Origin of the sequence: Flavobacterium cucumis (assembly GCF_900148835.1) — a bacterium.
GTDB lineage: Bacteria > Bacteroidota > Bacteroidia > Flavobacteriales > Flavobacteriaceae > Flavobacterium > Flavobacterium cucumis.
Map to the genome: position 1 here is coordinate 1 of NZ_FRYK01000002.1, position 230686 is coordinate 230686.

At 32.2% G+C, this 230686-nt stretch carries 234 protein-coding genes, 4 tRNA genes, 2 pseudogenes and 1 riboswitch (1 of these 241 cut by a window edge); of the genes and pseudogenes, 125 read left to right on the forward strand and 115 right to left on the reverse strand.

Going from position 1 to position 230686, the window contains the following annotated elements; all coding sequences use genetic code 11:
- Positions 1-185: 185 nt before the first annotated feature.
- The 3 genes from BUE95_RS05880 (at position 186) to def (ending at position 2503) form a co-directional block, all read left to right on the forward strand.
- On the forward strand, positions 186-845 hold the full coding sequence (locus BUE95_RS05880; protein WP_073582484.1) for a hypothetical protein: 660 nt from the start codon (positions 186-188) through the stop codon (positions 843-845).
- A 451-nt stretch (positions 846-1296) separates the two neighbouring features.
- Positions 1297-1863 carry a Crp/Fnr family transcriptional regulator gene (locus tag BUE95_RS05885; RefSeq protein WP_073583490.1) on the forward strand — a complete coding sequence of 189 codons (567 nt, stop codon included), beginning with the start codon at positions 1297-1299 and terminating at the stop codon, positions 1861-1863.
- A 58-nt stretch (positions 1864-1921) separates the two neighbouring features.
- Positions 1922-2503, forward strand: coding sequence for a peptide deformylase (def, locus tag BUE95_RS05890; RefSeq protein WP_073582486.1), 582 nt, complete (start codon positions 1922-1924; stop codon positions 2501-2503).
- A gap of 403 nt (positions 2504-2906) precedes the next feature.
- Here def and BUE95_RS13795 read toward each other — a convergent pair whose 3' ends face one another.
- Both BUE95_RS13795 and BUE95_RS13865 read right to left on the reverse strand, forming a co-directional pair.
- Positions 2907-3209, reverse strand: coding sequence for a group II intron maturase-specific domain-containing protein (locus BUE95_RS13795; protein ID WP_262494366.1), 303 nt, complete (start codon positions 3207-3209; stop codon positions 2907-2909).
- Between the two features lie 3 nt (positions 3210-3212).
- Positions 3213-3356: pseudogene (locus BUE95_RS13865) on the reverse strand (group II intron reverse transcriptase/maturase); the annotation flags it as partial.
- Between the two features lie 71 nt (positions 3357-3427).
- Here BUE95_RS13865 and BUE95_RS13490 point away from each other — a divergent pair.
- On the forward strand, positions 3428-3721 hold the full coding sequence (locus BUE95_RS13490) for a DUF695 domain-containing protein (RefSeq protein WP_394333987.1): 294 nt from the start codon (positions 3428-3430) through the stop codon (positions 3719-3721).
- Positions 3722-3926: 205 nt separating this feature from the next.
- The gene (locus tag BUE95_RS05905) at positions 3927-4856 is read left to right on the forward strand and encodes an alpha/beta hydrolase (protein WP_073582490.1); all 930 of its coding nucleotides are present in this window, start codon (positions 3927-3929) and stop codon (positions 4854-4856) included.
- A gap of 191 nt (positions 4857-5047) precedes the next feature.
- On the opposite strand, the gene BUE95_RS05910 is transcribed toward BUE95_RS05905, so the two are convergent.
- Positions 5048-5356: a rhodanese-like domain-containing protein gene (locus BUE95_RS05910; RefSeq protein WP_073582492.1), complete on the reverse strand. Its 309-nt coding sequence runs from the start codon at positions 5354-5356 to the stop codon at positions 5048-5050.
- 126 nt (positions 5357-5482) lie between these two features.
- Here BUE95_RS05910 and BUE95_RS05915 point away from each other — a divergent pair, with 126 nt between their 5' ends.
- Genes BUE95_RS05915 through BUE95_RS05925 form a run of 3 tightly spaced genes read left to right on the forward strand, consistent with a single transcriptional unit; the run spans position 5483 to position 7185 of the window.
- A complete protein-coding gene (locus BUE95_RS05915; protein ID WP_073583492.1) occupies positions 5483-5935 on the forward strand; it encodes a MarR family winged helix-turn-helix transcriptional regulator in 453 nt (150 codons plus the stop codon).
- Between the two features lie 16 nt (positions 5936-5951).
- Positions 5952-6584: an NAD(P)H-dependent oxidoreductase gene (locus BUE95_RS05920; protein WP_073582494.1), complete on the forward strand. Its 633-nt coding sequence runs from the start codon at positions 5952-5954 to the stop codon at positions 6582-6584.
- 34 nt (positions 6585-6618) lie between these two features.
- The gene (locus BUE95_RS05925) at positions 6619-7185 is read left to right on the forward strand and encodes a YceI family protein (protein WP_073582496.1); all 567 of its coding nucleotides are present in this window, start codon (positions 6619-6621) and stop codon (positions 7183-7185) included.
- A gap of 296 nt (positions 7186-7481) precedes the next feature.
- On the opposite strand, the gene BUE95_RS05930 is transcribed toward BUE95_RS05925, so the two are convergent.
- The 3 genes from BUE95_RS05930 to BUE95_RS05940 all read right to left on the reverse strand — a co-directional run bounded on the left by BUE95_RS05930 (position 7482) and on the right by BUE95_RS05940 (position 10570).
- A complete protein-coding gene (locus BUE95_RS05930) occupies positions 7482-8384 on the reverse strand; it encodes a DNA adenine methylase (protein ID WP_073582498.1) in 903 nt (300 codons plus the stop codon).
- 71 nt (positions 8385-8455) lie between these two features.
- Positions 8456-9937 carry a ParB N-terminal domain-containing protein gene (locus tag BUE95_RS05935; protein WP_234977630.1) on the reverse strand — a complete coding sequence of 494 codons (1482 nt, stop codon included), beginning with the start codon at positions 9935-9937 and terminating at the stop codon, positions 8456-8458.
- Positions 9938-10165: 228 nt separating this feature from the next.
- Positions 10166-10570 (reverse strand): helix-turn-helix domain-containing protein, encoded by a 405-nt coding sequence (locus BUE95_RS05940; RefSeq protein ID WP_073582502.1) that lies wholly within the window; start codon positions 10568-10570, stop codon positions 10166-10168.
- Between the two features lie 365 nt (positions 10571-10935).
- On the opposite strand from BUE95_RS05940, the gene BUE95_RS05945 reads away from it, so the two are divergent.
- The 8 genes from BUE95_RS05945 (at position 10936) to BUE95_RS05985 (ending at position 15833) form a co-directional block, all read left to right on the forward strand.
- Entirely contained in the window at positions 10936-11268 is a 333-nt protein-coding gene (locus BUE95_RS05945) for a hypothetical protein (RefSeq protein ID WP_073582504.1), read from the forward strand.
- A 6-nt stretch (positions 11269-11274) separates the two neighbouring features.
- Positions 11275-11484 carry a hypothetical protein gene (locus BUE95_RS05950; RefSeq protein WP_073582506.1) on the forward strand — a complete coding sequence of 70 codons (210 nt, stop codon included), beginning with the start codon at positions 11275-11277 and terminating at the stop codon, positions 11482-11484.
- A 319-nt stretch (positions 11485-11803) separates the two neighbouring features.
- Entirely contained in the window at positions 11804-13495 is a 1692-nt protein-coding gene (locus BUE95_RS05955) for a hypothetical protein (RefSeq protein WP_073582508.1), read from the forward strand.
- A gap of 229 nt (positions 13496-13724) precedes the next feature.
- Complete coding sequence (locus BUE95_RS05965; protein ID WP_073582512.1) at positions 13725-14084, forward strand: hypothetical protein; 360 nt, start codon at positions 13725-13727, stop codon at positions 14082-14084.
- On the forward strand, positions 14084-15067 hold the full coding sequence (locus tag BUE95_RS05970) for a phosphoadenosine phosphosulfate reductase family protein (RefSeq protein ID WP_073582514.1): 984 nt from the start codon (positions 14084-14086) through the stop codon (positions 15065-15067). The genes BUE95_RS05965 and BUE95_RS05970 overlap by 1 nt, the downstream gene beginning before the upstream one ends.
- A gap of 40 nt (positions 15068-15107) precedes the next feature.
- The gene (locus BUE95_RS05975) at positions 15108-15332 is read left to right on the forward strand and encodes a hypothetical protein (RefSeq protein ID WP_073582516.1); all 225 of its coding nucleotides are present in this window, start codon (positions 15108-15110) and stop codon (positions 15330-15332) included.
- A 25-nt stretch (positions 15333-15357) separates the two neighbouring features.
- The gene (locus BUE95_RS05980; protein ID WP_073582518.1) at positions 15358-15603 is read left to right on the forward strand and encodes a hypothetical protein; all 246 of its coding nucleotides are present in this window, start codon (positions 15358-15360) and stop codon (positions 15601-15603) included.
- Positions 15600-15833, forward strand: coding sequence for a hypothetical protein (locus tag BUE95_RS05985; RefSeq protein WP_073582520.1), 234 nt, complete (start codon positions 15600-15602; stop codon positions 15831-15833). The genes BUE95_RS05980 and BUE95_RS05985 overlap by 4 nt, the downstream gene beginning before the upstream one ends.
- 9 nt (positions 15834-15842) lie before the next feature.
- On the opposite strand, the gene BUE95_RS05990 is transcribed toward BUE95_RS05985, so the two are convergent.
- Positions 15843-16784, reverse strand: a complete 942-nt coding sequence (locus tag BUE95_RS05990) for a hypothetical protein (protein WP_073582522.1) — start codon at positions 16782-16784, stop codon at positions 15843-15845.
- 194 nt (positions 16785-16978) lie between these two features.
- Between BUE95_RS05990 and BUE95_RS05995 the strand changes: the two genes are divergently transcribed.
- The 22 genes from BUE95_RS05995 (at position 16979) to BUE95_RS06095 (ending at position 30449) form a co-directional block, all read left to right on the forward strand.
- Positions 16979-18439, forward strand: coding sequence for a hypothetical protein (locus tag BUE95_RS05995; RefSeq protein WP_073582524.1), 1461 nt, complete (start codon positions 16979-16981; stop codon positions 18437-18439).
- Between the two features lie 5 nt (positions 18440-18444).
- Positions 18445-19335, forward strand: coding sequence for a hypothetical protein (locus tag BUE95_RS06000; protein WP_073582525.1), 891 nt, complete (start codon positions 18445-18447; stop codon positions 19333-19335).
- 30 nt (positions 19336-19365) lie between these two features.
- Positions 19366-19848 (forward strand): hypothetical protein, encoded by a 483-nt coding sequence (locus BUE95_RS06005; RefSeq protein WP_073582526.1) that lies wholly within the window; start codon positions 19366-19368, stop codon positions 19846-19848.
- Between the two features lie 64 nt (positions 19849-19912).
- Positions 19913-20470, forward strand: coding sequence for a hypothetical protein (locus tag BUE95_RS06010; protein WP_073582527.1), 558 nt, complete (start codon positions 19913-19915; stop codon positions 20468-20470).
- A 68-nt stretch (positions 20471-20538) separates the two neighbouring features.
- Complete coding sequence (locus BUE95_RS06015) at positions 20539-20907, forward strand: hypothetical protein (RefSeq protein WP_073582528.1); 369 nt, start codon at positions 20539-20541, stop codon at positions 20905-20907.
- 2 nt (positions 20908-20909) lie between these two features.
- Complete coding sequence (locus BUE95_RS06020; protein ID WP_073582529.1) at positions 20910-21197, forward strand: hypothetical protein; 288 nt, start codon at positions 20910-20912, stop codon at positions 21195-21197.
- 2 nt (positions 21198-21199) lie between these two features.
- A complete protein-coding gene (locus tag BUE95_RS06025; protein ID WP_143165232.1) occupies positions 21200-21994 on the forward strand; it encodes a hypothetical protein in 795 nt (264 codons plus the stop codon).
- Positions 21995-21996: 2 nt separating this feature from the next.
- Positions 21997-22197, forward strand: coding sequence for a hypothetical protein (locus tag BUE95_RS06030; protein ID WP_073582531.1), 201 nt, complete (start codon positions 21997-21999; stop codon positions 22195-22197).
- 73 nt (positions 22198-22270) lie between these two features.
- Complete coding sequence (locus BUE95_RS06035; protein WP_073582532.1) at positions 22271-22777, forward strand: hypothetical protein; 507 nt, start codon at positions 22271-22273, stop codon at positions 22775-22777.
- Positions 22778-22780: 3 nt separating this feature from the next.
- Positions 22781-23215 (forward strand): hypothetical protein, encoded by a 435-nt coding sequence (locus tag BUE95_RS06040; RefSeq protein WP_073582533.1) that lies wholly within the window; start codon positions 22781-22783, stop codon positions 23213-23215.
- A 1-nt stretch (position 23216) separates the two neighbouring features.
- Positions 23217-23582, forward strand: a complete 366-nt coding sequence (locus BUE95_RS06045; RefSeq protein WP_073582534.1) for a carboxypeptidase-like regulatory domain-containing protein — start codon at positions 23217-23219, stop codon at positions 23580-23582.
- Positions 23582-24046: a hypothetical protein gene (locus tag BUE95_RS06050; protein WP_073582535.1), complete on the forward strand. Its 465-nt coding sequence runs from the start codon at positions 23582-23584 to the stop codon at positions 24044-24046. Before BUE95_RS06045 ends, BUE95_RS06050 begins: the two co-directional genes overlap by 1 nt.
- A gap of 55 nt (positions 24047-24101) precedes the next feature.
- The gene (locus BUE95_RS06055; protein WP_073582536.1) at positions 24102-24512 is read left to right on the forward strand and encodes a hypothetical protein; all 411 of its coding nucleotides are present in this window, start codon (positions 24102-24104) and stop codon (positions 24510-24512) included.
- 11 nt (positions 24513-24523) lie between these two features.
- The gene (locus BUE95_RS06060) at positions 24524-24871 is read left to right on the forward strand and encodes a hypothetical protein (protein WP_073582537.1); all 348 of its coding nucleotides are present in this window, start codon (positions 24524-24526) and stop codon (positions 24869-24871) included.
- Positions 24871-25410 (forward strand): hypothetical protein, encoded by a 540-nt coding sequence (locus BUE95_RS06065; RefSeq protein WP_073582538.1) that lies wholly within the window; start codon positions 24871-24873, stop codon positions 25408-25410. The genes BUE95_RS06060 and BUE95_RS06065 overlap by 1 nt, the downstream gene beginning before the upstream one ends.
- Positions 25411-25890, forward strand: coding sequence for a M23 family metallopeptidase (locus tag BUE95_RS06070; protein WP_073582539.1), 480 nt, complete (start codon positions 25411-25413; stop codon positions 25888-25890).
- Between the two features lies 1 nt (position 25891).
- A complete protein-coding gene (locus BUE95_RS06075) occupies positions 25892-26362 on the forward strand; it encodes a hypothetical protein (RefSeq protein ID WP_073582540.1) in 471 nt (156 codons plus the stop codon).
- Positions 26363-26366: 4 nt separating this feature from the next.
- Entirely contained in the window at positions 26367-28814 is a 2448-nt protein-coding gene (locus BUE95_RS06080) for a zincin-like metallopeptidase domain-containing protein (protein WP_073582541.1), read from the forward strand.
- A 28-nt stretch (positions 28815-28842) separates the two neighbouring features.
- Positions 28843-29307 carry a hypothetical protein gene (locus BUE95_RS06085; protein ID WP_073582542.1) on the forward strand — a complete coding sequence of 155 codons (465 nt, stop codon included), beginning with the start codon at positions 28843-28845 and terminating at the stop codon, positions 29305-29307.
- Between the two features lie 181 nt (positions 29308-29488).
- Positions 29489-29644: a hypothetical protein gene (locus tag BUE95_RS13635; protein ID WP_159433497.1), complete on the forward strand. Its 156-nt coding sequence runs from the start codon at positions 29489-29491 to the stop codon at positions 29642-29644.
- Positions 29645-29655: 11 nt separating this feature from the next.
- Positions 29656-30132, forward strand: coding sequence for a hypothetical protein (locus tag BUE95_RS06090; RefSeq protein ID WP_073582543.1), 477 nt, complete (start codon positions 29656-29658; stop codon positions 30130-30132).
- A 41-nt stretch (positions 30133-30173) separates the two neighbouring features.
- Complete coding sequence (locus BUE95_RS06095) at positions 30174-30449, forward strand: hypothetical protein (RefSeq protein ID WP_073582545.1); 276 nt, start codon at positions 30174-30176, stop codon at positions 30447-30449.
- A 1-nt stretch (position 30450) separates the two neighbouring features.
- Here the strand turns inward: BUE95_RS06095 and BUE95_RS06100 are convergent, their stop codons facing one another.
- From BUE95_RS06100 to BUE95_RS06120, 5 genes are all read right to left on the reverse strand, one after another.
- Positions 30451-31662: a tyrosine-type recombinase/integrase gene (locus BUE95_RS06100; RefSeq protein ID WP_073582547.1), complete on the reverse strand. Its 1212-nt coding sequence runs from the start codon at positions 31660-31662 to the stop codon at positions 30451-30453.
- Between the two features lie 66 nt (positions 31663-31728).
- Positions 31729-31804: transfer RNA gene (locus BUE95_RS06105), tRNA-His, on the reverse strand.
- Positions 31805-31902: 98 nt separating this feature from the next.
- A complete protein-coding gene (gene bshB1, locus BUE95_RS06110) occupies positions 31903-32619 on the reverse strand; it encodes a bacillithiol biosynthesis deacetylase BshB1 (protein ID WP_073582549.1) in 717 nt (238 codons plus the stop codon).
- 271 nt (positions 32620-32890) lie between these two features.
- The gene (locus tag BUE95_RS06115) at positions 32891-33427 is read right to left on the reverse strand and encodes a hypothetical protein (RefSeq protein ID WP_073582551.1); all 537 of its coding nucleotides are present in this window, start codon (positions 33425-33427) and stop codon (positions 32891-32893) included.
- A gap of 18 nt (positions 33428-33445) precedes the next feature.
- Positions 33446-33727: a hypothetical protein gene (locus BUE95_RS06120; RefSeq protein WP_073582553.1), complete on the reverse strand. Its 282-nt coding sequence runs from the start codon at positions 33725-33727 to the stop codon at positions 33446-33448.
- Between the two features lie 203 nt (positions 33728-33930).
- Here BUE95_RS06120 and smpB point away from each other — a divergent pair, with 203 nt between their 5' ends.
- Positions 33931-34383 (forward strand): SsrA-binding protein SmpB, encoded by a 453-nt coding sequence (gene smpB / locus BUE95_RS06125; protein ID WP_073582555.1) that lies wholly within the window; start codon positions 33931-33933, stop codon positions 34381-34383.
- A gap of 11 nt (positions 34384-34394) precedes the next feature.
- Entirely contained in the window at positions 34395-34757 is a 363-nt protein-coding gene (locus tag BUE95_RS06130; protein ID WP_073582557.1) for a helix-turn-helix domain-containing protein, read from the forward strand.
- Here the strand turns inward: BUE95_RS06130 and BUE95_RS06135 are convergent, their stop codons facing one another.
- Positions 34758-35399, reverse strand: coding sequence for a protein-L-isoaspartate(D-aspartate) O-methyltransferase (locus tag BUE95_RS06135; RefSeq protein WP_073583494.1), 642 nt, complete (start codon positions 35397-35399; stop codon positions 34758-34760).
- Positions 35400-35542: 143 nt separating this feature from the next.
- Here BUE95_RS06135 and BUE95_RS06140 point away from each other — a divergent pair, with 143 nt between their 5' ends.
- The 12 genes from BUE95_RS06140 to BUE95_RS06195 all read left to right on the forward strand — a co-directional run bounded on the left by BUE95_RS06140 (position 35543) and on the right by BUE95_RS06195 (position 45724).
- Complete coding sequence (locus BUE95_RS06140; protein WP_073582559.1) at positions 35543-36508, forward strand: Gfo/Idh/MocA family protein; 966 nt, start codon at positions 35543-35545, stop codon at positions 36506-36508.
- 48 nt (positions 36509-36556) lie between these two features.
- A complete protein-coding gene (locus BUE95_RS06145) occupies positions 36557-37447 on the forward strand; it encodes a 3-hydroxyacyl-CoA dehydrogenase family protein (RefSeq protein ID WP_073582561.1) in 891 nt (296 codons plus the stop codon).
- 69 nt (positions 37448-37516) lie between these two features.
- Positions 37517-38737, forward strand: a complete 1221-nt coding sequence (locus BUE95_RS06150; RefSeq protein WP_073582563.1) for a DUF1015 domain-containing protein — start codon at positions 37517-37519, stop codon at positions 38735-38737.
- Positions 38738-38820: 83 nt separating this feature from the next.
- Positions 38821-39138 (forward strand): DUF6572 domain-containing protein, encoded by a 318-nt coding sequence (locus BUE95_RS06155; protein WP_073582565.1) that lies wholly within the window; start codon positions 38821-38823, stop codon positions 39136-39138.
- 6 nt (positions 39139-39144) lie between these two features.
- A complete protein-coding gene (locus BUE95_RS06160) occupies positions 39145-39819 on the forward strand; it encodes a YggS family pyridoxal phosphate-dependent enzyme (protein ID WP_073582567.1) in 675 nt (224 codons plus the stop codon).
- Positions 39820-39876: 57 nt separating this feature from the next.
- The gene (locus tag BUE95_RS06165; protein ID WP_073582569.1) at positions 39877-41238 is read left to right on the forward strand and encodes an exonuclease domain-containing protein; all 1362 of its coding nucleotides are present in this window, start codon (positions 39877-39879) and stop codon (positions 41236-41238) included.
- Between the two features lie 17 nt (positions 41239-41255).
- Positions 41256-42083: an ion transporter gene (locus BUE95_RS06170; protein ID WP_073582571.1), complete on the forward strand. Its 828-nt coding sequence runs from the start codon at positions 41256-41258 to the stop codon at positions 42081-42083.
- Between the two features lie 89 nt (positions 42084-42172).
- Positions 42173-42796, forward strand: coding sequence for a porin family protein (locus BUE95_RS06175; RefSeq protein WP_073582573.1), 624 nt, complete (start codon positions 42173-42175; stop codon positions 42794-42796).
- 3 nt (positions 42797-42799) lie between these two features.
- Positions 42800-43720 (forward strand): tRNA (adenosine(37)-N6)-dimethylallyltransferase MiaA, encoded by a 921-nt coding sequence (miaA, locus tag BUE95_RS06180; RefSeq protein ID WP_073582575.1) that lies wholly within the window; start codon positions 42800-42802, stop codon positions 43718-43720.
- Positions 43721-43763: 43 nt separating this feature from the next.
- Entirely contained in the window at positions 43764-44399 is a 636-nt protein-coding gene (locus tag BUE95_RS06185; protein ID WP_073582577.1) for a hypothetical protein, read from the forward strand.
- A gap of 1 nt (position 44400) precedes the next feature.
- Positions 44401-44991: a hypothetical protein gene (locus BUE95_RS06190; protein WP_073582579.1), complete on the forward strand. Its 591-nt coding sequence runs from the start codon at positions 44401-44403 to the stop codon at positions 44989-44991.
- A 7-nt stretch (positions 44992-44998) separates the two neighbouring features.
- Positions 44999-45724 (forward strand): acyl-[acyl-carrier-protein] thioesterase, encoded by a 726-nt coding sequence (locus BUE95_RS06195; protein WP_073582581.1) that lies wholly within the window; start codon positions 44999-45001, stop codon positions 45722-45724.
- 117 nt (positions 45725-45841) lie between these two features.
- On the opposite strand, the gene BUE95_RS06200 is transcribed toward BUE95_RS06195, so the two are convergent.
- From BUE95_RS06200 to BUE95_RS06260, 13 genes are all read right to left on the reverse strand, one after another.
- Complete coding sequence (locus BUE95_RS06200; protein ID WP_073582583.1) at positions 45842-46540, reverse strand: response regulator transcription factor; 699 nt, start codon at positions 46538-46540, stop codon at positions 45842-45844.
- 18 nt (positions 46541-46558) lie between these two features.
- Positions 46559-48142, reverse strand: a complete 1584-nt coding sequence (locus BUE95_RS06205; RefSeq protein ID WP_073582585.1) for a sensor histidine kinase — start codon at positions 48140-48142, stop codon at positions 46559-46561.
- A gap of 71 nt (positions 48143-48213) precedes the next feature.
- Positions 48214-48801, reverse strand: coding sequence for a dephospho-CoA kinase (gene coaE, locus BUE95_RS06210; protein ID WP_073582587.1), 588 nt, complete (start codon positions 48799-48801; stop codon positions 48214-48216).
- A 3-nt stretch (positions 48802-48804) separates the two neighbouring features.
- Positions 48805-49803, reverse strand: coding sequence for a glycosyltransferase family 2 protein (locus tag BUE95_RS06215; protein ID WP_073582589.1), 999 nt, complete (start codon positions 49801-49803; stop codon positions 48805-48807).
- A gap of 76 nt (positions 49804-49879) precedes the next feature.
- Positions 49880-53797 (reverse strand): T9SS type A sorting domain-containing protein, encoded by a 3918-nt coding sequence (locus tag BUE95_RS13720; RefSeq protein ID WP_073582591.1) that lies wholly within the window; start codon positions 53795-53797, stop codon positions 49880-49882.
- A gap of 159 nt (positions 53798-53956) precedes the next feature.
- A complete protein-coding gene (gene fabV / locus BUE95_RS06225; RefSeq protein ID WP_073583496.1) occupies positions 53957-55150 on the reverse strand; it encodes an enoyl-ACP reductase FabV in 1194 nt (397 codons plus the stop codon).
- A gap of 63 nt (positions 55151-55213) precedes the next feature.
- A complete protein-coding gene (recN, locus tag BUE95_RS06230) occupies positions 55214-56866 on the reverse strand; it encodes a DNA repair protein RecN (protein WP_073582593.1) in 1653 nt (550 codons plus the stop codon).
- A 22-nt stretch (positions 56867-56888) separates the two neighbouring features.
- Complete coding sequence (gene porD, locus BUE95_RS06235; RefSeq protein WP_073582595.1) at positions 56889-57776, reverse strand: type IX secretion system protein PorD; 888 nt, start codon at positions 57774-57776, stop codon at positions 56889-56891.
- Positions 57769-58980: a bifunctional phosphopantothenoylcysteine decarboxylase/phosphopantothenate--cysteine ligase CoaBC gene (coaBC, locus tag BUE95_RS06240; RefSeq protein ID WP_073582597.1), complete on the reverse strand. Its 1212-nt coding sequence runs from the start codon at positions 58978-58980 to the stop codon at positions 57769-57771. The genes porD and coaBC overlap by 8 nt, the downstream gene beginning before the upstream one ends.
- Before the next feature lie 2 nt (positions 58981-58982).
- The gene (locus tag BUE95_RS06245; protein ID WP_073582599.1) at positions 58983-59297 is read right to left on the reverse strand and encodes a DNA-directed RNA polymerase subunit omega; all 315 of its coding nucleotides are present in this window, start codon (positions 59295-59297) and stop codon (positions 58983-58985) included.
- Positions 59298-59306: 9 nt separating this feature from the next.
- Positions 59307-60101, reverse strand: coding sequence for an outer membrane protein assembly factor BamD (locus BUE95_RS06250; protein WP_073582601.1), 795 nt, complete (start codon positions 60099-60101; stop codon positions 59307-59309).
- 98 nt (positions 60102-60199) lie between these two features.
- Complete coding sequence (dapA, locus tag BUE95_RS06255; RefSeq protein WP_073582603.1) at positions 60200-61078, reverse strand: 4-hydroxy-tetrahydrodipicolinate synthase; 879 nt, start codon at positions 61076-61078, stop codon at positions 60200-60202.
- 1 nt (position 61079) lies between these two features.
- Positions 61080-61598 (reverse strand): DUF6913 domain-containing protein, encoded by a 519-nt coding sequence (locus BUE95_RS06260; RefSeq protein WP_073582605.1) that lies wholly within the window; start codon positions 61596-61598, stop codon positions 61080-61082.
- A 45-nt stretch (positions 61599-61643) separates the two neighbouring features.
- Between BUE95_RS06260 and BUE95_RS06265 the strand changes: the two genes are divergently transcribed.
- Together BUE95_RS06265 and BUE95_RS06270 are read left to right on the forward strand one after the other, a co-directional pair.
- Positions 61644-62429: a 5'-nucleotidase C-terminal domain-containing protein gene (locus BUE95_RS06265; protein ID WP_143165233.1), complete on the forward strand. Its 786-nt coding sequence runs from the start codon at positions 61644-61646 to the stop codon at positions 62427-62429.
- Positions 62430-62443: 14 nt separating this feature from the next.
- The gene (locus tag BUE95_RS06270; RefSeq protein WP_073582607.1) at positions 62444-63361 is read left to right on the forward strand and encodes a bifunctional metallophosphatase/5'-nucleotidase; all 918 of its coding nucleotides are present in this window, start codon (positions 62444-62446) and stop codon (positions 63359-63361) included.
- Here BUE95_RS06270 and BUE95_RS06275 read toward each other — a convergent pair.
- The 6 genes from BUE95_RS06275 to rpsF all read right to left on the reverse strand — a co-directional run bounded on the left by BUE95_RS06275 (position 63354) and on the right by rpsF (position 67772).
- Positions 63354-64091, reverse strand: coding sequence for a hypothetical protein (locus BUE95_RS06275; protein ID WP_073582609.1), 738 nt, complete (start codon positions 64089-64091; stop codon positions 63354-63356). The genes BUE95_RS06270 and BUE95_RS06275 overlap by 8 nt on opposite strands.
- A complete protein-coding gene (gene ligA / locus BUE95_RS06280) occupies positions 64084-66075 on the reverse strand; it encodes an NAD-dependent DNA ligase LigA (protein ID WP_073582611.1) in 1992 nt (663 codons plus the stop codon). The genes BUE95_RS06275 and ligA overlap by 8 nt, the downstream gene beginning before the upstream one ends.
- Before the next feature lie 2 nt (positions 66076-66077).
- Complete coding sequence (locus tag BUE95_RS06285; RefSeq protein ID WP_073582613.1) at positions 66078-66551, reverse strand: DUF6495 family protein; 474 nt, start codon at positions 66549-66551, stop codon at positions 66078-66080.
- 73 nt (positions 66552-66624) lie between these two features.
- On the reverse strand, positions 66625-67068 hold the full coding sequence (gene rplI, locus BUE95_RS06290; RefSeq protein WP_073582615.1) for a 50S ribosomal protein L9: 444 nt from the start codon (positions 67066-67068) through the stop codon (positions 66625-66627).
- Between the two features lie 63 nt (positions 67069-67131).
- Positions 67132-67428 (reverse strand): 30S ribosomal protein S18, encoded by a 297-nt coding sequence (gene rpsR, locus BUE95_RS06295; protein ID WP_008253655.1) that lies wholly within the window; start codon positions 67426-67428, stop codon positions 67132-67134.
- 2 nt (positions 67429-67430) lie between these two features.
- On the reverse strand, positions 67431-67772 hold the full coding sequence (gene rpsF, locus BUE95_RS06300; protein ID WP_073582617.1) for a 30S ribosomal protein S6: 342 nt from the start codon (positions 67770-67772) through the stop codon (positions 67431-67433).
- Positions 67773-67921: 149 nt separating this feature from the next.
- Between rpsF and BUE95_RS06305 the strand changes: the two genes are divergently transcribed.
- Positions 67922-68614 carry a LytR/AlgR family response regulator transcription factor gene (locus tag BUE95_RS06305; RefSeq protein ID WP_073582619.1) on the forward strand — a complete coding sequence of 231 codons (693 nt, stop codon included), beginning with the start codon at positions 67922-67924 and terminating at the stop codon, positions 68612-68614.
- Here the strand turns inward: BUE95_RS06305 and priA are convergent.
- The 6 genes from priA to sucC all read right to left on the reverse strand — a co-directional run bounded on the left by priA (position 68611) and on the right by sucC (position 75510).
- A complete protein-coding gene (gene priA, locus BUE95_RS06310; RefSeq protein WP_073582621.1) occupies positions 68611-71061 on the reverse strand; it encodes a replication restart helicase PriA in 2451 nt (816 codons plus the stop codon). The two genes, BUE95_RS06305 and priA, sit on opposite strands and share 4 nt — an antisense overlap.
- A gap of 101 nt (positions 71062-71162) precedes the next feature.
- Complete coding sequence (locus BUE95_RS06315) at positions 71163-71729, reverse strand: chalcone isomerase family protein (RefSeq protein ID WP_073582623.1); 567 nt, start codon at positions 71727-71729, stop codon at positions 71163-71165.
- A 96-nt stretch (positions 71730-71825) separates the two neighbouring features.
- Positions 71826-72389 carry a chalcone isomerase family protein gene (locus BUE95_RS06320; RefSeq protein ID WP_084530239.1) on the reverse strand — a complete coding sequence of 188 codons (564 nt, stop codon included), beginning with the start codon at positions 72387-72389 and terminating at the stop codon, positions 71826-71828.
- A 15-nt stretch (positions 72390-72404) separates the two neighbouring features.
- On the reverse strand, positions 72405-73328 hold the full coding sequence (locus tag BUE95_RS06325; protein WP_073582625.1) for a YihY/virulence factor BrkB family protein: 924 nt from the start codon (positions 73326-73328) through the stop codon (positions 72405-72407).
- 3 nt (positions 73329-73331) lie between these two features.
- The gene (nadC, locus tag BUE95_RS06330) at positions 73332-74189 is read right to left on the reverse strand and encodes a carboxylating nicotinate-nucleotide diphosphorylase (RefSeq protein ID WP_073582627.1); all 858 of its coding nucleotides are present in this window, start codon (positions 74187-74189) and stop codon (positions 73332-73334) included.
- 127 nt (positions 74190-74316) lie between these two features.
- Complete coding sequence (gene sucC, locus BUE95_RS06335) at positions 74317-75510, reverse strand: ADP-forming succinate--CoA ligase subunit beta (RefSeq protein WP_073582629.1); 1194 nt, start codon at positions 75508-75510, stop codon at positions 74317-74319.
- Between the two features lie 237 nt (positions 75511-75747).
- On the opposite strand from sucC, the gene lysA reads away from it, so the two are divergent.
- On the forward strand, positions 75748-76953 hold the full coding sequence (lysA, locus tag BUE95_RS06340) for a diaminopimelate decarboxylase (protein ID WP_073582631.1): 1206 nt from the start codon (positions 75748-75750) through the stop codon (positions 76951-76953).
- 35 nt (positions 76954-76988) lie between these two features.
- On the opposite strand, the gene BUE95_RS06345 is transcribed toward lysA, so the two are convergent.
- The 6 genes from BUE95_RS06345 to BUE95_RS06370 form a co-directional block, all read right to left on the reverse strand.
- Positions 76989-77501: a hypothetical protein gene (locus BUE95_RS06345; protein WP_073582633.1), complete on the reverse strand. Its 513-nt coding sequence runs from the start codon at positions 77499-77501 to the stop codon at positions 76989-76991.
- Positions 77502-77509: 8 nt separating this feature from the next.
- On the reverse strand, positions 77510-79120 hold the full coding sequence (pafA, locus tag BUE95_RS06350; protein ID WP_073582635.1) for an alkaline phosphatase PafA: 1611 nt from the start codon (positions 79118-79120) through the stop codon (positions 77510-77512).
- Between the two features lie 114 nt (positions 79121-79234).
- The gene (locus BUE95_RS06355) at positions 79235-79648 is read right to left on the reverse strand and encodes a hypothetical protein (protein ID WP_073582637.1); all 414 of its coding nucleotides are present in this window, start codon (positions 79646-79648) and stop codon (positions 79235-79237) included.
- Positions 79649-79757: 109 nt separating this feature from the next.
- Positions 79758-80744, reverse strand: a complete 987-nt coding sequence (locus BUE95_RS06360) for an NAD(P)H-dependent flavin oxidoreductase (protein WP_262494368.1) — start codon at positions 80742-80744, stop codon at positions 79758-79760.
- Positions 80744-81931 (reverse strand): tRNA 2-thiouridine(34) synthase MnmA, encoded by a 1188-nt coding sequence (gene mnmA, locus BUE95_RS06365; protein WP_073583500.1) that lies wholly within the window; start codon positions 81929-81931, stop codon positions 80744-80746. The genes BUE95_RS06360 and mnmA overlap by 1 nt, the downstream gene beginning before the upstream one ends.
- A gap of 1 nt (position 81932) precedes the next feature.
- Complete coding sequence (locus BUE95_RS06370; protein WP_073582641.1) at positions 81933-82706, reverse strand: toxin-antitoxin system YwqK family antitoxin; 774 nt, start codon at positions 82704-82706, stop codon at positions 81933-81935.
- Between the two features lie 173 nt (positions 82707-82879).
- Here BUE95_RS06370 and BUE95_RS06375 point away from each other — a divergent pair, with 173 nt between their 5' ends.
- Positions 82880-83827, forward strand: a complete 948-nt coding sequence (locus tag BUE95_RS06375; RefSeq protein ID WP_073582643.1) for a fasciclin domain-containing protein — start codon at positions 82880-82882, stop codon at positions 83825-83827.
- A 462-nt stretch (positions 83828-84289) separates the two neighbouring features.
- Here the strand turns inward: BUE95_RS06375 and BUE95_RS06380 are convergent, their stop codons facing one another.
- A complete protein-coding gene (locus BUE95_RS06380; RefSeq protein WP_073582645.1) occupies positions 84290-85141 on the reverse strand; it encodes a DUF2911 domain-containing protein in 852 nt (283 codons plus the stop codon).
- A gap of 137 nt (positions 85142-85278) precedes the next feature.
- Here BUE95_RS06380 and BUE95_RS06385 point away from each other — a divergent pair, with 137 nt between their 5' ends.
- The 4 genes from BUE95_RS06385 to BUE95_RS06400 are packed head-to-tail and all read left to right on the forward strand — an operon-like array spanning position 85279 to position 89244.
- Positions 85279-85746 carry an SRPBCC family protein gene (locus tag BUE95_RS06385; RefSeq protein WP_073582647.1) on the forward strand — a complete coding sequence of 156 codons (468 nt, stop codon included), beginning with the start codon at positions 85279-85281 and terminating at the stop codon, positions 85744-85746.
- Positions 85747-85750: 4 nt separating this feature from the next.
- Positions 85751-86449, forward strand: a complete 699-nt coding sequence (locus tag BUE95_RS06390) for an SDR family NAD(P)-dependent oxidoreductase (protein ID WP_143165235.1) — start codon at positions 85751-85753, stop codon at positions 86447-86449.
- Between the two features lie 12 nt (positions 86450-86461).
- Complete coding sequence (locus BUE95_RS06395) at positions 86462-87748, forward strand: cryptochrome/photolyase family protein (RefSeq protein ID WP_073582649.1); 1287 nt, start codon at positions 86462-86464, stop codon at positions 87746-87748.
- A 35-nt stretch (positions 87749-87783) separates the two neighbouring features.
- The gene (locus BUE95_RS06400; RefSeq protein WP_073582651.1) at positions 87784-89244 is read left to right on the forward strand and encodes a cryptochrome/deoxyribodipyrimidine photo-lyase family protein; all 1461 of its coding nucleotides are present in this window, start codon (positions 87784-87786) and stop codon (positions 89242-89244) included.
- Here the strand turns inward: BUE95_RS06400 and BUE95_RS06405 are convergent.
- The 9 genes from BUE95_RS06405 to fahA form a co-directional block, all read right to left on the reverse strand.
- On the reverse strand, positions 89241-89897 hold the full coding sequence (locus tag BUE95_RS06405) for an HAD family hydrolase (protein ID WP_073582653.1): 657 nt from the start codon (positions 89895-89897) through the stop codon (positions 89241-89243). The genes BUE95_RS06400 and BUE95_RS06405 overlap by 4 nt on opposite strands.
- A gap of 155 nt (positions 89898-90052) precedes the next feature.
- A complete protein-coding gene (gene lpdA / locus BUE95_RS06410) occupies positions 90053-91456 on the reverse strand; it encodes a dihydrolipoyl dehydrogenase (protein WP_073582655.1) in 1404 nt (467 codons plus the stop codon).
- 142 nt (positions 91457-91598) lie between these two features.
- On the reverse strand, positions 91599-92447 hold the full coding sequence (locus tag BUE95_RS06415; RefSeq protein WP_073582657.1) for an aldose 1-epimerase family protein: 849 nt from the start codon (positions 92445-92447) through the stop codon (positions 91599-91601).
- 2 nt (positions 92448-92449) lie between these two features.
- Positions 92450-93991, reverse strand: coding sequence for a hypothetical protein (locus BUE95_RS06420; RefSeq protein WP_073582659.1), 1542 nt, complete (start codon positions 93989-93991; stop codon positions 92450-92452).
- 13 nt (positions 93992-94004) lie between these two features.
- Positions 94005-95147 carry an ABC transporter ATP-binding protein gene (locus BUE95_RS06425; protein WP_073582661.1) on the reverse strand — a complete coding sequence of 381 codons (1143 nt, stop codon included), beginning with the start codon at positions 95145-95147 and terminating at the stop codon, positions 94005-94007.
- A 3-nt stretch (positions 95148-95150) separates the two neighbouring features.
- Positions 95151-95711, reverse strand: a complete 561-nt coding sequence (locus BUE95_RS06430; RefSeq protein WP_073582663.1) for a GNAT family N-acetyltransferase — start codon at positions 95709-95711, stop codon at positions 95151-95153.
- Positions 95712-95796: 85 nt separating this feature from the next.
- Positions 95797-98400: an ATP-dependent chaperone ClpB gene (gene clpB, locus BUE95_RS06435; RefSeq protein ID WP_073582665.1), complete on the reverse strand. Its 2604-nt coding sequence runs from the start codon at positions 98398-98400 to the stop codon at positions 95797-95799.
- Between the two features lie 219 nt (positions 98401-98619).
- Complete coding sequence (locus tag BUE95_RS06440; protein ID WP_073582667.1) at positions 98620-99801, reverse strand: hypothetical protein; 1182 nt, start codon at positions 99799-99801, stop codon at positions 98620-98622.
- Between the two features lie 147 nt (positions 99802-99948).
- On the reverse strand, positions 99949-101238 hold the full coding sequence (gene fahA / locus BUE95_RS06445) for a fumarylacetoacetase (RefSeq protein WP_073582669.1): 1290 nt from the start codon (positions 101236-101238) through the stop codon (positions 99949-99951).
- Between the two features lie 112 nt (positions 101239-101350).
- Here fahA and glyA point away from each other — a divergent pair, with 112 nt between their 5' ends.
- Positions 101351-102625 carry a serine hydroxymethyltransferase gene (gene glyA / locus BUE95_RS06450; protein ID WP_073582671.1) on the forward strand — a complete coding sequence of 425 codons (1275 nt, stop codon included), beginning with the start codon at positions 101351-101353 and terminating at the stop codon, positions 102623-102625.
- Between the two features lie 72 nt (positions 102626-102697).
- Here the strand turns inward: glyA and BUE95_RS06455 are convergent, their stop codons facing one another.
- Positions 102698-103648, reverse strand: coding sequence for an FKBP-type peptidyl-prolyl cis-trans isomerase (locus tag BUE95_RS06455; RefSeq protein WP_073582673.1), 951 nt, complete (start codon positions 103646-103648; stop codon positions 102698-102700).
- Between the two features lie 81 nt (positions 103649-103729).
- Between BUE95_RS06455 and BUE95_RS06460 the strand changes: the two genes are divergently transcribed.
- The 3 genes from BUE95_RS06460 to BUE95_RS06470 are packed head-to-tail and all read left to right on the forward strand — an operon-like array spanning position 103730 to position 105190.
- On the forward strand, positions 103730-104119 hold the full coding sequence (locus BUE95_RS06460; protein WP_073582675.1) for an RNA-binding S4 domain-containing protein: 390 nt from the start codon (positions 103730-103732) through the stop codon (positions 104117-104119).
- Between the two features lies 1 nt (position 104120).
- Positions 104121-104687: a methyltransferase domain-containing protein gene (locus BUE95_RS06465; RefSeq protein ID WP_073582677.1), complete on the forward strand. Its 567-nt coding sequence runs from the start codon at positions 104121-104123 to the stop codon at positions 104685-104687.
- An 8-nt stretch (positions 104688-104695) separates the two neighbouring features.
- A complete protein-coding gene (locus BUE95_RS06470) occupies positions 104696-105190 on the forward strand; it encodes a phosphoribosyltransferase family protein (RefSeq protein ID WP_073582679.1) in 495 nt (164 codons plus the stop codon).
- Here the strand turns inward: BUE95_RS06470 and BUE95_RS06475 are convergent.
- Positions 105182-105697, reverse strand: a complete 516-nt coding sequence (locus tag BUE95_RS06475) for a shikimate kinase (protein ID WP_073582681.1) — start codon at positions 105695-105697, stop codon at positions 105182-105184. The genes BUE95_RS06470 and BUE95_RS06475 overlap by 9 nt on opposite strands.
- Before the next feature lie 129 nt (positions 105698-105826).
- Here BUE95_RS06475 and BUE95_RS06480 point away from each other — a divergent pair.
- From BUE95_RS06480 to BUE95_RS06510, 7 genes are all read left to right on the forward strand, one after another.
- Positions 105827-105899, forward strand: a tRNA-Lys gene (locus BUE95_RS06480).
- 28 nt (positions 105900-105927) lie between these two features.
- Positions 105928-106000, forward strand: a tRNA-Lys gene (locus BUE95_RS06485).
- 45 nt (positions 106001-106045) lie between these two features.
- A tRNA-Leu gene (locus BUE95_RS06490) sits at positions 106046-106128 on the forward strand.
- A gap of 130 nt (positions 106129-106258) precedes the next feature.
- Positions 106259-107158: a MerR family transcriptional regulator gene (locus BUE95_RS06495; protein WP_073582683.1), complete on the forward strand. Its 900-nt coding sequence runs from the start codon at positions 106259-106261 to the stop codon at positions 107156-107158.
- Between the two features lie 54 nt (positions 107159-107212).
- The gene (locus tag BUE95_RS06500; protein ID WP_073582685.1) at positions 107213-108673 is read left to right on the forward strand and encodes a phytoene desaturase family protein; all 1461 of its coding nucleotides are present in this window, start codon (positions 107213-107215) and stop codon (positions 108671-108673) included.
- 7 nt (positions 108674-108680) lie between these two features.
- Positions 108681-109520 carry a phytoene/squalene synthase family protein gene (locus BUE95_RS06505; protein WP_073582687.1) on the forward strand — a complete coding sequence of 280 codons (840 nt, stop codon included), beginning with the start codon at positions 108681-108683 and terminating at the stop codon, positions 109518-109520.
- Positions 109521-109555: 35 nt separating this feature from the next.
- On the forward strand, positions 109556-109999 hold the full coding sequence (locus BUE95_RS06510) for a sterol desaturase family protein (protein WP_073582689.1): 444 nt from the start codon (positions 109556-109558) through the stop codon (positions 109997-109999).
- A gap of 69 nt (positions 110000-110068) precedes the next feature.
- On the opposite strand, the gene dnaK is transcribed toward BUE95_RS06510, so the two are convergent.
- Positions 110069-111955: a molecular chaperone DnaK gene (gene dnaK, locus BUE95_RS06515; protein WP_073582691.1), complete on the reverse strand. Its 1887-nt coding sequence runs from the start codon at positions 111953-111955 to the stop codon at positions 110069-110071.
- Positions 111956-112228: 273 nt separating this feature from the next.
- Here dnaK and BUE95_RS06520 point away from each other — a divergent pair, with 273 nt between their 5' ends.
- Together BUE95_RS06520 and BUE95_RS06525 are read left to right on the forward strand one after the other, a co-directional pair.
- Positions 112229-113644, forward strand: coding sequence for an L-serine ammonia-lyase (locus tag BUE95_RS06520; RefSeq protein WP_073582693.1), 1416 nt, complete (start codon positions 112229-112231; stop codon positions 113642-113644).
- Entirely contained in the window at positions 113644-114024 is a 381-nt protein-coding gene (locus BUE95_RS06525) for a ribosomal maturation YjgA family protein (protein ID WP_073582695.1), read from the forward strand. Before BUE95_RS06520 ends, BUE95_RS06525 begins: the two co-directional genes overlap by 1 nt.
- On the opposite strand, the gene BUE95_RS06530 is transcribed toward BUE95_RS06525, so the two are convergent.
- The 7 genes from BUE95_RS06530 to nhaD form a co-directional block, all read right to left on the reverse strand.
- Positions 113999-115048 carry a porin gene (locus tag BUE95_RS06530; RefSeq protein WP_073582697.1) on the reverse strand — a complete coding sequence of 350 codons (1050 nt, stop codon included), beginning with the start codon at positions 115046-115048 and terminating at the stop codon, positions 113999-114001. The two genes, BUE95_RS06525 and BUE95_RS06530, sit on opposite strands and share 26 nt — an antisense overlap.
- Positions 115026-116378 (reverse strand): TrkH family potassium uptake protein, encoded by a 1353-nt coding sequence (locus tag BUE95_RS06535; RefSeq protein WP_073582699.1) that lies wholly within the window; start codon positions 116376-116378, stop codon positions 115026-115028. Before BUE95_RS06535 ends, BUE95_RS06530 begins: the two co-directional genes overlap by 23 nt.
- Before the next feature lie 2 nt (positions 116379-116380).
- Positions 116381-116641: a hypothetical protein gene (locus BUE95_RS06540; RefSeq protein WP_073582701.1), complete on the reverse strand. Its 261-nt coding sequence runs from the start codon at positions 116639-116641 to the stop codon at positions 116381-116383.
- A gap of 13 nt (positions 116642-116654) precedes the next feature.
- A complete protein-coding gene (locus tag BUE95_RS06545) occupies positions 116655-117338 on the reverse strand; it encodes a response regulator (protein WP_073582703.1) in 684 nt (227 codons plus the stop codon).
- Positions 117331-118401, reverse strand: a complete 1071-nt coding sequence (locus tag BUE95_RS06550) for a sensor histidine kinase (RefSeq protein ID WP_262494364.1) — start codon at positions 118399-118401, stop codon at positions 117331-117333. Before BUE95_RS06550 ends, BUE95_RS06545 begins: the two co-directional genes overlap by 8 nt.
- A gap of 90 nt (positions 118402-118491) precedes the next feature.
- Positions 118492-118932, reverse strand: a complete 441-nt coding sequence (locus BUE95_RS06555) for a Cif family virulence factor (protein ID WP_073582705.1) — start codon at positions 118930-118932, stop codon at positions 118492-118494.
- Between the two features lie 11 nt (positions 118933-118943).
- The gene (gene nhaD / locus BUE95_RS06560; RefSeq protein WP_073582707.1) at positions 118944-120230 is read right to left on the reverse strand and encodes a sodium:proton antiporter NhaD; all 1287 of its coding nucleotides are present in this window, start codon (positions 120228-120230) and stop codon (positions 118944-118946) included.
- Positions 120231-120358: 128 nt separating this feature from the next.
- On the opposite strand from nhaD, the gene panB reads away from it, so the two are divergent.
- From panB to BUE95_RS06600, 8 genes are all read left to right on the forward strand, one after another.
- Positions 120359-121177 (forward strand): 3-methyl-2-oxobutanoate hydroxymethyltransferase, encoded by an 819-nt coding sequence (gene panB / locus BUE95_RS06565; RefSeq protein ID WP_073582709.1) that lies wholly within the window; start codon positions 120359-120361, stop codon positions 121175-121177.
- A gap of 2 nt (positions 121178-121179) precedes the next feature.
- Positions 121180-121878 carry an RluA family pseudouridine synthase gene (locus tag BUE95_RS06570; protein WP_073582711.1) on the forward strand — a complete coding sequence of 233 codons (699 nt, stop codon included), beginning with the start codon at positions 121180-121182 and terminating at the stop codon, positions 121876-121878.
- A gap of 59 nt (positions 121879-121937) precedes the next feature.
- Complete coding sequence (locus tag BUE95_RS06575) at positions 121938-123941, forward strand: response regulator (protein WP_073582713.1); 2004 nt, start codon at positions 121938-121940, stop codon at positions 123939-123941.
- A 5-nt stretch (positions 123942-123946) separates the two neighbouring features.
- Positions 123947-125302, forward strand: coding sequence for a hypothetical protein (locus BUE95_RS06580; protein ID WP_073582715.1), 1356 nt, complete (start codon positions 123947-123949; stop codon positions 125300-125302).
- Positions 125303-125322: 20 nt separating this feature from the next.
- Positions 125323-126180 carry a KPN_02809 family neutral zinc metallopeptidase gene (ypfJ, locus tag BUE95_RS06585; RefSeq protein WP_073582717.1) on the forward strand — a complete coding sequence of 286 codons (858 nt, stop codon included), beginning with the start codon at positions 125323-125325 and terminating at the stop codon, positions 126178-126180.
- Between the two features lie 5 nt (positions 126181-126185).
- Positions 126186-126593: an SET domain-containing protein-lysine N-methyltransferase gene (locus BUE95_RS06590; RefSeq protein ID WP_234977633.1), complete on the forward strand. Its 408-nt coding sequence runs from the start codon at positions 126186-126188 to the stop codon at positions 126591-126593.
- Positions 126594-126665: 72 nt separating this feature from the next.
- Complete coding sequence (locus tag BUE95_RS06595; RefSeq protein WP_073582719.1) at positions 126666-126956, forward strand: TIGR03643 family protein; 291 nt, start codon at positions 126666-126668, stop codon at positions 126954-126956.
- Positions 126957-126958: 2 nt separating this feature from the next.
- Complete coding sequence (locus BUE95_RS06600; protein ID WP_084530240.1) at positions 126959-127375, forward strand: DUF2452 domain-containing protein; 417 nt, start codon at positions 126959-126961, stop codon at positions 127373-127375.
- Between the two features lie 54 nt (positions 127376-127429).
- Here BUE95_RS06600 and BUE95_RS06605 read toward each other — a convergent pair.
- Positions 127430-127660, reverse strand: a pseudogene (locus BUE95_RS06605) (magnesium chelatase subunit ChlI family protein); the annotation flags it as partial.
- 559 nt (positions 127661-128219) lie between these two features.
- Here BUE95_RS06605 and BUE95_RS13870 point away from each other — a divergent pair.
- The gene (locus tag BUE95_RS13870) at positions 128220-128348 is read left to right on the forward strand and encodes a hypothetical protein (protein WP_262494365.1); all 129 of its coding nucleotides are present in this window, start codon (positions 128220-128222) and stop codon (positions 128346-128348) included.
- A gap of 479 nt (positions 128349-128827) precedes the next feature.
- Here BUE95_RS13870 and BUE95_RS06610 read toward each other — a convergent pair whose 3' ends face one another.
- Entirely contained in the window at positions 128828-130363 is a 1536-nt protein-coding gene (locus tag BUE95_RS06610) for a YifB family Mg chelatase-like AAA ATPase (protein ID WP_073582725.1), read from the reverse strand.
- A gap of 272 nt (positions 130364-130635) precedes the next feature.
- On the opposite strand from BUE95_RS06610, the gene BUE95_RS06615 reads away from it, so the two are divergent.
- On the forward strand, positions 130636-131070 hold the full coding sequence (locus BUE95_RS06615) for a GNAT family N-acetyltransferase (RefSeq protein WP_073582727.1): 435 nt from the start codon (positions 130636-130638) through the stop codon (positions 131068-131070).
- A 1-nt stretch (position 131071) separates the two neighbouring features.
- The gene (locus tag BUE95_RS06620; RefSeq protein ID WP_073582729.1) at positions 131072-132145 is read left to right on the forward strand and encodes an alanine/ornithine racemase family PLP-dependent enzyme; all 1074 of its coding nucleotides are present in this window, start codon (positions 131072-131074) and stop codon (positions 132143-132145) included.
- A 153-nt stretch (positions 132146-132298) separates the two neighbouring features.
- On the opposite strand, the gene BUE95_RS06625 is transcribed toward BUE95_RS06620, so the two are convergent.
- Genes BUE95_RS06625 through BUE95_RS06640 form a run of 4 tightly spaced genes read right to left on the reverse strand, consistent with a single transcriptional unit; the run spans position 132299 to position 134314 of the window.
- Positions 132299-132835, reverse strand: a complete 537-nt coding sequence (locus tag BUE95_RS06625; RefSeq protein WP_073582731.1) for a DUF4252 domain-containing protein — start codon at positions 132833-132835, stop codon at positions 132299-132301.
- A 4-nt stretch (positions 132836-132839) separates the two neighbouring features.
- Positions 132840-133367 (reverse strand): DUF4252 domain-containing protein, encoded by a 528-nt coding sequence (locus BUE95_RS06630; RefSeq protein ID WP_073582733.1) that lies wholly within the window; start codon positions 133365-133367, stop codon positions 132840-132842.
- Between the two features lie 7 nt (positions 133368-133374).
- Positions 133375-133818: a hypothetical protein gene (locus tag BUE95_RS06635; RefSeq protein ID WP_073582735.1), complete on the reverse strand. Its 444-nt coding sequence runs from the start codon at positions 133816-133818 to the stop codon at positions 133375-133377.
- Positions 133799-134314 carry an RNA polymerase sigma factor gene (locus tag BUE95_RS06640; RefSeq protein ID WP_073582737.1) on the reverse strand — a complete coding sequence of 172 codons (516 nt, stop codon included), beginning with the start codon at positions 134312-134314 and terminating at the stop codon, positions 133799-133801. Before BUE95_RS06640 ends, BUE95_RS06635 begins: the two co-directional genes overlap by 20 nt.
- Positions 134315-134399: 85 nt before the next feature.
- Here BUE95_RS06640 and BUE95_RS06645 point away from each other — a divergent pair, with 85 nt between their 5' ends.
- Positions 134400-135803 carry a S41 family peptidase gene (locus BUE95_RS06645; protein WP_073582739.1) on the forward strand — a complete coding sequence of 468 codons (1404 nt, stop codon included), beginning with the start codon at positions 134400-134402 and terminating at the stop codon, positions 135801-135803.
- A gap of 26 nt (positions 135804-135829) precedes the next feature.
- Here BUE95_RS06645 and BUE95_RS06650 read toward each other — a convergent pair whose 3' ends face one another.
- Positions 135830-137767 carry a TonB-dependent receptor plug domain-containing protein gene (locus tag BUE95_RS06650; RefSeq protein WP_073582741.1) on the reverse strand — a complete coding sequence of 646 codons (1938 nt, stop codon included), beginning with the start codon at positions 137765-137767 and terminating at the stop codon, positions 135830-135832.
- 256 nt (positions 137768-138023) lie between these two features.
- A riboswitch (cobalamin riboswitch) is annotated at positions 138024-138282 on the reverse strand.
- A 303-nt stretch (positions 138283-138585) separates the two neighbouring features.
- Between BUE95_RS06650 and BUE95_RS06655 the strand changes: the two genes are divergently transcribed.
- The 6 genes from BUE95_RS06655 (at position 138586) to BUE95_RS06680 (ending at position 143656) form a co-directional block, all read left to right on the forward strand.
- Complete coding sequence (locus BUE95_RS06655) at positions 138586-139716, forward strand: ABC transporter substrate-binding protein (protein ID WP_073582743.1); 1131 nt, start codon at positions 138586-138588, stop codon at positions 139714-139716.
- Between the two features lie 177 nt (positions 139717-139893).
- Positions 139894-140919, forward strand: coding sequence for a FecCD family ABC transporter permease (locus BUE95_RS06660; RefSeq protein WP_073582745.1), 1026 nt, complete (start codon positions 139894-139896; stop codon positions 140917-140919).
- A gap of 206 nt (positions 140920-141125) precedes the next feature.
- The gene (locus tag BUE95_RS06665) at positions 141126-141467 is read left to right on the forward strand and encodes a GxxExxY protein (RefSeq protein ID WP_234977634.1); all 342 of its coding nucleotides are present in this window, start codon (positions 141126-141128) and stop codon (positions 141465-141467) included.
- A gap of 82 nt (positions 141468-141549) precedes the next feature.
- The gene (locus BUE95_RS06670) at positions 141550-142335 is read left to right on the forward strand and encodes an ABC transporter ATP-binding protein (RefSeq protein WP_073582747.1); all 786 of its coding nucleotides are present in this window, start codon (positions 141550-141552) and stop codon (positions 142333-142335) included.
- 70 nt (positions 142336-142405) lie between these two features.
- Positions 142406-143164, forward strand: coding sequence for a dienelactone hydrolase family protein (locus BUE95_RS06675; protein ID WP_073582749.1), 759 nt, complete (start codon positions 142406-142408; stop codon positions 143162-143164).
- Positions 143165-143182: 18 nt separating this feature from the next.
- Positions 143183-143656 carry a hypothetical protein gene (locus tag BUE95_RS06680; RefSeq protein WP_073582751.1) on the forward strand — a complete coding sequence of 158 codons (474 nt, stop codon included), beginning with the start codon at positions 143183-143185 and terminating at the stop codon, positions 143654-143656.
- A 60-nt stretch (positions 143657-143716) separates the two neighbouring features.
- Here BUE95_RS06680 and BUE95_RS06685 read toward each other — a convergent pair whose 3' ends face one another.
- On the reverse strand, positions 143717-144283 hold the full coding sequence (locus BUE95_RS06685; RefSeq protein WP_073582753.1) for a pseudouridine synthase: 567 nt from the start codon (positions 144281-144283) through the stop codon (positions 143717-143719).
- Positions 144284-144684: 401 nt separating this feature from the next.
- Here BUE95_RS06685 and rmuC point away from each other — a divergent pair, with 401 nt between their 5' ends.
- From rmuC to BUE95_RS06705, 4 genes are all read left to right on the forward strand, one after another.
- Positions 144685-146070 carry a DNA recombination protein RmuC gene (rmuC, locus tag BUE95_RS06690; protein WP_073582755.1) on the forward strand — a complete coding sequence of 462 codons (1386 nt, stop codon included), beginning with the start codon at positions 144685-144687 and terminating at the stop codon, positions 146068-146070.
- Positions 146067-146444, forward strand: coding sequence for a 6-phosphogluconate dehydrogenase (locus BUE95_RS06695; RefSeq protein WP_073582757.1), 378 nt, complete (start codon positions 146067-146069; stop codon positions 146442-146444). The genes rmuC and BUE95_RS06695 overlap by 4 nt, the downstream gene beginning before the upstream one ends.
- 72 nt (positions 146445-146516) lie before the next feature.
- Positions 146517-147938 (forward strand): T9SS type A sorting domain-containing protein, encoded by a 1422-nt coding sequence (locus tag BUE95_RS06700; RefSeq protein ID WP_073582759.1) that lies wholly within the window; start codon positions 146517-146519, stop codon positions 147936-147938.
- A gap of 39 nt (positions 147939-147977) precedes the next feature.
- The gene (locus tag BUE95_RS06705) at positions 147978-148526 is read left to right on the forward strand and encodes an acyl-CoA thioesterase (RefSeq protein ID WP_073583504.1); all 549 of its coding nucleotides are present in this window, start codon (positions 147978-147980) and stop codon (positions 148524-148526) included.
- A gap of 15 nt (positions 148527-148541) precedes the next feature.
- On the opposite strand, the gene BUE95_RS06710 is transcribed toward BUE95_RS06705, so the two are convergent.
- Entirely contained in the window at positions 148542-149417 is an 876-nt protein-coding gene (locus BUE95_RS06710) for a DUF5777 family beta-barrel protein (RefSeq protein ID WP_073582761.1), read from the reverse strand.
- 238 nt (positions 149418-149655) lie between these two features.
- Positions 149656-150060, reverse strand: coding sequence for an OB-fold protein (locus BUE95_RS06715; RefSeq protein WP_073582763.1), 405 nt, complete (start codon positions 150058-150060; stop codon positions 149656-149658).
- A 17-nt stretch (positions 150061-150077) separates the two neighbouring features.
- On the opposite strand from BUE95_RS06715, the gene BUE95_RS06720 reads away from it, so the two are divergent.
- Genes BUE95_RS06720 through BUE95_RS06730 form a run of 3 tightly spaced genes read left to right on the forward strand, consistent with a single transcriptional unit; the run spans position 150078 to position 151699 of the window.
- Positions 150078-150443, forward strand: coding sequence for a c-type cytochrome (locus BUE95_RS06720; protein WP_073582765.1), 366 nt, complete (start codon positions 150078-150080; stop codon positions 150441-150443).
- Between the two features lie 56 nt (positions 150444-150499).
- On the forward strand, positions 150500-150991 hold the full coding sequence (locus BUE95_RS06725) for a YceI family protein (protein WP_234977635.1): 492 nt from the start codon (positions 150500-150502) through the stop codon (positions 150989-150991).
- A 36-nt stretch (positions 150992-151027) separates the two neighbouring features.
- Positions 151028-151699 carry a hypothetical protein gene (locus BUE95_RS06730; protein WP_073582769.1) on the forward strand — a complete coding sequence of 224 codons (672 nt, stop codon included), beginning with the start codon at positions 151028-151030 and terminating at the stop codon, positions 151697-151699.
- 326 nt (positions 151700-152025) lie between these two features.
- Here the strand turns inward: BUE95_RS06730 and carB are convergent, their stop codons facing one another.
- Both carB and rpmH read right to left on the reverse strand, forming a co-directional pair.
- Complete coding sequence (gene carB, locus BUE95_RS06735; RefSeq protein ID WP_073582771.1) at positions 152026-154881, reverse strand: carbamoyl-phosphate synthase large subunit; 2856 nt, start codon at positions 154879-154881, stop codon at positions 152026-152028.
- 167 nt (positions 154882-155048) lie between these two features.
- Positions 155049-155210 (reverse strand): 50S ribosomal protein L34, encoded by a 162-nt coding sequence (rpmH, locus tag BUE95_RS06740; protein ID WP_007136275.1) that lies wholly within the window; start codon positions 155208-155210, stop codon positions 155049-155051.
- Between the two features lie 166 nt (positions 155211-155376).
- On the opposite strand from rpmH, the gene BUE95_RS06745 reads away from it, so the two are divergent.
- Positions 155377-155892, forward strand: coding sequence for a hypothetical protein (locus tag BUE95_RS06745; RefSeq protein ID WP_073582773.1), 516 nt, complete (start codon positions 155377-155379; stop codon positions 155890-155892).
- A gap of 40 nt (positions 155893-155932) precedes the next feature.
- Here BUE95_RS06745 and BUE95_RS06750 read toward each other — a convergent pair whose 3' ends face one another.
- From BUE95_RS06750 to BUE95_RS06760, 3 genes are read right to left on the reverse strand one after another with little or no spacing between them, the layout of a single operon-like run.
- The gene (locus BUE95_RS06750; RefSeq protein ID WP_073583505.1) at positions 155933-156301 is read right to left on the reverse strand and encodes a sulfite exporter TauE/SafE family protein; all 369 of its coding nucleotides are present in this window, start codon (positions 156299-156301) and stop codon (positions 155933-155935) included.
- Positions 156302-156308: 7 nt separating this feature from the next.
- Positions 156309-157187, reverse strand: coding sequence for a lytic transglycosylase domain-containing protein (locus BUE95_RS06755; RefSeq protein ID WP_073582775.1), 879 nt, complete (start codon positions 157185-157187; stop codon positions 156309-156311).
- A 13-nt stretch (positions 157188-157200) separates the two neighbouring features.
- Positions 157201-157863: a YqiA/YcfP family alpha/beta fold hydrolase gene (locus tag BUE95_RS06760; RefSeq protein WP_073583506.1), complete on the reverse strand. Its 663-nt coding sequence runs from the start codon at positions 157861-157863 to the stop codon at positions 157201-157203.
- Positions 157864-157915: 52 nt separating this feature from the next.
- Between BUE95_RS06760 and BUE95_RS06765 the strand changes: the two genes are divergently transcribed.
- Positions 157916-158197 (forward strand): N-acetyltransferase, encoded by a 282-nt coding sequence (locus BUE95_RS06765; RefSeq protein ID WP_073582777.1) that lies wholly within the window; start codon positions 157916-157918, stop codon positions 158195-158197.
- Positions 158198-158241: 44 nt separating this feature from the next.
- Here the strand turns inward: BUE95_RS06765 and mtaB are convergent, their stop codons facing one another.
- On the reverse strand, positions 158242-159570 hold the full coding sequence (mtaB, locus tag BUE95_RS06770) for a tRNA (N(6)-L-threonylcarbamoyladenosine(37)-C(2))-methylthiotransferase MtaB (protein WP_073582779.1): 1329 nt from the start codon (positions 159568-159570) through the stop codon (positions 158242-158244).
- A 153-nt stretch (positions 159571-159723) separates the two neighbouring features.
- On the opposite strand from mtaB, the gene BUE95_RS06775 reads away from it, so the two are divergent.
- The gene (locus tag BUE95_RS06775; protein ID WP_073582781.1) at positions 159724-160011 is read left to right on the forward strand and encodes a hypothetical protein; all 288 of its coding nucleotides are present in this window, start codon (positions 159724-159726) and stop codon (positions 160009-160011) included.
- Between the two features lie 57 nt (positions 160012-160068).
- Here BUE95_RS06775 and BUE95_RS06780 read toward each other — a convergent pair whose 3' ends face one another.
- The gene (locus BUE95_RS06780) at positions 160069-161244 is read right to left on the reverse strand and encodes a GlmU family protein (protein ID WP_073582782.1); all 1176 of its coding nucleotides are present in this window, start codon (positions 161242-161244) and stop codon (positions 160069-160071) included.
- A 118-nt stretch (positions 161245-161362) separates the two neighbouring features.
- Positions 161363-161614: a type B 50S ribosomal protein L31 gene (locus BUE95_RS06785; protein ID WP_026724762.1), complete on the reverse strand. Its 252-nt coding sequence runs from the start codon at positions 161612-161614 to the stop codon at positions 161363-161365.
- 227 nt (positions 161615-161841) lie between these two features.
- On the opposite strand from BUE95_RS06785, the gene BUE95_RS06790 reads away from it, so the two are divergent.
- The 6 genes from BUE95_RS06790 (at position 161842) to BUE95_RS06815 (ending at position 168271) form a co-directional block, all read left to right on the forward strand.
- Positions 161842-162369 carry a DUF4199 domain-containing protein gene (locus BUE95_RS06790; protein WP_073582784.1) on the forward strand — a complete coding sequence of 176 codons (528 nt, stop codon included), beginning with the start codon at positions 161842-161844 and terminating at the stop codon, positions 162367-162369.
- Between the two features lie 4 nt (positions 162370-162373).
- On the forward strand, positions 162374-163327 hold the full coding sequence (locus tag BUE95_RS06795) for a glycosyltransferase family 2 protein (RefSeq protein ID WP_073582786.1): 954 nt from the start codon (positions 162374-162376) through the stop codon (positions 163325-163327).
- A 40-nt stretch (positions 163328-163367) separates the two neighbouring features.
- Positions 163368-163865, forward strand: coding sequence for an ORF6N domain-containing protein (locus BUE95_RS06800; protein WP_073582788.1), 498 nt, complete (start codon positions 163368-163370; stop codon positions 163863-163865).
- A gap of 4 nt (positions 163866-163869) precedes the next feature.
- Entirely contained in the window at positions 163870-165597 is a 1728-nt protein-coding gene (locus BUE95_RS06805) for a phospho-sugar mutase (protein ID WP_073583507.1), read from the forward strand.
- Complete coding sequence (locus BUE95_RS06810; RefSeq protein WP_073582790.1) at positions 165598-167430, forward strand: ABC transporter ATP-binding protein; 1833 nt, start codon at positions 165598-165600, stop codon at positions 167428-167430.
- A gap of 139 nt (positions 167431-167569) precedes the next feature.
- The gene (locus tag BUE95_RS06815; protein ID WP_073582792.1) at positions 167570-168271 is read left to right on the forward strand and encodes a DUF2971 domain-containing protein; all 702 of its coding nucleotides are present in this window, start codon (positions 167570-167572) and stop codon (positions 168269-168271) included.
- 42 nt (positions 168272-168313) lie between these two features.
- Here BUE95_RS06815 and BUE95_RS06820 read toward each other — a convergent pair whose 3' ends face one another.
- The 8 genes from BUE95_RS06820 to BUE95_RS06855 all read right to left on the reverse strand — a co-directional run bounded on the left by BUE95_RS06820 (position 168314) and on the right by BUE95_RS06855 (position 181286).
- A complete protein-coding gene (locus BUE95_RS06820; RefSeq protein WP_073582794.1) occupies positions 168314-169432 on the reverse strand; it encodes a C40 family peptidase in 1119 nt (372 codons plus the stop codon).
- A gap of 100 nt (positions 169433-169532) precedes the next feature.
- On the reverse strand, positions 169533-171797 hold the full coding sequence (locus tag BUE95_RS06825; protein WP_073582796.1) for an aconitate hydratase: 2265 nt from the start codon (positions 171795-171797) through the stop codon (positions 169533-169535).
- 110 nt (positions 171798-171907) lie between these two features.
- Positions 171908-174679: a bifunctional aconitate hydratase 2/2-methylisocitrate dehydratase gene (locus tag BUE95_RS06830; protein WP_073583508.1), complete on the reverse strand. Its 2772-nt coding sequence runs from the start codon at positions 174677-174679 to the stop codon at positions 171908-171910.
- Between the two features lie 283 nt (positions 174680-174962).
- Positions 174963-176078, reverse strand: a complete 1116-nt coding sequence (locus tag BUE95_RS06835; RefSeq protein ID WP_073582798.1) for an acyltransferase family protein — start codon at positions 176076-176078, stop codon at positions 174963-174965.
- A gap of 9 nt (positions 176079-176087) precedes the next feature.
- Positions 176088-177041, reverse strand: a complete 954-nt coding sequence (locus tag BUE95_RS06840) for an AAA family ATPase (protein WP_073582800.1) — start codon at positions 177039-177041, stop codon at positions 176088-176090.
- A 93-nt stretch (positions 177042-177134) separates the two neighbouring features.
- A complete protein-coding gene (locus tag BUE95_RS06845; RefSeq protein WP_073583509.1) occupies positions 177135-178484 on the reverse strand; it encodes a peptidylprolyl isomerase in 1350 nt (449 codons plus the stop codon).
- Positions 178468-179298 (reverse strand): hypothetical protein, encoded by an 831-nt coding sequence (locus BUE95_RS06850; RefSeq protein WP_234977636.1) that lies wholly within the window; start codon positions 179296-179298, stop codon positions 178468-178470. The genes BUE95_RS06845 and BUE95_RS06850 overlap by 17 nt, the downstream gene beginning before the upstream one ends.
- A gap of 17 nt (positions 179299-179315) precedes the next feature.
- Positions 179316-181286, reverse strand: coding sequence for a peptidylprolyl isomerase (locus tag BUE95_RS06855; RefSeq protein WP_073582804.1), 1971 nt, complete (start codon positions 181284-181286; stop codon positions 179316-179318).
- 127 nt (positions 181287-181413) lie between these two features.
- Here BUE95_RS06855 and BUE95_RS06860 point away from each other — a divergent pair, with 127 nt between their 5' ends.
- Positions 181414-183009 carry a peptide chain release factor 3 gene (locus tag BUE95_RS06860; protein ID WP_073582806.1) on the forward strand — a complete coding sequence of 532 codons (1596 nt, stop codon included), beginning with the start codon at positions 181414-181416 and terminating at the stop codon, positions 183007-183009.
- 51 nt (positions 183010-183060) lie between these two features.
- On the opposite strand, the gene BUE95_RS06865 is transcribed toward BUE95_RS06860, so the two are convergent.
- From BUE95_RS06865 to ffh, 3 genes are all read right to left on the reverse strand, one after another.
- Complete coding sequence (locus BUE95_RS06865; protein WP_073582808.1) at positions 183061-184068, reverse strand: TolB family protein; 1008 nt, start codon at positions 184066-184068, stop codon at positions 183061-183063.
- 304 nt (positions 184069-184372) lie between these two features.
- On the reverse strand, positions 184373-185254 hold the full coding sequence (locus BUE95_RS06870) for a bifunctional 5,10-methylenetetrahydrofolate dehydrogenase/5,10-methenyltetrahydrofolate cyclohydrolase (RefSeq protein ID WP_073582810.1): 882 nt from the start codon (positions 185252-185254) through the stop codon (positions 184373-184375).
- Positions 185255-185317: 63 nt separating this feature from the next.
- On the reverse strand, positions 185318-186655 hold the full coding sequence (gene ffh / locus BUE95_RS06875; protein ID WP_073582812.1) for a signal recognition particle protein: 1338 nt from the start codon (positions 186653-186655) through the stop codon (positions 185318-185320).
- Between the two features lie 1053 nt (positions 186656-187708).
- On the opposite strand from ffh, the gene BUE95_RS06885 reads away from it, so the two are divergent.
- On the forward strand, positions 187709-188011 hold the full coding sequence (locus BUE95_RS06885; protein ID WP_073582816.1) for a YbjQ family protein: 303 nt from the start codon (positions 187709-187711) through the stop codon (positions 188009-188011).
- A gap of 115 nt (positions 188012-188126) precedes the next feature.
- On the opposite strand, the gene BUE95_RS06890 is transcribed toward BUE95_RS06885, so the two are convergent.
- From BUE95_RS06890 to argS, 11 genes are all read right to left on the reverse strand, one after another.
- Complete coding sequence (locus BUE95_RS06890; RefSeq protein ID WP_073582818.1) at positions 188127-188315, reverse strand: YgaP family membrane protein; 189 nt, start codon at positions 188313-188315, stop codon at positions 188127-188129.
- A gap of 11 nt (positions 188316-188326) precedes the next feature.
- Positions 188327-188632, reverse strand: a complete 306-nt coding sequence (locus BUE95_RS06895; RefSeq protein WP_073582820.1) for a hypothetical protein — start codon at positions 188630-188632, stop codon at positions 188327-188329.
- A gap of 71 nt (positions 188633-188703) precedes the next feature.
- Positions 188704-191904, reverse strand: a complete 3201-nt coding sequence (locus BUE95_RS06900) for an efflux RND transporter permease subunit (RefSeq protein WP_073583510.1) — start codon at positions 191902-191904, stop codon at positions 188704-188706.
- 135 nt (positions 191905-192039) lie between these two features.
- Entirely contained in the window at positions 192040-193122 is a 1083-nt protein-coding gene (locus BUE95_RS06905; protein WP_073582822.1) for an efflux RND transporter periplasmic adaptor subunit, read from the reverse strand.
- A gap of 111 nt (positions 193123-193233) precedes the next feature.
- Entirely contained in the window at positions 193234-194541 is a 1308-nt protein-coding gene (locus BUE95_RS06910; RefSeq protein WP_073582824.1) for a TolC family protein, read from the reverse strand.
- 271 nt (positions 194542-194812) lie between these two features.
- Entirely contained in the window at positions 194813-195019 is a 207-nt protein-coding gene (locus BUE95_RS06915; RefSeq protein WP_073582826.1) for a hypothetical protein, read from the reverse strand.
- A 173-nt stretch (positions 195020-195192) separates the two neighbouring features.
- Positions 195193-195399: a DUF6132 family protein gene (locus tag BUE95_RS06920; protein WP_143165238.1), complete on the reverse strand. Its 207-nt coding sequence runs from the start codon at positions 195397-195399 to the stop codon at positions 195193-195195.
- 61 nt (positions 195400-195460) lie between these two features.
- Positions 195461-196957, reverse strand: coding sequence for an MBOAT family O-acyltransferase (locus BUE95_RS06925; RefSeq protein ID WP_073582828.1), 1497 nt, complete (start codon positions 196955-196957; stop codon positions 195461-195463).
- A 17-nt stretch (positions 196958-196974) separates the two neighbouring features.
- Entirely contained in the window at positions 196975-198402 is a 1428-nt protein-coding gene (locus tag BUE95_RS06930) for a GDSL-type esterase/lipase family protein (protein ID WP_073582830.1), read from the reverse strand.
- Complete coding sequence (locus tag BUE95_RS06935; RefSeq protein WP_073582832.1) at positions 198392-199843, reverse strand: SGNH/GDSL hydrolase family protein; 1452 nt, start codon at positions 199841-199843, stop codon at positions 198392-198394. Before BUE95_RS06935 ends, BUE95_RS06930 begins: the two co-directional genes overlap by 11 nt.
- A 187-nt stretch (positions 199844-200030) precedes the next feature.
- Entirely contained in the window at positions 200031-201809 is a 1779-nt protein-coding gene (argS, locus tag BUE95_RS06940; protein ID WP_073582834.1) for an arginine--tRNA ligase, read from the reverse strand.
- A gap of 154 nt (positions 201810-201963) precedes the next feature.
- Here argS and BUE95_RS06945 point away from each other — a divergent pair, with 154 nt between their 5' ends.
- The gene (locus BUE95_RS06945) at positions 201964-204378 is read left to right on the forward strand and encodes a TonB-dependent receptor (RefSeq protein WP_073582836.1); all 2415 of its coding nucleotides are present in this window, start codon (positions 201964-201966) and stop codon (positions 204376-204378) included.
- Between the two features lie 137 nt (positions 204379-204515).
- On the opposite strand, the gene BUE95_RS06950 is transcribed toward BUE95_RS06945, so the two are convergent.
- On the reverse strand, positions 204516-205523 hold the full coding sequence (locus BUE95_RS06950; RefSeq protein ID WP_073582838.1) for a 3-oxoacyl-ACP synthase III family protein: 1008 nt from the start codon (positions 205521-205523) through the stop codon (positions 204516-204518).
- Between the two features lie 126 nt (positions 205524-205649).
- On the reverse strand, positions 205650-206084 hold the full coding sequence (locus BUE95_RS06955) for a c-type cytochrome (RefSeq protein ID WP_073582840.1): 435 nt from the start codon (positions 206082-206084) through the stop codon (positions 205650-205652).
- A 213-nt stretch (positions 206085-206297) separates the two neighbouring features.
- Here BUE95_RS06955 and BUE95_RS06960 point away from each other — a divergent pair, with 213 nt between their 5' ends.
- The gene (locus BUE95_RS06960) at positions 206298-208709 is read left to right on the forward strand and encodes a prolyl oligopeptidase family serine peptidase (RefSeq protein WP_073582842.1); all 2412 of its coding nucleotides are present in this window, start codon (positions 206298-206300) and stop codon (positions 208707-208709) included.
- 81 nt (positions 208710-208790) lie between these two features.
- Here the strand turns inward: BUE95_RS06960 and BUE95_RS06965 are convergent, their stop codons facing one another.
- The 3 genes from BUE95_RS06965 to BUE95_RS06975 all read right to left on the reverse strand — a co-directional run bounded on the left by BUE95_RS06965 (position 208791) and on the right by BUE95_RS06975 (position 210976).
- A complete protein-coding gene (locus BUE95_RS06965) occupies positions 208791-209711 on the reverse strand; it encodes an ABC transporter ATP-binding protein (protein ID WP_073582844.1) in 921 nt (306 codons plus the stop codon).
- An 85-nt stretch (positions 209712-209796) separates the two neighbouring features.
- Positions 209797-210492 carry a YiaD family glycine zipper/OmpA-like lipoprotein gene (locus BUE95_RS06970; RefSeq protein WP_073582846.1) on the reverse strand — a complete coding sequence of 232 codons (696 nt, stop codon included), beginning with the start codon at positions 210490-210492 and terminating at the stop codon, positions 209797-209799.
- Between the two features lie 7 nt (positions 210493-210499).
- Complete coding sequence (locus tag BUE95_RS06975; RefSeq protein ID WP_073582848.1) at positions 210500-210976, reverse strand: lipocalin family protein; 477 nt, start codon at positions 210974-210976, stop codon at positions 210500-210502.
- 167 nt (positions 210977-211143) lie between these two features.
- On the opposite strand from BUE95_RS06975, the gene htpG reads away from it, so the two are divergent.
- The 4 genes from htpG (at position 211144) to BUE95_RS06995 (ending at position 215294) form a co-directional block, all read left to right on the forward strand.
- Complete coding sequence (htpG, locus tag BUE95_RS06980) at positions 211144-213027, forward strand: molecular chaperone HtpG (RefSeq protein ID WP_073582850.1); 1884 nt, start codon at positions 211144-211146, stop codon at positions 213025-213027.
- 500 nt (positions 213028-213527) lie between these two features.
- Positions 213528-213965 carry an SRPBCC domain-containing protein gene (locus BUE95_RS06985; RefSeq protein WP_073582852.1) on the forward strand — a complete coding sequence of 146 codons (438 nt, stop codon included), beginning with the start codon at positions 213528-213530 and terminating at the stop codon, positions 213963-213965.
- Entirely contained in the window at positions 213965-214891 is a 927-nt protein-coding gene (locus BUE95_RS06990; protein WP_073582854.1) for a TolB-like translocation protein, read from the forward strand. Before BUE95_RS06985 ends, BUE95_RS06990 begins: the two co-directional genes overlap by 1 nt.
- 4 nt (positions 214892-214895) lie before the next feature.
- Positions 214896-215294 (forward strand): DUF2721 domain-containing protein, encoded by a 399-nt coding sequence (locus tag BUE95_RS06995; protein ID WP_073582856.1) that lies wholly within the window; start codon positions 214896-214898, stop codon positions 215292-215294.
- Here the strand turns inward: BUE95_RS06995 and BUE95_RS07000 are convergent, their stop codons facing one another.
- The gene (locus BUE95_RS07000) at positions 215295-215891 is read right to left on the reverse strand and encodes a murein L,D-transpeptidase catalytic domain-containing protein (protein WP_073582858.1); all 597 of its coding nucleotides are present in this window, start codon (positions 215889-215891) and stop codon (positions 215295-215297) included.
- 143 nt (positions 215892-216034) lie between these two features.
- Between BUE95_RS07000 and BUE95_RS07005 the strand changes: the two genes are divergently transcribed.
- From BUE95_RS07005 to BUE95_RS07025, 5 genes are all read left to right on the forward strand, one after another.
- Complete coding sequence (locus BUE95_RS07005) at positions 216035-216943, forward strand: EamA family transporter (protein WP_073582860.1); 909 nt, start codon at positions 216035-216037, stop codon at positions 216941-216943.
- A gap of 28 nt (positions 216944-216971) precedes the next feature.
- On the forward strand, positions 216972-217574 hold the full coding sequence (locus tag BUE95_RS07010; RefSeq protein ID WP_073582862.1) for an alpha-ketoglutarate-dependent dioxygenase AlkB family protein: 603 nt from the start codon (positions 216972-216974) through the stop codon (positions 217572-217574).
- A 138-nt stretch (positions 217575-217712) separates the two neighbouring features.
- Positions 217713-217994, forward strand: a complete 282-nt coding sequence (locus BUE95_RS07015) for a TIGR03643 family protein (RefSeq protein WP_073582864.1) — start codon at positions 217713-217715, stop codon at positions 217992-217994.
- A 141-nt stretch (positions 217995-218135) separates the two neighbouring features.
- Positions 218136-219998, forward strand: a complete 1863-nt coding sequence (locus tag BUE95_RS07020; protein WP_073582866.1) for a M61 family metallopeptidase — start codon at positions 218136-218138, stop codon at positions 219996-219998.
- Between the two features lie 80 nt (positions 219999-220078).
- A complete protein-coding gene (locus BUE95_RS07025; protein ID WP_073582868.1) occupies positions 220079-220798 on the forward strand; it encodes a DUF4369 domain-containing protein in 720 nt (239 codons plus the stop codon).
- A 209-nt stretch (positions 220799-221007) separates the two neighbouring features.
- Here the strand turns inward: BUE95_RS07025 and BUE95_RS07030 are convergent, their stop codons facing one another.
- From BUE95_RS07030 to BUE95_RS07040, 3 genes are read right to left on the reverse strand one after another with little or no spacing between them, the layout of a single operon-like run.
- Entirely contained in the window at positions 221008-221721 is a 714-nt protein-coding gene (locus BUE95_RS07030) for a hypothetical protein (RefSeq protein WP_073582870.1), read from the reverse strand.
- A 43-nt stretch (positions 221722-221764) separates the two neighbouring features.
- On the reverse strand, positions 221765-224227 hold the full coding sequence (locus BUE95_RS07035) for a carboxypeptidase-like regulatory domain-containing protein (protein WP_394333986.1): 2463 nt from the start codon (positions 224225-224227) through the stop codon (positions 221765-221767).
- Positions 224228-224242: 15 nt separating this feature from the next.
- Positions 224243-225925 (reverse strand): M23 family metallopeptidase, encoded by a 1683-nt coding sequence (locus BUE95_RS07040; RefSeq protein WP_073582874.1) that lies wholly within the window; start codon positions 225923-225925, stop codon positions 224243-224245.
- A gap of 192 nt (positions 225926-226117) precedes the next feature.
- Between BUE95_RS07040 and BUE95_RS07045 the strand changes: the two genes are divergently transcribed.
- The 4 genes from BUE95_RS07045 (at position 226118) to BUE95_RS07060 (ending at position 229191) form a co-directional block, all read left to right on the forward strand.
- Positions 226118-226408 carry a hypothetical protein gene (locus tag BUE95_RS07045; RefSeq protein WP_073582876.1) on the forward strand — a complete coding sequence of 97 codons (291 nt, stop codon included), beginning with the start codon at positions 226118-226120 and terminating at the stop codon, positions 226406-226408.
- A 7-nt stretch (positions 226409-226415) separates the two neighbouring features.
- Positions 226416-226727: a cell division protein ZapA gene (locus tag BUE95_RS07050; RefSeq protein WP_073582878.1), complete on the forward strand. Its 312-nt coding sequence runs from the start codon at positions 226416-226418 to the stop codon at positions 226725-226727.
- A 190-nt stretch (positions 226728-226917) separates the two neighbouring features.
- Positions 226918-228480, forward strand: a complete 1563-nt coding sequence (gene rny / locus BUE95_RS07055) for a ribonuclease Y (RefSeq protein WP_073582880.1) — start codon at positions 226918-226920, stop codon at positions 228478-228480.
- Positions 228481-228603: 123 nt separating this feature from the next.
- A complete protein-coding gene (locus BUE95_RS07060; RefSeq protein ID WP_073582882.1) occupies positions 228604-229191 on the forward strand; it encodes a porin family protein in 588 nt (195 codons plus the stop codon).
- Positions 229192-229249: 58 nt separating this feature from the next.
- Here the strand turns inward: BUE95_RS07060 and BUE95_RS07065 are convergent, their stop codons facing one another.
- Complete coding sequence (locus BUE95_RS07065; RefSeq protein ID WP_073582884.1) at positions 229250-229714, reverse strand: gliding motility lipoprotein GldH family protein; 465 nt, start codon at positions 229712-229714, stop codon at positions 229250-229252.
- 78 nt (positions 229715-229792) lie between these two features.
- Positions 229793-230686: the final stretch of a protein translocase subunit SecDF gene (secDF, locus tag BUE95_RS07070; RefSeq protein WP_073582886.1), read on the reverse strand. 2028 nt of this gene lie beyond the right edge of the window; the window shows 894 of its 2922 coding nt (coding positions 2029-2922); the start codon falls outside the window, past its right edge; it ends in the stop codon at positions 229793-229795.

The following is a 230686-nucleotide window of genomic DNA, read 5'->3' on the forward strand; positions in this document are numbered from 1 at the left end:
AGTAACTACACCCAACTGGCGGCTAGTAGCAATGCCTGCTTTAGTTTATTTTTTAATCGGCAGTAATTATCTGAAAATAATTACTATTTTAGTGATCTAATAGCTAAAGGCACTGCTACTAGCCGCCTACCGTTGTATGCAATTATACCGCGAGACACCGAAAATACTACGAAAACTAAACGAAAATGATTCAAAAACTAATTGACAGAACTAACACAACAGAATTTTATCAAGATTCTGATTTAAAACTTGAATCGTACAGTTATAATCCTTCTAATAATACTTTAGAAATGATTTTGTCAATTAATCAAATTAGTTACGACGTTCCAATTGAATACGAAGAATGGAAATTAACTTGCCGAAATACAGAAAGTTTTAATGGCTTTTTTTACGAACTTATGTTGCCTTACGTAAAGTTAAAAATTCTAGATAATCATCCTTTGTTATTTAAATTCCACGAAAGTGAACTAGAATGCGAAATCAAAGGAAAACCTGAAAATCTTAATGAATTTATTGGCGAAATTAGTAATGCTTTAGAAAAAGAAACTGGAAATTGGATTACAGTAAATGAATATTTTTGGAATAGTGAAGAACAATTCAGATTGTATTCGCACAGAATAATTAGTATCCCTAAATCTTTAGAAAAATCAATAAAACAAGTTTGCGAAAAACATAAATTAAGTTTTATTGTAAAAAATGAAATTATTGGAGATGACAAAGGTTATGCAGACAAACCAAAAGCAAAAGTTTTAATATTTGGCAATGAAGATGTTAGTCCAAATGACTTTTTCTTAAACCAAAGCTACATAATTGCTGAAGAATTTATTGCTGAAAGAATTAAATAATAATAACTGCATACAATAGCTAGAGTTTCGTTGGGCTTGCAAAGCCAACAATGAAACTCCTGTTGAACGGAACCGATTACTGTCTATACACTATGGGGATTTCGATATGATTTGATAAAGATTTAGAAGAGGATTTAGTTTCCTCTTTTTTTTGAAGTGTATTCATTGGTTTTTTAGTGTGTTTTCCTTCACTTTTAGGCATTAATACTCTTACCTATAAAATTAGTTTTATAGGAACTTGAATTTTGGCTATCGCCAAGATTATCAGCTGTAATCTTATCTCCTAAACAACTCATTTGTAGCTGATGACGGGAAATTCCTCGGATGTGTTGCATGTATAAAAATACAACTTTCTCATTTTTCTTACAAGTTTTTTACTATATTTGTTTGAGAGATTGTGAGTTTTTTCACAGTCTGACGTTAGGTGCAAGCAGGACAAAAACCGTCAAAAATGGGACACATAAGAGAATACTATGAAAGAATCGTAAAGCTACAAGAATCGGAATGGGAATTTATAGCTTCACATTTTGACAGAAAAGTGTTTGCCAAAAACCAAATCATCACACGGCAGGGCGAAACGGAAAATTACCTTTCATTCGTTGAAACGGGCATCGTTCGGTTTTACATTCCCGATGATGAAAACGAACTGACTTTTAATTTCAGTTTCGACAAAGAATTTACCTGTGCTTACGACTCTTTTCTCACGCAAACACCGTCCGAATACGAATTACAGGCATTGACGGAAACCGTTGTTTGGCAAATTTCCTTTGACGATTTACAAAAAGTGTATGCCCAGACCAAAGTTGGGAATTATTTAGGACGCTTCGCTTCCGAAAAATTGTTTTTGGCTAAAAGCAAACGTGAACTATCCTTGCTTAAATACAATGCGAAAGAGCGTTATTTAAGACTGTTCAGCGAACAGCCCGACATTTTAAAATTCATTCCGCTAAAATATGTGGCTTCCTACATCGGAATAACGCCACAGGGCTTGAGCCGTATTCGCAGACAGATTACTTAACATAGGTTCATTGCCAACCTTGTTCATTCTTTAGAACTTTGCGATAAAAAGCAAAGGAATGAAACGACCTATTTTAGCATACGGACACAGCATTTTAAAACAAAAGTGCAACGACATCGAAAAGAATTATCCCGAGTTGGACAAGCTAATAGCCGATATGTGGGAAACAATGAAAAACGCCAATGGTTGCGGATTGGCTTCGCCACAAATCGGACTTCCGATAAGACTTTTTGTAGTGGACAGTAAAACAACTTTTGAAAATCTTGACGAAGCGGACAGGGAAATCTATTTTGACAAAGACGACAAAGGAATAATGGAAACTTTTATCAACGCAAAAATCATTGAACGTTCCGCAGAGCTTTGGGAAGACGAAGAAGGCTGTTTAAGTATCCCAAATTTATCGCAAAAAGTAAAAAGACCTTGGACGATTAGTATAGAATATTACAACAAAGATTTTGACTTTCAAACAAAGACATTTAGCGGAACGACCGCAAGAATGATACAGCACGAATACGACCACACAGAAGGAATTTTGTATCTTGACTATCTAAAACCATTGACCAGAAGGCTGATGGAATCCAAACTTAAAAAGATTGCAAAAGGACAGATAAAGACGAAATATCCAATAAAATTCGTGTAAAAATGCCAGCACCTAATCGAGTAGACGACTCCGCCAGAAACTGACGGAGTGCGCCTCTCAACTTAGCGAAGCGATATCTTGAAATACCTATAAAAATAAACACTTATTTCAAACACCACCGAGTCCCGATAGCTATCGGGAGGTCACGTACTCGGCGGTTTCCCGAAAATACGGGACAGGCTCCAAGAGATGGGTTAAGTTGTAAATGTAACTCGGTTAAGGAAACATAACCTCTTTTCTTCAAGCGTTGCAAAGTAATGGTGGTGCCTAAAATAGGACTTTACTCACAAGTTTTTATTTTTTTTTGGGTGTTCGTGAATGCAAAGCATTTGCGCAATTGCCCAACCACCTTTGCATATTCTGCTCCAAGCATAGGCGTGGTCTTGGCTGGCGCCCAATCGAATCAGGTTTTCCTTTTCCTTTCGGGTTTCTTCCAGTGATGCCAAATGCAGTAGCGCAGTCGGTTGCGTAACCATCCGTCTAAATCGCGTAATTTGCCTAAAATACTCGTGCCTTGAAAATAGTTCAACCATCCGCGTTGCACTTCTTTTATCTTGGAAATACGTTCTTCAAAGGTGGCAGGTGTGGTTTTTCGGGTAATGGCTTTAAGTCGTTCTTTTAGTTTCTTCCATGCTTTTTCCGATACGATGAGTTGGTATTGATTTTTACTTCGTTTTTCATACGTGGGTACGAATCCAAAACCCAAAGTTGTGAAGTTGATTGGTTTTCTAATACCGCTCTTTTCTTCATTTATAGTCAATTTGAGTTTGTTTCTCAGAAACTTTTCAATTACCACTCTAGTAGCCTTGGCTTGATTGTGGCTTTTGCAATAGATACTAAAATCATCCGCATAACGTACAAATTTGTGTTAATTCAACATTACTAGAGTGGGATTGAAAAGCATCTCATCCATGGATAATAAATATTGAAATAAAGTATGATGGTGAAGAGAGCAATGGTTTTCCAGATGATAAAACATATCTATTACTTGATGAAATTGAAAACACAATAATGTCTCAATTAAATGATTTTGATGGTTATTTAAATATTGGTAGAGAAACAGCTGATGGTGTTCGAGAAATATATTTTGCTTGCAAAGATTTTAGAAAACCTTCAAAAGTACTTGAACAAATAATATCTAATTATTCCTCAGAATTAGAAATAGAATACGAAATCTTCAAAGATAAATATTGGCAATCATTAGAAAGGTTTATGTAGTAAAATAAATCACTTAACTACAACTAGTTGCTAACAATTTACTGAATACATTTACAACATTTATACATTACTTTTGTATTTTTATCAAAAGCATTTTTACTATATTTGGTAATCGGGATATATACCTTTTTTGCTAGTATTAAATTTTTCCAAATTTTAAAACTGAATCAAAGAATAGGATAAAATCGCTCTAAAGAATAAAAAAATGATTAAAATTTTAAGCACCATCTTCTTAATATTAACAACATTACTTGTTAACGGTCAAACCATTTATTCAAAAACATTTGGAAATAGAAAAGACAAACCAATGATCTTTTTGCATGGAGGCCCGGGATATAATTCTGCAAATTTTGAAGCAACAACTGCCCAAAGACTTGCAGATCAGGGTTTTTTCGTCATTATTTATGACCGACGAGGAGAAGGAAGAAGTATAGATGAAAAAGCAAGTTTCACGTTTAAGGAAACTTTTGAAGATTTAAACGCAATTTATGAAAAATATCAGCTAAAAAACGCAACGCTAATTGGGCATAGTTTTGGGGGAATAGTAGCAACTCTTTATGCAGAAACCTATACTAAAAAAGTGAAAACATTAATTTTAGTAGGAGCTCCTGTTTCTTTACAAGAAACTTTTAATAATATTATTATGAAATCTAAAATAATTTACCACTCTAAAAACGATAGTGTAAATTTAAAATATATTACTATGCTTGAAAATATGAATAAAAAAAGTATTGAGTATAGTTCCTATTGTTTTGGACATGCAATTCAGAACGGTTTTTACACTCCAAAAAATATGACATCAGAAGCAAAAGAAATTTATTCAAGATTCAAATCAGACCCACTACTGCTAGAATACGCGTCTAAAATGACTTATGAAGCACCACAAGGCTTTTGGAAAAATGAAAAGTATACAACAATTGATTTAACTCCAAATTTAAAATCACTTTTAAATCAGAAAGTTAATATTTACGGAATTTATGGTAAAGATGATGGTTTATACTCAGTTGAACAAGTAACTAATTTACAAAATTTATTAGGAAAAGAAAATTTAAAGTACTTGGACAATTGTTCACATAATGTTTTTATTGATCAACAAACACAGTTTCTTCAAGAGGTAAAAACTTTCACAAAATAAATCGATTTCCTATTGAGATTATTTATTAACTCTAAATAATTTTTAACAAGCTTAATGAGCATGTACTTTTAAATACTTAATAAATTTTTTCAACGTTTTAAAAAGAGATGAAATGGCATGATTATATTTTAAAGTGTCTACAAAAACAATACATTATATCCCAAAAAAAATCCGCTCTTCAGCGGATTTCTTTATTCTGTTGGTCCATCCCAATTAGAAAAACCACCTAGTAAATTAAACGTATTTTCAAAACCTAATTGTTCCATGGCGTTACATGCGTTGGCACTTCGTACTCCAGCCGCGCAATACACATAATAGTTTTTCGATTTATCTAACTCCTCTACTCTATAGATAAAACCTTGTCCTTTATATATGTCAATATTAATTGCACCTGGAATGTAACCTGCATTAAATTCATCCTCGGTACGAACATCTACTATTACACCGTTTTCATCTTGTAAAAACTGGCTCCACCATGTGTTTTGATCTAAGTTTGTCATCATTACTTTTTTTTCAAAAGTACTATCTAAAATCCATTTTTAAAAATTTAACAAAAAATTATCAAACATTTGTACATACAAATGAAATTATTACTACATTTGTACATACAAATTTTACAACCTCAAATGAGAATAGAAGACATCATAAAACCAAACACCCCAATGGCAATGGAGAAGAAAACATTACTTAATGTAATGTATACTCAAAATGTCATTTCGGAAAAGTTTAATGAGATATTGAAACCATTTGACCTATCTCCTGAACAGTTTAACGTGTTGCGTATATTAAGAGGCCAAAAAGGAAAACCTGCTAATATGTGTATGATACAAGAGCGCATGATTGCGAAAACTAGTAATACCACACGTTTAGTAGACAAATTATTATTAAAAGAATTGGTTCTTAGAGAAGTGTGTTCCGACAATAGAAGAAAAATGGAAATTACTATTACAGAAAAGGGCTTATCACTGCTACTTCAATTGGATCCATTGGTAGAAGCACACGAGCGTTCATTTTCTAAAAATTTGACGGTTGCAGAATTAGAAGTACTAAACGAATTGCTAGAAAAATTTAGAAATTAAAATCAAAATAATTGCTATGAGTCAATTTATAGAAAATCAAAAATGGCGTTATGCCACCAAAAAATTTGATGCTACAAAAAAAGTTTCCGCTTCAGATTTAGAAATCTTAAAAAAAGCTATTCAATTGAGTACGTCTTCCTATGGTTTACAATTATATAAAGTATTCATCATTGAAAACCCAGAAATAAGAGCTAAGTTACAACCTGTTTCTTGGGGACAATCACAAATTGTAGAAGCATCTCATTTATTTGTATTTGCTAACATTGTTGATGTACAAGACGAACACATTGAGGATTATGTACAAAACATTGCCAACACGAGAGGTTTAACATTAGAAGATTTAAAGGGATATTCTGATTTCATGAAATCTAAAATTGTTCCACTTCCTGTGGATAAAAAATCCGTTTGGACTTCGAAACAAACCTATTTAGCTTTAGCAAATTTAATGAATGCAGCTGCTGAATTAAAAATTGATGTTACACCAATGGAAGGTTTTGAACCAGAAAAATACAATGAAATTTTAGGACTAAACGAAATAGGTTTAAATGCTTCATTAGTTGCAACCGTTGGGTACCGTCATGAAGAAGACGCAACACAACACTATGCAAAAGTTAGAAAGCCAATAGAAGAATTATTTATTACTATTTAATACAATCATTTAACATTTAAAAACAATTAAACACATGAAAAATTTAAAATCAATCGCTCTAGCATTTGTAGCTTTAGTTTCATTTGCTTCAACTGCACAAACAGCAAAAAAAGTTGACGTTTCTAAAAGTACTATCAATTGGGTTGGAAAAAAAGTAACAGGTGCTCATGAAGGAACAATTGCTTTAAAAGAAGGAGCATTAATTTTCAAAGGAAAAAAAGTTGTAGGTGGAAACTTCACAGTTGACATGACTACAATCAATACTACAGATTTAGACGGTAAAGGAAAAGCAAACTTAGATGGTCATTTAAAATCAGATGATTTTTTTGGTGTAGAAAAATTTCCAACGGCTACTTTAGTTTTCAAATCTATAGGTGAAAAAGGAAACGGAGTGTATGCAGTAACTGCTGATTTAACAATTAAAGGAAAAACGGAGTCAATTAAATTTGATTTAACTGTTGCTGGTAATACGGCTACAACTACTTTAAAAGTAGATAGAACCAAATATGATATCAAATATGGTTCAGGAAGTTTCTTCTCTGATTTAGGAGATAAAACAATTTATGACGATTTCGATTTAACTGTAAAGTTAGCGATATAATTACGTGGGAAACATTTGCTATGAAAACGAAGAGGCCTTGAAGAAATTCAGGGCTTTTTTGTACTTTAGAAATACCTTTAATAAATAAAAAAAGCCCTGAAATTTCAGGGCTTTCTAATTTAAAGGGTGAAAGACGGGTCTCGAACCCGCGACCTTCGGAACCACAATTTTATACTTAATTGCAACCATACGGTTTTGTTGATGTTTTCAATGGTTGTAAGAACGTAATTTTATTAAATCGTATTCAGATTTATATTTATTTATAAAAAGTTAAAACTAAGAAAAAGGAGAGTTGTCTATTGATAAATAATTTCCTTATTGTTGGCCGACTTTACTAATTTGAAATTAACAGGGTTATAGGTTTCATCGAGGTTTGGCTGAGTTAATTGCGGACTAAAAAATAATATTTCTTGGCCAACTCTTGAATTATAAGCTGAGTGATTAAATGTGTATTCTTTCTTTGGAAATTCATTGTATAAGTTTCGAATTGCTTCGTGATTATCATAAGAAACTATCCATTGAATATTTTGAATTCTCGCAATTCTTTCGGCCACTTCTAAATGGTCAGAACCAATGTAATGATTAAGATATAAAGAATCAGCTTTTAAGTAATATGGCGGGTCAAAATAGAAAATTATGTTGTTATCAATTGCCTCACGCTCTACCCTATCAATCAACTGAATTGCATCAAAATTAAATAATCTAATTTTTTTTCTATGTTTTGCAATTAACTTAATTTTTGCTTTAATATCTTCTTTGTTAAATCGGCAATCCATTTTATAATTGCCCTGCTGATTAATTCCACCAATTACACCAGCATTAATAATTCCTGAACGATTAGTTCTATTTAAAAATAAAGTTGAAAAACCAAGTTCTAAAAGAGTTGCTGTTTCTTTATTTTTTTGAATCTCTTTTTGAATTCTCCAATTTTCAATATTTAGTTCTGTTTCATCAATAAGCTTACATAATGCTCTTGAATTATTCAAAATAGAATGCCAAAAAGCATAAATAGAGCGGTCTTTATCATTAATTGTAATTTTATCTACATAACCCTCAAAAAGCAAAAAAAGTGCAACAGAAGCTCCGCCTGCATAGGGTTCCACGTAGTGACCATTAATTCTATTATCAGAACATATTTTGGCCACAAAAGCGGCCAACCTATTTTTTCCTCCTGGATAACGAAGCGGTGAATAAAACATAATTAATTATTTATGAAACAAAATAAATGAAAATAAAAATGATAGGCCAATTTTTAGACAACTTTTTTAAATTATTCTCTATTTATGTTGTTGCTTAAAATATCAAATAAAGGCTCTAAATGAATCCAAGCTCTCTTGTTGTGCTCAAAATCAATAACAGTTTCAAGATTATGAACTGCCAAGTCTAAACCATCTTTTATTCTATCAATATAATGCTTTAGATTTTTAAGTTTGTTAGTATCTAAATGATTATCCAATTCATTATTTTTTACATAATCTAACATGATTCCTAAACTTGCGTTTGAATAATCTTTACTAGAATTAAAACGAAGAATATTTGTAATTGCCTCACTATCTATTTCTTCATCAATTTTATATTTTCCTTTTAAATGAGTTGTTAATAATTGAATTTTTTTCTGGCTATTCTTGTTATTTTCTTCATTTGTTTTAATAGTTAAAGAATCAAATAAATTATTTTCTCTAAGATAAAAATATAGAGATTGTTCTAAATAAGTTCTGAGTAAGACAGCAAATGAATACTTTTTATCAACAGGAAGATGCTTTAGTTCCGAGAATAAATTTTCTAATTTATCATTGTCAAAAATTATTTCTTTATCACCTGGTATAATTCTATTTTCAAAAAAACTTTTCTTAGATTTCTTCTGTTTTCTGTTGGTAACATTATTTTTCTTGGCTTCCAAATCTGCTTTTTGTTGAGCGGTTTTACTTTCAACATTTGCTACAGCTTCAACTTTGAAATCAAATTTAGGATCAGAATATAACTTATCAACTAATCTATTTTTATCATCGTCTTTATTAAAATCCCTTGAAAATCTTTCAGAATCTATAATGAGTTTAAATACTTCTAACAGCCTCAATTCAAATTCACTTCGAGGAATATTTATTAATAATTCTCCATTTTCATTATTAAATTCAATTCCTAAAAATTCTCTTGCTTTATCAAATGAATAAAAACGTTCAAGATTAGTAAACTCAAATTCTGATATTTCAATATCAATTCCTTCTTCACGACTTAATATTTCTTTACCTTCAAAAAATAAATTATATGCTTTCAATGGTTTTAAAATTCTTGGTCTACTTTCATTCAATACATCGCAAATATCATCAATACCTAAACCATCTTCATAATACATTTCTGCAACAAAAGCATATTGATTTCCTGTTTTCCATCTTTGAAGTGAAGCTCCGTTATGTCTTTCATAGATAATTGGATTTGCTAATAATCTATTAGGAGCTATGTAGCATTTTAGTTTTTTATCTACTGGGATATTATTAACTAAAATATTCTGCAGTAATGTATTCGCTTTTGCAGTTGAAAGATATTTTTTTGGGTCTTGTAAAAGTTTCATAGCGGCCGTTCTCCTATTTCCCTCTAAAACAACTTTCTTATTATTTTCAATACAAATAATAGGTTCTTCTCCTACAAAATATCCTTCCTCAGAGATTTTTTTTGCTAACTCATAAACCTTTTCATTTTTTATTAAAAAAGCCATAATTTGAGTTTGATTCAAATTTACTCCTCTGTACTTCAATCGTGGATTGTTTAAATCTAGTTGTAATGTGTTTAAACTATATTCAAATGTTTCCCATAGTGAATAGTCAATATACATATTGCTTTTGGTTTATGATTATCTATTAACAAATCTAACAAATTAATTTAAAAAACAAACCCTGAAAACAACTGATTTTTAAAACAGTAAGTTTTCAGGGTGTAAGATTTTTTTTAGTATTATTATTGCATTTAGTTCCAGCAGTACCATTTACTTAATAACCTTTGATATATTTTTATCCTGTTCACATTGTTTCAATTTTTCTTCTGTGAATTGCAACTTATCTTTCAACATGACAATTATTTCTTCCTGTAGATCACTTTGTTCCTTCAATAATCTATAGTTTCTTTCTATGTATTCATTTCGTTTCTCTTGTTCTTCTTCATTCAAAGACTTCTTTGGCAAATTGCTAATATCTTTATTTACAAAATCATCAATTGAAATTTCAAAATGAGAACAAATCTTTTGAATTGTTTCTAGTTTTGGAATAGCTTTTTCAAGAATATAATTACCAATAGAACCTTTGCCTAAATTAAACATCTCACCAAACTCATCTTTGGAAAGCCTTGTTTTATTAACTAAATAAGAAATATTTATTGAAATAAAATTTTTCATAAAAAAATAGTATAGTTATCAATATACTGATAATCAATAATTTAAGAGTAATTATCCGATTTTTATACCTTATAATTCGATTTTTATACTCAAAATTCAAATAATTTACCAATATTTGCTTCATCAAAAAGTTATTTCGCACTACAAAACGGAAATAATCTAATTGGCGAATATAAAAAAAATTGCAACCGTTTACAAGAAACGGTTGCAATCATATCACTAACTAGAACATTCCAATTACTGTGCCAATTATATAAAAGCAAAGGCAACTACGTTCTTACCCAGCTTGATATGATTATCATAACACTACAAAACAAAAAAAGTCCTTTGCTTTTTTGTAGTGTTACAACTAAAAATTGCAACTTATGTATTCAAACGTAGAACTTAACAATCTCTTGCATAATGCAAATTCGTTATCCGATTTACTAAATATTCAAACAGAAGTGCTTCAAAATGCAGAAGAATATTTACAAATCGTTTCTCCTGATTATTTTATTTTCATTGGATTACATTGTAGAGATACATTCCCTAAAATTCTTGCAGAAGCATTAAACAACATGGAAGGATTTCAAGCCTTTAATCAATTCACATACATCTTACTAAACTTTGAAAAATATCTTTCAAATGCAGGTATTGATTACTTAAGCAAAACCGTAAAAACTATAGAAGAAATAATGTATAGTTCAACTGTAAGTTAAAAAAAAATGAGTCCTAAAGTATTATCAATATTCAACAATGCTAAAATCTTTCTTTCCGATGAGGAAATGAAAGAATTGCAGTTGTGTATTAATACTGAATTAGGACAACAAAAAGTTGCAACTAAAAAAGCATCCAAAAAAAGTAAAGAGTTAGAGGCATGGACAATTGAAAGTGTAACCGAAAGATTATTGGCAACTTATTTTAAAAAGAAATGAGCAGAGGAATTGCAAAATACAGAAAAGTTTTGAATGAGTTAGACCAAAAAGGAATACTGGTTACAATTCAAAGAATAGATAAAAAGTGCTACAACTTTATAGTTAATGGTGTTGTTGTAAAGGTTTACAAACAAAGGCAAAGTTGCAACAATAGAATTTTAAAGCTGAACAAGAAAGAACGGTTCTCGTAAAAGGTTCGATTCCTTTTTCTTTCACACCCGAAGCAAGTAAACTTGCAATTTTTACCCAAAGCAAAGGCGGTTTAGCCCTAGGAAAGTTCTTCCGCCTTGCAGAGGGGTTACACTCAAAAAAATGAGCTATGAGAATAATTAGTAATCAAAATGTTTCTGATAGTTTAATAAATGGATTATTTCCAGTTATTAAACCAAATGTTGCAACAAATATAGAAAAAAAGCAACAATCAGAAAACGAAAACGGTTTAAAGTCTATTCATCCAGTTATAACCAATGAAACAATGGCTATGACAATGGATGCTTATCGTATTCATGTTGCAACCTATAATGCAACCATACAAGAACAAAACAAGCAAATTGAAAAGCATAATTCAGAAGTGCTGGAAAACCGTAAAAACCTTACTCCTGTTCAAAAAGAATTTTCTAGGCTTTTCATATCTAAGCACTTTAAAATTTCAGACGAAATCCAGTACAACCAACTTGCTACTGAATTTAACAACGAATACGGAAACATCGTAGAGCTTCGTAAAATTCAAACGGTAAAATATGCAACAGAGTTGTTTTTTATGCAGATGCTACACGCCTACCAAATGCAATTGAGCAAAAGAGCTTCAATACATTCAAAATTTAATATTGCCTTTGAATCTCCTATTCCATCAGTAGAGATTAATAGCCACGAAATAGCGAGTTTTGAGCGTAATGGTGTAAAAAGTATCGATGCTACAAAAAGAACTATTAGAAACCACCGAAATAGGTTACAGCAGGCTGGAGTATTACAAGAATATGAATTTCAAGGGCATAAAAAAGGCGTTAAAATGCAAATTAACGAATCTATTTTACACGTTTTTGACTTGAAAACTCAAAAAATTGTTTGTATTGAAAATCAATCACTTAACCCCCAAAAAGGGAAAAAGTTTCCTGATAACAATGAAGATACTAGAACAATAAAAGATAAGAATAAAATAAAAGAGAATGTTGAAAACAATTCTCTTGGTTTAGGAACGCCTTCGGCTGGTCTTTCAATTGTTTTTTACAAGAACACCCGAAGCAAAGTAAAAGATTTAACTAAGGGGGGGCGCGCCGAAAATGTTAAAGTTTCAGAAAAAGAGAAAACTTTATCAGATAAACTAACTGATTTAATCCAACACCCACAAGAACTGGCTGAAAACCTTGCACTTGGTCTATATAATGACTTCACTCCTATTGACATTCGGGTTTTAGTCAAAGAAGCGTATCATGGAACCATGACGAAAGATGATTTTAAAGAAATGGTAATTCAGGATTTCATTAAATCGTCGGCCAAAATTTGGCGTGGTAAAAATGTTTACACAGGTGTTTGGAAGAAAACCATTAATACCATGATGTTAGATTGGTTTAAAGCTCTTGGAACAACAACTTTTAACAAACATATCGTTGTAGAAATGTTGCAAGAATACCGCTGGAGAATTAACCACGCTCGAAAATGGTTTGTATCACACGATTTTAAACCACTTTTCCCAGCAGATTACTTCGACCTCACTAGAACCGAACGAAAAGAGGTTGGTTTTGCTTACACTAAAAAAGCATGGAGCAAACATTTGAAGTATCAACAAAATAGAGAAGTTGAAAAGCGCAAACTAGAAAAAAGGGTTGCAACTAGAAAAGCAACTATTAACAGCAGTAAAGAAGTTGAAAACAAGGTTACACAATTCTTGAAAGGTAGAATGGATATTGAAACACTTTACAATTTTGTTGCTAAAAACCACCCAAGCCATTTAGAAAAACTATCAGAGATTACATTTAAAATTCAATCAAAGTTACACGCTAAACTTAATTAATTATGCCAGCTATTGATCCAAATGTTTCGAGAATAAAAATGGTTGCTAATACCAAACATGGTTTTGAAAATATTGTGTGGTACAATTTCATAAAGTACAACAAAAAACCCGACCAGTTTATCATACTTAATATGCTGGGGAGATTTCAACAGTCAATTTATTTTAAGCACACACAAGTAATCCAGTTTTACGATAACCAAACAAAACAACTAATTGCAGAACAAAAATTATGAGTAGCATAAGCATCAAAAAAATAGAGATTGCCGAAGTTGAAACATTGCAGCTCTTACTTGAAAATTTTGTTAGCCTAACAAATTATAGAATTGGAATGTATCAAAAATGTTCAGACGAACACATAAGCAATCTATTGATTTTAGAGGTTTCAAGAAAACTCTATTTCAGTTTGAGAAATAAGATTGAGAGAACCTCAAAAAACAAAAACCTAGTTTCAATCAACCTATCAATTACGGACGCAATTGTATTATTAAAATGCTGTACAGATAAGTTGAACAATTGCAACGACTATGAAAAATATGTTCAAAACAAATTCAAAGATTTAATTTTTAAAGAAATAATAAACATTTCATAATGAAAATATTAGTCCCTTTCTCTGGAGGAAAAGATAGTCAAGCAACATTAATTTATGCTTGTGAAAAATATGGTGTAGAAAATGTTACAGCATTATTTTGTGATACAAAATGGGAACATGAAATAACCTACACGCATATAGATTATGTAATAAAAAAATTAGGAGTTACTTATATTAATTTGATTTCAAAAAAGTATAACGGAATGGTTGATTTAGCAGTTAAGAAAAAACGTTTTCCATCTACAAAATCAAAATTTTGCACTACGGAACTAAAAGTAATTCCTATGATTGATTATGTTTTAGACCAAAAAGAACATCTTTTAATATTACAAGGAATTAGAGCAGATGAAAGTGAAAGTCGTTCAAAAATGGATACACAATGTAGATTTTTTAAGTATTATTTTGAACCATACCAAACCAATACAATGATTGTTGAAAGTTTATCGAAAAAACCAAAACTATCATTGGTATTGCAAAAAAAATTAAATAAAGCAATTGCAAGATTAGCTATTGGTAAGGAAGATAAAAAGTATCATACTTATAGAAAAAAAGAAGTATTTGAATGGTGTAAAATTTATGCAGATGATATTTATCGACCATTTTTTAACTCTACTGCTGACGAAGTTTTATCGTATTCTTTGAATAGAGAAATCAATGTAAATCCACTTTATTTTAAAGGATTTTCAAGAGTTGGTTGCTTTCCTTGTATAATGTGTACTCAAAATGAAATCGATTTGATTATAAAAAATTATCCTGAAACAATAGATAAAATACAAGAAGCAGAAATAACAGCAAATTCGACATTTTTTCCACCTGATAAAGTTCCACCAAGATATAAATCTCAAATTTCATCAAAAGGGAAAAAATATCCAACATTAAACGATGTTGTGAGATATAGAAATGATAAAAATGCAACTGGAGATTTATTTCAATTTGACGAAGAAATGAACGGTTGCAAGTCGGTTTATTCTATTTGCGAATAACAAAAATAAAAATCAATCATCAATCAAAAAACGTAACAGTATGAAAAACAAAATTTTCAATTTCTTTAAAGAATTATTCATTGAACAAATTAAAGCATTTGCCTTATCAAATTTTCCGTTACAAGTTACCAATCAAACAAAAACTTTCCACTTGATAAAAATCAAAAAAGGAAGAATAAGAGAAATTCGAGTTTATGATATAAACCACAAAAGAGTATTCAATTTTAGAGTTTTACAAGATGGCAATATTTTAATAAAACCTTAAAAATAAAAATCCTAATCCTATTAGCATGAGTGCATCAAATATAAATCAAACCGAAAAAAAGAAATTCCCTTACAGCTGTGATAAGAAAAAACTTTTCGAAATGTATGCTTTAGATATGACAAGTAGACAAATTAGAAACGGAATTAACGCAATCATTAAAGAAAATAGAGGTTTACCAAAATTTGGAAAGGTAATGCCTCGACAAATATGGCACAAAGAATTAATTGAATTTATGGAAACTTACGGACTACCAAGAAACTATGAATTATGAGTGTTAAAAAATCTAATAATCCAATAATTGCGGAAATTAATAGACATTTCGTAATTCGTTATGAAGTTGTATCTGAAAAAGGCACAAAACTAATCGGCGCAGGAAAATATAAAGACTTAGTAGGCGAAGAACTTAAAATAAAGCATTTTAAGAAGGTTTTAGAGGGTGGTTCACAAGTGTACACCTTTCTAATAAGAAATAGGCTTAAAATTAAATTTCACTCAAAATAAGGAAAGTTATTAACCTACGCCTACTAATACTACCCAATTGATATATAGAAAATTACCAGAAGGTGTTAATCTATATTCATTTGAATTCTTGAATTTATAAACCGCTTTTAATTCAACCATTCTTTCAATTTTTTTAGTTGCAACATCTCCTCCATTAGTTAAAAATTGAGCGACAGAATAAAATTCATTAAGTAAACCATTTTTAACCAAATTATCATAAAGCTCTTTCACTATTTTTGGTAAATGTTCTTTTGTCTGAACAGGTCTATAATGACTAATTATTTGCAAATATTGATAATTTTGAACTTCTTGAAAACCTTTAAAATCTAAAAGATTTGAATTATCATTTTTAATTCTTTTTATTTCATTTGTAAGATTAGTTTCGTTTATTGTTAATCTATTTATTTCTGTCATGTTTTGTGCATTTTCACTAGTTAACTCATTTACTTTAGTCGTTAAAACTGAAACTGTAGAAGATTGAACTTGGTAATTTTTTGTTATTTCATCATATTCTTTAGATGAATCCCTTACTAATTTTCTTTGTTCTTCATACTTTTCTGCATACTCATTTCTCTCTTTAAATACTTCATCATACAATTCTCTTTGAACAACTTTACTTGTAATAACCTTTCCTGTAACCGAAGGCATTAAACTAAAATCGAACCAAGTTGTAAAAGTTCTAGTAAGAAATAGCATTATGTAACCTAATAACATTAATAATAGTGCAATTCCAATATTAATAAATAGTTCCTCTACTATTGTTTTATCTCTATAATAGCTAACTATGAATTGCTTTTTAGTTTCAAGAGTATAACATTCATCGAAATTAAAAATTGAGTAAACTAGCTCCCAATTACGAACTAACCAAACAAAAATTAATGTACTAAAAAAAGGATTGGTTAATTTTTCTTTAATGTTAGAGAAGAAATCATTTACAGGTTCTAAAGTCATAATGGTGGAAATTAATAAATCATTGCAATATAAAAAATATTGTAAAGTATTTCTCCAAATAACTATAAATAAAGATTTTTCATAACAACATTAAACACTCCGTATCACTTCGCAACCATTGGTTGCAACCCATTGCAACCAAAAAAACACCTTTCGCAATTTTGTAACCAGCAATCAGGATAAAACCAATAAAAGTGAGTTACAATGCGTTAATCAGACCTCTAAAAAACGGCAACGAGTACAACAGCCTCTTTCCTACTCCGAAAGAAAAAAAAGTAAGACTAGGAAAGGGCGACACTCACACCAGTATAGAGCTTATAATCAAGTGGGCATTAGAAAACAATCACGAAGTAAAATTGGTTGCAACCAAATTGCAAAAAGGTTCTTTGAGTGAAACGTGTTTTGCTATTCACGATTTTTTGTATAACCATTTTCAGTATGAAGCTGACGGCGAAGCGCAATTGTTGCGCTCTCCAGCTTATGCTTGGAAACATCGCTATGAGGGCATTGACTGCAAAAGTTATTCCGTAATAGCTAGTTGCATTTTGTTGCAACTAGGGGTTGCACATTACATCAGAAAAATAAAACAACCTGCTTACATGCCTGAAAGTTTTACACATGTGTATGTAATTGTTCCTGTAAATCAAGATTCAGGAAGTTTAAAAAATGGCTATTACACTATTGACGGCACTTTGAAAAGCACAAGAGAACCAAGTTACATTGATAAAAAAGATTTTTTCATGGATAAATTAGAACATTTTGGTTTAAAAGGATTGAGAAGTACTCCTGAATCTCCTGACAATCCCTACAATGAATCTGACCCAAGCTGGTTGGAAAACATTGCTGGAGAATTAAGCTTTGACGGTGTTAAAGACTATTTCAATACTCCGATAAGTTGTTGGGGCGGTTCGGCTTTTTCAGGCGATAGAGCTAACGCAGAACAGGAGAAAATCGGTTTGTATTTTGAAAATGTACTAACTAAAATTAATGAAGCGGTTAGAGCTCAAAACATGGCTCTTTTGTCTTCTAGCTTTAATCAATTTGAAGGAATTCTTTTTACTGCTTTAAAGGCTTATGCTGCTAAACAATCAGAAGGTTGGAATAAATGTACAGCTGATTCTATTATTAGAATGCAAAAGACCTTAGAATTCTATCAAAAAATTGTTCATGTTGGTTTAGTTGCATGGTTACAAAAGTATTTCGAAATGTCTATTATTTCAACGAAAGTATACAGAAATAATGTGGATTTTGAAAGAATAGACCCAGCTTTCTTTTTCACTTATACAGACCCAAATGTTACCTATACATCAAATGTACAAAGCTTTAAATTAAAGTCAGGTGTTTCTCAAATCCCAGCTTTTGAATTTACTCCTTATGTAGAACAAGCATCTGCAAATCCTAGTAGTTTCAATGCAGAAACATTTTTACAAGGATTATCAACTGTTCTAGTTTCATTTGCTGGAGGTGGAACTGGTGGAACTGGTGCAATTGATGAAAACGGACAAAACATATATGACCAAAACAACCAAACAAAAACCACTTCAAATGCTGGTAGTTTTCTTCTAGGTGCTTTAGCTTTTGGTGGTTTGGCAATATGGGGATTTTCAAAATTGGAAGATAAAGGAAGTAAAACGGCTAAAAAGCCAGTTAAATAATAAATATGAATTCAGGTTTAAACGGTTGGTTAGGTAGAGCTTTGAAATCTTTAATTGTTAAAGCGGCTCGAGTTGTAGATGCTTATTTAGCAGTAAACACTCTAACTATTAGTAGTGAAATAGGTTCGTTTGGCGATTGGGCTGATGAAATAGGAAGCGGTGGTAGTTCTTTTTGGAATCGTACTGCAAATGTGGCTTCCAATACTGAAAGTATAGAAGTTTTAAATAATGATGTTAGGGGTAATTACGAGCCAACTGCTAGCGAAATGCTTTTACTTGAAAACTTTTCTGAAAAAGTAGGAAGCATTATAGTTGATGTGGTAGAAGAAAAAAGTTTGATTTTAGAACACTATAATAAAACTAAAAATGTAGATGTTCAAACTTATGAAATGATAAACATTCTGTTGCAACGAATTGCCATCATAAAAGAGTTTTATAAAAACAATCAAAATCACAGTTTATCAACTCAGGCTATTGATCTAAGGAATTTAATGCTGGAGGTTTTGTTTAATCCTATAATTACAGAAGTAGAAACACTAGGTAATTACAATGCAAATTTTTCATTGAAAAATGTTGCCGTTGAAGTTCCAAACGCATCAATTGTTCAGGAAACCAGCCCATACAATTACCAAACTACAAAAAGTTTTATGGTAAAATATTTAGAATTTCAAAAAAATCTAAAAGTTACACTTCCAGTAGATGTTATTACTGAGCCTATTGATACACCGATAGAAGAAATTGGAAATGATGTTATACAAATACCAATTGAGGGCGATAATACTGTTAGTAACCCAACAATTATAGAAAACGAGAATAGTTCAGAAAACGAGAAAAAAACAACTTTCCCATGGCTTTTGTTGTTAGCTGGATTCATTGGGTACAAAGTTTTAAAATAATTCATCAATTAAAAATTAAATCAATTACAAATGAAATTTGAAAAACCAAAATCAGCAGAAATTGGCGCTGGAGTAGCAACTGTTACAGGCGCAACGTTAGGTTTTTTAGCTCCAAACGGTATCGCTAATGCTTACGCAAAAGTGGACGATGAAGCTTTAATAACTGACGAACAAAAAACTAAAAAAATGCATATCAATGCCGTTTGTTTAGTTGGAGGTATTGCCCTTGCCTTAATGGTAAAAGGTTCAGATATGGGAGCAAACGCACTAAGAGGTGCAGGCTTTGGGCTTGCAGGTGGAGGAGCTAAAGGAATTATTACGCACTTTGTTAAAGATAAGGTTGCAACCATGCCAGCAGGAACAACTTCTTCAAGAATTGTTTCAGGTGCTTTAGGTTGTCCTTGTGCTTCTACTTCTTATCCAGCTTTAGGACGTCCTAGAAGAATGTTAAGAATGCCAATTTTACCAATTGCAACCGAACAACCAAAAAAAGTTTTTGACTTAGCTAGTTAATTGACTAGATAATAAAACACAATCATCAAAAAAAATCAATCATCAATCAAAAAATAACAGAAAAATGAACACATTTTCACAAGAAATTCAAGAGGTAATTGCATCAGTTGGAAAAGGTAAAAATTTACCTTCTTGGGGTGCTGACGGTCGTTATAACCCAAAAACAGGGGTTTTATATGTCGCAGGTAGAGCTGACCAAATTGAGCAAAATTCTTTATTATTAGCTAAAAATAGTGAGGAAATCGGTGTAACAAACATTGATAAAGCAATGTTACAGTATCCATTTGTAGTAACAGGTTTACGTGCCGTTTTTGCTGGTGGTGTAGATGGTACTTCAAACTCTAAAAATACAGCTTTTACTGGAAAAGCATCGCCTGCATTTGAAAATGGAGAATTAACAATCGACCAAAGTGGAGAATTGATTAAAATACCTATTGGTGTAATTACAAATTTAAGATCATCAACTGGAATTGCTGACGATATTTATAAAGTAAATCCATTTGTAATCAGAGAGAAAAAAGTTTTCAAAATGACTCCTGATTTAGCGGGTGCTCCAGCTGCAAACGAAATCTATAAATTTGAATTACACGGTTTCTATTTGCAACCTGATGCAACAGTTTAAGAGTAAGTTCTAATCAAAAAAACCCAAATCGTAAAGGTTTTGGGTTTTTTTAAAATCAATCAATCAATATGAACTTTATAGAAGAAGTAATTGAAATTACAGTAGAAGCTGGTGAAACTGGATTAGTATTGCCAAATGTATCAACTGATAACGATAATTCTACAGTTGTAGGAGCTGTGATTTTCCACAACGGATTAAGTAGTAATCCTGCAATTATTAATGCATCAATACAAGTTGGCGGTCAAGATGTTTCTAAACCCCAACACATTGACAATTATCGTTCAAGAGAAGCGAGTTATGACAGAGGTTTTAAGCCTGTTAAACCGTTTACATCGGGAAAACAATTACGTTTCGAAGTCCGATCAACCGAACAATTTACAAAAACTTTCACAGCACAATTAATATTAATTAAAGTATCAAATAATCAAAACTGTTAATCATGCCTAAAGTATCAATAGTTTCAGAGCCAATCAAATCAAAACGAACTTTTAGAGAAAAAAATGTAACAAGCATTGTAGTATCTAATTTGTCTAACGTTGCTACTACTTTCATTTTTAATGGTGTAGTTAGAAAAGTTCTAGCTGTTGATGTTTCAGGAGTTCCAACAATGCCATTTCACGTGAGCGATAATGGAAATCATTTCGACATTGAGTTAATCTTCAATCAAGATAACAATGATTTAATTTTAGATTATACGGTATTAGTTCCAAAAGAAGAAAAATGTTAAAAATGAGGCAAGAATTTTTAAACATAGTAAACCAGTTGAAAAATAATCAATATTACGCTATTAGTATTGTTGATGATTCAACTATGAACAAAGTACTTACTACTACTTTAGGTAGTTCGTTAGTTCAGAAATATGGGTCAGTAGAAAACTACTTTGAACACTTAAAAAACAGCGGAATAACTTCTTTTTCAGTACAGGAGTACAAGAAAAACGGTTCAGGCTGGAAAAACACAGGAAGCGTTATTAGAAATTTAACTTTTCAAGATAAAAATACTGCTGTCAATTCTGTTCCAACTCCTACACCTGCACCTTTTAGCCCTTTGAGTAGCGGTTTAAATGGTCAGCAGGTTGTTGGTTTGGGTTTTTATGAAGCTGCAAATTTAATGGCTGATTCTAAAGAAAGTGCAAGGCTTGCGGAAGAAAACAAATATTTAAAGGAAAAAAACGAACGTCTTGAAAAAGATATTTTCGACCTTAAAGAAGAAAAGCTAAAACGTGAATATGATACGGCTGGAAAAGATTCTCAAAACAACATGATTTTAGGAGTTATTCAAGCCTTACCGCAACTCGGTTCTATTTTCGGGGGTGGTGGTTCAAGTTCAGGTCTTAATGCTCCAGTACAAACAAATCAACATAACATAACTCAAATTAAAGCCGAATTTATTCAGTATCTATCAAATCCAAGTATTTCAGATGCTTTAATTGAAGCTCTTTATGAAGTTGCAACCAAGATTGCAACTACCGAAGGTTTCTATGAGAAATTAGAAAATTTATTAAACCCACAACCAACAGAATAATTATGCAGGAAAACGAAGTAACACTAACTATGAAAGTGAAGTCTAATGACCCTTTCGAGTTTAAGGCAAAAAAAGAAGCATTAGAAAAAATTGCTAAACTAGACAGCACCACACTAAAAAATTTATCGGAGCTAGCTAGTTCCGAAAAGGCAATCGCAAAATTTAATTCCAATATTGGAATGATAAAAACATTTATGGCTTAGTTGTGTTGTTTAAATGAGGTTAAGCGGTTGCAACTTGCCTATGTAGCCGCTAAAACCTTACCCCCTCTTTTATATGAAAACAAAACCAAAAAATATTAAAAAATTAGGAAATCCAGCTTTACTAATTGCTGGTTCATCAGCAGGACAAAAAGCAATTACTAATGCTTCTGAAAATCAAAAAGCAGTTGTTCAGGCTACAGCTTCTGTAATTCCTTTTTTAATCAAAACAATTGTAATAGTTGGCGGTGGAATGTATTTGTACTATCGGTTTACAAATCGTTTCGTTTCATTGAAAGAAAATTCAAACTATCCAATTTCAAACATCACAAATAATCAAGCTATAACAAAGGCTGAGACTATCTATCAAGCAATGTTGGGTTTCGGTAATGGTTTTGAGATTGTTAAAACTAACATAGCTGGTTTAAATTATAATGCATTCATAAAAGTTTATAACGCATTTGGGCATCGTCAAGGAACTGTACCTTTTTCAGACAAAATGAATATGGTAGAATGGTTCTCAGACCAATTTAACGAATCAGAATTGAATCAATTAAGATTTTTAGTACCTAACATGTTTTAAGATATGAAACTTACAGAAAACCAAAAAAAAGCAGGAATTGTCATTACTGTTATTAGCGTTATTACAATAGGATATTTTTTGTTTAGAAAAAAACCTGATAGTTCTACAGGATTTGACGACCCAACAGGAAATAACGATACAGGTTCAAACGGTTCCGTTAGTCTTTTTAACGCAAAAAACACCGCAGATAATTTATACGCGCTAATGGATATGTTTGGAACAAAAGAAGATGAAATTGTTTCTGAGCTTACAAATGTAACACAAACTCAATTTGCCCAAGTAATTGGAGCTTTTGGTTTAAAAAATTACAATTCGTGGACTGGTGGTGATGATTGGGGCGGCTCTCCACTTGGTTTAGTTGGCTGGCTCAAACAAGAGCTAGGAGTTACAAGTGAAGAGTACAGAACATTGAAATTAAAATATCCAAATTATCTATAATATGCTAGTCAAAGGAAAAGTAACAGATTATGAAGGTTCGCCGTTAGATTCGGTTAACGTTTTAGTTGTTGGTTCAAATCCACCAAGAGGCGTTATTACAGATTTCAATGGAAACTTTGCTATTGATGTTCCTGTAAATTCAGTTTTAGAATTTTCTCACGTTGGAACAAATCAAAAAATGCAAATCAATGTAGGTTCTAAAACTTATTTTGATGTTGCTCTAATGAATGAGTTGCAAGGTCAAGAAATTACCATAATTGGAAATAGAAAAAATGGTTTTAATTGGTGGTGGCTTTTGCTTGCTATTCCAGTAGGTTACGGAATTGGTAAAGCATTTGAAAAGAACCCTAAAAAAGTAACTATCTAATGTTTACAAGCTATTTAAATAACCCTTCGTTACCTAGAGGAATTAGAAATAATAACCCGGGCAATTTAGTACGTTCAGCTAATGCATGGATTGGTAAAATTCCATACGAGCAAAGCTTGGATTCAAGATTTGAACAGTTTACCCAACTAAGGTATGGTCTTAGAGCTTTGATGCGTGATATTTACAATGACTATTCAAGAAAAGGAAAAAAAACTGTTACGGAAATAATCTCTGAATTTGCTCCAAACTTTGAAAATAATACTACTGCATATATCAGTACAGTAATCAAAATGATAGGATCAAATATTATTGGAGAACTAACCCAAGAAAAAATGATTGCTCTTTCAAAGGCAATTATTTTAGTTGAAAATGGTTCGGCATACGCTAAGTACATTTCTGATAAAGATTACAATGATGCCATTGCAATTTTAGGAATACCATTAAAAAAAAAAGTAGTTCATTAGGCTTTATCATAGTTGCAGTGGCTACTTCATTAATAATTTATAAAAACTTGAAAAAATGATAGGTAATGCAGGTGTTTTCATCAATATAAATGTAGAAGGCGGTGGCGGTTCTGGAGAAGTTACAGAACAAGTCGTAAAATTATCTCCTGACGTAGACGGTAATGTATTTGTTTTACCTGAACATAATGGAAAATTTTTAATTATTGATGCTTTTCCATTTTTGGGAGCTAACGTAGTTTTTCCATTAAATACATATTGTAAGGGCATCAATTTAACAGGTCAACTCAGTTTTAGTTTTGATATTAACGAAGAGTATTTAGTCGAATATCCAAACTCAGAAGGATTCATTTATAATCCGTTAGAAAGATTTCAAATTTATTCTTATCGTGATGAAGCTTCTAACACTCCTAAGGCTGTTATACACATAGACACTAATATTCTTCCTGTAAGCGAACCTAAACCATAAAAAAATAATATATGAAATCAAAATTAGTACTGTGGTTTATAGAAAATTTAGAAGCCATAAAAGAAGCCTTAGCTTTATTTTTAGTTGTTGTTGGAGGTGTAGGCATTAAAGCATGGAAAGCAATTCAGGAAAATACAAAACTTACTATAAAATGGGTAGTAGCTGAGGGTTTTATGAGCTTAGTTGTTGCATTAACCGCATTTGCAATCTTTGATTTATGGTTAGAACTGCATAGGTTAATAGTATATGTTATATGTGTTTGGGCTGGTGGTATGTCTACTATAGTTCATAAAGAAGTTGAGGGTTTAGTATCGGATATATTTGACGGAGTTGGTAACTGGGTAAAAAGAAAACTATAATGAAAAAAGTCTTAATATACTGGTTTGCTTTTCTTTTTGTATTGGCAATAACATCGTTTTTATTTGTAGGTTGTAAATCTAAAAAACCAATTATCGAACAAGATACAAGTTTAAAAGACGGTTCTTTTATTTCTGTTGCAACCGATCATAAAAAAGAGATAAGTAAAGCTGTTGCGGATAGTATTGCTAAAATCTTACCTCTAATCAAAACAGGTGATACAAATTGCGATAGTATTTGTAACGAGAAAACAACTGAATTACTTGAAAGCCTTAATTTTTACAAGCAATCAGGTAACAATAATTATAAGCTAGTTTTTGATAAAAACAAACGGCTTTTGTCATTTGTGGCAAATCTTCAGGAAACAATTTCGGAGCTTCAAACTAAATCAGAGAAAAAAGCTAGGATTTTCACAAAAACCAAAACAATTACTATAACCAAAACTGTTTCTTACGTTCCTTTTTGGGTAAAATTACTAGCGTGGATTGGCGGTATTTCTTCACTTTTTTTGGCGTGGCGATTCGGCAGAATATTTATTTAAATGAAAAAAAGTTACTGGTACATAGCAGGAGCAATTTTAATAACATACTTAATTATGGGTACAAATAAGGCGTTTGGAAAAGTTACAGAAGATAATATTCCAAGAGGTTGCGACCAAAATTGGGGTTGTGGTTCGTTTGGAGCAAGTCGTGGCACAAGAACACACAACGGACTAGATATAAAAACAACCGTAGGACAACAAATTTTAAGTCCAATTTCAGGAAAAGTAACACGTTTTCCTTTTCCGTATAATTCAGATTTAAGTTACACAGGAATCGAAATTGTTAACTCTCAATACAGAGTAAAAATTTTCTATATGAAACCAACTGTTTTGGTTAACTCACAAGTTAATCAAGGTCAAGTTATTGGTGTGGCTCAAAATATTTCCGCAAAGTACAGCAGTACAATGACAAATCACATTCATATAGAAGTTTACAACGCTAAAACAGGTGTGTTACTAAACCCTGAAACACTTTTTTAAGATGGCACTAAAAACTAGAACAAAAATAATTATAGCAATCGTGGCTTTATTAACCTTGATTTCATTTTATGGATATAGAAAAGCTATGCGATTGAAGGCGATTTTTGAAAAGATCACAATCGCAGTAAGTGGTTTTAGAAACTTAAAATTGACATTAACCGATATTCGTTTGGATGTTGATGTTACAATGTTAAATCCATCAGGTGAAAATTTTGAAGTTAGCGGTTACATAGCTACTTTAAAAAGAATGAATTTCTTTTACAATGGCAAATATTTAGCTACTGCAAAGCCAGTGCTAAGTGAAATTTCAATTCCTGCAAACAACCAACTTAAAATAGCTAATATTCCAGTTGTTTTACCAACCGCTTCCGTTTTAGCTTTTACAATGGACTTTATGTCTTTTGATATTGACAAGTTAACTGTTGAAGCTGTTATTGAAGTAGCAGGAACAGAAATTTATATCAAACAATAACACAATGAGTAAGGCAGTTGAAAAATTTAACGGATTAAATGGAATGGTTGCAACTCGTGAAGAATTGCAACAAATTTCCATTATGGCAGAAAACGAGGAGCAATTCCACGTTAAAAAGCGTGTTGATAACGTTTTAAATGATGTTGATTGTGATGAGTGGGAAATAGAAATCAAAGAAAACGCCTTTGAAGTTGTGCCAAAATCAATACTTAACGGAATTGATTTTGACAGTTTAAACGAAATTGAAAACAATGGTTTAAATAAAGCGGTTTCCCCAAACGAAATTTACGATACCATTACAAAAATGATAATTGAGGGGTTAGAAAAACCGCTTGATAATTGGGATAAAACTTGGAATGATGACCAAGACGGTTATTTGTTTGCTTATAATTACGAAACAAAAAAACCGTATAGAAGCATCAACCAAATTATTTTGAATCCACATTTATTTGATAATACACAACCAACATTAAAAAACCCTTACTTTTTAACTTTTAAGCAAATTGAAGCTAACAAAGGAAAGTTAAAAAAAGGTTCAAAAGGCAAAATGGTTACTTATTATTCGTTTAAGTATAGTTGCATTGTTGAAGAATTAGGGTTAGATTTTGTTACTTATGATCTACAAAAATTCATTGATTTTGTAGTGAAAAACAATGTAATAGAAAGATTAAAACTTAATTTATCGGTACAAGAATTTGCAAATCAAAATTCAGTAGCTTTTATAAAATATTACAATGTTTTTAATGGTGCTGATATTGAGGGAATAGATTTTGATTTAGATAATTTCAAGTTAGCTGGAAAAATGGTAAAAATCGTAAATCATCACGAGAAAATTCCAACTTGTGAGGCTATAATTGAAGCTTATCCAAACCCAAAACCTGAATTTGTCTTTAAAGGAAATCAACCAGCCTATTTTCCGAAGCTTGACAAAATTGAAATGACACCATTAGAGCAGTTTAAATTTGTTCAGGCTTATTATACTGTATTTTTTCACGAAATTATACATTCAACAGGACACTCAAAACGTCTTAATAGAGAAAATGACACAAGAAAAAGGGACGGTAGTTTTGAAGATAAAAAAGCTTATCGTTTTGAGGAGCTAGTTGCTGAAATTGGCGCAATGTTGTTATGTTCTCACGCTGGTATTTTGCATTATACTGTTAGAAACTCTTTAACCTATATTAAAGGTTATAGAGATGCTTTAATTAAAATGATGAAAGAAGATAATAAATTCATTTTTAAGGCTTCTACTCTATCTCAAAAAGCAGTTGATTATTTACTAGAAAATGTTGATTTTTCAAATATTGAACCAGTTTCTAAAGTTCAAAAAAAGACCAAAAAACCAGTTCAAAAACCAAATAAAGAAACTAAAAAGGTTGTAAAACCAAGTGAAGAGCCAGTTTCTAAAGTCCAAAAAAAGACCAAAACTAAACCGATGCGCTACGCTATTAACGATTTGGTGAAATGGGAAGGTGAAATGGTCAAAATTTCCAAAGTAGTTAAAATCGGAAATGATGTAAAATTCGAACTTAATTTAGGTAAAAATAAAACCATTTGGACTGACGAAAACACGTTAGATTCAGAAGCAAAAAAACCAATAAAAGCACAAAAAAAAGAAATTCAAAAACCAATTGAACAACCAGTAAAAGTTGATTCAAAAGGACAAACTTCGTTGTTTGGAGTAAAAAAAGTAACGCCAAAATCAGCACCAAAAAAGCACGCTAAAATTTCAAAAATTGCATTGGCTGGAAACGACCAAGAAAGCGAATTTTATACCGTTGCTGGCGAAGTTGGTAAATTCTTACAACAAGTAGAACGCAAGCCAGTTGAAAGCGTTGTTATTACAATGGACGGACAGCAAGGAGCTGGTAAAACTACAACTTTGTATAAGTTCATGAATTCTTTCGCTATTACTGGTAATAAGTGTTTGTTTCTTTCTTTAGAGGAACACCCAGCGAGTAGCCTTGCAAAAGATAAAGTTTCAAAATATTTATCTATTGAAGCACAGGAAAACATCGACACTGTAGGCGAAGTTGAAAACATTGTGGAGCTGTACGATTTTATTAAAGATTACGAGATAATTTTTATTGATAGTTGGCAAAAATTACAACGTATGGTCGGTGCAATTCGTTTAGATGAAGATTTGCGTAAAAAATTCAACGGAAAAGTTTTTGTTGTCATTTTCCAGCAAACAACCACAGGAAGAACCAAAGGCGGTGCAGAAGTTGTTTTTGACGGCGACATTATTATAAAAATGGTAAAAGAAAGCTCATTTTCTGAAAATTACGCTTATTTCGACAAAAACAGATACACGTTAATTGCAATCGAAGATATACGCTACAATATTGCATCGGGAACAACTTACAATCCAAATGCTAAAGAAGAACCAAAGACACCAGCAACCGAGTTGCAACCAGTTGAAGAAGTAGAATTTAGTTTTGTGATAAAATAATCAATCATCAATCAAAAAAACAATCAAAATGAGTACAAAAAAACCAACAGCAAAGCAGTTAGAAGCTCGTAAAAGATTTGCAGAAATGGCAAAAAAAAGAGCATCAATCAATAAAAAGAAAAAACCTTTAACAAAAGCACAAAGCTTTGTACAAAGCGCATTAAGAGATAGTTATAATGATGTAAACAAGGCTTATGAATCATTAAATCAATCTTTGGCTAAGTATGAAAGTTCTCCAAATGGAACAAATGAAGCTGTAAGAAAGAGAATTAGTGACTTGAAAAAAGCAATAAACGTGTTAGCAAACCGTATAATTAAAGAAAAAAAGGGTTTAAAAAAACCAGTTACAAAAGGTTTAACAACATTATGCGCTAAAACGGTTGGTGTTGACGGTCGTAGAAAAAAAGACGGTACAGTTAAGAAAAACCACGTTGTAAAAAAAGGAGGTAAGGTTGTTGCTGTGAAGAAAAAAGCTGCGATAAAAAAGAAATAAAGTGCGTCGAAATACTTAGTTCCAAATGTAAAAATCCGTTGTAAATTGCAACGGATTTTTTTGTTTAGTGGCACGATATTTGTAAATTTTAGTTAAAAACAACATTTTTAAGTTGTTTTTTTTGGATATGTGATATTAAATATATTACTTTTACCGCATTAAACCTTTAAAAATAATTATTATGAGTAATGTTTCCAAAAAAGTTTTAGCTTTTAAGGTTGAACGATTAAATCCGGAAGCTAAATCAAAAATTGACGCTATGATGAAGCGTAAAGCTGATGAGTTAGAAAAAGTTGCTAACGATTTCAAAGAAGGTAAATTAACTTTTCAAATGTAGTTAATAATAATATGTTACAATATCAACCCAACGAGAGCCCTATGGGCTCTCAGTTTTTTATAAAAACAAACACAGAAAATATTCACTTATTAAGAATACTTAAAAGAGAAATTGAGCAAACTGATTTTGATGATGAATTTTTACAAGCAAATGTATATCAATTAGATATAGTAAACGTTGTTGCTGGAGTTAAAGACAACTTTTGCTGTAATTTACCAAAAACAATTAAGCATATATTTGATGATTTTCTTTTTAGAACTAACAATGCTATTATTTACGTTAGTGTCGAAAATGAAAAAATGAAGAAAAAATTACTTAACAGATTCATTGAAGAAGATAACAACGACGAATTTACGTTTATTTTTTATGAATTAGAAGATTTTAGTTTGTACTTCTTTTTAAATAGAGAAAAAACAAATGTCATTGAAGCTTTAAACGCCATAAATGAATACATGAACAAAGAGTACGGAATTGAAGCAAAATTTTAACAAAAACCGCTATATTTATAGCGGTTTTTTTGTTTTATAATATGAATGATTTAGATCTAAAAATTGCCTTTGAAATCTTCAAGCAATTACAACCTGGTATCAACGAAAACATACAGCTTTACGAGAGTAGCTACGATAAGCGTTTCGGTAACGTGGTACGTTTTGTTTCAAATAACAAAACTATTGCCGTATGGCTGGATTTTCCCACGCTAAACGAATACAAGTTAAAGCTTTTGTTTAAGAACCATAACAAGCTCCAGTATAATTTTTTTATCCAGCAAATTGGTAATTTTTATCGTGTTGGGTGGAAAATTTAATTTATCTTATCATATCACTATAATCATCGGGGAGCACCGCATCAATATCTCGAAGATATTTTTCGAGGGCACTCATCGTGGTATGACCTGTGATTAACATTAATTTACTTTTTGCCTCAAATGGTGTGCTTTCCTTAACTAATTCATTGTATAATTTTGTAATAAATGTGTGTCTAAAACTATAAAGACCGTAATCAATACCCAAGTTGAATTTTTTCTTTACTTTATTAAACTCTTTACTATAATAATCTCTTCTATTTGTTTCTGCTGCATCCCATTCCTTTCCAAGACCATACCTACTAAAGAAATAGTTTTCTGGATTAAAACCAGTTAAATCAGGTAATTCTTTAATGAGTTTTCCAGGAATAATTTTAATTTTCACAAGCTTATTTTTTGCTTGAATCCGCAATCTCTTTTCAATGACATCTATATCTTTAACTCTTAATCTACATACTTCTAAAGGTCTCAAAAAATTGTAACTAACAAACTTTATGAATAGTAACAAATCAGGATTATTAATTTCTAAGTAACTAAAAATATCTTTTTCTTGAGCAATAGAATAAGTTTTATGTCTTTCAGGATTTGATTTTAAAACTGATATTTTGCTAATGAAATTTAAAGGTATAATTTGATTATCCTCTAAACATTTAAAAAACAAACTTAAATTGGAACGTGTATTATTTCTATTACTTGCGCTACTTTTTAATTGAACATAATTCAAATATTTAATAACGGTTGTTTTATTGACTGAATCAATATATCTTCCATTAAAACCATTTTCTAAAAGCCACTTTTTAAATTGATTAATTCGGCTTTCAAAATCTTTATAACTACTTTCTTTGAAGGAATTTTTCTTTAAATTTAAAACAAAATCAACAGATTCTGAAATACTATACTTTTTAACTTCATCAATATTTGATTCTTGATTAAAGGGATTATAACCATTTTTGAGAATTATTGAAACGCTTTCACGAAGAATTTTAACTGCCTCCCTTCTTTCTTTTAAATCTTTGAATTGATTTACACCTGCGTAAATTGGAGCTTGCCTTTCAAGCTTGCCTGTTTCAGGATTTCTAAATGAATAATACACATACCAACGACCGTTAATGTTACCATTGGCATCATAAATTTTAGGTTCTGAATATTGTTTATTGTATCCCAAAACGTATTCGTTTGCGTATTCAATTTTTAAAATATCGGTTATTTTAGGCATAAAAAAAGCGGCTTTAAATTTCTCTAAAACCGCATCTATAATGCTTTAAGCTATTATACTAAAAAAGGGTGAAAGACGGGTCTCGAACCCGCGACCTTCGGAACCACAATCCGACGCTCTAACCAACTGAGCTACAATCACCATTTGTTTTAAACAAAAAAGAATTAACTCTTTTGCGAGTGCAAATATAGGTGTTTCCTACAATCTTGCAAAGATTTTTTTTACTTTTTTACTACTATTTTATTTCAAATCACCTAAACTATTGACAGCCAAATATCTTTCTGTAGTAAAACCTTCAGCATACTCAACTCCCACAAGTCGTCCAAGGTCTTGAGCTCTATAATTTATACTATCTAAAAAGTTTTTAGAAGCTATTGGAGTAACAGGTTCACTTGATTTTGGATCATAAAATTGAGAAGAATAGGCTAAGACAGATTTCATTTTTATATCCATAAATGCTGAAATATCCACCACAAAATCAGGTTCAATATTTTGCCACTGAATGTAATGATACACAACTTTTGGTCGCCATGCTTCTTGAATCACACCATTCCATTTCGTTTTAATTTGTCGTAAGCCTGATAAAAAACAAGCGTCACTTACTAATTTACTCCCTTTTCCATGATCGATATGCCTATCAGTAATAGCGTTGCACAACACAATCTCGGGTTGGTATTTGCGTATCATTTCAATCACTTTTAATTGATGTGCCTCATCATTCGTAAAAAAACCATCCCGCATATCTAAGTTCGCTCTTACTACAACTCCCAAAATTTCAGAGGCTTTTGCCGATTCGGAATTGCGAATTTCAACAGAACCACGTGTTCCCAATTCACCTCTTGTCAAATCGATTATACCCACTTTTTTTCCAAGGCTAACTTCTTTTGCTATAGTACCGCTACAACCTAATTCTACATCATCTGGATGGGCTCCAAAGGCCAATATATCTAATTTCATCTTGCTAATAATAAAATAATTATGTCTTTCTAATCGCTTTTAAATAGAAAACTTTACTAAAAAGAAAGAGCAAAATTAAGAATTTAAAAACGGAAAATCAGGTAATTTCGAAAATCAGTTATAAAACAAGCTCTAGAATAAACATTTAAAATAGTTCTTTTGATATATTTCGTAACGACACTACAAAAAAAAAGGGTTCAACTTTAATTGAAGTCAAACCCATTTTTTAACTTACACATCTTTAGGATAGTGTCTTCATTCGAAAAGTTATTTAATCAATATACGTTTTATTACCGTTTTTGTTGATGTAATACTTCCCTCCTTTTGGTCCCGTATAAACTTTCTTGCCTTTATAAGCTCCAGTAACTTTGTCTTTCACTTTTTTCTCAGCAGCTTTTGAAGCAGCTGTTTCTTTCATATCTTCTTTCTCCTCAGTTGCTGTTTTCTTAACCTTAGCTTTTGAATCCGCTTTCGTAGCTTTGGCTTTCGCTTCTGCTTTATTTGCATCAGATTTTACTTTCCCTTCAGCTGATTTAGCCTGCCCTTTCTCTGAAGCACTATTTTGTTTTAAATCCTTTTTAGCTCCTGAAATTTTAGCTTCTGTTTCTTTTTTAGCTTTAGCAATATCCTTTTCTGCTTGTTTTACTTTTTTATCTTGATCTTGCTTGGCAACAGTTATCTTCTTTTCTGTAGCCTTCTTTTTCTTTGCTACTTGTTCTGATTTAGCTTTTTTTACTTCCTCAGTTTCTTGTGCTATACCACCTAGTGTAAACAAGAATAATAATCCAAAAAGGGCGATTCTTTTCATTTTACTTTTAATTTTATATTAAACAATCTTATGAATTCTGTTTACTGGAATAACAACACCTTGCTTTAAAATAACACGACTATCGGTAACACCCCAAATAGTAGTTTCAACCATTTTCTTAGATAGATCGTCCTCAAAATAAATTTTTATTTTAACATGCTCAAGATTTCCAAGAGAAAGTGCTCTATCTAAATCATTCTTACGTGCCTCTATTTCGTCTTTATTCTCCAATACATCCGATTTAGGAAAACTCAAAGACGTAATTAATTCTTTATCTATTAATTCAAACGTTGTATTCATAGCTTCATAGGTTAGGTTATTCTATAAAATTAGAAAAAAAAATGAAGCAATTCCAATTTTGATATTTTTTTTTCAAAAATTAAATAATCTTTAATGAATCAAAAAGAATCTATCAAAAAACCTATTATTACCAGAAATTAAAAACAGGAAACTTTAGTTATCGTTTTAAAATGCTAGAATTTTAATTTACATTTGTAGTCCTTATGCAAAAAACCGTTAACATACTTAATAAAAGAGCTAAATTCGATTACGAAATTTTAGATAAATACACCGCTGGAATCGTTTTAACTGGAACCGAAATCAAATCTATTCGCCTAGGAAAAGCTTCAATTACTGAAAGTTTTTGCGAATTTCATGACGGTGAATTATTTGTCATTAACTCGCATATCGAAGAATATTTATACGGCACCCATTACAACCACAAAGCAAAAAGCGAACGTAAACTCCTTTTAAACAAGAAAGAATTAAAGAAATTATTTAAAGATTCCGATAATAAAGGATTAACCATTGTCCCACTTCGTTTGTTCACCAATGAAAAAGGATTGGCTAAGCTAGATATTGCATTGTGCAGAGGTAAGAAAAACTATGACAAACGGGAATCGTTAAAAGAGCAAGATACCAAGCGCGATTTAGATCGAATAAAGAAAAGTTTCTAATTAAATCCAAGATGAAAGAAATCTTAAAAAATGCGCGATTAGAAAAAGAACTTTCAACCCGAAAATTAGCCGAACTAGCAAAAATTGATCAAGCTTTAATCAGTAAGTTTGAAAACGGTTATCGAATTCCTACGAAAAAACAAGTTCAAACCCTTGCTCAAATTCTAGAAATTGAATTAAAACCATTACTAGTGGCTTGGTACAAAGTGAAACTCGACCATAATTTTGATTTAAACCCATTCGCCATCCAAGCTATTACCGAAATTCTTCAAGAAAAAGGAATAGAGGTTGGGAATTCATCCAAAGAAAAAGAAATTACCTCTATTTTAGACGAATTGGAAATTTTGAAACAAAAATTAACAAATCTTCGCTGATTAGTTTTTATTTTCTAAAAGGGGTACAAAACGGAAATCGCCAAATTCATGCTTCTCAAATTGGGTTTCGTTTTTACGAATTAAAAGTGTCATGATTTGTTCTTTTTCACCCACGGGAATAACTAACCTTCCTCCTATTTTCAATTGCGCCATTAGAGGTTGGGGAATAAATGGAGCTCCAGCAGTTACAATAATCCCATCAAAAGGGGCATAGTTTGGCAACCCTTTATAACCATCACCAAATGATAAATGTTTCGGTCGAATATTTAATTTTGGTAATAAAATAGAAGTTGCTTTAAACAATTCATTTTGACGCTCCACCGAATACACTTTTGCTCCCATAAGAGACAAAACCGCTGTTTGATAACCACTACCTGTTCCGATTTCTAAAATTTTTTGCTCTTTTTGCACTTCCAACAATTGTGATTGAAAAGCCACTGTGTAAGGTTGTGAAATCGTTTGTCCTGCACCAATAGGAAATGCCTTATCTTGGTATGCAAAATCTTCAAAACTAGAATTCAAAAACAAGTGTCTGGGAATTTTACTAATAGCCGCCAACACATTTTTGTCGGTAATTCCTTTTTCTTCCAATTGCTTTACCAACTGATTTCTAAGTCCTTGATGTTTATTAGTATCTTTCAATTTGGGATGTTTTTGTTTGGGTAAAATTAACTTTAAAATCTCAAAAAACAAATCAGAAAACAAACTAACTTTTTTCCTAAGTTTCGGAATTTAAACTTTTGCACTTTCAACTAAAATCGTACTTTTGATAAAATTAATTTTTTATGCTAAAAGTGGGAGTTTTAGGTGCTGGGCACCTTGGAAAAATACATTTGCGATTATTAAATCAATCTGAAAAATATGAATTAGTTGGCTTTTATGATGCTTTTGATGAAAACGCTAACAAAGTAGCAGCCGAATTTGGTTATAAAAAATTCAATTCTATTGCTGAATTAATCGCTGCAGTAGATGTAGTTGATATTGTAACACCAACGATGCAACATTTTGACTGTGCCAAACAAGTTATCGAAGCTGGAAAGCACATTTTCATCGAAAAACCTATTTCAAATACAGTTGAAGAAGCCGAAGAAATCATCGCTTTAGCCAAAAAACACAACGTTAAAGGACAAGTGGGCCATGTAGAACGTTTCAATCCTGCATTTACTGCTGTGAAAGATAAAATCAACAATCCGATGTTTATCGAAACGCATCGTTTGGCAGAATTCAATCCACGTGGTACGGATGTTCCAGTAGTTTTGGATTTAATGATTCACGATATTGATGCGATTTTGAGCGTGGTAAAATCGAAAGTAAAATCAGTAAATGCCAGTGGGGTTGCCGTAATTTCAGATTCACCCGATATTTCAAATGCACGAATTGAATTCGAAAACGGTTGTGTTGCAAATATTACTTCGAGCCGAATTTCGATGAAAAACATGCGTAAATCACGTTTTTTCCAAAAAGACGCTTACATTTCAGTAGATTATTTGGATAAAGTGTGCGAAGTGGTTCGTATGAAAGACGCACCAGAAGTTCCAGGTGATTTCGACATGATTTTACAAAATGCTGAAGGCGTAAAAAAACAAATCTATTTTGATAATCCAGGAGTTGAAGCTAATAATGCTATATTGGACGAGCTAGAAACATTCGCGGATGCTATCAACTACAATACCACTCCAATAGTAACTTTAGAAGATGGTACCGAAGCTTTGAGAGTGGCCCATATGATAATTCAATCAATGGAGAAATAAGCAACAAAAACAAACTTGAAACTTTAAACTTGAAACCAAAATAATATAATGAACACAATCGCAGTAATCGGAGCAGGAACTATGGGTAACGGAATTGCTCATACTTTCGCGCAAAGCGGATTTACCGTAAAATTAATCGATATTTCAGAAAAATCATTAGAAAAAGGAATGGCAACTATCGCCGCTAACCTTGATAGAATGGTGTCAAAAGGAAGTATCACCGAAGAAGACAAACACAAAACAATCGGAAATATTATCACGTATACTGACGTTAAAGATGGCGTTGTAGGTTGTGATTTAGTAGTGGAAGCGGCTACAGAAAACGTACAATTGAAATTCAACATCTTCAAACAATTAAGTGAAGTTTGCGATCATAACGTAATATTAGCTACAAATACTTCATCTATCTCAATTACTCAAATTGCAGCTAACGTAGTGCATCCAGAACGCGTAATCGGAATGCACTTTATGAATCCGGTGCCGATTATGAAATTGGTTGAAATCATTCGTGGATATAATACTTCGGATGAAGTTACGAAAATCATTATGGATTTATCGGTGAAATTAGGTAAAGTTCCAACAGAAGTTAACGATTATCCAGGTTTCGTAGCCAATAGAATCTTAATGCCAATGATTAATGAAGCTATCGAAACGTTATACAATGGTGTTGGTGGTGTTTATGAAATCGATACGGTGATGAAATTAGGAATGGCTCACCCAATGGGACCATTACAATTGGCTGACTTCATCGGATTAGACGTTTGTTTGTCTATCCTAAACGTAATGTACGATGGATTCAAAAATCCAAAATACGCTCCATGTCCGTTATTAGTAAATATGGTAATGGCAGGAAAATTAGGAGTAAAATCGGGAGAAGGTTTCTACGATTACTCAGAAAGCAAAAAAGCAGAGAAAGTTGCAAAACAATTTTCAAAGTAAAAAGTAAAAAGTGATAAGTAAAAAGTATACTTGCTTATCACTTTTTACTTATCACTTTTCACTAAAAATATGGCTAAAATAAAACCTTTCAAAGCAGTACGACCAGCGCCAGACAAAGTGGCTTTGGTAACCTGTAGAACGTATGACGATTATAGTTCGGCTGAGCTTGCTGCTTGGTTGAATTTTAATCCCTATTCGTTTTTGCATGTGATTCATCCTGCCTATGCTAATGCGCAAAAAGTGTCATTAGAAAAGCGTTTTAAAGCAGTTGCCAACAAGTATCAAGATTTTAAGCACGATCAAATTCTAATTGAAGAAGAACATCCTGTTTTTTATCTGTACGAAATCCAATCGAAAGGACAAACTTTTACGGGAATTATCGCAGGAACTTCGGTGAAAGATTACCAAAATAATGTCATCAAAAAGCACGAAGATACCTTACAATATCGAGTGGAATTGTTCAAAGATTATTTGCATCAAACCAACTTTAATACAGAACCCGTTTTGATTACCTATCCTGATAGTGTGGCAATCAATACGTTTATTGCATTGCGAAAACAAAGTGAGCCTATTTACGAATATTCGACAACCAATAAAGAAAAGCACATACTTTGGAAAATTGATACCCAAAGTGAAATCGATTGGTTGCAAGAACATTTCGAAAACATCCCGAATTTATATATTGCAGACGGACATCATCGTTCGGCTTCAGCGGAATTGTTGTTCGAGCAAGACAAACATTTAGGTAACGAAAATCTGAATTATTTCATGAGTTTCTTAATTGCCGAAAGCAACGTCAAAATTTACGAATTCAACCGATTGATTCGCGATTTAAATGGTTTGTCGAAAGATAATTTCATTAAAAAGTTATCAGAACATTTCGTCATTGTGGCCAAAGACCAAGAAATTTGGAAACCTCAAAACAAGTTTGAATTTGGAATGTACTTAGATGGAAGTTTTTACGCTTTGTTCTACAAAAAAGAAAATCACCAACAAGCTTCTATTTTAGACAATTTAGACGCCCAAATTTTATACGACAAAGTCCTTTTCCCATTATTAGGAATCGAAGATTTAAGAAACGACGAACGTATCGATTATATTCCAGGAAAGCAATCGATTTCTGTAATAAAAGATTTAATCGACGAAGGCGAATTTGAAGTAGGCTTCATGCTCTACCCTTCCGACATTAATGAAATTAAAGCCTTAGCGGATAACAATTTAATCATGCCTCCAAAATCAACTTACATTGAACCGAAGTTTAGAAGTGGTTTGGTGGTGTATGAGTTGTAGGTTTGGTTTCAGGTTTCAAGTTTCAGGTTTAAAACACAATTTTGTCATTTCGACAAAGGAGAAATCGCATTAAAAAGAATAAAATGGCTGTAGATAATCCATCAATAATAGATTTCATAAGCATAACTCCAGAAAATGAAGTTCAATTAACAATTTCTGATCATTTGAATTGGGATGATGAGAATCACTATTTACATCTTCAAAATAAAATAAATTCCTATTTAGAAGTTGTTGAGAGTAATGAGATTTATAAAATTTATCCAGAGGCAATAGGAAAACAAATAGCTATTAATGTTGCATTAAAATACAAACCAAATAAAGAAGCAAAAGATTTTTTGAATGAAATAACCATCTTTTTAAAGTCAAACAATTTTAATTTTGATTACTCAGTAATAAAATAGAATACAATGTCAATCTCAAAAAACCTCAATAACATAAAATCCCAACTTCCAGCTCACGTTACCTTAGTTGCTGTTTCAAAAACCAAACCTGTAGATGATTTAATGGAAGCCTACAATGCTGGGCAACGTATTTTTGGAGAAAACAAAATCCAAGAAATGACCGACAAATGGGAAGTCATGCCAAAAGACATTGAATGGCACATGATTGGTCACGTACAAACCAACAAAGTCAAATACATGGCGCCTTATGTGAGTTTGATTCATGGAGTAGATAGTTTGAAATTATTACAAGAAATCAACAAACAAGCGGCTAAAAACAATCGTGTGATTGATTGCTTGTTGCAAGTTTACATTGCAGAAGAACAAAGTAAATTTGGGTTAGACGAACAAGAATTAGATGAGATTCTGAATGAAATTCAGCATAATAAAGAAAACTATAAAAACATCCGAATCGTAGGTTTAATGGGAATGGCAACCTTCACTGAAAACCAAAACCAAATCGAAAAAGAATTCAAACATCTAAAAACAATTTTTGATAAGGTTGCCACTCGTAAAGACGCTATTAATCGCGTCTCTATCCTATCAATGGGCATGTCTGGCGATTATCAACTTGCAATTTCATGCGGAAGTACGATGGTTCGAATAGGAAGTAGTATCTTTGGCTCCAGAAATTATCAATAAGGCAATTTGTCAATGTGCCAATTAACTGAAAACTGGGACTGAACACTGTAAACTATTTTGTACGCAATCATCGACATAGAAACCACTGGAGGGCAATACAATGAAGAAGGTATTACCGAAATCGCCATTTATAAATTTGATGGCCACGAAGTAATCGATCAATTTATTAGCCTTGTAAATCCTGAAAAACCAATCCAACCTTTTGTAGTAAAATTGACTGGGATTAATAATGCTATGCTTAGAAGCGCTCCAAAATTCTATGAAGTAGCAAAAAGAATTATCGAAATTACAGAAGGTTGTGTAGTAGTAGCACACAATGCGTCATTCGATTATCGCATTTTAAAAACAGAATTCAGACGTTTAGGTTTTGATTTCAAAAAACAAACGCTTTGTACAGTCGAATTGGCTAAAAAGTTAATTCCAGGTCAAGAATCCTATAGTTTAGGTAAACTCGTGCGTTCGTTAGGAATTCCGATGGCAGACAGACATCGTGCGAGTGGCGATGCTATGGCAACGGTGAAATTATTCAAAATGTTGTTGGTAAAAGACATTGAAAAAGAAATCGTAAAAAGCTTTATTAAGACCGAAATCAAATCAGGAATATCACCTAAATTGTTAGATATTGTAGAGAGTTTACCATCCAAAACAGGCATTTACTACATCCACAACGAAAAAGGAAATTTGATTTACATCGGAAAAAGTAAAAATATTAAAAAACGAGTTAACCAACATTTCACGGGTACTTCCAGTAAAAGTAAAAAAATCCAACGCGATGTTTATACCGTAACTTTTGAAGAAACAGGTAGTGAATTGATTGCGCTTTTAAAAGAAAGCGAAGAAATTAAAATCAACAAACCAATTTACAATAGGGCCCAACGCAAAAGTATTTTTCAATATGCGTTATACCAACATAAAAACGAGCAAGGTTACATTGCATTAACCGTTGAAAAAGCAGATGGTAGAAAGAAAGAAATTACCTCATTCACCTCACTTCAAGAAGGAAAAAATGCATTATTTAAAATAACTGAAAAATACAATTTGTGTCAGAAAATCAACGGCTTGTATGATACGAAAAACGGTTGCTTTCAATACAAAATTAAAGAATGTAATGGGGCTTGTTTAGGTGAGGAAAATCCTAAAAGCTACAACGAACGTGTATTGGAATTTATTGAAGAAAACTCGTTTGAAAACAACAACATGGTGATTCTAGACCGAGGTAGAACTTATGATGAGAGAACCGCTGTATTAATTGAAAGTGGAATTTATAAAGGCTACTGTTTTTACGATTTGAATTATCAAGTAAACAACATTGAAATTTTGAAAAATATCATCATTCCAATGCAACACAATCGCGATACCAAAACGATCATTCAAACCTATTTACGCAAGCACAAGGTCTACAAAATAATTCAATTTTAATTGCTTAACTTTGTTTTATGAATGAAGTGAAGTCGAAATACGAGATTTTCAAACAAAGAGTCCATATTATAATATACGGAACCAATACCGTTGCAGGTAGGCTTTTTGATTTAATTCTCTTAGGTTTGATCTTACTAAGCGTTGTTTTGGTAATGTTAGAAACCGTAAAAGAATTCGATGGAAAATACCACACTTTCATCTTGATTTCTGAATGGGTCATTACTCTTTTCTTCACTATCGAATATATATTGCGAATCATCACGATTAAAAAACCCATCAATTACATTTTAAGTTTCTACGGAATTATCGATTTGGTAGCAATTTTACCCATGTATTTGTCTTTTTTTGTAACAGGGACTAGCGTTTTCACTGTAATTAGAGCCTTACGACTACTTCGATTATTTAAAATTCTAAACCATCCTCAATTTTCCAGTCAATCAGTACACTTACGAGAATCGATAATTGCAAGTCGTGGTCGTATTTTAGTCTTCATGTACTTTATTTTAATAAGTTGTATCATTATTGGTTCGGTAATGTATGTTGTGGAGGGAGATGAAGCTGGATTCACTAGTATTCCCGTTTCAATTTATTGGTGCATCGTAACTTTAACCACAGTAGGATTTGGAGATATTACTCCTATTACGCCTTTAGGTCAATTTATTGCTTCTTTTGTCATGATTATGGGTTACGGAATTATAGCAGTCCCAACAGGAATTATCACTGCTGAAATTGCAAAAAACATGCCTAAAACTAGAGAAAGCGACAAAAAAGTGTGTCAAAATTGTGGTGGTCACGAACATTTATTAAATGCAAAATATTGCCAGAATTGCGGACACGAATTATAATGTGAATCTATATCCGTTTATCATTGCAATTTGGGCAAGGACATTTGTAATTTCAAAGCATATTATTCTAAAATCAAAATTTAATAAAAATGAAAAAAACTTACTATTTGTTACTAATCACTTTGTTTGTGTCAAACAATTTTTATTCACAAAAACTAAAATATGGTTTATACCTTGGGTTTAATGCTTATGATATTGAAATTGAAGGACCATATTCTGCATCAGGAGCTACAAGTAAAACAAATATTGGCGTTTTTGCAGACTATCAATTAAATAACAGATTTGGAATTAAATCAAATATTTTTTTAAACAAAACTACAGAAACAAATTATTCAGTAAGTACTGATGTCGGATATTTTTCAGATATTTTTGGTGATGTTACCTATTCTTCATTTCAATTTCAAGGATTATCAAAATTTGATGTTAGAAAAAATTATGATTCAGGTTTTTATTTATTAGCTGGTTTTAGATTTTCACAAATTGGTAATATCAAATTTGAAGAAAACCAAGAATTAGAAGATGAACTATTAAAAAAGTCTAATTTTGGAGCATTGTTAGGTTTTGGAACTTCAATTACCAAATACGCAAATTTTGAAATACTTGCTGATAGAAACATTTCTAATCCATTTAAATTAACAGATGATAAATCTAAAAACTTAGGTGTTTATTTCAATCTAAACATAAATATCTCTTCGTTTTTAAATGAAAATTAAAATTTGAACTATCTCATCACTATAATAGGACCAACAGCCATTGGAAAAACTTCCTTGAGCATAGCTTTAGCACAACATTTCAAATGTCAAATCATTTCGTGCGATAGTCGTCAGTTTTTTAAAGAAATGAAAATCGGTACAGCCGTACCAAATGATGAAGAGCTAGCAGCTGCATCCCATCATTTTATCCAGAATAAATCGATCTTTGAAAGTTATTCAGTAGGTGACTTTGAGCAAGAAGCTTTGGCTAAATTGAGTGAATTATTTCAGAAAAACAACATTCAAATTATGGTTGGTGGTTCTGGATTATATGTCGATGCTGTTTTAAAAGGATTTGATGATTTTCCGGATATTGATGATTCGGTTCGAACTGAAATTAATGCTAAATATGATGCATTAGGAATTACTTATTTGCAAGAACAACTTCAAAAATTAGATTCGGAATATTACCAAAAATTAAAAACTGAAAATCCGCAAACCTTACAAAATCCACAACGTATGAAGCGTTTTGTGGAAGTTTCTATTGGAAGTGGAAAACCGTATTCAAGTTTTATAGGAAAACGAAAAAATAAAAGAAACTTTACTCCGATCATCATTGGTTTAGAAGCCGAACGAGAAATCATGTACGAGAGAATCAACCAACGTGTTGATATTATGCTAAATGAAGGACTTTTAGAAGAAGCACAAGCTTTGTATCCTAACAAACATTTGAATGCTTTACAAACAGTAGGTTACAGAGAATTATTCGATTATTTTGATGGGAAAACCACTTTAGATTTCGCCATTGAGCAAATCAAAATGAATACAAGACGATTTGCTAAACGTCAAATCACATGGTTTAAACGAACAGAAAACGTGAGTTGGTTTGATTATTTGATGAATAGAGAAGAGATTATTAAAAACATTGAATTAAAGAAAAAGTAACGCAACTTATTGCCAAAAATTCCATCTTTAAAAGAAATTTAATATGAAAAAAATCTTATTACTTTACTTATTTACTTTCGTTTCTTGCGGAATTCCATACGATGGTGAAGCTATAATAAATATAAAATTAAAAGTAGTTAACGTTGAAAACGAACCTTTAGAAAATGAAAAAGCATATGTATTTACTAGCTACGGAGATGACAGTTTTGATACTTCTACTTATAAAAAGGTCTCTAACAACGAAGGTTTTATAAACTTTAAAATGTTTAAACCACAGAATTCAGCTAGTCTCATTTTAGAGGAATCAAATGAATATCTGCCCGTCACATTTTATGGTTTAAACGACGATAATTTTACTGAATCAGATTGGGAATTAGGCACTTTAATCCTTTTTAAGATTGACGAAATAATTTCTTTTACAATTCAATTAAATCAAATTTCAAGTAACAAAATTTTAGAAAAAATAGAAGTAATTGCAATAAAATATCAACCTCAAATTAATTTGAATGAAGAAAATAATACTGATTATTTTGACCCCGAGCTTTACTATCTAATCAAAAAAAATCAAAGTATTGAATTAAAATATCAAACTAGAAATACAATTACTAACGAAATTGAATATTACACAATTCCTTTAGTTATAAATGATACCGAAATTCAATATACTTTAACGTATTAAAATGAAAAAAATAACTTCCCTACTTCTATTTGTTTACGGTATTTCATATTGTCAGGATATAAAGCATGATAAAATTATCGATTTAGAACCAAGTATGAGAATCGGTGTTGTCATGCCAATTCATTTTGGAAACAATATGATTTCAAATGAATTTAAAAACAATATTGGTTTTTCTAGTAATTTTAGTTTTTTAAAAATATACGATTTAAAATTATCATTCGGATTTGAATATCAAAAATATAATGAAACAAATTCTAGCATAGGTAATATCAGTCATATTAATAAATACTCCTACTCTATTCAATCCGATTATACATTAAACTTAAATCCAAAATACGCAATAATTCCTTATGTTAATTATGCGTATACTGATTTGAATTATAAAAATTCGGTTAACATAATTGCAAAACAAAAAGGAAATGAAATTAAAATAGGCAGCTATTTAGATTATAAATTAAACAATACTTATTCTATATATATCGGTTTCAATTATTATAAATTGATTAATAACATTGAGGCATCAAGCCAAGATAAAAAATATTATGGAACTAGCGATGCCTTTCAAATTTCATTTGGAATCGAATTAAATTAATTTTATTATGCCTATTTCACCCAACTTCACCTCTATTTTAGAACAAGAATACGAAATCAATTTTCTACAATGCTATCCCAATGGTTTGTTGAAATATACTGAATTGTGCAATATTTTTCAAATTACTGCTGGATTTCATGCCGATTTAGGCGGAATTAGTTTTAGCGATATGCAAGAACATCACCAAGCTTGGGTAATGAGTAAAATGCGTTTAGAAGTCGTTAATTTACCCAAATGGAAAGAGAAAGTTACCGTAAAAACTTGGATAAAATCGTTAGAAAATTCGCGTTCAACACGCTGTCTAGAATTATATCGTGGTGATGAAAAACTTGCTGGTTGTGAAACGTACTGGGCAGTATTAAATACCCAAATCAGAAGACCTGAAAATTTAGCATTACCACACAAACATTTTACAAAATATCCCGAACAGAATGCAACAGAAAAATCGATGCAACGCATTAATTTGGATGTTGCGTTTGAAAAAGTTTTGGATTATAAAGTTCAATTATCCGATTTGGATATTGTAAATCATGCTAACAACGTAAAATATTTAGAATGGTGTCTTAATACTATGGATAGAAAATTCATTCTAAAACAGCAAATAAAAGGATTTGAAATGAATTTTTTAAAAGAATTGAATTGGAATGACGAAGCCATAATTTCTAAAAATAAAAACACGTACGTCATTTCTAAAGACGATAAGATTTGTTACGCTTTAGAAATCATAGAATAAAAAAACTCTGTCTTATTAAAGACAGAGTTTGACTATAGAATTTTAAACTTTATCAATCGGAACTTCTTTTAATCAAATTTTAAAATTAAGTTCATCTTGAAAAATACCAATTGCTGTTTATTGTTTGATTAGTAACCTAAATCCTTCACCATGAACATTAAGTATTTCTACATTTTCATCTAACTTTAAGAATTTTCGCAATTTAGCAATATAAACATCCATACTTCTTGAAGTGAAGTAATTATCATCTCTCCATATTTTCGTTAAAGCTAATTCTCTTGGCATCAAATCATTCTCAAAAAGGGCCAACATTTTTAATAACTCGCACTCTTTCGGAGATAATTTGATAGGTTCTTGTCCTGGATAAGTTAAGAATCGAAGTTTAGAATTCAAATGAAATTTCCCTATTGTAAATTCAAATTGATTCGTATCTGGTTTTATCTCAGATGCTTTGCGCTGAATAATAGCTTTAATTTTTACTAAAAGCACTTCTGAATCAAAAGGCTTGTTTAAATAATCATCTGCTCCAACTTTATAGCCTTTTAAAACATCTTCTTTAAGTGTTTTTGCAGTTAAAAAGATAATAGGCACTTCTTGATTTTTTTCACGAATTTCACGTGCTAATGTATAACCATCTTTATAAGGCATCATTACGTCTAAGATACATAAATCATAAGTATCTTTTTTAAATTTCTCAAATCCTTCCATTCCGTTTTTTGCTAACGTAACGTCAAAGTCATTGATCATTAAATAATCCTTTAAAACGGCTCCAAAATTTGGATCATCTTCTACTAATAATATTTTTTTCCCTTCCATACTATTTTTGTATTTTTTTTAATTGATTAATGGCATTTTTATTATAAAGGTACTACCTTTTCCTTTTTCACTTTCAACATATATTTGACCGTTATGATCTTCCACTATTTGTTTTACATAAGCCAAACCAAGGCCATGACCTTTAACGTTATGTAAATCTCCTGTGTGTTCTCTGTAGAATTTTTCAAAAACTCTTTTTTGAGCCACTTTACTCATTCCTGCTCCTTGATCTTGAATTTTAATTAAGATATAATCTTTAATATTTTCCGTGTAAATATCGATTACAGGTGCGTTTGGAGAATACTTAATAGCATTATCTAAAACATTAACCAAAACATTGGTAAAATGTACTTCATTCAATAAAATCGTATTGCGTTGTGCATTAAAATGAGAATGAATCACTCCTTCCCGATCTTCAACTATTAAACTGACATGGTCAATTGCATCTTCTATTATCTCAGCTACATTTCTCGGCTCTTTAGAAATATCCAATTCATTTTTCTCTAATTTAGAAATTCTAAGTACATTTTCCACTTGTGCATGCATCCTTTTATTTTCTTCCTTAATCATTTGAAGATAGCGCTGCACTTTTTCTTTATCATCAATAATTTTTGGATTTTTAATAGCATCTAAAGCTAAATTTATAGTAGCAATAGGTGTTTTAAATTCATGCGTCATATTATTAATGAAATCGGTCTTAATTTCAGAAATTTGCTTTTGCTTGATCAATTGATTCAATGCACTTGAATAGGTAAGCACTATAACTAAAGTAAATAAAAGAGATAAACTAGTGATTCCAATTAGAGAGGAGAAAACGAATTTACTTTTCTGTGGAAACCCTACTAACAATTGATACTTTGAAATCCCTTCATTGTCTTGAAAAATTGGAATCCCATAGGTTTTATTTTTCTGATATTTAAACTTATCGGAACGCAATTTTGTAGCTAAACCATTACTGTAAATTCCAAATTCAAAAGGTGTTTTAATTCCATATTTATTGAGCTCTTCTTTTAACATTTTGGCTAACTCGTCAGTAGAAATCCTACTCTGTAATGGTTTTTGAGACACAATATCTCTAAAAGCCACTTCAAAATTTGCACGATCTAATATGGAAAGATTTCCTGTTTTTTTGATTGTTACGTTAGGTTGGGTATTTAATTGATAACTTCCATCATTAATGGAATTACCATTATAAATTTCCGTTTTTCTTTTTGAAATAACTTTCTCGAAGTTTATAGCTCCTGCATTTTTATCAAAGAACGAACCTGATATTCCATAATTTTCAGCAACTAAAGTGTTAGAATAGATAATGGTTTCATTGGTTTTTCTATCTCGCTCATAAAAATAAATCTCTTTTAAATCCTCTTCTTTAGGTACGACGCCCGTACTGTCAATAATTTTATTATATTGTTTGTAAAAGGACACCAATTCTTTATCCTTAATAGCATTTGAAACATTACCAAGTACTTGCTGTACATGGTATTTGAATTCTTCTTCATTTTTAGTCAAAGAGGTTGTAATCCAATACAATTGAACTAAAATAATGCCTATTAATGACAAACTCATTAAAAAAACTAATAATCTAAACCTTGATTTATTCATCGAAACAAATTTAACATTTTAACATTTACTGTTAAAATACATTAACCAAAGATTAACATAAAAACCTTTTATTATTGTTTTGATAAAATTTTAAGAATTTGGTCTATTTTGTTTAGGGTAGTTTTTAAATCTAAATTATTGACAATGAAATCACTTCTCTTGATTTTCTCTTCTTCAGACCATTGATTTTGAATCCGTTTCATCACACTCGCTCTATCCACTTTATCTCTTTTCATAGCCCGTTCAATCCGAAGCTCTTCTGGTGCAGTAACCAAAATTACTTTATCACATGTTAAATTTCCACCTGACTCAAACAAAATAGCGGCCTCTTTAATGACAAAAGGGTTATTTTTATGCAGTTTAACCCAATTATCAAAGTGTATTTTCACTGCTGGATGTACAATTTTATTGAGTTCAGTTAATTTCTCTGGTGCGTTAAAAACTATTTCAGCTATTTTTTTCCGATCAAGGTTTCCAGAATCGGTCATAATATTCTCTTCAAAAATGGCTTGAATTTTAGTTAAAAGCTGTTCAGAATTCATCAATTTTTTAGCTTCTTCGTCAGCAATATATACTGGAATACCCTTTGATGCAATATAATTTGCTACAGTTGATTTTCCGCTACCTATTCCACCCGTTAAACCAATAATTCTTGTCATTGTTTATTTTTTAAAAAATAATTCTGGAAACGCTTTTTCAGGCGCTTGTTTTAAAATCAACACTTTAAAATAGGAAAGTATAAAACCTTTTCCGTATCCATAAAATTGAATTAATGATGCAAATACAGAATAAAGTGCTATCTTAAAATTTCTATTCTTAAAGTAAGAAGAAAGAAATAAAATCACAAAATAGAAAAGGTAAATAATTAAAAAATAAGGAAACAATAATAAGGCAAATAAAATTGAAATTAAAAATCCAAATAAAAACAAACTAGGAAACCAAAAGGTAACTTTAGCATGTTCAGGATACCAAAAATTCAAAATAGGTCGGGCTTTTCCAAATTTATAAACTTGAATTTGAAATTTCTCCCAACTAATTCTCCTCTTGTGATAAACAAAAGCGGATTGGATTAGTTTTGTTCGAAAACCTAGATTCCATAATCGAATAGATAAATCAGGGTCTTCACCAGGATGAATATTACCAAAACCTTCAGAGGCTTCAAATGCTTTTTTTGACAACCCCATATTGAAACTACGCGGTTGAAATTTGCCTACATTCTCACTCCCACCTCTTATACCACCTGTGGTCAAAAAAGAAGTCATTGAAAAGTTGATGGCTTTTTGAATATCTGAGAAAGAATCTAATGCTGCATCTGGGCCACCAAAACAATCTACGTATTCTACTTCTAGACTTTTTTGAACTTGCAATAAATAATCTGGCGGAATAATACAATCTGAATCGAGAATGATAAAATAATCTCCTTTTGCCACCTTCATACCATAATTACGAGAATCACCAGGTCCTGAGTTAGGTTTAAAATGATAAGATATGGAAATTTTGGAATTGTATTTTTCTACTATAGCGTCACAAGGAATCGTAGAGCCGTCTTCAATTATAACGACTTCAAACAGGGTTTCAGTTTTTAGTTTCGATAAACTTTCAAGTAGCTCATCAATTTCATCGGGTCTATTATAAACAGGAACAATAAATGAAAAATACATGTCTTATTTTTCACAAAGGTAATAAAAAGAAAAGTCCCGATAAAATCGGGACTTTAATTACAAAAATTTAAATTAATTATTGCTTAACAATCTTGATTATTTTAACTGTGTCACCAACAGTAGCATTTACGATATAAGTTCCAGCACTTAATTGCGACATATCTATTTGAGTAGAAGTAGCATTAACCGTTCTAGTCAAAACTTCTTGCCCAAGTAAATTTATCACTTTTACAGATGAAATTTCTGAAGAATAAGATAAATTAAATACATCTTTCACCGGGTTAGGATACGCTAAGAAATTATTATTATCAAATGAATCAGAAGATAATGAAGCATCGTATGCCGATACTAAGAATGTTCCGAAAACATTATTACCATACTCCCAAACTCTAAAATAAAGTACTTCACCAGGAGTTCTTCCTGTTACAGAAATTAATGGTTGATCATTTGGATCTGAACTAGATGAGTCGTCACAGTCGATCAAAACTAAAGCACCGCATGAACCACTATAAACAGCTCCAGCACCATCAGTAATACCTCCTGAATCTGTATTCAATTCAAAAGTTAAGTTACCAGAAGCAGGAACAACTGCTGAATACCACACATCGCCACCTACATATTGAGCACAATCTGGAGCAGTTTCACCATTTGAAGCTAAAGCTCCTAAGTTGGTTCCGACAATATCGTTAACTCCAAAAACACCTCCAGGAGTCAAAACTTGAGCATTAACACAATCATCATTAGCAGGAGGACAAGCTAAAATTGTTAAATTTGAACTTAGAATATTACATGAACTATCTTGGTCATTAGTAACCGTTAAAACTACATTAGTTCCAAGGGCATATGGTCCAAAAGACACATTTCCTACAGCAGTTACATTTTGAGGAAGACTTCCTTGATTATCCGTTACAGTCAATGAAGTAGCAGAACCTAAATCAGATATGTTTGCAATAGCATTAAAAGTAGTAGTTGGACAATTACTAGTTGTTGAAAAAGTAGCAGTCGGATTAACACAAGTATTTTCAGTAATCGTTAAAGTATATGAAACACTTTGCGGAGTAGCCCAAGTAGAAATAACAATATAATAAGTTACTCCACCTGTTAATAATACGTCCTGTAAATCTCTGTCAGCAGAACCTGAATCACCTTCAAAAGCAACACAATTTGGAGGAGTAGTCTCATCCGGGCAACCATCTAAAACGTGAATACCAGACCAAGTACCCCCTAAATCACTCAACATGATATCAACAGAAATATCGGATACTGGCGTAATAGCATAAACTACATCATCACCACTCATATAATATGCTGTACAAGGTGAAGAGCCGTTCTCATAATCGTCCCCATATAAATTTGTATTATCAGTTGTTGTAAATGGTAACGTTGCGGCGTTTATTACAATCGGATCTGAACAAACAGAACCTACAGGAGGCATAGCTCTTGTAGTAAAAGTTGTTTCTAAACAGCCTGACGCTGAACCATTAGCACTGTAAGGTGTTAAAGTAACATAATACACCGTTGAATAATTAAAATCAACTGGTGGGTTGTATGTTAAAACATTACCTAAATCTGTTTCAACTAAAACTTCAGATCCTCCAGAAGTTGTACCTATTTTTAAACGATAACCTATAGCATCTATATTCGCATCCCAAGAAATATTAGCAGTAATTGCTACATCTACAGCATCATCGGCAGGTGAAGAAATTGTTGAACAAACTGGTAATAAAGGTATTTGCTCCCAAACCACATCATCAATTAAAACACTATTCGCAGGGACACCTGTGTGTCTGAACGCAGGGTAATTTGAATAAGTTCCCGCAACAGGTGTAATCGCATATTGTTGATAGGTTGTTGAAGCCGCAGCAACAGATGAGATTAAAGTAAATGAAGTAGCATCTGTTGGATCGGTAAGGTATCCGAACTCTACCACTCCTCCAGTTGAGAAATTTCCACGCATGTTGAAACGCAATCTGTGTGTTCCTGACCCTAAATTAGAAACCGGCGTCATGGAAACAACAGCTAAACTAGTTCCACTACTAGAATATAAATACAATGTATTTGGCCCTGAATTAGGAGATCCTGTTTGAGTATACGAAGAACCCGTTGCAGAAACCTTAGACCAACAATCAGGCATAGCAGGTGTTGTTACAGTATCAAAGTTCTGTGTAAAATCAGTAACCGTTTCACATAAAGTTCTAAAATTAACTGGTCCAACCCATGGACTTTGTTCCGTTACATCACAGAATGATCTTACATAGACTTCATAAGCCGTATTTACTTGTAGTCCAGATTCCGTAAACATATTGGTATCAATAGCATTTCCTGACCCTGTTGGAACACCAGTACCTTGCGGTTGTACTACATATTCCCAATCCAATTCTGTTCCACCAGGAGTCCAACTTAAATCAATACTAGAAGAAGTTGGGTTTATCGCTGTTAACAATGTTGGCTCTACACATGGAGGTGTCTCTCTAATTTGAATATTATCAATTGAAAAGTCAATCGATGCAGAACCATTATCTACACCCTCTACAGCTCTAAAAGCAAATCTTATATTTTGACCAGCATATGCATCTAAGTTAATAACATTAGGTGTTCCTGTATTTAGAGGGATGTTAGCATTAGCCGCATTGTAAGTATAAAGAACTGTCCAATTGGTAAACCCTGTTGACACTAAAACCTCAACAAAGTCATCTGCTTCCCATGGTGTTGTAGGATTCGTCGTTAACCCTGATTGAGTTGCCGCAGCATCATATTTAAGTTCAAATCCCGTAGATGGAATAGCATATAAAGGGGTTATTATCCAATCATTATCTGAAGCCCCATCTATTAAGATTCTTGCTGCACCATTAGTTCCTTGATTACCAAACCCATCAGCTACCCAAGCCCCAGATAAAAAAGTTGCCGGACCAGCTGTTAAATCTCCATTATCTGCTTCTTGCCAACATGTTGGCAGAAAAGTATCTAATATTTCTAATGCTGGAACGGGTAATGCTCCACATGGACTAACTGTTGCAACAGTTGAAACCGAACTTTCTGCTGATGCTGTACATGTAATTCTCAATCTGTACATTATCATAGTACCAGAAAAAGTAGGTGGTGTGTAAGCTAAAGTTGTAGCTCCTGTTCCTCCAGTCGAATTAACCCAATCTGTGCCGTTAGTTGATTCCTCCCATTGAAAAGCTAAATTAGAAGCACCAGTAGTTTGTCCTGTTATTGATAATGTAGCAGGAACTTGACCTGACAATAAAGTTTGATTGGCTGGAGATACAGTACCTCCAACTGGGATTCCTGAGCATGGCGGCGGTGGCGTAAAAATTAATTTTTTCCCAGCTAAATTTGCCATTTCTGTAGCACCAATTAAATTGTTAGCAGTCGAATTTGAAAATGTCGATGTTGCAGCAGGTGTAACACTAAGGAAAGAAGAAGTATCGTTTAAACCAACAGAAGCAGTTACAGAATTTGTTGTAGTGAATGGAGAACTATAAACAATTTCAATAACATTAGTAGTTTCATATAACCTCAATAAAGTTGAAACAGTACTACCTAATGTTGAACCAGTACTTCCAATTTTTGAATTATGCCAATTAATGGTTAAAACTTGGTTTGGGGCAGTTCCAGTAACAGAATATCTAATTTCTCCACCAGACATATTATTATCATCCCAAAAAGGAGCAATTAAAGGTCTGTTAGTAGAAGTATTACTTAATTCATTGGTCCATCCACTAGATATAGTGGTATTTGTTGTATTTGTTCCTAATCTAATTATTCCATTGGTTGTAATACCAAAAGCAGTATAATCAGTTCCACCAAAATTAAAAGTAAAACCTATAGGAATATTTGTTTGTGTTCCATCATCGCCTGTTGCGGTGGATGTAGTACCCGTAATTTGTGCATAAGTCTCTGTCGTCTCCGAAAAAGAATAAGAACTTACTTGGGCATTTATTTGCCAACACGAAAAGAGTGCAAATAAAAATAAAGTAATTTTTTTCATAAATATTATTAATTAATTGTTAAGCATTTGCTAATATAATTATAAATAATTAACATATTTATTACAAAATAATTAATATCGACAAAAAGCAAATAAATACGATAAAACACAAAAAACCCTGAAAAATTCAGGGTTTTATAACATTTGCGAAGTAAATTGTTATTTTTTTATACTTGGTATCATTTTCATTTCATCTGTATCTGCTTGATAATCCACACCTTCGAATCCAAAACCAAACAAATTCAAAAAATCTTGTTTGTATCCAGCTAAATCACCTAATTCAACAAGACTTTCAGTTGTTGATGCTGTCCAAAGTTTAGCAATTTTTTCCTGCACATCAGCGCGCATCTCCCAATCATCAATTCGTATTCTCCCTTTTTCATCAGTTGGAATAGCATTGCCTGTAAATAATCGCTCCGAATATAATCTCTGAATTTGTTCAATACAACCTTCGTGAATTCCTTCAGCTTTCATTATTTTATATAGTAATGAAATATATAATGGAATTACTGGTATTGCCGAACTCGCTTGTGTGACTAAAGCCTTGTTAACAGATACATATCCCTTACCATTAATATCCTTTAACTTCTCCGTAATTTCAAAAGCAGTAGCCTCTAAATGGTCTTTCGCTCTACCAATTGTACCTTTTCTATAAACCGCTTCTGTTACTTCTGGACCAATATAAGAATAAGCAATGGTTGTTAGCCCCTCAGCCAATACATTTGCCTCTTTTAAGGCATCAATCCACATAGACCAATCTTCTCCACCCATTACAACAACCGTGTTATCAATATCTTCCTGATTGGCTGGCTCTATAGATACTTGTGTAACGTTACCTGTATGAAAATCAACTGTTTTATTAGTGAATGTATTTCCAATTGGTTTTAAAGTAGAGCGATGTAAAACACCTGTAACTGGATGTAGACGAACAGGGGAAGCCAAACTGTAAATAATTAAATCTATCTGACCTAAATCAGCTTTAATCATATCTATTGTTTGTTGTTTCACTTCGTTTGAAAAAGCGTCACCATTAATACTTTTTGCATATAAGCCTGCTCTCTGAGCCTCAATTTCAAAAGCTGCCGAGTTATACCATCCAGGAGAAGCTGTTTTACCTTCTGATGGCTCTTTTTCAAAAAAAACACCTATTGTAGAAGCATTTGAACCAAAAGCTGATGTGATTCTTGATGCTAAACCAAATCCAGTGGAGGCACCAATGACCAGAACTCTTTTAGGTCCATCAATTTTTCCTTTTGATTGCACATAAGCAATTTGATTTTTTACATTTTGTTCACAACCTTTAGGGTGAGCCGTCAAACAAATGAATCCCCTCATTCTTGGTTCTATAATCATCTTGTACTTTTTATATGGGTTTGTATGTTTTTGTAATTTGAATAACAAAAGTAGATTAAAAATTTAATTCAGCAAAGCTTTTGCATGTTGTAAAGCAGATTCTGAAACGTCTTTACCCGATAGCATTTCTGCTATTTGTTGAATTCTGTCTTCAGTTGACAAAAGTAATAATTCTGAAATAGTGGTTTCACCTTGACTCCTTTTAATTACTTTGTAATGGGAGTCACCTTTAGCAGCGATTTGGGGTAAATGAGTAATTGCAAAAACTTGCATTGATTTACTCATTTCTTTCATTATCTCTCCCATTTTTATAGCAATTTCTCCTGAAACTCCTGTATCAATTTCGTCAAATATTATAGTAGGTAGTTTAGAGTAATTGGCTAAAATAGCTTTAACCGCTAACATAATTCGTGACATCTCTCCGCCCGAAGCTACTTTTTTTAGTAATCCAAAACTAGTCCCTTTGTTTGCCGAAAAGAACAAACTAACTTCATCTTTTCCATTTGAATAATAAGAATCCGTATTTCTAATCTCAAATTGAAAGTTTGCTTCTGCCATTCCTAATTGTGTAAGAATATGTTTCATTTTTTCCACCAATTTAGGAACTGCTTTTTCTCTATTTTCTGAAATCACAGTTGCTATTACATCAATTTCTTTCGTAATTTCCGCAAGCGCATCGTGAGCTTTTAAAATTTCATTTTCTAAATCATCAACCTTCATTACTTTAGAATCCAATTCGTTTTGAATTACCAACAATTGTTCAATTGTATCAACTTGATGCTTTTTTTGTAAATTGTAAATAGTTTGTAATTTGGTATTCACTAATTCTAATCGTTCTGGATCAGGAATTATTTTTTCGTTATTTTGATAACATTCATTAAAAACATCTTCTAACTCCAAAATACTACTCACCATACGCTCATGAAGTTGCGCATAAATGGGTGAAAAAGATGATATCTTTTGAAGGGCTGATTTGATTTCCTTTAAATTAACCAATACTCCCACTTGTTCTTCATTAGCAATTACTAGAACTCGTTCAAAATGTTCCTTAATTAGTTCCACATGGCTCAACTGCTCTAACTCCAGCTCTAACAGCTCTTGTTCTCCATTGATCAAATTAGCAGCTAAAAGTTCGTTCAAAAGAAAAGAATTATATTCATACTCCTTTTCTAATGCTTCTTTAGTTGCCAACAAATTTTTTAAATTGCGTTGTTTAATTTTTAAAGAAGCTAATATATTCTGATAATTGGAAATATGATGTTGGTTGTTTGCAACTGCATCTAAAATTTCTAATTGATACGATTCTTCCGTTAACTCTCGAGTTTGTTGTTGTGAATGAATATCTAACAAAGAAGCACTTAACAATTGTAACTCTTGAAGATTTACTGGACTATCATTAATAAACGCTCTAGATTTACCTGTAGGTAAAATCTCTCTCCTAATGATTGTTTTATCCTCATAATCCAAATCATTCTCGTCAAAAAACGATTTTAGATTGTAATTAGAAATAAAGAAAACAGCTTCAATAACACACTTTTGCTCTTTGTCTTTCAATGAGGTCAAATCGGCTCTATTTCCTAAAACCAATCCTAATGCACCTAAAAGTATTGATTTCCCTGCTCCAGTTTCTCCTGTAATAACAGAAAATTGATTGGAAAAATCAGTTTCTAAGCTTTCTATTAAAGCATAATTTTTTATGGAAAGTGAAAGTAACATAAGTTTTAAATTTAAAGATAAACTATCTTATTTTACTCCATTTTTGAGAATTTAAAGGAGAAATTCGGTTTAAAAGTTCTACAATTCTTGTAGCATTAATAGAGGGGCCTCCTGAAAAAAGGGATACGACTTCATCTGTTTTAGCGTCAAAAAAAGTACGTACCAAAAGTGAATTAGGTCTTGCTTTATGAATCTCAGATAATGTCTCTAATGCTTTAGTAATTCCTTCTTTTCCTGATTTCACATTTTCGCTCATTAAATCTAGACCTAAGCGATGATATTGATAAAGCGACAAACGATATGGTGTAAAAGTTCCAGAAAGCAAATCAGAAATCAAAAAATTCCTGTTATTATTACCACTTTCTGCTTGACTCCAACCTTTAAAACCACTTGTTTGAGCTACATTTACAATATTTTGAGCAGACTCTAAATTTTTTGTACCCCCTAATTCCGAAAATGAATCTTTATCCAAACCTATAATAACATTAGCATAAAAAGCTAAAACTGATACTAAATTTGAAGAAAAACTATTTTCATCATAAATCATATTTTCAAATTCTATGAATCGAAAATTAAAGTTTTTATCATTTATATTGATAATCGGAGAAGACAAAGTTGAATTATATATTGGTCTTGAAGATTGAACTTGAAGTGTAGCTTCAAAATTGTTAGAACCAAATGAAAGTATGTTGAAGAAAAACGTACAATCTATCTTTTCTACATCTTTATAAGTATCCGACGTCCACTTAGTATTGTTGATAAACTCTGTAACTTGCTTTTCTAAATTTTTGAAGAGCTGAGGATTTCCATTATTAACCTGTTGAAAATTAACCGAAACGGTAGCTTTCAACTCCTGAGAAAAACTCATATTGATCATAAAAAAGAAAAGAATATATAGAGTATTACGCATTATAATGTTGGATTACTTTACTAATAATATCAATTGCAACATCTTCTTTTGATTTTAAATTCATAGGTTCTACATTATGATCCTTGTCTATAAAAGTGACCTTGTTAGTTGGTAAACCAAAACCTGCCCCTTTATCATTTAAAGAATTTAAAACAATCAAATCTAAGTTTTTTTTCTGAATTTTTTGTTTAGCATGCTCAATTTCATTTTCAGTCTCCAAAGCAAAACCAATCAAAAATTGATTTCTCTTGACTTCTCCAAGCGAAGCTAGAATATCTTTAGTCTTCTCTAATGCTATAGTAAACGCAGCATCATTCTTTTTTATTTTGTGATTGGCTATATTAATAGGTCTGTAATCCGCAACAGCTGCTGCAGCTATAGCGACATCCACTTCATCATAATATTGATGACAAGCATTGTACATATCTTGAGCCGAAGTAACTCGAATGAGATTAATCAAAGAATTCTGAACACTTAAATGAGTTGGACCTGTAATTAAAATTACTTCTGCACCTTTTCTTGTAGCTTCAATAGCAATATCAAATCCCATTTTACCTGAAGAATGATTTCCTATAAAGCGAACAGGATCTATAGCTTCATAAGTAGGACCTGCGGTAACTAATATTTTCTTACCTTTTAACGGTAATTTATTTAAAATATCGTCCTGAATAAAAGCTAGAATATTTTCAGGCTCTGCCATTCTCCCCTCTCCTGACAACCCACTAGCTAACTCTCCATTTTCTGCAGGAATCATTATATTTCCAAATGATTTCAACTTTTGAAAGCTATCTATTGTGGAAGGATGCTTATACATATCTAAATCCATAGCAGGTGCAAAATAGACAGGACATTTAGCTGACAAATAAGTAGCAATTAGTAAATTATCACAATTGCCATTTGCCATTTTGGACAATGTATTCGCAGTAGCTGGCGCTATAACCATAAAGTCTGCCCACAAACCTAATTCAACATGATTATTCCATATCCCATTTCCATCTTCTTCATTATAAAAAGTTGAATATACAGGATTTTTTGAAAGTGTTGCCAAAGTAAGTGGTGTTACAAAATGCAAAGAAGCAGGTGACATTACAACTTGTACTTGTGCACCTGCTTTTATGAATAATCTAACCAAGTTAGCAGTTTTATAAGCAGCTATACCACCAGATATACCCAGCAAGATTTTTTTACCGCTTAAAACTGACATATTTATTTTGCTTCTCTATAATAGATTTTACCTTCCTCCCACTCTTGAACAGCTAAAGCATGAGGTTTAGGCAATTTCTCATAGAACTTTGAAACTTCAATTTGCTCTTTATTTTCAAAAACCTCCTCTAAACTATCATTGTATGTTGCAAACTCTTCCAATTTTTCAATCAATTCCTTTTTAATTTCGGTATTAATTTGATTCGCACGTTTTGCTATAATAGTTATCGCTTCATAAATGTTTCCGGTAGGCTCTTCTAATTTACTTTTGTTATAAGTAATAGTATTTACAGGAGCATTTGTTTTCTTTAAATCCATGATTTAGTCTTATTTAGAATATTGTTGTAACTCTTTGTCTATTTCAGCTAACATAGTATCAGCTTTTGCTTTATATTCAGAATTTGAATTGAATTTTATTAGATTATTGTAAGTAGACTTAGCATACACTAATCGTTCTTGCTTTTTGGAATCAACACTATTAATCGCAAGTTGATAAGCTGAATCCAATCGATAATACAAGGCTTGCTCTTTGAAAGGAGTTCCTGGATAGTCTGAGATAAAATTATCAAAAGCCTTTAACGCCGCTTTAAAATCTGAAATGGTATTGTACTGTTTCGCAATCTCAAAAGATTTTTTTTCTTGTTTCACCCTAAGCTCTTTGATGTATTCGTTAGCTTTTGGTAAAAACGTAGAATTTGGATATAGGTCGATAAAACGCTGAACTTTATCCAAAGCTTTTTGAGTATCTGTCTGATCTAAACTGTAAACTGGTGACAACTTGTAATAACATTCAGCCCCTAAAAAAGTAGCTTCCTCCCTTTTTTCACTTTTAGGATAATTAGCTGAAAAATTTTCAAACTGATAACCTGCTAAATAATATTGTTTAGTTTTATAAAGTGAGTTTGAATATAAAAAAAACATTCTTTCAGCATTAGGTTTGCCTTTATATGAAGGTGCTATTTGTTCATAAAGACGTATAGCCTTATTATATTTGCCTGCATCATACATGCTGTTTGCAACCTCACTCTTTAAAGCGATATCATCAGAATTTAATGCTTTTTGATATTGACTACACGAAGCAAATACTATTGCAATTATAAGGAATCCAAAAAATTTACTCATTTATTATTTATTTTTAACTTTATAAATATCCATAAGACAGACATCTAAAAAGCAAGTGCAAATTTAGTTATTATTTAATTAGTATGAAAATCTTTTTTTTAACTTAATTTTCTTGTAAAACTTTCTAATCTTGCTGCTAAATCTTCATTAACATTTACCAAAGGCAAACGCACCGTATTTTCAGACAATCCTAGAGATTTAAACACCTCTTTAATACCAGCTGGATTACCCTGCTCAAAAATCATATCAATACTGTCTGCTAGTTTATAATGTATACTGTAAGCCTCATCAACTTTTCGTTGCAAACCAAGTCGAACCATTTCAGAGAACTCTTTTGGAAACCCTTCTCCAATTACAGAAATAACTCCTGAACCACCTGCCAAAATCATTGGCAAAGTAATCATGTCATCACCTGAAATTATCAAAAATCCTTCAGGTTTATTCTGAATTAATTTCATTGCCTGAACTATATCTCCTGCAGCTTCTTTTATTCCAATTATATTTTTAAACTCATTTGCTAACCTTATCACAGTTGAAGGTAACATATTACTTGCCGTTCTTCCAGGAACATTATAAACAATAACAGGAACAGGAGATGCTTCAGCGACAGCTTTAAAATGTTGATAAATTCCTTCCTGTGTAGGTTTATTGTAATATGGCGAAACAGAAAGAATTGCTGAAAAGCTTGAAAAATCTCTTGTTTTTAATTCCTCAACTACACTCAAAGTGTTATTCCCTCCAACACCAAGAACCAAGGGCAACCTTCCTGCATTGGCTTTAACTATAGTTTCAATAACCAATTCCTTTTCAACAGACGAAAGCGTTGCTGTCTCCGCAGTAGTACCTAAAACAACTAGATATTCAACCCCTCCATCAATAACAAAATTGACAATTTTAATAAGCGATTCAACATCAACGGAAAAATCTTTTTTAAAAGGTGTAACTAAGGCAACACCAGTTCCAACAAATGCTTTCATTTTATAATTTGTTTAAAATTTTTAAATATTTGAATAATTCAGATGTAAACGATTTATAATTCTCAATAGATTCTTTGATAATAAAATGGTTAACTCTTTTATCTACTGTGTCAAATCCAACTTTAAAAAGAGCATTTGACTTAACGGACAATAACATGATTGGAAATTTGTTAGTATCATAATAGTTAACTAGCAAATCAAAAGGTTGATTTAAAAAATCTAATACTTCTTTCTTATCAATCTCACCAGAAATCGAAATATTTTTGCGGGAAATACAAGGAAAAATAATCTCTTCTTTTGATCTAATTTTATCTTTATAAATTAAAACTTTAACTTGATCTTTGACAAAGCCTTCTTTTAAAATTTCCTCTAACAAACTTGATGTGTGAGAAAAATAAGATTCATCAACTAATACACCTATAGTTTTAATCTTTTGTTGTTTGGATAATAAAGGTTGGTTTAATAACCTTTTCTTAACATTTTTTTTTAGAAAAAAATTCTTTAAAATCTTATAAAACATACTATTTTTACATCTTGGACAAAATTATAAATTAAGTCTTTTATTATGATGGTAAATGTAAAAAAGAATACAATATCTTTTCGTTTTTTTGTTATATTATTAACATTTAGTTGTTTTTTTTCATGTAAAACGAATGAATATACCAACTATAAAATTGAAGGAAAAAAAATAGGAATAACCGCTGAGAAAGGAGAAAATTCACAAATTGAAAATTATATCGCCCCTTTTAGAGCGAATATCACAAAAGACTTAGATAATGTTCTAGCGTTTTCTCCAGAAACACTAGACAAAAGCAAAGGCAAATGGCAAACATCAATTGGAAACCTTTTAGCACAAGTTGTACTTGATTTAGGAACACCAATTTTTGAAAAAAGAGAAAAAAAACAAATTGATTTTTGCTTATTAAATCATGGAGGTATAAGGGCTATAATTCCACAAGGAAATGTAACAACAAGAACAGCTTTTGAAGTGATGCCTTTTGAGAATAGCTTAATTATTGTAGGATTAAAAGGAAATAAAGTAAAAGAAATGGCCAATTATCTAATAACTGAGAAAAAGCCACATCCTCTTAGTGGTATTAAAATTTTTGTTAACAAAGATAATTTAAATGTAAATCGTATAGAAATCAACGGAAAAACAGTGAAGGACGATGTAATGTACTATATAGCAACATCAGATTATCTTTCAAATGGAGGCGATAACATGACTTTCTTTAAAGAGAGTGAAATAAAATATGACATGGACTACAAATTAAGAAATATGCTAATTGATTATTTCAAAAAAGTTGACAGCATTCCTATCATAACAGATGAAAAAATTATCCTTGAATAACACAATCCTAAAAAATGAAAAGAAGAGATTTTATACAGAAAACAGCAGCTAGTTCAACGCTATTAGGATTATCCAACTTTAGTCTTAACACTATACTTTCACCTGAATCAAAAAAAATAACAATTCTCCATACAAACGACGTACACAGTCATATTGATCCTTTTCCTGCTGATCACCCTAGAAATCCTAACATGGGGGGCGCAGCTAGGAGAGCAGCCATAATTGAAAACATCAGAAAAGAAGAAGAAAATGTCTTGTTATTAGATGCAGGAGACATATTTCAGGGTACTCCCTATTTTAATTATTATGGTGGAGAACTTGAATTTAAATTAATGAGCATGATGCAATATGATTTAGCCACAATGGGAAATCATGATTTTGACAATGGAATCGATGGATTTTATTCTCAATTACCACATGCGAAATTTGATTTTGTTTCAGCAAATTATGATTTTAAAAACACCATACTCGATACGATCATAAAACCCTATAAAATATTCAAAAAAGAAGGAATTAAAATAGGTGTTTTCGGACTTGGTGTTGAACTTGATGGTTTGGTAGATAAAAAATTATATAAAGAAACTATCTATAATAATCCTGTAGAAGTTGCACAAGACATGGCAAGAATCTTAAAAGAAGAAAAAAAATGCGACTTAGTAATTTGCCTATCTCATCTTGGATTTAAATATAAAGATGATTTAGAAAAACCTAGTGATATCAATTTAGCAAGAAAAACAAAAAATATCGATCTCATTATTGGTGGCCACTCCCATACTTTCTTAGACAAACCCGTGATTGAAAAAAACAGCGATGGAAAGGAAGTCCTAATAAATCAAGTAGGTTGTTTTGGCATAAATTTAGGACGAATCGATTTTTATTTTTCTAATGACAATACTTTAAAAAACAAAGGAAAAAACATTGTAGTTATTTAATTTTTAAAAGATTAACTTTAGCCTTACTCGCATTTCTATTTCCATAAACTTTATATCTAGATCTATAGATAAAATATCCTGCGTACAAAAAATAAGATAATTGTTGTGTAATTAAATTAATCATTTGCAGAGCAATAACGTCTCGCATTCTTGTAGAAAAAACAAAGAATAAATCTGAAACAACAAACGAAATCACCATTAATCCCATAAACAAAATAGTTCTATTGTTGAAATTAAATTGTATTAAAAAACTTATTATTCCCATAAAAAACAAAAGAATTCCGAATAAAATATAGATACTAAACTCTATTTTAGGTGATTCAATAACAAAAAATAAAGAATTATAGACTAAATACAGTAGAAGTAAAAAAATAATGTAAAAAGACAAACTATTTACTTTATATTCTTTCTTTTTTAAATAAAAAAGAAAATCTTGACAAAGAAAGAACGTAACAATAAAATAAGGTAATAAATAGCAAATCAATCCAGGAATTAAAAAATCCGTTTGACTAATCAAAAATAAAATTTCACCTATAAAAAAAGAAAGAATTGAAATTGTAAACAGATAATTTATTCTACCCCTAACACATGTAAAATAAAAATAATAAACCGTTGGAATGATAATAGGTCTGCAAAATAATTCTAAATTTTGATTTTCAAAAAAAATAGAACAAGCATATAAAATTAGTGCTGTCAAATAAAGCAATATCGCTGGATTTAATTTAATCATCTAGCATGTTTTTAAAATCAATCTCTGTTATAATGGCAATTTTTAACTGATTTGCTTTTTCTAATTTTGAAGGCCCCATACTATCGCCAGCGATTACATAATCCGTTTTTGAAGAAATTGAACTTCCTACTTTCCCTCCATTATCTTCAATAGCCTTTTTTAATTCATCTCTAGAATATAGTTCAAAAACACCCGAAACCACAAAGGTTTTACCTTTTAACTTTTCAGAAAGTAAAACATCTTCTTCACCCGTTTCTAATTGAACACCATACTTCTTAAGCCTATCGATTATAAGAACATTTTCTTGGTTCTCAAAGAATTGTACAACACTTTGTGCTATTTTATCACCTATCTCATCAACTAAAATCAAATCCATAATACTTGCTTGAGCTATTTTATCAATAGATTTGTAATGTTTCGCTAACTTTTTAGCAACCGTTTCACCAACATATCGAATTCCTAAAGCATATAAAACACGCTCAAAAGGAATAGCTTTCGATTTTTTAATTCCGTTAATTAAATTCTCCGCAGATTTTTCAGCCATACGTTCCAATGGAATGATTTGTTCTTTTTTCAATTCATACAAATCGGCATAATTAGCAACCAAACCAGCACTATACAATAACGCTACTGTTTCACCACCTAAACCATCAATATCCATAGCTTTTCGCGTAATAAAATGCTGAATTCTTCCAATAATCTGTGGTGGACAACCATAAAAATTTGGGCAAAAATGATTCGCTTCGCCTTCACTCCTTACCAATTCGGTTTGACATTCTGGACAATGCGTGATGTATTTTGTTGGCTCTGCTTGATTTCCTCTTTGAGCCACAGCAATAATTTTTGGAATAATTTCACCTCCTTTTTCTACGAAAACTTCGTCACCAATTCGAACATCTAACTTTTCAATTTGGTCGGCATTGTGCAATGAAGCACGTTTTACAATAGTTCCTGCCAATTGCACGGGTTCTAAATTAGCAACAGGCGTAATCGCACCTGTACGTCCAACTTGGTATGAAATCGAGTTTAATTTTGTAGTTACTTGTTCGGCTTTAAATTTATAGGCCATTGCCCAACGTGGTGATTTTGCAGTATAGCCCAATTCATCTTGATGTTGTAAATTATTGACTTTAATTACTACACCATCCGTTTCATAAGGTAAATCGTGACGGTGTTTATCCCAATACTTGATGTACTCGAAAACTTCGTTTAGATTTTTAGCTAATTTGGATTGCGTCGGAACTTTAAACCCCCAATCTCTTGCTTTTTGTAAGCCTTCAAATTGGGTTTTAAACGGTAAATTATTTCCAATTACAAAGTACAACAAACAATCTAATGGCCGTTTGGCAACTTCAGCACTATCTTGTAATTTTAAACTTCCTGAAGCGGTGTTTCTAGGATTAGAATAAGGTGTTTCGCCAATTTCAATCAATTCTTGATTCATTTTTTCAAATCCGGCAAACGGAAGAATAATTTCGCCACGTATGTCAAATTTTTCAGGAAAATCACCTTTTAAATGAATGGGAACTGCTTTTATGGTTTTGATGTTATTGGTTACATCATCGCCTTGAAAACCATCCCCACGAGTTACAGCACGTACTAAACGACCCTTTTCGTAACTAATACTGATCGATGCGCCATCGTATTTTAATTCGCAAGTATATTCTAACGGAACATCACCTAACACTTTTTGAATTCGGTTTTCCCAATCTTGTAAATCTTCAATAGAATAAGAGTTATCTAGGGAATACATACGATATTCATGCTTTACCGTTTCAAAACTCTTCGTTATCATTCCTCCTACTCGTTGAGTGGGTGAATTTTCATCGAAAAACTCAGGATGATGAGCTTCTAAATCCTGTAATTGTTTTAGCTTTTGATCAAACTCAAAATCAGAAATAGTGGGTTTATCTAAAACATAATAATTATAATTATGTTGATTTAATTCTTCTCTTAAACTTTTAATAGTATCTAAAACGCTCATATTTACTGATTGATTAAGCTGTCTAATTTGGTAAACAATTCCCCTTTACTGATAATTCCACCTTGTTTAATGATTTCGAACAACGATTCATTTCTGTTTTCTGATAAATCTTTCTTTCCTCTTGTAATTTCTACATCATCAGAAAATAAATTTTCAGATAACCAGTGAATTCCATCAGCAGAAACGAAGTCAATTTGAGGATTATTGGTTTTAATTACGTACGAAAAAACCGCATTTTGCATGCATTTAAAAAGAAAAATATAATTTTTTGAAAAATGATCGATGTGCGTAACATTAGTCAGAGCTTTTTCCCAAATCATATCAGAAAAAACATCGATTTCTTGTTCGGCAATATGAGGTCTATTTTGTTTAATTTCATCCCATTCCTTTTTATCAACTGATTGTGTTGCTAAAAAAGTAATGAATTCTGGATGCAATTCTTCCAATTGCTCTTTGGTCAATCTTGCGTACTTCATGTAGTAATTTTATAAAGTAAAGATAAAAAAAAAGCCCCGATAAAATCGGAGCTAATTTATATTTTAAGAAAAATTATGCTTTTTCACCTACGATTTCGTAAGCTAATTCAACGATAACATCTCTGTGTAATCTAACCGATGCAGTATATTTACCTACACGTTTAACAACTCCACTAGTGATGAATTTTTTGTCAATTGAATGTCCATTAGCTTCTAATGCTTCCACAATGTTAGCACTAGTAACAGAACCAAATAATTTATCACCACCTGCTTTAGCAGTAATTTTGATTTCTAAAGCTTTTAAAGCTTCAGCTAAAGATTTTGCATCTGCAACAATCTTAGCTTCTTTGTGCGCTTTTTGCTTTAAATTTTCTGCTAAAACTTTTTTAGCTGATGGAGTAGCTAAAATCGCTAAACCTTGCGGAATTAAATAATTACGACCATATCCGTTTTTCACAGTTACTACGTCATCTTTAAATCCTAAATTTTGAACGTCTTGTTTTAAGATAAGTTCCATGTTGTTGTCCTTTTAATTAGAAGTTAGCCCGCTAGTAGCGAAGCAACAACTATTTGTTAATTATTATTTTAATAAATCGGCCACGTATGGCATCAAAGCTAAGTGACGAGCTCTTTTAACAGCTACAGAAACTTTTCTTTGGTATTTTAACGAAGTACCTGTTAAACGTCTTGGTAAAATCTTACCTTGCTCGTTAACGAATTTCAATAAAAAATCTGCGTCTTTGTAATCAATATATTTAATACCTGATTTTTTGAAACGACAGTACTTTTTAGTTTTGTTTGTATCTATATTTAAAGGCGTAAGATATCTGATATCCCCGTCTTTTTTCCCTTTTGCAGATTGCTCTAATGTAGACATAATTAGTTTGTTTTAGATTTTAATTTTGCTCTTCTTCTTTCTGCCCAAGAAATTGCATGTTTGTCTAAAGACACTGTTAAAAAACGCATAATACGCTCGTCACGACGGAATTCAGTTTCAAATGCAATGATAATTTCAGCTGGCGCTTTGAATTCGAATAAGTGATAAAATCCACTTTTCTTGTGTTGAATTTCGTAAGCTAATTTTTTTAAGCCCCAATCTTCTTTCGATACCATCTCAGCCCCTTTAGAAGTAAGAAAATCTTCAAACTTGCTTACTGTTTCCTTTACCTGTTGCTCAGATAAAACGGGATTCAAGATGAAAACAGTTTCATAATGATTCATAATCTTTATATTTATTGTTATAAAATTGGTTGCAAAAATAGTAATTTTATTGAATTAATCAATATTTATAGCTATATTTTTTTATAACAAATAAAAACTTGCTTAATTACTTTATTTGACATACTTTTATTAAAATAATTAGCTTACCCATGAAGTTGAATAGCATAGTTGTTGACGATAGTGCAATACAAAGAATAACTATAACAAAATTAGTAAATGAATCCACCTTGTTAAATTTGGTTGGAGATTTTTCTAACGCTTTAGAAGCAAAAAACTGTATCAACAATAACAGAATTGATTTGATTTTTCTTGATATTGAGATGCCTCTCATTAACGGATTTGATTTGTTAGATGGTTTAAAAACCAAACCACAAATTATTATCATTACATCGAAAGCAGATTATGCAGTCAAAGCTTTTGAATATGAAGCTACCGATTTTTTACAGAAACCTATACACAGAGAACGTTTCAATAAAGCAATTAAAAAAGCTGTAGAACTTCATTCGCTTCGTTATGACAATGAAGAACATGGTGAGAGTATCATCATAAAAAGTAATTTAAAAAAACTAAAAGTTTTAATCAATAAAATCAAATGGATTGAAGCATATGGGGATTATATTAAGGTAGTAACTGACGAAGAAAGTCATTTGGTTTTATCAACAATGAAAGGTTTTGAAAAAGAACTTCCTACAGGAAAATTTATTCGTGTTCACAAATCATATATTGTAAACTTAGATCGAGTAGAAAAATTTAATAGTAAATTTGCCGAAATCGGAAATACTAAAATTCCTTTGAGTCGTAATAAGAAAGAAGAAATTGTAAAAGCCATTGAAAACGCTTAATACACGTCTACATCAACTTTCACTTTAATAGAACGATATTGCGAAACTGCTTCAAAACTCATGAGCACTCTCGCAATATTTTTTTTAGTATTACTTAACTGTTTCTCAACAGGTATTTTAACCATGATGGTTCGAATATATTCATTACGAATTCTATTGATAGCAGGTTCTTCAGGACCCAAAACGGGCATGTCTAAATTTTGAGACAAAACATTATAAATCCACATCGAACCTTCTTTCAATTTATCAAAGTCACGATGCTTTAAAGTAAGCTTTACTAATCGATAAAAAGGGGGATATTTGAAGTTCTGACGTTCGTAAACTTGCTCTCGAAACATTCCAATGTAATTATTACCCAAAACTTGCTGTATAGTATTATGATACGGACTATATGTCTGTATAACCACTTTTCCTTTTTTCTCTGAACGCCCTGCCCTACCCGAAACTTGCACCATCATTTGATAGGCTCTTTCATAAGCTCTAAAATTAGGTTGATTTAATAAATTATCAGCATTTAAAATCCCTACTAAAGTTACGTTATCAAAATCCAATCCTTTGGCTAACATTTGCGTTCCTACCAAAACATCAATTTCTCTATTTTTAAAAGAGTCAATGATTTTCTCAAAACCAAATTTTCCACGAGTGGTATCTTGATCCATTCTCCCTATATTATTCTCTGGGAAAAACGTCTTCAATTCCATTTCAATTTGTTCAGTCCCAAAACCCTTAGTCGTTAAATCAACAGACTGACAACTGTGACAATGGGTTGGATTAGAGATGGAATGACCGCAATAATGGCAACGTAACTGATTTTTAAATTTATAATAGGTCAAACTAACGTCACAACTGGGACAATGAGGTACATGACCGCACGTCATACATTCAACATAAGGGGAAAATCCTCTACGATTTTGAAATAAAATAACTTGCTCACCCTTTGATAAAGTTTCCGTAATTTCCTCTAATAATTCATCTGAAAAATGCCCAGACATTTTCTTTCTAAAATATTTATCCTTTAAATCAACCAACTGAATTTCGGGTAATATTACATTTCCGTAACGTACTTTCAATTCGGTTAAACCGTACTTATTGGATTGCACATTATAATAGGTTTCTAAAGATGGCGTGGCACTTCCTAAAACTACCTTTGCTCCGTGTTGTTTAGCTAAAACAATCGCAGCATCGCGTGCATGATATCTTGGCGCTGGATCATGTTGTTTAAAGGTTTGTTCGTGTTCTTCATCTACAATTATACAGCCTAAATTGGAAAACGGGAGAAACAAAGCACTACGAACCCCAATAACAACTTTAGCTTTCGGAGAATTTTCCAAGACTTGATTCCATACTTCAATTCGCTCATTATTAGTATATTTGGAATGAAAAACTGCGACTTCATTTCCGAAATAAGCTGTTAATCGCTGAACTAATTGAGTTGTAAGAGCTATCTCAGGCAATAAAAATAATACCTGTTTTCCTTCATTTATGTATTGTTCTAAAAGTTTAATGTAAATTTCGGTTTTACCCGAAGCTGTAACTCCATGCAATAAACTCACATCAAAAGTTTTAAAATTTTCTTTAATACTATCAAAAGCTGTTTGTTGCGCTTCACTTAACATGAATTGACAGTCATCTTCTTTATCAAACGCAACTCTATCTTGAGCTATATAATATTCTTCAAAAATCGTTTTATCTACCAAAGATTTTACTACAGCGGAGGTACTTCCAGAAGTTTCAATTAGCTTTTTCACTGAAATCGGTGCTTTTTCCCTTGCTTGTAGTTGGAAATAATGCAAAACCAATTCGCGTTGTTTTTTAGCTTTCGATAAAACTTCTAACAATTCGACTAATCTTTCTTGTTGCAGAAATTCTTCTTGCAATCTGATATACCGAACTAACTTGGGTTTGTATTGTTCCGAAATTTCTTCTTGTAAAACCAAAGCACCTTTTGTTAATAATCGATTGATAATTGGGAAAACAGTTTTCTTTCCTAAAATCTTAATCACCTCTTGAACTGTAATTGAAGATTGACTTTTTAAAGCCTCTAGAATTAGATACTCATCATCTTTTAAGTCATTTAAATCGATTTTGGTATTTTCTTTGGAAGAAATAATCGTCTCACTTTCCAAAATATATCCTGATGGTAATGCACTTCTAAACACTTCACCAAGCGAACACATATAATAAGAAGCAATCCATTTCCAATGTTCGATTTGGTGCAAATTCACAACAGGTTTCTCATCTAAAATTTGATGAATCTCTTTTGCTTCGTACAAATGTGGTGGTGTATTCGATTTACCTACTACTAAAGCTGTATAAATTTTAGTCTTACCAAATGGAACCGCTACTCGCATTCCAATTTGAATATAATGAAACTCAGCTTCCGAAACCTGATATGTAAAGGTTTTGGAAACCGCTAATGGTAAAACGACTTCTATAAAATACAACATAGAACAAATATAGTTGGAAAAAAGAGAATTCAAAAAAGAGAAGTTCAAAAAAAAAAGCGCTCTCTGTTGAGAACGCTTAATAATATTGGGTTAAAATAGGACTATTTCCCTAGTAAACTAGATTTTAAACCAGCATCAGCAGGTTTATCGCATAACCATATTCCAAATAGCGCTTTTTTAAAATCATATCCTTCAATTGTTCCTTTTTTTACACCATTTTTGTAAAAAACAACTCCTTGAGCAGGATCGTAAACCAAAATAAACTTATCTCCAACTTTAATTTCATCTTTAAAAAACCCTTTGAATTTTGCAATTTTGTCTTTTAAAGGAGCTGTATTGTTATTAGTAGAATTTACAAGTCCTTCATCCAAAGCAGCCACCATTTTCTTAGAAGTCACCATACCAGATAAAACATCAAGACGAATTGCAATAGCTTCCTTAGAATTAATAATGTCCTTTGCATTACTCGATTTTTTTTCAACATACAAAGAACCAACATAAAGATCAAACCACATTTTCTCTCTAATTCCAGCACCATTTAAAACTAAATCTTGTCCTTCAATTGACAATTTAGCATCGAGTTTAATTCCTGAGACTACTTTTTGAGCATGAACTGGAATAAAAGTTAAAAAAGTAAAGAACAATAATGATAAAAATTGCTTTTTCATAGTATTTTAAATTAATTTTTATAAAAATAGACTATTCCTTTAAAATAAAAAAATATTTTTATGATAAATAGTATGAATAATGAAATTATGAATCTCTTAATTTCCTAACATTTTCTCTTTCAATTTCTTACTAGCTGGCTTATCACAAAACCAAATTCCAAAAAAATCTTTTTTAAAATCTTCTCCATCTATACTTCCAAGATTTAAACCATTCTTGTATATGGTGGTTACTTTTGCAGAAGAATTATAATATAAAATAAACGTGTTTCCCACAACAATCTCTTCTTTAAAGAATCCTTTTAAGTAATCGATTTTATCTCTAATTTCATTTGCTTTTCCTTTTGTAGAATTTTCAAAACCAGCTTCAATTGCTTCAATCAGAACATCTGATGTAATTCTGGGAGACACAATGTCGATTCGCATCAAAAAAGAGTCATTCATCTCATAAAGTTCCTTTTCAGTCTGAATTCGATAGGGTACATACAAAGATCCAACGTATAACTCAATCCACATTTTTTCTCTAATTCCAGCACCATTTAAGACTAACTCTTTGTCTTCAAAAGAAATTTTATTATCTACAAAAACTCCTGAAACAACTTGTTGTGCAAAATTCTGAAAAAAACACAACAACATTACTATTGGTAAAATTCGCATCATCATATTCTTCACTTTAAATTAAACATATAAATTTTTCCTTTTCAACTTGGATATGGCTGCATTTAATTCAAAACCTAATAACAATACCATACAGTTTATCCAAATGTAAAACATTAACACAAGAAGTGTACCAATAGAACCATATAATTCATTATACTTTGCAAATTTAGTAACATAAATACCAAAAATATAAGATGATAATATTATTAAAATGGTAGTAAAAACAGCCCCATAACTTATGAAAGACATACTTGAAGTTTCTTTTGCTCCAAATTTGTATAAAATTGAAGTGGTAATTAAAATCATTAAAAGAATAAAGCCATATCGACTCCATTCAATAACCGAAACATCTGCAACATAGCCTCGTATGTTAATTTTTTGAATCATCACCTCAGCAATAACAATTGCAGCAACAGTGATTAACAAAATCATTGATAATACTAAAGAAATAGCGAGTGAAATAAAATACTGTTTAAAGAATCCTCTAGTAATCGTAATATGTGCTGACATTTCGAATCCGCCCAAAATAGCATTAATTCCATTCGTCATTAATAAAATTGACAAAATAAAACCCGAGGAAAGCAAACCCTCATGACTAGTTCCCATAATATCTTTTAAAATGGTTTCAATAGCGTCATATGTATTGGGTGGAACTCCTTCTTCTACAAACTCTAAAAAATCAGCCTGAAAGTTTTCTAATGGTATAAAAGGGATCAAATTCAAAATAAATAAAGCAAATGGAAATAAAGCCATAAAAAAACTAAACGCAATAGCACTTGCTCTGTATGAAAAAGCACCTTTGAAAATTCCCAACACATAAAGTTCTAAAATATCATAAAGAGATAAACCTTCTAAAGATTTTAACTTTACGGCTTTAGTAAGCAAAACTAAATGCTTAACAATGGGAATTTTATTGAGTTTATTTTCTATTTCTTCAGACATAGATTACATAGCTTTCAAACTTAAATCCATATTATAAACCGAATGTGTTAAAGCACCCGACGAAATATAATTCACACCACACTCGGCATAATTACGAATTGTTTTTTCGTTAATATTTCCTGAAGATTCAGTAAAACTTTGATTTCCAATCATTGCTACCGCCTCTTTTGTCGTTTCATAATCAAAATTATCTAATAAAATTCGATAAACGCCTCCTGCATATAATATTTGTTGTACTTCTTCTAAATCTCTTGCTTCAACAATAATTTTCAAATCTTTTTTATTATCGGTTAAATATTGCTTTGTTTTAGCAATCGCTTGTTGAATTCCACCAGCAAAATCAATATGATTGTCTTTCAACATAATCATATCATACAACGCAAAACGATGATTTTCCCCACCACCAATTTTTACCGCCCATTTTTCGATGGCACGAATTCCCGGTGTGGTTTTTCTTGTATCTAAAATTTTAGTTTTAGTTCCTTCTAATAGATCAACAAACATTTTAGTTTTAGTTGCGATGGCACTCATACGTTGCATCGAATTCAACACCAAACGCTCAGCTTTTAAAATAGATTGTGAACTTCCAGAAACATGAAAAATGACATCACCATGTTTCACTCTTTCGCCATCATTGATAAACGTCTCCACTTTCATCTCTTTGTCTACATAATCAAAAATCATTTTAGCAAATGCTACTCCAGCTATAATCCCTTCATCTTTAACTAATAACTTCGCTTTTCCTTGTGCAGAAGCTGGAATACAAGCTAACGAACTATGGTCGCCGTCTCCAACATCTTCACGAATGGCATTACTAATGATTAATTCTAATTCTTTTTGAAATTGCGCTTCTGAAATCATAATACATCTATTGGAATGCTAATGTAAGAAATCCTTAGATGTTTAAAAAATATTTAGAAAGATAAAAAAAAACAAAAAACTCCCAGATAAATCTGAGAGTTTCTTTATGATTGTATTTTAAATTCGATTAAGACAAAGCTGCTTTTACTTGGTCAGCTGCTTCTTGGAATTGAACTGCAGATAAAATTGGCATACCAGAATTATCAATTAATTCTTTAGCAATTTCTGCATTTGTTCCCTGTAAACGAACGATGATTGGCACTTTAATAGCGTCACCCATATTTTTGTAAGCGTCAACAACACCTTGAGCAACACGGTCACAACGAACGATACCACCAAAAATGTTAATTAAAATAGCTTTTACGTTTGGATCTTTTAAGATGATACGAAAAGCAGTTTCAACACGCTTCGCATCAGCAGTTCCACCTACATCTAAGAAGTTAGCGGGTTCAAAACCTGCATATTTAATTAAATCCATAGTAGCCATTGCTAAACCAGCTCCGTTTACCATACAACCTACAGTTCCATCTAAATCTACGTAGTTTAATCCTACTTCTTTAGCTTCTACTTCGATTGGATTTTCTTCTCTAACGTCTCTCATTTCAGCATATTTTGCTTGTCTGAACAAAGCGTTATCGTCGATATTAACTTTAGCATCAACTGCTAAGATTTTATTATCAGATGTTTTTAATACTGGGTTGATTTCAAACATAGATGAATCAGAACCGATATATGCTTTGTATAAAGCATCAATAAATTTAACCATTTCTTTGAAAGCCTCACCAGATAAGCCTAAATTAAAGGCAATTTTTCTAGCTTGAAATCCTTGCAATCCATAAGCAGGATCAATCTCTTCTGTAAAAATTAAATGCGGAGTATGCTCAGCAACTTCTTCAATATCCATTCCACCTTCCGTAGAATACATAATCATATTACGACCAGTTGCTCTATTCAGTAATACAGAAACATAGAATTCAGAAGTTTCGCTTTCACCAGGATAATAAACATCTTCAGCAATTAAAACTTTGTGAACTGTTTTTCCTTCTGGTGGAGTTTGTGGTGTAATTAACTGCATTCCGATGATTTGCTCAGAAATTTCAGTTACTTGGTCTAAGTTTTTAGCTAACTTAACTCCTCCACCTTTTCCTCTACCTCCAGCATGGATTTGTGCTTTTACTACGTACCAACTTGTACCTGTTTCAGCAGTTAATTGTTTTGCTGCAGCTACCGCTTCAACTGGGCTGTTTGCCACAATTCCACGTTGAACTCGTACTCCATAACTAGCTAGGATTTCTTTACCCTGATATTCGTGTATGTTCATAATTGTTATGCGTTTATCTTGTTTAAAAAAGTGCCACAAAAATAGCAAAGTAATTTTTAATGGACTAACTTTTTTTTGTTTAATTTGGGAATTTGATATACATATTCTTATAAAAAACACAACTTAAGAAACTTAATAATGTTACAAATAAAACATTTTGTTATTAATTGTTTTAATTTGTTTTAAAAATTGTATTGATTAAATATTGATTTACTTTTGCATTAAATAAAATCAAAAATGAAACCAGAAGTATTACAACAATTAGCAACAGAATTTGGAAGTCCGTTATATGTGTATGATGCGGAAAAAATTGCCTTTCAATACAACCGATTACAAAATGCATTTAGCAAAGTAGAACGTTTTAAGGTACATTATGCTGTTAAAGCTTTATCGAATGTGTCTGTTTTAAAATACTTAAAAAGTTTAGGTTCTGGATTAGATACCGTTTCTCTACAAGAAGTGCAATTGGGATTACATGCTGGAGTTGCACCAAATGACATTATATACACTCCTAATGGGGTTTCCATGGAAGAAATTGAAGAAGTGGCACAATTGGGTGTTCAAATAAATATCGACAATTTATCAATACTAGAGCAATTCGGTACTAAGCATCCAAATATTCCTGTTTGCATTCGAATCAATCCCCATGTTATGGCGGGAGGAAATGCAAATATTTCAGTAGGACATATAGATAGTAAATTTGGAATTTCAATTCATCAATTGCCTCATATTTTGAGAATTATTGAAAATACCAAAATGCACATCAATGGAATCCACATGCATACAGGTTCTGACATCTTAGACGTAGAAGTATTTTTATATGCTGCCGAAATTTTATTCGAAACAGCTAAAAATTTCACAGCACTAGATTTCATCGATTTTGGAAGTGGATTTAAAGTACCTTACAAAAAAGGGGATATCGAAACCAATGTGGAAGAATTTGGAAGAAAATTAACAAAACGTTTTTTAACTTTCGAAAAAGAATATGGTCGTCCATTGACTTTAGCTTTTGAACCTGGAAAATTCTTGGTAAGTGAAGCAGGTTATTTCTTAGCGAAAGTAAATGTAGTAAAACAAACTACTTCAACCGTTTTTGCAGGAATCGACTCTGGATTTAATCATTTGATTCGTCCGATGTTGTATGGCTCCCAACATCATATTGAAAATATCTCCAATCCAAAAGGAAAAGAACGTTACTACTCAGTAGTAGGTTATATCTGTGAAACCGACACTTTTGCAAGCAACCGAAGAATTACTGAAATTCACGAAGGGGACATTTTATGTTTCCGAAATGCGGGTGCATATTGCTTTTCAATGGCTTCTAACTACAACTCACGACTAAAACCTGCAGAAGTACTTTGGAAAGACGGAAAAGGGCATTTAATCAGAGAACGCGAAACTTTTGATGATATTTTGAAAAATCAGGTGATGATAGAGGTTTAAGGCACGAATTAATACGAATAAAAAAGCATCAAATTTTAGTTTGATGCTTTTTTATTATACTCGTTTTGTGTATGGTTCTTTAAATTAAAAATATACTTTTCTTCTTCTAATAAAATAGTTTTTGAATTGATTGATTTAACCTTTTCATTTTTAAAATAAACCTCCGTTATATTCATATTAGGATAAACAACAAAAATAGAGTCATGAAATTTATGATACTTTCCATCTTCAAAACTATCCCAATCCGCTTGTACTTTTCTTAAAACTAATTTTTCTATTGAATCAGTTTTTAAGTCAAAATAAACTCTTCTTTCGGAAAAACCTGCTTCTGGATTAAATCTAAATTTCAAATATTTAAGTTTTGAATCTATAAAAAAACTCTCTTGTGGTACTAAACCATTTTTTAAATATTTAAATTCTTCTGCATTTGTATTGGCAATAGCTGTTCTAAAAACTTTCTCTAAATCAGAATCTAAAATGTTATTATTTGAATTTTCACATCCAATAAATAAAAACGATAAAAATAGAAGTCTAATAAAAATATTCATAAATAAATTTACTTTCCTAAAACCTCCAACAACACCTTACCATCAGAACTATTTGGCATGGTAATCTTTAGCATTTGAGTTACCGTTGGAGCAATTTGTGTGATTTCTTTTCTATCATGAGTTTGCCCCTTTTTGATGTTCCAACCAAAGAAAATTAAAGGAACATGTGTATCATATGAATAAGGCGAACCGTGAGTTGTACCAGTGGAAGAATATTCTACATAACCCGGTTTAAAAATCATGACAAGCTCTCCGTTTTGTGTTGGGTCATATCCTCTTGTGATGAAGTCTAAATAGTAATCACTTGGATTTCCATTGGAGATTTCTTCTTCAGTATAAACTCGCTTAATATAGTCTTTTTTGTGTAAATAATCTTTGAAGACTTGTTTTACATCTTGAAAATTTAAGCCTTTCGCTTTTACTTTTGTTTTATCGAAAAACACATTGTAATTCGAATACTCTAATAGTAAATCTTCACCAAATGTTTTTTCTGAAAACTCTTTTAAGTCTTTTTGAATGTTTTTATAATTGATGTTATCTACTTTGTATTTATTGTCTTTCAAATACGTTACATTCTCCGCTCCAGCGTGATCTGCCGTTAAGAAAACCATATAATTTCCTTTTCCAACGGTTTTATCTAAGTAAGTTAAGAAATCAGCAATTGTTTCATCCAATCGTAAATAAGTGTCTTGTAATTCAATAGAACGCGGACCTAAAACGTGTCCGATATAATCTGTTGAAGAGAAACTTACGGCTAAAAAATCGGTAATATTATCTTTTCCTAAATTTTCACTTACAATGGCTTTTTTAGCAAAATCAACTAATAAATTATTCCCAAAAGGTGTTGAACGTAAAACTCCAGCATCATTGGCATCATACATATCTTGTAAATTGTATGGCATAAAAGGTGCCTTTTTAAACAATTTCCCTTCGTAGGGATTGTTATCAGTTAAACTCTCATTATAGGTTTCTTTTGACTTTAGTAAATCCCAACCTTTATTAACATAATTCAAATAATGCTTTTCAGCATTAAATCGAGTTGCCCAATCTGGTAATTTTTTACCATAATACGTGCTCGAAATAAAAGCTCCGGTTTTACTATACCAAAAAGCCCAATCCGCAAAATGTCCTGCAGGCAAAATGGCTCCTCTATCTTTAATACTAATTCCAATCACTTTTCCTTTAAAATTAGTTGATAACTTCAATTCGTCTGTGATGGTTGAACTTTGTAAGTTTCTTGGCGACATTTTTCCTTCTTTATCAGAATCATCGCCTAATGTAGAAACTGTTGCATCATCTGTACAATATTGCTCTTTACCTGTAGCTTTATTAAACCACTCATTTCCAACTATTCCATGAACTGCAGGAGTTGTTCCAGTGTAAACTGAAGCGTGACCTGGTCCGGTGTACGTTGGCATAAAATTGTAATGTACATTATGAAATGTAAAGCCTTCCCCCATTAATCGTTTAAAACCATTCTCAGAAAAATCATCTGAAAAACGGTATAAATATTCCATTTTCATTTGATCAACCACAATTCCAACTACTAATTTTGGCTTCTCTTGTGCTAAATTTGAAAAAGTTAATAGTGATGCAATTAGTAAAAATATTTTTTTCATTTTGATAATTTTATTTTACACAAAAATACGTCATAAAAAAGAAATCCATGTTAAGAAAACAAAAAGACTCCAAGTTAAAATCAACTCAGAGTCTTTTTACTATTTTCTACAATCTTAATTTTCCACTTCTTCAATTATATCATAACAGAAAACAAATTCTTTAAAATAAACATATAATTGTGGCTTATTACCTTGATCCATTCTTGTCATAAAAGATATCTTCACAGGTGTTCCCAACTGGTTTTTGCACAAATAAGAATTGATTTCATCAGTCTTTGTAACTTCTTTATCTAAATATTCAACTATTGTATAATGCTGAATCTCTCTTGAATAAATTATGATTTTATTTTTATCATAATCCAAGGTAACATACATTTCAGATTTTTGAGGTTTTGACCATTTTCCCCATTTGTTTTTACTATCTTTTTCTAACACGGATAAAGCAGTAGTTTTAAAACGAAATTGTTGCGCAATACTTGAAAAAGAGGTAATGAAAAGTAAAAATAAAAAAAGTTTGAAAAATTTCATGTATATGTAATTATTAATTAAAAAGTTAAATCTAGTAAGATCTGACAATTAAATTATGACTCGTTAGGATAAACCAACAATCAACGATGTTTTTAATTGAACTTGAATTCTAAAATTCAAAAGAGCTTATCTCTTTTTTAGCAGTATTAAATTCGGTAATAATTTTATCAACGATAGTTTCTGCTGGCAAAATATCCTGAATAAGACCAGCAATTTGACCAATTTCTAACTCCCCTTCTACCAAATCCCCTTCAAACATACCACGCTTTGCTCTTCGCTTTCCTAATAAGGCTTCTAAATCGTCTCTCGATGGACATTTAGCATATAATTCCTGAACATCATTGTAAAATTTATTTTTTATTAAACGAACAGGAGCTAACTCTTTTAATGTTAACTGCGTATCTCCCTCTCCCGTTTCTACAATGGTTCTTTTAAAATCGTCATGTGCAGAACTTTCTATTGATGCCGCAAAACGACTTCCCATTTGAACACCATCTGCTCCTAAGGTCATCGCTGCCAACATTCCTCTTCCTGTAGCTATACCTCCCGCAGCAATTAATGGTATCGAAATTTGCTGACGAACCATAGGAATTAAGGTCAGTGTTGTAGTCTCCTCTCTCCCGTTATGCCCCCCTGCTTCAAAACCCTCAGCAACTACGGCATCAACTCCTGCTTCTTGTGCTTTTAATGCAAACTTGGAACTACTTACTACATGTACAACCGTAATACCATTTTCTTTTAGAAATGGAGTCCAAGTTTTTGGATTTCCTGCTGAAGTAAATACAATTTTCACCCCTTCTTCAATCAGAATTTGCATAATTTCCTGTATATTAGGATATAGCATTGGTACATTTACTCCAAAAGGCCTATCAGTTGCTTTCTTGCATTTTTGTATGTGTTCTCTTAAGACTTCTGGATACATAGATCCGGCACCAATTAATCCTAAACCTCCAGCATTACTGACGGCACTTGCTAGCTTATAACCACTATTCCAAATCATACCGCCCTGAATAATAGGGTATTTAATATTGAAAAGCTTTGTGATTTTATTCATGATATTTACTTTTTTAATTATGGTATAAGTATCAGATTTAATTAGGCAATGACACCACTTCCTAGAATTTCATCATTCAAATGCCAAGCTACAAATTGCCCTTCTGTAATAGCCGATTGCGAATTCTCAAAGATCACATACATTCCTTCTTTGAATTGATATAAAGTAGCTTTTTGTAACGGTTGACGGTAACGAATTCTTGCCATTACTTCCATTTTTTCACCTATTTTTAAAGCTAAATCTTCTCTAATCCAATGAATTTCATCATTACTGATAAATAATGCCTTTTTAAATAATCCTGGATGCTGATTGCCTTGACCTGTGTATACAATATTCCTTTCAACATCGGTTTCTATAATGAATAAGGGTTCTTTTGTCCCTCCAACATTTAACCCTTTACGTTGTCCTTTTGTAAAATAATGAGCACCTTGATGCTTGCCCACAACTTTTCCAGGTACTTTCAAATAATCAATTCTTCTTGATTCAAAAACAAATGCTTCTTCATCTGAATTAAATTGTGGTTTTTCTTGATGATATATTTCGGCTTCCGCTGGAATTTCGATAATAACCCCTTCTTTTGGTTGTAATTTTTGTTGTAAAAATTCAGGTAATCTAACTTTACCAATAAAGCAAAGCCCTTGAGAATCTTTTTTCTCCGCAGTAATTAAATTCAATTTAGCTGCTATTTCTCGAACTTCTGGTTTCGTTAATTCGCCTATAGGAAATAACGCTTTAGAAAGTTGGTCTTGCGATAATTGACATAAAAAATACGATTGGTCTTTATTTCCGTCAACTCCCGCTAGCAATTGGTATATTTTCTCACCGTCTTTTTCAGTAATTCCTTTTCTACAGTAATGACCAGTTGCTACGTAATCTGCACCTAATGACAAGGCAATCTTCATAAAAACATCAAACTTAATTTCTCTATTACAAAGTACATCTGGATTTGGTGTTCTACCTTTCTCATATTCACTGAACATATAGTCGACTATTTTCTCCTTATATTGTTCCGATAAATCTACTGTTTGAAACGGTATACCTAACTTTTCTGCAACAAGTAGAGCATCATTACTATCTTCCAACCATGGACATTCGTTTGAAATAGTTACAGAATCATCGTGCCAATTTTTCATAAAAAGTCCGATAACCTCATAACCTTGTTCTTTTAATAAATAAGCAGCAACACTTGAATCTACTCCTCCTGAAAGCCCTACAACCACCCTTTTCATTTTATTTTCCACTTTCTTGATCTTTCTTTAATTGTTGAAATGTTTTGGATACTTTTTGTGTATTTCGTTGTTCAAATTTAATCAATTCTTTAGCAAATTTTGAAGCTTTTACTTCTTTAATTTCCTTCCCTTTTTCAAAAAACTTCCACTTATCAATTTTATTCCCGTCTTTGTAATAGCCCTCATAAATTTTATTTCCATTACCGTCATAATAAGTAGCTTTCCCTTCAAAACGCCCATTCAAATACATATGTTCGTCTATCAAATCTCCTTTTTCAGAAAAGGTTTTTGCTATTCCTTCTTTAATTCCATTACTGTAGTTTGTCTCTTCTGCAAGCTGTCCATCTTTATAAAAAATTTTTTTTGCACCATGCAGTTTACCGAATTTATAATTTTCAATAGTCATCAATTGAGTAGACTCAAAGTGATAATATTTCCAAATCCCATCTGGACTTTTATCAATTAATTTACCTTCACTAACTTTATTTCCTTTTTGATCATAAAAAACAGCATAACAACTACCATCCCCTTTTGAAAAATCTCTTGTAGCTATAATAGAACTAGCTTTGGTATCATCAAAATACTTGAAAACGCCAATTTCTTTTCCATGATTAAACTCACCTTCATATCGTACTCGATTTGATTCTTTGTGTGTTCCTCTCCATACACCGTGACGTTTTCCTTGTTCATCAAACTGATTCACTTTATTTTGACTTAGTAAGATCCCAGATAATGAAACAAAAAACAATAGAAATATTGATTTTACTTTATACATTGTTTAATTTTTTTTTATATTAAAATTTTGATTAATCAAATATTTAAAGGCTTTAAAAAAGTGCATCATCAAACAAAAAATAATTCTGTGTTAAATTCACTAGTTAAGGTCAATAATATTTTTTTTATTTGTTTAGACTTTTTTAAATTCGCTTAAACAAAAAATAATTATCTATGAAAAACTATGCAAAATTAATCAAATTAAGTTTAATAGTAGTAACTTCTGCTGTTATGTTTTCGTGCTCTGATGACGACACAAATCCAATTGAAAACAATTCAATTGCTGCAATTGCTTCTAGAAATGCAGATTTATCAATTCTAGTTGACGCATTGGAAAGAACTGATTTAGTTGGAACTTTAGATCAAACTGGACCTTACACTGTTTTTGCTCCTACGAATGCAGCTTTCACAAGTTTTTTATCAGCTAACGGTTTCAGCAATCTTAATGAAGTACCTACCGATGTACTTAGACAAATTTTATTAAATCATGTAGTTTCTGGTACAAACTTATCTACCAGTCTTTCAACAGGTTATGTAAAAACTTTGGCATTAGGTAGTGCATCAACAACAAACACACTAAGTATGTTCATCAATACTTCCTCTGGTGTACGCTTAAATGGTGTTTCTAGTGTTGTTACTGCTGATGTAAGAGCTACTAATGGAGTTGTTCATGTTGTAGATGCAGTAATTGGATTGCCTACAATTGTTACTCATGCTTTAGCAAATCCAAACTTTTCAAGCCTAGTTGGCGCACTTACTAGTAATGGTCAACCTGATTTTGTTTCAATTTTGTCTGGTTCAGAAAATTCACCATTCACTGTTTTCGCACCATCAAACACAGCTTTTACTAACTTTGAGACTCAAAACCCAGGAGTTTTAGGTAGTTTAACTGCAGGTGAATTAACATCAGTGTTAACATACCATGTTGTAACAGGTGCTAATGTACTTTCAAACGCAATTCCTACAACACCAATTACAACCTTTGAAACTGGAACTTTCACAATTGCTGGTACTGTAATAACTGACGAAAGATCAAGACAAACTAACATTGTTGCTGTAGATGTACAAGCTGCAAATGGAGTAATTCACGTTTTAGACAATGTCATATTGCCAAATTTCTAATTTTATATTTTGTTGAGCAAAAGGCCATTACAATTGATTTTGTAATGGTCTTTTTTTATTGCTTAGTAGCAAATAGTTTAAACTATCTTTTCAATGGTAATTAAAAAAATCAGAATAAGTCAAACTTCTTAAAACTAAAAACTTTGATATTATTTGAAATAATTATGTTTAACATACCCTACGATTAGAAAAAAAAGGAACATTAAATGCAACTGTATAAAAATTTTATCTATACAATTATAGAAATAGAAGGTGAGAATTCATTTGAATAAATTATTACTTCAATCAATAAATGAATCCAAAATAGCTATCGAATCTTATATTACGAAAATCTTTCCAAACTCAATATTTGGAATAGATAGTTAACTACTCTACTCAAATTTTAAAAAAAATCATTCAAAAATTAAATAAAAAAAGCTCGATAAAAACCGAGCTTCTAAATTCATTGTGTAATAAATAAAATTATTTAGACCATTCAGAGATACTATCTTTATTCATTTTTTCGTAATCAGCATTTCCAGCTTTAACGGATAACGCTAAAGACTCTTTTGCTGTAGCTATAGCTCCTTTTTTATCTCCTGCTTTTGCTTGAATTAAAGACTTTAATCTTAAATACCAAAAAGGGGTATCATTTCCAGATGGCGTCATTGAAACGGCATTGTTTATCCAAGTTAGTGCTTTATTCATATCACCGTTAGTTTGATAAAAATATTGTGCCGCAGAAAAATAATCCCCAGCAGAAGGTCCTGCTAAAGTTTTTTCAATACTCTTAAGTGCTGCCTCTTGAGTTGGTACATTGAATGGAACTGAAACCATAGTACGCTCCCATGATAACTCTAATACCCCTGAATCATTTGACAAATTGTTTAAAAATATTGAAAAAGATTCAACTGATTTGTTTAAAGTTTCTGGTTTAACAGTCGTTTTTAATGCAACTTTTGATTCATCCCATTGTGCCGGTAAACCCCAATTATTAGTTTCAGTATAGAAGATTACGTCCCAACTATCCGCTCTAGGTGTTGTAAACAATGCATATTTCCCCTTTTTAAGTTGTTTACCTCCGATGGTTACATCTTCACTAAAAGAAATTGTTGTATTGGCATTAGCTCCAGTTCTCCAATTTTTACCAAAAGGAACTAAATCACCATAAACAGTTCTTCCTTTTGCACTTGGTCTTGAGTACTCAATTTGAACATTAGTCATACCAACAACTTGATCAATCTTTGCCAATGGACTTGATTGAGGTGTTTTTACTTGTGCTTCTAAAGCTAAGTTGGCTAAAACTACTGCCAACAGTGTAATAATTTTTCTCATAGATTTTAAATTTAGATCTCAAAATTACAAATTGTAAAAGAATGAAATGTTAATATAAACTTAAATGAATATTTTTTTGTTTAATTATAATTGAAAAAAATTAAACATTTTGTAACTTTACAAAAAAAAAATAAAAAATGAAAATTTATAGATTACATACTAAGCAAAATTTACCCATTTCAATGGAAAAAGCGTGGGAACTTTTATCAGATCCAAAAAACTTACAATTAATAACTCCTGATTACATGGGATTTAAAATACTATCCGGTGCAGACAGACCAATGTTTCCCGGGCAAATTATTCAATATATAGTAACTCCAGTATTAGGTATTCCAACAACATGGGTTACCGAAATCACTCATGTGGTGGACAAGCAGTATTTTGTAGATGAACAACGTTTTGGACCTTATGCTTTATGGCATCATAAACATTTCATCAAAGAAATTCCTGGCGGTGTAGAAATGGAAGATATTGTTGACTATAAAGTTCCTATGGGAATTTTAGGCCAATTGGTTCATCCAATATTAGTGAAACCGAAATTGAACGAAATTTTCGAATACCGAAGAAAAAAATTAATCGAACTATTTGGTGAATTTAAAGGATAACATCATGAAAAACATACTATTAATTGGTGGTTCTTACGGAATTGGACTAGCCATAGCAAAAGAACTACAATTTGAAAATAACGTTTATATCGCTTCAAGAAGCAATGAAAACTTAGCTGATGTAAAAGCAACTCATATTGCATTCGATGCGACAACTGACACAATTGATACCTCTCAATTACCAACTGTCATTGATGGATTAGTGTATTGTCCGGGAAGTATTAATTTAAGACCTTTTAAAGGATTAAAACCAGAAGCTTTTGAAACCGATTTACAAATTAATTTCATAAGTTTGGTTAAAGTAATTCAATCTGTTTTGCCTAATTTATTAGTATCGGAACAAGCTAGTATTGTAACTTTTAGTAGTGTTGCAGCCACTATGGGAATGCCATTTCATACTAGCGTGGCCGCTTCAAAAGGTGCGATTGAAGGTTTTGCAAAAGCATTAGCTGCAGAATATGCCCCAAAAATTAGAGTGAACGTAATTGCTCCGTCATTAACCGATACACCTTTAGCCGATAAATTCTTGAATAACGAAACAAAACAAGAAAAATCAGCAGATCGTCATCCATTAAAAAGATTTGGAAAACCAGAAGACAGTGCACAAATGGCAGCCTTTTTATTAAGTGATAAAAGTAGTTGGATATCGGGACAAATTTTCCACGTTGATGGCGGAATGTCAACTTTATTAGTAAACGGATAATAAAAACAGAACATGAATATTTTTTGGTTCAGACGCGATTTAAGAGTAGATGACAACGTTGGATTTTTTCATGCTTTGAATAGCGATGAAGAAGTACTACCTATTTTCATTTTCGATGAAAATATTCTGTCGCAATTACCAAAAAATGATGCTCGAGTAACCTTTATCCACGAACAATTAGAAAAGATTCAATCGGAATTTAAGAAATACGGAAAATCATTAGCGGTTTTTCATGGTAAACCAATTGACATCTTCGAAAAGTTAATTACTGAAAATAAAATTAATGCGGTTTACACCAATCACGATTACGAACCTTATGGCCGTAAACGTGACAAGGAAATGAATCAGTTGTTCGTGGCTAATGGAATTCCGTTTTTAACCTCAAAAGATCAAGTAATTTTTGAAAAAAGCGAAGTAGTTAAAGATGACGGAAGTCCTTACGTTGTCTACACGCCTTATTCGAAAAAATGGAAAGAAAATTTTAAAAAAATCAAGCTAGCAAACTATCCATCCGAAGAGAAATTGGATAACATAACTAAGCACTCCTACTCTTTTATATCCCTAGAAGATATTGGTTTTGAAAAATCAGAAATCAAAGTAACATCTTATGATGTTTCGGAAAGTTTAATTCAGAATTACGAAGCTACTAGAAATTTTCCTGCTTTAAACAAAACTTCTTATTTGGGAATTTATCTCAGATTTGGAGCGGTTTCTATCCGAAAAATGATAGCAAAAGCAATCGCTGAAAAGAACGAAACCTTTTGGAATGAGTTAATTTGGCGCGAATTTTTCATGCAAATTCTATGGCATTTCCCTCATACTTCCAACAAAAGTTTCAAAGAAAAATACGATGCCATTCAATGGGAAAATAACGAAGAAAAATTCAAAAAATGGTGTCAAGGAAAAACGGGTTATCCATTTGTAGATGCTGGAATGCGCGAACTAAATAAAACCGGCCACATGCACAATCGGGTTCGCATGATTGTGGCAAGTTTCCTTTGTAAACATCTCTTAATCGATTGGCGCTGGGGTGAAGCTTATTTTGCGCAACATCTTTTGGACTATGAAATGGCGAGTAATGTTGGAAATTGGCAATGGTCCGCAGGATCTGGTGTGGATGCAGCACCTTATTTCCGGATTTTCAACCCAACGGAACAAATCAAGAAGTTTGATAAAGACTTAAAATATATAAAAAAATGGATTCCCGAATTGGAAACTCAATATTATCCAAAACCTATCGTAGACCACAAAGAAGCACGAGAAAAATGTCTAAAGGTCTACAAAGAAGCAGTTGGATAAAATAGCGTTGCCCTAAACACTATAAAACGTAAAAAATGAAAATTGTTTGGTTCAAGAGAGATTTGCGTTTGCACGATCATGAAGCCTTACATGAAGCCTTATCGACTTCAGGAAAGACTTTATTGCTTTACATTTTCGAACCTTCGTTGATGAAAGATTATCATTACAGTCAACGCCATTTTGACTTTATCAAACAATCGTTAGAAAGTTTACAAAAAGAGCTTTTAAAATATCACACTCAAATCCTAATTGTTCAAGGTGAAGCAGTAACGGTTTTTGAAAAACTATCGAAACTTATTTCCATAAAAGCAGTTTATTCACATCAGGAAACCGGAATTAAATTAACTTTTGATAGAGATGTAGCTGTCGCCAAACTATTGAAAAATAAAGGAATTATTTGGAACGAATACGTCACAAATGGTGTTATTCGCGGTATGAAAAACCGAAAAAATTGGAAAGAAGATTGGTATGATTTTATGGATAAAGATTGTCTGCCGTTTCAACCAACACCCAGAAGTTTTGTCAAATACATTGAGATTGAAGAACTAGAAAATCATTTCGAAATACCATCCATTCAAACGGTTCATAATCCCAATTTTCAGAAAGGGGGCGTTCCAACTGCTTTGCGCTACATGAAATCATTTTTTGAAGAACGCATTCAAAATTACAGCAGTCATATTTCAAAACCAGAGTTAGCTAGAAAAGGCTGTAGTAGACTTTCACCATATATTGCTTGGGGAAATTTATCCGTTAGACAAGTGTATACCAAGGCTTGGGAATTGCATCAGCAAGGAAAATTCAAACGTCAGATTTCTAATTTTGCTTCTCGGTTGCGATGGCAAGCGCATTTCATTCAGAAATTTGAAATGGAATGCTCGATGGAATTTATCGCAGTTAATAAAGGCTATCGTAAATTGAATCAAAGAGTTAATGAAAAATATCACAAGGCTTGGATTACAGGAAGAACTGGAGTTCCATTAGTTGATGCTTGTATGCGTTGTTTAAATACAACTGGATATTTAAACTTTAGAATGCGGGCATTAATAGTTTCGTTCTACACGCATCATTTGTTCCAACCTTGGCAAAATTGTAGTCCGCATTTGGCCCAACAATTTTTAGATTTTGAACCCGGAATACATTATCCTCAAATTCAAATGCAAGCAGGAGTTACGGGAATCAACACACTACGTGTTTACAATCCTATAAAAAATTCGTACGAACATGATGAAGAAGGAAATTTTATAAAAAAATGGGTACCTGAATTAGCCAATATTCCAACCGAATTCATCCATGAACCTTGGAAATTAACCCCGATTGAATCCATACTATATGGATTTGAATTGGGAAGAGATTATCCACATCCAATTGTAAATTTAGAGGAAGCCAGAAAGTTTTCAAGTGATTTCTTTTGGTCAATGCGAAAAAATGAATCGGTCAAAAAAGATAGCAAACGCATTTTAGCGAAACATACGTTACACGATCAAGAAATGAGTTAGTTCAATTGGCACACTTTCTCAAAATTCAATTCGTCAAAGTGTTGAATAATTATATTGGCTTTTGATAAATCTTGATCTTTCGAATGAAAACTATCATAACCGACACAGAAAATTCCTGCTAAAACCGCAGCTTGAATTCCGTTTGTACTATCTTCAATTACGATGCAATTTTCTTTTGGAGCAATCGATAAACTCGCAGCATGTTCAAAAATAGCAGGATGTGGTTTTGACTTCGGAAAATCTTCACCAGAAACGATGTGCGTAAAATATTGGTGTAAATTAAAACGAGTAAACACTCTATTAATTGTAACTTTAGAGGCAGAAGATGCCACAATCAACTGAATTCCGTTGGCATGCAAATCTTTGATTAAGTCTTCAACTCCTTCAATCAAATACAAATCTTCTTTTAAATCAAAAGCTTCATTAAACAATTGACGCTTTCGCAAGATTAAATTTTCCACGTCTTCCTGCAAATCGAAATGAGTTTTTAATTTTTGAAAAATATTTCTCGTAGAATTTCCTGTAAACGACCGATACATTTCGTCTGAAACTTCAATACCTAATTCTTTAAAATGCTGATAATAGGCAAAATGATGCACTGGTTCGGTATCAACAATTACACCATCCATATCAAAAATAACCGTTTGTATCATATGCTAAAAGTAAGGTAATTTACAAATTCCATTTAGAAAATTTAAAAAGTAAAATAAGATACTATCAAATGAATTCAAAATAGAATTTCAATTTTAATGAAAAGAAAACCTGTGAGATTTAGGCTCACAGGCTCCATATTTTATTATATTTTTTATTAAACGTGCAATGCTCGGTTATCAGTAGCAGCTAATGCTGCTTCTTTGATTGCTTCTGCAAAAGTTGGATGAGCGTGAGACATTCTTGAAATATCTTCTGCACTTGCTCTAAATTCCATAGCTGTAACTGCTTCTGCAATTAAATCGGCACATCTTGCCCCAATCATATGAACTCCTAAAACTTCATCTGTTTTTGCATCGGCTAAGATTTTTACAAATCCGTCAGTATCTCCTCCTGCTCTAGCTCTACCTAAAGCTTTAAATGGGAAACTTCCTGATTTGTAAGCAATACCGTCTGCTTTTAATTGCTCTTCTGTTTTACCAACAGCAGCAACTTCTGGCCAAGTGTAAACAACTCCAGGAATTAAATTATAATCAATATGAGGTTTTTGACCTGCTAAAATCTCAGCAACCAATACCCCTTCTTCTTCCGCTTTGTGCGCTAACATAGCCCCGCGAACCACGTCACCTATTGCATAAATATTAGAAACCGAGGTTTGTAAATGCTCATTTACTTCGATTTGACCTCTATCAGTAACTTTAACTCCCGCTTTTTCTGCATTTAATCCATCTGTATAAGGACGACGACCAACAGAGACTAATGAATAATCACCTTCTAACGTGATGATTTCTCCTTTAGCATTTTCTGCTTTAACGGTTACTACATCTCCCGCTCTTTCTACTGACTGAACTTTATGAGATGTATAGAATTTCATTCCTTGTTTTTTCAACACTTTTGTCAATTCTTTTGATAAAGCAGCATCCATTCCAGGAATAATTCGATCCATAAATTCGACTACAGAAACTTGTGCTCCTAAGCGTAAATATACTTGACCTAATTCGATTCCAATAACACCACCTCCAATAATTACTAGGTGTTTTGGAACTTCTTTCAATTTCAATGCTTCCGTAGAAGTGATGATTCTATCTTTATCTAATTTGATAAAGGGTAAACTTGATGGTTTTGAACCAGTAGCAATAATAATATTTTTTGATTCTATAATTTCTGAAGACCCATCTTCTTTAGTCACTTTCACTGATGTTGCGCTTTCAAACGAACCAACTCCATTAAAAACGGTAATATTATTTTTATCCATTAAAAATTTTACACCACCTGAAGTTTGATCTACAACTGCTTGTTTACGAGCAATCATTTTCTCTAAATTCACTTTTACATCTCCCGAAACTTCAATTCCGTGATCTGCAAAGTGTTGTAATTCTTCATAATGATGAGAAGATGCTAATAAAGCTTTAGATGGAATACATCCAACATTCAAACACGTTCCTCCTAGGGTTGAATATTTTTCAATAATAGCAGTTTTAAAACCTAATTGTGCACAACGGATTGCCGAAACATATCCTCCAGGTCCAGAACCTATAATGGTAACATCAAATTGACTCATGATTGTATATAAAGTTTGTTGTTTAACTTGAATTCAAATACAAAAGTAACGCTTTTTGAATTAATTATTTGTTACTTTTTTGGTAAATTATGACGCATTCAAAATCTTTATCTAATAAAATTTCATATTAAAATCTTCTTTTTCACATCAAAACAACAGTAATGTTTTTAGTAAAAACTTCGTTTGATTCAAGAAAATTTATCCCTTCTTTCTCATCAATAACACCATTATGCAGCACATTATCAGCCAAACCACACCAAGGTTCTATACATAAGAAAGGCGCATTGGGTTTTGTCCAGATTCCTAAATAAGGAAATCCATCAAAATGAAGAGAAAAAAGAGGTTTCTTATTTTTTAAAAGTACGAGCTGATTCGATTTCAAATGTTTAAAAACTAAAGCATCTTTTTCAAATAATGAATAGTCTAAATAAAGTTGTCCATTAGTTGTAGGAATTTTTTTGAATGAATTATTAAATTGCTCATCTTCTAACTCATACGACAATAATTCTTCTATTTCGTTAAATCGTATAGAATAGTTAGTAAAATCATCTGTAATAGCAAATGCTGGATGTGCTCCAATCGAAAAAGGCATGATACGGTTCGTTTTATTTTCAACTGAATATATCATTTTTAGACTAGATCCTTCCAATTGATATTCCAATCTTAAAAGAAAATTAAATGGATAGCTTTTCAATGTTTCAGCATTACTTTTAAAAATAAAAACTACTGAACTCTCCGTTTTGTTTTCAATCTCGAATTCAAAATTTCTTGCAAATCCGTGCCTTGGCATTTGATATACGCTATCATTAATGGTATAATTATCATTTTTTAACCTTCCCACAATAGGAAATAAAATTGGTGACGTTTTGTTCCAATATGTAGCATCTACTTCCCAAATATAATTTTGGCTGCCTTTTTCCAATCGAATTAACTCAGCACCAAGTGAATCAATCGATGCTGAAATCTCTTTATTTTTTAAGGTGATTATCATAATTAATTAGCTGCAATTCCTCTCCAATTGCGAAGCAGTTTAGAGGAAAAAAATAAAATTGAAATTGAAATTATAATATTAACTAAAAACATTTCTGTTACATTATCTTTTAACCAATAATAAAACGGTGACTCATAATATTCGTACTCGCTAAATCTATAATAATCCGGCTTATTAGCTTCCATAACTAAAAAATAAAGAATTGGAATAATTGCGCTATAAGACCAAAGGGATAAATTTAAAGCTATACGACTCAATTGTATACTTTTTTTATTAAAATAAATCAGAAAAAAATAAAATAATATAGCTAAAATTGTTACGAGTATTAGATAAAAATATAAAGTTCCAAAACCTGAAATCGCTGTAAATATAACATACACAACATTAATTACTCCAGTAAAAACAACAGCTATTAACCAACTTTTACCAGAAGTAACTCGGAAAGAAAATAGCAAAAGAGAGATTCCAAATGCACCATATAAAAAAGACAAAAGCATTTCTAAATCTATAAATGCATTTGTATGAGCGTTTGAAACTAGATCATATTTATCCTTTAATATATCTTGTTGCACATAATATTGAGAATATTTTTTTTCCTCACCTTTCATCGGAACTATTGCCTCATAATCATTATAGCGATAAGAATTGTTAGTTTCGTAAGCCTTCAAATAAGGTTGAATGTAAAGAAAATCTTTAAAATTAGGAGCCTTGTATGTAATTTCTAACCATTTAGTTGCATCAAAATTAGTGGCCAAATCATGTTCGCGAATCAGACTCATATACGTTGCCATTAATTTTTTTATTTCATCAACATTTTGATTCTGTAACCAGTTATAAACCTGCAATTTATTCATTGAATCTTCTTCTTTATTAATGACAGAAAACTCAAATGTATTTCGATTTAACAATGAAAATTGGTCATACTTTTTTCCGTTAAAAATGACATGATCTTTATAATGGTAAGCTGCTGTAACCCTTTCAGCATAATAATCTGGTTTATTTTTATTACTGTTATTTGATTGTTCATCCTTTATAGTATTTCCTAAGCTATCAATTAATCCTGAAGCTAGAGAATCTATTTCGGTTTGTCTAAAACTTCCATCAATAAATAGATCAGCGGTACTAATTATTTTACATCTTTCTTTAATTTCAGCAAAAGAAAAATAACTTTTTTGATGAAATTGTTTTCCTACACTAAATGGAATATAGAATGTTACTAAAAAGAAACAAATAACAAAAATTTGCATCCATTCAAAAAACAGACTATACTTCGATGTGATGTAAAACGACTTCAAAGCATTGTTCTTAAAATAATTAATAAGCCATAAAATAAAAATAATTATGACCGATAAAACACCTATCATAATGGAAAAGGTACCAATATTAATATTTTTTCTATTAGAAAAATCAATAGTACCATCCATATATCCTAGACCAAAAAAGATAAAATGAAGTAGTAATCCAATAGCTAACAAGGGTACAAATTTGGTATTCCAAAGCAATGGGTATTTTAGTAATAATTTTTTCTGTATGTCTTTAAACATGATTATATTTTTTTTAGTTCACAAAAAAGCGACGCGTTGAATTTGAAATGTTTCGCATGTAAGTCATTGGAATCGATTGGTCAATAACAACTTTTAGAAAATTATTCATTTCAATTTTTTCCGGAAAAGTTGCAATAAAAGTTCCTCCATTTTGTTCTAAAGAAATTACTTCTAAAGCGCTAAATGCTTGCTTTAAATCACTTAAATTCAGCGAACTTTCAAACTCGATAATACATTTTTTTACCAAATCATTCTCGGTATTTAAATTTTTTTGGGAACCACGCTTTAAGAAAACAACTTGATTGGATGTTTTTTCTACTTCATATAATTGCTGGGAACTTAAAACTATGGCAATCGGTCGAAAAGCCGAATTTGCGATGTTTCTAAAATCGTCTAAAATTGTTTGCTGTGCTAAAATATCTAAGTTAGCTAAAGGTTCATCAATCAACAAAATTTTAGGTTTACGAAGCAACATTCTAGCCAACTCAAAACGCATTTTATACCCAGAAGACAAATCATTCCAATAATGTTTTCTATATTTTCGAAGTCCCAATCGCGCTATAACTAAATCAACTACCAAATTATTTTCTTCTGGCAAATAACCATAACAACTTGCCGTAAATTCTAAATTTTCATACATAGAACCTCGCCACGTTTCTGTTCGTTGTGGAATATAAACTAATTTTGTTCGTAAATCATAAAAATCATCAAACGCAAATTGATAATTTATTGACCCAGATGTTGGATGCAATTCTCCACACAAACATCTAAGTAAAGTTGTTTTCCCATTTCCATTTTCTCCCACTAAACCAATAATTTCACCCGTTTTGACTTCTAAATTAATTGGGCCTAATAGAAAAGAGGCGTTATACGCTTTTTGGAGATTATTAACCGAAATAATCGTTTGATGCCAATGACATTCCTTTTTACTTAAAAACGTATAAAGTTCACCTAATAAATCTTTTAAATACGATTCTTTCTCTTCATCCTCTTTATCATTTTGATCTAACCAATCTAGAAATTGAATGGTTTTTCTGTAAAATTCAATATTTTCAGTATCTAGGGTAAAGTCAATTACTCTTTTTATGGTTTGATTGAAATCATTAAATTCGAGAAGTTCTTGTACTCCGCGGAATTGCTTTTCAAATTCGGTCATATGCTATTTTTTAAAATTTTGCTTTAAAAGGCTGTAAATTACAGTATCCGTAAATTCGTTATTGTAGTAAAAATTTTCTTTAAAATGAGCTTCTTTTTCAAAACCATTTTTTAACAAAACTTTTTCAGAAGCAACATGTCTCGAATCTATTACAGCTTCTATTGAATGAAAATTTAGTGTATTAAAAGCAAAATCCAATACTACTTTCACAGCTTCTGTTACATAGCCTTTTCCACTTTGTTCAGGTAAAATCATGTAGCCTAATTCCGTTCTGAAGTGTTCGGGTTGTGTTCTATAAAAACCTATAATTCCAATACACTTATCACTGTTCTTTTCGGTAATTGCCCAATTGATATCAAGGTTTTGATCAATTTTATCGTTAATTATTTTTATATGAGCCAAAGCGCCTTCAATAGCTGTTATTAAAGGTCTTGGAATAAACTTCATAGTTTCTGGGTTTCCCCTTAACACCAATATATCAGGAGCATCCTCGTTTGTTAGTTTTCTAAAACGTAAATGTTCCGATGTTAGTATTGGAAATGGTGTAAAGCTAAGTTGTAACATTAGTTTTTATCAAATGTATAAAAAAACACCTAATACTTACGTACTAGGTGTCCAACTAATTAAATCTAATTTATGACAAACGCTTTTACTTCATCAATTCACTCTGATTTCTAAATACCAAATGCCCGTCGAAACTGTCCAATAAAATAATGCTATCAGTAGTTACCTTACCTGATAATATTTCTTTTGAAAGTTGATTCAATACTTCGCGCTGAATTACACGTTTTACTGGTCGCGCTCCAAATTGAGGATCGTAACCTTTTTCCGCTAAATACACTACCGCTTCTGGAGTGGCATCCATGGTAATGTGTTGCTGTGCCAACATTTTAATCACACTCTTCAATTGTAATCCTACAATTTCTTTAATGTTTTTATCAGTCAATGGGGTAAACATTACAATTTCATCGATACGGTTGATAAACTCAGGCCTTACGGTTTGTTTTAATAAACCAAGAACTTCTGTTTTTGCCGCTTCAGTTGCTGCTTCGATTCCACCTTTTAAATTCTCGAATTTCTCTTGAATGATGTGACTTCCCATATTCGAAGTCATAATGATAATCGTATTTTTAAAATCCGCTACACGACCTTTGTTATCGGTTAATCGACCTTCATCTAATACTTGTAATAAGATATTAAATGTATCAGGATGTGCCTTTTCAATTTCGTCTAACAATACTACTGAATACGGTTTTCTTCTTACCGCTTCGGTTAATTGTCCACCTTCATCATAGCCTACATATCCTGGAGGTGCACCAACCAATCGGCTTACCGCATGACGTTCTTGATATTCACTCATATCAATTCGGGTCATTGCGTTTTCATCGTCGAATAGATACTCGGCTAATGCTTTTGCTAATTCGGTTTTACCAACACCAGTTGTCCCTAAGAATAAGAACGAACCGATTGGCTTTTTAACATCTTGTAAACCAGCACGACTTCTTCTAACGGCATCACTAATCGCTTCAATAGCTTCTTCTTGACCTACTACTCTGCGATGTAATTCATCTTCTAATTTGAGTAGTTTTTCTCTTTCGCTTTGCAACATTTTAGTTACCGGAATTCCTGTCCATTTGGCTACCACTTCTGCAATATCATCGTGTGTTACTTCCTCTTTTATTAAGGAATTACCAGCTTGATTTTCTGCTAATTGTGTTTGTAAAGCATCTAATCGTTCTTGTGCTTCTTTTATTTTTCCGTAACGGATTTCAGCTACTTTTCCGTAATCGCCATTTCTTTCGGCTTGTTCCGCTTCTAATTTGAAATCTTCAATTTCTAATTTTACCGCTTGAATATTATCTACAACATCTTTTTCTGATTTCCATTTGGTGAAAATTTCGTTGCGTTCTTCTTTTAAATTCGCTAAATCTAAACCAAGTACTTTTAATTTAGTTTCGTCATTCTCACGTTTAATGGCTTCGATTTCGATTTCCAATTGCATGATTTTTCTATCCAAAACATCTAGTTCTTCTGGTTTGGAATTGATTTCCATACGCAATTTTGAAGCCGCTTCGTCCATCAAATCGATAGCTTTATCTGGCAGAAATCGATTGGTAATATAACGTTGCGACAATTCAACCGCAGCTATAATAGCGTCGTCTTTGATACGCACTTTATGATGTGTTTCATATTTTTCTTTAATACCACGTAAAATCGAAATGGCACTTTCGGTATCAGGTTCGTCGATGTTTACTTTTTGAAAACGTCTTTCTAACGCTTTGTCTTTTTCGAAATATTTTTGGTATTCATCTAAAGTCGTCGCTCCAATAGCACGTAATTCGCCACGAGCTAAGGCTGGTTTTAAAATATTGGCTGCGTCCATAGCACCTTCGCCACCGCCAGCACCCACTAAAGTGTGAATTTCGTCAATGAAAAGCACGATATCACCTTCGGCTGAAGTTACTTCTTTCACTACGGCTTTCAAACGCTCTTCAAATTCTCCTTTGTATTTGGCACCCGCAATTAACGCACCCATATCTAAAGAATAAACAATTTTATCTTTTAGATTTTCGGGAACGTCGCCGTCAACAATTCGATGCGCTAAACCTTCTGCAATAGCGGTTTTACCAACACCGGGTTCTCCAATTAACATTGGATTGTTTTTGGTTCTACGAGTTAGGATTTGTAGCACTCTACGAATTTCTTCATCGCGACCAATTACTGGGTCTAACTTGCCGTTTCTTGCTAAATCATTTAGATTTTTAGCGTATTTATTTAAGGAATTATAGGTTTCTTCTGCAGAAGCTGAAGTTACTCGTTCTCCTTTTCTAATTTCGGAAATTGCTGCTTCCAAACCTTTTTCGGTAACGCTTTGGTCTTTTAAGATTTGCGCTACTTTACTTTTTGATTTGAAAATAGCTAAAATCAAATGTTCGATAGAAACATATTCATCGTTCATTTTTTTCGCGACGATTTCCGCTTCGGTAAGCGTTGAAGATGCGCTTCTAGAAAACATTAAATCGCTACCCGTAACTTTTGGAAAACTCTGAATGGTACTGTCCAATACTTTTTTGAAAAGATCTACATTGACATTCAATTTTTTTAAAATGAAAGGCGTAACGTTTTCGTCTACTTCTAAAATTCCTTTGAATATATGTTCGTTTTCAAGCTGTTGGTGCCCAAAACTTTGTGCAATCTGCTGTGCTTGTTGCAAAGCTTCTTGCGATTTGATTGTAAATTTGTTGCTATTCATATTCTTAATTAATCCTTTTTAGTGAGTTGTTTGGTAAGGATTATTCAATATATGTTCCAATCTTTAAAAGATGTCAAAATGTCTTTATTTTCGGTATTTTGGAGTTGTTTTGATGTCAAAATGACATTTATAATTGCTTTTTGGAGTTAAAACATTTATAAAGTTACAAAAAAAGACAGTATCGCTAAATACTGTCTTCTTTTAATTAAGTTAAAAAAATTACCTTCTAAACTTATTATTAGTAATAATCCCTTTAAGTTTTATTTTTAAATCTTCACCAGTATCATAAACCATTTGTTCGTTACTAGGGAACGGAACAGCTCTTCGATCAAAATATTGATAGTAATCTTCTTCACAAGCACGTTTATCTCCGTTATAGTTGGCGTAGATATAATCAAAAATAAATTCACTAGTTACAGGAAAAGCATCAATTAATTGATTGGTTCTAAAATCTAAATAATCCACTTTAGCTGTTACTTGGCATGACTTAAATTGTGTAAACTCATAAATACTAACTTTAATGGTTTTCATATTATCCACTTTAATTGGATTTCCTAAGCTGTCTTTTACTGCATTTCCATTATTATCTAAAAGGGTTTTAACACCATCTTTGATTTGCTTTTCTTTAACAAATTGTTTTTCTCTAACTTGTTCAGGAGAAATATTTATTTGTCTAAAATTTACAATCATTCCAAAATCATAGTTAATCCCTTTTTGTTTATTGTTATGGTATACCGTCCATTTATCATTAATACCATAAGTACTAAAATCCAACAAATCATCTTGTAAACGAGCTGGAATTACCATATTGGTCTCGTTTTTAGTAGATACGTGAACAAAATCAGTTCCTTTTAATTGAGCCTCATCCATCAAAGCACGAACATCTTTGTAGTTAGGATTTAATTTATCTAAATAGGCCAAATCATCATAAGCTTGTCTGAAATCCATTTTATTTTTGGAAGTCATTAATTTTTTGGCATTAGCATATAAAAATCCCGAAAGATTATTTTTACTACTAATTATTTCATCCGAATAATCGTCCATCGGAAAAATAGCATTTCTACCTTCTTTCAATAATTGAAGTGGTAAAAGAGGTTTGATTCTTTCTTGACGATTATGCAATTGGTTGTAAAGATTAAAGATTCTCTCGTAATTTGTTGGATTATTCTCTTTAATCAACAAATTCAATGACTCTAAATCTCGTTGTTTCGCTTTTGCGAAAGCTTCCTCAAGTAAATAAACATAATCCTGTTTTCCTTTAGAATTTTTATTGGTTCTTAGTGCATCAATCGCATTATTAATAGCACCATCGTAATCACCATTACTTAACATAGACTGGGTCTGTTTTACCCCACAAGAAACAACGAAAAGCGAAAAGATTAATAAAGTAATTTTCTTCATAAATTGATTATTTTGACAAAGATAAAATTTTTTTATAGCTATTAGCTTTTGTCTGCTTTTATCTTTTTGTTTAGTTGTTCAAAACAAAAAGAATGCCATAAAAAAATCCGAATGAAATTTCGGATTTTAAAACATGGTAAGAAAATACTATTCTATTTTTAAATCAATTGCTGGTAGTAATTTACTAGAGACTTCTCCAAAACCGATTCTAACTTTATCATTTTTACAAAAACCTCTAATAATAACAGTATCATTGTCGTTAATGAATTTACGTTCAGAACCGTCTTTCATTTTTAGTGGTTTTTGCCCTCCCCATGTTAATTCTAACATAGAACCAAAAGAATCTTCAGTAGGACCAGATATTGTTCCACTACCCATCATGTCTCCCGAATTTACTCTACATCCATTAATGGTATGATGGGCTAATTGTTGCGCCATTGACCAATACATATATTTAAAATTTGAACGAGAAACAACGGTTTCTTCTGAATTTTCAGGTTTAATTAAAACTTCTAAATTGATATCAAATGCTTTTTCTCCTTTTTGTTGTAAATAAGGTAATGGCACTGGTGATTGCTCCGGTCCTTTTGTTCTAAAAGGTTTAAGAGCGTCTAAAGTTACAATCCAAGGAGAAATTGAAGAAGCAAAGTTTTTTGCTAAGAATGGCCCAAGTGGCACATACTCCCATTTTTGAATATCACGTGCACTCCAATCGTTAAATAGGACCATACCAAAGATATGTTCTTCCGCTTCTTCCACAGGAATTGGTTCCCCCATTAAATTTGCATCAGTAGTTATAAAGGCTGTTTCCAATTCAAAATCAACTAATCTTGATGGACCAAAAACGGGCATTGTCTCTCCATTTGGCAACGTTTGTCCATAAGGTCTGTGTACTGGAATCCCAGAAGGAACAATCGTTGAACTTCTACCGTGATATCCTACTGGAATATGAAGCCAATTTGGCAAGAGAGCATTTTCAGGATCTCTGAACATTTTCCCCACATTTGTTGCATGCTCTTTTGAGCTATAGAAATCGGTATAATCTCCAATTTGTACTGGTAAAAGCATTTCAATATCTTCTACTTTGAAAATAACAACTTCTCTATGATCCTTATTATCCCTTAAAAGGGAATTATTTTCATCAAAAAGTTCTGCTAATCGATTTCTTACCAAACGCCAAGTTTTTCTTCCGTCAGAAATAAAATCGTTTAAGGTATCTTGCATAAACATATCATCTGTAAGCTCAATGCCATCAAAATAACCTAATTGCTGTAAAGCCCCCATATCGATAGCGCAATTTCCAATTCTTGTTCCAATAGTGATTACATCCTCCTTGGTAATAAAAACACCAAAAGGTATATTCTGGATAGGAAAGTCACTATTTTCAGGAACTAGAATCCATGATTTTCTGTTTGGATCGTTTGCTATATTTGGCATAATTATATTGTTAGTTTATTGTTGAAAAAATCTGAATCAAATATAAAATTATCTAGCAATGTAACAAACCTTTTTCGTAATTTTGACCTAATTTTAACGAATATTTATTGCAATGGAACGCGACGAACAAATTTTTGACCTAATTCTTGATGAACAAGACAGACAAATTCACGGAATCGAATTAATTGCTTCTGAAAACTTTGTAAGTGACCAGGTGATGGAAGCTGCAGGTTCATGTCTAACAAACAAATATGCTGAAGGATATCCTGGCAAAAGATATTATGGAGGTTGTGAAGTAGTAGATATCGTAGAACAAATTGCAATTGACAGAGCTAAAGCTTTGTTTGGTGCCGCATATGTAAACGTACAACCTCATTCAGGTTCTCAAGCAAATACAGCTGTTTTTGCAGCTTGCTTAAAACCAGGAGATACGATTTTAGGTTTTGATTTATCACATGGCGGCCACTTAACACACGGATCTCCCGTTAACTTTTCTGGGAAACTTTATCGTCCAGTTTTTTATGGAGTAGAAGAGCAAACAGGAATTTTGAATTATGATACGATCCAAGAAATCGCTTTAAGAGAAAAACCAAAAATGATAATTGCAGGGGCATCGGCTTACTCTCGTGACATGGACTTTAAACGTTTTAGGGAAATTGCAGATAGTGTTGGCGCTTTATTATTAGCTGACATTTCTCATCCTGCTGGTTTAATAGCAAAAGGATTATTAAATGACCCTATTCCACACTGTCATATCGTAACAACAACAACCCACAAAACATTAAGAGGTCCAAGAGGAGGAATGATAATGATGGGAAAAGATTTCGAAAACCCTTGGGGGTTAACTACTCCAAAAGGAGAAATTAGAATGATGTCACATGTTTTAGACATGTCGGTATTCCCAGGAAATCAGGGTGGGCCTTTAATGCATATAATTGCTGCTAAAGCAGTAGCTTTCGGGGAAGCATTGACCGATGAGTTTTTCCGCTATGCGATGCAAGTGAAGAAAAATGCCCAAGCAATGGCAGATGCTTTTAACAAAAGAGGCTATAAATTAATTTCAGGAGGTACTGATAATCACATGATGTTAATTGATTTAAGAAACAAAGGGATTTCCGGAAAAGATGCTGAAAATGCATTAGTAAAAGCTGAAATTACAGTGAATAAAAATATGGTACCATTTGATGACAAATCACCTTTTATCACTTCTGGTATTCGCGTTGGAACTCCTGCAATTACTACAAGAGGCTTAGTAGAAGAAGACATGGAAACAGTAGTCGCTTTGATTGATAAAGTATTAATGAATCATACAGATGAATCTGTTTTAGAACAAGTAGCTGAAGAAGTAAATGATTTGATGAGTGAAAGAGCTATGTTTGTTTTTTAAAATCATAATATAAAATAAAATAGGGTTTGCATTAAAAAATGCAAACCCTATTTTATTTTCAATCGTTAACTATTAATTACAACTTGAATCCAAATGCTTTTTCATGGAACTATTTGGACATGTCGGAATTAAATCAAATGGATAATAGGTAATCACACCATTAGTATTGATTTGTATCTCTCGTTTAGTCAAAAAACCATCTGCATCATCGTCCATATCTAGAAAATCTGGAATTTTATCGCCATCAGTATCATCATTGAAATAATCATTATCGTTATTTAAATCCTCATATTTACTCAAAACTTTATCACCGTCATGATCACGTTCCCTTACACTAAAAAGTTTAATTTGAAATACAATAGGAGAATAAGCAGGTATATTAGTTCTCGATGCAGAAAAATAAGCCAATCCTGAAGGAATAAAAACAATAATATTTCCAAAATCATTTCTAGTAACAGAGCCGTCAGGATTTACCGTATTAGAAACTTCTGTGCTAATTTCTTTTAATATTTGCCTGAATCCCGAAATTGAAGAATTTGGATTGGGATATGAAAACCAAGTACCAGATTGGTTTTCGTCAAAAACTACATTTGACATGTTCCATCCTCTATAAGCAACTAAAGTAGAATCGACACTTTTAGGTGTCACCCCCCCGCCTTGATTTAATTTAATGTAAAATAATTTATAATCTACTTCATCATCAACCCTACCGTCTGTTGCTAAAGAAACCCTAGCATCATTCTTAACTGTTATTGATGGAAAAGTAAGCCCACCATCAGGTGAGTATTGATCCCAAATAGAGGTTTGTGTTCCTCCTTCTGGTATTTTAGTAACTGTTGCATTATTATCAGCATCAAATTCTATGTAATTCGTTTTTAAATAATTTACGATTTCGGTCTCATCTTCCTCGTAAACCTCAGGAAATGGCCTATTCTCTATAACAGTGGTGTTATCATCTGGACGACAAGATGTTAAAAAAGAAAAAAATGTTGTAAAAAAAATTATTTTTAAAAGACTTCTCATTATTCGTATAAATTTATGGGTGCAAGATACAATTTTCATTTATTTTTGTATTGATATTAACATGGATTTTTGAATTATATTATGCGAATAGATAAAATTTTATGGTGTTTACGATATTATAAGACCAGAAGTATAGCTACAGAAGCCGTAAAAAAAGGACACATAACGGTGAATGGTCAAACAGCAAAGGCTTCTAGAGAAGTATTTCCTTCAGACAAAATCACATTACGCAAGGACCAAATCAATTATAAACTAACTATTTTAGAGGTTCCACAAAGCCGTCTGGGAGCAAAATTATTAGACATTTATCGCAAAGACGAAACTCCGAAAGAGGCTTTTGAACATTTAGAATTGCTAAAATTATCAAAAGAGCATTACAGAGCAAACGGAACTGGTCGTCCCACTAAAAAAGAAAGAAGAGATATCGATGATTATTTAGATGACAATATCGAAACGGAAGAATTTGAATAAGATGAATTACTGGGAAGAACGCTATCAAAAAGGAGAAACAGGTTGGGATACCGGCTCGATTACAACTCCTCTAAAAGAATACATTGACCAATTAACCGATACGAATTTAAAAATTTTAATTCCAGGTGCAGGAAATGGTTATGAATTTGATTATTTAATTGAAAAAGGATTTCAAAATGTTTTTGTGATTGATATTGCAGAAACGCCACTAAATAATATCAAATTTAGAAAACCAGAATTTGCTTCACATTTAATCCATTCCGATTTTTTTGCCTTAGATACAACTTTCGATTTAATCTTAGAACAAACGTTTTTCTGTGCCTTACCATCTGCAATGCGTCCAAAATATGTAACTAAAATGGCTTCACTTTTAAATCCGAAAGGAAAATTAGCGGGACTATTATTTGACTTTCCATTAACAACAGAAGGTCCGCCATTTGGAGGTTCTGTAACCGAATATTTGAATCTATTTTCAGATAAATTCAACATAAAAACACTAGAAAAAGCTCATAATTCAATAAAGCCACGAAAAAATAAAGAACTCTTTTTTATCTTTGAAGTCAAATAACAACACTAATGGAAAATATCATTTTAACACACGAAGAAATCAAACACAAAACCAAACGTATTGCTTACCAAATTTACGAAACCTTCGTTAATGAAGAGGAAGTAATTTTGGCTGGAATTGCTAACAACGGATTTATCTTTGCTGAAAAAATAGCTGCAGAATTAGCTTTAATTTCGGATTTGAATGTAACACTTTGTGAAGTTAAAATCAACAAACAACAGCCACAAGATGCTGTAACAACTTCTATAACTCCAGAAGACTATAAAAACAAAGCCTTAGTCTTAATTGACGATGTTTTGAGTTCTGGAACTACCTTAATTTATGGCGTAAAACACTTTTTAGAAGTACCTCTAAGTAAATTCAAAACAGCTGTTTTAGTGGATAGAAATCATAAAAAATACCCTGTAAAAGCAGATTTTAAAGGATTATCACTGTCAACTTCCCTACAAGAACACATCCAAGTAGTTTTTGAAGAAAACAACTCATATGCTTATTTAAGCTAATAAAGCCTGAATTTCATTTGCAATTTGCTCGACCGACTTATCATCTACATTGACTATTTTCGTTGCTTGATGATAATAAAAGTTTCGGTCGAATAAATGTTTATTGATAAAATCTTTTAAATTAACTTCATCTTGATTGTGAAGCAATGGACGTTGGGCTTTCTCTTTTATCAATCGACTTACTAATGTAGCAACTGATGCTTTTAAATAAATTGAAAACACCCCTTCCTGACGTAAAAGTTCGTGATTGTTATAATAACATGGCGTACCTCCTCCTAAACTCAAAATAAAGTGTTCTTTTTTATCCAAAAAGTTATTCAATGTATCATTCTCTTTTTTTCGAAAATATATTTCACCTCTAGTTTGGAACAATTCAGAAATCGAAATTTGAGTTTCTTTTTCTATTTCTTGATCCAAATCATAAAAAGGAATTTGTAGCTTCTCAGCCAAAAAAGCACCTATTACCGACTTACCACAACCCATGTAACCTAATAAAACTATTTTCATAAATAAATAATCCCTTATAAATTAAAGGGTTAAGAAATTAATTGTAAAAAAATACAAATTTATAAGAAATTCCCATTGCAAAATAAATAAATGTTTATATATTTGCACCCGCATTCAAGGAAATAAAATGACTTGGTAGCTCAGCTGGTAGAGCACATCACTTTTAATGATGGGGTCCTGGGTTCGAATCCCAGCCAGGTCACTACAAAATCTTATTTTTTGAATGCACCGACTTGGTAGCTCAGCTGGTAGAGCACATCACTTTTAATGATGGGGTCCTGGGTTCGAATCCCAGCCAGGTCACAAAAATTATTCAAGACGTTGCAATGCAACGTCTTTGTTATTTAAGGCCAAGTGGAGAAACGGTAGACTCGCCATCTTGAGGGGGTGGTGCTCGTAAGGGCGTGAGGGTTCAAATCCCTCCTTGGTCACAAAAAATCTATTTTTAAACTCCATCCTTTTTTGTCTAACTAAAACAAAAAAATCATTAAACATTTTTTAATGTAAAAATTTTTTTGTTCGATTTTTTTATTACTTTTGTTAAACAAAAATAAATGAAAGATGAACAATGTTAAAAATGTTTTCAGTATCAAAGATTTAGAAAATCTTTCAGGAATAAAAGCACATACTATTCGTATCTGGGAAAAAAGATATGATGTTTTGGAACCAATGCGATCAGATACTAATATCCGTTCATACGACATCAAAAACTTACAGAAACTTTTAAACATCGTATTACTTCATAATTACGGCTATAAGATTTCAAAAATTTCTCAATTAACACAAACCGAGTTAAATAAGTTAGTCAATGAAATTATATCTGAAAAAAGTGCTAAAAATCACGCAATAAGCACTTTTAAAATGGCAATGATGAATTTTGATCAAGCCCTTTTCTTTAACACTTATAATAATCTTCTAAGTGAAAAATCATTTAAAGAAGTCTTTTACACAGTATTCATACCTTTAATGCAAGAAATTGGTTTTCTATGGCAAACAGATACTATTTCTCCAGCTCACGAACATTTTATTTCATACTTAATCAAACAAAAATTATTAATTAATACGGAAAAAGTTCAAATTTTAGAACCAACAAAAAGCGATAAAGTCTTTGTACTTTTTTTACCATCTAATGAAATCCACGAATTAGGATTAATGTATTTGAATTATGAAATTTTACTCAATGGATATCAAAGTATTTATTTAGGAGAGAGCGTACCTGTAGACAGTTTAATCGACTTAAAAAACTATTTTGAAAAAATAACATTTGTTAGTTATTTTACTGTCGAACCAAAACAAGACGAAATAAATGACTACATAAAAGAGTTTCATGAAAAAATAATAAAAGACTCCCAACACGAAGCTTTTTTGATAGGCAGAATGACCGAATATATTGACCAAAAATCCTTAAACGAAAATGTTAAAGTCTTTAAAAGTATTGAAGAATTAACATATATGCTTTAAAATATTTTTTTTGTTTAATTTTTTTTATATATTTGTTAAACAAAAATAAGAATCGTGTCAAAAAAAATAGCAATTATAGGCTCAGGATTTTCCTCACTAGCTGCATCCTGTTATCTTGCAAAAGCGGGTAACGAGGTAACCATTTATGAAAAAAACGAAACAATAGGCGGCAGAGCGCGTCAACTTAAGAAAGAGGGATTTGTTTTTGACATTGGTCCAACATGGTATTGGATGCCAGATGTTTTTGAAAGGTTTTTTGGGGATTTTAACAAAAAACCTTCTGATTATTTTGAATTAATCAAATTATCACCTGCATATCAAGTTTATTTTAATACTTTAGATTTTGTAACGATTGCCGACAACTTACCCCAAATAATAACAACTTTTGAATCTATAGAAAAAGGAAGTGGTAAACAATTGGAACAATTCATGTCTGAAGCAAAAAGCAATTATGATATAGCTATTAAAGATTTAGTTTACAGACCAGGTGAATCTCCTTTAGAGTTAATAACTTTTGAAACGGCTCAAAAAGTAAATCAGTTTTTCAGTAATATATCGAAAGATGTAAGAAAACGATTCAAAAATAAAAAATTAGTTCAAATCTTAGAATTTCCTGTTTTATTTCTTGGTGCTAAACCAAGTGATACACCTTCTTTTTATAGTTTCATGAACTTTGCCGATTTTGGTTTGGGAACATGGCATCCAAAAAATGGCATGTATTCTGTCGTACTAGCGATGGAAAAATTAGCAAAAGAACTAGGCGTAAAAATAGAAACAAATGCTAATGTAGAAAAAATTGACATTACAAACGGAAAAGCAACAGGTATTCTTGTAAACAATAAAATCACGTTGGCAGATATTGTCTTAAGTGGAGCAGATTACCATCATTCTGAATCATTATTAGATGAAAATTATAGACAATATTCTGAAAACTATTGGTCTAAAAAAACTTTTGCACCATCATCGCTTTTATTTTATGTAGGGTTTGATAAAAAATTGAATAACGTAGAACATCACTCATTATTCTTTGATGTTGATTTTGATATTCATGCTGAGGCTATTTATGACAACCCAAAGTGGCCAAAAGATCCATTATTTTATGCAAGTTTTCCATCAAAGACAGACGCAAATGCAGCTCCAGAAGGAAAAGAAGCTGGAATTTTCTTGATTCCTATAGCACCTGGCATTGAAGACACTACTGCTTTAAGAGAAGAATATTTTGAAAAAATAATTACTAGATTTGAAAAACTTACGAATCAGGAAGTCAAAAAAAGTATTATCTTTAAAGAATCATTTTGTGTTAACGATTTTATTAAAGAATACAATTCTTATAAAGGCAATGCTTATGGCATGGCAAACACACTATTACAAACTGCATTTTTAAGACCAAAATTGAAAAGTAAAAAAGTTAAAAACTTATATTTCACAGGTCAATTAACGGTGCCAGGCCCAGGTGTTCCCCCTGCTCTAATTTCGGGTAAATTAGTTTCAGATTTAATTGAAAAGTATAAATAGTATAAACATGAAATCGATTTTTGACCACGTATCTTTTGATTGTAGCGTTAAAGTTACAAAAGCATACAGCACTTCCTTTTCTTCTGCTGTAAAAATGTTGGCGCCAAGTATCCGACAAGATATCTATAACATTTATGGATTTGTTCGTTTTGCCGATGAAATTGTTGATACTTTTCACGATTATGATAAAGAAGCCTTATTCAATCAATTCGAAAATGATTTGAAGCTAGCCATTTCACAAAAGATTAGCCTAAATCCAATTTTAAATTCATTTCAAAATACTGTTCATAAATACGATATTCCTAATGAGCTAATAGAAGCTTTTATGAAAAGTATGAAATTAGATTTGTTTAAAACTAAATACACAACGGTAGAGGAATATAATGAATACATTTACGGTTCAGCAGATGTTGTTGGATTGATGTGTTTGAAAGTATTTGTAAACGGAGACACTGATAAATACGAAGAACTAAAACATGCTGCAATGCGATTAGGATCTGCTTTCCAAAAAGTAAATTTCCTGAGAGACTTAAAAGCAGATTTTGAAGATTTAAGTAGAACCTATTTTCCAAATACCGATCTTACAAAATTAGATGAAACAAGCAAGCACCAAATTATTGCTGAAATTGAAGAGGATTTTAATGCTGGCTTTTTAGGAATTCAAAAATTACCGTTAGAGGCTAAGTTTGGAGTATATACAGCGTATATTTATTATAAAAAATTATTAAGCAAATTAAAAAAAACACCTTCTTTAGAAATAAAAAATACTCGAATAAGAGTTCCAGATTATCAAAAAGTTGGGCTTTTAGCCAAATGTTATCTTAATTACAGATTAAACATTTTATAATTAAAACTATTTCTAAATTAAATTTAAAAAATATTATGTGGATTCACTTTTTAGTTTTCATTGTTACCTTCTGTTTTATGGAATTCATGGCATGGTTTAGTCATAAATATATCATGCATGGTTTCTTATGGAGTTTACATGCAGATCATCATAAAAAAGATCATGATTCATGGTTTGAACGTAACGATGCTTTTTTTATTTTTTATGCAGTGGTAAGCATTGGCTGTTTCTTATTATGGCAAAAAAACATTTTAGAGATTGGCCTAGCCATAGGTCTAGGAATTTTCGCTTATGGTTTGGCTTATTTTCTTGTACACGACATATTCATACATCAACGGTTTAAATTGTTTAGAAATGCGAACAACAGATACGCAAAAGCAGTAAGAAGAGCCCACAAAATGCATCACAAGCACATAGGAAAAGAAGATGGAGAATGTTTTGGAATGCTAATAGTTCCTCTAAAATATTTCAAAAAATAATTTTAATTTTAAAAATTAAAACCGAATCAATTACTTGATTCGGTTTTTTTATAAAGAAACTATATTATTTTATTTCACTTCTTCAAAATCTACATCTTGAGTTTGATCTCCCGAAGCGTTTGCTTGTGGTTCTGCTTGTGCTGCTCCACCTTCTGCTTGAGCTTTGTACATTTCCTCAGAAGCATTTTTCCAAGCCTCATTTATTTTATCTAAAGCTGGTTGAATCGTTGCTACTTCTTTTGTTTCATAAGCCGCTTTTAATTCTGTCAAAGCACTTTCAATAGTATTTTTATTCGCTTCAGATAATTTATCACCAAACTCACCTAATTGCTTTTCCGTTTGGAAAATCATGGAATCAGCTTCATTTAATTTATCAACTTTCTCTTTAGCTAAACGATCTGCTTCTGCATTCATTTCAGCATCTTTTTTCATTCTTTCGATTTCTTCTGGAGTTAATCCTGAAGAAGCCTCTATACGAATATCATGAGATTTTCCTGTTCCTTTGTCTGTTGCTGATACCTTAATAATTCCATTGGCATCTATATCAAATGTTACTTCAATTTGAGGAACTCCTCTTGGTGCTGGTGGAATACCATCTAAATGGAAACGACCAATTGTTTTGTTATCGTTTGCCATTGGTCTTTCTCCTTGTAATACATGGATTTCTACCGATGGTTGGTTATCAGCTGCTGTTGAGAAAACTTGAGATTTTCTAGTTGGGATTGTTGTATTCGATTCAATCAATTTTGTCATTACACTTCCCATAGTTTCAATACCTAATGAAAGTGGCGTAACATCTAACAACAATACATCCTTAACATCTCCAGTTAAAACCCCACCTTGAATTGCAGCTCCAATTGCTACCACTTCATCAGGATTAACTCCTTTTGATGGTTTTTTACCAAAGAATTTTTCTACTTGTTCTTGGATAACAGGGATACGAGTCGAACCTCCCACTAAGATTACCTCATCAATATCAGAAACTGATAAACCTGCATCTTTCAAAGCTTTAGCAACTGGCTCCATAGAACGTTTTACTAAAGATTCAGCTAATTGTTCAAATTTAGCTCTTGTTAATGTTTGAACTAAGTGTTTTGGTCCAGAAGCCGTAGCTGTTACGTATGGCAAGTTGATTTCTGTTTGAGCAGAAGCTGATAATTCAATTTTAGCTTTCTCAGCTGCTTCTTTTAAACGTTGTAATGCCATTGGATCTTTACGTAAATCAACACCTTCAGCAGCATTGAAATCGTTAGCTAACCAATCGATAATTACTTGGTCAAAATCATCTCCACCTAAGTGTGTATCTCCGTTTGTAGATAATACTTCGAAAACTCCGTCTCCTAATTCTAAGATAGAAATATCAAAAGTACCACCTCCTAAATCGTAAACTGCGATTTTTTGGTCTTTTCCTTGTTTGTCTAATCCATAAGCTAAAGCTGCTGCCGTTGGCTCATTGATAATACGCATAACCTTTAAACCAGCAATTTCACCAGCTTCTTTTGTAGCCTGACGTTGTGCATCATTAAAGTAAGCTGGAACAGTAATAACGGCTTCAGAAACTGAATGACCTAAATAATCTTCAGCTGTTTTTTTCATTTTTTGAAGTGTCATTGCAGACAATTCTTGTGGTGTATATAAACGACCATCGATATCAACACGAGGTGTATCGTTGTCTCCTTTTACCACTTTATAAGCTACTGTTGAAGCTTCTTTTGCACTTTCAGTGTACTTGTTACCCATAAAACGTTTTACCGAAGCAATCGTTTTTGTTGGGTTGGTTACTGCTTGTCTTTTTGCCGGATCTCCAACTTTAATTTCTCCACCTTCTACAAATGCAATTACAGATGGCGTTGTTCTTTTACCTTCTGCGTTTGCAATTACAACAGGTTCTCCACCTTCCATTACAGCCACACATGAGTTGGTTGTTCCTAAGTCGATTCCAATAATTTTACTCATTTTTATACTTGTTAAATTTTAAATTTCAATTTTAAACTCGATAATCCTAATTCAATGATTATGCCATTACTAAAAAAAAGAGGATTTGACAGAAATCAGCTTTTGTCAGGTTTAAAAAACTGACAACATGACAGAAAAAGTTTTTTTATACCTGCTATTAATTAATCTAACTTAGCATAGAAACAAAAGATTGTTAAAGAAATTTGTTATAAAATCAAATTCAACAACCCATTTTACCAAATCTAATTATATTTGTATTACTAAATTTTAGATATGGAATGTATATCCGTTTTTGATATGTTAAAAATTGGTGTTGGGCCATCAAGTTCTCACACCCTTGGACCTTGGCGTGCAGCAGAACAATTTTTAAAAGAATTACGCAATCGAAATCTAATTGATAATATTATTAGTGTTAAAGTAGATTTATATGGGTCTTTATCATTAACTGGCAAGGGGCACGCAACTGATCTAGCGGTAATGTTAGGTTTGAGTGGTGCTGATCCAGAATATATTCCTGTGGAAAGTATTGATGTAATTATTACAGCTATCAAAAATAAAAAAGAAATTTTCTTAGGGAATGAAATCTTAATTCCGTTTTGTTTTGAAACCGATATTGTTTTCAACAGAAACTTTTTACCTTTTCATGCCAACGGATTAACTTTTACAGCTAAAACCGATACCGAAACTTATTCGGAAACCTATTATTCTATTGGTGGCGGATTTGTTGTGAAGGAAAAAGAGGATCATCATAAAGAAGAAATTTTACATACTTTTCCATTTCCTGTTGAAAAAGCAGCAGAACTTTTAGCATATTGTACAGCAGAAAATAAGAAGATTTCGGAAATCGTTTACGAAAACGAAAAAACCATGCGAAGTGAAGAAGAAATTCACAACGAATTACTTCGTATCTGGGATACCATGTTAGAATGCATGTACATTGGATGTCATTCAGAAGGCATTCTTCCTGGTGGACTTAATGTGCGAAGAAGAGCATATGACATGCACAAAAACTTAATTGGTGTTTTACCTTATGAAGATCCATATTCGTGGTTACAAATCATCAGACAAACCGAAGTTAAATTCCGTCAGATATTAAAATGGGTAAGTTGTTTTGCATTAGCAGTAAATGAAGTTAATGCTTCATTAGGCCGAGTAGTTACAGCTCCTACTAACGGAAGTGCTGGCGTTATCCCTGCTGTTTTGATGTATTATTTAGTGATTGAAAATCATGAAGCGGGTGAAAAAGAAATCAAACAATTTTTAATGGTAGCAGGCGAAATCGGTTCTATATTTAAAAAAGGAGCTACAATATCTGCAGCTATGGGCGGTTGTCAGGCAGAAATTGGTGTTTCGAGTGCTATGGCAGCAGCAGCTTTGTGTGAATTAATGGGTGGAACCCCAGCTCAAGTTACTATGGCAGCTGAAATTGCAATGGAGCATCACTTAGGATTGACATGTGACCCAATTGGTGGTTTGGTACAAATTCCTTGTATTGAAAGAAATACTATGGGGGCAATTAAAGCCATAAATGCAGCAGAATTAGCCTTAGAAACCGATGCTTTAAATGCAAAAGTGCCATTAGACAAAGTAATCAACACCATGTGGGAAACTGCTAAAGACATGAATACCAAATACAAAGAAACTTCTGAAGGTGGTTTGGCTGTGGCGGTTGGATTAGCAGATTGTTAATGAAAAGTAATCGACAAAATTATTTTATCTCTATTATCTCGGTTTTGATACTTGGAATACTTTCAAGGAGAATATCGGGCATTCCGTTATTTATTGGTGACATTTTATATGCAGTTTTGATTTATTTTGGGTTTCGATTTTTAGCTGCTGATTCGAAAAAATCAGTTACCCTCCTACTGAGTTTACTTTTTTGTTTTAGTGTTGAAATACTACAATTGGCACAAATCGATTGGTTAATAGCTATTAGAAAAACCACTTTAGGTCATTATATTTTGGGTGAAGGTTTCCTTTGGTTGGATTTACTTTGTTATATAATGGGAAATTTGATGGCTTTTCTAATAGATGAGAAACTTATTAAAACTCAAAACTTAAACTTGTAGTAACAAAAAAGTTATTGGATTTATTATCAAAGAAAATTGCTTCTTTAGAATCTAAATATCGCGCTTCGGTTCTTAATTTTACTTTTGAGTTGGGTAAATAATCTAAATTTATAGAAGCTCCAGAGGTTTTGAAAGCATTAGAAGTAGCAACAATCACATTGTTTTCATCTTGATAATATTCAAATCGAAAAGCGGTCTGCCATTTTGTATTTATCGAATATTGCGCAATCAAAACGGGACTCATCCAAAACAAATGCTTATCATTCAACGAAGAGCTATCTTGAATTCCAAAATCAAATCCTAAAATGGTACGCCATTTCGAATTCCATGTGTTATCCCAATACAAATTATTGAAATAACGCATTGCTAATTCAGTTCCATAAAATTCTTTTCCTATAAAAGTACTCCAATTCAATGTGGATTTTTCAGAAGGTTTGAATACAATTTGCGTTCCTAAAGCTGGAGCAACGTCTTTTTGAGGTTTGTTGATGCGTTGCCAACCATTCGTTACTAATCCTGAAAAACTCCATTTGTCATTTGGTTTGTAATTATACTTGACTCCCGTCATAAAATAGGGCGAATTTTCCGCTAAAATAGAACGCGTTAAAGTCAAATTAGAAGCCGTAGTGGCCGATTCAAATCCGATGTAACTTGGCATAATTCCGACTTCAATGGATGCTTTTTTGGTATCATTTAAATACAATCCTACATAGGCTTCGCTTAGCAATTTTATATCTTCCGAAGCATAATTATCATCTACATACGTTCCTGCATGAACTGCAATTGATGCGTAAGTATTTCCGTATTGCAATTGCGTACGAATTAATCCATTGTTCACATTAAACTCATTGTGACGGTTGTAATTGTACATAAATGGAAGTTTAGTTTCTGTAGTTGGATTAGTAAAATCATACGCATAATACGTTTCTAAAAAACCAGAGACTTTAATTTTTAAAGAATCTTTTTCTTGAGCATTTCCTAAAAAGGATAAAAGCAGTACACTACACAGCCAAATCTGTTTCATTTTCAATTTTTTTATGTTGTTTTTTAGCTAAAATCGCTAATCCAAAAGTAATCACGCCTACCCTTCCAATAAACATGATGCTAATTAAAATTATTTTTCCCCAAACCGATAAACTTCCGGTAATTCCCATACTTAAACCAACGGTTCCAATGGCTGAAGTAGCTTCAAATAGCAACTTTTCTAAAGAATGATTTTCTGTAAAGCTCAACAAAAATACACTAAAAAATAAAATTGCTGTATAAAAAATAAAGGTCGAAACTGCCATTTCTAGTCGGTCAGCTGGGATTTTTTTACCTAAATAAGTCACTTTTGCTTGATTTCTTACTTTGCTCTTTACAATAGCAATTACTGCAGTTAAAGTTGTAATTTTCATACCACCACCCGTACTTGAAGGTGCTGCTCCAACGTACATTAGAAAAATAATTGTAAGTAAAACACCTAAAGTTAAATTACTTAACGGAATTGAATTGTATCCGGCAGTTGAAATAGCATTAACTGTTTGAAAAGAAGCAATTTCTAATCGTTCAAAAACTGGATAATGTTGTATAGTACTTTCTCCAAAAAAAGTAATTGCAGTTGCAATAAATAATACTCCAAAAAACGATAAAGTAATCATTTTTGTAGTAAACGAAATGGAATTCGATTTTTTTGAAAAATAATACCAAATATCGGTTACAACAATAAACCCTAATCCTCCAGAAATAGTTAAAAAGAGTACAATTCCATTTAAAAAAGTATTGGTTGCATAAGCTTCAAAACTGGTATTATACAAACTAAATCCTGCAGTACAAAAAGAGGAAACACTATGAAAAATACTGGTCCAAATGGTAAAAAAAGTATCGAAATGAATAGGCTTAAAAGCGAAATAAAATAAAACAGCTCCAATGATTTCTATAATAAATGTAAATACGATAACCGATTTTAAGAAATCCTGAATCTTAAATTCTTTTGGCATGGTAAACTCGTTATGCATAATTTTTTTATGCCAATGCGTAATTTGTTTTGTGGTAGAAAGTAAAATATAAGTCGTTAACGTCATATAACCAATTCCACCAATTTGAATCAATGTTAGAATTATAAATTGTCCAAAAAAGGTATAATTATCAAACGTACTCACCGTTGCTAATCCTGTGGTAGAAAGTGCTGATGTGGATGTAAAAAGTGTGTCAATGAAATCTGTTGGGATTTTCTGAGAAAAGGGCAAGGATAGAAAAATCCAACCCAAGACCATGTACATGAAAAATCCAAAAAACAAACTCTGTTGTGGATTTAATCGCAAATGAAATTTTAAGTATTCGCGTCTTACGGTTTGAAATAAAGTTTTAGGCATTATTATTTTTCAATTTTAAATTTATAATAGTTTTTAATAAAGTGCGAAGCATGGACTAATCCGAGTTTTTCGGCAACTAAACTCAAATCATTGAGTTGATTTTCTAAGGCGTCTTCTCGTTGTGGACATTGATTAATTTTGATAAACTCTCGAAGCCAATAATCTGAATTTGAATTAGATTGTAGTGTACAAATTGCGCTATTTAAAGACAAACTATCGCTGTTGCTTGGCACATTAGCTGTGTTGCTGTCTGAATTTTCCATATGTAATGATTTTTTATGTCAGAATAAATCGATAACCAATTCCGCTTTCGGTGAGAATCATTTCGGGATGATTGGCATCTTTCTCAATTTTCTTTCTTAATTGTGCTACAAACACACGTAGATATTGGGTTTGGTCGTTATAACTTTTTCCCCAAATTTCTTTTAATAAGTATTGATGTGTTAATACTTTTCCTTCGTTTTTTGCCAAAATGGCTAATAAATTAAACTCGGTTTGCGTTAGTTTAACTTCTTCATTACTCACTTTTACAATTCGAGCTACCAAATCAATTGAAAAATTAGATGAACTAATTATTGGTTCTGAAGCTTCTTTAATGTGATTTCTAATGTGAGAACGCACTCTTGCTAATAATTCCTGTATTCTAAAAGGCTTTATCAAATAATCATTTGCTCCATTATCCAACGCTTTTACAATTTCTGATTCTTCACTTTTAACAGATAAAATCATAATGGGATTCAAATACCATTCGCGCAATTGTTGTAGCACTTTCTGTCCGTCAACATCGGGTAAACCGAGGTCAAGCATAATTAAATCGGGTTGAAAAGTGGCTGCAAAACGAATACCTTCTAATCCATTTTCGGCTAATTTTACCTCAAAATCATTCGTACTTAAAGTAATTTCTAAAAGTTTTCTGATTTGCGATTCATCATCTATGACTAAAATTTGGCGCTTATTCATTTTCTGTCGGATTAAATTTTGAAACTTCAGTTTTAATTTTGATTATGAATTTTGCTCCACCTTCTACTCTATTTTCTAAAGTTACAGTCCCATTTTGTGCTTCTATAAAACCTTTCACAATGGATAATCCTAAACCAGAACCACCAGGTCGCGAATTTTTAAGTCGGTAAAATTTATCAAAAACAAGAGCAATTTCATCTTCTGGAAAACCATTTCCTTGGTCTAAAATTGCAATTTGTAATGTATCATCAGTATATGATAAATTGATTGTTATTGTACTTTTTTGCGGCGTATAGATTATGGCATTATTCAATAGATTATAGATTACATGCTCTATCAAACCGTAATCCAATTTAAAAAGAGGTAAATTTTCAGATACATTGACAACTATTTTTTGTGAATACGATTTAATTTTCAGCGCTCTAATTACCTCATATACAATTTCATTCAAATCAACCCAATCCATTTTTGAAACAATAACACCCGATTCTAATCGTGACATATTCAATAAATTTTCAACTTGATTATTGAGTCGTAAAGAAGCAATTGAAATTTCTTCTAGTAATTTTTCTTTCTGATTTTCGGTCATTATTGTATTGCTTTGGAGTGCATCGGTTGAACCAATAATGGCTGCAATAGGCGTTTTTAATTCGTGTGATAAACTATCTAAAAGAGTGTTATAGAGTTTTATAGATTTTAATTTCGACTCTTTTTCATTTGCAATTCGTTCAATTTGTCTTATTTTAAAGGTTAAAACAGCATTAATTAACGCAATAACAAAATACATAAAGAACATAAATTGGTCTTCTGTATTTCCGATATGAAACGTAAAATAAGGTTTGATAAAAAAGAAATTCCAAATTAAAGCACTCAAAACAGCAGCTAATAATGTAGGAACAATTCTATAAAACATGGCTACAAACGAAACGGTAACCAAAAGAATAAAAGCAATAACCTTATATCCAATAATTTCTTTAAATGCAAAGCATGCAAGCGAAACCAGCACAACCAATATTATGCTGAAAATATATTGATTATTAAGATTTGATGTTCTACTAAACACGCTTTAAAACTTTACCATTGAATTACTTGGCAAAGATAAGTTGGGTTTTATAAATAGCGTATAAAAGAAGTGCTAATAAGTATAAAGATTTTATAAAGATTTCTTTCTCCTCGTATCAATTAGATGAATAATTTGCCATTTCCCGTTGTCATTATACAAAGTAAAAGCGTTTGCACCAATGTGACTTAGCTTATCGTTTACGTAAAACTCATAAGGAGTCCAAACGTGTGCTAAGTTGCCATCAATTTCTACTTTATAATCGATAAGTTTTTCAAAAATCTTCAAATTCGCAGGAATTGTTGCAATTGAATTTAAAAATTTATCAAACTTTTCGTCTTTTAATTTATAACCTTCTTTTGTATTGGCAACTGTTCGCATTACAATTTCAGAATGGCATAATTCTCTTAAAACAACTGTATCTTTTGCATGAAAAGCTGTAAAAAAATCATCTACCACTTTTTTTGGATTGGAATCTTGAGCAAAAATTGAACATGATAAACTAAAAAGTATCAGAAAGAATAGCGGTTTCATATTAATTCATTTTAATGTATTAGAAGCAATTGAATTAAATATGTTACAATTCCTGCAATATAACCCGCTATTGCTAATGGTGTGATTTTCTTTAAATACCACATAAAAGTAATTTTTTCTTTCTCCATTACAGCAATTCCTGCGGCAGAACCAATTACTAACATGCTACCACCAGTTCCAGCACACAGAGCAATGAACTCCCATAAGGAATGATCCATTGGATAGTCTGTCAAAGAAAACATCCCTTGTGTTGCAGCGACTAAACTTCCGTTATCGACAATTGAAGATAAAACTCCAATTACTACAATCATAGCGTTTGTATTTGGTAAGGTTTCAATTAAGAAATCAGCCATTTCTCTCAAAACACCTACTTCTTGCAAAGCAAAGACCATTAATAAAATTCCCATGAAATAAAGAATAGAACTAATATCTACTTTTGTTAATGCATATGCTACCGAGAATTTATCTTTTTCTTCTTGGGTCTTCTTTCTGTGATACATAATAGATACTAAAGAAACCATGGATAACGAAATTAAAACACCAATAAAAGGTGGTAATCCAGTTAACGTTTTTATTACTGGAACCATTACTAAACCGAAAACTCCCGCGATAAAAACACTCATACTTCCTCGCATTTTTTCTTCCTGACGCACTTGAGCCATAGAAATTTGAGCACGAAGAACTGCAAAACCTTTCATTCTAAAACTTGCAACAACAACCGGAACCAATAATACCATAATTGAAGGTAATATCAATGCCTTTACAATTCCAAAAGAACTAACCTGTCCACCAATCCACAATAAAGTTGTAGTCACGTCTCCTATCGGACTAAAAGCTCCTCCTGCATTAGCTGCAATCACAACTATACCAATCAATTCCATTCTAATCTCTCCTTTTGGCATTAATTTTCTAAGCAGTGTAACCATGATAATTGCTGTTGCTAAATTATCTAACAACGCAGATAAAATAAATGTAACAAAAGCAACTATCCATAATAATCTTAAAACCGATGTAGTCCTAATTCTTCTGGTAATTACAGTAAAACCTTTATGTATATCAATTAATTCAACAATTGTCATGGCACCCATTAGAAAAATAAGTAAGCCGGAAATCTCTCCAAAGTATCCCATTAACTTTTCAGTTATTAGATGCTGATGATCATAACCAAAAATTGCAATTACGACCCAACAAATTGTTCCTGTAAGCAATGCTGTAATTGTCTTGTTTATTTTGATGGGAGATTCAAAAATCACCATTGAATATCCTACAATAGCTACTAAAAGAAGTATAAAAATCATTTTTTTTAATTAAACGGCACTAAATTAAAATATTAAATTAACATTAATTTAATATTTGATAAATATTTTAGGTTACTAAGTAAAAGAAACTAACATTTATTACCTTTGTTTTTTTAATAACTCAAAACATGTCAGTAGCAAAGAAAGATTACAAAAGAATTACAACAAGAACTTTAATTGATATGAAAGAAAATGGAGAAAAAATATCCATGTTAACTTCATATGATTTTACAATGGCAAAAATTGTTGATTCTGCAGGAGTTGATGTCATTTTAGTTGGGGATTCTGCAAGTAATGTTATGGCGGGACATGAGACTACTCTCCCTATTACGTTAGACCAAATGATTTATCATGCTTCAAGTGTTGTTAGAGCGTGCGAAAGAGCTTTAGTCGTTGTAGATTTACCTTTTGGAAGTTATCAATCCGATTCTAAAGAAGCATTACGCTCTGCCATTCGAATTATGAAAGAAAGCGGAGGACATGCTGTAAAACTTGAAGGAGGAAGTGAAATTAAAGACTCTATCAAGAAAATTTTAAATGCAGGAATTCCTGTAATGGGACATTTAGGGTTAACGCCACAATCAATCTATAAATTCGGTACTTATACAGTGCGAGCAAAAGAAGATGCTGAAGCAGAAAAATTAATTGAAGATGCTAAAATGTTAGAGCGACTAGGATGTTTTGCATTAGTTTTAGAAAAAATACCCGCTACATTAGCTGAAAAAGTAGCGAAAAGCATTTCCATTCCTGTTATTGGAATCGGAGCAGGCAGTGGTGTAGATGGACAAGTATTAGTCATTCACGACATGTTAGGGATGAATAATGAATTTAGCCCAAGATTTTTGCGTCGTTACTTAGATTTATATGAGCAAATGACTCAAGCCATTGGTCAATATGTTACAGATGTAAAATCGCAAGATTTTCCTAATGCGAACGAACAATATTAATAGTGTCTACTAAAGAAATCTCAACTAAAGATAATCTCCAAATTATTCACGAAGACAATCACATCATTGTCATCAATAAGCGTGTGGGCGACATTGTTCAAGGTGATAAAACGGGAGACAAACCTCTTTCTGATGTAGTAAAAGAATATATTAAAGAAAAATATAACAAACCTGGAGATGTTTTTTTGGGAGTTGTACATCGTTTAGACAGGCCAACCACCGGAATTGTTATATTTGCAAAAACTTCAAAAGCCCTATCCCGTTTAAACGAAACATTCAAAAACAGAGAAACTCAAAAAACCTATTGGGCTGTAGTTAAAAATTGTCCTCCCAAAGAAAAAGATACTTTAATTCATTTTCTCAAAAGAAATACTAAAAATAATACTTCAAAAGCACATTTAAAAGAAGTTCCCGATAGCAAAAAAGCAAGTTTAAGTTATCAAATTATCAAAAAACTAGATCATTATTTTGTTTTAGAAATTGACTTACACACGGGAAGACACCATCAAATTAGAGCACAACTTCAAGCAATTGGTTGTCCGATTAAAGGAGATTTAAAATATGGGTTCGACAGAAGTAATACTGATGGAGGGATTCATTTGCATGCAAGAAAAATAATTTTAAACCATCCCGTGACTAAAGTTTCGATGATATTTGTGGCAATAACACCACAAGACTCTATTTGGAGTTCAATGATTTAAGATTTTTTTTGAATTTTTAATTAATTTTTATTAAATTTATTGCAATCAAAACCAGTGCAATGAATGATTTTTCAAATTCACTTTTCGATGCGCAACAAAAAATCAAATCCCTTGAAGTAGAATTAGCGTATTATAAAAATAGAGATGCACTACAACAAAACTTTGAGTATTTCTTCAATGAAACAACAGATTTAATTTGCATTGCCAATCTTGACGGATATTTTCTGAAGATTAACAATGCATTTACAAACACTTTAGGTTATTCTGAAACTGAACTTATTTCCGAGAAGTTCATTCGCTATGTTCATCCAGACGATGTTGATAAAACGTTGTCTGAACTGAGGAACTTAAAAGAAGGCATTAACACCATTAATTTCAAAAATCGTTATCAAAAAAAAGATGGGAGTAACATATGGCTTCAATGGATTTCAACTGTCAATAAAGAAACAAAAATAATTTTTGCTATAGCAAGAGATGTAACTGAAATAATCACAACTCAAGAAAAATTAACTCAAAGTGAAAAATTACTTAATGAATCCCAAAAAATGGCTAAAATCGGAAGTTGGGAATTCGACTTAAATACAAACGAACTTTATTGGTCTGACGAACTTTATAATATTTTTGAAATAAACAAAAATATCAAAAAAGACCTATCGGACGTTTACATGAATAAAATACCTGTTGAAGACAAAAAGAAATTAATTGAATTGGCTGAAAAATCTATCCTTGAAAAAAAATCTTACGAGGTTGAACATCGCTTTGTAACAACTGATAATAAAACTAAATGGTTACTCGGTTTTGGGGAACCCATTTTAAATAAAGATCGAGAAGTAATCAAATTAAGAGGTATAGCAAAAGACATCACTGAAAAAAAAGAAATAGATGCAGCTATAAAAGCAAAAGAGTTTGCTGAACTTGCAAATCGAGCAAAATCAGAGTTTTTAGCCAACATGAGTCACGAAATCAGAACCCCTTTAAATGGTGTAATTGGATTTTCAGATTTATTGTTAAAAACAAAACTTGATGCAAACCAAACCATCTACATGAATAACGTTAATCATTCAGCTAATTTATTACTTGATATCATTAATGATATTTTAGACTTTTCAAAAATTGAATCTGGAAAATTTGAATTATTTCCTGAGCCTGTAAACATTCGGCTATTATCGCAACAAGTAATTGATTTATTTAAAACTCACATTATCAATAAAAAAATCGATTTAACCCTTCTTATATCGGAAAAAGTACCTGAATTTATCTTTGCCGATATCGTAAAATTAAAACAAGTGTTGGTGAACTTAATAGGAAATGCAGTAAAGTTCACTAATTTTGGTGAAGTTGTACTTCAAATAGAAGAAATTAAAAACTTTAAAAATAAATTTACTACTTTACGTTTTTCTGTCATCGATACTGGAATTGGAATAAAAAAAGAAAACTTAAATAAAATTTTTCAATCTTTCGTTCAAGAAGATGCCTCTAACAATAAAAAATTTGGAGGTACAGGTCTTGGTTTATCTATTTCTAACAGAATATTGGAAAAGTGCAACAGTAAGATTGAAGTAAATAGTGTACATGGGGAGGGAAGCGATTTTAATTTCAAAGTAACATTTAAAATATTTCCGTCTTTTAAATTGGAAAATCAAGATTTAGATCTACATACCCAAACAAAAATTGAACATAAAAATGAATATAATCAAAAATCAAACATTCTAATTGTAGAAGATAATAAAATAAACATGTTACTCTGCAAAAAAATGATAAAGTTTATTTCTCCAAATTGCACTATATTTGAAGTTGAAAATGGTCAGGAGGCATTAGAATTATTAGAAAAAACAAAAGTAGATTTAATTCTTTTAGACATCCAAATGCCCATAAAAAATGGTTATGAAACTACGATTGAAATTAGAAAAAACAATAAATTAAAAAATTTACCTATTATCGCGCTCACTGCTGGAATTATGGTAGGAGAAAAAGAAAAATGTTTCGATTCTGGCATGAATGACTATATCTCTAAACCTTTTAAACTATCAGAATTACAAACTGTTATTAACAAGTATACTTAAATTACATGAGAATCATTACCTCTATTTTAGTCTTTGGTTTAATGGCCAATTCTATTTTTTCACAGGAACACTTTAGTGGTATTTCTACTTCTAAAAGAGGCGGTCTTTTGAATGCCAACAATAATGCCGCTGAATTGCTAAATATGAACTCAAAATTTGAGGCAAATATTTTCAACTTCTCTCTTGGAATGGCAAACAATAAACTATCATTCAACGATTTAATTGATGGGAACAACCTTGAAGATAAAATTTTTGAAGGTAATGAAGCTGTTAATTTAAGATTGGATGCTCAAATACTAGGCCCTTCTTTTGCAATGAAGTACAAAAAATGGGGGTTTGGAATTACTTCTTTGGCTAATATTAAAGCTAATGTGATTAACGTTGATTCAAAACTTGGAGATGCACTTCAAAATGGCAGCCTAAGTGATATATTTTCTCAAACAGTTGTTTCTTCCAGTGAAAATCAAAGATTAAACGCTACAACATGGGGTGAACTCGGATTTACTGTCGCAAGAAATGTAGTAGATTTACCCAAACACAAAATTAACGTTGGAACTAATTTAAGATTGTTGTTCCCAGGAGCATATGCTAATTTCTCTGCAAATAACTTAAGCGGTACAATCGTAAATACCTTTGGTGATGTTTCATTAGTAGACGCATCCGCAAACATTAACATTGCCTATGCAGGAGTTTTAGCAGATAATTTTAATGATCAAGGTAATTATAACGATTTTTTTTCTCAAGGAGTAAATGGCTTTGCTGCTGATATTGCCCTAAATTATAGATGGAAAGATGAGAACGACGCAAATAGTTATCGCCTAAATGCGGGTCTTTCTGTTAAGAACATTGGGGCAATGACTTTTAAATCTGATAACAATCTCAGTAAAAACTATGTCTTGAATGTTGATAATCTAGAAAGTTTAGACTTAAATCAATTTGAGGATGTTGAGAGTTTTAGTCAATTAGAAGCAATATTAAACGACCCTGCAAATGCAGCTTATTTTCAGTCAACCTCAAGCACAGCGGATTATTCCATACAATTACCTACCGTAATTAACGCCTATGCAGATGTTAGAATAACGAAAAAGTGGTTTGTTACAGGAAGCATAAATCAGAAAGTGAATGATGATAGCGAAAATGACAGGGTTACCAGCCAAAATTCATACACCTTAATTCCTAGATTTACAACAAAATGGTTTGAAGCATTTGCACCATTGGCATCTAACGAAATATCTGGATTCACTAGTGGTATCGGATTTAGATTTTCAGGCTTTTTCATAGGGTCAAATAGTATCTTTACAGCATTAGCTGATAGTGGAAAACAAGCCGATTTATATTTGGGAGTTCGTTTTGGATTTTAATAATTTTAAAGGTATAACTTATGAAATGGAAAGGTAGACGTCAAAGTGATAACGTTGAAGACAGAAGAGGAATGTCGGGCAGTGGTAAAGTTATTGCTGGTGGAGGTATAATTGGTATCATAATCTTACTGTTAAATATATTTGGCGGTGAAAATGCCAAAATGATAACACCAATGTTGGAACAAATAAATCAAAGCCAATCTACTACTCCAACAGAGCAAAGAGAACTTACTGCAGAAGAAAAGGAAATGGGAGAATTTGTAGCTACCGTTTTTGCAGACACGGAAGATGTTTGGATAAAAATTTTCAACGAAAATAATTTAGGCACCTATCAACAACCTAAGATGGTATTATTCTCTGGCGCTGTTGAAACTGCCTGTGGTGGTGCAAGTTCGGCTTCAGGTCCATTTTATTGTCCTGGAGATCAAAAGGTATACATGGATTTGACTTTTTTTGAAGAACTGCGTACTAGATTTGGTGCAAAAGGAGGCGATTTTGCTATTGCTTATGTTATTGCACATGAAGTAGGACATCATGTACAAACTATATTAGGAACTTCTGGTAAAGTCAGAAAACTTCAACAATCAAGAAGCGATTTAGAAGCAAACAAATTATCGGTTTGTTTAGAACTTCAAGCAGACTTTTATGGTGGCCTATGGGCGCATTACAACCAAAAATATTTGGAAGAAGGCGATATTGAAGAAGCGTTGAGTGCCGCTCACGCTGTAGGTGACGATGCTATTCAAAGTAAAATGCAAGGTCATGTTGTTCCTGATTCTTTTACTCATGGGACATCGGAACAGCGTATGAAATGGTTTATGAAAGGTTTTAAAACTGGCGATATCCAATTAGGCGATACTTTTGCCGAAGAACTATAATCATTTTGAAAATTGAAGCACCCGAATCTGATTATTTGTATATTCAAGATTCTCAAATACCAAATGCTGGAAAAGGGTTATTTACGGCAATTGACATTTATCCAAATGAGATAATCGCACTTTTTAAAGGAGAAATTTTAACTGAAGAGGAAACTCAAAAAAGAGTTTTAGAAGGAAATGACCGCTATTTTATTAATATGATAGACGGAACCATATTAGATTCTATGCCTGTGGATTGTTTTGCTAAATATGCTAATGATGCCGAAGCTTTCTCCAAAATAGAACTTAAAAATAATTCCAAAATAACTTTAGACGATGATGATAATGTTTGCATCGTAGCTACAAAGAAAATCAAATACCAACAAGAAATATTTTGTAGCTATGGTGTAAAATATTGGAAAAAACATAAATAAATCAAATCTAGCGTTATTTAAAATATTTTTTTTGTAATTTTGTTTAGTTATTTAAATTAAAGTTTAAACAAAATGAATGTTTCGTCCAAAAAAGAATTCACACCTCTTGAGATTGACCGAATAATTGAAATGGCTTGGGAAGACAGAACCCCTTTTGATGCTATAAAATTTCAATTCGGTTTAAGTGAAGCTGATGTGAAAGTACTAATGAAAAAAGAACTCAAATTCAGTAGCTACAAACTATGGAGAAAAAGAGTTGAAAATTGCAAAACGAAACATTTAGCCAAACGAGTTGAAGGCATTGATAGATTCAAATGCAAACTTCAAAGAGCCATAACTAACAATAAAATTTCTAAAAGATAAAAATGAAAAGCAAAATTCCTGATAATGTAGTTTTTTCTGAAGAAAATGGATACAATGCAAATGTACTCGCTTATCCTACTAGTGTTGGTGCGCCAGCAATTAAATTGGATAACGTTGTGGATTGGAAAAATATTGGTATTCGAAACGTAAACAAAGAATTTGAAAGTAAGTTTAATGAACTAAAAGCTGAATATGAAAAATTAATGCAAGAATATGAATGGAATGAAATTTTATACAATGCTAAATATTCATTTGAACCAATAATTGGTGAAACTTATCATTTGTACTTGGCAAAAGACGGTTCAAATTTTCTTTCGTTAATTCATCCAGATTTCTGGAATAAAGAACATATTGGTTCCTTTAAACTAAATAGCAACAAAAAATGGATTCAAATCGATTCCAAACAAGATACTTTTTAAATTATTGAATTCTTCTAGCATTAATCAGAAGAATTCAATAATTAAAACTTCAAACTAGCCTAACCATCCTTCCCTATCCAAACTTCTGTATTGAATTGCTTCTGCAATATGATGTGATTGAATGGACTCAGAATTCTCTAAATCGGCAATAGTTCTTGAAACTTTTAGAATTCTATCATACGCTCTGGCGGATAAATTCAATCGTTCCATAGCCGTTTTTAATAATTGCAACGAAACCTCATCTAGAGCACAAAATTCACAAATTAATTTGCTACTCATTTGGGCAATATGACTATAGTCTATTAATGCACAATAATAGAATTTTTGAAAAATGTACGGACAAAAATTTCTTTAAATAAATTGATATCTTTACAAAAGAAATCTAACAACAATCTAATTATAAGATTGATTTTGTTGCTGGATGTAGTGGTTTATTGATAGTTGTTAGTGGTTTAACTTTTCAATTCTTTTTTCCATCGAACTAAAATCGGCATAAGTGCTGTATTATATAGGTTTTTGTAAGAATTATGAAAAGAAACTACACTTTTAACATACTGAATATCAGTTGTTTAAAAACCTATGATAATTTACTGACAATTGTAATTCTTGTTAAAAACTTGCTTCAATTGTGAATAAGTTTGACTTTCTTTTCTCGTTTGAATTAACAAACTTTGTAAAATAATAAAAAGGCTAAATGCCTAGTAAGCATTTAGCCTTGATGATGGTTACATTTATTTAAGCAAGTCGGATAAATAAATGATGTTCTTTGAAATCTGTTACGTTTAAGTTGCGCCAACAACTTAAACATTAATTATTAATCATTTTAAACAAAAACTTCTTCATTATGTGTTTCATTAGCGAACAGAATGCACCAGAAGGTTACGCTTGGATGATTTGCAAATGTGTTACCAAAAATGGTAAGAAACGTTGCAAAGAACAAGGTAACTACAAGTTCTTAGTTAAAAAGAAGTAATGAAATACTTCCTTAAAACTTATCAGTTTGTCAAAGATTAATTTCTGTTGATTTTAGAACCTTAACACCCATCCGACTGTGGGTGTTTTTTTTTATTAATTACATTGGTAAATTTATATAATTGATATCGAAATATCTAACGTGTTAATAAATTTTACGATATCGAAAATTTTAAAACGCTAATTTACTGATTATTAATTGATTAAAAAAACGAATACAATAAAAAGTTTTTAAAAAACACATAAAAAAGTGTTTATAACGTACAAGAAAAATTGTTTTTATACAAAAAAACAACTACTTTTTGTAATTATAGTACATCAAAACTACAACTAAAGTTAAACTAATTTACAACTAAAGTTACACTATGAATATCATTGAAATCATCTTATCAATTCCTTTTATAATTCTTTGTATTTAGATATTATATAAAGCAATTGAAACTGCTAAGTATAATGGTTATAATTTTTCTCAATTTTATTTTATCCTAACCACCCTTCCCTATCCAAACTACGATACTGAATAGCTTCTGCAATATGATGTGATTGAATACTATCCGAATTCTCTAAATCGGCAATAGTTCTTGAAACTTTTAGAATTCTATCATACGCTCTAGCGGACAAATTTAATCGTTCCATGGCGGTTTTTAGTAATTGCAACGAAACCTCATCTAAAGCACAAAATTCACGAATTAGTTTACTACTCATTTGCGCATTGTAATGAATATATTCATAGTTTTCAAATCGCTGTGATTGTATTTCTCTAGCTTTGGTTACTCGTTCTCTAATAGATACGCTACTTTCAGCTTTTCGAGTTTCAGTTAGTTTTTCAAAAGGAACTGGTGTTACTTCAATATGAATATCAATTCTATCCAATAAAGGTCCCGAAATTTTACTCAAATACCGTTGCATTTCCATTGGAGAGGAACTTACAGGCGCATTCGGATCATTAAAATAACCTCCAGGGCTCGGATTCATACTCGCCACCAACATAAACGAAGATGGATAAGTAATTGTAAATTTCGCTCGTGAAATGGTCACTTCTCTGTCCTCTAAAGGTTGACGCATAACTTCAAGAACTTCTCGCTTAAATTCGGGTAATTCGTCTAAAAATAAAACGCCATTATGAGCCAAAGAGATTTCACCAGGTTGTGGATAACTCCCTCCACCGACTAATGAAACTGATGAAGCCGTATGATGCGGACTTCTAAAAGGACGTTGGGTCATCAAACCTACATCCTTAGTTTTTCCTGCTACAGAATGAATTTTCGTTGTTTCAAGTGCTTCTCGCATTGTCATCGGGGGTAAAATACTAGGCAAACGTTTCGCTAACATCGTTTTCCCAGAACCTGGAGGACCTATTAAAATAATATTATGCCCACCAGCAGCAGCAATTTCCATACATCGTTTAATCCCTTCTTGCCCTTTGACATCGGAAAAATCATATTCTGGAAAATCTAAAGTTTTATTGAATTCTTCAGTTGTATCAACTTTAGTAGGAATCAAATCTAATTTTCCTTCAAAAAAATTAATAACTTGCAACACGTTTTCAACTCCATAAACATCAAGCCCGTCAACTATAGCTGCTTCTTTTACATTTTGAAAAGGTAAAATTAAACCTTTAAAACCTTCTTCTTTTGCTTTAATTGCTATTGATAATGCGCCTTTTATCGGTTGTAAACTTCCATCTAAAGACAATTCTCCCATAATTACATAATTATGAATATCTTCTGATTTAATTTGAGAAGAAGCAGCTAAAATGCCTATTGCTAATGTTAAATCATAAGCAGAACCCTCTTTTCGCAAATCGGCTGGAGCCATATTTACGGTAATTTTTTTTCCAGGAAAATTGAAATTATTGTTTTTAAGAGCTGCAGCTATACGATAACTACTTTCTTTAATAGCGGAATCAGGTAACCCTACCAAGTGGTAGCCAACTCCTTTATCAATATTAACTTCTACAGTAATGGTTGTGGCTTCAACACCAAAAACGGCGCTTCCGAATACTTTTACTAACATGGCTTAAATAATTTTAAATGGCTTATACAGATGCAAATATGGGAAGAATAAATTAATTTCTCAAAATAATTGCTCTTCTTTTTTTATCAAAAAAAGAATCATTTTATTTTTATTACCTTTGTAACGTTATTTTCTTGAAATAAAATGGAATTCATATTCTATTCTAAACTTCAATTCTGAAGTTGTATTTATTTCTTCTTTTTATACAAAAGAATCTTTTAACCACCTTGGAAAATCCATAACGGTAAGCATCATTAAAATCTAAAATTCAAATGGAATTTAAAATTATCACTCCTGAGACAGGAGAAAACAGTATTTACTCCCACTCAATTATTGCTCAATTTTTATTTAAACACTTAGAAGAATATGGTGACAAATTAAACGACATATTAAAATGCATCGATTATGCTATGAACCCATTAAAAGGGGGTTTAATAATAGTGGGGTTAGATAACGAAAGAATAGTAGGAATTGTAATAATTAACAACACTCAAATGGGTGGCTTCATACCCGAAAACATATTAGTTTACATAGCCGTTGATAATTCACTACGTGGGAAAGGATATGGAAAATTATTGATGCAAAAAGCAATTTCATCTGTTGAAGGAGATATAGCGCTACACGTAGAACCTGATAATCCAGCAAAAAAATTATATGAAAATTTAGGGTTTACTAATAAATATTTGGAAATGCGCTTAATAAAATAGTATGGCTTTTATAAAATTATACCAACAAAAATTAAAAGAAAATTATGCTTTTTTAGACATGCTTTTTAAAGAAAGGGGCATTCACTGGGGAGTCGTTACCAAACTACTTTGCGGAAATACCATTTACATAAAAGAACTTATGAATCTTGGCGTCACAGAAATGCATGACTCTAGGATTAGTAATTTGAAGAAAATAAAAAAACTAAACCCTAATATCCAAACTGTTTACATAAAACCCCCTTCAAAACTAAACATCAAAAAAATTGTTGCTTTTGCAGATGTCAGTTTTAATACCGAAATATACACCATTCAAATGCTCTCTCAAGAAGCAAAACGTCAAAATAAAATCCACAAAATAATCATAATGATTGAAATGGGAGATTTACGTGAAGGTGTTTTAGGAGAAGAATTAATGTCTTTTTACGAGCAAGTCTTTAGTTTGCCAAACATCGAGATTAGAGGTATAGGTACCAATCTAAACTGTTTAAGTGGTGTTATGCCTTCTCAAGATAAATTGATTCAGTTGAGTTTATACAAACAATTGATTGAAGTTAAATTTAATGTTAAAATTCCTTGGGTCTCTGGAGGAACCTCTGTAGCTATTCCTTTAATTTTAAAAAATGCAAGACCTATGGCTGTAAATCATTTTAGGATAGGAGAAGCTTTATTTTTTGGAAAAGATTTGTTTACTGGTGAAACCATTGAAGGGATGCATCATGATGTCTTTGAATTATTTGCTGAGATTATTGAAATAACTGAAAAACCCAATAGTCCTACTGGTGAACTAGGTGAAAATGTAGCAGGAAATACCTATGAAATAGATAAAAATGTTGATTTGAGTCAAACTTCTTTACGCGCTATTCTAGATTTCGGTTTATTAGACATGCAACCTCAATATTTATTACCCAAAGATCATTCTATTACTATAATAGACTCTAGTTCCGACATGACTGTAATTGATATTACTAATTCTGATAAGAAGTATAAAATTGGTGATTTAGTTTCATTTAATCTTCAGTATATGGGAGCGCTATACCTTTTAAATTCCGATTATATTGAAAAAACCATCATCTAAGCAATTGATCTGAGTGTAACGAATTATTTCTACTAGAAAAACAAATTCAACTCTACATTACAAAAACTGTTAAAAAAGATACTTCAAAAAAAATGAGTCAGCCTGATATAGGCGACTCATTTTTGCTTTTATAATTGCTTCAAATTAAGGAATCTACTGCTTCATTAAAACTTGTAAAGGTTTTAATTGTTCCATATCTACATCCGATTTTTGAAGCAAACTTAACATATTCATAATATGTGTTGGATTCATGTCGCTCCCTAAAACCCTAATTACAGCAAAACCATTTTCTTTCTTGCCTGCTAAAACTACAAACTCTTCAATATGTTCGTCATCATTACCAACGAAATAAATGGCAGCACCATCGTTTCCTGAACCCGCTTTCATTAATTGCTGATAGCTTTCATCTTTCAAAATAGCTTTTACTTCTTTTATTTCCTTTTCGTATTCAGCAGTATTTGTTGAATCGGTTCTGAAAGCCAAAATATTCATTTTTTCAAACGATTCTAAAGCCGCTTTCTCTGTTTCAGAAAGAGAAACTTTATCTGTTTTGATAATGTTTGAAGCTAAATCAACAGCAATAAACTTTGAAGATTCTGTGTTTTGAACAAAATACTTTTGAAGTGAAGGTTTATCTTCACAACTCCAAAGTAAAATAACACTTGAGACAAATAATAGAAACTTTTTCATATGTTTATTTTTTTGAAGCTTTTTTCAAATCATCACCTCCAGGTAAACTCATCTTTTCAGTAAGCATTGAAATTTCATCTAAACTGAAGTTTCCTGTTAATGATAAAACCACTGTTCCGGCATCTTTAACGTTTGAACCTTCAACAAACATTAAAAGTTCTCTTACTATGTTTTCGTTAGCTCCTGATTTTACATAAATTTTTACGTTTTTACCATCGCCATTCACACGCATCAATTCTTCTAAGGGATTTGACTTTAAATAGGTGTTTACAGTTGCTTTCATGTCAGCACTAATTTTTGTATTACTCGTAGTAAATACTTTTAAGTTGTCTAACTTTTTTAACAAGCCCATATACTTTTGCATTTCTTTATCCTTAGCATCGACTTTTACTTTACTCATCATTTCAAACATTTTTTTGTTTACAATGACTGATGTGACTTCATCTTTATCTTCAAATTTATCAAAAGATCCTTGTGCAAAGGAAAAAGTTGAAATCATCAAAAACGCTATCACTACTACTAAATTTTTCATTTTTCTTTTATTTAAAAATTGTTTTTTTTGTTTTTTCGTATTCTTCTAAATATACTACACTTTCCATGCCAACGTTAACTTGTTTTGAAACCATTAACAAAGCTTTATGTGTAGCAGCTAAGGCTTCTTCCGGATTATCATACGTTCCTAAATCTTCATGCTTAGGTTCGGATGGATAAAAATAGAAGGTTGCCAATCCAAAAAGTACAACAAAACTTGCTGCGATGCCTATCCATTTTACAGTATTTTGTTTTCTAGGTTGTAATGGAAGTTTTTGCTCGAATTGCGTTTCTTTTTGTGTTTCAAAGTAACCAAACAGCACTTGATATTTTGCCAAATGTGGCGCCACATCGTTGGAAGAAAAATAGGCCTTTAATTGTTTTTCTTCTGCTATTGTAGTTGCTCCTTGAAAGTATTTTTCCAATAATTGTTCAACTAACTTGAGTTCCATAATTATGTGTTTTTTCAATTTGTTCTCTTAAGGTTTTTCGTGCTCTTGATAAAGCTACGCGAACCGCTGTTTCATTCATTTCTAATACTTGAGCTATTTCCGAAAATTCATATTCTTCAATTTCTCTTAGTTGCAATATTAAACGTTGTTGTTCGGGTAAATCATTCATTAACTTTTCGGCCCATTGTAACGTATTTTGATGCTCTATTTGCGTTTCTACACTCGCTTGTTTGTCTTGATAATTGTTATGTACAATTTGCAAATTCGTAGCTCTTTTACTTTTGAGTTGGTCCAAACAATAATTTTTGGTCATCGTCATTGCCAAAGCTTCTACACTATTGTATTGTTCTAATGCACTGTTTTTATTCCACAACCGAACTAAAACTTCCTGAGTAGCATCTTCTGCTTCCTCCGTACTCACAAGCATCCGTTTCGCTAAACGAAACAACTTGTCTTTAAAAGGGTTTATTATCTTTATAAACTCGTTTTGGTTCATCTTAGTTTGTTGGTTTATAGTGAAGACGAATGTAATTTAATTTTGTTACAAAAAGAAATGTAATTATCTTTATGAAAAAAAGTTTATGAAAAGAATGATGGTTATTCTATTTGCAATACTCTTTGCTCAGAGTATTGTAAAATGCGCTGATGATTATGATGACACCGTATCATACGGTTCTGTAAATAATTTTATTTGGAAAGGGCTTAATCTTTATTACTATTGGCTATCCGATTCTCCAGATTTAGCAGATGATCGATTTGCTACAAATAATGATTATGACAACTTTATTAACTCATTTAATGCTCCAGAAGCGCTATTCAATCATCTATTAGTCGATCCTACGATTGATCGTTACAGTGTGATTTTTTCTGATTACACCGAATTGGAACAAGCGTTAAACGGCACACAAAAAAGCAATGGAGTTGATTATGAATTACGATTTAAACAAGGGAGTACCACAGAATTATTTGGCTGGGTCAGATACATACAACCCAACTCAGATGCTTCTACAAAAGCAATAAACCGCGGTACTATTTTTTATGCTGTTAATGGTGTTTCTCTAAACACTTCAAACTATATAAATCTGCTCAATCAAGATAATTATACTTTAAACTTAGCTGAATTTGATAACGGAGCCATAACTCCTAACGGTAATGCTGTTTCATTAACAAAAACAGATTACTCTGAAAATCCAGTATATATTAGAAAAGTGTTTGTAGAAGGTACAAAAAAAATTGGTTATCTAATGTATAATGGTTTCTTTGGAAACTTTGAAACGGAACTAAACAATGCTTTTGGATTTTTTCAAAGCGAAGGAATTACCCATTTAGTATTAGACTTACGATACAATTCAGGAGGTTCTGTAAATACTGCAACCCGCTTGGCTAGTATGATAACTGGACAATTTAACAATCAAGTCTTTGCAAAACAACAATGGAATTATAAAATTGAAAATTTAATCAATAATCCAGAACAGCTACTGAATCGTTTTACAAATTCATTAGGAAATGGTAACGGCATTAACCATCTAAATTTAGACAAGGTATATATTTTAACAACCAAACGCTCTGCTTCAGCAAGTGAATTGGTAATCAACGGACTTATCCCCTATATTGATGTTATTCAAATAGGTGATGCTACAGCTGGGAAAAATGTAGGATCAATCACTCTTTATGACTCTCCTACTTTCAGAAAGCAAAATGTAAATCCAAATCATAAATATGCAATGCAGCCCATAGTACTCAAAATCGCTAATAACGACAACTTTAGTGATTATACGAATGGATTAGCTCCAGATGTTAATCAACTGGAAGATATTGGTAATCTAGGAATTCTTGGCGAAGAAAGTGACCCACTATTGAATACCGCACTAAATTATATTAATGTAAACGGAAGATTTCAGCAAAGTGTTCCCGAAAAAGTGTTCCATTATTTTGAAGATAGTAAATCACTCCGATTATTTGGTGATGCAATGTATCTAGAATAATAAAGAGGGCCTTAGCCCTCTTTATTCTAAAATAGAAAATTCAAACCTAATTTAAAGTTCCTTCCTCTTGTGTTATATCCAATTAATTCTTGGAAATCTTCGTTTAAAATATTGGTTACTGTTCCAAAAACTTGCAAACGATTAGGCAATAACTCGTAAGAAATATTAGAATTAACCAACTGATAAGCTGCTAAATTAACCGCTTGTGTTGCCCAAATATTTGAATCGTAATAGGCGTCGCTTCTTTTATCTACAAATTGATAATTGATTCCGAAAGTTCCTCTTTTGAAGTTGTAATTCAAATCTACATTACCTTTGTGTTTTGGAATTAAACGATTTAATTGCTCTTCAACTTGAGTAAATGTATAATTTCCACCAATGTTAACTCTTTCAGATAATGCATAACGAATGCTTGCTTCAACACCCTTTGCGTTGTAAGTTCCTTCGATGTTGATATAATTTGAAGCGAACGTTATTGGATCAGTAAAAAATCCGAACGTATTTTCTTCTTCTCTGTAAAAACCAACTGCATTTATCGTTAATTTTTTATCCAATAATTGCGATTCAAAACCAAATTCTGATGTAGCATTTTCTTCTGGTGTTAAGTCTAAATTCCCATAAGGTCCGTATAATTGATATAAACTTGGTGTAATGAAAGCTGTACTATATGAAGCTAAAACTTTCAAAGGTAAATTTGCAAATGAATAACTCGGATTGAAGTTATAAACAGCTTGATTTCCATATTCGCTATGCGTGTTGAAACGAGTTCCAGCATTTATATTTAATCCAAAATCAGAATTAAAAACTAAAGTAGCATAAGGATCTAACAAGTTAAACTTCGCTGCTTCTCTTGCTACATCCGTATACGCGTCTTTTTGTGACATATCGAAATATTGATATTGCGCACCTAAAACCAAATAGACTTGTTTACTGAAATTGTATTTATTGAAAGCATCTATCGAAACACTTCTACCTGAATAATTGTAATTATCAATCGTTCCCGACCATGAATTTGAAATATTTAAAATTCTATCAATTGTTGACGCTCCAGCGTTAATTGCAAATTCTCCTTTGTTGTATTTGTATTTTGGTAAGAATCCGATTCGGAATTGCTCCGAAAAACTATTATTGTTCAAATCGTCTGCATTAGCAATAATTCCGTCAAACGAATTATCAAACGTGTTCTTGATTCGGTCATAGTTACCGAAAAATTCAAAACTCAATTTATCATTCGCTTTAAAACCTATTTTTTGTAACACATTGACTCTTGAAAACGTATCTTCTTCAAAATTTTCTCCTGCGGCTTCCGACATTCCTTTAGTTTCCGTACTGTTTAAAGTGGTTAGGTACGAAATTTTATTTACTGTCCCATTTACCGAAATACCTTGATTGAAATCTTGCGCACTCGTTTTTGAAGTATTCGAAGTATTTTGCGTTCCCATATTGATATACGCATTACCCGAAATTTCCTTTTTTACCGATTTTTTCAACGTAATATTAATAACTCCTGTAGCAGCTCCAGTTCCGTATAACGTACTCGAAGCACCTTTCATCACTTCAATTTTCTCAATTTGTTCTACTGGAATTAAACGCAAATCGTATTCGATGTTAATTCCCGAAGCATCCGAAACAGGAACACCATCAATGTAAATCGCTACTTGACGATTACGACCACCACGAATGTAATAACCTAAGTTCTTTCCGTTAAACGATTGATTTCCGTTAATTTCAACTCCCGCAACTTGACTCAACACATTTGCTAAATTTTGACCTTTTTTAGCTTCTAAGTCTTGAGCGGTAATCACTTCAATAATTTTACCTGATTTTTCTTTGCTTTGTGCAAATTTAGTGTCCGTAACAACCACTTCTTTTAGGTTGTTAACTTTTAGCGTATCTGATTCTTGAGCATACGCAAAAGCAGTAGCTAGTGTAAATACACTTAAGCCAATAAACTTTTTGTTCATTTTAGGGTTAATAAAAAACTTGCTGAAATAATTTTTTCAACACATAGAATCATAGATGAAATAGAATATAAAAAGGCATTTCATTTAACATAGATAACAAAGCGCTATGTGTAAAAATAATTTTTCTAAAACAGCCTTTAAAATAAACCAGATACTATGTGACTATGTGTTTAAACCAATCACTTCAATCAATAATTAATAATTTGGGAGAAAAGCACAGAATTTACCCATACTCAAACTTTTTTTCCCGAAAGTTTGTTACTCAATGAATGTGGCAGGTCTCCTGGCTTGCGTCTTGTTATCAACCTTCCCATCGAAAGTTAGAAATTAGAAATTAGAAGTTAGAAATTTTCTAAATTCAGAATTCTTAATTCTAAATTAACAACAGTGGTAATGTAGATAATAACAAGCTTTATAGCTTACAGTTGCGGGTACAGCTTAGGTCTTACACCTAATTCCCTTTTAATGTTGTTTTGAAAAATTCAGAAACAACAACCAAAATTCGAAGGCAAATTTACATTAATTTTAATAGAATGCAATTTTTAAAAAACATTCTTCAACAAAATACCAAGCTACTTCTTCTTATTCAACTTACGCCACAACCAAATAAACCCAATTACAAAGTGTGCGATTACAATTGTGGCTACGGCATAAATAAACTCGTTGGAATCTGTTCTCATGTTTTTTTATCACAAATTTAGTGGTTTTATTGGTTTCTTTCTGCCTTATTTGTTTCAAAAAGTTACATGAAAAAACCTTTGCATCTTTGCGTCTTTGCGAGCAGAAAATAAAAAACTACTTTTGCAAAAAACATTTTCATGCGCCATTATTTCTTTTTATTCGTTTTATTTTTAGGATTTATCCAATGTAAAAAAACAGAAAGTTCTGCAAATCTCAATACTTCCACACAAAACAGTATCCAACACGCGGAAGGATTTTCTATTGAAAAATATGATGGTTTTTCGGTGGTAAAAGTTTCGAATGCCTATCCTGAAGCTAAAGATAATTACACTTATGTACTTCACAAAAAAGGCGTTCAAATTCCAGATAGCTTACAACAATTTACTTCGATTGAAGTACCAATTAAAAAAGTAATCGTTACTTCAACAACACATATTCCTGCTCTAGAAGCTTTAGGCGTTGAAAATACTTTAATTGGTTTCCCAACAACAGAGTATATATCATCTGAGAAAACAAGAGCTTTAATTGATGCAGGAAAAGTGCGCAATTTAGGTTCAAATCAAGGGTTAAATACCGAAGTCATTTTAGACATTCAACCTGATGTAATTGTAGGTTTTAGCGTAGATGGCGATTTAAAAACTTACAAAAACTTAGAAAAAAACGGTCAAAAAATCATCTTCAACGGAGATTGGACCGAAAAAACGCCTTTAGGAAAAGCCGAATGGATTAAATTCTTTGGTGCGTTATATGATTTGGATGAAAAAGCAACCGAGATCTTCAATTCAATTGAAAAAGAATACAATTCAGTAGTAGCTTTAGCTAAAAATGCCAAAACCCAACCCACCATTTTTGCAGGTTCCATATACGAAGACCAATGGTTTTTACCACAAGGTGATAGTTGGGCAGCCTATTTTTTAAAAGAAGCCAACGGAAATTATTTATGGAAAGATTCCAAAGGAACAGGAAGTTTAGCATTATCATTTGAAAGTGTTTTAGACAAGGCAAAAGACGCCGATTTTTGGATTGGACCAGGACAATTTGGATCGATACAACAAATTTTAGATAGCAATCCAAATCACATTCACTTCAGAGCAGTTGCATCTAAAAACGTATATTCGTTTAGTACCAAAAGAGGAAAAACAGGTGGTGCTATCTACTACGAATTAGCACAAAATCGCCCAGATTTGGTTTTGAAAGACATCGTAAAAATTTTACATCCCGAAATGTTACCCGATTATGAATTGTTCTTTTTTGAGAAGTTAAAATAAAATTGAAACACATAGTCACATAGCTCAACTTTGTTAATATTTCAGGCGTTTCATTTTACATAATTATCATTAGTTATGTGTGAATGAAATGATTTCAACAGAACTTTACTTCATGTTTTTTTATGTGTCTATATGTTTAAAAAACCAAAAAACGTAATTTAGCCAAAAATTCAACGCATGTCCTTTACCAAAAAACAAAACCTTCTTTTCATCCTTTTGCTTGTCGCAATGGTGTTTTTGTTTTTGGTTAATATCAGTTTAGGTTCGGTTGCTATTCCTTTGAAAGAGGTTATTAACGGACTTTTCTCGCAAGAAATGAGTAAGGAAAGTTGGGAAATTATACTTTGGAATTTTCGCTTTCCAAAAGCTATAACCGCTATTTTAGTGGGAACCGGACTTTCAATAAGCGGGTTGTTAATGCAAACATTATTTCGAAATCCGTTGGCAGGACCATATGTTTTAGGTCTTAGTTCAGGTGCGAGTTTAGGAGTAGCGTTTATCATTTTAGGAACTGGATTTTTACCAACATTCATCTCTTCTATTTTTTTATCGAATTACGGATTGGTGGTAGCTTCGAGTTTAGGTAGTTTTTTAGTTTTGATGGCGGTTTTATTGGTTTCTCAAAAACTAAAAGACACCATGGCCATTTTGATTGTAGGATTGATGTTTGGCAGTTTTACAAGTGCTATAGTTTCGGTGTTATCCTATTTTTCTTCGGCTGAAAAATTGCAAAAATTCACTTTTTGGTCGATGGGAAGTATTTCGAATTTATCTTGGAATGAAATTTTGCTTTTATCTGTTTTTGTTCTCGTTGGAATAGGAATTAGTTTCATGGTCATCAAGCCTTTGAACGCTTTACTTTTAGGAGAAAAATACGCCCAAAGTATCGGAATCAACTATAAGAAAACACGCTTTTTAATAATCATAGCTACAAGTATTTTAGCTGGAAGTATCACTGCTTTCGCTGGCCCAATTGCTTTCATAGGTTTGGCAGTACCCCACATGGCAAAATTATTATTTCAAACCAGTAATCATTTAGTGTTGTTTTGGAGTACGCTGTTACTAGGCGCTATTGTCATGTTGTGCTGCGATACAATTGCACAAGTTCCAGAAAATGATATTACTTTACCAATTAACGCGATAACATCAGTAATAGGAGCACCAGTAGTGATTTGGTTGTTAGTTAAAAAGAAACGTTTTTAGTTAAAACTTAAAATAAGATAAAACCACATAGAAACATAGGTTTATTATTTTTAAGAAATACATAGAAAACTAGTTTTTTATCATAGAGTAAATGAAATAATATCAATCTATGTTTCTATGTGGTAAATTTAAAAAAATATGACACAGAAATATTTAGATGAACTGACATTAATGTTATTGGAGCTGCAATAGAAGTGCATAAAAACATGGGAAGTGGATTATTGGAAAGTGTTTACCAACAGTGTATGATTGAGGAATTAACCAATAGAAATATAAATTTTGCTTCCGAATTTAAAATTCCTGTTGTTTATAAAGAAAAAGAACTTGATATTGAATTTCGTTGTGATTTATTCATAGAAAATTGTTTAATAGTTGAATTGAAATCAGTTTCTGAAATAAAACCAATTCATGATGCTCAAGTTTTGAATTATATGAACTTATTAAAGGTTCCGAAGGGAATTATAATCAACTTTAATTGTTTCAATATTTTCAGAGAAGGTCAAAAAACATTTGTAAACGAGTACTTCAAAAAATTAGAAAAAGAATAAAACTATGCAAAACTTTAGTTTTTAAACAAAACTCAAAAAAAACTATGTTTCTATGTGGTAAAACCTATTTTTGTATTTCATAATGACCCAACAAAATTTCACCATACAAACTCATAATCTTTCGATTGGCTACAAGTCAAAATCGGAAATGATTACCATTGCTCAAAACATCAATCTAAATTTAGAAAAAGGCAAATTAATCGCATTAATTGGTGAAAACGGAATTGGAAAATCTACTTTATTAAAAACAATAACCGGAATTATCCCACCATTATTTGGCAAAATTACTTTACTAAACAAATCGCTTCAAAGTTACAAACCTCTTGATTTAGCAAAAGAATTAAGTATTGTTTTGACTGAAAAATTACCTCCAAGCAACTTAACTGTTTACGAGATCATCGCTTTAGGAAGACAACCCTATACCAATTGGTTAGGCACTTTAACTGACGAAGATAAAATCAAAATTGAAGAAGCAATTGCTTTAACCGAAATCCAACATTTGGTTCATAAAAAACATGATGAAATTAGTGATGGTCAGTTGCAAATTGCTTTGATTGCACGTGCTTTAGCGCAAGACACTTCGATTATTATTTTAGACGAACCCACCACGCATTTAGACTTGGTTCACAAGGCGACTTTATTGAAATTGTTGCAAAAACTCACGCATGAAACGGGCAAAATCATCCTCTACTCTACACATGATATTGATTTAGCCATTCAAATGGCAGATGAACTAATTGTGTTCACACCTAATCAAATTGTGCAAGACCAACCTTGTAACTTAATTCAAACAGGTATCTTTAATACGTTATTTGATACCGAACATCTAACTTTTGATGCTTCGATTGGTAAGTTTAAAATCAAATAATTTATCCTAATTTTACCTTTTGTTTAACGTTTCAAATTTTCAATTTTCATAATTTTACATAAAAAAAGTTATGAAGTACCTTTATTTAACCTTAATCCTAGCTAGTATGAATAGCTTCGGACAATTAGTAAAAGTAGATTACGCAGATGGTAATCAAAAATTAGAAGGCTTTTTTGCCAAAGCACAAAAAGCAAATCCAAAAAAAGCAGGTGTTATCGTTTTACCAGCGTGGATGGGTGTTGACGCTCATGCTAAAGAATCAGCAGAAGCTTTAGCTAAATTAGGCTATCATGCTTTAGTAGCTGATATATATGGTGTTGGAAACAACCCAAAAAATACAGGTGAAGCTGGAAAAAATGCAGGCTTCTACAAAAACAATCCTGCAGAATATCAAAAAAGAATTCAATTGGCGATTGACCAACTAGTAAAAGCGGGTGCCGATAAAGATCAAATTGCAGTAATTGGTTATTGTTTTGGTGGAACGGGTGCTATCGAAGCCGCTCGTGGCAACTTAAATGTAAAAGGAGTAGTTTCATTTCATGGCGGTTTAGGAAAAGCGGCAAACAGTCCAACTAATGAAATTAAAACCAAAGTTTTAGTGTTACATGGTGCGGATGATCCTTATGTTCCTGCAAAAGAAATTGAAGCCTTCCAAAACGAAATGAGAACTTCAAAAGCCGATTGGCAAATGATTTATTATGCAAATTCAGTTCATGCCTTTACACACAAAGATGCTGGAAGCGATAACAGCAAAGGCGCTGCTTACAATGAATTAGCCGATAAAAGAAGTTGGGAAGCGATGAAAACGTTTTTTATGGAGATTTTTTAACATCCTAATAATCATCAATTGAAAAAAATAATTTTAAGAATCATAATATTTCTTGTTGGAGTAGGAATAGCTTTTCTTACGGAATCTTTTTTTCGTGGTTTCATTCAAGATGTTTTTCAAATATCAACCTCTGATAAAATTCAATTCATTGGAAAGAACATTTATTTTATTCCAAATATTATTTTTTTACCAATTTTGGGATTAAGTATAGTAACATTATCAATTGAAAATTCAAATAAAAATAATTTTCAAATTTTTATAAACATACTCAGAAGTTTATTACTATTTTTTATTTCAATTATTCTAATATCTGCTGTTGATGCAAAATTAAAAGTTATTGAATGCACAGCTTGTATTGATGGAATTAGAAAATTAAATTGGAATGATATAAACTATGGGATAATTTTAGGAAGTAGTATATTAATTTCAATTATTCCAAGCTTAATTAAGATTAAAAAAACAAACTCAAAAAAAAGGAATCTGATTTTTTAATCTTTTATTAATCCAAAAAAACAGAAAACAGTTATTTCTCTTGAAATAGCTGTTTTTTTTTTATACATCAAAACCACTAACTTTTAAAACTTCACCCGCTTTTAAATCATTTAAGTGAATGTTTCCTACACGCACACGAACCAGCCGCAATGTAGGAAAACCAACCGCTGATGACATTTTTCGTACTTGACGAAATTTACCTTCGGTTAAAGTTATCGAAACCCAAGACGTTGGTCCGTGACGTTCATCGCGAATCTTTTTGCCACGTTCGCCTAAATTGGGAATGGATTCTAATTGAAAAGCTTTGCACTTTTTGGTTTTGTATTTTTTGCCGTGTAAGCCGATTTCGACTCCGTTTCGTAATTGTTCAACGGCTTCCTCAGTAATTAAACCATCGACTTGCGCGTAATATTCTTTTTCTACTTTTTTGCTTCGGACAATTTCGCTCATCATGCCATCGGTGGTTAACAAAAGTAAGCCTTCTGAATCTTCGTCTAAACGACCAATTGCCATGGTGTTTTCGGGAAAATCATATAATTCGCCCAACAACTTTTTCTTGCGTTTTAATTGGTAAATAAACTGCGATAGATAACCGTAAGGCTTGTGAATAAGAAAGTGATGATGCATGTAGAAATTCCATTTTAAGTGTGGCGAAGATAGTAAAAACTGTTGGAGTGAAACAAAAAATAAGGAGGCCTTGTTTAAGACCTCCCTGTGTCGATTTTGATTAATTACGTTTTTCTGATCTACTATAACTTGAGAGGAATAAACGACTGAATATCTTTTTAGATATATAACTAACGATATATTCAATAACGAATCAAAATCACATAGTAAATGTATAAAATACTTCAATACAAATAATTGATTTTTAAACATTTAACATATAATTATCATTAATATTCGACGAACGAATCATTACATCGACGAACTTGTATTGATTAAAATTTCGAAGAGTTTTTAGTAGCTAACATATCATTAAATTTTATTTTTTGCTACATTTACACTATAAAATAAAATCAACAACCATGTCACAAACACTTTTAGTACTTGCCGCATTTATTATTGCTTTAGGAATTGGAATTTTAATTGGGAAAATAGTATTTTCTGCCAAATCGCAATCCGAAAAATCAGGTTTAGAAGAACGTATTAACGGACTTTTAAACCAAATCGAGCAACTGAAAATTCAGTTTCAAACCGAGCTAAATCAGTTTGAAAAATCGCTTGCCCAACTTTCAATTGAGAAAGAAAACCTGCAAAAAGAAAAGGAATCATTAGCGATTCATTTAGCAAAAAAAGAAAATGATTTTGACAATCTTTGGGAACGTAACAAGGAGCAAAAGCAAGAGGTAGAACAACTTCAAGAAAAATTTACCAAAGAATTTGAAAACTTAGCTAATAAAATTCTGGAAGAGAAAACCGTAAAATTCACCGAGCAAAACAAGGAGAATTTAAAAAATATTTTGTCGCCTTTACAAGACAAAATCCAACTCTTCGAAAAGAAAGTCGAAGACACGCACAAAGAAAGTATTGATTATCATGCCGCGTTACGCCAACAAATTTTGGGGCTTCGCGAAATGAACGAACAAATGAGTAAAGAAACCATCAATTTAACCAAAGCTTTAAAAGGCGACAGCAAAATGCAAGGAAATTGGGGAGAATTGGTCTTAGAACGCGTTTTAGAAAAATCGGGCTTAGAGAAAGATAGAGAATATTTTGTGCAACAAAGTCACGTTACTGAAGACGGCAATCGTGTATTCCCCGATGTCATCATCAATCTTCCGGATGGCAAAAAAATGATTATCGATTCGAAAGTTACTTTAACCGCTTACGAGCGTTACATTAACGAAGAAGATTTAGAAGTAAAAAATCAGTATTTAAAAGAGCATATTGTTTCGATAAATCGCCATGTGGAGCAATTGGGGAGTAAAAATTACCACGATTTGTACCATATGGAAAGTCCAGATTTTGTGTTGTTGTTCATTCCGATCGAATCCGCTTTTGCTGTGGCTTTAAATGAAGATACGAGTTTGTATAACAAAGCTTTCGAGAAAAATATTGTGATTGTTACACCTTCTACGCTTTTGGCAACTTTACGTACGATTGATAGTATGTGGACGAATCAAAAACAACAAGAAAATGCGATTGAAATTGCACGTCAAGCAGGAGCTTTATATGATAAATTCGAAGGTTTTGTTTCTGATTTGATTAAAATTGGGAAGAAAATGGACGAAGCTAAAATTGAATACGGCAACGCTATGAATAAATTAGTTGACGGAAAAGGAAATCTTATCACTAGTGTTGAAAAATTGAAAAAAATGGGAGCTAAAGCCAAAAAAGCACTTCCAGAAGCCGTTTTAAAAAGAGCAGAAAACGAAGAAAATAAAGTAATCGAAGAAAAAAACAACATATGAATACGTTAAGAAAAATTTTTATCTACTTACTTCTAACCGTTAGCTTAGGTCTTGTAGGTTATACTTTGTTCATTTATAATTTCACCTTAAGTGACGGAGTTAGAAGCGGAATATTATCCAAGTTTAGCCACAAAGGGGTTCTATTCAAAACTTGGGAAGGGGAATTGAATGAAGGATTTGGAGCAACACGATTTTTTCCATTTTCTGTAGAAGATAATGAAACAAAAGTGATTGAGGATTTAAAGAAATATCAAGGTCAGTATGTTAAATTAGAATATAAAGAAAGAATAAAAACATTGCCTTGGTGGGGTGACACACATTACTTCATAACTAAAGTTACTTTAGAAAAATCACCTTATTCTGGAAATAAATAGAATAAATTGTTAAAAATAGTTATATATTTGAAATATTTTTAAAAATATAACTATTTTTAATACTTTAAAACAATGAAAAAACACTACTCTACTACATTGTTATTCATTTTATTAGGACTAGGAATTGCACATTCACAATCGGGTGGATTGGATGCATCCTTTGATCCTGGAATAGGTGCTAATGCTGCAATTAATGCAGTTACCATTCAAGATGACGGAAAAATTATTATTGGGGGCGATTTTACCAATTTTAACTCACAAGCTAAAAACAGATTTATAAGATTAAATGCGGATGGTAGTTTAGACGATACATTTGTGACGGGTAACGGTATCACTAGTACAATATCTTTTTTCCCAACTGTAAGAGCTATGGCTATCGATTCCAATGGAAAAATAATAGTTGTTGGCGATTTTAATCGTTATAACAATGTACAACGCAATAATATTTTAAGACTTAATGATGATGGTACTTTAGATACTACCATTTTTAATGCTTCCAATTTAGGATCAAATACTCCTATACTGGCATTAGCCATTCAATCGGATGGTAAAATAATTGTAGCTGGAGGCTTTACATCTTTCAATAACACGCCTGTTAATAGAATAGTACGATTAAATACAGATGGCACAATCGATTCAAGTTTTAACATTGGCTCTGGTGTAAATAATCCCATTCATACTGTGAGTATACAAGCTGATGATAAAATTATTTTAGGTGGAGATTTTACCAATTTTAATGGCACATTAGTAAATAGATTGGTTAGATTGAATACGGATGGAACATTAGACAGCTCTTTTAATATAGGGAGTGGTGCAAATAATTCGATAAGAAGTTCAAAAATTCAATCGGATGGAAAAATTTTATTGGGTGGCCTTTTTACAACTTTCAATACAGCTGACAGGAAATATTTAGCGCGTCTGAATACAGATGGCACTGTAGACAGTACATTTGACATACAATTAGGCGCTAATAATTTGGTTGGAAGCATCGCCATTCAATTCAATGATAAAATTGTGATTGGTGGAAACTATAGCTTATTCAATAGCGTCACGATGAATAGAATTGCAAGACTAAACAACGATGGGCTAATAGACACTTCATTTAATAGTGGAACAGCCGCTAATAATAATGTGAATGCTATTGCTATTCAAGAAGATGGAAACATTATCATTGCGGGTAGCTTTACAACTTATAATGGCACAACTAGAAACAGAATTGCCAGAATTTTTGGAGACGAACCCTTAAACTCTTCTGATTTTACTAAAAATCCATTCTTTATTTATCCTAATCCTTCCAATGATAAAATTACCTTACAAGCTAACGGCAATGTTATTGAATCAATCAAAATATATGACACGACAGGAAAATTAATTTTTCACAAATCAAATCCTGACAATTACACTTTTGATGTTGCTAATTTTGACCAAGGCATCTATTTTTTCACGATTGAAAATGAATTAGGTACTTTCACTCAAAAATTCATGAAAAACTAATATTATGATAAGGTTTACACTTTAAAATTAGGCTTAATGATGCATTCCAATACCGTTTCGGCTTCAAAAATTACAATCTCGGAACTAATGCTGCCTTCCCATTCCAATTTTAGTGGAAAAATTCATGGCGGTTATCTACTAAAACTAATGGATCAAATAGCCTTTGCATGTGCTTCTAAATATTCAGGAAGCTATTGTGTTACGGCTTCCGTTGATACGGTAGACTTTCTAAATCCTGTTGAAATAGGAGAATTGGTAACTTTAAAAGCGTCTGTCAATTATGTAGGTACAACCTCTATGGTTGTTGGAATTAGAGTTATCTCAGAAAATATTCAAACAGGAAAAATGAAACATTGTAACTCTAGTTATTTTACTATGGTTGCAAAAGATGAGAAAGGAAATAATGTAAAAGTACCCCGTTTAATTTTGTCTTCATTTGACGAAATCAGACGCTTTTATGATAGTTTATATCGAATACAATCCAAAAAATTATCAAGAGAGATTGAAAGAAAATTTGATTATAAAACAAAAGAAGCCTTAGAGAATCTTCAACATTATAATGTGGAAATTTCTGAAAAGCTTCTATAAAAATGTGGGAATAATTTAAAAAACTCGAACTAAATTAAACCCGAATGCAAATTCGCCTTTGGTCCAATCTCCAACAGTTTGTCCTAAAAAGCCTGCTTCATGCATGGCATTAGAATTGGAGAAATGCATTTGAAAGACATGTCCACCTGTCTCTAAATCAAAACCTATAGAAAGTGGATTTTTATAAATCGATTCATTTGCTCTGTTTAAGTGAGCTGCATAATCAACATTTATAGACCAACGACTAGTTAATTTAAAGCGTCCCCCAACACCTATAGCATATTGTAAGTTTTCTTGTGGATTAGGCAAAATCGCCATATTATTTTCATCTAATATATCACGTAATGTATTCTCATGAAAAACTGTTGGGGCTACTTGCAATGACAACCTATTCGAAAATTTTCTAGAGATTAGCAATTGATTTACAAAACTTAACCTGTTTTCAAATTCTAAATTAGGGAAAAATTCCTCCTTCAATTCTGTATTGACAGCTAAACTATTGAACCCAACAACCGAAAATGGAAACCCTCCTTCTCGTTGAGATAGAAGTTGATATTTAACACCCATATCATACGTTTCTTGAAAACCACTTCGAGCAACGTGAACCGTTAACCAGTCGTCAATTCCATAAAGAAATTTAATCAATGTGTTTGCATTATCAAGTCCGAAAAAATCATCTATACCGTTGTTGACAAATCCAAAACGGTGAGCAACTACAAAGTAGAAATCGCCTTTAGCTGCAAGCTTAGTGGATTCAATATTAATAATTTTTAAAGATTTAAATGCCGATTCTACTTTAACATTAGTTACTATAGTATCAATTTCATTTAATAAGTCGTCCTGTGCAAAACCACACAAGGGAAATAAAGCTAGTAAAAGTAATTTTTTCATTTGTTCTATTTGTTTTGTTTTGTGTTCTAAAATGTACTAAAAGCACTTAAGTATTGTATCTATACTTCTTTTAAGATGCTGAATTTTCTGTTTTTATTAAGCATCAACAAATCCATATACGAGTATTTAGAAGATTTAGTTCTTTATTTGTAAAAAAAAAATCTAACATTAAAAAAGATCTTAAGAAGTATGCATGCAAAAGCATGATTTTAAAATAGAAAATTTCGAAAAATCAGAATTAATCTAGAACACTGCTTTGATCCATTTTTATCTCTTCAAACAAATCATCATAACCTACTAGTCTTCCTTTGATTTTAATTTCCTTTCCAATTGCGAAATTTTGAACTTGATCGTTTAATAAAACAGCAACTATTTTATCGTCAATAATTATAATACGTGATTTTAAATCCAAACTCGTAATCTTTCCGTATATCGAAATAGTTTGGTCAACGTACTTTTTGTTAGCTATCTCTTGATTTAAAGAGAACTCAGAAATTAAGTCTTTTGAACTTAAAACATAATCCGGTTGTTCTAAACTAATGTTTCGGTGTTGTTTGTAAACATAAAAGTATACAAAAGCAGTTGCTACCAAAATGAAAGCCAACAATGCAAAAACGAACTTGATTTTTAATGTCTTAACCATAATTAAATTGTTTTAAAATGAAAAAAAATGTAAAAAAATTAACCTTCTTATTACTAACATCTATGTTATTAGGAGGTTGTACAACTGACAGTGTATCCGATTTAACTGAAATAACAACAGATGTAAATGTTAGTTATTTAAATGACGTAAAACCTATTATTGATAATAATTGTGTTCGTTGCCATGGTAACCCAACAAGTAACGGAGCTCCAATGTCATTAACTACTTACGAAAATGTGAGAACAGCGGTTTTAAATAATTTAATTGATAGAATTTCAAGAGCAGAAGGAACTCCGGGAGCAATGCCTTTAGGGGGGCCAAGACTTTCTCAAAATCAAATTAATACAATTATAGCTTGGCAAAATGCTAATTTCCCTCAATAAAAAAAACTATGAAAATCAAATTATTAACTTTAATATTCTTTCTGAGCACTAGCCTTATGGCTCAAGAAAGATTTATTACCAAAAGTGGAATAATTTCTTTTGAAGCATCTGTTCCTAGTTTTGAAGAAATTAAAGGGAAAAACACAAATGTTTCCTGTGTACTGAACACAAGATCAGGAGAAATAGCAGTTTTAGCACTAGTTAGAGGTTTTAAATTTAAAATTGCCCTAATGGAAGAACATTTCAATGAAAATTACATTGAAAGCACAGTATTCCCTAAGACGACTTTTAAAGGGAAAATAGAAAATTTCTTTTACTCTAGAATCACAAGAACAGAGCAAAACTATACGCTAAATGGACAACTAGAACTTCATGGAAAAACAAAAGACATTTCGGTTATTGCGAAAATTAAAAGAACAGATGAAGGCATCGAAATCACTTCTAATTTTATAGTGAGTACTGACGATTTTGATATCGAAATCCCAAGCGTTGTGAGTAAAAACATTTCAAAAAATGTAAAAGTTTCATTAGAATTCTTGTTGAAGTAATTTTTTTATACATTTACGCATCAAAAAACAATTCACATGAAAAAAATGATTCAAATCGCATTCGCTCTATTAGTTATTTCGAATGTAGGAGTAAATGCGCAAACAGCATTAAAAAAGGGTTCTGTTAATTATAAAATGACTACCTCAGGAAATGACGAAGCAGCTGCAATGATGGGAGAAAGCACTATTAGTGTTCATTTTGACGAGAAAACTCAAGCTACAGACATGTCAATGATGAATGGCATGATGGTAACCAAAACCATTATTCCAGTTGGAAACATTAAAGACGCACGCATGACATTTGATGCTATGGGAATGAAATATGAAATAATTGAATTACCAGAAGAAGCTTTTAAAGCAAATAGTAGTTTAACAGACTTAAAAAATGCAACTGAGATCGTGTATGACAAAAAAGATACTAAAGAAATTGCTGGTTTTAAATGTTATAAAGCTACAGTAAAATTAAGCGATGGTACCTCTAGTGTTTTATACATTACAGAAGCAATAGCACCTCAAGTTACTAACGCAGAAGGTAATGTAAAATTGGTTGGATATCCTCTAGAGATAAAAGTATCAAATCCACAAGGGGAAATGACCATAACAGCAACGTCTTTCTCAAAAGAATTACCAAAAGATTGCTTTACTATTGGAGAAGGTTATAAGAAAGTAACTATGGAAGAATTTCAAAAACAAATGGGCGGTATGTAATACGAGTCGTTTGCAAATTATAAAAAGCACTGATTTTTCAGTGCTTTTTTTTTGAGACAAGTTGCTAGGTATAATATTGTTTTACATTGATCGTTATCCCTCAAGTTTTATAGCTCCATATATCAATAACTTGCATTTGTAGTATCTTATTGTATCTTGAGATGTTACTATGAATAAGTTTAAATTGACTAGAGAAAAAAAGCTATAATTGACAAATTTAAACAGTTTCTCAAAACAAGAACTAAACGTGTAAGGAGAGGGTATCAAAATCCAAAATCAATCTGATGAAGAAAAAAAACGCAATCTTTCGATTGCGTTTCCCTGTATTACTTCGTTAAGTACATTTTTCTTCTTGAATACAAATCATAAAACTGGTCGTCTTTCAAATCGTCAATAAACAAGATACTTTCACCCGTTGACTTCATCTCAGGACCTAATGCTTTATTTACATTTGGAAACTTACTGAAAGAAAAAACAGGTTGTTTAATCGCATATCCTTTTAATTGAGGATTAAAATTAAAATCTATTACTTTATTATGTCCCAACATTACTTTTGTAGCATAGTTAACATATGGTTCTCCGTATGCTTTTGCAATAAAAGGTACAGTACGAGAAGCTCTTGGATTTGCTTCAATAATGTACACTATATCATCTTTTATGGCAAACTGAATATTAATTAACCCAACCGTCTTCAAAGCTACCGCAATTTTTTTCGTGTGATCTTTGATTTGTTGCATAACAAATTCACCCAAATTAAAAGGTGGTAATGTCGCATTACTATCACCTGAGTGAACACCACATGGTTCAATGTGTTCCATAATCCCTATAATGTATACATTCCCATCGGCGTCACAAATAGCATCGGCCTCTGCTTCAATGGCTCCATCTAAATAATGATCTAACAATAATTTATTTCCAGGAATCGATTTTAATAAATCAATAACATGCTCTTCTAATTCTTGTTTGTTGATTACAATTTTCATTCCTTGACCACCCAACACATAAGAAGGGCGAACTAATAACGGAAAGTCTAATGAATCGGCTAATCTAGAAGCTTCTTCAGCACTCTCTGCAATTCCAAATTTTGGAAAAGGAATATTCAATTCGGTTAATAAATCAGAAAAACGTCCTCTATCTTCCGCTAAATCTAAAGCGTCAAAAGAAGTTCCGATAATTTTTATACCATGTTTTGATAATTTTTCAGCTAATTTCAAAGCCGTTTGCCCACCCAACTGAACGATTACACCTTCAGGCTTTTCGTGCTGAATAATATCATAAATATGTTCCCAAAAAACGGGTTCGAAATACAATTTATCCGCCGTATCGAAATCGGTAGAAACCGTTTCTGGATTACAGTTGATCATGATCGTCTCATAACCACATTCTTTTGCTGCCAAAACCCCGTGAACACAAGAATAATCGAACTCAATTCCTTGACCAATACGGTTAGGTCCAGAACCTAAAACCACTACTTTTTTCTTATCGGTTACGATACTCTCGTTGTGAACGTATTTGGTGCCGTCTGCTTTCTCAATTTCAGCTTCAAAAGTCGAATAAAAATATGGCGTTATGGCTTTAAACTCAGCCGCACAAGTATCAACTAATTTATAAACACGCTTGATATTTTGTTCTTCCCTTAATTTGTGTACTTGACTTTCCAAACAACCCATCATGTGTGCAATTTGTCGGTCTCCATATCCTTTTTGTTTTGCCTCTAGCAATAATTCTCTTGGTAACGTATCTACTTTATAATTCGAAATTTCTTTCTCTAAATGGAATAATTCTTCGTATTGTTTCAAGAACCACATGTCAATTTTAGTAATCTCATGAATTCGGCTTAATGGAATCCCCATGGCGATGGCATCATAAATTACGAAAACTCTGTCCCAACTCGCAAAAGTTAATTTTTCGATAATTTGTTCGTAGTTTTTATAACCTTTCCCGTCTGCCCCTAATCCGTTGCGCTTTATCTCTAACGACTGAGTAGCTTTATGAAGCGCTTCTTGGAACGAACGTCCAATTCCCATGACTTCTCCCACCGATTTCATTTGAAGTCCTAATGTTCTATCCGAACCTTCAAATTTATCAAAATTCCATCTTGGTATTTTAACAATTACATAGTCTAACGTTGGTTCAAATAAAGCCGATGTAGATTTTGTAATTTGATTTTGCAATTCGTCTAAGTTGTATCCTAAGGCTAATTTCGTTGCGATTTTGGCAATAGGATAACCCGTAGCTTTGGATGCTAATGCCGAAGAACGCGATACACGGGGGTTGATTTCAATCGCCACGATATCTTCTTTATCATCAGGTGAAACTGCAAATTGTACATTACAACCTCCAGCAAAATTACCGATAGAGCGCATCATCAAAATGGCCATATCACGCATTTTTTGGAATGTTGTATCTGATAACGTCATTGCTGGCGCTACTGTAATTGAATCGCCAGTATGAATTCCCATTGGATCCATATTTTCGATAGTACAAATAATCACCACATTATCATTCTTATCACGAAGCAACTCTAATTCATATTCTTTCCAGCCTAATAAAGCCTTATCAATCAGTACTTCATGAATTGGAGAAGCCTCTAAACCACGTGTTAGCAACTCATCAAAATCTTCTTTCTTATGAACAAAAGCAGCTCCAGTACCTCCTAAAGTAAACGAAGGACGAATTACCAAAGGAAATCCAAACTCTTGTGCGATTTCTTTTCCTTTTAAGAAAGAATTTGCAGTCTTTGCAGGTGCTTGTGGAATCCCAATTTGATTTAAAAGTACTTTAAACTTTTCTCGATCTTCAGTAATATTAATGGCATTAATATCAACTCCAATTAAACGTACTCCAAAATCCTTCCAAATTCCTTTTTCTTCTGCCTCAATCGCTAAATTAAGTGCGGTTTGCCCCCCCATTGTTGGTAAAACAGCATCTATCTGAGGATGAGCTTTAAGAATTTCGATAATTGATTTTGTGGTTAATGGTTTTAAATAAACATGATCCGCCATTGATGGATCGGTCATGATAGTCGCGGGATTGGAGTTAATTAAGATAACTTCAATTCCTTCTTCTTTTAATGAACGTGCTGATTGTGAACCCGCATAGTCAAATTCGCAAGCTTGACCAATAACAATAGGTCCAGATCCAATAATTAAAACCGATTTGATTGTGTTGTCTTTAGGCATTGTGTTGTTGTTAGTAGTGGATTGTAGTTGTGTTTGAATATAAAATTACAAATTTTCAATTGGGTAGTCTGAAATAAACTGCTAAACTTTTCAAATTTTATAAACAGTTTAAAAAAAAGCCGCTACTAATAAAAGTAACGGCTAGTATATTGTTTTAAGCTAAAACATTATTTTTTGTGTCTTGGTTCACAAGAAACAGTTAACTTATGTCTTCCTTTAGCTCTTCTACGAGCAAGCACTTTTCTTCCATTTGCAGAAGCCATTCTATCCATGAAACCGTGCTTATTTCTTCTTTTTCTTTTTGATGGTTGAAACGTTCTCTTACTCATTGTAGTATTTTTTAAAATCTATAAATAAAAATCTTTTTTAAAATCACAGTTTCCCTTTCCTGAAAACCGAGTGCAAATATACAAAGACTTTTTTCATTCGCAAATACTTTTTTAAAAATATTTTTAATTGATTTTATTACCTTTGCAGTCAACAAAAAAATACAACATGTTTCACAAAAATATTAAATTAGTTTTAGCAGCTTTAATAATTGCTTTTGGAATTTATCAATTTACAGAAAACAACATTGGTAATGGTATCTTTTTATTATTGTTTTCCACCATTTTTATTTTCTTATATTTCAAAAACGAATTTATCTTACTAGCTTTCTTGAAATTGAGAAAACAAGATTTCCCTGGAGCACAAAAATGGTTGTCTCATATCAAAAATCCAGAAACAGCTTTAATAAAAAAACAGCAAGGATATTTTAATTACCTACACGGTTTAATGGTTTCTCAAACCAATTTAATTGAAGCAGAACGCTACTTTAAAAAAGCTATTGCTCTTGGATTATCAATGAATCAAGACCTTGCTTTAGCTAAACTACAATTAGCAGGTATTGCCATGACCAGAAGAAGAAAAATGGAAGCAACCAACTTACTTAACGAAGCCAAAAAATTAGACAAACACAATATGCTGAAAGATCAAATAAAAATGATGAAAGAGCAGATGAAAAAAATGTAATTCACAGAACAAACAAAAAGCACCTTTTAAAGGTGCTTTTTTATTTACCTAATAACATCTTGCCCGCAATTAACAATAGAATAAAACCAAATACTTTTTTTAGCATTTTTTGATCCAACCCAACTGCAATTTTACTTCCAAAGTAGCCTCCAACCACAAAAAACAAAGCAATAATTCCTACATAACGCCAATCGATAAAACCTTCTTTATGATACGTATATACGGCAACTGCCGTGACTGGCACTACTAAAACCGCTAAGCTAGTTCCTTGTGCTTGATGCTGATTAAACCCTAGTAGTAAAATTAACAAAGGAACCATAACAACACCTCCTCCTACTCCAACTAGCCCACTCAAAATACCTGCTAAAACACCAATTAAAACTAACGATAAAACCACTTGCACATCCATTGGTCGTTTATTGTTTGTTATATCCTGAAGTTGGGATTTCGATTTCATATTTCTTACCTAAAGTATTCGTTAGTTTTTTATCGCGTAACCAAGGGTTGTGAATTTTTAAAATTTTATAATTCACACCTTGTGTTTTAGCAAACTTTGCTAAATCCGTAATCGAAGAATCAATTACTATTTTTTTAGTCGGAATTGGATAGTATAAAGCTTCTTTGGGAATACTAAATCCATACTTATCTGGATTTTTCATGATTTCTTTTAATGCTAAAATTCGGAAAACGTAACGCGATGTTTCTTCAGTTAACAACAAATCGTAATAATTATCAACGTGTTGTTCTTCTATTTTTTTGGCAATTCCATTCATTCCACCATTGTAAGAAGCTGCAGCTAACGTCCAAGAACCAAATTTTTCTTTGGCACTTATTAAGTATTTACAAGCGGCTTCTGTTGCTTTTTCTAAATGATAGCGCTCATCAACTTCTTCACTTATTTCCATTCCTTTTTCTTTAGCGGTTGCAGGCATAAACTGCCAAACACCTCTTGCTCCTGCAGGTGAAACCGCATTAACCAAACTACTCTCGATAACCGCTAAATATTTGAAATCATCTGGAACTCCATATTTCGCTAAAATAGGTTCAATAATTGGAAATACTTTATTCGCACGTTTAATCACCAAAGTCGTATTGGTATGATAATTCATATTGGTAACCATTTCTTTGTCCAATCGTTCCTGAACATCTGCAATAAATGTTGGCACATCCTCTCCTGAAAAGTCCATTTGCAAACTATATCCCTGAGGGGCATATTTCGTATCATTTGACACCACTCCATAAATCAAGAAACTTGCCAATAGTGCGATCAACCCCGAAAATAGCATCTTTTTCATATATCTTTCTTTTTTAATCGTTTAGAATTAGTTTGGGTAAATTTTCATTCAACCATTTAAATTTGTTAACTATCATTATATGGGTTCCGCCTTTTACAACAATACACTTTTCTATGTTCTTAATTGGAAAAACCTCATCCGCATCGCCATGAATATGAATTACGGCATTATTTATTTCTTTTTGTTCCCAACACAAGATAGTTTCAATAGCCCAATCCAAATAATGCTTATCACGAACCGATAAATATTTTTCGTATAATTTCAATCGCTTTGCCACAATATTATCCCCAAATGCATATTTAACCAATTTTTCAATATCTGCCAAAAGTTGGGTCGGAATTAACTTATATGCTTTTGTAGTCTTGGCTACTTTAAATCGAGTAGGGAATTCGGTATTCGACTTTACACTTGAAATGATAATTACTTTACGAACCTCCATTTGTTTTGCCATTTCCTGAACCAAAACCCCGCCAAAGGAAACCCCTACTAAAACCGGATTTTCATGCTTGATTTTTTCAACCATGCGATGGGCATAACTTTCGATACTTTCTTTTTCCTTAGGCAAAAACCATTCCAAAAAGTGCATTTCAAATTGGTCTTCAGGTAATTGTATGTTTTCAAAAATTGTGGGGCTTGCGGCCAAACCAGGCATAAAATAAACCGGAATCTTACTCATTACCATTATTTTAAAAAAGTTTCGTAAATTTGCACCATAATTGGAAGGCATCATGGAAATCAAAGATAATGAACTTTTAAGACAATTTGAAATTATTACCGAAACTGGATTGGTTTCAATCGAATATGCGATTCAAGAACGCAAGTTGTTTTTGACTAAATTCTGCAGCAACAATAACGAAGATGATGAATTGCATAACGCATTTATAAAATCGGTTTTAGAGATTGCGGAAAGTAAAAAACTAAAAGTAGTTCCAACACACGCAAAATTCATCAATTTCTTTAGAAAAAATCGAAAATTTCAAGAAATGTTGCCTCCTGGAATTAAAATTTAATTTCAAGAAAAATCCCAAGTCTACTAAAAACTTAGGATTTTTTTTTATACTTCAACGTTTAAGAATTCCATTCGTACACTTCCATCTTCATCTATTTTAGTTAGATTAATTTCGTGTAAGGTATTAACTAATTCCGGATTCCATGGCGTTTTTACTTTTACGTAATTTTCCGTAAAACCATGAATGTAGCCTTCTTTGTTTTCGCTTTCGAATAAAACGGTTCTATTGGTTCCTATTTGACTTTCATAAAACGCTCTTCTTTTCTTAACCGAAAGTCCGCGTAACATTTTACTTCTTTTTGAACGGACATTCATTGGCACTACTCCTTCCATTTCTACTGCTTCGGTATTATCTCTTTCTGAATAGGTGAAAACATGTAGATAAGAAATATCTAGATCATTTAAGAAATGATACGTTTCTAAAAAGTGTTCGTCAGTTTCCCCTGGAAATCCAACAATCACATCCACTCCAATACATGCATGCGGCATTACTTCACGAATTTTGGCTACTCTATCCGTATACACTTCACGCAAATAACGACGCTTCATTTTCTTTAAAACATCATTAGACCCCGATTGTAAAGGAATATGAAAATGAGGCACAAATGTGCGACTCTGTGATACGAATTCAATCGTTTCGTTTTTCAATAAATTAGGCTCAATAGAAGAAATTCGTAAACGCTCGATTCCTTCTACTTCATCTAAGGCTTTTACTAAATCCAAGAAAGTGTGTTCGTGTTTTTTATTTCCGAATTCCCCTTTTCCATAATCACCAATATTTACACCGGTTAATACAATCTCTTTTATTCCTTGTTGTGAAATTTCTTTAGCATTTTTCAATACATTTTCTAATGCATCACTTCTAGAAATTCCTCGAGCTAAAGGAATGGTACAATAGGTACATTTGTAATCGCAACCATCTTGTACTTTTAAGAAAGCACGCGTTCTGTCACCAATGGAATAACTTCCTACATAGAAATCCGCTTCTTCAATTTCGCAGGAATGCACTTCCCCCATATCATTTTTCGACAAATCATTGATATAATCGGTGATTTTGAATTTTTCTGTGGCGCCTAAAACCAAATCTACTCCATCAACTGCAGCTAATTCTTCTGGTTTTAATTGGGCATAACAACCTACTGCGGCAACAAACGCTTTATCATTCAGCTTCATTGCTTTTTTAACAATCTGCTTGAATTGTTTATCCGCATTATCGGTAACCGAACACGTATTGATTACATAAATATCTGCAATTTCTTCGAAATCCACACGTTCAAAACCTTCATTTTGAAAATCACGTGCAATAGTTGACGTTTCTGAGAAGTTCAATTTGCATCCTAAAGTGTAGAATGCGACTTTTTTCTTGTTTTCCATAAGTAAAACTCAATTAATGAAATCGTTGTCAAAAAATTGAGAATGCAAAGATAGTTTTAATGTGGCAATTAGACAATATACCAATTGGACAATTATTTGAATTAATTTGTAACTTTTTGAGAATTTAGTCCGTAGAACTATAAAATCAAAAATATGGCAGGAGAAGGTTCTATGCTGCAAGCGATAAAAAGCTTAGCTTATAATAAATCTTTGAGAGGTAATCACAATCGAACAAGTTGGAAAGATTATAAAATCCTAAACGACAAACCTTTAGAAGATCACATTAAAGCAACACCTGAATTATTAGAAGAAATAAGAACTCGTTTACAAGTTGAAAATAAAAAAAGAAAGAAGCACCAAATTATGTTGGCACTTCTTTCGATTATCGTTGCGATTTTAGCAATCTATTTAATAACAAAAATTAATTATATCGGAATATAAATGGATTCCAGTTTATAAAAATAGTCTCATTGACTCATTGACACATTGGCGAATTAACTACTCTTTTCTATATTTTTTCGTTTCTTCAAAAACGTGTTCTAAAATTTTAGCGTCTTCTTCTGTAAATTCTACATGACGGCGACTCATTACAATTTTAGCGGTTTCGAAAGCTTTTTTGGTAATGTAGGTAGTAAATCCAGAAGCACCACCCCATGAAAAACTTGGCACAAAATTTCTTGGAAATCCAGAACCAAAAATATTCGTCGAAACACCAACCACAGTTCCTGTATTGAACATGGTATTGATACCACATTTACTGTGATCACCCATCATTAATCCGCAGAATTGCAAACCTGTACGTGCAAAACCTTCTGTTTCATAACTCCACAAACGCACTTCTTCGTAGTTGTTTTTTAGGTTGGAATTATTAGAATCGGCACCAATGTTACACCATTCTCCTAAAACGGAATTTCCTAAAAATCCATCATGACCTTTATTTGAATAACCGAATAAAACGGAATTATTCACTTCGCCACCAATACGACAATGTGGTCCAACAGTTGTTGCTCCGTACACTTTTGTCGCTAATTTTACTTGTGCTTCTTCGCATAAAGCAAAAGGACCACGAATAACTGAACCCTCCATGATTTCAGCATTTTTCCCGATGTAAATTGGACCGGTTGAAGCGTTTAAGGTTACAAATTCTAACTTCGCTCCTTCTTCAATGAAAATATTTTCAGGTGCAATTACGTTGACGCTTTTTGGAATCGGCTGAGAAAATCTATCTTCGGTTAACAATTCAAAATCTTCGCGAATTGCGGCATCGTTTTTGGCAAAAATATCCCAAGTGTTTTCGATTCGTAAAACATCCCCTTCATATTCTATTAATTCATATTCATCAAAATCGATATCTTCTTGCGTATTATGCGTATGAAAAGCGATAATTTCCTCTCCAAAAAGAATTGCTTCTTTAGGATTCAAATTTTGAACCATATCTACCAGAATAGGATTTGGCAAAAAAGAAGCATTAATCATAACATTCTCTTCCATTTCCACCATTGGATACTTCTCCATCAAGTATTCTTCGGTAAGCGTTGTAGTAGTATATCCCAAATATTTCTCCCACTTTTCGCGAATCGTTAAAATTCCGATACGAATATCAGCTACAGGACGCGTAAAAGTAAAAGGAAGTAAGGCATTGCGAACGGTTCCGTCAAAAAGTATATAGTTCATTATATTGAATTGTTAAAGTGATGAATTGTTTAAAACAATACTCAAAAGTAGGAAGATTTAGGCAATAAAAAAAGCCTCACCTAAGTGAAGCTTTTCTCTATTTTGAAAAAGCGAAAAATTATTTAGCTTTTTTAGCGTATTTGCTGTTGAATTTATCGATACGACCTGCAGTATCAATAAGCTTAGATTTACCTGTGTAAAAAGGGTGAGATGTTCTAGAAATCTCCATTTTGAAAACTGGATACTCAACACCTTCGTGAGTAATCGTTTCTTTCGTTTCAACTGTAGATTTAGTGATAAAAACATCTTCATTTGACATGTCTTTAAATGCAACTAATCTGTAATTTTCTGGGTGAATACCTTTTTTCATTTTGTAAATCTTTTTATTAAGCGATTATAATTTGTTTCGCGGCTTTACATCTGTAAAGGTGTAAACAACTCATAACCTTTTGGTTTATAAACTTTTTATTTCAGAGCGCAAAATTACATTTAATTTTTAATTTACCAATGTTTATGTAACTTTTTTTTATTTTTTAACTCTAATCCTACAACGATTAGAATTCTTATATTTGTAAATTAATTAAACCAAAACAAACTATGAACGAAATTATCAAAAAAAAAGGAATTACCTTTGGTATCATTACTGGAGTATTAAGTGTATTGATTACAACTTCTATTTACATTGTTGATTTATCTTTAATGACAAAATGGTGGTTAGGTCTCTCAATTTTGGCAGTATACATAATTATAGGTTGTGTTTTATTAGTTAAAACTAAAAAAGATTTAGGTGGCTACATGAGTTTCAAAGAAGGCTTTACTACTTATTTTATTTCAGCACTAATTGGTATTGCAATTTCCGTTATTTATAATATTTTACTTTTCAATGTAATTGATCCAGAAGCGGCAATTCGTTTAAAAGAACTTACGCTTGAATCAACTGTTCAAATGTTAGAGAAATTTGGAACACCAACATCTGCTATCAAAGAGACTGTAGATAAAATGAAGGATTACAATCAATTTTCAACTATTGAACAATTAAAAGGAAGCATATGGAGCATTGTTGGTTCTGCAATTTTTGGTGCCATTTTAGCTGCTATCTTCAAAAAAGACAAACCTGTATTTTAAATAAATGAATTTATCCATAGTTATCCCATTATTAAACGAGCAAGAATCGTTACCCGAATTACACAATTGGATTGTAAAAGTGATGCAAGCGCACAACTATTCCTATGAAATCCTTTTTATTGATGATGGTAGTACCGATGCTTCTTGGAATGTTATCGAAAAATTATCTCACGAAAATCCGAATGTAAAAGGAATCCGTTTTCTTAGAAATTACGGAAAATCACAAGCCTTACATGCTGGTTTTGCCAAAGCGCAAGGTGACGTTGTAATTACCATGGATGCGGATTTACAAGATAGTCCCGATGAAATTCCAGAATTATTCCGTTTAATTACAGAGGATAATTATGATTTGGTTTCAGGATGGAAGAAAAAACGCTATGATTCGGTTGTGGCGAAAAACATTCCATCTAAATTATTCAATTGGGCCGCTCGAAAAACTTCAGGCGTAAAATTGAACGATTTCAATTGTGGATTAAAAGCCTATAAAAATATTGTTATTAAAAACATTGAAGTTTCAGGCGAAATGCACCGTTACATTCCTGTTTTAGCAAAAAATGCTGGATTTGGGAAAATCGGTGAAAAAGTCGTGATTCATCAAGCGAGAAAATACGGAAATTCAAAATTTGGAATGAGTCGTTTTGTCAATGGTTTCTTGGATTTAATAACGATTTGGTTTCTTTCAACTTTTGGAAAAAGACCGATGCATCTTTTTGGATTATTAGGCTCTATTATGTTTCTAATTGGATTTTTATTCGCTTTCTATCTAGGAATCGACAAATTATTCATCAATACCTCGGGAAGATTAATTACTGAAAGACCGCAATTTTATTTATCGTTAACCGCAATGTTAATTGGAACCCAATTATTCTTAGCCGGATTTCTAGGTGAAATTATCCTAAGAACCAAAAACAACGAAGAACGTTATAAGATTAGTGAGGAGTTGGGACGTAAAAGTTGAGAGTAAAACAGAATTATTAACTTTTTAAATTATACACGCCATGCAAAAATTAGAGATTATCAACAACAAAATCTATGTAATTAGAAATCAAAAAGTAATGTTAGATTTTGATTTAGCATTACTTTACCAAATTGAAACAAAAAGACTAAAAGAAGCTGTCAGAAGGAATATCGAAAGATTTCCTGAAGATTTTATGTTTGAACTTACAAAAGAAGAATTTGACAACTTGAGGTCGCAATTTGCGACCTCAAGTTACGGAGGGACAAGATATATGCCTTTTGCTTTCACAGAACAAGGCGTTGCCATGTTATCTTCTGTACTAAATTCAAAAAAAGCAATTGAAGTAAACATTGCAATTATGAGAACTTTTGTAGTGCTGAGAAATTCAATTTTGTCTTTGGAAGAAATCACAAATAGAGTTTCAGAAATTGAACAACAGTTTCCTGAAATATACAAAGCTTTAAATTATCTGATGGACACCCATCAGAAAAATGTAGAACAAAAAGAAAGAAGCAAAATTGGCTTCAAAAAGAAATAAGAATATGCATATCGAACAAAGCATTTTAAATAAAGTAAACGAGTGGTTAACCCCAACATTTGACGAAGCAACTCAAGCAGCTATTGAAGAAATGATGACTTCGGCTCCAAAAGAACTAGAAGAAAGTTTCTATAAAAATTTAGAGTTTGGAACAGGAGGAATGCGCGGTGTTATGGGTGTTGGAACGAATCGTATCAATAAATACACGCTTGGAAAAAATACACAAGGTTTATCGGATTATTTACACAAGTCGTTTCCAAACGAACGACTAAAAGTAGCGATTGCTTACGATTGTCGCCATAACAGCAACACTTTAGCTAAAGTTGTGGCTGATGTTTTTTCGGCAAACGGTATTAAAGTGTATTTATTTTCAGACATGCGCCCAACTCCTGAATTATCATTTGCCGTTCGCTATTTGAATTGTCATGCAGGAATTGTGTTGACTGCTTCTCACAATCCACCAGAATACAACGGATACAAAGTATATTGGCAAGATGGTGGCCAATTAGTACCCCCACAAGATGCTGAAATTATCAAAGTAATCGAAGATTTAAAATACAGCGATATTAAATTCGAAGCCAACAACAATTTAATTGAATATATCGATACTGAAGTAGACGAAGCTTTCGCGAAATCAACAGTTGAAAACGCAAGTTTTAACACGCCAGCCGATGCTAAAGCTAATTTAAAAATCGTTTACACTTCATTACACGGTACTTCAATAAAAGCTATTCCAAATGTATTAGCGAAAGCGGGTTATACCGATGTAAATATCGTTCCAGAACAAGCCGAACCTAATGGTGATTTCCCAACCGTAGTTTCGCCAAACCCTGAAGAACCAGAAGCATTGTCGATGGCAATTGCTTTGGCAGAGAAAATTGGTGCGGATATGGTAGTAGGAACCGATCCAGATTCTGACCGTTTAGGTGTTGCGGTTCGTGATTTAGATGGAAACATCAAATTATTGAACGGAAACCAAACCATGGTTATCATGACAGCTTTCTTATTAGAACAATGGAAACGCGCAGATAAATTCAAAGGAAACGAATTTATTGGTTCCACTATTGTTTCTACTCCTATGATGTTAGAATTAGCTGCTGCTTACGATGTGGAATGTAAAGTAGGATTAACCGGTTTCAAATGGATTGCGAAATTCATTAAAGATTTCCCAAATCAGAAATTTATTGGTGGTGGTGAAGAAAGTTTTGGATTTATGGTGGGTGATGCCGTTCGTGATAAAGATGCGGTAGCTGCTATTTTATTAGTAAGTGAAATTGCAGCTCAAGCCAAAGCTTCGGGAAGTTCGTTATATCAAGAATTATTGAATTTATATATTGATTTCGGTTTCTACAAAGAACATTTGATTTCGATTACCAAAAAAGGAATTGAAGGTGCTAATGAAATCAAACAAATGATGATTGATTTACGCGAAAATCCTCTGAAAGAAATAAACGGACAACGTGTGATTTGCATCGAAGACTATCAAGCTTCAAAAGGAAAAGACTTCATGAATAACGAAGAATTTGAAATTCATATTCCAAAATCAAACGTATTGATTTACTATTTGGAAGACGGAAGCAAAATCTGCGCAAGACCAAGCGGTACAGAACCAAAAATTAAATTCTATTTCAGCGTAAATGGAATTTTAGACACGATTGAAAACGCAACATCAGTAGAAAAAGAATTGGATAACAAAATTGCTGAAATTATTTCGGCAATGAAATTAAACTAAATGGACGAAAATTTTAAAAAACTTATACCATTTGCTAAAAAATACAAATACAATGTTGTTGGAAACATATCATTCAACATTCTGTATGCTTTATTTGGAACATTAGGCATGGTATTTATTATGCCGGTTCTATCTGTTTTGTTTGATGAAAGAAAAACAGAGAAAGTTGAACTACCAAAATATGATGGAATCATAAATGCATTAAGTAATTGGCAAGAATACATTGCCTATTATGTTAATCAATATTCTACCGAATATGGCATACAATATGGGCTAATGTTAACAGTAGGTTTAGTATTAGTCACCTTTTTACTCAAAAACCTATCTAACTATCTAGCATTACAACACTTAACTAAAGTTAAAACAGGAGTTTTACGGGACTTACGTGAAAAGATGTTTAGCAAAATTGTTTCTTTACCTGTTTCTTATTATTCTGAAAAAAGAAAAGGTGATGTTATGGCACGAATGCTGGGTGATGTTAACGAAGTTCAAAATTCATTTTTCATGGTTTTAGAACTTATTGTTAAAGAGCCTCTGACTATTTTATTTTCATTAATTGCCATGATATCCATCAGTTGGAAATTAACTGTTTTCGTGTTTGTTTTCATTCCTATTTCAGGATTTGTTATTTCTAAAATTGGTAAAAGTTTAAAATCGAAATCGAGTAGAGCCCAACAAGAAAATGGCTATTTAATTTCGATAGTGGAAGAAAGTTTGGGTGGCTTAAAAGTCGTCAAAAGCTATAATGCTGAAAATTATTTTGCTAAAACTTTTAACGATTCTATTAATCGTTTATACCAATTAACAATCGCGATTGGAAAGAAAAACAATTTAGCGTCTCCAATGAGTGAATTTATGGGGATTTTAGTTATTGGTATATTATTAGTTTATGGAGGTAACCTTGTTTTAGTTGAAGGTTCTTTAAAAGGGTCAAATTTCATCACCTATATTGGTTTAGCTTATAACATCCTTACTCCTGCCAAAGCAATTTCTAAAGCATCATATGCTGTGAAAAATGGCTTAGCGGCTGCCGAACGCGTATTTGAAGTTTTAGAAGTGGAAAATACGATTACTAACAAACCGAATGCAATCGTAAAAGATACTTTCACAGAAAAAATCAGCATTGAAGACATTAACTTCGGATATGCTGAAGAAAATGTACTAAAAAATTTCTCTTTGGAGATTCCAAAAGGTAAAACGGTAGCATTAGTTGGGCAATCTGGCTCAGGAAAAAGTACGATTGCGAATTTATTGACTCGTTTTTATGATGTGCAAGAAGGAACCGTAAAAATTGACGGAATTGATATTAAAGACATGACACTAGAATCGCTACGTGATCTAATGGGATTGGTTACTCAGGATTCGATTTTATTTAATGACACCATTAAAAACAATATTCGTTTAGGGAAAGAAGATGCAACCGATGAAGAAATCATTGCAGCTTTAAAAGTGGCGAATGCTTATGAATTCGTGAAAGATTTACCTAACGGAATTGAAACTAATATTGGTGATGCAGGTGGAAAACTTTCAGGCGGACAAAAACAACGTTTATCGATTGCGAGAGCCGTTTTGAAAAATCCACCCATCATGATTTTAGATGAAGCGACTTCTGCTTTGGATACTGAAAGTGAAAAATTTGTTCAAGTGGCGTTAGAAAACATGATGCAAAACCGAACGTCAATTGTAATTGCACACCGTTTATCAACGATTCAAAAAGCGGATAAAATTGTAGTAATGCAAAAAGGTGAAATCGTAGAACAAGGGACACATGACGAATTATTAGCTTTGAATGGAACGTATTCGAAGTTGGTGATGATGCAGAGTTTCGAATAAAAGTTAGGAGCCTGAAGAATGAAGCTGGGAGATTGATAACCATTTAAAATTTTTAAGATTATTCAAATTTCTTAAATCTGCGTTCCTAAATTTGATCTTGACTTTGAATTTTATTTTTGAACTTGTAATGGATTGAAAAATGTACGTAAACCATCCAAATATCACTTTACCTGATAACAATGATACCATTGTTTGGAAGTATTTGGATATGTCTAAGTTTTTAGACATGTTGTTATCGCAACAATTGTTTATGTCGCGTTCGGATAAGTTTGAAGACCAATATGAAGGCACCTTTTCGGAACCAACTTATGAAGAAATCAAGAAAATTGCTGCGAACAATCCAAAGTTTTTGGATTACTACAAATCACATCGTGAAAAAGTAGTAATTAGTAGTTGGCATATCAATGAATATGAATCGTTTGCCATGTGGCAAATTTTTACTCAAAATACCGAAGGCTTAGCCATTCAAACTACGATTGGTCGACTTAAAGAAGCTTTACTACCAGAAAGCCAAACCGAACAATACATTGGCGCTGTAAATTACATCGATTACAAAAAAGAATTTATCCCCTTCGAGGACATGTTTTTCCCATTTTTGTTTAAACGTAAAAGTTTTCAATATGAAAGAGAAATTCGCATTATTTCTGATGTATCTGCTAATGGAATGAAAATCGATAACGGTTTAAAAGTTGATGTTAACTTAAATCAATTAATCGAAAAAATCTACATTCACCCTAAAAGTGAAAACTGGTATAAGAATTTGGTAATTCAACTGGTTTCTAAATTGGGTTTTGATTTTGAAATTGAAAAATCAGATTTAGAGAGTGATATTTTGATTTAGTTCCAAAAGAAAGAGTAGATTGACTTCAAATATTTTAAATTATCAATCAATTGGAACTCTATTAATCTGAACAAATCGTCTAGAATAATAAGGTTCCTTGGTTGATGAAATAATTACACCTGCTTGCACAGATGAGTGAATAAATTTAATTTCATCCTCCAAAACATCAGTAACCATTCCTACATGATTGATGTACCCTCTTCCATTAGTAGTAAAAAAAATCAAATCTCCTTTTTGTGCTTGACTTCTATCAATTTTAACACCTACTCCAGCCATTGAAGCAGAAGTACGCGGCAAGACTACGTCAATACTTTTAAAAGTAGTGAAGATTAATCCTGAACAATCAAACCCAGCACTTGTAGTACCTCCTCCTCTATAGCGAGTTCCTATATTCTGAGAAGCTTTATGAATCAAAAAATCAACTTTAGTCATGTTTGCTAATGCAACCTCATCTGTTTCTTTAGCAACACTTTGAGTCTCGTTTTGATGACTTACCAACTCCACATCACCTCGCTTAATAATTACTTCATATCCTATGGGCAAATTGGTGACAATTTCAGGGTTCATCTCTTTTAAATCCTGAATACTAACTTTGTATTTCTTAGAAAGTTTGAACAAGGTTTCTCCTTTTACTACAGTATGAACCTGATTACCTAACTCGTCTAAACAAAGATTAGCATCTTTATTAGTTGGATCAGAAATACTAGCAACAGTGACTGTTTCGTTTCGATTTGATTCAGGCACCTCTTGATTAACATTTATAATAATTTTATCTCCTATTCGAAGACTTTCTGGCTTAACACTAGGATTCCTCTCTTTGAGTAACTCCAAACTAAGGTTGTACTTTTTAGCAATTTTATACAAAGATTCACCCGCCTCGACAATATGAAACGCTTTCTCTGAATTTTCGGATAAAACAATATCATTCGTTTTTTTTCGTTTCGAAGCTTTATTTGGAATCGAAAGAATAGTTTTTAATTGTAAAATAGTTCCTTTAGAATTGGGATTTAATTCATAAATATCAGATTCTTTAACTTTATATTTTTTTGCAATAGAATAAATGGATTCACCTTCAACAACTGTATGTTTGATTACAGCTTGTGAGAAAAGAATATTAACCGATAATAACAATAAAAAAATAAATAAATTTTTGAATCTCATGAACCTATTTTTAGATGGGAAAGCATAAAGTATTGAAACCGCAAGATAAAAAAAACTCCCATTTTAATGGGAGTTTTAACATTACTTTATTTTAAAAAAATTAGGCTTTACCTGCGGCAATTAAATTAAGTGCCGATCCAGCTATAAACCAACCTATTTGACTATCGTTATACGTATGGTTCGCTAAAATAATATCTTTAGTACCATCAGCGTGAATAAACTCAAGTGTTAGTGGTTTTCCTGGAGCAAACTCCGTTAAATCTAAGAAGTTAATTGTATCATCCTCTTTAATTTTATCGTAATCGGATTCGTTAGCAAATGTTAAAGCTAACATCCCTTGTTTCTTTAAATTGGTTTCATGAATACGAGCGAATGATTTTACTAAAACTGCTTTAACACCTAAGAAACGAGGTTCCATAGCCGCATGCTCACGAGATGAACCTTCTCCATAATTATGGTCACCAACAACAATGGAAGGAATTCCGGCTGCTTTGTAAGCTCTTTGTACTTTTGGCACTTCGTCATAAGCTCCAGTTAATTGATTTTTAACTGAATTTGCTTTTCCATTGAATGCATTTTCTGCACCAATTAACATGTTATTCGAAATATTATCCAAATGTCCTCGGAAACGCAACCATGGACCAGCCATCGAAATATGATCTGTCGTACATTTTCCGAACGCTTTGATTAACAATTTGGCACCTGTAATATTTTTACCATCCCAAGCCTCAAAAGGCGCTAACAATTGTAAGCGATCTGAAGTTGGAGAAACCACAACTTCTACGCTTGAACCATCAGCTGCAGGCGCTTGAAATCCCGGATCTTCTACATCAAAACCTTTAGTTGGCAATTCATCTCCAAAAGGCGGATTCAATTTTACTGCTTCACCTTTATCATTTATCAAAGTATCTGTAATCGGATTAAAATCCAAACGGCCTGAAATCGCTAAAGCGGCTACCATTTCTGGTGAAGTCACAAAAGCATGCGTATTTGGATTTCCATCGGCTCTTTTTGAAAAGTTTCGATTGAACGAATGCACGATGGTATTTTTTTCTTGTTTATCCGCACCTTCTCTATCCCATTGTCCGATACAAGGTCCGCAAGCATTCGTAAATACTTTGGTTCCCATCTTTTCGAAATCAGCAATGATTCCATCTCGTTCAATGGTGTATCGAATTTGTTCAGAACCTGGATTGATTCCGAATTCTGCCTTTGGAGTAATTCCATGAGCCACCGCTTGTCTTACAATGGAAGCTGCACGCGACATATCTTCGTAAGAAGAATTGGTACACGAACCGATTAATCCCCACTCAACTTTTATGGGCCAACCATTAGCTGCGGCTTCTTCTTTCATTTTAGAAACTGGAGTTCCTCTATCGGGTGTGAAAGGCCCATTAATATGTGGCTCTAATTCTGACAAATTAATTTCAATGAGTTGATCAAAATATTTTTCTGGATTAGCATAAACTTCAGCATCAGCAGTTAAGTAAGACGCTACTTTATCAGCAGCATTTACCACATCTTGACGACCAGTTGCTACTAAATATCTTCTCATAGAATCATCGTAACCAAAAGTTGAAGTCGTAGCTCCAATTTCAGCACCCATATTACAAATGGTACCTTTTCCAGTACACGACATCGATTCCGCACCTTCACCGAAATACTCTACAATAGCTCCAGTTCCGCCTTTCACTGTTAGAATATCGGCTACTTTTAAAATTACATCTTTAGGTGACGTCCAACCGTTTAATTTCCCTGTTAATTTTACTCCTATTAATTTTGGAAATTTTAATTCCCATGACATACCCGACATTACGTCGACCGCATCCGCACCGCCAACACCGATTGCCAACATTCCTAAACCGCCTGCATTTACAGTATGAGAATCCGTTCCAATCATCAATCCACCCGGAAAGGCGTAGTTTTCTAAGACAATTTGGTGAATAATTCCCGAACCAGGTTTCCAAAATCCAATTCCGTATTTGTTTGACACTGAAGATAAGAAATCGAATACTTCTTTAGATTGTTTATTGGCTAACTCTAAATCTTGTTTCGCACCATTTTTTGCTAAAATTAAGTGGTCACAATGAACCGTTGTTGGAACAGCAACTTTACTCTTTCCTGCATGCATGAATTGCAATAATGCCATTTGTGCTGTTGCATCTTGGCAAGCCACCCTATCGGGTGCAAAATCGACATAATCTTTTCCTCTAGTAAAGGCCTGCGTTGGTACTCCTTCCCATAAATGAGCATACAAAATCTTTTCAGACAAAGTCAAAGGGCGCCCAACCAAATCTCGAGCTTTATCTACTCGTTCTGCCATGGTTGCGTACACTTTTTCAATCATTTCAATATCAAATGCCATAGTAATTTATTTTGTTTGTTATTTAATTCTACTAATTTACAAAAAATTAAACAGATACAATAAAAAAAGCCCAAGTAAACTTGAGCTTTCATTTTGATATTTAAAGATAATTATCCTACTAACAATTTGTGTGATGGAGCAAACTTTGTTAAGTTGATTCCTTCTACAGCTTTTTTGTACTCTTCAATTGAAGGAGTTCTTCCTAAAATAGTAGATAACACTACAACTGGGGTAGATGATAATAAAGATTCACCTTTTTTCTCTTCTGTATCTTCAACAACTCGCCCTTGAAACAAACGCGTTGAGGTTGCCATAACAGTGTCTCCTTTTGACGCTTTCTCTTGGTTCCCCATACAAAGGTTACAACCAGGACGCTCTAAATACAACATATTTTCGTATTCCGTACGAGCAACCGCTTTTGGTGCATTATCGTCAAATTCAAAACCTGAATATTTTTGTAATACTTCCCAATCGCCTTCCGCTTTTAATTCGTCAACAATATTATACGTTGGAGGAGCCACTACTAATGGTGCTTTGAATTCTACTTTTCCTTGTTGTTTCTCAATATTTTTCAACATCTGAGCTAAGATTTTCATATCACCTTTGTGCACCATACAAGAACCGATAAATCCTAAATCTACTTTTTTATCACCTCCGTAGAAAGAAAGTGGACGAATCGTATCGTGCGTATAACGTTTAGAAACATCTTTATTATTTACATCTGGGTCAGCAATCATTGGCTCAGCGATTTGATCCAAATCTACTACAACCTCTGCATAATATTTTGCATTTGCATCTGGACGTAAAGCTGGTTTTTCACCTGAACGGATTGCTGCAATACGTTGGTTTGCTTTATCGATTAATCCTTGAAGCACACGGTTTTTGTTGTCCATGCCTTTATCAATCATGATTTGGATTCTTCCTTTTGCAATTTCTAACGACTCGATTAACGTTTCATCTTCAGAAATACAAATAGACGCTTTAGCTTTCATTTCGGCAGTCCAATCTGTAAAAGTAAATGCTTGGTCAGCCGTTAATGTTCCTAAATGTACTTCAATAATTCTTCCTTGGAATACGTTTTCACCTCCAAATTGGTGTAACATTTGCGCTTGTGTAGCGTGAACTACATCACGAAAATCCATATAATCTGGCATACTCCCTTTGAAAGTAACTTTCACCGATTGTGGAATTGGCATTGAAGCTTCACCAGTTGCTAAAGCTAGAGCAACCGTTCCTGAATCCGCTCCAAAAGCAACGCCTTTAGACATACGTGTATGAGAATCACCACCAATAATGATAGCCCATTCATCAACCGTAATATCATTTAACACTTTGTGAATAACATCAGTCATTGCATGGTAAACACCTTTAGGGTCACGTGCTGTAATTAATCCGAAATCATTCATGAACTGCATTAATTTCGGGATGTTTGCTTGTGCCTTTTTATCCCAAACCGATGCTGTATGACAACCTGATTGGTAAGCAGCATCAACAATTGGAGAAATCACAGTAGCCGCCATCGATTCTAATTCTTGAGCCGTCATCAAACCTGTAGTATCTTGCGAACCTACGATATTTACGGTAACACGAACATCAGAACCTGCATGTAACACATTTTTAGATAGTGTACCAACAGCGTTTTTGTTGAAGATCTTCTCAACAGCTGTTAATCCTTGACCTTCAATGTGAATCTCTTTTGAAGGCGCATATACTAGAGGCGCTTCAATTCCTAAAGTTTTAGCGGCGAATGTTTGTAGTTTTTTACCAAAAACGATAGCGTAAGAACCACCTGCTTTGATAAATTCCATTTTTTGTGGTGTGAACGATCTTGAAATATCAATCAATTCTTTATCACCATTATATAATTTTTTTGTATTTGTATTAATAGTCAAAACCGTTCCAGTGGCAACAGAATATACTTGCTCTAAAATCGGTTCCCCGTTTTCATCACGAACTAATTCTCCGTTTGCGTCTGTTTTTTTAACCCAGTTTTTTAAGTCAATTCCGATACCACCTGTTACGTCAACTGTAGTAAGGAAAATTGGAGATATTCCGTTAGTTCCCCCTACGATTGGGGCAAAGTTTACGAATGGCACATAAGGACTTGCTTGTTTACCTGTCCAAAGCGCTACGTTATTTACTCCCGACATACGAGAAGAACCTACACCCATTGTTCCTTTTTCAGCAATTAGCATTACGGATTTATCTGGATGCTGTGCTTGTAAGGCTTTAATTTCTTCTTGCGCTTGAGGCGTAATCATACATTTTCCGTGCAATTCACGATCAGAACGCGAGTGCGCTTGGTTACCTGGAGATAATAAATCGGTTGAAATATCACCTTCTCCAGCGATGTAAGTTACTACTTTAATTTCTTCAGCAACCTCTGGAAGTTTTGTAAAAAATTCTGCTTTCGCATAACTTTCTAAAATCTCATTTGCAACTGCATTTCCATTTTCATAAGCTTCTTTAATACGAGCCATATCAGCATCGTAAAGATATACTTGTGTTTTTAGAACTTCAGCCGCTTGTTTTGCAATTGCAACGTCATTTCCTAACGCTAAATCCAACAACACAACAATTGATGGTCCTCCTTTCATGTGTGATAACAATTCAAACGCAAAAGTTGGCGTTATTTCAGCTACTGCTTCTTGACCCAAAATAATTTCTTTTAAAAATTTTGCTTTAGCTCCAGCAGCAGGAGTTGTTCCAGGCAAAGTATTGTAGATAAAAAACTTCAAACAATCTGCTCTGTTTGCATTGTTGGTGTCTTTGATCTGAGCAATGATTTCATTTAATAAATCAGCTCTATCAATTGGTTTTGGATGTAATCCTTGACCTTTTCTTTCTTCGATTTCTTGAATGTACTCTTTATAAAGATTCATTTCAGTAGCTAACGCCATACTATAAATAAGTTTATTAGTGTTTGTTGAATTTTTTGTGGCACAAATTTAATAAATCTGATTCAGATTTAAAAATTTTTAATAAAAAGCCTAAATAGAAGAATTATTATTTATAAAGATTCTATTTTGATGGTTATTTTTCAATAAAATCGGAATATTATATCAAATATTGAATAATTATCAATTTAGAATCAAAGTTTTAAACAATCATTAAAAAATCATAGCCAATTTTAGTAAACCCATAAAACAAGGTCATTTAAAAAATTTAATCTCGTAAATCCGTTATAGGTTTTTCAAAAAAACGATACAGTACATAAGACGAAATTAGAACTAGGAACCAATACAAAAGAGTATATCCATAAAGAGACGCACCAACCAATTGTTCGGAAGGAAATAATACCTTCATCGCATGGAGGATGATACTGTAGTGCAATAAGTAAATGCTGTAAGAAATCAAACTCAAAGTGGTAACTATTCGTAAAAAAAAGTTTTCTTTAAAACGAACTTGCATTAAAAAAGGGATTAAAGCACAAATAGCAATAGAATTCAATGGAAGGTAAAAAACAGTAAAAAAGGTCTGAGCACTTTGAATCTGAATCCCAATTGAAAAAAGAAAAACATGTAAAATTAAAATACAAACTATCCCAAAATAAAATAAAACCTTATACCACGATTCTTTAATGTAATTTTTAGCATATAAATAATACAATATAAAACCATAGTAAATGGCATCAAGCCTATAAATGGAAACTTTCCGCAACGTTTCATTCCACTCAAAAAAAGATGCTAATTCTTTGGTACTATTAAAATAAATACGGGAACTAAAAAAAAGGAACAGCATCAAAACACTAATACCTAAAAAAGCAGCATGACGTTTGATATTAGGAATAATGGTAACTGTAATCAACAATAAAATTGGCCCAACGATATAGCTAAATTGTTCAACAGCTAAACTCCAAGAAATTCTGTAGAAATCAGGTGAAGTTGTGGTTAAATTTTGTAAATAGAAAAAATACAAATAAAGTTTTTCAGGTATTTCATCATAAATCAAAAACCACAACAAAACATTCATTACTAGAATTAAATAGTAATTTGGCAATGTCCTAAACCAACGTCTTTTTAGAAAAAAAAGGATTGTAGAAAAGGAAAAATTTTCATCTTCTACCAATTTCAAAACGATTTTACCTATTAAAAAACCACTGATAACAAAAAAAATTTCGACCCCAATTGTACCACTTAATTGCATTAAGTAACTAATGGAACTTGAATAAAAATCACTAATCCATAACGTATGAGAAAATAAAACTAATGCTATCGCAATAGCTCTTGCCAAATCTAATCCCGGATATCTTTTGCTTAAATCAACTTTTAGCCCAAACATATTAAAATACTAAAACAGCTTTTTGATGATGTCCTCCTCAGTGATCCCTTCAGCATCAGCCTTATAATTTTTCACAATTCTGTGACGTAAAATTCCAATAGCCACTGCTTGAACATCTTCAATATCTGGAGAGAATTTCCCATTGAAAACAGCATTCGTTTTAGCTGCAAGGATTAAGCTCTGTGACGCTCTTGGTCCTGCCCCCCAATCGATATATGCTTTTACAAAATCATTTGATAACGGATTATCTGGACGTGTTTTACTTACAAGAGTAACAGCATATTCAATCACATTATCTGCAACGGGAATTTTTCGAATAGTATTTTGAAAATCAATAATTTCTTGAGCTGTAAAAAGTGCATTAACTTGAGGTTTGTCATCAAATGTGGTAGCCTTAACAACAGCAACTTCTTCATAAAAACTAGGATAATCAAGCTTAATTGCGAACATAAATCGGTCTAATTGCGCTTCAGGCAATGGATAGGTTCCCTCTTGTTCAATTGGATTTTGAGTTGCTAAAACAAAGTAGGGTAAGTCTAATTTATAATGATGTCCTGCTACAGTTACAGCTCGCTCTTGCATAGCTTCTAACAGTGCAGCTTGTGTTTTCGGTGGCGTTCTATTAATTTCGTCTGCTAAAATAATATTTGAAAAAATAGGTCCTTTTATAAATTTAAAATGACGATTCTCGTCTAAAATTTCGCTTCCCAAAATATCAGAAGGCATTAAATCGGGTGTGAATTGAATTCGTTTAAAATTCAGTCCTAACGCTTGAGAAATGGTATTAACCATTAATGTTTTTGCTAATCCTGGAACACCTACTAACAAAGCATGACCTCCCGAAAAAATACTCAAAATGATTTGATGAACTACTTCATCCTGACCCACAATTACTTTTGCTATCTCTTTTTTTAACAATTCTTGTCTTTGAACTAATTCCTTTATAATTGCTACGTCTGACATAATGAACTTAGAATTTAGAATTCGAAAATTATTTTTTTTATTAAACGTCTAAAATACTAAAAAACCCTTTGAAATTTCAAAGGGTTCTTTAATTTATTTTTTCAACCAATTGTTTGTAAAATCGCAATCCTTGTAATCGTCGCTAATTTTGATATACGTTTCTTTAATTTTCTCTTCAGTCCATTTAGCAATCTCCTTAATTTGTTTGTCACGAAGAGCCAATTCTTTAATTTTAAGATAATCCTTTGAGAATTCCGCAGTATGTTCTTCAGTTCTATTATTAACCGTTATGATTTTATAAAACTTCCCAACCCCTCTTTCCTCGTCTAAAATAGGATAAGAAACTTCTCCATCTTTTAAATCCGATACTTGTGCATACAAAGTCGGATCCATTTTAGTTAATTCAAAACGGGGTTCCATAGTTCTTGGATTCAACAAAACACCTCCATTATTTCGGGTCTCTTTTTCATCTGATGATGATTTAGCAGCCTCCGCAAATGAAATTTCTTTGTTAATAATTTTTGTTCTAATAACTTCAATTTTCTCTTTGGCATCCTTAATGGCTTGAGGTGAAACTTTTGGTGCCATTAAAATATGACGCAACTCAACTTCCTGACCTTTAATCTTCTCCACTAAAATAATATGGTATCCAAAATCCGTTTCAAACGGTTCTGAAATTTCGCCCTCTGCCAAACTAAAAGCAACATCTTTAAATTCTTTTACAAAAGGGGTTTTGCGATTCATTTTATAGAATCCTCCGTTAGAGCTTGAACCAGGATCTTCTGAAAATAAAACAGCTTTACTAAAAAAACTTGATCCATTTAAAACATCTTGACGAATTTCATTCAATTTAGCAACAACACGTTGTTTTTCTTCTTCCGTAATAATTGGCTTAACAACAATTTGAGCTACTTCCATTTCGGCTCCAAAAACGGGAATCTCATCAGCTGGGATAGCCTTGAAAAAATTTCTAACTTCCTCAGGCGTAATGGTTACTTTATCTACAATTTTATTCTGCATTTGAGAAGTCAACTTATTCATTTTAATAAAATCAAATAAATAGCTTCTAAAATCTTCTTCATTTTTTTTATTGTAGAATTTCAATACTTTATCCATTCCACCAATTTGCTCTACCATAGCATCAATTTGCTCACTCATATAACCGTTAACTTCGGCGTCGGAAACCACAATACTGTCTTGAATAGCTTGGTGTGCATATAACTTGTCTTCTAATTGCTTACCAAAAAGCTCACAACGTGTAATTGTCTTAATATCAACACCTTGAGCTTTTAACTGAATTAACTCATAATCAATATCTGAATCTAACACAACATAATCGCCCACTACAGCTATTACGCCATCAACTTTCACTCTGCTTTGTGCAAAAGAAAGCGTAGTTACTAATAAAAAAGGTAAGAAGAACTTCTTATTTATAAATTTCATATTTTTTTTCATTGATTGCATCATTGGTAATCTCTTTTTCTAAAGTGTTTATTAATTGTAATTTTCTATTATTGATTATGATTTGTTTGATTGTTGGCTTCAAAAAATCTAACGGTGTTGCACTATCCTTTGGTAAGACATGATTCACTTTTACCAACCAAACTGTAGTAGAATCGGGATATTGAAAGTTAATTCCGTTAGCTATATATTTCTCTTTATTTTCTAAATTTATAAAAGGCAACTTCTCATACACCTGATTAATATCAACCCATATGGAATCATTAAAAGCATAACTTTTGAATTGAACTGCTAGTTGTTCGAGCTCCTTTTTATCTTTTTTGGTAAAGGAACTAAACTTTGATTTAATTTTCGCAAATTTTGGATTTTCTTTAACTAAATTGATGTAACGCAATTTTACTAATTCAGATGAATTTTTAAAATATTCTTTGTTTTGATTATAATAACTTGCTATTTGAGCTTCCGTAACTAACGTATCTATTTGCCTAATTACCAATTCCTCTAAATAGTCTTTTGTATATAAATCTATCTTATATTGTTCAATGAGGGTATTAAATTCTTCTGTTTTAGCTTTTGTTATATTTCGTTGTGCCGCTTCAAACAATAGTTTTTGAGTTGCCCATCTATCAATAAAAGATTTAACTATAGCCAAACTGTCTTTTTTAGAAGTCCCTCTAGGAACCAAATCTGCAATATCCTCTTTGTATAAAAAATTAGTACCTACTCGCGCAATTGCTTCTGGCTCCTTAGCTACTTTAAAATAGTCACAAGAATTTACTAAAAAAAACAAAACCATTATTTGAATCCAACACTTCATTTGCTCTGTAATTGTCTTTTAGCATTTTCAAAAACATCTCTATTAACTTTAATAGTAAACTCTTTTTTAAGTTCGTTTATCCAATTATCTTCCAAGAATTGCTGATAATCACTAATGACTTTTCCTTTGCATTCCTCTAATTCTTTTGTTTCAGCAGGTTTTTCATCTTTAACATTTACTACAAAATAGTACCCTCCTTTAGATGCAACTGCAGTTACTCCTTTTGATAAATTATTAAATTGTGGCAACACATCATAATCCTCCTCGTACATTCCCGATTTTGACATAATATTAATCTTACCCTCCTCATTTAATTGTTCTTTAATGTAGGCTAAGGATTTTCCTTTTTTCAAAAACTTTTGAGCCTTTTCAATTATTTTCAGATCTGTAGATGATAAAATATCCACATCATATCGCTTTTTCCATTGGTAAAGCTTACTATTCTCATGAAAATATTCTTTTAGCCCAACAGTGTCATTTTTTGCTCGGTTCCAAATTTCCTTTTCCATCAAATCAAAAAGCAATAGTCCATCCCTATATTCATCCATCACATATTTAAACTCAGAAAATTCGTCTTCTAAATGATCATTATAATAAGCAATCAATTGCTCATCAGTAAATTTTTCAAATAATGCATCTACTAATTTTGCAACTGGTTTTATTTTACTATTTGATTTTTGTTTCGAAGCAATAAAATCTAAAAACAATCTAGCGGCTACTTTTCTATCCTTATTAATGGTTAAAATGGTTCCTTCCAACGCCTCAGCTTTTTCTGGAACTACCCATGTTTGTGTGTAAAATTCATCATTTACAACACTTTTTATTTTTACAATTAATTTGACATCTTTTGTATGCAAATACTTTTCTCTGACTTTTTTTGCTAAAGAATTTGTAATTAATAAAGAACGCTCATCTTTTCTTATTTTTTCTTCTAACTCACTTTTTATTTCTTTCAAGGATGGAACGGGATGTTTTTCAATTAATTTTACAACATGCCAACCAAATGAAGTTTCAAACGGCTTTGAAACAGCTCCAGGATTTTCTAGAGAAAAAGCTACATTCTCAAAAACTTCCGAACTCAACTGTCCCGAACCAAATCGTTGTAAAAGTCCTCCCTTAGGGGCAGAAGCTTTATCTTCAGAAAATTGCTGAGCCAAACTTTCAAAAACCTCACCTTGATTAATTTTTTGATAAATTTCTTCGATTCTTTGTCTCGATTTATTGTCCAATTCTGTATCCGAATTTTGAGATTTAGCAACCATTATATGCGAAACGGTTACCTCTCCTCTGTTGACTCTTTTATCAATTACTTTTACCAAATGATATCCAAAACGCGATCTAAATGGATTTGAAACAGACCCAATATTTGTTGTAAAAGCTGCATTCTCAAAAGGATATACCATTCTAAAAGCAGAAAAATAACCCAAATCCCCATTGTTTTCTTTGACCGATGGATCTTCTGAAAACTGTCTCGCTACTTTAACAAAATCCTCTCCAGCATCCAATCGGTTCTTAATATCCTTAATTTTTTGAAAAGCCTTTAAAGTATCCTCAGGTGAGGCTCCTTCATCAACTAAAATTAGAATGTGAGAAGCCTTAACTTCTTTTGTCATTCGTTCGTAAGCTTCTTCAATCAATTCATTCGTAACTTTTGAATCATTCAAATAGTTTTTAGACAACTGATTTCTGTAGGACTTCAACTCGCTTTGATAAGCAGATGCATTTTGTAAACCCATCTTATACGCTTTCGCTACTTTAAGCTTATAACCCAAGAACAATTCCAAGTAGGCGTCTAAATCCTTCTGAGAGTCATCCTTTACCAAATCTAGGTTTTTATTGTAAACCCTTATAAATTCATCTGTATAATAAGGATGCGCGTCAATCGTGAATAAAATTTCTTTCGATTGAGCTCCTAAAAAACAAGGAACTAATAGAAAAATAAAAACAAATAAGCGATAAATTTTCATATGTAGAGTAATACATTTCGTTGTAATCCACAAAAATAACAATTCGAGACTATTTCGCAACATTTATAAGCGACTATTAACAGAAAATTCTGCAAAAAAAAGTTACTTTTGCACAAAATTTTGAATAATGAGTTTTATAGAAGAAATAGCAAGAAGACGAACTTTTGGAATTATCTCCCATCCCGATGCCGGTAAAACGACTTTAACTGAAAAATTATTGTTGTTTGGTGGTGCAATTCAGGAAGCAGGAGCGGTAAAAAGCAATAAAATCAAAAAAGGAGCTACTTCCGACTTCATGGAAATTGAAAGACAGAGAGGAATTTCGGTAGCAACATCAGTATTAGCTTTCAACTATCAAAACAAAAAAATCAACATCTTAGATACGCCAGGTCACAAAGACTTTGCAGAAGACACTTTTAGAACCTTAACCGCTGTTGATAGTGTAATTGTAGTAATTGACGTAGCAAAAGGGGTTGAGGAACAGACTGAAAAACTGGTTGAAGTTTGTAGAATGCGAAACATTCCGATGATTGTGTTCATTAACAAATTAGACCGTGAAGGTAAAGATGCCTTCGATTTGATGGATGAAGTAGAGAAAAAATTAAAACTTCGCGTTACCCCCTTGAGTTTTCCTATTGGAATGGGATACGATTTTCAAGGAATTTACAATATCTGGGAAAAGAACATCAACCTTTTTGAAGGGGATAGCCGAAAAAACATTGAAGAGACTATTGCTTTTAACGACATTAACAATCCTGAATTAGAAAAAATTATTGGTGAGAAACCTGCAAATAGATTAAGAGAGGAATTGGAGTTAATTGATGAAGTTTACCCACCATTTAGTCGTGAAGAATACTTAGCCGGCGATTTACAACCGGTTTTCTTTGGTTCGGCTTTAAATAATTTTGGCGTTCGCGAATTGCTGGACTGTTTCGTTGAAATCGCACCAACACCAAGACCAAAGGAATCGGATACCCGATTAGTAAAACCCGAAGAAGAAAAATTAAGTGGATTTGTATTTAAAATTCATGCCAACATGGATCCCAAGCACAGAGACCGTTTGGCTTTTATTAAAATTGTATCAGGAACATTTGAAAAAAACAAACCGTATTTACATGTTCGTTTAGGTAAGAATTTAAAATTCTCAAGTCCGAATGCGTTTTTTGCTGAGAAAAAGGAGATTGTTGATATTTCGTATCCCGGAGATATCGTAGGTTTACATGATACTGGAAACTTTAAAATTGGCGACACCTTAACCGAAGGTGAAATCATGAATTTTAAAGGAATTCCAAGTTTCTCACCAGAACATTTTAGATACATCAACAACGCAGATCCATTAAAATCAAAACAACTTGAAAAAGGTGTGGATCAGTTAATGGACGAAGGTGTTGCGCAGTTGTTTACTTTAGAAATGAACGGAAGAAAAGTAATTGGAACTGTAGGAGCGCTTCAATATGAAGTTATTCAATACCGTTTAGAACACGAATATGGTGCAAAATGTACGTATGAAAACTTCCCTGCATTTAAAGCGTGTTGGGTAAAACCACAAGACCCTAAAAACACTGAGTTTGCTGAATTCAAAAGGGTAAAACAAAAATTCTTAGGTCATGACAAATACGGACAATTAGTCTTTTTAGCCGATAGCGATTTCTCAATCCAAATGACACAACAGAAATATCCAACCGTGGAATTATTCTTTACTTCGGATTACCAAAAGAGATAAAATAAAAGCCATTTCGTTTGAAATGGCTTTATATTTTCTAGAAACATCTTTCTATTCAACAATTAAAGGTTGAACTCTCCAAATATCGGTATACGGATAAGAGAATGCAGATAATTCTTGGTTAATTGTACTATTAGTTGTTCTTGCAAAGATGTTAGAATATTTGTAAGATGTTTTTTCAGGCTGGCGTGCGCCTGCAGTTGATGCAAAATATATATTTCCGTCAACACCCCAAAAAGGTTGTGTTTCATTAGATGCTCCACTTGTAATTTGAGTTAATGAAGTTCCATTAATTTTCATTACAAAAAGGTGGCTAAACTTATCTTTCGTACCAATAAAAACTACGTGTTTTCCATCTGGTGAATATGCGCCATTAGTAGAATGTTGTTCCCCTGTGGTAATTTGTGTACTTTGAAAAGATTTTAAGTCCAATTCAAATAATTGGTAAAAATCACCTGACAATTTAGTGTACAACAATTTATCCCCTTTGGGATTCCACTTCGGATTAATTCCTTCTGAAAGCACTGTAAAACTGCTTCCATCTCTATTCACCAAACAAATATTTCTGGTATCTTGCAAAGTAGTTGTTAAAACAATTTTCTTTCCATCTGGAGAAACACTAGCATCGGCATCAAAATCTCCATAGGCATTTTGTCCTATATACGTTAATCCTAATTTGTTAATACTTGTAACAGCTATTGTAGGTTTAGAAGCGTAATACGTAAAAATAAAGTTTTCATTATCGATCCATGAAGGTCTATCGGTTTTATTCCCAATTAAGGGAGTAAATCCAGGTAACATAACATCATTTTTTAACCTAATACTCCACTTATTGTAATTATCGTTAGCATCATCTCGAATTACATACAATAATTTTTTTCCGTTAGGAGATAATGAGGGCTGAAATTCAGCTACAATATCGTCTGTAATCCGAACTAATTCTTTGGCACTCGCTGTAACTTGAGGACCAGATAACTTGACTGGGGCAGGTTTTGAGGAAGCGCATGAATTCAAAATTAACACCGCTACCGCACTGGAAAGAATAATTGTTTTTTTCATAAATCTCTAATTTATTGATTACATTAACAAATATAATAAAAAAATAATGAGGATATTTAATATTTTTTAACATAATTATTAAATTATATCCAAAAATAAAAAAGAAAAACAATATAAAAACTAAGAATTTATCTGCAAAATCAAAGGTTAAGCTTATGTCATAATTCAAGGACTCATTAGCAATCCTTACGTGAATTAATAGCCCTTTAATTTAAAAAAAACATCAATCTGTTCATAAATGAAGAAATTCAATTTTTTAAAAAAAAGACCTGAAAAATTTCAGGTCTTACTATGTTTTCTTGTATTATCTATTACGCTTTTGTTCTCTTGCCAATAATGTATTTTTCAACAACATCGCAATCGTCATAGGCCCTACTCCACCGGGAACAGGCGTAATATAAGAGGCCTTTTTTGATACATTTTCATAGTCTACATCACCTACAATTCGATACCCTTTTTCTGAGGTTTCGTCTTCTACTCTTGTGATCCCAACGTCAATTACAACTACATCGTCTTTTACCATTTCTGCTTTAAGGAAATTTGGAACACCTAGTGCTGAAATAATAATATCCGCTTGAGATGTAATTTGGTTGATGTTTTTTGAATGACTATGCGTAACTGTTACGGTTGAATTTCCAGGAAATCCTTTTCTTCCCATTAAAATTCCCATGGGTCTACCTACAATGTGACTTCTTCCAATAACTACGGTATGCTTACCATCTGTTGGAACATTATATCGTTCTAACAATTCTAAAATTCCGAATGGTGTAGCTGGAATAAAAGTAGACATATCCAACGCCATTTTTCCAAAGTTTTCAGGATGGAAACCATCGACATCCTTACTTGGATCTATAGCTTCAATGATTTTTTGCGTATCGATTTGTTTTGGTAAAGGCAACTGAACAATGAATCCATCAATATCATCATTTTCGTTCAATTCTTTGATTTTTTTCAAAAGTTCTGTTTCCGAAGTTGTGCTTGGCATTTTAATCAAAGTCGATTCAAAACCTACACGCTCACACGATTTCACTTTACTCCCCACATAGGTTAAACTCGCACCATCGTTACCCACAATAATAGCTGCCAAATGCGGCACTTTTTCACCTTTGGCTTTCATTTGCGCTACCTCAGCAGCGATTTCATTTTTGATATCTTCCGATACTTTTTTTCCGTCTAATAATTGCATTTTGTTGTGTTGTTTGTTGTGTTTATGCTATAAAAAAGACGCGATGAATCGCGCCTCTACTTATTATCTCATGCCTTTCATTCCGCCCATGGCCTTCATCAGGTTTTTGCCCGCGCCACCTTGCATCATTTTCATCATTTTGCTCATTTGGTCGAATTGTTTCATCAATTGATTAACCTGCTCAATTTTTGTTCCCGAACCTTTTGCAATTCTGGTTTTACGTTTTACATCAATTAAGGAAGGTTTACTTCTTTCTACAGGTGTCATGGATTGAATAATGGCTTCAATGTGTTTGAATGCGTCGTCTTCAATTTCGACATCTTTTAAGGCCTTACCAGCACCAGGGATCATTCCAACAAGGTCTTTCATGTTCCCCATTTTCTTGATTTGCTGAATTTGCGCTAAGAAATCGTCAAAACCAAATTCGTTTTTAGCGATTTTCTTCTGTAATTTTCTTGCTTCTTCTTCGTCGTATTGCTCTTGTGCTCTTTCTACTAAGGAAACCACGTCTCCCATTCCCAAGATTCTATCCGCCATACGATTTGGATAAAACACATCAATAGCTTCCATTTTTTCACCAGTACCGATGAATTTAATAGGTTTGTTTACTACCGATTTAATTGAAATAGCAGCTCCACCACGTGTATCACCATCCAACTTCGTTAAGATAACTCCGTCAAAATTCAATCTATCGTTAAACGCTTTTGCAGTGTTTACGGCATCTTGTCCCGTCATTGCATCCACAACAAATAAGGTTTCTTGTGGTTGAATGGCTTTGTGAACATTAGCGATTTCGTTCATCATTTCTTCATCCACAGCCAAACGACCAGCAGTATCGATGATGACTACATTGAAACCATTTGCTTTTGCATGTTTGATTGCATTTTGAGCAATTTCAACTGGATTTTTATTTTCGGGTTCTGAATAAACTTCCACCCCAATTTGTCCTCCTACTACGTGCAACTGATTAATTGCTGCAGGACGATAAATATCACAAGCAACCAATAACGGTTTTTTGCTTTTTTTTGTTTTTAAATAGTTGGCTAATTTACCCGAAAAAGTAGTTTTACCAGAACCTTGCAAACCCGACATCAAAATCACAGAAGGAGTTCCAGAAAGATTAATTCCAGCAGCATCACCACCCATTAATTCGGTTAACTCGTCTTTAACGATTTTAACCATTAATTGTCCCGGTTGTAAGGTAGTTAATACATTTTCACCTATTGCTTTTTCTTTAACTCTAGTGGTAAAATCTTTTGCAATCTTAAAATTCACATCGGCATCTAACAATGCTCTACGAACTTCTTTTAAAGTATCGGCAACATTTACATCGGTAATTTTGCCATGCCCTTTTAATATATGAAACGCTTTATCTAACTTATCGCTTAAATTATCAAACATAATTCGGTTTTGTTTAATGAAGTGCAAAGATAAGATAAAGTTATAAAGTCACAAATTAGTATATGGGAGATTGTGTAAATAGTTTACAAAACTCAAAAAGTTAAAAAAATTAAACTCATATTTTTTACATAAAATCAATTTAATAGGATTCACATAGCTTATCCATTTAATTAGCTAACTAGTCTATTAAACTTATACTTTTCTTGTTACATGAGGATTTGCATGTAGGAGTATTTTTTTTTTTAATATTGGAAAGCGTCTCTAATGTTTTACAACTTGAAGAAAGTAATTTTATTTAATTCAAAGCATTGAAGAAAATCACATAAAACCAAATGAAGATTAATGAAGTTATCAATAAAAAAGTTGTTAAAGGATAGTTGTACTTTTTGGTCTCGTAAAATTCTTTAAAATAGATTTGATACTTATCTTTATCAAATATATACACATAAGATTCAATAATTGACAAAAATAAGCTCACAAATAAAATTAAAACATAATATTTTGGTACGCTTATATTTGCAATGAAAAAGCAGAGACCAACAAAAAACAAGTTAACTAAAGCTAAAAACGAAATAAAATATATTTTAATTTTAAAAATGTATTTGTACTCATGTAAAAAAGTTGGGTAATTTTTCTCCATATGCTCAAAGAACAACTTTGACCCTAATTTCATTTTATTAAAATTATTAAACCAAGTAAAAGGGTTCAAATAAATAGATATTAATTTACCTAGAAATCTTGATATCAAAAAAAAGTTATAAAAATAAATATTTAAAAATTTCTCCATAAAGTTATTATTCAATTTTAATCAATCACTAAGCTATTCAATGTTTTTTAAAGCCTTAAACCTTATACTACGAAATATAATACTCTTTGAGCAAAAGTAAAAAAATTGACTTAAAAATCGATATGCAGCAACAGATTCAAAACAATAAATCAAATTAAATTCCTAAACTGTTCAAAAATTAGTCGACATTACTTAACAGGACGAATTAAAATCAGTAACAAAACAGTCCTAAATTAGACTAATAAAACACAAATAAACTCAAAATCATGATACTAACTACAACCAATTCGATAGATGGTTTTACAATTGCCGAATATAAAGGTATTGTTTCGGGAACCGCTGTAAATGTTCAAAAAATGAAAATGACCTTTAATTTACAAAAATATTATGCTGGAATAAGTGAAAGTGTTTCAGAAGTAAAAGAACAAGCCTTTGAACAACTAAAAGCCAACGCAGAAAAATTAAATGCCAATGCGGTTGTGGGTATTCAAGTTGATATTGAACTAACAACAAGCAATTACGTAGCCGTTTCTGCAACTGGAACAGCCGTAAGTGTAATTAAGAGGTAATTTAAAAGAATTAGCTCACAAAAAAAGGGTTCAACTTTATTAAAGTCAAACCCTTTTTCTACATTTTAGTTTTTAGAAAAATTTTCACTAGAAACCCTTACTTGCGATTCATTATTTAATCCTGAATCTTAAATACTTTTCTTAAAATATCTTCCATTAAACACCATTTGGTAAATGAAGATTGCAACAAATTGGCTCCTACAAAAAGGGTAAACCAAAACCAATTTTCATTCACATACATTCCTAAAAGAACACTTATAATAATAAAGGTTCCGGCTACTGCTCTTACAATTCTATTGATCATAATTTCAAATTTTAATTATATTTTTCTACCGATAAAACGGCCAAATGTACTTTTGATATAGACTCTTGATTTTTATTAAATACTGTTATTTTTTCTAGTAATACATCTAAATGATGTTGCAAAATAAAAGCGTAAAACATAACGGAGTCGGTCTCATTCATTTCAGAACCAAACCAATTGTCTCCAACACTTTCTTCTGAAGCATCCCTAAAACCTTTTACATCGCGGTACGAATAGGATGCTACTTTAGCTTCTTTAAGCATCTTTTTGACGTCTTTTTCAAATGATGCTATGGCGGTAATTAATACTAATTTCATATTTTGCCCCACCTAACCTCCCCAAAGGGGAGGAAACTATCGAGGTAAGTTTTCTTTTTTGATTAAACATTTTATGAATTATTCTTCTCCCATTTTTTACGTTCTGTGATATAGTAAATTAATGGTACAACGATCAATGTTAGTAATGTTGAAACAATCGCACCGGCTACTAACGAAATCGCTAATCCTTGGAATATGGGATCAAACAAAATAATAGAGGCTCCAATTACTACTGCACCAGTCGTTAATAAAATCGGTGTCGTTCTTACAGCTCCAGCTTCAATAATGGCTTGTTTCATTGGAATACCGTCGTTCAAACGAATTTCGATAAAGTCAATCAGTAAGACAGAATTACGCACCATAACTCCAGCTAACGCAATCATTCCAATAAACGAAGTGGCTGTAAAGAAAGCTCCTAAAACCCAGTGACCTAATACAATTCCAACTAAAGAAAGTGGAATCGCCACCATCATAACTAAAGGAGTTTTGAAGTTTTGGAACCAACCTACAATCAACATATAAATCACAATAATTACGACTAAGAAAGCGGCTCCTAAATCACGGAATACTTCTAAAGTAATTTGCCATTCTCCGTCCCATTTAACGGTGAAATCACTTTCATCTGATGGAGTATCCATGTACAATTCGTTTACTTTATATCCTTTTGGCAATTGCATTTTTTCCAACTTCTCATTCATTCCCAAAATTGCATACACCGGACTTTCTAAAGCTCCCGCCATATCGGCTAAAACATATACTACTCGTTTTTGATCTTTTCTGTAAATCGTATTTTGTAAGGTATCAGTAGTAACTTTTACCAAATCACTAACCGGAACTACATTACCTCGACTTCCTTTTATTTTCAAATTTTGAATATCTTGAATTGAAGTTTTGTCTTTATCTTCCAATGATAATGTGATACCAACTGGATTATTTGAACGTTCATCATACAAGTTAGAAACCGGCATTTCTCTCAGTAAATAAGTTAAATTCCCTACTACTTGTTGTGGAGCGATTCCATTTAACATGGCTTTTTCTCTATCTACCTCTAATTTATATTCTACTTGAGGTGCCTCTACCATCCAATCGGTATCTACTACATCAGTTGTAGTTTCCAAAATCGTTTTTACTTGATTGGCCACTTTAATTTGTTCTTCATAATCAGGTCCGTAAACCTCAGCCACTAAAGTAGATAATACCGGTGGTCCTGGTGGAACTTCCACAATTTTTACATTCGCACCATACTTTTTAGCAATTTTTTGCACTTCGGGACGCACTACTTTTGCGATATCATGACTTTGCAAATCTCTGTCTTCTTTGTGTAGTAAATTTACCTGAATATCCGCCATGTTACTTCCTCCACGCATATCGTAATGACGAACTAAACCGTTAAAGGTTATCGGAGCCGAAGCACCAATATAATTTTGATAATCCACCACTTCAGGAACTGTTGAAAGATATTGTGCAATTTCTTTAGTAACCGCAGCCGTTCTTTCTAAAGTAGTTCCTTCTGGCATATCGATTACGACTTGGAATTCATTTTTGTTATCAAAAGGTAACATTTTAACCGCTACTGATTTCGTAAAGAACATCAATACAGAACCTAATAAAAGAAGAATCGTTACAACGAACATTAAGTTACGTTTCTTAGAATTATCTAAAAGGGGTTGTTCTACTTTTTTATAGATTTTATATATCCAAGAAGTCTCTAAACCTTGTTCTTCTTTATGTTCTTGTTCATCTTTTTCGTGAAGTAAATGGTATCCCAAATAAGGTGTAACGGTCAAAGCTACGAACAACGATAATAGCATCGCAATAGAAGCTCCAATTGGCATCGGACTCATGTAAGGCCCCATCATTCCTGATACGAATGCCATTGGTAAGATTGCTGCAATTACAGTAAACGTTGCTAAAATCGTTGGATTTCCTACTTCATTAATCGCATAAATCGCTGCCTGTTTGAAGGGTAGTCGCTTCATTTTGAAATGACGGTGCATGTTTTCGGCAATGATAATACTGTCATCTACAACAATTCCAACGACGAATACTAAGGCAAAAAGCGTAATTCTATTTAACGTATAGCCTAATAAATAGTAACTAAATAAAGTTAATGCAAAGGTTAACGGAACAGAGAAAAACACTACTAATCCACCTCTCCAACCCATAGCTAACATTACTAAAACTGTTACAGCAATGATAGCAACTCCTAAGTGTAGTAGTAATTCTCCAACTTTATGAGATGCTGTTTCACCGTAATTTCTTGAAACTTCAACATGCACATCTTCTGGGATAACATTTTTCTTTAAAGATTCTACTCTCTCCAGAATTTTCTCTGAAATCTGCATTGCATCAGCTCCTTTAACTTTTGCTACTGAAATAGTAACCGCAGGATATTCCGAATTAAATTTTGAGAATTTCGCATTCGCTTTTCCATAACCAAAAGAAACATAATTCTTCGGTGTTTGTGGTCCGTCTTGAATGGTTGCTACTTGTTTTAAGTAAACCGGCATATTATTGTTTACACCAACTACCAAGTTTTCTACATCTTCCGAAGTCGATAAAAACTTACCTGTTGTAACTAAATATTCGGTATCATTTTGTACAAAACTTCCCGATTGCGAACTTCCGTTATTGGCTTGAATCATTTGCATAATGCTCAAAGCATCTACACCATTTTCAGCCATTTTATCTTTGTCTAAAACTACTTTTAGTTCTCGTGTTCTTCCTCCAATTTCCTTGGTAATGGCAACGTCTTTTACTTTTTCAATTTCCGAAGTAACTTCTTCCGCTATTTGACGCAATTGGAAATCATCGTATTTTTCACTCCAAAGCGTTAATCCTAACATCGGAACATCGTCAATCGAACGCGTTTTTACGATGGGTTGCATAACGCCTTCAGGGAACATCTTGCGGTTTTTCATCAATTCGTCGTATAATTTTACATACGAATCTTCGCTGTTCTCCCCCACATAAAATTGCACTACCATCATCGAATAGCCATTCATCGCCATACTGTGAATGTGCTCCACTCCTTTGATGTTACCAATAATTTTTTCTAATGGTTTTACCACTCTACTCTCAATCTCAGACGGGCTAGCACCTGGATACATGACCATAACATCGGCCATAGGAACGTTAATTTGCGGTTCTTCTTCCCTTGGAATTAAGAACGAACTGTAAGTACCAATGATCATCAACGCCACCATCAATAAAATGGTTAATTTTGAGTTGATAAAGAAATTGGCTATTTTACCTGATATACCTTCTTGCATGATTTTAGCCCCCTTACCCCCCAAAGGGGGAAATTGTTGGGGTGAAATTAAATTAAACATTATTTTACTGTGAGTTATTCAACTCAAACTTTGCCTACGTATTTTCTCCTCCCCTTTGGAGAGGTTGGGTGGGGCTTACTGAACACTAACCTTAGCTCCGTTAAATAATTTCCCTTCTGCTGAAACAATATATTGTTCGTCTGCTGACAATCCTGATAATACTTCTACTTGATTTCCGAAGATTTTCCCAATTCTTAACCATCTTAGAATAGCTACATTACCACTTCCTATAGTGTAAATTCCAGTCAATTGACCTTGTTTTACCAATGCACTTTCTGGAACTAGAATTACATCTGATTTAAGGGTAGTTGTTTCTTTTTTAGCCATTGGGAATTGTACGTTTACAAACATTCCAGATAAAATCTCTTTATCTATTTTGTCTAAAGTCACTTTTACTAAATATTGCCCACCTGTATTTTTTGCGGATAAACTCACTTCCGAAACTTTTCCAGTAACTTCTTTATTTAAAGATTTCACGTTGATTTTAACTGGCATTCCGTTTTTAACATTCGAAATATCACTTTCTGAAACCATTGCGGTTACTTGTAATCTTGAAGTGCCTTCAATACTTACTAAAGGCATTCCTGGGCTTGCCATATCACCTTCTTTTACGAAAGTATTCGTTACCGTTCCTGAAAATGGAGCGGTAATATTCGAATAAGAAAACTGCGCCATGACTTCATTACGCATTTGTTTTGCTGCTTCTAAACCTGCTTTTGCCATTTCGTAACGAGCCGTCATATCGTCTAATTCTTTTTGAGAAGCCGATTGTTGCGCGAACAAATTCACAAAACGATCATAATCTTTTTTCGCATTGTTGTATGCTGCAGTAGCTTGTGTGATAGAAGCATCTACTTGTGCTTTTTTCGCTTGTAAATCGGTGTTGTTGATGCTTACCAAAAGTTGTCCAGCCGAAACATTTTGTCCTACTTTCACATTTACTTTGGTTACATAACCCATCATTCTAGTACTTAAATTAGCACTATTTTCTGATTCTATTTTTCCACTTGCTGTTACATACGGACTATTAGAATTACCTGAATTACCCGCTACTTTTACTGGAATTGTAGGTAAATCAGTAATATTTTCTTTTTTATCACTTCCACAAGATGTTAAGATTAGTGATGAAATGGTTAGTATTGTTAGTATCTTTTTCATGTTATTAATTTTAAAAATTTATTTTTGAACACAGATTAAAGAAATTTGAAAAATCTAAAAATCTGATTTAATTATACTTAGTCTTGATTCTTAATACTTTAATCTTACCACTTACTTAGTTAAAAATTGTAAGTATTGTTTGGTAAAGTTATATTCGAAAACCGCTTGTAAATGCTCTAATTCTTTTTGCGCCATTTGGGTTTCAGCCATTAATAAGTCGGTAGTTTTTTCTAACCCTTGAGTGAATCTATTTTGACGAATTCTAAACGCTTCTTGCGATTGTTCAAAAGCTAGTTTAGATAAATTCACTTTGTTTTCGGCATCTAGCAATTGACGATTGGTTTTGCTCAATTCTAACTGACTTTGCTTTTTGTATTGTTCGGTTTCAACCGTTGCTTTTTCAAAATCAGCTTTTGCTTTTTGTGTTTTTCCGATGTTTTTAAAGCCATCAAAAACATTCCATGACAATTGTGCTCCTACTACATATCCTTTTGCTGACGTTTGGAAGACATGTTGGTCATACAATTCGTAACTTCCAAAAGCATTCAATCTTGGTAAGAATCCGAATTTAGAAGATTGAAACATTTTTTGATAGGCATCCGCCGATTTTTGCATCGCTTGTATATCCTTTCTAGAATCAGAAAGTGTTGTATTCATACTTTCAATAGCAATTGCATTATCTAATTTTTCAGCAGGTTTATAGGTTTTTCCAACCATATCTTCATTTAATAAAAAAGCTAAATAATCGGATGCATTTTGCACATTGGATTTGGCATATTGCAATTGATTTGTAATTTCATTTACACGAACTTGAACATTTAATAAATCGGTTTTTTGTAACATTCCGTTTTTAAAATAGTTGTCTACCAATTTTAAATTTCCTTGTGCTGTTGTATTTGCTTTTTCTAAAACTTTTACCGCTTTATAAGTCAATTGCAATTGCATATAGGCTTTTGAAACTTCAAGTTCTAAATATTCTTTAGTACGCTCAGTTTGCAATTGAAAAGCATCCATTTTAGCTCTTGCCGCTTGTCTTCCATACAAACCATCTACGTTGATAAGTGGTTGGAGTACTTCTATTTTGGTTGCGAAATTTTGAGTTTCATCAGGATTGTTTAATAATGCCGGATTAAAATCGGAAGCCGTTAAGATTTCTTGATTTAATTTCGAACCAAAAGCCATTAATGGATTGGTTGTGACTATTCCAGTATGCGACACAGTAATGTTGGGCAAAAAGAGTGCATTCGATTGACGATAATCTGCTTTTGCAGACTGAAATGATTTTTCGGCCACTTTGATTTGTAGGTTATTCTCGGTAACTTTTTGCATCAAATCATTTTTTGAAATTGTCAAAGTATCTTGGGCAAGAGCAGCAATAGACACCAATCCAAGTACAATTATTAAATTGATTTTTTTCATAGTTAGTTTTCTTCTTATTTTATGTTACAAATGTACATCTGTAAAAAAAGGTAGTCGGTAACATGAGTTACACAAGCGTGTAACAATGGTTACAAATAGAAAGAGTGTCATTAAGACGCTCTGACTAACCAATAAAACTAAACAATAATCAATTTCTCAATAAATTGCTTTTCAAAATTATACTTTTCGAATAGCATCATCAGTCACATTTGTTACACAAAAAAACGCCCCGAAAAAATCGAGGCGTTTAACTATAACATATAAGTCTAAACTATTCTGCTTTCTTCTCAGCAGCTTTTTTAGATGAACAACACCCACCTGATTTAGCTTCTGTACTACAAGATTTTTTTTCTGCAGTTGAACAAGATTTTTCAGTTTTAGCCGTTTCTTTTTTTGTTTTTTTCTTAGGCTCTTGAGCGTTAACATTCATTGATAACATAAAAGCGGCAACAGCCATGATAGAAACTAATTTTTTCATTTTTTGTATTTTTAAATTGTTATTTATTTTTAATTGTTTGTTTTATATTAACACAAATATAGCTAATTTTAGAAATAGCTTTCTTAAAATTTCATTAATTTAACATTTACAAGCTATGTAATCTTTAAAAATCATTTAAGTAAATAGCCACTACTTTGAAAAAACGTAACCTGCTATTTTGGGGATTTCTTTTTAAAAAAATCGTAAATCATATTCAATAACAATCCGCCCATGAGCCCTCCATAAAGGGAACTGTTCAATGGTTTTGAGGTAATGGAACAAGAACCCGAGACACAACCAATGTAATGATAATAAGCATAACCTAAAACCAAGCCGACAACAACACCAACTAAAGTAATACTAATTTCTTTTTTCTTCATCTTAATTATTAAAAAGACAAAACTACGTTTTACGCCAAAGAAAAAAGGTAACAAATGTTACTTAAAACTGAAAATAAATAAAAGGTTGGGCATCAGCGGATGCCGTCGCATATACTACCCAATAAATCAATCCTAATAAAACGGCTTTAGCCACTAGAGGTAAGGTAGAAAAGGTCTTTTGCATTCCAGCCAACATTTTCACAGGAATAAAATGCCAAACTACTCCAATTGCAATTAATAAAAAGACATTTTTATAACCTAAAATAATGGTTTGCCATTGGTTGAAATCAAAAGTTAATTTAGTAATGTTATCCGCAATTTGAAATGCTGTAGTGAAATCTTTTGCTCGAAAAAACAACCAACAAAACACTACAAAATGAAAGGTCAAAACAACTTGAATCGTTCTTACCAAAGAGTTTTTAGGCAGCTTAATAAACTGACCAAAGAATTTTTCTACCACTAAAGCCAACCCATGTAAAACACCCCAAACTACAAATTTCCATGAAGCACCATGCCATAATCCACCCAATAACATCGTCATGAATAAATTGAAATAGGTTCTGATTTTACCTTTACGGTTTCCACCCATTGAGATGTATAAATAGTCTCTTAACCAACTCGAAAGTGAGATGTGCCATCTTCTCCAAAACTCGGTAATGGAAGCAGATTGATAAGGTGTTCTAAAGTTGTCTGGCAACCAGAATCCCATCAACAAAGCTAATCCAATAGCGATATCAGAATATCCTGAGAAATCGCAATAAATTTGAATAGCATAACCATACGAAGCCATCAAATTTTCAAAAGCAGTATAACTATTTGGTGCATCAAAAACACGGTCAACAAAGTTACTAGAAATGTAATCTGAGATCACCGCTTTTTTTAGTAAACCACCAATAATCAAAAATAAAGCACGATTAAAATCTTCTTTCGTTAACTTTAATTTCTCATAAATCTGCGGAATAAAATCACTTGCTCTAACTATAGGCCCAGCCACTAATTGTGGAAAAAAAGATACGAAAAACAAGAAATCCATAAAGCTCTTCGTCGGCTCTAACTCTCTTCGATAAACGTCAATTGTATAACTTAGAGTTTGAAAAGTATAGAATGAAATTCCAACAGGAAGTACAATATCTTCAAACGTCATAGTTCCATCGAAAAGGGAATTGTAATTAGCAATAAAGAAGTTCGTATATTTAAAATACGCCAACATTCCTAAATTTATAACCAAACTCAAAATCAAGTAAAACTTGCGATAAAATTGTTTTGATTCTACATAGATTAATCGAGAAAGAGAATAATCTACTACAGATGAAAATATCAAAATCCAAAAATAAACACCACTTGACTTATAATAAAAAAACAAAGAAAACAGCACCACATAAGTTATGCGGAAATAATGGGTTTTACGCGACAAAATATAAATCACATAAAAGATTAAAAAGAAACCTAAAAACAACGCGCTATTAAACAAAAGCGGTTGTTTTGGGTTGAATAAAAACCAATTTTTGATGGTCTCTAAATCGATATTCCCTACATTTTCAAGAAACCAATTTTGCATACTAAAAAGTGCTTTCACTACTGTTTTGTCGATTTAAATAATTCGTATGATTGTAAAAAAGCCTCAAAAAACAATTCGCCTTGCTTTTCATATCCCGCTTTTGAATAATGAACTTTATCTCTAGCCATATAACCTTTGGCTGCATTTCGATTGATCGATTTGTTGCCACCAAAAACATCCAAAAGATTCCAAACTGCATAATTTTTAACATGTGCATTTTCTTCTATAATTTCGGCATATTTTTCGATAAAGGTATTTTTATATTTACGATGTAAAACGGAAGGCGGAGATGTCATCACCAAAATCGAAGCTTGTGGATTTTTGTCTTTAATTCCTTGAATCATTTGGTTCAAATGTGCAAAATAGTTTTCACTTGATTGTTTATCATAACTTTCATTGGTACCCAAAGAAATAATTACCAAGTCTGGACTTAATGCAGGTAATTGCTCATTAAACATGGGGAACTTATTATAATCTGAAGCTTTAGCTCCATTGACACCTATACTGTGGTAGATGACTCCCGAATTATCATTTTCTAAGACCAAGCCATTCAAAGCGAAATAGTTCATTTCTTGATTAGGAACAAGTGCCACCTTGTCTAGAGAGGTTTCCGAAATGTAATCATTTGAGAACTGTGAAGGTGTTAAATCAACCGGAATATACTCTTTCTTAAGAGTGGTTTTGGATTGTGTTCCCTTGGCAGGAATAGTGATTATCTTTCCAGCACGAATCATATCGCTTTTTAACCCATTCACTTTTTTCAATGCTTTCAAAGAAACGTTGTATTGATCTGCTATACCCCCTAAAACTTCACCAGATTTCACTTTATGAGTAATTCGTTTAGGAACTTTTCGCTCTAAAACAATATTTTTACTAGAAATAGAAACATCAAAAGAATTTGTATTTTGAGGTGTAATCACTTTCAGTTTTGTAAAATAAAATTGAGGATCTTTTACCGTTAATTGAATGGCAAAATCATCGGTTCTTGTTTCCATTGAAAAACCACTTAAACCAACCGGTCGCAATATATCAGCATGTATGTTTCTAAAACTCTGAAACGTACCAGAGGCTACATACCGAATAGGGGCACTATTATTCGTTTTAGCGATACTATACGGAAAGGTAAATCCAAAACCCGCATTTCCAAATACACTTTGAAATTGATTTCGAATTTTGGCGGTGAACAAATCTGCTTGAATATGAGAATCTCCAATATGAACAATATTTATTTTTCCTGACTTTTGCTGCTCTAATTGGTATAATTTTTCATAGAATGCAAGAATGCCATTCGAATTGTGAATATCGTTCCCTGTAAAATGAACTTCAATAGAGTCTACAACAGCAACATCTACTGCTGTAGTATCTATTGAAACTAACAAAGTATCTTGATTGGCATATCCTAAAAAAGAAATCCAAAACAGTAGCAATCCTAATTTATTTTTCATGAACGGAATCTGTGTTAAAAAATAGACTATCTTTTTTGATGGGAACAGCTGATTTTTTTTGTTTTTTTCTTAACTTTTTATAAAGCTCATACCCTTTATTCAATTGAATAAAAATCAAATTAGCAGCTTCTTTTGCTCCTCTATGATTAAAATGGGTATAGTCTTTATTGGCTTTAGCTGGTTCTTGCTCGACCCATTGAATCATAGAACCATCTCCACCCATTAACGTGAACATATTTACAAAACTCGATTCTGACTTTATAGCATATCGCTTTTGAGCTGTATTCAAAGGGACAACAGCAGAATCGGTTTTCATTTCTAAATCATATTTAGTAGCTTTATCGGCAGTAGATATAATTAAAATAGCAACCCCAGGAAAACATTCTTTCAAATGTGCAACTACCTTAGCCATTCGCTTTTCGTACCAACTGTAATTTAAGGATCCGTAATTCAATACGTTTGCTCCGTATTGTAGAATAATTAAATCATAATTAAGTTTCGATTGAAATGCTCGCATAGTAGCAACGTCAAAACTTCCAATGGGTAAGCCAGAATTTCCTCTATTTGAAAAATTATCCACATGAACCCCTTTCCCGTCATCAAAATTGAAACCGTAAATAGGAATGGAATCCGCTTGTTTGAAGTCAACTTTTATACTCTTTAAATTACTTTCAGAGAGAACAAGAGCATTCAACAAAGAATTTGGACTTATTTTTTTTGAAATTGTATCTGTTCCAATAACATAGTTGATTTTTCCTTCTTTATTAGAAGAACTTCCGTAAAATAAGGTGGGACGAGGTAATACTGTAGCAAATCTAGTTTTATTGGCTTTGTATTTTACCCAAGCTACATTAGCCGTATCATTTGCATAAAACACATGACCGTTTACTCCAAATGGGTGCAATGGTTGCTTTACTTTTAAATACGATTGCGTCTTCCAATTTTCCGAAAACTCATGAATAATCGAACTTCTCGAAGTGGCGGACTCTGAAGTTATATTTACAAATCCTACCCCTTGACCTCCAAATTTCTCTTGAAAATAGGTTCTAAAATCCTTTACAATTAAATCACCATCGGTCATGGAATCGCCAAAATAAGCGATACGAACATTACCTATCTTTTTGGTCTCTAATTGAAAAAGTTTTTCGAAAAAAGTGGCTAAATATTGATTCCCTGTATATTCTTCAAAAGTCTCTGCTGGAAACCGAACACCATTAACTCCTTTGTAATCGATAACGGTATTCGCCATAGAATCTTCAACCGCAGGTCCCACTTCTTCAGCAATAGCTTCAAGAAGTAAACTATCAACCACTACACTTTTAGAGTTTAATTTACTTTCGGTAAATATTTTTTTTGGTAAAATGGTTTTGAATGCCAAAAAAGACAAAACAGAAACAATTACCACGACTAAGGTTTGAAAAAAATATTTTGATGTGTTCATTTATTTAATTCCTATAATAAAATCCAAAATCGTAATCCAATTAATTAGGAACACAGATTGAAGAAATATTGATAATTATGAAAATTATGTTATTTAACCAACTTTATTAATAAAAGAAACGCTTAACAGAGTGACCAACTAAACGCAACGAAAACTAGTGACTCGCAAGTTTTAACTAGTAACTCGCTTACATTCGCTCAGGAACTTCAATTCCTAATAACTGAAATGCATTTTTGATGGTGTTTCCAACTGATTTTGATAGTTGTACTCGAAACACTTTTTTATCGTGATTTTCTTCTCCTAAAATCGATACTTGTTGATAGAACGAGTTGAATTCTTTTACCAAATCATACGTATAATTTGCAATCAACGCCGGACTATGATTTTCTGCAGCATTTTGAATTACTTCAGGGAATAATTGCACTTGTTTGATTAATTCTTTCTCTTTTTCGTGCAATTCTAATCCCGAAATTGAAATTGAAGTATCAAAATCAGCTTTTCTTAAAATCGACTGAATACGAGCGTAAGTATATTGAATAAATGGTCCAGTATTTCCAGCAAAATCAACAGACTCCTCTGGGTTAAACATCATTTGTTTTTTAGGATCTACCTTTAGCATATAATATTTCAAAGCTCCTAAACCGATAGTTTTAAACAAAACTGCTTTCTCGTCTTCAGAATAACCATCTAACTTTCCTAATTCTTCAGAAATAGTTTGCGCTGTCGTAGTCATTTCTGCCATTAAATCATCTGCATCTACAACAGTTCCTTCACGAGATTTCATTTTTCCTGAAGGCAATTCTACCATTCCGTAAGACAAATGATATAAGCTATCGGCCCAATCAAATCCTAACTTTTTCAAAATTAAGAACAATACTTTAAAGTGGTAATCTTGCTCATTTCCTACGGTGTACACCATTCCACCAACATCTGAAAAATCTTTCACACGTTGTATTGCGGTTCCAATATCTTGTGTCATGTAAACCGCAGTTCCGTCAGATCGAAGCACGATTTTTCTGTCTAAACCATCCGCTGTTAAATCAATCCAAACCGAACCATCTGGATCTTTCTCGAAAATGCCTTTTTCTAAACCAAATTGCACTACTTCTTTTCCTAGCAAATACGTGTTGGATTCATAATAATAGCTATCAAAATCAACACCAAGATTTTTGTAAGTCTGGGCAAAACCATCATACACCCATTGGTTCATGGTTTTCCAAAGTTCGATAACTTCTGGCTTTCCATTTTCCCAATCTAAAAGCATTTGTTGTGCTTCCAAAATTGATGGTGCTAGTTTTTTTGCTTCGTCTTCGGTCTTACCTTGAGCGACTAATTCCGAAATTTCTTTTTTGTATTGTTTGTCGAATTCTACATAGAAATTCCCAACCAATTTATCGCCTTTCAATCCTGTTGATTCTGGCGTTTGTCCCTTTCCGAATTTCTGCCATGCCAACATCGATTTACAAATATGAATTCCTCTATCGTTAATGATTTGGGTTTTATATACTTTTTTTCCAGAAGCTTTTAAAATCTCAGCAACGGAATATCCTAATAAATTGTTTCTGATGTGACCTAAGTGCAAAGGTTTATTGGTGTTTGGCGAAGAATATTCTACCATTACCGCTTTTTCTCCTTCTTTTGGAGCTACAAAACCAAAGGTATCGTTGTTTTTAATCGTATTGAAAAATTCCACATAAAAAGCATCCGAAATCACGATATTTAAAAATCCGCCTACCACATTGAACTTAGCAACTTCATTTACGTTCGTTACTAAGTAATTTCCTATCTGATTTCCGATTTCAACGGGATTGCCTTTTAATGTTTTTACTAAAGGGAAAACCACCATGGTAATATCACCTTCAAACTCTTTCCTAGTAGCTTGAAATTCAACTTTTTCAATAGAGATATTGAACAATTCTTCAACTGCTTTTTGGATGTGTGTCGTTAGTGCTTGATGTAATGTCATTTTTCCTTATTTTTTAGAAGGTGCAAAGGTAACAAATAGTAATTATTGATTGGTTTTTTTTCAATTAAAAAAATATTTTCAAAAATACTGTAACAATTAACAACTGTTGAAGTCTAGTAATCACAATCATCAAATCAATTAAACAAATAATCAAATGAAACTCAAATTAATCATTATCAATTTCTTGTGCTTTTTATCCATTGGATTTGCACAAGATATGGGAAGTATCAAAGGAAGAATAATTGACAAGAAAACAAATCAATCCTTACCTTATGTAAACATCATTATTAAAAATAATGACAAAATTATTACAGGGGGCGTAACCGCTGAAGACGGAAACTTTGCTATAAATAAATTAGCACCCCAAAAATATGTTGTAGAAATTCAATTTATGGGCTATTCAACACTTGTTAGAAATATTGATTTAACAGCAACACATAACCAAGATTTAGGAACAATCGCTATCTTAGAAGATGTATCAGAATTAAAAGATGTTGAAGTGGTAGCTGAACGCTCTAACATGGTCCAAAAAATTGACAGAAAAGTAATTAATGTTGGGAAAGATTTAATTGCATCGGGAACTACCGCTTCTGAAATCATGAACAATATCCCTACCGTTAGCATTGACCCTCAAACTAAAGAAATTAGCATGAGAGGAAATAGCAATGTAAGGGTTTTAGTAGACGGCAAACCCTCAAATGTATCAATTGAGCAACTGCTCCAACAAATTCCTTCAGCTTCAATTAAACAAATTGAGTTAATAACGAATCCCTCAGCAAAATATAATCCAGAAGGAATGAGCGGAATCATCAACATCATTTTACATAAAAATTCACAGGAAGGTTTTAATGGTTCATTAAATACGGGAGTCACCTTCGGAATTACACCGAAGACCAACTCCGCTTTAAACCTAAATTACCGAGTAGGAAAAGTGAATTTTTACAGTAATTACGGATTTAACCACGGAATTAATGCAAATAATGGTTTTGTGGATAGTGAAAGAACAAATTTGGAAAACAGACAAGATTTCAATTTCAGAAATAAAAATAATTCGCATTTATTGAAATTAGGAATGGATTATTACATAGATGATAGAAATACCATTTCTGCTTATACCAATCAAAGTTTTGCTTATGGTGATGGAACTGGAACTACGACCGTAATTTTTGACGATCCTGTCTTAAATCGCAATACTAATCAATTTTTCGGGAGTACAGGAGGCAATAAAAATCAAACCTACGATGTTGTTTACAAACATGATTTTGAAAAAAAAGACGAGAACATTGAATTTCAAGTAAACTATTCTCATACCGAAAATGATGAAAACACGTTTTACGACGAAACTATTTTCAATCCAACAGCATCTTTTGAAAGAAGGAATATTGTAAAAGGAACTACCGACTATTTTCAATTCAATGCCGATTATGTAAATCCGTTGTCAGAATCCACCAAATTAGAGTTAGGGATTGAAACCAGAATTCAAAATTCAAATAACAAATTGAATGATGATAATCCTAATTTTACCAGTGCTAATAACGCATTTGAATTTGGAAGAAATATTTATTCAGCTTATGCTAACATGGGCAAACAAATTGGAAAATGGAGCGGTCAACTTGGAGTCCGTTTAGAATATTTTGACTTGGATGCGGATTTTACTGTGAACGAAACGAATCCAAGCTACACTGCTAATCAAAAGATTACAGACGATCTCTTTACCGTTTATCCTTCAGCTTTTGTTACCTATACCGCAAACGATAAAAACTCATTTAATTTCAATTATTCTAGAAGAATAGATCGTCCAAGCATTGGACAGGCTAGTCCAATTAGAGAATGGACAACACCGTTATTAGAATCAAGAGGAAATCCGGAATTAACTCCTCAATTTACAAATTCATTCGAAGTAAATTACACTAGAACTACTAAACTAGGAGCGATTACAAGTGGTATATTTTACAGAAGAATTTCGGATGAAATTTCTAGAGTTGTTTTCAACGACCCAAACAATCCAAACCGCAATATTTTATCTTACGATAACTTTGACAGCAACGATGCCTTTGGAATTGAAACTTCAGGAAATTTAAAGTTTTCAAAATGGTGGTCTGTTAACGCTAGTGCCGACATGTATTTTAGAACCGTAAAAGGAACCGTACAAAATGCTAACACGAATGCTTTAGAAAATGCAGAAACCGATGTAACCACTTTTAACGTGAGAGTAAATAATAGCTTCACAGCTACGAAAAACTTACGTTTTCAATTATTCGGAATGTATAGAGGAAAAGACAGAACCTTACAATTTGACAGAAAAGAAATGTATCGAATCGATTTTGGAACTACTTATAATATCTTACAAGGAAAAGGAACGATAACCCTTAGATTTAATGACATGTTTGAAACCATGCGTTTTGCTTTCGACGGAAATATTCCATATCGTCAGAGTGGTGCTTTTTATTGGGAAAGTCAAACTGTTTATGTTGGATTCAACTACATGTTTGGTGGCGGAAAAAATCGAGCTTTAGCAAGAAAACAAAGAGATGCAAATGAAACACAAAGTGGCGGTGGAATGTTCTAAAACTTCAACATTCGTTATTTAAGTTAGTATTGAATAGCTAACTTATAATTTTCAATAAAGAAGTAAAAAAGCGCTCTGAGATTTTCAGAGCGCTTTTTATCTATATGCTATTTTCTATAATTTCTTCTCTTAAAAAGCTACCATCTAATAATCACACTTCCCCAAGTAAATCCAGAACCAAAAGCAGCTAAAACCACTAAATCACCTGATTTTATTTTACCTTGTTCCCAAGCCTCGGTTAAAGCAATTGGAATAGATGCTGCTGTAGTATTACCATATTTCTGAATGTTATTGAATACTTGATCATCAGTTAATCTAAATTTTTGCTGAATGAATTGCGAAATTCTCAAATTGGCTTGATGGGGTACCAACATATTAATATCAGAAACCTGTAAATTATTAGCTTGTAATCCTTCGTTAATTACTTCACTAAAACGAACCACTGCATTTTTAAATACAAATTGCCCATTCATGTAAGGATAATAGCTTTCATCATTTGGGTCATTATCTGCAATGATATCGGTTACCCAACGTTTACCCATTCCTGGAGCAATCAATGATAGCTCTTCAGCATGTTGCCCCTCTGAATGCAAATGCGTAGATAGAATTCCTTTTGTCAAATCTTCTTCTCTCGAAAGAACAGCAGCTCCTGCGCCATCCCCAAAAATGACCGAAACACCTCTACCACGTGTCGTCATATCCAAACCTGTTGAATGCAATTCCGAACCAATAACTAAAACATTTTTATACATTCCCGTTTTAATGTACTGATCAGCAATTGAAATCGCATATACAAACCCTGAACATTGATTACGAACATCTAAAGCTCCAACAGTCCTTAAACCTAAGTCACGTTGTACTAAAACACCCGGGCCTGGAAAGTAATAATCAGGGCTCAAAGTAGCAAATATTACAAAATCAATGTCTTCTTTGGCAATACCAGAGCGTTCAATTGCAATCTTTGCTGCTTTAACCCCCATTGATGTAGTGGTATCTTCTCCTCTTATAATGTGTCGACGCTCTTGAATTCCAGTTCGCTCTTGAATCCATTCATCGTTAGTATCCATTATTTTAGATAAATCATCATTTGTAACAATGTTATCTGGAACATAATAGCCTAAACCTGATATTTTGGAGTGAAACATAATTTAATTTTAATTATTTTTACAGTGCAAAAATAATAAATTAATATTTTACAAGGCTTGTTTTTTAGTTTTTAGCAATTTCGACACTTTTTTTAACAGAATTTAAAAACTTTTGAGCAGTGGATTTTATTTTTTAACACGCTGTTTTTTAACCATTTCAGGTGTTATTTTTGTTTTATTATTTCCCCAACTATCATATACATAAGTCAGAACATCCGCAATATCCTTATCTGACATATCTTTATGAGGTACCATAAAATTTTCATATTTCTTACCATTTACAACGATTGGTTCATATAAACCATGAATAACTATTCGAATAGCTCTATCTGAATCTGCATTTAAAAAATCTGACTTTGCTAACGGTGGAAATGACTTAGCAACTCCTTCCCCATTTTCCTTGTGACACATCATACAGTGTCTTTCGTATTGAATCTTACCATTTTTAGGGTCCTGATAAGAATTTTTTTCTTCATAGGCGGAAGCATTAACAGAACGAAATGAAGATAGAAAAAAACCAGTAGCAGAGAGGATAGTTACTAAATAAAATAATTTTTTCATTTTTATATTTTTAACATTTATAAAGCAAAAATATAATGCTCAAAAAAAGGATTGAATGACATTTATCATTTTTAATTTAAAAAATCCTCAACAGCTCATGTGTGGGACTCAAACTAGTAAACTCAAGCTTAATTTATAAAAGAATTAACAATTAGACTATTAAAATTGACCTCAAATTAGCTATCTTAGACTAAAATTATTCAAACCCATTATATGATGAAAAAAATAAACTTTTTAAGTTTCCTTTTTATTGGATTTTCTGTTTTTGCTCAAGAAAATATTACGTTTCAAAAGCCATCTCCAGAAATTTTAGCTCTTGCTGATTATGAAAGAGCGCCATCTGTTAGTATGGATTCCAAAAAAGAATTCATGCTACTTAGTTACAGAAATACCTACAAAACGCTCGACGATTTAAGTCAGGAAGAAATGCGATTAGGTGGTTTACGAATTAATCCTATTACCAACATATCGAGCACGGTTACTTATATCAACAATTTAAAAATTAGAAAAGTAAATGAGAAAAACGAAATTCAAGTCAATGGTTTGCCTCAAAATGCACTTATCACTAACATTTCATGGTCGCCAAACGAAAAGAAAATCGCATTTACAAATACAACTAACAAGGGGGTTGAATTATGGATTATAGATGTTGCAACTGCTACAGCAAAAAAAATCACTTCAGATAATCTAAATGCTAATCTAGGAAGTCCATACAGTTGGATGAAAGACAACGAAACGCTTTTAGTAAAAATGTTACCTAAAAATCGTCCTGCATTAATAGACAGCAAAAAAGATTTACCTAATGGCCCCATCGTCTCTGTTAGTGATGGTTCAAAATCACAAAATAGAACCTACCAAGATTTGTTAAAAAACAAAACCGACGAAGCAAATTTTGATGCTTTAGTCACATCAGAATTATATAAAATCTCAATATCTGGTGATGCTTCATTTTTTAAAGAAGCTGCTATTTACGCAGGTGAAAGCTTTTCGCCAGATGGAAATTACTTAATGTTAACCACAATAGAAAAACCATATTCATACATAGTACCTCTGAGTCGTTTTCCACAAAAGACTATTGTTTATGATAGCAATGGAAACAAAATTAAACAAGTTAATGAAGTTCCACTTACAGAAATTATGCCTAAAGGATTTTCATCTGTACGAACAGGAAGAAGGAATATGGGTTGGAGAGCCGACAAAGCAGCTACATTATTTTTTGTTGAAGCGCTAGATGGGGGCGATCAATCAAAACAAATTGATTTTAGAGATGAAGTCTTTCTTTGGGAAGCACCGTTTACCTCAAACCCAACTTCATTAGTTAAAACAAAACAACGTTATGCTGGAATGATGTGGGCAAATGACAATATCGCCATAGTTGCTGATTCATGGTATGACACCAGAAATACCAAAGCCTATTTAATTAATCCATCGGATTTATCAGCTGCTCCTAGAATAATTGAAGACAGAAATTCACAAGATATCTACTCAGATCCAGGGAATTTTGAAATGAAGAAAAATGAATTTGGTCGCTACACCATCGCAATAGAAAATAATAAAGGGTATTTGATGGGTTCAGGATACACAAAAGACGGACAATTCCCCTTTATTGACGAATTTGATTTCAACACCCTAAAAAAGAAACGTTTATACACTTCAAATATAAAAGATAAAAAGGAAGATTTGTTGTCTATTGAAGATTTTAAAAAAGGAGAAGTATTAGTGATGATTCAATCAAAAAATGAATATCCAAATTATTATTTTAGAAATATTAAATCGAAAAATAAATTAACCCCAATAACTTCTTTTAAAAATCCTTTCGAAAGTATTAAAAATGTACACAAAGAGGTCATCAAATACAAGCGTAAAGATGGTGTCGAACTTTCAGGAACTTTATACCTCCCTGTAGGATATGATAAAACAAAAAAGGAAAAATTACCTTTACTAATTTGGGCTTACCCAGCAGAATACAAAGACAAAAATTCGGCAGGACAAAGCGATAAAAATCCTAACGAATTTACATTCCCTAGTTACGGTTCTTTCATTTATTGGGTAACGAAAGGATATGCGGTTTTAGATGATGCAGCTTTCCCTATCATTGGTGAAGGGACAACCGAACCAAATGATACTTTTATTCCGCAATTAGTTGCTAATGCGGAAGCTGCCATTGACGCTGTAGATAACCTCGGTTACATTAATAGAAAGAAAGTAGCAATAGGAGGACACTCTTATGGTGCCTTCATGACGGCAAACTTATTAACACATTCGAATTTATTTGCTTGTGGTATTGCGAGAAGTGGTGCTTACAATAGAACATTAACGCCTTTTGGTTTTCAAAGTGAACAAAGAAACTATTGGGATGTTCCAGAAGTATACAATACCATGTCGCCTTTTATGAATGCTGACAAAATGAAAACACCACTATTATTAACTCATGGTGAAGCTGATAATAATCCTGGTACATTTACACTACAAACAGAACGCTATTTTCAAGCTTTGAAAAATTTAGGAGCACCTGTTAGAATGGTTATTTTACCAAAAGAATCGCACGGATATGCTGCAAAGGATAATATTTTACATTTACTTTGGGAGCAAGATCAATTCTTAGAAAAATACCTTAAGAATTAGAAAAAGAACAAAAAATAACCCTTTGAATTTTTTTATTCAAAGGGTTATTTTTTATCCTATTTGGAAGAGTATTTAAAAAAATTAAATTAGACTCAATCCCACTATTTTCTCTTTTTCAATCTCACTTTGACTCACAAAAAATAAGGTTTGATTTCCAAATTTCGCTTCAATTAGATAATGACTTCCTTTATAAAAAGATGTGACAACTTCTACTTTTAAATCTGAATCTGGAGTCACTTTCAATTGATGAGGGTAAACTAAATGTATCTTGTTGTTTATCAAAATTTCATTGACATCCCCAAACAAAGAAGCAATATAACTGTTTTTTGGATGATTATAAATCATTTTAGGAAAACCCTTATCTATAATTTCACCTTCCTTGATAATAGCTACTTCATCTGCGAAAGCTAAAACATCAGTACTATCATGAGTAGCAACTATACAGGTAATCTTATTTTTCTTTAAATATCCAAACAACTTTCTTCGGAGACTGTTTTTTCTAAAATTATCGATATGACTAAAAGGCTCATCTAATAAGAGAATATCAGGTTCTACCGCTAAAACCCTAGCTAATGCCACACGTTGCATTTGTCCTCCACTTAGAAACTTGGCTTTCACATTTGCAAAATCTGTCATCTCAACAATTTCTAAAAGCTCTAAAATTCGGGATTGTTTTTCTTCAGGAAAAAAATTCGATAAATATTTCCCAACATTTTCAGAAACAGTTATGTAGGGCATCAAATCAAAATCTTGAGCTAAATATTTCATAAAAGACATTCCAGGAATGAGATGAAACTTTGGCCCTAAGACCTCAATGTCATTCCAATGAATACTACCCTCATCCAAATCATAAAGTCCATAAATTAACTTTAGTAATGTGCTTTTTCCACAGCCGCTTTCTCCAATTAATGCCAAATTTTGACCCTTTGACAAATGAAATGATACATTTCTCAAATTGGGAATAGTGCCATACGAGAAACTAATATTATCAACTTTTAGCATTATTATTTTTTTTCAAAAATACAAATAAAAAAACTGCTCCAAAAAGAGCAGTTTAATCCTAAGACTTCGAATACCTAAATCTATTTTAATTCCCAGCTTCCTTTTTAGCGTCTTCAATCATTTTATCATTAGCTACAATAGCAAATTCAACTCGTCTGTTTTGACTTCTACCTGCTTCTGTATCGTTCGTTGCTATAGGTTCTGCTTCACCCATACCAACAACTGAAAATCTTTTAGCTACTAAACCTTTACCAGCTAAGTAATTCCTTACCGTTGTAGCTCTTTGATTAGATAAGTTTAGGTTGTAATCATCCGCTCCTTTACTGTCCGTAAAACCATAAATTTTAATATCGGTATCTGCATATTCTTTAAAAACAGGAATCAATTTATCCAAGTTTTGTTTGGCTTTTGTTGTCAACGTTGCTTTATTAAAATCAAAATTTACAGAATTTTCTCCTAAAACCAAACGAATACCTTCACCCACTCTTTCTACTTGAGCTCCTGGCAAAGCCGTTTCAATTTCTCTAGCCTGCTTATCCATTTTATTACCAATTACACCTCCAACAGTCCCTCCAATAACGGTTCCCAAAACAGCTCCTAGCGCCCCATTACCGCCTTTACCTAAATTATTCCCTAAAACCGCTCCTAAAACACCACCCCCAACAGCGCCAATTACAGCACCTTTTTGTGTATTATTTGCATTTTTCACAGCCTTACAGCCTGATAAAAAAATACCGCCTACAAGCGTAGCTACCATCAAATAATTTACTGCTTTTCTCATCTTTCTATTATTTTCTCTCAAAATTATACGTTAAATCAACCATTTTACCACCAACATTTACCTTGTCAACCAACTGAAAAGAAGTTTCGTTAACATTTACTACTGTTAATATATAACCCGAACTAGTATGCTTTGCTTTCACACCGTCAGTTAAAAATTTCATTACCATAAAACCATCTTTGTTAACATACCAAGTAATATTACTCGAATAAGCAGGACAATTTCCTTTATTTAAAAGCATACTTCCTTTATTGTTGTTAGATACAAAACTCCACTCACTACCTTCAAAACATTTGGCATCCGCAATATTAAAAGAAGTTACTTTTAAATAATCCGAACCTGGAAATGATACTGATACAATTCGCCAATTGCCTTTGATAGCTACTTCAGTCTTGTTATCCAACTTGGTACTTGTAACGGTTTCTTTAGGTTTGCAACTAAAAAACACTGTAAATAAGAATAAAACTACTACACTTTTTTTCATTTTTTTTAATTTTTATTGGGTACACAAATTTACACTATTTAATTATAAGATGAAACAATCTATCCTAATATACTTAAAAACACTACGTCAATTTGTCATATTCTTTATTTTGGTATCGAATTTGAATAAACCAGTAGTAATAATTTGTTTAACTTAAAATTTTAAATATGGCATCAGGAAAAATCAATGTTTCAGTAGAAAACATCTTTCCCTTAATTAAAAAGTTTTTATACAGTGATCACGAAATTTTCTTGCGTGAATTAGTATCGAATGCAACCGACGCTACTTTAAAATTAAAACATTTAACCAGTATTGGTGAAGCCAAGGTAGAATATGGAAACCCAATTATTGAAGTAAAAATCGATAAAGAAGGTAAAAAACTGCACATCATCGATCAAGGTTTAGGAATGACTGCAGAGGAAGTAGAAAAATACATCAACCAAATCGCTTTTTCGGGAGCGGAAGAATTCTTAGAAAAATATAAAGATTCTGCCAAAGATTCAGGTGTTATTGGTCACTTTGGATTAGGATTTTACTCAGCGTTCATGGTTGCGTCCAAAGTAGAAATCATTACAAAATCATATAAAGATGAGCCAGCCGCACATTGGACTTGTGATGGTAGTCCGGAATTCACTTTAGTTCCTCACGATAAAACAGAAAGAGGAACCGAAATCATCTTACATATTGCAGAAGATTCACTTGAGTTTTTAGAAGAGTTCAAAATTCGTGAATTGTTGACGAAATACAACAAATTCATGCCAATTCCGATTAAATTCGGAACTAAGAAAGAAGCACTTCCAAAACCAGAAAATGCTCCAGAAGATTACAAAACAGAATATGTTGACGTAGACAACATCATCAACAATCCAAATCCGGCTTGGACAAAACAACCAAGTGATTTATCGGAAGAAGATTATAAAAACTTCTACCGAGAATTGTATCCAATGCAATTTGATGAGCCATTATTCAACATCCATTTAAATGTGGATTATCCGTTCAACTTGACTGGAATTTTATATTTCCCAAAATTATCATCGGATTTACAAATTCAGAAAGACAAAATCCAATTGTACCAAAATCAGGTTTTCGTAACCGATAATGTAGAAGGAATTGTTCCTGAATTTTTGATGATGCTAAAAGGTGTAGTGGATTCTCCAGACATTCCATTGAACGTATCACGTTCTTACTTACAGGCAGATGGCAATGTGAAGAAAATTTCAAATTACATCACTAGAAAAGTAGCCGATAAATTAAAATCGTTATTCAACGAGAATCGTGAAGACTTTCAACAAAAATGGAACGACATCAAAGTGGTATTGGAATATGGTATGCTTTCGGAACCAAAATTCTATGAAAAAGCAGGCGATTTCGTTTTATATCCAACAACGAATGATAAATATTATACGTTAGCCGAATTAAAAGAAGCATTAAAAGATAACCAAACCGACAAAAACGGAAAATTAGTAGTTTTATATGCTTCGAACAAAGACGCACAACACAGCTACATTGATATTGCAAAAGAAAAAGGCTATGAAGTGTTATTGTTAGATTCGCCAATCGTGTCGCATTTAATTCAAAAATTAGAAGCGGATAATGAGAATGTAACTTTTGCTCGTGTAGATGCCGACCATATTGATAAATTAATTCAGAAAGAAGAAGAAACGATTTCGAAATTATCAGATGACGAAAAAGAAAAATTAAAATCATCAATTGAAACAGTAGTTCCAAAAGAAAACTATACCGTTCAATTAGAAAATTTAGATAGCAATGCTGCGCCTTTCATTATTACCCAACCCGAATTCATGCGCAGAATGAAAGAAATGAGTGCATCGGGCGGTGGAGGAATGTTTGGAATGGGCAACTTCCCCGACATGTATAATTTAGTAGTAAACACGAATTCAGTACTAGCCACTACTATTTTAAACAGTCCAGAAGACACTCAAAAAGACTTGGTAAAACAAGCTTTAGACTTAGCGAAACTTTCACAAGGTTTGTTAAAAGGAGAAGAACTAACATCTTTTGTCAAGAGAAGTTTTGAAACGTTGAAGTAATCGAATTGTCATTCTGAACTTGTATCAGCATCTCATAATCAACTAAATTAAACCTGCAAGGATTTAAATTCCTTGTAGGTTTTTTGTTTTATATTAATACGTTCCTTTTGAATACCAATTCTACACCAAAAAAAATTTAAAAATCTATCACACTCCGCTAATTTGTTTTCCAAAAAAACCGTTATGATTCAGCTTTACTTTAGCGAAACTATATTTAAACGTAAGACACACAAAATCCTACGCTAAGAAAATCTGCAACTATTTGATAAACCTGTGTTAACAGCATTCTAAAACTTAACCATTTTTTTAAACATAGAGATCATATAAAACAGTTTCAACAAAACTTAATATTACTTAAAGTTCATCAAGATTTCAAAAATTCTCATAATCTGTGTTCCAAAACAATACGCTCCATTATTGTTTTACATAAGCAAATCCTTTCCATCTACATACCAATTCTAAAAAAGTATTTGTAACTTTGACTATCAAAGCAAAAAAACATGAAAAAGCTAACATTCGAAATCGAGATAAACGCTCCAGCAGATAAAGTATGGAACGCTATGTGGGAGGAAGAAAACTACAAAAAATGGACAGCCGCTTTTTGCGAAGGTTCCTATGCGAAATCCACATGGAAACAAGGCGAACGTATTCATTTTTTAGATCCTAACGGAAATGGAATGTATAGCGAAATTTCAACTTTAATTCCGAATGAAAAAATGTATTTTACTCATATTGGTAACATTAAAGATTTCGAAGAACAACCTATGGATGAAGCTACAAAAGCTTGGTCAGGTGCTCAAGAAAATTACGTTGTAATTTCGAATGGAACAACTTCAAGAATTGAAGTAACACTAGATATCGTGGATGATCATGCCAATCACTTTATAGAATCATTTCCAAAAGGTTTAGCAATTATAAAAAAAATCTCAGAAAAATAATGACCGAACCATTTAAAATCTTTTTTATATTGTTTTTGGGAGTTTTGGGTTTTTCTCAAGAAGCTATAACACCAATTCCCGCTTTAAAAATGCTCTCTAATTTTCAAAACGTACGCGATTTTACGATTTCTAAAACTCAAGATGAGATTTATTTCACCATCCAAAATCCAACAGAAGATAGAGCTGTAATTGCCGTAATCAAGAAAAAGAAAAAGGGATGGACTGACCCTGAAATGACAGCCTTTTCAGGGGATTTTAGGAACATTGAACCTTTTTTAACCCAAGATGGTTTGCGTTTATATTTTGCCTCGAATCGACCAATTGACGAGACGAGTACAACCGTGAAGGATTATGACATATGGTATGTAGAAAGAGAAGATCTCAATGGCAAATGGTCAAAGCCAATAAATGTTGGAGCTCCAGTAAATTCCAAATACGATGAATTTTATCCTTGTCTAACAAATAAAGGAAACCTATACTTTACCTCAGACAAAATCAATACCTTAGGAAAAGATGACATTCTAGTTTGTAATTGGAATGGAACACATTTTTCAGAACCCGAAAATTTAGGACAAAACATCAATAGCGAAGGCTATGAATTCAATGCTTATGTAAATCCAAACGAAGATTTCATTATATATACCATATACGGAAGTCCAGAAGGCATGGGCAGTGGTGACTTATACATAAGTTATAAAGACAAAAAAGGGAATTGGGAAAAAGCAAAAAATCTAGGAAATGCAATTAATTCCAAACAAATGGATTACTGTCCTTTCTATGATACCTCTTCAAATATCTTATATTTTACTAGCAAAAGAGCAATTGCAATAGAAAAAAAAGTTTCTAACTTAGATGAATTTAAAGCCGAAATTTCAGCCTATGAAAATGGATTAAGTAGAATATATCAAATGAATATTAAACTTTAACACGATGACACTCACCTTAGAAACTCCTGCATTATTGTTCTCTGCAACCTCTTTAATTCTGTTGGCATATACCAATCGCTTCTTAACCATTGCGCAAATCATACGAAACTTAAAGAAAAACTACGATGACAATCACAATAAAAGCATTCTACTGGAAATTAAAAATCTAAACTTGAGATTAACATTAATTCGCTACATGCAACTTTTCGGAGTTATGTGCTTATTTTTATCCGTGTTTGCGATGTTACTACTATATGTGAATTATAGTGAATTTGGCATTTACCTCTTCGGAACTAGCTTATTTTGTTTGTTAATTTCATTAGGAATCTCGTTTTGGGAAATTAGCATTTCAGTTAATGCACTACGCGTACATTTGAAGGATTTATCAGATGATGTAGAATAATTATTCCACTATCCACAATAAAACAGGTCTATCCGTTTGCTGTAAACGCTCATCTAACTTTTTCATAAAGGCATCAGAAACTGCAGGACACCCCCAACTCAAAGGACTATATCTTGGATACATTTCTTCATTTTTTACGGCACTCCAAGAATGCAAAACCACTACCCTTTTTACAGCACTTTTGTTAGCAGCTTCTAATCCGTGCAACCAATATTTCACGTTTATTCCCCAAGAACTATAATCGCGCTTTCCAATTTTATATTTCCCTTTCATCGAACAATGACTATTTACTCTATAATCAAATTTAGCTTTCTTCCATTTATTTGGGTTTTCTTGAAATTGATCACAACTACCATGTGTTACCAAATTTTTATCCAACACTTTCTTCGTTACAAAATCATAAATAAAAAAGCGATTTTTCCCTGAATGCACACTCAAATCAACCAAAAAATAGTAGTCTTCATTATATTGATTTTCTTTACAAAATGTCTTTGCTTCTTTATGAAATGAGTTATAATCTTTTGTTGCTAAAGTTTCAACTTCTGAATTATTGCAACATAAAAAACAAATCGCAATCAATAGTATAAAATGCTTCATAGAAACGGGTTTAAAATGATATAACTCCACTTTTGAACTTTTATTTAAAACGATGATGTTAAATTCTTACTAAAGTTCCGAATTCTAAATTCTGAATTCTAAATTCAAATTCCCTATATTTGCGCCCCTTAAAAATTTTAGACATGTCAAACAACAATATAATCAAAGGAGTTTTTCTTGTGGCATTAGGCGCAACAAGTTATGGAATGTTAGCAACATTCGTAAAATTAGCTTATAAAGAAAATTTTACAACAGCAGAAGTAACCTCGTCTCAATTCATCTTAGGAATTGTTGGAATTTTAATTATCAATTTATACCAACGCACAAAAAATAAGAATACTGCTGCAAAAGCAACTTCAAAAAATATTTTTCACTTAATGTTAGCAGGAACTTCATTAGGAATGACGAGTGTTTTCTATTATTTAGCAGTAAGATACATCCCCGTTTCAATCGGAATTGTGTTACTAATGCAAACCGTTTGGATGGGCGTTTTACTTGAATGGATCTTAGAAAAGAAAGCCCCTTCCATACAAAAGATCATTTCAGTAATCATCGTATTAATTGGAACTGCATTGGCAATAAATATTTTTAAAATCGATTTTAATAATCCAACAATCGATTGGTCAAGCGGTTTGTTTTGGGGGTTATTAGCAGCTGCTTCATTTACGACAACTATGTTTACAGCTAACAAAGTAGCTTTAGGAATTTCATCAGCACAAAGAAGTTTGTACATGCTATTGGGTGGAGCAGTTATCGTATTTGGTTTTAGCTTCTACACCCAAGTTACACCTTTCAATTTTGAAATTTTTGCAAAATGGGGAATTATTTTGGCTTTATTTGGTACCATAATTCCTCCTATGTTATTAAACGCTGGTTTCCCTCATACTGGAATTGGATTAGGAAGTATCGTTTCTTCCCTAGAATTACCAGTATCAGTTATGATGGCGTATTTTTTATTAAAGGAACAAGTAGTACTTATTCAATGGCTTGGAATAGTGTTAATTATTACTGCTATTGTTATCATGAACATACAATTCAAAAAAATAAAGTAAATTAGCGGTGTTAATCACCGCTTTTTTTATGCTCGATTTATTCCCAAAAGAAAAAATAATTATACCACTACCCGATGCGGTTTTTGAATTCTATCCAAATTTCTTCAACAAAGAAGAAGCCGATATGTTATTTGATAAACTAATAAATGAAACGCCTTGGCAACAAGATGACATTACCATTTTCGGTAAAAAAATTGCGCAACCCAGATTAACATGTTTGTTCGGAAATGAAGGAAAACCATATTCCTACTCAGGTCTAACCATGCAACCTCATCCCTGGAATCCAACATTAATCTTTATTAAGGAAAGAATAGAACAAATTTCAAATCTACATTTTACAACAGTACTGGCTAATTTATATCGTAACGAAAAGGATAGCAACGGTTGGCATGCTGATAACGAAAAAGAATTAGGACGAAATCCTATAATTGCTTCTGTAAGTTTTGGGGAAGAACGTAAGTTTCAGTTGAAACACAATATAAATTCTAATGCCAAAATGACCTTAAATTTAAATCATGGAAGTTTATTATTGATGAAAGAAGGTAGTCAAGTCCATTATAAACATCAAATCCCAAAAGCTTCACAATCAAAAAAAGCTAGAGTAAATTTAACGTTTCGAATGATTTTATAATAAATTTTTAAAAAAATGATTTTTTAGGATACTGTTTTTAATAATTTATAAAAAAAACAGCACTTTCAATTTTACAAAGATTTTTTTATTAATATTGACATTATTAACTATTTAAAAGACAGAAATACGATTCGTCTGATGAAAAAGAAGAAAATTTCAGAATTCGACAACGAGACACTTAATAGAGTTGTTGCTATGGCTCAGGAGGAAAAAAAACCTTTTGAAGTTTTAAAAGAAGAATTTGGAGTATCTGAAAACGAGGTAACCGAATTAATGCGAAAGAGATTATCCAAAGATAATTTTGAACTTTGGAAAAAGAAAGTAACTGCAAGTAAACCTAAGCCTAAACCAATCAAATACAACGAATTGGAAGATGAAGACTTAGATAGCAAATACTACTTTAAAAATAAATTTGATTAAAAAAAACTCTTGTTTCACAAGAGTTTTTTTGTTCCCTAAATTTCGCTATTTCTGTTAAACGTTACTAAAGAATAAAACATAAAAATTGTAACATTTATCCAATTATTACTACCTATTACTTAATTAATTTAAGATTTAAAAATGAAAAAAATAATCCTTTCGCTAACGGTTGTTAGTTTCTTATGGAGTTGTACCTCTTTACAAAAATCAACTTCAATAAAAAATGAAGTAGATGTTACAATCGATTTGATAAATGTAAAAGACGATAAGGTGATGGTGACTGTAATTGCTCCAACTTTTACATCAGAAACCACAACTTTTCACATTCCAAAAACAGTTCCCGGCACTTATTCAGAAGATGATTACGGACGCTTTATTGAAAATGTAAAAGCTTTTGATGCAAAAGGAAATAATTTGAAAATTGCGAAAATTGATGAAAATTCATATACTATTTATGAGGCACCTAAACTAACAAAAATTACCTATTGGGTGAATGATACCTATGATACAGAGGGCGGGGCTGGTTTTGGAGAAAGTGAAGATATTTTTTCTCCATCTGGAACCAATATAAATGCTGGCATTAATTTTATGCTAAATACTCATGGTTTTGTTGGATACTTTAAAGGAAAAGAAGAAACTCCATATAAATTAACGGTAACACATCCTTCTCATTTGCTTGGAGTTTCCGCAATGATAGATACCGACAATAGTGCTACTAATGATGTATTTGTCATGCCTAAATATGCTAGTTTGGTTGAAATGCCAATCATGTATTCCAAACCAGATTTCACTTCATTTATGGTGGATGATATGGAAATCATTATTAGTGTATTCTCGCCCACAGGAAAATACACTGCAAAACAAATTACACCTCACATGGAAAACATGATGAAGGCACAAAAACGTTTCTTAGGACCAATTGATGCAACTAAAAAATATGCTATTTTACTTTATCTTTCAGATGTGGAAGCTAAAGATGCTAAAGGTTTTGGCGCATTAGAACACCCTACTTCTACCGTGGTAGTAATGCCCGAAATGATGGGATTAGAAATGCTACAAGAGCAATTAAAGGATGTTGTTTCTCATGAATTTTTTCACATTGTAACGCCACTAACAGTACATTCTTATGAAATACAAAATTTTGATTTTAACAAACCTGAAATGTCTGAACACTTATGGATGTATGAAGGTGTTACCGAATATTTTGCCAATTTATTTCAAGTAAATCAAGGATTAATTGATGAAAAAGAATTTTTCGAGAGAATGGCTGGAAAAATTGCACAATCGCGTCAAATGAATGACAAAATGAGTTTTACTAAAATGAGTAAAAATGTACTAAACCCGCCTTACAAAGAGCAATATTTGAATGTTTACCAAAAAGGGGCTTTAATTGCTATGTGTTTGGATATTCAAATTCGAGAGAGCAGTAATGGTACTAAAGGAATTTTAAATTTAATGCAAGACTTAGCCAACGAATATGGAACTAAAAAAGCATTCAAAGATGAAGAATTATTTGGAAAAATAACCCAATTAACTTACCCAGAAGTAGGTGAATTTTTAAAGAAATATGTAGCTGGTGAAACTCCAATCCCTTACGAAGAATATTTTGCAAAAATGGGAGTAACAGAAGCAACCGTTGATATCATTGGAAATCCGTTTTTAAAAGGACAAACACAACCTTATATAACAATAGATCCTAACACTAAGGAAATTAAGGTACTCCCTGAAATTGAATTAAACATTTTCATGACCACATTAGGGCTTAAAAACAATGATACATTATTAGCATTCAATGGAAAAGAATATAACCTTGACAATATTTATGATTTAATTATGGCAAGTATGAATTGGAAAGATGGTGATGCTATTACAGTTAAAATAAAGCGAAATGGTGAAGAACAAACTATCAATGGAAAAGTCATTATGCCAAAAGAACAACAAGAAGGTTATCAAGCAACAGACGACAGTAAAAAGAGTATAAGAGAAGCTTGGCTGAAAGGATAAAATAAAAAACACTAAGAATCCTCAAACTACATAGTATTTTGAGGATTTTTTATTTACTTTGCGAACTCAAAAATGAAATAATGAAAAAAATAACTTTAGCACTACTTTTTATTGCTACACTGGTTTCTTGTGAAAATAAAGAAACAAATAAAGAAGCAAATGTACATATCACTGGAGATGTAAAAGGTTTGAGTCAAGGAAAATTATACCTTCAAAAAATCGAAGACACAACACTAATCATAATTGATAGTATTACGATTAAAGGAGATTCTAAATTTGAAAGTCATATCAAATTAGAAAGTCCAGAAGTTTTGTATTTATTCTTAGATAGAGGACAGACTAATTCTGTAGACAATAGCTTGCCTTTTTTTGCTGAGCCAGGAAATATATCTATTGAAACTACACTTAAACATTTTTTTGCTGATGCCAAAATTACAGGCTCTAAAAATCATGACTTATGGGTAAAATTCAAGGAAATGAACAGCCGCTTTAATGATGAGAATTTAGCTTTAATGGCTAAGCGTCTTAAAAACGAATTAAAACCCAATACAAAAACCACTGATAGCATTCAAGTAGCCTATGAAAAACTTTTAAAAAGAAAGTATCGATACACGGCTCATTTTGCTTCGACACATGGTAATGCAGCAATTGCCCCTTATTTAGCACTTTCAGAAATTGCAGACATTAATTTAAGCTATTTAGACACTATTCACAAAAACATGAAGCCAGAAGTTGCAAAAACAAAATATGGTAAAATGTTAACAAAATATATTAAAGAGCGAAAAGCAAGTGAGAAATAATTTTAATGGTCGACGGAAGTTGACCATTTTTTTTTTTAATTATTAGCGTTAGCAGTCCATACACCAATCAACATATTTAGTAAATGTCATTTGGATTTGAATCGTTTTTATTACAGCACCTAATAAACCTAATTTAATGGATTTATATCAGGTTACTTATTATGAAAAACAACCATTCAAAGTTAAAATCCTCTGAGAGATGACATTCACTAATTAGGATGATACACTTCCACACTCCATTCGTCTGCCAATAGGTTTACAAAATGATAATGCACTTTATCATTTTTATCAAAAGCACCGTTTTTGTTTATGTCTTCGATACATCTGAAGTACAAACGGCTTTGAGCTTCTACGATATTCCAATCTATTAATTCTAAAAACTCTTCTGAAAGTTTTGTGAATCTATCACCATTAATCGTACTTAAATACAAAGAACGAATGTCGTTCTGATTGATTTTCTCGTCTTTATTGGTATCGGAATCCACTAAAGTATAGACGATGATTTGTTTTTTAGTTTTAGTCGCAATTCCATCTAAAAAAGTAGCTGTTTGAATTTGGATTTTTTTATCTGTTAATGGTTTTACTGTGGTAGAATCAATGTGTTGAAAATTCAAATTATCGAAATAACCTGTAATTTCAAATCGGTTATAATTAGAAATTGCATAACTAACTTGATTGGTTTTACTACTTCCATATACTTTACTATTTGAATCATACACACGAACATCCCCAACAGGGTGAATCAAATACTTAGTTCCTTCCATCAGAATTGGCAAATCAGCCACTTTGATTGAAGACGTATCTCTTGCTTCCACTGCTATCTTCGTTTTTCCTTCTTCATAGATAACCTTTGGAGTTTCTGCTTCTTTTTTACAACTTATCAAAGTTGCAACCAAGCTAAAAGTAAAAAGAATACGCTTCATTTGTTTAATTTTTATAGTCAAATATACTAAAATAATTATTGGCTTACAATCGAGCTATCAATTTGATATTGAAAACACGAGTCGTCATATAATTTGGGATTCCGTATTGCGATTTGGTATACACATCGCGAACCCAAGTATTCGTTATCGCATTTTGATTATTGAACAAATTAAAAATTTCAAACCCCAATGAAAATTCATTGAATGGTTTTAACCAAGATTTTGTAGACTTGATACTTTCATCTTTAAATACATACGAAAAACCAACGTCAGCTCTTCTGTAATCATTCAATCGCATTTGGTATGCATAGGAATCTTCTACATAGGAAGGCGCACCTCCCGGTAACCCTGTGTTGTAAACTAAATTCAAGTACAACTTTAAATTTGGAATATTGGGCATATAATCCTGAAATAAGATTCCAAACTTCAATCGTTGGTCAGTTGGTCGTGCAATAAAACCTCGCCCATCTTGATTTTCTTCTGTTTTTAAGTACCCAAAACTGAACCAGGATTCGGTACCAGGAACAAACTCACCATTTAAACGAGCATCAAATCCATAAGCATAAGCTGTTGCATTGTTGTTAGCTCTGTATCGAATACGAACATTATCAATGGTATACGTGTTTACATCCGTGATATTTTTATAATACGCTTCTGATACCAACTTGAAGGGACGCGACCACATTTTAAAACTATAATCATTACTTAATACAAGATGAAACGATTCTTGTGCTTTTACATTGGTTTGTACAACACCCTCTTCATCTCGAAGCTCACGATAAAAAGGTGGTTGGTGATACAAACCACCTGATATTCGAAACATCATATCTCTATTCCAATCCGGTTTTATGGCAAATTGAGCTCTAGGAGAAAAAGTAATTTGACTAACCCCATCTGGCCTTCCTACCGCAGTAACCTGCCATTGATGTGCCCTAACACCTGCATTCAACCAATATTCATGCGTTCCAAGAGTTCCACGAAAATTCCATTGGGCATAACCCGAAAAACGATTAATCTTAGTAAAGTTAGTAGCTCTAATATTTTGATAAGGCGCTAAGGGCCCCACATACGGGTTATAAGGTTGATCGTTTTGATAATTTAAATCCGGATTTGGTAGCGAAAATCCAGTTGAATCGACAACCTCCCATTCTACAATTCTATCACGAATATCTTCTAAAGTAAATTTAGCTCCCCATTCTATTTGAGACTTATCATTAATTTCATGAAAACCTTTCATCTCTGCATTCACAATTAAAGCATCCAAATCGTTACGAGCATGATTTAATTGCGAACCAATTCCACGACTAAAAACTACATCTCCAAAAGTTTCGGAACCAATATTTGCATCTACTTCACCTAGACGGTACTGTGCTAAAATATCATAATATTCCTGTTCTTGTGTGTGATACCCAGAAAGGAGAAACTTTAATTTATTTCTTTCATTGTATTGATAAACAGCTTTTCCAGCACCAAAAAAAGTAAGGTATTTATCTTTCTCCTGACCCTCATAAAAAACCAACAAAGCAATAGGCTCATCAATGGTTCCAAAGTTAGTTTGACGTGTTAATGGCTGATAATTATATCTGTTTTGAGAAATATTCCCTAAAAAACTAAAATTCCACTTCGTAGATGCATTATAATTCAATAAAGTTTGTGCATCAAAAAATGTAGGCCTAAAATTAGTTTCCGTCTCTTGACTATTTACCAAAAGACTGTTATCTCTGTAACGAACACCTGTAATATTGCTCCACTTTTGATTTTTGGAAACCCCTTCTACTGTTAAACTTCCACCCAAAAGACTGGCCTCTATACTAGCCCCAAATTGTTTTGGATTTCGATAAGTAATATCTAAAACGGATGCTAGTTTATCTCCATATTTTGCTTGAAAACCACCTGCAGATGCATCAACATTATAAACCATATCCGTATTCGTAAAACTCAATCCCTCTTGTTGACCAGAACGAATTAAGAAAGGACGATAGACTTCGATTTCATTTACATACACTAAGTTCTCATCGTAATTACCCCCACGAACGGCATAAGATGTACTTAATTCATTATTACTATTAAAACCGGGTAAGGTTTTGATAATATTTTCAATACCTGCATTAGCACCTGGTATTTTTCTAATAATAACAGGATCTATTGTGGTAACTCCTTCAATTCGTTTTTTGCTATTTCCGAAAACAGTAACTTCTCCAAACTCTTCTACTTTTGAATTCATGACCGGATTTAACTCAAAATCTTCATTGGGTTTTAGACTCAAATTGATCGATGTCTTTTTTAAAGAAAGGTGTGAAAAGACAATTGTAATTCTCTTATTAGCCTCTATTTCAATGATGTAGAACCCATTCTTATCAGAGACTGTTCCTTTATCTCCAACGTTAACGTTTACATTTTCTACTGCGTTATTAAATTCATCTAAAATAACACCTTTAACACGTGCTTTTTGAGCAAACGTGCTAAAAGTTAAAGCTAAGAACAAAAGAAATATTATATTTTTCAAACGAACAGACATTGATTATTTAAAGAAATAAGATTCAAAGGTAGTTGAATTTTGCAAACTATCTGTAACCACAATCTTTAAATCGTTTCTACCGTCAACGCAAATTCCATCGTCTAAATTGTGTGTAAGTTTTTTTGTTTTATAATCGTACTCCAATAAAATCCATTTTCCATTAAGGTAAGCATTATAGGAATCAATGTCTGTATGCAAATCAGAAACAGATACACTTATCGTTTTTTGATCTTTAATAGTAGTTCCTGCTACAAAATTTACATTATAAATTCTAGGAGGTGTATTATCTTGTGCTAACTTATATTGCCCTAAATTCTTTGTCTTTATCGAAAAATTATTTCCTTTTCTATAAGTTTTGTTATAATCCAACTTGTATCCATCCAATCTAGCAATATAAGTTTTACTTAATTCTTCCTCTGAAAGTCCTGTGACATCATTGAAAGATAAGGTTATATTTTTATGAACGGGGACATTATCTTTATGAAGGGTTACAATAGCATCACTGACATCAAAATTCATGTAAAAATTATTGTAAAATGTGTTTTCGGGTATATAAACCGACACCTTATTTTTTTCAAAAATAGCTTCAGTTTTTGCCTTTATGAAATAAGGTGTTTTATCCGTTTCTTTTTTAATCTTTGCCTCTTGATAAGAAAATTCAATAGGAATATTTAAATCAACTTTATTCCCATGAAAGTCATACAATTCTACCTTGTAAACATAGTTTACATTAGGCTGAATTTTGATTATCCCATCCTTTTTATTTCCAGAAACAATTGAGAGTGGATAGGAATCCAACTGAAATAATTTCTGAACCCTTTGTCCCATTTCATGAAAGCGTTCATAATCAATAAAATTATTTATATAACGAGATTCATCAAATGAGAAAGCATCAAATCCGTACTGGTATTGCAAAACCCCGTTTAAGTAAGCTTTAACTTTGTACAAACCATTTTTATTATATCCATTGGTACAAAAATCATAGGCATTGATTCCAAAACTCAATCTTCCATTCGTTTTCACTTTTACACCTAAATAAGAGCCATCCGACTGTTTTGAAAAAGAAATATTTATTGGCTTCTGAGAATTATTAACAATAGAGGAGTCCATCGGATAAACCACCACTCCCTGAATAATAGGTTTTCTTTCATCTTTTAACATCTTTTTAAATCCAAAGTGCAATGGATTGATAATATGCTCCGATTTAGTATCTCTAAATTCAAAATGCAAATGTGGACCACCACTTCCTCCTGTATTTCCGGTAAAAGCAATTATTTGTCCTTTCTTAACAGGAAGTTCATTTGGATATAAAAAAAGTTCTATTTCATAGGATTGTTCCTCATAATGCTTTTTTAAAATGTACTCTTGAATAGCACCACTAGCTTTTTGTAAGTGTCCATACACTGAAGTATATCCATTAGGATGAGTTATATATATAGCTTTCCCATATCCAAATGTTGAAATTTTAATTCTCGACACATACCCATCACCGGCTGCATAAACAGGAAGTCCCTCTACTCCACGAGTTTTAAAGTCTAATCCCGAATGAAAATGATTGTTTCTTAATTCACCAAAAGAACCCGACACATCTAAAGAAATATCTAAAGGAGATTGAAAAAAATCGTTTGGATAATCTTGAGCATAAACAAGAAAAGGAAAAAATAATACGGCTAATAAAAGTTTCATAGTGCTTTAGTTTATCGCTAAAATAGTAAAAAAATTGAAAGTAAAAACAAAGAAAAACAGCAATAGAGTAATAGACTAGCAACCAAATACTTATATAAAACAGAAAAAATATCACAAAAATTAATAAAAACTATTGCTATTTTTGAATACTAATGTTAACTTTGTGAAATAATGAAATGAATTATATCATTAATGAATGGATTATCTGAATTAATTGATTCTCTAGAAGTTAAATTTTTCAAACTGAATCAAAAATTGATCCAACTTGAAAAAATAAATCTAGATTTAAACGAACAATTGTTGACATCAAAGAAGATTCAGCAGCAACAATCTGAAGAGATTGCTTCGTTAACAAATCAAATTGATAGTCTCAAAATGATTAATTCATTATTAGGCAGTGAAGAAAACAAACGAGAAACAAAACTCAAAATAAATTCATTAATTCGTGAAATCGATTATTGCATAGCACAACTTTCGGATTAGAAAGAAAATGAGTGAAAAACTAAAAATAAAAATATCAATTGCAGATCGTGTCTACCCTTTAACAGTAGAAACACATCAGGAAGAAGGCCTTAGAAGTGCTTCAAAAAAAATTGATACCATGATTAAACAGTTTGAACAAAGTTATGCCGTTAGAGATAAGCAAGATGTTTTAGCCATGTGTGCACTACAATTTGCCGCACAAGTGGAGCAAAAACAAATTTCAATTTCACAAGATAATGATACAGCATTAATTAGATTACAAAATCTAGATAAAAAATTGAGTGAGTTACTCGAAAATAAAAACGTTCTTACAAAATAAATACGATACTGCCTACATTAGTATATATTTGATAAACTCAACACTAACAAATTAAACGAGTGAATCTTTGCAACTATAACAGGCCCTTCAGTGGGAAGTTTGAACTGCAAGTTAACTCAAATCTTGTATAACCGAGTTTATACAAACATCTAATGTAGGCTTTTTTTATATAATTTTTTTAACACATAACATGGACATATTAAGTATAATCATAGGAATTGTAGCTGGAGTAATAGGAGGATTTGGAATTGCTAAATTTTTAGAAAAAAGCAATGTTTCTAATCTTATTAAAAATGCTAAAAAAGAAGCGGCTTCAATTTTGAAAGATGCAAAAGTAGAAGCAGAAGCAACCAAAAAAGAAAAAATTCTTCAGGCTAAAGAGAAATTTTTAGAGCTAAAAGCAGAACACGAGCAAGTAATTTTAGCTAGAGATAAAAAAACTGCTGAAGCTGAAAAAAGAACTCGTGATAAAGAATCTCAAATTTCAAATGAGTTATCAAAAGCAAAAAAAGCTACAGAAGAAGCAGAAAATAAAATTGCAGAATTCACTGCAAAAACAGAACTTTTAGAGAGAAAACAAGTTGAAATAGAACGTTTACATAAAAGCCAAATTGAACAATTAGAAGTAATTTCTGGATTGTCAGCAGAAGAAGCAAAAGAACAACTAGTAGAAAGTTTAAAAGCCGAAGCTAAAACTAATGCCATGTCTTTTATTCAGGATACTGTTGAAGAAGCTAAACTTACTGCACAACAAGAGGCTAAAAAAATTATTATCAATACCATTCAACGTGTTGGTACGGAAGAGGCTGTAGAAAATTGTGTTTCTGTTTTTAACATTGAATCAGATGATGTTAAAGGACGAATTATTGGTAGAGAAGGACGTAACATTAGAGCTTTAGAGGCAGCAACTGGAGTGGAGATTATTGTAGATGACACCCCTGAAGCTATCATCTTATCTTGCTTTGACCCTGTTAGAAGAGAAATTGCACGTTTAGCTTTGCACAAACTAGTAACAGATGGACGAATTCATCCAGCGCGTATTGAAGAAGTAGTAGCCAAAACCGCTAAGCAAATCGATGAAGAAATTATCGAAACTGGAAAACGTACCGTTATTGATTTAGGCATCCATGGATTGCATCCCGAATTAATAAAAGTAGTGGGTAGAATGAAATACCGTTCGTCATACGGTCAAAACTTACTACAACACTCAAGAGAAGTAGCTAAGTTATGTGGTATCATGGCAGCAGAACTTGGTTTAAACGTTAAATTAGCAAAAAGAGCAGGTTTATTACACGATATTGGAAAAGTTCCTGATACAGAAAGTGAACTACCTCATGCTATTTTAGGTATGCAGTGGGCTGAGAAATATGGTGAGAAGGAAGAAGTTTGCAATGCTATTGGAGCCCATCATGATGAAATAGAAATGAAATCCTTAATTTCACCAATTATTCAAGTTTGTGATGCTATTTCTGGAGCTCGTCCGGGCGCAAGAAGACAAGTTTTAGATTCTTACATACAACGTTTAAAAGATTTAGAAGACATCGCATTTGGATTTGGAGGAGTTAAAAATGCTTATGCAATTCAGGCTGGTAGAGAACTACGTGTAATTGTAGAAAGTGAAAAGGTTTCAGATGAAGCTGCATCAAATCTTTCGTTTGATATCTCACAGAAAATTCAAACAGAGATGACATATCCTGGACAAGTTAAGATCACAGTAATTAGAGAAACTAGAGCTGTAAATATTGCAAAATAAAACTTTCTAAATAGTTCAAAATACACAAAAAGTCTGTTGATTAATTTTAACAGACTTTTTTTATTCTAGATAATTTTGGCATGATTTTTTCGTTGAATAAGAATAATCTTTAAAACTACATTTATGAAAAAGGCAATTTTATCAGTTTTATTTTTAATAGTGACGCAGTCATTACTATCACAAGAAAATTCTAACAACGATGGAAGTTTTGGAATTAAAGGAGGATTAAATTATTCAACGGTAACAAAAGGAGACTTTGATGAAGGCTTAGATCCAAGAACGAGTTTTTATCTTGGTTTCTTTGGAGAAATACCGTTAGTTGAAAATGTTTTTTCAATACAGCCTGAATTTATTTATTCTAGACAAGGCTTTGAAAATAACTTTAGTCTACTTGGCAACAATTACAAAACTACATATAAAATAGACTATATAAACATGCCTATTTTAGCCAAAATATATCTAGGTGATGTTTTTGCCATTGAAGCTGGACCTCAATTCGGGCTTAAAATAAATGAAAACATAGAATCTGACAATTCTACAACTGAAACAAATGATGTAAATTCTTTTGATACTGCTCTAGCTGGCGGTATTTCATTAAATTTTGACGATATCTTTATTTCGGGAAGATATACGTATAGTCTCAATGAAGTTGTTAAAGACTCCAATGCCAAAAACTCTGTTTTTCAAGTTGGATTAGGATTCAAATTTTAGAAATAAAGAAAGGAGATGTTTAAAACATCTCCTTTCTTTTATTAGATAAACTGAAACTTTATTTTGATGTTTCAAAAGTAATACCTAAACCTAAGACATTAGGCAAATACTCTCCCGTGTGGGCATTCTTTACATGCACAGTATACTTACCTTTGATCAAATCAAAATCCGACTTAACAGTATAAAATAAGTCACAAACATCACCTGTACAATTCCCTACATCTTTTCCATTTTCATCCTTAATAATTAGATTTACAGGAATAAACTGTGAATATCCTTTCGGGGAAATGATTTGAATCTCAATTGGAATATCATTATACTGATAGTCATAAACATGAGAAAAATGAAGTTTTACATCTACTGTACCATCATAATCTGAATTGTCAAATGTAAATGTTTTAACAGTAGTTTTATACCAACGATTCGAAACAAACTCTTTATCGAAGTCATTGAAAATTTCTTGTGTACCTGTACAAGAAATGAAAAGACCTAAAAAGGCAATTAAAAATAATTTTTTATTCATGATTTATAATTTAGAATTATAAATATAAAAAAAGTCCTGATATAAACAGGACTTTTTATTAATAAAAATGTTAAAATTTTATACTTCTTTTTTGAATTCAGCCATTTTACGACCTTCTTTCTCTCCAATAGTATCATTCATTACAGGCGTAGCAATAAATAAAGAAGAATACGTACCTACCAAAATACCAACTAATATAGCAAACACAAAACCTCTAATAGTTTCACCTCCAAAGATAAAAATAGCAATCAACACAACTAATGTTGTAGCCGATGTATTAATAGTTCTACTTAAAGTGGTATTCAATGCTTTATTTACCAATCCTTTAAAATCAGGTGATGAATTATAATCAAGGAATTCACGTACTCTATCGAAAACAATAACCGTATCATTTAATGAATAACCAATTACTGTTAAAATAGCTGCAATAAAGGCTTGGTCAATTTCCATATTAAAAGGTAAATAAGTGTAGAAGAAAGAGAATATTCCTAATACAATAAGAACATCATGTGCAACAGCTACAACAGCAGCAAAACCAAACTGCCATCTACGGAAACTAATCATTAAATAAATAAATACCACGAAAAGAGATCCCAATACAGCCCATAAAGAATTTGTCTTAATATCTTTAGATATAGTTCCAGAAACCTTAGAAGCTTGCATGATACCATATTGCTTTCCTTCATAAGAATTTACAAACTGATCGTAGGTAAGAGAAGATGGTAAGTTTTTCTTTAATGCATTAAAAAGCTTTTCGTTAACCTCTTTATCTACACCAGCACCTTCTTCATCTACTTTATATTTTGTAGTGATCTTCAACTGATTATCATTACCATAAACTTTAGCTTCAGCACTTCCAAAAACTTTCACCAAATCCGTTGCAACATCTGGAGCGCTAACCGCCTTATCAAAACGCACTTGATAAGTTCTACCTCCAACAAAATCTACACCTTGATTTAATCCTTTAGTTGT

What these genes read in the sequence shown, in the direction of transcription:
- fabV (WP_073583496.1), bottom strand. Translation starts at nt 55,150, where the DNA reads ATGATTATAGAACCAAGAATGAGGGGATTCATTTGTTTGACGGCTCAC.
- BUE95_RS06130 (WP_073582557.1), top strand. Translation starts at nt 34,395, where the DNA reads ATGAAAGAAATCTTAAAAAATGCGCGATTAGAAAAAGAACTTTCAACC.
- BUE95_RS06670 (WP_073582747.1), top strand. Translation starts at nt 141,550, where the DNA reads ATGACCCAACAAAATTTCACCATACAAACTCATAATCTTTCGATTGGC.
- priA (WP_073582621.1), bottom strand. Translation starts at nt 71,061, where the DNA reads ATGTTGTATTTTATAGAAGTCGTTTTACCATTAGCGGTTTCCAAAACC.
- BUE95_RS06705 (WP_073583504.1), top strand. Translation starts at nt 147,978, where the DNA reads ATGCATTCCAATACCGTTTCGGCTTCAAAAATTACAATCTCGGAACTA.
- smpB (WP_073582555.1), top strand. Translation starts at nt 33,931, where the DNA reads ATGCAAAAAACCGTTAACATACTTAATAAAAGAGCTAAATTCGATTAC.
- BUE95_RS06805 (WP_073583507.1), top strand. Translation starts at nt 163,870, where the DNA reads ATGCATATCGAACAAAGCATTTTAAATAAAGTAAACGAGTGGTTAACC.
- BUE95_RS06645 (WP_073582739.1), top strand. Translation starts at nt 134,400, where the DNA reads ATGAAAAGAATGATGGTTATTCTATTTGCAATACTCTTTGCTCAGAGT.
- rpsF (WP_073582617.1), bottom strand. Translation starts at nt 67,772, where the DNA reads ATGAATCATTATGAAACTGTTTTCATCTTGAATCCCGTTTTATCTGAG.
- BUE95_RS13720 (WP_073582591.1), bottom strand. Translation starts at nt 53,797, where the DNA reads ATGAAAAAAATTACTTTATTTTTATTTGCACTCTTTTCGTGTTGGCAA.
- BUE95_RS06990 (WP_073582854.1), top strand. Translation starts at nt 213,965, where the DNA reads ATGACCGAACCATTTAAAATCTTTTTTATATTGTTTTTGGGAGTTTTG.
- BUE95_RS06630 (WP_073582733.1), bottom strand. Translation starts at nt 133,367, where the DNA reads ATGAAAAATTTAGTAGTAGTGATAGCGTTTTTGATGATTTCAACTTTT.
- BUE95_RS06790 (WP_073582784.1), top strand. Translation starts at nt 161,842, where the DNA reads ATGAACGAAATTATCAAAAAAAAAGGAATTACCTTTGGTATCATTACT.
- BUE95_RS06090 (WP_073582543.1), top strand. Translation starts at nt 29,656, where the DNA reads ATGTTACAATATCAACCCAACGAGAGCCCTATGGGCTCTCAGTTTTTT.
- BUE95_RS06625 (WP_073582731.1), bottom strand. Translation starts at nt 132,835, where the DNA reads ATGAAAAAGTTTCTATTATTTGTCTCAAGTGTTATTTTACTTTGGAGT.
- BUE95_RS06725 (WP_234977635.1), top strand. Translation starts at nt 150,500, where the DNA reads ATGGCTCAAGAAAGATTTATTACCAAAAGTGGAATAATTTCTTTTGAA.
- dapA (WP_073582603.1), bottom strand. Translation starts at nt 61,078, where the DNA reads ATGAAAGCATTTGTTGGAACTGGTGTTGCCTTAGTTACACCTTTTAAA.
- BUE95_RS06655 (WP_073582743.1), top strand. Translation starts at nt 138,586, where the DNA reads ATGCGCCATTATTTCTTTTTATTCGTTTTATTTTTAGGATTTATCCAA.
- BUE95_RS06430 (WP_073582663.1), bottom strand. Translation starts at nt 95,711, where the DNA reads ATGTTACAACTTAGCTTTACACCATTTCCAATACTAACATCGGAACAT.
- BUE95_RS06800 (WP_073582788.1), top strand. Translation starts at nt 163,368, where the DNA reads ATGCAAAAATTAGAGATTATCAACAACAAAATCTATGTAATTAGAAAT.
- BUE95_RS06050 (WP_073582535.1), top strand. Translation starts at nt 23,582, where the DNA reads ATGTTTACAAGCTATTTAAATAACCCTTCGTTACCTAGAGGAATTAGA.
- BUE95_RS06865 (WP_073582808.1), bottom strand. Translation starts at nt 184,068, where the DNA reads ATGAAAAAAACAATTATTCTTTCCAGTGCGGTAGCGGTGTTAATTTTG.
- BUE95_RS05950 (WP_073582506.1), top strand. Translation starts at nt 11,275, where the DNA reads ATGAGTCCTAAAGTATTATCAATATTCAACAATGCTAAAATCTTTCTT.
- BUE95_RS07000 (WP_073582858.1), bottom strand. Translation starts at nt 215,891, where the DNA reads ATGAAGCATTTTATACTATTGATTGCGATTTGTTTTTTATGTTGCAAT.
- mtaB (WP_073582779.1), bottom strand. Translation starts at nt 159,570, where the DNA reads ATGGAAAACAAGAAAAAAGTCGCATTCTACACTTTAGGATGCAAATTG.
- BUE95_RS06030 (WP_073582531.1), top strand. Translation starts at nt 21,997, where the DNA reads ATGCAGGAAAACGAAGTAACACTAACTATGAAAGTGAAGTCTAATGAC.
- BUE95_RS06075 (WP_073582540.1), top strand. Translation starts at nt 25,892, where the DNA reads ATGGCACTAAAAACTAGAACAAAAATAATTATAGCAATCGTGGCTTTA.
- BUE95_RS07020 (WP_073582866.1), top strand. Translation starts at nt 218,136, where the DNA reads ATGAAAAAAATAATCCTTTCGCTAACGGTTGTTAGTTTCTTATGGAGT.
- BUE95_RS06950 (WP_073582838.1), bottom strand. Translation starts at nt 205,523, where the DNA reads ATGTTTCACTCCAAAATATCAGGTTTAGGCTATTATGTTCCAGATAAC.
- BUE95_RS06660 (WP_073582745.1), top strand. Translation starts at nt 139,894, where the DNA reads ATGTCCTTTACCAAAAAACAAAACCTTCTTTTCATCCTTTTGCTTGTC.
- BUE95_RS05980 (WP_073582518.1), top strand. Translation starts at nt 15,358, where the DNA reads ATGAGTGCATCAAATATAAATCAAACCGAAAAAAAGAAATTCCCTTAC.
- BUE95_RS05990 (WP_073582522.1), bottom strand. Translation starts at nt 16,784, where the DNA reads ATGACTTTAGAACCTGTAAATGATTTCTTCTCTAACATTAAAGAAAAA.
- BUE95_RS06200 (WP_073582583.1), bottom strand. Translation starts at nt 46,540, where the DNA reads ATGGAAGGGAAAAAAATATTATTAGTAGAAGATGATCCAAATTTTGGA.
- BUE95_RS06810 (WP_073582790.1), top strand. Translation starts at nt 165,598, where the DNA reads ATGGACGAAAATTTTAAAAAACTTATACCATTTGCTAAAAAATACAAA.
- BUE95_RS06765 (WP_073582777.1), top strand. Translation starts at nt 157,916, where the DNA reads ATGGAAATCAAAGATAATGAACTTTTAAGACAATTTGAAATTATTACC.
- glyA (WP_073582671.1), top strand. Translation starts at nt 101,351, where the DNA reads ATGGAACGCGACGAACAAATTTTTGACCTAATTCTTGATGAACAAGAC.
- BUE95_RS06975 (WP_073582848.1), bottom strand. Translation starts at nt 210,976, where the DNA reads ATGAAAAAAAGTGTAGTAGTTTTATTCTTATTTACAGTGTTTTTTAGT.
- BUE95_RS06850 (WP_234977636.1), bottom strand. Translation starts at nt 179,298, where the DNA reads ATGGTTTTGTTTTTTTTAGTAAATTCTTGTGACTATTTTAAAGTAGCT.
- BUE95_RS06170 (WP_073582571.1), top strand. Translation starts at nt 41,256, where the DNA reads ATGAATGAAGTGAAGTCGAAATACGAGATTTTCAAACAAAGAGTCCAT.
- BUE95_RS06600 (WP_084530240.1), top strand. Translation starts at nt 126,959, where the DNA reads ATGAAAAGCAAAATTCCTGATAATGTAGTTTTTTCTGAAGAAAATGGA.
- BUE95_RS06080 (WP_073582541.1), top strand. Translation starts at nt 26,367, where the DNA reads ATGAGTAAGGCAGTTGAAAAATTTAACGGATTAAATGGAATGGTTGCA.
- BUE95_RS05945 (WP_073582504.1), top strand. Translation starts at nt 10,936, where the DNA reads ATGTATTCAAACGTAGAACTTAACAATCTCTTGCATAATGCAAATTCG.
- BUE95_RS06385 (WP_073582647.1), top strand. Translation starts at nt 85,279, where the DNA reads ATGAAAATTTATAGATTACATACTAAGCAAAATTTACCCATTTCAATG.
- BUE95_RS06420 (WP_073582659.1), bottom strand. Translation starts at nt 93,991, where the DNA reads ATGTTTAAAGACATACAGAAAAAATTATTACTAAAATACCCATTGCTT.
- BUE95_RS06900 (WP_073583510.1), bottom strand. Translation starts at nt 191,904, where the DNA reads ATGCAAGAAGGTATATCAGGTAAAATAGCCAATTTCTTTATCAACTCA.
- argS (WP_073582834.1), bottom strand. Translation starts at nt 201,809, where the DNA reads ATGACATTACATCAAGCACTAACGACACACATCCAAAAAGCAGTTGAA.
- BUE95_RS06860 (WP_073582806.1), top strand. Translation starts at nt 181,414, where the DNA reads ATGAGTTTTATAGAAGAAATAGCAAGAAGACGAACTTTTGGAATTATC.
- BUE95_RS06535 (WP_073582699.1), bottom strand. Translation starts at nt 116,378, where the DNA reads ATGCCTAAAACTTTATTTCAAACCGTAAGACGCGAATACTTAAAATTT.
- BUE95_RS07060 (WP_073582882.1), top strand. Translation starts at nt 228,604, where the DNA reads ATGAAAAAGGCAATTTTATCAGTTTTATTTTTAATAGTGACGCAGTCA.
- BUE95_RS06285 (WP_073582613.1), bottom strand. Translation starts at nt 66,551, where the DNA reads ATGAAGTACGCAAGATTGACCAAAGAGCAATTGGAAGAATTGCATCCA.
- BUE95_RS13635 (WP_159433497.1), top strand. Translation starts at nt 29,489, where the DNA reads ATGAGTAATGTTTCCAAAAAAGTTTTAGCTTTTAAGGTTGAACGATTA.
- BUE95_RS06870 (WP_073582810.1), bottom strand. Translation starts at nt 185,254, where the DNA reads ATGCAATTATTAGACGGAAAAAAAGTATCGGAAGATATCAAAAATGAA.
- BUE95_RS06025 (WP_143165232.1), top strand. Translation starts at nt 21,200, where the DNA reads ATGAGGCAAGAATTTTTAAACATAGTAAACCAGTTGAAAAATAATCAA.
- BUE95_RS05970 (WP_073582514.1), top strand. Translation starts at nt 14,084, where the DNA reads ATGAAAATATTAGTCCCTTTCTCTGGAGGAAAAGATAGTCAAGCAACA.
- BUE95_RS06405 (WP_073582653.1), bottom strand. Translation starts at nt 89,897, where the DNA reads ATGATACAAACGGTTATTTTTGATATGGATGGTGTAATTGTTGATACC.
- BUE95_RS05930 (WP_073582498.1), bottom strand. Translation starts at nt 8,384, where the DNA reads ATGTTTTATTCACCGCTTCGTTATCCAGGAGGAAAAAATAGGTTGGCC.
- BUE95_RS06830 (WP_073583508.1), bottom strand. Translation starts at nt 174,679, where the DNA reads ATGAATCTTTATAAAGAGTACATTCAAGAAATCGAAGAAAGAAAAGGT.
- BUE95_RS06885 (WP_073582816.1), top strand. Translation starts at nt 187,709, where the DNA reads ATGATACTAACTACAACCAATTCGATAGATGGTTTTACAATTGCCGAA.
- ypfJ (WP_073582717.1), top strand. Translation starts at nt 125,323, where the DNA reads ATGAAATGGAAAGGTAGACGTCAAAGTGATAACGTTGAAGACAGAAGA.
- BUE95_RS05965 (WP_073582512.1), top strand. Translation starts at nt 13,725, where the DNA reads ATGAGTAGCATAAGCATCAAAAAAATAGAGATTGCCGAAGTTGAAACA.
- BUE95_RS05880 (WP_073582484.1), top strand. Translation starts at nt 186, where the DNA reads ATGATTCAAAAACTAATTGACAGAACTAACACAACAGAATTTTATCAA.
- htpG (WP_073582850.1), top strand. Translation starts at nt 211,144, where the DNA reads ATGGCATCAGGAAAAATCAATGTTTCAGTAGAAAACATCTTTCCCTTA.
- BUE95_RS06545 (WP_073582703.1), bottom strand. Translation starts at nt 117,338, where the DNA reads ATGAATAAGCGCCAAATTTTAGTCATAGATGATGAATCGCAAATCAGA.
- BUE95_RS06345 (WP_073582633.1), bottom strand. Translation starts at nt 77,501, where the DNA reads ATGAATATTTTTATTAGACTTCTATTTTTATCGTTTTTATTTATTGGA.
- BUE95_RS07010 (WP_073582862.1), top strand. Translation starts at nt 216,972, where the DNA reads ATGCTCGATTTATTCCCAAAAGAAAAAATAATTATACCACTACCCGAT.
- BUE95_RS06840 (WP_073582800.1), bottom strand. Translation starts at nt 177,041, where the DNA reads ATGTCAGACGTAGCAATTATAAAGGAATTAGTTCAAAGACAAGAATTG.
- BUE95_RS06520 (WP_073582693.1), top strand. Translation starts at nt 112,229, where the DNA reads ATGGAATGTATATCCGTTTTTGATATGTTAAAAATTGGTGTTGGGCCA.
- BUE95_RS06245 (WP_073582599.1), bottom strand. Translation starts at nt 59,297, where the DNA reads ATGGATTTAAAGAAAACAAATGCTCCTGTAAATACTATTACTTATAAC.
- BUE95_RS06595 (WP_073582719.1), top strand. Translation starts at nt 126,666, where the DNA reads ATGAATGTTTCGTCCAAAAAAGAATTCACACCTCTTGAGATTGACCGA.
- def (WP_073582486.1), top strand. Translation starts at nt 1,922, where the DNA reads ATGAAACGACCTATTTTAGCATACGGACACAGCATTTTAAAACAAAAG.
- BUE95_RS06120 (WP_073582553.1), bottom strand. Translation starts at nt 33,727, where the DNA reads ATGAATACAACGTTTGAATTAATAGATAAAGAATTAATTACGTCTTTG.
- rpmH (WP_007136275.1), bottom strand. Translation starts at nt 155,210, where the DNA reads ATGAGTAAGAGAACGTTTCAACCATCAAAAAGAAAAAGAAGAAATAAG.
- BUE95_RS06085 (WP_073582542.1), top strand. Translation starts at nt 28,843, where the DNA reads ATGAGTACAAAAAAACCAACAGCAAAGCAGTTAGAAGCTCGTAAAAGA.
- BUE95_RS06140 (WP_073582559.1), top strand. Translation starts at nt 35,543, where the DNA reads ATGCTAAAAGTGGGAGTTTTAGGTGCTGGGCACCTTGGAAAAATACAT.
- BUE95_RS06040 (WP_073582533.1), top strand. Translation starts at nt 22,781, where the DNA reads ATGAAACTTACAGAAAACCAAAAAAAAGCAGGAATTGTCATTACTGTT.
- BUE95_RS06390 (WP_143165235.1), top strand. Translation starts at nt 85,751, where the DNA reads ATGAAAAACATACTATTAATTGGTGGTTCTTACGGAATTGGACTAGCC.
- BUE95_RS06425 (WP_073582661.1), bottom strand. Translation starts at nt 95,147, where the DNA reads ATGACCGAATTTGAAAAGCAATTCCGCGGAGTACAAGAACTTCTCGAA.
- BUE95_RS06470 (WP_073582679.1), top strand. Translation starts at nt 104,696, where the DNA reads ATGGAAAATATCATTTTAACACACGAAGAAATCAAACACAAAACCAAA.
- BUE95_RS07025 (WP_073582868.1), top strand. Translation starts at nt 220,079, where the DNA reads ATGAAAAAAATAACTTTAGCACTACTTTTTATTGCTACACTGGTTTCT.
- BUE95_RS06965 (WP_073582844.1), bottom strand. Translation starts at nt 209,711, where the DNA reads ATGCTAAAAGTTGATAATATTAGTTTCTCGTATGGCACTATTCCCAAT.
- BUE95_RS06010 (WP_073582527.1), top strand. Translation starts at nt 19,913, where the DNA reads ATGAACACATTTTCACAAGAAATTCAAGAGGTAATTGCATCAGTTGGA.
- BUE95_RS06640 (WP_073582737.1), bottom strand. Translation starts at nt 134,314, where the DNA reads ATGAACCAAAACGAGTTTATAAAGATAATAAACCCTTTTAAAGACAAG.
- BUE95_RS06760 (WP_073583506.1), bottom strand. Translation starts at nt 157,863, where the DNA reads ATGAGTAAGATTCCGGTTTATTTTATGCCTGGTTTGGCCGCAAGCCCC.
- BUE95_RS06785 (WP_026724762.1), bottom strand. Translation starts at nt 161,614, where the DNA reads ATGAAAAAAGGTATTCACCCAGAAAATTACAGATTAGTTGCATTTAAA.
- BUE95_RS06710 (WP_073582761.1), bottom strand. Translation starts at nt 149,417, where the DNA reads ATGAAAAAATTACTTTTACTAGCTTTATTTCCCTTGTGTGGTTTTGCA.
- BUE95_RS06695 (WP_073582757.1), top strand. Translation starts at nt 146,067, where the DNA reads ATGAATACGTTAAGAAAAATTTTTATCTACTTACTTCTAACCGTTAGC.
- nhaD (WP_073582707.1), bottom strand. Translation starts at nt 120,230, where the DNA reads ATGATTTTTATACTTCTTTTAGTAGCTATTGTAGGATATTCAATGGTG.
- BUE95_RS06920 (WP_143165238.1), bottom strand. Translation starts at nt 195,399, where the DNA reads ATGAAGAAAAAAGAAATTAGTATTACTTTAGTTGGTGTTGTTGTCGGC.
- BUE95_RS06895 (WP_073582820.1), bottom strand. Translation starts at nt 188,632, where the DNA reads ATGAAATTAGTATTAATTACCGCCATAGCATCATTTGAAAAAGACGTC.
- BUE95_RS06455 (WP_073582673.1), bottom strand. Translation starts at nt 103,648, where the DNA reads ATGAGAAGTCTTTTAAAAATAATTTTTTTTACAACATTTTTTTCTTTT.
- BUE95_RS06820 (WP_073582794.1), bottom strand. Translation starts at nt 169,432, where the DNA reads ATGAGATTCAAAAATTTATTTATTTTTTTATTGTTATTATCGGTTAAT.
- BUE95_RS06945 (WP_073582836.1), top strand. Translation starts at nt 201,964, where the DNA reads ATGAAACTCAAATTAATCATTATCAATTTCTTGTGCTTTTTATCCATT.
- BUE95_RS06065 (WP_073582538.1), top strand. Translation starts at nt 24,871, where the DNA reads ATGAAAAAAGTCTTAATATACTGGTTTGCTTTTCTTTTTGTATTGGCA.
- BUE95_RS06155 (WP_073582565.1), top strand. Translation starts at nt 38,821, where the DNA reads ATGGCTGTAGATAATCCATCAATAATAGATTTCATAAGCATAACTCCA.
- BUE95_RS06070 (WP_073582539.1), top strand. Translation starts at nt 25,411, where the DNA reads ATGAAAAAAAGTTACTGGTACATAGCAGGAGCAATTTTAATAACATAC.
- bshB1 (WP_073582549.1), bottom strand. Translation starts at nt 32,619, where the DNA reads ATGAAATTAGATATATTGGCCTTTGGAGCCCATCCAGATGATGTAGAA.
- rplI (WP_073582615.1), bottom strand. Translation starts at nt 67,068, where the DNA reads ATGGAACTTATCTTAAAACAAGACGTTCAAAATTTAGGATTTAAAGAT.
- BUE95_RS06835 (WP_073582798.1), bottom strand. Translation starts at nt 176,078, where the DNA reads ATGTTTGGGCTAAAAGTTGATTTAAGCAAAAGATATCCGGGATTAGAT.
- BUE95_RS05925 (WP_073582496.1), top strand. Translation starts at nt 6,619, where the DNA reads ATGAAAAATTTAAAATCAATCGCTCTAGCATTTGTAGCTTTAGTTTCA.
- BUE95_RS06275 (WP_073582609.1), bottom strand. Translation starts at nt 64,091, where the DNA reads ATGATTAAATTAAATCCAGCGATATTGCTTTATTTGACAGCACTAATT.
- BUE95_RS06355 (WP_073582637.1), bottom strand. Translation starts at nt 79,648, where the DNA reads ATGAAATTTTTCAAACTTTTTTTATTTTTACTTTTCATTACCTCTTTT.
- BUE95_RS06020 (WP_073582529.1), top strand. Translation starts at nt 20,910, where the DNA reads ATGCCTAAAGTATCAATAGTTTCAGAGCCAATCAAATCAAAACGAACT.
- BUE95_RS07015 (WP_073582864.1), top strand. Translation starts at nt 217,713, where the DNA reads ATGAAAAAGAAGAAAATTTCAGAATTCGACAACGAGACACTTAATAGA.
- BUE95_RS06955 (WP_073582840.1), bottom strand. Translation starts at nt 206,084, where the DNA reads ATGAAAAAATTATTTTATTTAGTAACTATCCTCTCTGCTACTGGTTTT.
- BUE95_RS06970 (WP_073582846.1), bottom strand. Translation starts at nt 210,492, where the DNA reads ATGAGAAAAGCAGTAAATTATTTGATGGTAGCTACGCTTGTAGGCGGT.
- coaE (WP_073582587.1), bottom strand. Translation starts at nt 48,801, where the DNA reads ATGACAAGAATTATTGGTTTAACGGGTGGAATAGGTAGCGGAAAATCA.
- BUE95_RS06750 (WP_073583505.1), bottom strand. Translation starts at nt 156,301, where the DNA reads ATGGATGTGCAAGTGGTTTTATCGTTAGTTTTAATTGGTGTTTTAGCA.
- BUE95_RS07045 (WP_073582876.1), top strand. Translation starts at nt 226,118, where the DNA reads ATGAATGGATTATCTGAATTAATTGATTCTCTAGAAGTTAAATTTTTC.
- BUE95_RS05885 (WP_073583490.1), top strand. Translation starts at nt 1,297, where the DNA reads ATGGGACACATAAGAGAATACTATGAAAGAATCGTAAAGCTACAAGAA.
- BUE95_RS06055 (WP_073582536.1), top strand. Translation starts at nt 24,102, where the DNA reads ATGATAGGTAATGCAGGTGTTTTCATCAATATAAATGTAGAAGGCGGT.
- BUE95_RS06380 (WP_073582645.1), bottom strand. Translation starts at nt 85,141, where the DNA reads ATGAGAAAAATTATTACACTGTTGGCAGTAGTTTTAGCCAACTTAGCT.
- sucC (WP_073582629.1), bottom strand. Translation starts at nt 75,510, where the DNA reads ATGAACATACACGAATATCAGGGTAAAGAAATCCTAGCTAGTTATGGA.
- BUE95_RS06815 (WP_073582792.1), top strand. Translation starts at nt 167,570, where the DNA reads ATGTACGTAAACCATCCAAATATCACTTTACCTGATAACAATGATACC.
- BUE95_RS06525 (WP_073582695.1), top strand. Translation starts at nt 113,644, where the DNA reads ATGAAAAGTAATCGACAAAATTATTTTATCTCTATTATCTCGGTTTTG.
- BUE95_RS06985 (WP_073582852.1), top strand. Translation starts at nt 213,528, where the DNA reads ATGAAAAAGCTAACATTCGAAATCGAGATAAACGCTCCAGCAGATAAA.
- BUE95_RS07040 (WP_073582874.1), bottom strand. Translation starts at nt 225,925, where the DNA reads ATGAAACTTTTATTAGCCGTATTATTTTTTCCTTTTCTTGTTTATGCT.
- BUE95_RS06580 (WP_073582715.1), top strand. Translation starts at nt 123,947, where the DNA reads ATGAGAATCATTACCTCTATTTTAGTCTTTGGTTTAATGGCCAATTCT.
- BUE95_RS13870 (WP_262494365.1), top strand. Translation starts at nt 128,220, where the DNA reads ATGTGTTTCATTAGCGAACAGAATGCACCAGAAGGTTACGCTTGGATG.
- BUE95_RS06015 (WP_073582528.1), top strand. Translation starts at nt 20,539, where the DNA reads ATGAACTTTATAGAAGAAGTAATTGAAATTACAGTAGAAGCTGGTGAA.
- BUE95_RS06620 (WP_073582729.1), top strand. Translation starts at nt 131,072, where the DNA reads ATGGCTTTTATAAAATTATACCAACAAAAATTAAAAGAAAATTATGCT.
- BUE95_RS06615 (WP_073582727.1), top strand. Translation starts at nt 130,636, where the DNA reads ATGGAATTTAAAATTATCACTCCTGAGACAGGAGAAAACAGTATTTAC.
- BUE95_RS06720 (WP_073582765.1), top strand. Translation starts at nt 150,078, where the DNA reads ATGAAAAAAAATGTAAAAAAATTAACCTTCTTATTACTAACATCTATG.
- BUE95_RS06195 (WP_073582581.1), top strand. Translation starts at nt 44,999, where the DNA reads ATGCCTATTTCACCCAACTTCACCTCTATTTTAGAACAAGAATACGAA.
- rny (WP_073582880.1), top strand. Translation starts at nt 226,918, where the DNA reads ATGGACATATTAAGTATAATCATAGGAATTGTAGCTGGAGTAATAGGA.
- BUE95_RS05920 (WP_073582494.1), top strand. Translation starts at nt 5,952, where the DNA reads ATGAGTCAATTTATAGAAAATCAAAAATGGCGTTATGCCACCAAAAAA.
- BUE95_RS06475 (WP_073582681.1), bottom strand. Translation starts at nt 105,697, where the DNA reads ATGAAAATAGTTTTATTAGGTTACATGGGTTGTGGTAAGTCGGTAATA.
- BUE95_RS06270 (WP_073582607.1), top strand. Translation starts at nt 62,444, where the DNA reads ATGAAAAGAAGAGATTTTATACAGAAAACAGCAGCTAGTTCAACGCTA.
- dnaK (WP_073582691.1), bottom strand. Translation starts at nt 111,955, where the DNA reads ATGAGTAAAATTATTGGAATCGACTTAGGAACAACCAACTCATGTGTG.
- panB (WP_073582709.1), top strand. Translation starts at nt 120,359, where the DNA reads ATGTCAGTAGCAAAGAAAGATTACAAAAGAATTACAACAAGAACTTTA.
- BUE95_RS06505 (WP_073582687.1), top strand. Translation starts at nt 108,681, where the DNA reads ATGAAATCGATTTTTGACCACGTATCTTTTGATTGTAGCGTTAAAGTT.
- BUE95_RS06160 (WP_073582567.1), top strand. Translation starts at nt 39,145, where the DNA reads ATGTCAATCTCAAAAAACCTCAATAACATAAAATCCCAACTTCCAGCT.
- BUE95_RS06440 (WP_073582667.1), bottom strand. Translation starts at nt 99,801, where the DNA reads ATGAAGAAAATTACTTTATTAATCTTTTCGCTTTTCGTTGTTTCTTGT.
- ligA (WP_073582611.1), bottom strand. Translation starts at nt 66,075, where the DNA reads ATGAGCGTTTTAGATACTATTAAAAGTTTAAGAGAAGAATTAAATCAA.
- BUE95_RS06700 (WP_073582759.1), top strand. Translation starts at nt 146,517, where the DNA reads ATGAAAAAACACTACTCTACTACATTGTTATTCATTTTATTAGGACTA.
- BUE95_RS06540 (WP_073582701.1), bottom strand. Translation starts at nt 116,641, where the DNA reads ATGGAAAATTCAGACAGCAACACAGCTAATGTGCCAAGCAACAGCGAT.
- BUE95_RS06045 (WP_073582534.1), top strand. Translation starts at nt 23,217, where the DNA reads ATGCTAGTCAAAGGAAAAGTAACAGATTATGAAGGTTCGCCGTTAGAT.
- BUE95_RS05985 (WP_073582520.1), top strand. Translation starts at nt 15,600, where the DNA reads ATGAGTGTTAAAAAATCTAATAATCCAATAATTGCGGAAATTAATAGA.
- BUE95_RS06715 (WP_073582763.1), bottom strand. Translation starts at nt 150,060, where the DNA reads ATGGTTAAGACATTAAAAATCAAGTTCGTTTTTGCATTGTTGGCTTTC.
- BUE95_RS06915 (WP_073582826.1), bottom strand. Translation starts at nt 195,019, where the DNA reads ATGAAAAAATTAGTTTCTATCATGGCTGTTGCCGCTTTTATGTTATCA.
- BUE95_RS06905 (WP_073582822.1), bottom strand. Translation starts at nt 193,122, where the DNA reads ATGAAAAAGATACTAACAATACTAACCATTTCATCACTAATCTTAACA.
- BUE95_RS06925 (WP_073582828.1), bottom strand. Translation starts at nt 196,957, where the DNA reads ATGCAAAATTGGTTTCTTGAAAATGTAGGGAATATCGATTTAGAGACC.
- BUE95_RS06035 (WP_073582532.1), top strand. Translation starts at nt 22,271, where the DNA reads ATGAAAACAAAACCAAAAAATATTAAAAAATTAGGAAATCCAGCTTTA.
- BUE95_RS05915 (WP_073583492.1), top strand. Translation starts at nt 5,483, where the DNA reads ATGAGAATAGAAGACATCATAAAACCAAACACCCCAATGGCAATGGAG.
- BUE95_RS06145 (WP_073582561.1), top strand. Translation starts at nt 36,557, where the DNA reads ATGAACACAATCGCAGTAATCGGAGCAGGAACTATGGGTAACGGAATT.
- BUE95_RS06825 (WP_073582796.1), bottom strand. Translation starts at nt 171,797, where the DNA reads ATGGCATTTGATATTGAAATGATTGAAAAAGTGTACGCAACCATGGCA.
- BUE95_RS05940 (WP_073582502.1), bottom strand. Translation starts at nt 10,570, where the DNA reads ATGAAAAATTTTATTTCAATAAATATTTCTTATTTAGTTAATAAAACA.
- BUE95_RS06060 (WP_073582537.1), top strand. Translation starts at nt 24,524, where the DNA reads ATGAAATCAAAATTAGTACTGTGGTTTATAGAAAATTTAGAAGCCATA.
- BUE95_RS06910 (WP_073582824.1), bottom strand. Translation starts at nt 194,541, where the DNA reads ATGAAAAAAATCAATTTAATAATTGTACTTGGATTGGTGTCTATTGCT.
- BUE95_RS06530 (WP_073582697.1), bottom strand. Translation starts at nt 115,048, where the DNA reads ATGAAACAGATTTGGCTGTGTAGTGTACTGCTTTTATCCTTTTTAGGA.
- BUE95_RS05910 (WP_073582492.1), bottom strand. Translation starts at nt 5,356, where the DNA reads ATGACAAACTTAGATCAAAACACATGGTGGAGCCAGTTTTTACAAGAT.
- BUE95_RS06175 (WP_073582573.1), top strand. Translation starts at nt 42,173, where the DNA reads ATGAAAAAAACTTACTATTTGTTACTAATCACTTTGTTTGTGTCAAAC.
- BUE95_RS06190 (WP_073582579.1), top strand. Translation starts at nt 44,401, where the DNA reads ATGAAAAAAATAACTTCCCTACTTCTATTTGTTTACGGTATTTCATAT.
- BUE95_RS06325 (WP_073582625.1), bottom strand. Translation starts at nt 73,328, where the DNA reads ATGTCTGAAGAAATAGAAAATAAACTCAATAAAATTCCCATTGTTAAG.
- BUE95_RS05975 (WP_073582516.1), top strand. Translation starts at nt 15,108, where the DNA reads ATGAAAAACAAAATTTTCAATTTCTTTAAAGAATTATTCATTGAACAA.
- BUE95_RS06460 (WP_073582675.1), top strand. Translation starts at nt 103,730, where the DNA reads ATGCGAATAGATAAAATTTTATGGTGTTTACGATATTATAAGACCAGA.
- BUE95_RS06650 (WP_073582741.1), bottom strand. Translation starts at nt 137,767, where the DNA reads ATGAACAAAAAGTTTATTGGCTTAAGTGTATTTACACTAGCTACTGCT.
- BUE95_RS06890 (WP_073582818.1), bottom strand. Translation starts at nt 188,315, where the DNA reads ATGATCAATAGAATTGTAAGAGCAGTAGCCGGAACCTTTATTATTATA.
- BUE95_RS06575 (WP_073582713.1), top strand. Translation starts at nt 121,938, where the DNA reads ATGAATGATTTTTCAAATTCACTTTTCGATGCGCAACAAAAAATCAAA.
- BUE95_RS06610 (WP_073582725.1), bottom strand. Translation starts at nt 130,363, where the DNA reads ATGTTAGTAAAAGTATTCGGAAGCGCCGTTTTTGGTGTTGAAGCCACA.
- BUE95_RS06465 (WP_073582677.1), top strand. Translation starts at nt 104,121, where the DNA reads ATGAATTACTGGGAAGAACGCTATCAAAAAGGAGAAACAGGTTGGGAT.
- BUE95_RS06375 (WP_073582643.1), top strand. Translation starts at nt 82,880, where the DNA reads ATGAAAAACTATGCAAAATTAATCAAATTAAGTTTAATAGTAGTAACT.
- BUE95_RS06260 (WP_073582605.1), bottom strand. Translation starts at nt 61,598, where the DNA reads ATGTTTTATAAGATTTTAAAGAATTTTTTTCTAAAAAAAAATGTTAAG.
- rpsR (WP_008253655.1), bottom strand. Translation starts at nt 67,428, where the DNA reads ATGTCTACATTAGAGCAATCTGCAAAAGGGAAAAAAGACGGGGATATC.
- BUE95_RS06510 (WP_073582689.1), top strand. Translation starts at nt 109,556, where the DNA reads ATGTGGATTCACTTTTTAGTTTTCATTGTTACCTTCTGTTTTATGGAA.
- BUE95_RS07005 (WP_073582860.1), top strand. Translation starts at nt 216,035, where the DNA reads ATGTCAAACAACAATATAATCAAAGGAGTTTTTCTTGTGGCATTAGGC.
- BUE95_RS05955 (WP_073582508.1), top strand. Translation starts at nt 11,804, where the DNA reads ATGAGAATAATTAGTAATCAAAATGTTTCTGATAGTTTAATAAATGGA.
- porD (WP_073582595.1), bottom strand. Translation starts at nt 57,776, where the DNA reads ATGCGTAATACTCTATATATTCTTTTCTTTTTTATGATCAATATGAGT.
- pafA (WP_073582635.1), bottom strand. Translation starts at nt 79,120, where the DNA reads ATGAAAAAAATATTTTTACTAATTGCATCACTATTAACTTTTTCAAAT.
- BUE95_RS06205 (WP_073582585.1), bottom strand. Translation starts at nt 48,142, where the DNA reads ATGAATAAATCAAGGTTTAGATTATTAGTTTTTTTAATGAGTTTGTCA.
- BUE95_RS06150 (WP_073582563.1), top strand. Translation starts at nt 37,517, where the DNA reads ATGGCTAAAATAAAACCTTTCAAAGCAGTACGACCAGCGCCAGACAAA.
- lysA (WP_073582631.1), top strand. Translation starts at nt 75,748, where the DNA reads ATGAAACCAGAAGTATTACAACAATTAGCAACAGAATTTGGAAGTCCG.
- BUE95_RS06855 (WP_073582804.1), bottom strand. Translation starts at nt 181,286, where the DNA reads ATGAAAATTTATCGCTTATTTGTTTTTATTTTTCTATTAGTTCCTTGT.
- BUE95_RS07050 (WP_073582878.1), top strand. Translation starts at nt 226,416, where the DNA reads ATGAGTGAAAAACTAAAAATAAAAATATCAATTGCAGATCGTGTCTAC.
- BUE95_RS06400 (WP_073582651.1), top strand. Translation starts at nt 87,784, where the DNA reads ATGAAAATTGTTTGGTTCAAGAGAGATTTGCGTTTGCACGATCATGAA.
- ffh (WP_073582812.1), bottom strand. Translation starts at nt 186,655, where the DNA reads ATGTTTGATAATTTAAGCGATAAGTTAGATAAAGCGTTTCATATATTA.
- BUE95_RS06415 (WP_073582657.1), bottom strand. Translation starts at nt 92,447, where the DNA reads ATGATAATCACCTTAAAAAATAAAGAGATTTCAGCATCGATTGATTCA.
- BUE95_RS06685 (WP_073582753.1), bottom strand. Translation starts at nt 144,283, where the DNA reads ATGCATCATCACTTTCTTATTCACAAGCCTTACGGTTATCTATCGCAG.
- recN (WP_073582593.1), bottom strand. Translation starts at nt 56,866, where the DNA reads ATGTTACTTTCACTTTCCATAAAAAATTATGCTTTAATAGAAAGCTTA.
- BUE95_RS06845 (WP_073583509.1), bottom strand. Translation starts at nt 178,484, where the DNA reads ATGAAATTTATAAATAAGAAGTTCTTCTTACCTTTTTTATTAGTAACT.
- BUE95_RS06635 (WP_073582735.1), bottom strand. Translation starts at nt 133,818, where the DNA reads ATGGAACTCAAGTTAGTTGAACAATTATTGGAAAAATACTTTCAAGGA.
- BUE95_RS06395 (WP_073582649.1), top strand. Translation starts at nt 86,462, where the DNA reads ATGAATATTTTTTGGTTCAGACGCGATTTAAGAGTAGATGACAACGTT.
- BUE95_RS06100 (WP_073582547.1), bottom strand. Translation starts at nt 31,662, where the DNA reads ATGCCTAAAATAACCGATATTTTAAAAATTGAATACGCAAACGAATAC.
- BUE95_RS06370 (WP_073582641.1), bottom strand. Translation starts at nt 82,706, where the DNA reads ATGTATAAAGTAAAATCAATATTTCTATTGTTTTTTGTTTCATTATCT.
- BUE95_RS06730 (WP_073582769.1), top strand. Translation starts at nt 151,028, where the DNA reads ATGAAAAAAATGATTCAAATCGCATTCGCTCTATTAGTTATTTCGAAT.
- BUE95_RS06305 (WP_073582619.1), top strand. Translation starts at nt 67,922, where the DNA reads ATGAAGTTGAATAGCATAGTTGTTGACGATAGTGCAATACAAAGAATA.
- BUE95_RS06555 (WP_073582705.1), bottom strand. Translation starts at nt 118,932, where the DNA reads ATGAAACCGCTATTCTTTCTGATACTTTTTAGTTTATCATGTTCAATT.
- BUE95_RS06320 (WP_084530239.1), bottom strand. Translation starts at nt 72,389, where the DNA reads ATGATGATGCGAATTTTACCAATAGTAATGTTGTTGTGTTTTTTTCAG.
- mnmA (WP_073583500.1), bottom strand. Translation starts at nt 81,931, where the DNA reads ATGAAAAGGGTGGTTGTAGGGCTTTCAGGAGGAGTAGATTCAAGTGTT.
- coaBC (WP_073582597.1), bottom strand. Translation starts at nt 58,980, where the DNA reads ATGTCAGTTTTAAGCGGTAAAAAAATCTTGCTGGGTATATCTGGTGGT.
- BUE95_RS07065 (WP_073582884.1), bottom strand. Translation starts at nt 229,714, where the DNA reads ATGAATAAAAAATTATTTTTAATTGCCTTTTTAGGTCTTTTCATTTCT.
- BUE95_RS06960 (WP_073582842.1), top strand. Translation starts at nt 206,298, where the DNA reads ATGATGAAAAAAATAAACTTTTTAAGTTTCCTTTTTATTGGATTTTCT.
- BUE95_RS06185 (WP_073582577.1), top strand. Translation starts at nt 43,764, where the DNA reads ATGAAAAAAATCTTATTACTTTACTTATTTACTTTCGTTTCTTGCGGA.
- BUE95_RS06745 (WP_073582773.1), top strand. Translation starts at nt 155,377, where the DNA reads ATGTTTCACAAAAATATTAAATTAGTTTTAGCAGCTTTAATAATTGCT.
- BUE95_RS06215 (WP_073582589.1), bottom strand. Translation starts at nt 49,803, where the DNA reads ATGTATTTTTCATTTATTGTTCCTGTTTATAATAGACCCGATGAAATT.
- BUE95_RS06005 (WP_073582526.1), top strand. Translation starts at nt 19,366, where the DNA reads ATGAAATTTGAAAAACCAAAATCAGCAGAAATTGGCGCTGGAGTAGCA.
- clpB (WP_073582665.1), bottom strand. Translation starts at nt 98,400, where the DNA reads ATGAATAGCAACAAATTTACAATCAAATCGCAAGAAGCTTTGCAACAA.
- BUE95_RS06265 (WP_143165233.1), top strand. Translation starts at nt 61,644, where the DNA reads ATGATGGTAAATGTAAAAAAGAATACAATATCTTTTCGTTTTTTTGTT.
- BUE95_RS06115 (WP_073582551.1), bottom strand. Translation starts at nt 33,427, where the DNA reads ATGAAAAGAATCGCCCTTTTTGGATTATTATTCTTGTTTACACTAGGT.
- BUE95_RS06780 (WP_073582782.1), bottom strand. Translation starts at nt 161,244, where the DNA reads ATGAACTATATACTTTTTGACGGAACCGTTCGCAATGCCTTACTTCCT.
- lpdA (WP_073582655.1), bottom strand. Translation starts at nt 91,456, where the DNA reads ATGAGTCAATTTGATGTTACCATTATAGGTTCTGGACCTGGAGGATAT.
- BUE95_RS06315 (WP_073582623.1), bottom strand. Translation starts at nt 71,729, where the DNA reads ATGAAAAAGCAATTTTTATCATTATTGTTCTTTACTTTTTTAACTTTT.
- BUE95_RS06675 (WP_073582749.1), top strand. Translation starts at nt 142,406, where the DNA reads ATGAAGTACCTTTATTTAACCTTAATCCTAGCTAGTATGAATAGCTTC.
- BUE95_RS05905 (WP_073582490.1), top strand. Translation starts at nt 3,927, where the DNA reads ATGATTAAAATTTTAAGCACCATCTTCTTAATATTAACAACATTACTT.
- nadC (WP_073582627.1), bottom strand. Translation starts at nt 74,189, where the DNA reads ATGATTTCAGAAGCGCAATTTCAAAAAGAATTAGAATTAATCATTAGT.
- BUE95_RS06495 (WP_073582683.1), top strand. Translation starts at nt 106,259, where the DNA reads ATGAACAATGTTAAAAATGTTTTCAGTATCAAAGATTTAGAAAATCTT.
- BUE95_RS06930 (WP_073582830.1), bottom strand. Translation starts at nt 198,402, where the DNA reads ATGAAAAATAAATTAGGATTGCTACTGTTTTGGATTTCTTTTTTAGGA.
- BUE95_RS06250 (WP_073582601.1), bottom strand. Translation starts at nt 60,101, where the DNA reads ATGAGTAAATTTTTTGGATTCCTTATAATTGCAATAGTATTTGCTTCG.
- BUE95_RS06995 (WP_073582856.1), top strand. Translation starts at nt 214,896, where the DNA reads ATGACACTCACCTTAGAAACTCCTGCATTATTGTTCTCTGCAACCTCT.
- BUE95_RS07030 (WP_073582870.1), bottom strand. Translation starts at nt 221,721, where the DNA reads ATGAAGCGTATTCTTTTTACTTTTAGCTTGGTTGCAACTTTGATAAGT.
- BUE95_RS06095 (WP_073582545.1), top strand. Translation starts at nt 30,174, where the DNA reads ATGAATGATTTAGATCTAAAAATTGCCTTTGAAATCTTCAAGCAATTA.
- BUE95_RS06000 (WP_073582525.1), top strand. Translation starts at nt 18,445, where the DNA reads ATGAATTCAGGTTTAAACGGTTGGTTAGGTAGAGCTTTGAAATCTTTA.
- BUE95_RS06665 (WP_234977634.1), top strand. Translation starts at nt 141,126, where the DNA reads ATGGGAAGTGGATTATTGGAAAGTGTTTACCAACAGTGTATGATTGAG.
- rmuC (WP_073582755.1), top strand. Translation starts at nt 144,685, where the DNA reads ATGTCACAAACACTTTTAGTACTTGCCGCATTTATTATTGCTTTAGGA.
- BUE95_RS06795 (WP_073582786.1), top strand. Translation starts at nt 162,374, where the DNA reads ATGAATTTATCCATAGTTATCCCATTATTAAACGAGCAAGAATCGTTA.
- BUE95_RS06755 (WP_073582775.1), bottom strand. Translation starts at nt 157,187, where the DNA reads ATGAAAAAGATGCTATTTTCGGGGTTGATCGCACTATTGGCAAGTTTC.
- BUE95_RS06775 (WP_073582781.1), top strand. Translation starts at nt 159,724, where the DNA reads ATGGCAGGAGAAGGTTCTATGCTGCAAGCGATAAAAAGCTTAGCTTAT.
- BUE95_RS06935 (WP_073582832.1), bottom strand. Translation starts at nt 199,843, where the DNA reads ATGAACACATCAAAATATTTTTTTCAAACCTTAGTCGTGGTAATTGTT.
- carB (WP_073582771.1), bottom strand. Translation starts at nt 154,881, where the DNA reads ATGCCTAAAGACAACACAATCAAATCGGTTTTAATTATTGGATCTGGA.
- fahA (WP_073582669.1), bottom strand. Translation starts at nt 101,238, where the DNA reads ATGCCAAATATAGCAAACGATCCAAACAGAAAATCATGGATTCTAGTT.